Annotated in this window: 172 protein-coding genes, 2 tRNA genes and 1 pseudogene; 79 read left to right on the forward strand and 96 right to left on the reverse strand. The window is 60.8% G+C overall.

Features of this window, described 5'->3' with window-relative positions; translation table 11 throughout:
* The 4 genes from BLR25_RS21855 to BLR25_RS09650 all read right to left on the reverse strand — a co-directional run.
* A partial coding sequence (locus BLR25_RS21855; protein WP_342718538.1) for a TRAP transporter small permease occupies positions 1-257 on the reverse strand: 257 nt, incomplete at its 3' end.
* Positions 208-963: an SDR family oxidoreductase gene (locus tag BLR25_RS09640; RefSeq protein ID WP_091937025.1), complete on the reverse strand. Its 756-nt coding sequence runs from the start codon at positions 961-963 to the stop codon at positions 208-210. The genes BLR25_RS21855 and BLR25_RS09640, both read right to left, overlap by 50 nt.
* A gap of 14 nt (positions 964-977) precedes the next feature.
* Complete coding sequence (locus tag BLR25_RS09645; protein ID WP_143009813.1) at positions 978-1979, reverse strand: zinc-dependent alcohol dehydrogenase; 1002 nt, start codon at positions 1977-1979, stop codon at positions 978-980.
* A gap of 75 nt (positions 1980-2054) precedes the next feature.
* Positions 2055-3020 (reverse strand): C-terminal binding protein, encoded by a 966-nt coding sequence (locus tag BLR25_RS09650; RefSeq protein ID WP_218122690.1) that lies wholly within the window; start codon positions 3018-3020, stop codon positions 2055-2057.
* Between the two features lie 325 nt (positions 3021-3345).
* On the opposite strand from BLR25_RS09650, the gene nosR reads away from it, so the two are divergent.
* Genes nosR through BLR25_RS09665 form a run of 3 tightly spaced genes read left to right on the forward strand, consistent with a single transcriptional unit; the run spans position 3346 to position 6623 of the window.
* Entirely contained in the window at positions 3346-4692 is a 1347-nt protein-coding gene (gene nosR / locus BLR25_RS09655; protein WP_091937032.1) for a response regulator c-di-GMP phosphodiesterase, NosR family, read from the forward strand.
* The gene (locus BLR25_RS09660; protein WP_091937034.1) at positions 4689-5264 is read left to right on the forward strand and encodes a response regulator; all 576 of its coding nucleotides are present in this window, start codon (positions 4689-4691) and stop codon (positions 5262-5264) included. The genes nosR and BLR25_RS09660 overlap by 4 nt, the downstream gene beginning before the upstream one ends.
* Before the next feature lie 42 nt (positions 5265-5306).
* On the forward strand, positions 5307-6623 hold the full coding sequence (locus BLR25_RS09665) for an ATP-binding protein (RefSeq protein WP_091937036.1): 1317 nt from the start codon (positions 5307-5309) through the stop codon (positions 6621-6623).
* 13 nt (positions 6624-6636) lie between these two features.
* Here the strand turns inward: BLR25_RS09665 and BLR25_RS09670 are convergent, their stop codons facing one another.
* Together BLR25_RS09670 and BLR25_RS09675 are read right to left on the reverse strand one after the other, a co-directional pair.
* A complete protein-coding gene (locus BLR25_RS09670; protein WP_091937038.1) occupies positions 6637-7959 on the reverse strand; it encodes a response regulator in 1323 nt (440 codons plus the stop codon).
* Between the two features lie 30 nt (positions 7960-7989).
* The gene (locus BLR25_RS09675; protein ID WP_091937040.1) at positions 7990-8580 is read right to left on the reverse strand and encodes a response regulator; all 591 of its coding nucleotides are present in this window, start codon (positions 8578-8580) and stop codon (positions 7990-7992) included.
* 137 nt (positions 8581-8717) lie between these two features.
* Between BLR25_RS09675 and BLR25_RS09680 the strand changes: the two genes are divergently transcribed.
* Positions 8718-9821: an ABC transporter substrate-binding protein gene (locus tag BLR25_RS09680; protein WP_091937042.1), complete on the forward strand. Its 1104-nt coding sequence runs from the start codon at positions 8718-8720 to the stop codon at positions 9819-9821.
* 67 nt (positions 9822-9888) lie between these two features.
* Complete coding sequence (locus tag BLR25_RS09685; RefSeq protein ID WP_091937044.1) at positions 9889-12798, forward strand: ATP-binding protein; 2910 nt, start codon at positions 9889-9891, stop codon at positions 12796-12798.
* Here the strand turns inward: BLR25_RS09685 and BLR25_RS09690 are convergent.
* From BLR25_RS09690 to BLR25_RS09700, 3 genes are all read right to left on the reverse strand, one after another.
* Positions 12786-14840 carry a putative bifunctional diguanylate cyclase/phosphodiesterase gene (locus BLR25_RS09690; RefSeq protein WP_176785823.1) on the reverse strand — a complete coding sequence of 685 codons (2055 nt, stop codon included), beginning with the start codon at positions 14838-14840 and terminating at the stop codon, positions 12786-12788. The genes BLR25_RS09685 and BLR25_RS09690 overlap by 13 nt on opposite strands.
* A gap of 49 nt (positions 14841-14889) precedes the next feature.
* Complete coding sequence (locus BLR25_RS09695; protein ID WP_091937048.1) at positions 14890-16230, reverse strand: ATP-binding protein; 1341 nt, start codon at positions 16228-16230, stop codon at positions 14890-14892.
* Between the two features lie 126 nt (positions 16231-16356).
* Positions 16357-18489 carry a hybrid sensor histidine kinase/response regulator gene (locus tag BLR25_RS09700; protein WP_176785824.1) on the reverse strand — a complete coding sequence of 711 codons (2133 nt, stop codon included), beginning with the start codon at positions 18487-18489 and terminating at the stop codon, positions 16357-16359.
* A gap of 308 nt (positions 18490-18797) precedes the next feature.
* Between BLR25_RS09700 and BLR25_RS09705 the strand changes: the two genes are divergently transcribed.
* A complete protein-coding gene (locus tag BLR25_RS09705; protein WP_091937052.1) occupies positions 18798-20213 on the forward strand; it encodes a nicotinate-nucleotide adenylyltransferase in 1416 nt (471 codons plus the stop codon).
* A gap of 117 nt (positions 20214-20330) precedes the next feature.
* On the opposite strand, the gene ssb is transcribed toward BLR25_RS09705, so the two are convergent.
* Positions 20331-20798, reverse strand: coding sequence for a single-stranded DNA-binding protein (ssb, locus tag BLR25_RS09710; protein ID WP_091937054.1), 468 nt, complete (start codon positions 20796-20798; stop codon positions 20331-20333).
* A gap of 57 nt (positions 20799-20855) precedes the next feature.
* A complete protein-coding gene (locus BLR25_RS09715; protein WP_245715520.1) occupies positions 20856-22055 on the reverse strand; it encodes an MFS transporter in 1200 nt (399 codons plus the stop codon).
* Positions 22056-22225: 170 nt separating this feature from the next.
* Between BLR25_RS09715 and uvrA the strand changes: the two genes are divergently transcribed.
* The 3 genes from uvrA to BLR25_RS09730 all read left to right on the forward strand — a co-directional run bounded on the left by uvrA (position 22226) and on the right by BLR25_RS09730 (position 25706).
* A complete protein-coding gene (gene uvrA, locus BLR25_RS09720) occupies positions 22226-25081 on the forward strand; it encodes an excinuclease ABC subunit UvrA (RefSeq protein ID WP_091937058.1) in 2856 nt (951 codons plus the stop codon).
* Between the two features lie 131 nt (positions 25082-25212).
* Entirely contained in the window at positions 25213-25509 is a 297-nt protein-coding gene (locus tag BLR25_RS09725; RefSeq protein WP_091937060.1) for an HU family DNA-binding protein, read from the forward strand.
* A 121-nt stretch (positions 25510-25630) separates the two neighbouring features.
* Positions 25631-25706 (forward strand) — tRNA-Ala (locus BLR25_RS09730).
* 44 nt (positions 25707-25750) lie between these two features.
* Here BLR25_RS09730 and BLR25_RS21935 read toward each other — a convergent pair.
* From BLR25_RS21935 to BLR25_RS09805, 16 genes and pseudogenes are all read right to left on the reverse strand, one after another.
* Positions 25751-25849: pseudogene (locus BLR25_RS21935) on the reverse strand (transposase); the annotation flags it as partial.
* Positions 25850-25913: 64 nt separating this feature from the next.
* Positions 25914-27046 (reverse strand): IS3 family transposase gene (locus tag BLR25_RS09740; RefSeq protein WP_425438689.1). Its coding sequence is split into 2 segments (ribosomal slippage): positions 25914-26788 and positions 26788-27046, totalling 1134 coding nucleotides; the frame shifts between segments, so codons are not numbered across the junction.
* 189 nt (positions 27047-27235) lie between these two features.
* Entirely contained in the window at positions 27236-28588 is a 1353-nt protein-coding gene (locus BLR25_RS20965) for a DMT family transporter (RefSeq protein WP_143009814.1), read from the reverse strand.
* Complete coding sequence (locus BLR25_RS20970) at positions 28585-29775, reverse strand: hypothetical protein (protein ID WP_176785825.1); 1191 nt, start codon at positions 29773-29775, stop codon at positions 28585-28587. Before BLR25_RS20970 ends, BLR25_RS20965 begins: the two co-directional genes overlap by 4 nt.
* Before the next feature lie 119 nt (positions 29776-29894).
* Positions 29895-30140, reverse strand: coding sequence for a hypothetical protein (locus BLR25_RS09755; RefSeq protein WP_143009816.1), 246 nt, complete (start codon positions 30138-30140; stop codon positions 29895-29897).
* Positions 30141-30700: 560 nt separating this feature from the next.
* On the reverse strand, positions 30701-31351 hold the full coding sequence (locus BLR25_RS09760) for a glycosyltransferase (RefSeq protein ID WP_091937070.1): 651 nt from the start codon (positions 31349-31351) through the stop codon (positions 30701-30703).
* A 43-nt stretch (positions 31352-31394) separates the two neighbouring features.
* On the reverse strand, positions 31395-32396 hold the full coding sequence (locus BLR25_RS20975; RefSeq protein ID WP_143009817.1) for a glycosyltransferase family protein: 1002 nt from the start codon (positions 32394-32396) through the stop codon (positions 31395-31397).
* Between the two features lie 131 nt (positions 32397-32527).
* Positions 32528-33748, reverse strand: coding sequence for an oligosaccharide repeat unit polymerase (gene wzy, locus BLR25_RS09765; protein ID WP_143009818.1), 1221 nt, complete (start codon positions 33746-33748; stop codon positions 32528-32530).
* A 111-nt stretch (positions 33749-33859) separates the two neighbouring features.
* Positions 33860-34600, reverse strand: coding sequence for a hypothetical protein (locus BLR25_RS09770; RefSeq protein ID WP_143009819.1), 741 nt, complete (start codon positions 34598-34600; stop codon positions 33860-33862).
* Positions 34597-35154, reverse strand: coding sequence for a haloacid dehalogenase-like hydrolase (locus BLR25_RS21940; protein WP_091937076.1), 558 nt, complete (start codon positions 35152-35154; stop codon positions 34597-34599). The genes BLR25_RS09770 and BLR25_RS21940 overlap by 4 nt, the downstream gene beginning before the upstream one ends.
* Positions 35147-36073 (reverse strand): hypothetical protein, encoded by a 927-nt coding sequence (locus BLR25_RS20980; RefSeq protein WP_143009820.1) that lies wholly within the window; start codon positions 36071-36073, stop codon positions 35147-35149. The genes BLR25_RS21940 and BLR25_RS20980 overlap by 8 nt, the downstream gene beginning before the upstream one ends.
* 12 nt (positions 36074-36085) lie before the next feature.
* Positions 36086-37600, reverse strand: a complete 1515-nt coding sequence (locus BLR25_RS09785) for a lipopolysaccharide biosynthesis protein (RefSeq protein ID WP_091937081.1) — start codon at positions 37598-37600, stop codon at positions 36086-36088.
* Positions 37601-37627: 27 nt separating this feature from the next.
* Positions 37628-38044, reverse strand: coding sequence for a GNAT family N-acetyltransferase (locus BLR25_RS09790; RefSeq protein ID WP_091937083.1), 417 nt, complete (start codon positions 38042-38044; stop codon positions 37628-37630).
* A complete protein-coding gene (locus BLR25_RS09795; protein WP_091937085.1) occupies positions 38041-39237 on the reverse strand; it encodes an ATP-binding protein in 1197 nt (398 codons plus the stop codon). The genes BLR25_RS09790 and BLR25_RS09795 overlap by 4 nt, the downstream gene beginning before the upstream one ends.
* A 2-nt stretch (positions 39238-39239) precedes the next feature.
* Positions 39240-40355: a DegT/DnrJ/EryC1/StrS aminotransferase family protein gene (locus BLR25_RS09800; RefSeq protein ID WP_091937087.1), complete on the reverse strand. Its 1116-nt coding sequence runs from the start codon at positions 40353-40355 to the stop codon at positions 39240-39242.
* A gap of 204 nt (positions 40356-40559) precedes the next feature.
* On the reverse strand, positions 40560-40925 hold the full coding sequence (locus tag BLR25_RS09805; protein ID WP_091937089.1) for a MarR family EPS-associated transcriptional regulator: 366 nt from the start codon (positions 40923-40925) through the stop codon (positions 40560-40562).
* 294 nt (positions 40926-41219) lie between these two features.
* Between BLR25_RS09805 and rfaH the strand changes: the two genes are divergently transcribed.
* The 33 genes from rfaH (at position 41220) to BLR25_RS09970 (ending at position 75404) form a co-directional block, all read left to right on the forward strand.
* On the forward strand, positions 41220-41717 hold the full coding sequence (gene rfaH, locus BLR25_RS09810) for a transcription/translation regulatory transformer protein RfaH (RefSeq protein WP_091937091.1): 498 nt from the start codon (positions 41220-41222) through the stop codon (positions 41715-41717).
* A gap of 395 nt (positions 41718-42112) precedes the next feature.
* Positions 42113-43888 carry an ABC transporter ATP-binding protein gene (locus BLR25_RS09815; RefSeq protein ID WP_091937093.1) on the forward strand — a complete coding sequence of 592 codons (1776 nt, stop codon included), beginning with the start codon at positions 42113-42115 and terminating at the stop codon, positions 43886-43888.
* Between the two features lie 10 nt (positions 43889-43898).
* Positions 43899-44897: a UDP-N-acetylglucosamine 4,6-dehydratase (inverting) gene (pseB, locus tag BLR25_RS09820; RefSeq protein WP_091937095.1), complete on the forward strand. Its 999-nt coding sequence runs from the start codon at positions 43899-43901 to the stop codon at positions 44895-44897.
* Complete coding sequence (gene pseC / locus BLR25_RS09825; protein ID WP_245715521.1) at positions 44831-46075, forward strand: UDP-4-amino-4,6-dideoxy-N-acetyl-beta-L-altrosamine transaminase; 1245 nt, start codon at positions 44831-44833, stop codon at positions 46073-46075. Before pseB ends, pseC begins: the two co-directional genes overlap by 67 nt.
* Positions 46072-46734 (forward strand): class I SAM-dependent methyltransferase, encoded by a 663-nt coding sequence (locus BLR25_RS09830; RefSeq protein ID WP_091937099.1) that lies wholly within the window; start codon positions 46072-46074, stop codon positions 46732-46734. Before pseC ends, BLR25_RS09830 begins: the two co-directional genes overlap by 4 nt.
* Entirely contained in the window at positions 46724-47602 is an 879-nt protein-coding gene (locus BLR25_RS09835; protein WP_176785826.1) for an aldo/keto reductase, read from the forward strand. The genes BLR25_RS09830 and BLR25_RS09835 overlap by 11 nt, the downstream gene beginning before the upstream one ends.
* The gene (locus BLR25_RS09840) at positions 47599-49626 is read left to right on the forward strand and encodes an aminotransferase class III-fold pyridoxal phosphate-dependent enzyme (protein ID WP_091937103.1); all 2028 of its coding nucleotides are present in this window, start codon (positions 47599-47601) and stop codon (positions 49624-49626) included. The genes BLR25_RS09835 and BLR25_RS09840 overlap by 4 nt, the downstream gene beginning before the upstream one ends.
* Before the next feature lie 10 nt (positions 49627-49636).
* The gene (gene pseG, locus BLR25_RS09845; RefSeq protein WP_091937105.1) at positions 49637-50752 is read left to right on the forward strand and encodes a UDP-2,4-diacetamido-2,4,6-trideoxy-beta-L-altropyranose hydrolase; all 1116 of its coding nucleotides are present in this window, start codon (positions 49637-49639) and stop codon (positions 50750-50752) included.
* Entirely contained in the window at positions 50749-51300 is a 552-nt protein-coding gene (pseH, locus tag BLR25_RS09850; protein WP_091937107.1) for a UDP-4-amino-4,6-dideoxy-N-acetyl-beta-L-altrosamine N-acetyltransferase, read from the forward strand. Before pseG ends, pseH begins: the two co-directional genes overlap by 4 nt.
* A gap of 4 nt (positions 51301-51304) precedes the next feature.
* The gene (pseI, locus tag BLR25_RS09855) at positions 51305-52357 is read left to right on the forward strand and encodes a pseudaminic acid synthase (RefSeq protein WP_091937110.1); all 1053 of its coding nucleotides are present in this window, start codon (positions 51305-51307) and stop codon (positions 52355-52357) included.
* Positions 52354-53103, forward strand: coding sequence for a cytidylyltransferase domain-containing protein (locus tag BLR25_RS09860; RefSeq protein ID WP_091937112.1), 750 nt, complete (start codon positions 52354-52356; stop codon positions 53101-53103). Before pseI ends, BLR25_RS09860 begins: the two co-directional genes overlap by 4 nt.
* Positions 53100-54062: a Gfo/Idh/MocA family protein gene (locus BLR25_RS09865; RefSeq protein ID WP_091937114.1), complete on the forward strand. Its 963-nt coding sequence runs from the start codon at positions 53100-53102 to the stop codon at positions 54060-54062. Before BLR25_RS09860 ends, BLR25_RS09865 begins: the two co-directional genes overlap by 4 nt.
* Positions 54059-55351, forward strand: coding sequence for a DegT/DnrJ/EryC1/StrS family aminotransferase (locus tag BLR25_RS09870; protein ID WP_091937116.1), 1293 nt, complete (start codon positions 54059-54061; stop codon positions 55349-55351). Before BLR25_RS09865 ends, BLR25_RS09870 begins: the two co-directional genes overlap by 4 nt.
* Positions 55348-55890 (forward strand): GNAT family N-acetyltransferase, encoded by a 543-nt coding sequence (locus BLR25_RS09875; RefSeq protein ID WP_091937118.1) that lies wholly within the window; start codon positions 55348-55350, stop codon positions 55888-55890. The genes BLR25_RS09870 and BLR25_RS09875 overlap by 4 nt, the downstream gene beginning before the upstream one ends.
* A complete protein-coding gene (locus BLR25_RS09880; protein WP_091937120.1) occupies positions 55890-56786 on the forward strand; it encodes a polysialyltransferase family glycosyltransferase in 897 nt (298 codons plus the stop codon). Before BLR25_RS09875 ends, BLR25_RS09880 begins: the two co-directional genes overlap by 1 nt.
* On the forward strand, positions 56744-58480 hold the full coding sequence (locus BLR25_RS09885) for a hypothetical protein (protein WP_245715522.1): 1737 nt from the start codon (positions 56744-56746) through the stop codon (positions 58478-58480). The genes BLR25_RS09880 and BLR25_RS09885 overlap by 43 nt, the downstream gene beginning before the upstream one ends.
* Positions 58477-59250, forward strand: coding sequence for a glucose-1-phosphate cytidylyltransferase (gene rfbF / locus BLR25_RS09890; protein ID WP_091937122.1), 774 nt, complete (start codon positions 58477-58479; stop codon positions 59248-59250). The genes BLR25_RS09885 and rfbF overlap by 4 nt, the downstream gene beginning before the upstream one ends.
* On the forward strand, positions 59247-60308 hold the full coding sequence (gene rfbG, locus BLR25_RS09895) for a CDP-glucose 4,6-dehydratase (protein WP_091937124.1): 1062 nt from the start codon (positions 59247-59249) through the stop codon (positions 60306-60308). Before rfbF ends, rfbG begins: the two co-directional genes overlap by 4 nt.
* Complete coding sequence (gene rfbC / locus BLR25_RS09900; RefSeq protein WP_091937126.1) at positions 60305-60868, forward strand: dTDP-4-dehydrorhamnose 3,5-epimerase; 564 nt, start codon at positions 60305-60307, stop codon at positions 60866-60868. The genes rfbG and rfbC overlap by 4 nt, the downstream gene beginning before the upstream one ends.
* A complete protein-coding gene (locus BLR25_RS09905; RefSeq protein WP_091937128.1) occupies positions 60865-62091 on the forward strand; it encodes a class I SAM-dependent methyltransferase in 1227 nt (408 codons plus the stop codon). Before rfbC ends, BLR25_RS09905 begins: the two co-directional genes overlap by 4 nt.
* Positions 62091-62930 (forward strand): NAD-dependent epimerase/dehydratase family protein, encoded by an 840-nt coding sequence (locus BLR25_RS09910; protein ID WP_091937130.1) that lies wholly within the window; start codon positions 62091-62093, stop codon positions 62928-62930. The genes BLR25_RS09905 and BLR25_RS09910 overlap by 1 nt, the downstream gene beginning before the upstream one ends.
* A gap of 53 nt (positions 62931-62983) precedes the next feature.
* Positions 62984-64012 carry a class I SAM-dependent methyltransferase gene (locus tag BLR25_RS09915; protein WP_091937133.1) on the forward strand — a complete coding sequence of 343 codons (1029 nt, stop codon included), beginning with the start codon at positions 62984-62986 and terminating at the stop codon, positions 64010-64012.
* Positions 63999-64769, forward strand: a complete 771-nt coding sequence (locus tag BLR25_RS09920) for a cephalosporin hydroxylase family protein (RefSeq protein ID WP_091937135.1) — start codon at positions 63999-64001, stop codon at positions 64767-64769. Before BLR25_RS09915 ends, BLR25_RS09920 begins: the two co-directional genes overlap by 14 nt.
* 1 nt (position 64770) lies before the next feature.
* Positions 64771-65673, forward strand: coding sequence for a glycosyltransferase family 2 protein (locus BLR25_RS09925; RefSeq protein ID WP_091937137.1), 903 nt, complete (start codon positions 64771-64773; stop codon positions 65671-65673).
* A gap of 2 nt (positions 65674-65675) precedes the next feature.
* Positions 65676-66650, forward strand: coding sequence for a hypothetical protein (locus BLR25_RS09930; protein ID WP_091937139.1), 975 nt, complete (start codon positions 65676-65678; stop codon positions 66648-66650).
* Positions 66647-67750: a glycosyltransferase family 4 protein gene (locus BLR25_RS09935; protein ID WP_176785827.1), complete on the forward strand. Its 1104-nt coding sequence runs from the start codon at positions 66647-66649 to the stop codon at positions 67748-67750. The genes BLR25_RS09930 and BLR25_RS09935 overlap by 4 nt, the downstream gene beginning before the upstream one ends.
* A gap of 113 nt (positions 67751-67863) precedes the next feature.
* The gene (locus tag BLR25_RS09940; protein ID WP_091937143.1) at positions 67864-68601 is read left to right on the forward strand and encodes a glycosyltransferase; all 738 of its coding nucleotides are present in this window, start codon (positions 67864-67866) and stop codon (positions 68599-68601) included.
* Positions 68594-69475, forward strand: a complete 882-nt coding sequence (locus tag BLR25_RS09945) for an alpha-1,2-fucosyltransferase (RefSeq protein ID WP_091937145.1) — start codon at positions 68594-68596, stop codon at positions 69473-69475. Before BLR25_RS09940 ends, BLR25_RS09945 begins: the two co-directional genes overlap by 8 nt.
* Positions 69476-69485: 10 nt before the next feature.
* Entirely contained in the window at positions 69486-70646 is a 1161-nt protein-coding gene (locus BLR25_RS09950) for a glycosyltransferase family 4 protein (protein ID WP_091937147.1), read from the forward strand.
* 40 nt (positions 70647-70686) lie between these two features.
* The gene (locus tag BLR25_RS09955; RefSeq protein ID WP_176785828.1) at positions 70687-71613 is read left to right on the forward strand and encodes a glycosyltransferase family 2 protein; all 927 of its coding nucleotides are present in this window, start codon (positions 70687-70689) and stop codon (positions 71611-71613) included.
* The gene (locus BLR25_RS09960) at positions 71603-72787 is read left to right on the forward strand and encodes a glycosyltransferase family 4 protein (RefSeq protein WP_091937149.1); all 1185 of its coding nucleotides are present in this window, start codon (positions 71603-71605) and stop codon (positions 72785-72787) included. Before BLR25_RS09955 ends, BLR25_RS09960 begins: the two co-directional genes overlap by 11 nt.
* A gap of 67 nt (positions 72788-72854) precedes the next feature.
* Positions 72855-73415, forward strand: a complete 561-nt coding sequence (locus tag BLR25_RS09965) for a sugar transferase (RefSeq protein WP_091937151.1) — start codon at positions 72855-72857, stop codon at positions 73413-73415.
* Positions 73416-73454: 39 nt separating this feature from the next.
* Positions 73455-75404, forward strand: coding sequence for a polysaccharide biosynthesis protein (locus BLR25_RS09970; RefSeq protein ID WP_091937153.1), 1950 nt, complete (start codon positions 73455-73457; stop codon positions 75402-75404).
* A 23-nt stretch (positions 75405-75427) separates the two neighbouring features.
* On the opposite strand, the gene BLR25_RS09975 is transcribed toward BLR25_RS09970, so the two are convergent.
* From BLR25_RS09975 to BLR25_RS09995, 4 genes are all read right to left on the reverse strand, one after another.
* Positions 75428-76519: an MraY family glycosyltransferase gene (locus BLR25_RS09975; RefSeq protein WP_091937154.1), complete on the reverse strand. Its 1092-nt coding sequence runs from the start codon at positions 76517-76519 to the stop codon at positions 75428-75430.
* A gap of 430 nt (positions 76520-76949) precedes the next feature.
* Positions 76950-78056 (reverse strand): GDP-mannose 4,6-dehydratase, encoded by a 1107-nt coding sequence (gene gmd, locus BLR25_RS09985; RefSeq protein ID WP_091937158.1) that lies wholly within the window; start codon positions 78054-78056, stop codon positions 76950-76952.
* A gap of 11 nt (positions 78057-78067) precedes the next feature.
* Positions 78068-79048, reverse strand: coding sequence for a GDP-L-fucose synthase (gene fcl / locus BLR25_RS09990; protein WP_091937160.1), 981 nt, complete (start codon positions 79046-79048; stop codon positions 78068-78070).
* Entirely contained in the window at positions 79045-80520 is a 1476-nt protein-coding gene (locus BLR25_RS09995; RefSeq protein ID WP_091937162.1) for a mannose-1-phosphate guanylyltransferase/mannose-6-phosphate isomerase, read from the reverse strand. Before BLR25_RS09995 ends, fcl begins: the two co-directional genes overlap by 4 nt.
* A gap of 318 nt (positions 80521-80838) precedes the next feature.
* Between BLR25_RS09995 and BLR25_RS10000 the strand changes: the two genes are divergently transcribed.
* From BLR25_RS10000 to BLR25_RS10015, 4 genes are all read left to right on the forward strand, one after another.
* Complete coding sequence (locus tag BLR25_RS10000) at positions 80839-81267, forward strand: hypothetical protein (RefSeq protein ID WP_091937164.1); 429 nt, start codon at positions 80839-80841, stop codon at positions 81265-81267.
* Positions 81268-81403: 136 nt separating this feature from the next.
* On the forward strand, positions 81404-83353 hold the full coding sequence (parE, locus tag BLR25_RS10005; RefSeq protein WP_091937167.1) for a DNA topoisomerase IV subunit B: 1950 nt from the start codon (positions 81404-81406) through the stop codon (positions 83351-83353).
* A 60-nt stretch (positions 83354-83413) separates the two neighbouring features.
* A complete protein-coding gene (locus BLR25_RS10010; protein ID WP_218122692.1) occupies positions 83414-85879 on the forward strand; it encodes a DNA topoisomerase IV subunit A in 2466 nt (821 codons plus the stop codon).
* Positions 85876-86658, forward strand: coding sequence for a dienelactone hydrolase family protein (locus tag BLR25_RS10015; protein ID WP_091937169.1), 783 nt, complete (start codon positions 85876-85878; stop codon positions 86656-86658). Before BLR25_RS10010 ends, BLR25_RS10015 begins: the two co-directional genes overlap by 4 nt.
* A 52-nt stretch (positions 86659-86710) precedes the next feature.
* Here BLR25_RS10015 and BLR25_RS10020 read toward each other — a convergent pair whose 3' ends face one another.
* Complete coding sequence (locus BLR25_RS10020; RefSeq protein WP_143009822.1) at positions 86711-87361, reverse strand: Spy/CpxP family protein refolding chaperone; 651 nt, start codon at positions 87359-87361, stop codon at positions 86711-86713.
* Positions 87362-87501: 140 nt separating this feature from the next.
* Between BLR25_RS10020 and BLR25_RS10030 the strand changes: the two genes are divergently transcribed.
* The 8 genes from BLR25_RS10030 (at position 87502) to BLR25_RS10065 (ending at position 97464) form a co-directional block, all read left to right on the forward strand.
* On the forward strand, positions 87502-88314 hold the full coding sequence (locus BLR25_RS10030) for an acid phosphatase (RefSeq protein ID WP_091937173.1): 813 nt from the start codon (positions 87502-87504) through the stop codon (positions 88312-88314).
* A 112-nt stretch (positions 88315-88426) separates the two neighbouring features.
* Positions 88427-88900 carry a cytochrome C gene (locus tag BLR25_RS10035; protein WP_091937175.1) on the forward strand — a complete coding sequence of 158 codons (474 nt, stop codon included), beginning with the start codon at positions 88427-88429 and terminating at the stop codon, positions 88898-88900.
* Positions 88901-89217: 317 nt separating this feature from the next.
* Positions 89218-90495, forward strand: a complete 1278-nt coding sequence (locus BLR25_RS10040; RefSeq protein ID WP_091937176.1) for a TolC family protein — start codon at positions 89218-89220, stop codon at positions 90493-90495.
* Positions 90492-91670 (forward strand): efflux RND transporter periplasmic adaptor subunit, encoded by a 1179-nt coding sequence (locus tag BLR25_RS10045; protein WP_091937178.1) that lies wholly within the window; start codon positions 90492-90494, stop codon positions 91668-91670. The genes BLR25_RS10040 and BLR25_RS10045 overlap by 4 nt, the downstream gene beginning before the upstream one ends.
* 2 nt (positions 91671-91672) lie before the next feature.
* Complete coding sequence (locus tag BLR25_RS10050; RefSeq protein WP_091937180.1) at positions 91673-94777, forward strand: efflux RND transporter permease subunit; 3105 nt, start codon at positions 91673-91675, stop codon at positions 94775-94777.
* 42 nt (positions 94778-94819) lie between these two features.
* The gene (locus tag BLR25_RS10055) at positions 94820-95167 is read left to right on the forward strand and encodes a P-II family nitrogen regulator (RefSeq protein WP_091937182.1); all 348 of its coding nucleotides are present in this window, start codon (positions 94820-94822) and stop codon (positions 95165-95167) included.
* Between the two features lie 389 nt (positions 95168-95556).
* Entirely contained in the window at positions 95557-96870 is a 1314-nt protein-coding gene (locus BLR25_RS10060) for a methyl-accepting chemotaxis protein (RefSeq protein WP_176785829.1), read from the forward strand.
* An 81-nt stretch (positions 96871-96951) separates the two neighbouring features.
* Positions 96952-97464 (forward strand): asparaginase domain-containing protein, encoded by a 513-nt coding sequence (locus tag BLR25_RS10065; RefSeq protein ID WP_091937186.1) that lies wholly within the window; start codon positions 96952-96954, stop codon positions 97462-97464.
* A 100-nt stretch (positions 97465-97564) separates the two neighbouring features.
* Here the strand turns inward: BLR25_RS10065 and BLR25_RS10070 are convergent, their stop codons facing one another.
* The 3 genes from BLR25_RS10070 to ald form a co-directional block, all read right to left on the reverse strand.
* On the reverse strand, positions 97565-98725 hold the full coding sequence (locus BLR25_RS10070) for an MFS transporter (protein ID WP_091937187.1): 1161 nt from the start codon (positions 98723-98725) through the stop codon (positions 97565-97567).
* Positions 98722-100203 (reverse strand): aminoacyl-histidine dipeptidase, encoded by a 1482-nt coding sequence (locus tag BLR25_RS10075; protein ID WP_091937189.1) that lies wholly within the window; start codon positions 100201-100203, stop codon positions 98722-98724. Before BLR25_RS10075 ends, BLR25_RS10070 begins: the two co-directional genes overlap by 4 nt.
* Before the next feature lie 141 nt (positions 100204-100344).
* Positions 100345-101460: an alanine dehydrogenase gene (gene ald, locus BLR25_RS10080; RefSeq protein WP_091937191.1), complete on the reverse strand. Its 1116-nt coding sequence runs from the start codon at positions 101458-101460 to the stop codon at positions 100345-100347.
* 132 nt (positions 101461-101592) lie between these two features.
* Between ald and BLR25_RS10085 the strand changes: the two genes are divergently transcribed.
* Both BLR25_RS10085 and BLR25_RS10090 read left to right on the forward strand, forming a co-directional pair.
* Positions 101593-102048 (forward strand): PACE efflux transporter, encoded by a 456-nt coding sequence (locus BLR25_RS10085; protein ID WP_091937193.1) that lies wholly within the window; start codon positions 101593-101595, stop codon positions 102046-102048.
* Between the two features lie 28 nt (positions 102049-102076).
* Positions 102077-103267 carry a class I SAM-dependent rRNA methyltransferase gene (locus BLR25_RS10090; RefSeq protein WP_091937195.1) on the forward strand — a complete coding sequence of 397 codons (1191 nt, stop codon included), beginning with the start codon at positions 102077-102079 and terminating at the stop codon, positions 103265-103267.
* Between the two features lie 36 nt (positions 103268-103303).
* Here BLR25_RS10090 and BLR25_RS10095 read toward each other — a convergent pair whose 3' ends face one another.
* The 3 genes from BLR25_RS10095 to BLR25_RS10105 form a co-directional block, all read right to left on the reverse strand.
* Positions 103304-104557 (reverse strand): tagaturonate epimerase family protein, encoded by a 1254-nt coding sequence (locus BLR25_RS10095; RefSeq protein ID WP_091937196.1) that lies wholly within the window; start codon positions 104555-104557, stop codon positions 103304-103306.
* A 67-nt stretch (positions 104558-104624) separates the two neighbouring features.
* Entirely contained in the window at positions 104625-106019 is a 1395-nt protein-coding gene (locus tag BLR25_RS10100) for an alkaline phosphatase (protein WP_176785830.1), read from the reverse strand.
* A gap of 52 nt (positions 106020-106071) precedes the next feature.
* Positions 106072-106518, reverse strand: a complete 447-nt coding sequence (locus tag BLR25_RS10105; protein ID WP_218122693.1) for a GNAT family N-acetyltransferase — start codon at positions 106516-106518, stop codon at positions 106072-106074.
* A gap of 222 nt (positions 106519-106740) precedes the next feature.
* Between BLR25_RS10105 and BLR25_RS10110 the strand changes: the two genes are divergently transcribed.
* The 5 genes from BLR25_RS10110 to BLR25_RS10130 all read left to right on the forward strand — a co-directional run bounded on the left by BLR25_RS10110 (position 106741) and on the right by BLR25_RS10130 (position 111595).
* Complete coding sequence (locus BLR25_RS10110) at positions 106741-107856, forward strand: branched-chain amino acid ABC transporter substrate-binding protein (protein WP_091937348.1); 1116 nt, start codon at positions 106741-106743, stop codon at positions 107854-107856.
* Positions 107857-107941: 85 nt separating this feature from the next.
* Positions 107942-108850 carry a branched-chain amino acid ABC transporter permease gene (locus BLR25_RS10115; RefSeq protein ID WP_091937200.1) on the forward strand — a complete coding sequence of 303 codons (909 nt, stop codon included), beginning with the start codon at positions 107942-107944 and terminating at the stop codon, positions 108848-108850.
* Between the two features lie 4 nt (positions 108851-108854).
* Positions 108855-110105 carry an ABC transporter permease subunit gene (locus BLR25_RS10120; RefSeq protein WP_091937202.1) on the forward strand — a complete coding sequence of 417 codons (1251 nt, stop codon included), beginning with the start codon at positions 108855-108857 and terminating at the stop codon, positions 110103-110105.
* On the forward strand, positions 110095-110895 hold the full coding sequence (locus BLR25_RS10125; protein WP_091937204.1) for an ABC transporter ATP-binding protein: 801 nt from the start codon (positions 110095-110097) through the stop codon (positions 110893-110895). The genes BLR25_RS10120 and BLR25_RS10125 overlap by 11 nt, the downstream gene beginning before the upstream one ends.
* The gene (locus BLR25_RS10130; RefSeq protein WP_091937206.1) at positions 110888-111595 is read left to right on the forward strand and encodes an ABC transporter ATP-binding protein; all 708 of its coding nucleotides are present in this window, start codon (positions 110888-110890) and stop codon (positions 111593-111595) included. The genes BLR25_RS10125 and BLR25_RS10130 overlap by 8 nt, the downstream gene beginning before the upstream one ends.
* Before the next feature lie 107 nt (positions 111596-111702).
* Here the strand turns inward: BLR25_RS10130 and BLR25_RS10135 are convergent, their stop codons facing one another.
* The 8 genes from BLR25_RS10135 to purL form a co-directional block, all read right to left on the reverse strand.
* Positions 111703-113157 carry an HDOD domain-containing protein gene (locus tag BLR25_RS10135; protein WP_091937208.1) on the reverse strand — a complete coding sequence of 485 codons (1455 nt, stop codon included), beginning with the start codon at positions 113155-113157 and terminating at the stop codon, positions 111703-111705.
* 165 nt (positions 113158-113322) lie between these two features.
* Positions 113323-116847 carry an EAL domain-containing protein gene (locus BLR25_RS10140; RefSeq protein WP_091937210.1) on the reverse strand — a complete coding sequence of 1175 codons (3525 nt, stop codon included), beginning with the start codon at positions 116845-116847 and terminating at the stop codon, positions 113323-113325.
* Positions 116848-117043: 196 nt separating this feature from the next.
* Positions 117044-118612: a phosphopyruvate hydratase gene (eno, locus tag BLR25_RS10145; protein WP_218122695.1), complete on the reverse strand. Its 1569-nt coding sequence runs from the start codon at positions 118610-118612 to the stop codon at positions 117044-117046.
* An 81-nt stretch (positions 118613-118693) separates the two neighbouring features.
* The gene (locus tag BLR25_RS10155; protein ID WP_091937212.1) at positions 118694-119053 is read right to left on the reverse strand and encodes a DUF190 domain-containing protein; all 360 of its coding nucleotides are present in this window, start codon (positions 119051-119053) and stop codon (positions 118694-118696) included.
* A 19-nt stretch (positions 119054-119072) separates the two neighbouring features.
* Positions 119073-119459 carry a fluoride efflux transporter CrcB gene (crcB, locus tag BLR25_RS10160; RefSeq protein WP_218122696.1) on the reverse strand — a complete coding sequence of 129 codons (387 nt, stop codon included), beginning with the start codon at positions 119457-119459 and terminating at the stop codon, positions 119073-119075.
* 138 nt (positions 119460-119597) lie between these two features.
* Positions 119598-121280 carry a long-chain-fatty-acid--CoA ligase gene (locus BLR25_RS10165; protein WP_091937213.1) on the reverse strand — a complete coding sequence of 561 codons (1683 nt, stop codon included), beginning with the start codon at positions 121278-121280 and terminating at the stop codon, positions 119598-119600.
* A gap of 114 nt (positions 121281-121394) precedes the next feature.
* Entirely contained in the window at positions 121395-124694 is a 3300-nt protein-coding gene (locus tag BLR25_RS10170) for a UvrD-helicase domain-containing protein (RefSeq protein ID WP_091937215.1), read from the reverse strand.
* A 13-nt stretch (positions 124695-124707) separates the two neighbouring features.
* A complete protein-coding gene (gene purL, locus BLR25_RS10175) occupies positions 124708-128628 on the reverse strand; it encodes a phosphoribosylformylglycinamidine synthase (RefSeq protein WP_091937217.1) in 3921 nt (1306 codons plus the stop codon).
* Between the two features lie 153 nt (positions 128629-128781).
* Between purL and BLR25_RS10180 the strand changes: the two genes are divergently transcribed.
* On the forward strand, positions 128782-131034 hold the full coding sequence (locus BLR25_RS10180) for a hypothetical protein (RefSeq protein WP_091937219.1): 2253 nt from the start codon (positions 128782-128784) through the stop codon (positions 131032-131034).
* A 45-nt stretch (positions 131035-131079) separates the two neighbouring features.
* Here BLR25_RS10180 and BLR25_RS10185 read toward each other — a convergent pair whose 3' ends face one another.
* Positions 131080-132387, reverse strand: a complete 1308-nt coding sequence (locus BLR25_RS10185) for a response regulator (protein ID WP_091937221.1) — start codon at positions 132385-132387, stop codon at positions 131080-131082.
* Positions 132388-132546: 159 nt separating this feature from the next.
* Between BLR25_RS10185 and BLR25_RS10190 the strand changes: the two genes are divergently transcribed.
* Positions 132547-134040 (forward strand): NAD(P)H-hydrate dehydratase, encoded by a 1494-nt coding sequence (locus BLR25_RS10190; protein ID WP_091937354.1) that lies wholly within the window; start codon positions 132547-132549, stop codon positions 134038-134040.
* Between the two features lie 17 nt (positions 134041-134057).
* On the opposite strand, the gene BLR25_RS10195 is transcribed toward BLR25_RS10190, so the two are convergent.
* From BLR25_RS10195 to BLR25_RS10350, 32 genes are all read right to left on the reverse strand, one after another.
* Entirely contained in the window at positions 134058-136268 is a 2211-nt protein-coding gene (locus BLR25_RS10195; RefSeq protein ID WP_245715523.1) for a SulP family inorganic anion transporter, read from the reverse strand.
* Between the two features lie 22 nt (positions 136269-136290).
* Positions 136291-137979, reverse strand: coding sequence for a Na/Pi cotransporter family protein (locus tag BLR25_RS10200; protein ID WP_176785831.1), 1689 nt, complete (start codon positions 137977-137979; stop codon positions 136291-136293).
* Positions 137980-137992: 13 nt separating this feature from the next.
* Positions 137993-138763: an HAD-IIA family hydrolase gene (locus tag BLR25_RS10205; protein WP_091937225.1), complete on the reverse strand. Its 771-nt coding sequence runs from the start codon at positions 138761-138763 to the stop codon at positions 137993-137995.
* A complete protein-coding gene (locus tag BLR25_RS10210) occupies positions 138764-140041 on the reverse strand; it encodes a TRAP transporter large permease (RefSeq protein ID WP_091937227.1) in 1278 nt (425 codons plus the stop codon). It abuts the gene before it with no gap.
* Between the two features lie 2 nt (positions 140042-140043).
* Complete coding sequence (locus BLR25_RS10215) at positions 140044-140565, reverse strand: TRAP transporter small permease (RefSeq protein ID WP_091937228.1); 522 nt, start codon at positions 140563-140565, stop codon at positions 140044-140046.
* Between the two features lie 174 nt (positions 140566-140739).
* Positions 140740-141729 carry a TRAP transporter substrate-binding protein gene (locus tag BLR25_RS10220; RefSeq protein WP_091937230.1) on the reverse strand — a complete coding sequence of 330 codons (990 nt, stop codon included), beginning with the start codon at positions 141727-141729 and terminating at the stop codon, positions 140740-140742.
* Between the two features lie 218 nt (positions 141730-141947).
* Positions 141948-143588, reverse strand: a complete 1641-nt coding sequence (locus BLR25_RS10225; protein WP_091937232.1) for a glycerol-3-phosphate dehydrogenase/oxidase — start codon at positions 143586-143588, stop codon at positions 141948-141950.
* A 656-nt stretch (positions 143589-144244) separates the two neighbouring features.
* Positions 144245-145771 carry an amidophosphoribosyltransferase gene (gene purF / locus BLR25_RS10230; RefSeq protein WP_091937234.1) on the reverse strand — a complete coding sequence of 509 codons (1527 nt, stop codon included), beginning with the start codon at positions 145769-145771 and terminating at the stop codon, positions 144245-144247.
* Between the two features lie 8 nt (positions 145772-145779).
* Positions 145780-146271 carry a CvpA family protein gene (locus tag BLR25_RS10235; protein ID WP_091937236.1) on the reverse strand — a complete coding sequence of 164 codons (492 nt, stop codon included), beginning with the start codon at positions 146269-146271 and terminating at the stop codon, positions 145780-145782.
* Positions 146268-146990 carry an SPOR domain-containing protein gene (locus BLR25_RS10240; RefSeq protein ID WP_091937238.1) on the reverse strand — a complete coding sequence of 241 codons (723 nt, stop codon included), beginning with the start codon at positions 146988-146990 and terminating at the stop codon, positions 146268-146270. The genes BLR25_RS10235 and BLR25_RS10240 overlap by 4 nt, the downstream gene beginning before the upstream one ends.
* 24 nt (positions 146991-147014) lie before the next feature.
* Positions 147015-148316, reverse strand: coding sequence for a bifunctional tetrahydrofolate synthase/dihydrofolate synthase (gene folC / locus BLR25_RS10245; RefSeq protein WP_245715524.1), 1302 nt, complete (start codon positions 148314-148316; stop codon positions 147015-147017).
* 59 nt (positions 148317-148375) lie between these two features.
* Positions 148376-149275, reverse strand: coding sequence for a substrate-binding periplasmic protein (locus tag BLR25_RS10250; RefSeq protein ID WP_091937242.1), 900 nt, complete (start codon positions 149273-149275; stop codon positions 148376-148378).
* A 28-nt stretch (positions 149276-149303) separates the two neighbouring features.
* Positions 149304-150125 carry a tryptophan synthase subunit alpha gene (gene trpA / locus BLR25_RS10255; protein ID WP_091937244.1) on the reverse strand — a complete coding sequence of 274 codons (822 nt, stop codon included), beginning with the start codon at positions 150123-150125 and terminating at the stop codon, positions 149304-149306.
* Positions 150126-150134: 9 nt separating this feature from the next.
* Positions 150135-151340, reverse strand: coding sequence for a tryptophan synthase subunit beta (gene trpB / locus BLR25_RS10260; RefSeq protein WP_091937246.1), 1206 nt, complete (start codon positions 151338-151340; stop codon positions 150135-150137).
* Between the two features lie 166 nt (positions 151341-151506).
* On the reverse strand, positions 151507-152166 hold the full coding sequence (locus BLR25_RS10265; protein WP_091937248.1) for a phosphoribosylanthranilate isomerase: 660 nt from the start codon (positions 152164-152166) through the stop codon (positions 151507-151509).
* Positions 152163-152963: a tRNA pseudouridine(38-40) synthase TruA gene (gene truA, locus BLR25_RS10270; protein WP_091937250.1), complete on the reverse strand. Its 801-nt coding sequence runs from the start codon at positions 152961-152963 to the stop codon at positions 152163-152165. Before truA ends, BLR25_RS10265 begins: the two co-directional genes overlap by 4 nt.
* A 2-nt stretch (positions 152964-152965) precedes the next feature.
* Entirely contained in the window at positions 152966-153580 is a 615-nt protein-coding gene (locus BLR25_RS10275; RefSeq protein WP_176785832.1) for a CbiQ family ECF transporter T component, read from the reverse strand.
* Between the two features lie 101 nt (positions 153581-153681).
* The gene (locus BLR25_RS10280) at positions 153682-156801 is read right to left on the reverse strand and encodes a motility hub landmark protein FimV (protein ID WP_176785833.1); all 3120 of its coding nucleotides are present in this window, start codon (positions 156799-156801) and stop codon (positions 153682-153684) included.
* A gap of 256 nt (positions 156802-157057) precedes the next feature.
* A complete protein-coding gene (asd, locus tag BLR25_RS10285; protein ID WP_091937256.1) occupies positions 157058-158188 on the reverse strand; it encodes an aspartate-semialdehyde dehydrogenase in 1131 nt (376 codons plus the stop codon).
* A gap of 42 nt (positions 158189-158230) precedes the next feature.
* Positions 158231-159295, reverse strand: a complete 1065-nt coding sequence (gene leuB / locus BLR25_RS10290; protein ID WP_091937258.1) for a 3-isopropylmalate dehydrogenase — start codon at positions 159293-159295, stop codon at positions 158231-158233.
* Positions 159296-159328: 33 nt separating this feature from the next.
* Positions 159329-159967 (reverse strand): 3-isopropylmalate dehydratase small subunit, encoded by a 639-nt coding sequence (leuD, locus tag BLR25_RS10295; RefSeq protein ID WP_091937260.1) that lies wholly within the window; start codon positions 159965-159967, stop codon positions 159329-159331.
* Positions 159968-159987: 20 nt separating this feature from the next.
* Complete coding sequence (locus tag BLR25_RS10300) at positions 159988-160116, reverse strand: entericidin A/B family lipoprotein (RefSeq protein WP_091937262.1); 129 nt, start codon at positions 160114-160116, stop codon at positions 159988-159990.
* Positions 160117-160127: 11 nt separating this feature from the next.
* Positions 160128-161534, reverse strand: coding sequence for a 3-isopropylmalate dehydratase large subunit (leuC, locus tag BLR25_RS10305; protein WP_091937264.1), 1407 nt, complete (start codon positions 161532-161534; stop codon positions 160128-160130).
* 109 nt (positions 161535-161643) lie between these two features.
* Complete coding sequence (locus tag BLR25_RS10310; RefSeq protein WP_091937266.1) at positions 161644-162843, reverse strand: MFS transporter; 1200 nt, start codon at positions 162841-162843, stop codon at positions 161644-161646.
* A 79-nt stretch (positions 162844-162922) separates the two neighbouring features.
* The gene (locus tag BLR25_RS10315; RefSeq protein ID WP_091937268.1) at positions 162923-163189 is read right to left on the reverse strand and encodes an HP1242/YdcH family protein; all 267 of its coding nucleotides are present in this window, start codon (positions 163187-163189) and stop codon (positions 162923-162925) included.
* Positions 163190-163259: 70 nt separating this feature from the next.
* Positions 163260-164360, reverse strand: a complete 1101-nt coding sequence (gene aroC / locus BLR25_RS10320) for a chorismate synthase (protein ID WP_091937269.1) — start codon at positions 164358-164360, stop codon at positions 163260-163262.
* 360 nt (positions 164361-164720) lie between these two features.
* On the reverse strand, positions 164721-166181 hold the full coding sequence (locus BLR25_RS10325; protein ID WP_091937271.1) for a DegQ family serine endoprotease: 1461 nt from the start codon (positions 166179-166181) through the stop codon (positions 164721-164723).
* 106 nt (positions 166182-166287) lie between these two features.
* Complete coding sequence (locus tag BLR25_RS10330) at positions 166288-167325, reverse strand: threonine aldolase family protein (protein WP_091937273.1); 1038 nt, start codon at positions 167323-167325, stop codon at positions 166288-166290.
* A gap of 70 nt (positions 167326-167395) precedes the next feature.
* Positions 167396-167698, reverse strand: coding sequence for a hypothetical protein (locus BLR25_RS10335; protein ID WP_143009824.1), 303 nt, complete (start codon positions 167696-167698; stop codon positions 167396-167398).
* A 37-nt stretch (positions 167699-167735) separates the two neighbouring features.
* Positions 167736-169073 carry an ATP-binding protein gene (locus tag BLR25_RS10340; RefSeq protein WP_091937276.1) on the reverse strand — a complete coding sequence of 446 codons (1338 nt, stop codon included), beginning with the start codon at positions 169071-169073 and terminating at the stop codon, positions 167736-167738.
* Positions 169070-169732, reverse strand: coding sequence for a response regulator (locus BLR25_RS10345; protein WP_091937278.1), 663 nt, complete (start codon positions 169730-169732; stop codon positions 169070-169072). Before BLR25_RS10345 ends, BLR25_RS10340 begins: the two co-directional genes overlap by 4 nt.
* A gap of 82 nt (positions 169733-169814) precedes the next feature.
* On the reverse strand, positions 169815-170825 hold the full coding sequence (locus BLR25_RS10350; protein ID WP_218122697.1) for a YeiH family protein: 1011 nt from the start codon (positions 170823-170825) through the stop codon (positions 169815-169817).
* Positions 170826-170918: 93 nt separating this feature from the next.
* Between BLR25_RS10350 and BLR25_RS10355 the strand changes: the two genes are divergently transcribed.
* Complete coding sequence (locus BLR25_RS10355) at positions 170919-171800, forward strand: LysR substrate-binding domain-containing protein (RefSeq protein ID WP_091937280.1); 882 nt, start codon at positions 170919-170921, stop codon at positions 171798-171800.
* Positions 171801-171843: 43 nt separating this feature from the next.
* Here the strand turns inward: BLR25_RS10355 and ilvN are convergent, their stop codons facing one another.
* Together ilvN and ilvB are read right to left on the reverse strand one after the other, a co-directional pair.
* Complete coding sequence (gene ilvN, locus BLR25_RS10360) at positions 171844-172152, reverse strand: acetolactate synthase small subunit (protein ID WP_091937282.1); 309 nt, start codon at positions 172150-172152, stop codon at positions 171844-171846.
* 2 nt (positions 172153-172154) lie between these two features.
* The gene (ilvB, locus tag BLR25_RS10365; RefSeq protein ID WP_091937284.1) at positions 172155-173858 is read right to left on the reverse strand and encodes an acetolactate synthase large subunit; all 1704 of its coding nucleotides are present in this window, start codon (positions 173856-173858) and stop codon (positions 172155-172157) included.
* A 435-nt stretch (positions 173859-174293) separates the two neighbouring features.
* On the opposite strand from ilvB, the gene BLR25_RS10370 reads away from it, so the two are divergent.
* Together BLR25_RS10370 and BLR25_RS10375 are read left to right on the forward strand one after the other, a co-directional pair.
* Complete coding sequence (locus tag BLR25_RS10370; RefSeq protein WP_091937286.1) at positions 174294-175991, forward strand: cation:proton antiporter domain-containing protein; 1698 nt, start codon at positions 174294-174296, stop codon at positions 175989-175991.
* A gap of 14 nt (positions 175992-176005) precedes the next feature.
* Complete coding sequence (locus BLR25_RS10375) at positions 176006-176458, forward strand: RbsD/FucU family protein (protein ID WP_091937287.1); 453 nt, start codon at positions 176006-176008, stop codon at positions 176456-176458.
* Between the two features lie 43 nt (positions 176459-176501).
* Here BLR25_RS10375 and pepN read toward each other — a convergent pair whose 3' ends face one another.
* The gene (gene pepN, locus BLR25_RS10380) at positions 176502-179135 is read right to left on the reverse strand and encodes an aminopeptidase N (protein ID WP_091937289.1); all 2634 of its coding nucleotides are present in this window, start codon (positions 179133-179135) and stop codon (positions 176502-176504) included.
* Positions 179136-179338: 203 nt separating this feature from the next.
* Between pepN and tpx the strand changes: the two genes are divergently transcribed.
* A complete protein-coding gene (tpx, locus tag BLR25_RS10385) occupies positions 179339-179842 on the forward strand; it encodes a thiol peroxidase (protein ID WP_091937291.1) in 504 nt (167 codons plus the stop codon).
* Between the two features lie 172 nt (positions 179843-180014).
* On the opposite strand, the gene BLR25_RS10390 is transcribed toward tpx, so the two are convergent.
* Both BLR25_RS10390 and BLR25_RS10395 read right to left on the reverse strand, forming a co-directional pair.
* The gene (locus BLR25_RS10390; protein WP_091937293.1) at positions 180015-180647 is read right to left on the reverse strand and encodes a flavin reductase family protein; all 633 of its coding nucleotides are present in this window, start codon (positions 180645-180647) and stop codon (positions 180015-180017) included.
* Between the two features lie 100 nt (positions 180648-180747).
* Positions 180748-181536, reverse strand: a complete 789-nt coding sequence (locus tag BLR25_RS10395) for an N-acetylmuramoyl-L-alanine amidase (RefSeq protein WP_091937295.1) — start codon at positions 181534-181536, stop codon at positions 180748-180750.
* A gap of 44 nt (positions 181537-181580) precedes the next feature.
* On the opposite strand from BLR25_RS10395, the gene BLR25_RS10400 reads away from it, so the two are divergent.
* A complete protein-coding gene (locus BLR25_RS10400; RefSeq protein ID WP_091937297.1) occupies positions 181581-181859 on the forward strand; it encodes a hypothetical protein in 279 nt (92 codons plus the stop codon).
* A 39-nt stretch (positions 181860-181898) separates the two neighbouring features.
* Here BLR25_RS10400 and BLR25_RS10405 read toward each other — a convergent pair whose 3' ends face one another.
* Complete coding sequence (locus tag BLR25_RS10405) at positions 181899-182810, reverse strand: LysR family transcriptional regulator (RefSeq protein WP_091937300.1); 912 nt, start codon at positions 182808-182810, stop codon at positions 181899-181901.
* Between the two features lie 97 nt (positions 182811-182907).
* Between BLR25_RS10405 and BLR25_RS10410 the strand changes: the two genes are divergently transcribed.
* On the forward strand, positions 182908-183987 hold the full coding sequence (locus BLR25_RS10410; RefSeq protein WP_091937303.1) for a tartrate dehydrogenase: 1080 nt from the start codon (positions 182908-182910) through the stop codon (positions 183985-183987).
* Between the two features lie 102 nt (positions 183988-184089).
* Here the strand turns inward: BLR25_RS10410 and argC are convergent, their stop codons facing one another.
* The gene (argC, locus tag BLR25_RS10415; RefSeq protein ID WP_091937305.1) at positions 184090-185028 is read right to left on the reverse strand and encodes an N-acetyl-gamma-glutamyl-phosphate reductase; all 939 of its coding nucleotides are present in this window, start codon (positions 185026-185028) and stop codon (positions 184090-184092) included.
* 74 nt (positions 185029-185102) lie between these two features.
* Positions 185103-186110, reverse strand: a complete 1008-nt coding sequence (locus BLR25_RS10420; protein ID WP_091937307.1) for a LacI family DNA-binding transcriptional regulator — start codon at positions 186108-186110, stop codon at positions 185103-185105.
* Between the two features lie 357 nt (positions 186111-186467).
* Here BLR25_RS10420 and BLR25_RS10425 point away from each other — a divergent pair, with 357 nt between their 5' ends.
* The 4 genes from BLR25_RS10425 (at position 186468) to BLR25_RS10440 (ending at position 190587) form a co-directional block, all read left to right on the forward strand.
* Positions 186468-187481 carry a C-terminal binding protein gene (locus BLR25_RS10425; RefSeq protein WP_091937309.1) on the forward strand — a complete coding sequence of 338 codons (1014 nt, stop codon included), beginning with the start codon at positions 186468-186470 and terminating at the stop codon, positions 187479-187481.
* Between the two features lie 122 nt (positions 187482-187603).
* The gene (locus BLR25_RS10430; protein ID WP_091937311.1) at positions 187604-188620 is read left to right on the forward strand and encodes a TRAP transporter substrate-binding protein; all 1017 of its coding nucleotides are present in this window, start codon (positions 187604-187606) and stop codon (positions 188618-188620) included.
* A gap of 105 nt (positions 188621-188725) precedes the next feature.
* Entirely contained in the window at positions 188726-189307 is a 582-nt protein-coding gene (locus BLR25_RS10435; protein WP_091937313.1) for a TRAP transporter small permease, read from the forward strand.
* The gene (locus BLR25_RS10440) at positions 189304-190587 is read left to right on the forward strand and encodes a TRAP transporter large permease (protein ID WP_091937315.1); all 1284 of its coding nucleotides are present in this window, start codon (positions 189304-189306) and stop codon (positions 190585-190587) included. The genes BLR25_RS10435 and BLR25_RS10440 overlap by 4 nt, the downstream gene beginning before the upstream one ends.
* Positions 190588-191366: 779 nt before the next feature.
* On the opposite strand, the gene BLR25_RS10445 is transcribed toward BLR25_RS10440, so the two are convergent.
* Positions 191367-191459 (reverse strand) — tRNA-Ser (locus BLR25_RS10445).
* Between the two features lie 51 nt (positions 191460-191510).
* The gene (locus tag BLR25_RS10450) at positions 191511-192734 is read right to left on the reverse strand and encodes an aspartate kinase (RefSeq protein ID WP_091937317.1); all 1224 of its coding nucleotides are present in this window, start codon (positions 192732-192734) and stop codon (positions 191511-191513) included.
* A gap of 270 nt (positions 192735-193004) precedes the next feature.
* On the opposite strand from BLR25_RS10450, the gene BLR25_RS10455 reads away from it, so the two are divergent.
* Complete coding sequence (locus tag BLR25_RS10455; protein WP_091937319.1) at positions 193005-193307, forward strand: helix-turn-helix domain-containing protein; 303 nt, start codon at positions 193005-193007, stop codon at positions 193305-193307.
* A gap of 16 nt (positions 193308-193323) precedes the next feature.
* On the opposite strand, the gene BLR25_RS10460 is transcribed toward BLR25_RS10455, so the two are convergent.
* The gene (locus BLR25_RS10460; RefSeq protein WP_091937321.1) at positions 193324-194157 is read right to left on the reverse strand and encodes a radical SAM protein; all 834 of its coding nucleotides are present in this window, start codon (positions 194155-194157) and stop codon (positions 193324-193326) included.
* 72 nt (positions 194158-194229) lie between these two features.
* Here BLR25_RS10460 and queD point away from each other — a divergent pair, with 72 nt between their 5' ends.
* The gene (gene queD, locus BLR25_RS10465) at positions 194230-194685 is read left to right on the forward strand and encodes a 6-carboxytetrahydropterin synthase QueD (RefSeq protein ID WP_091937323.1); all 456 of its coding nucleotides are present in this window, start codon (positions 194230-194232) and stop codon (positions 194683-194685) included.
* Here the strand turns inward: queD and BLR25_RS10470 are convergent.
* The gene (locus tag BLR25_RS10470; protein WP_176785834.1) at positions 194682-195464 is read right to left on the reverse strand and encodes a phosphoadenosine phosphosulfate reductase domain-containing protein; all 783 of its coding nucleotides are present in this window, start codon (positions 195462-195464) and stop codon (positions 194682-194684) included. The two genes, queD and BLR25_RS10470, sit on opposite strands and share 4 nt — an antisense overlap.
* A 193-nt stretch (positions 195465-195657) precedes the next feature.
* Between BLR25_RS10470 and BLR25_RS10475 the strand changes: the two genes are divergently transcribed.
* The 3 genes from BLR25_RS10475 to BLR25_RS10485 all read left to right on the forward strand — a co-directional run bounded on the left by BLR25_RS10475 (position 195658) and on the right by BLR25_RS10485 (position 197858).
* Positions 195658-195879: a hypothetical protein gene (locus BLR25_RS10475; protein WP_091937326.1), complete on the forward strand. Its 222-nt coding sequence runs from the start codon at positions 195658-195660 to the stop codon at positions 195877-195879.
* 100 nt (positions 195880-195979) lie between these two features.
* Entirely contained in the window at positions 195980-197395 is a 1416-nt protein-coding gene (locus tag BLR25_RS10480) for a tetratricopeptide repeat protein (RefSeq protein WP_218122698.1), read from the forward strand.
* Positions 197396-197504: 109 nt separating this feature from the next.
* Positions 197505-197858, forward strand: coding sequence for a FlxA-like family protein (locus BLR25_RS10485; protein WP_176785835.1), 354 nt, complete (start codon positions 197505-197507; stop codon positions 197856-197858).
* Between the two features lie 21 nt (positions 197859-197879).
* Here the strand turns inward: BLR25_RS10485 and BLR25_RS10490 are convergent, their stop codons facing one another.
* The 4 genes from BLR25_RS10490 to BLR25_RS10505 form a co-directional block, all read right to left on the reverse strand.
* On the reverse strand, positions 197880-198980 hold the full coding sequence (locus BLR25_RS10490; RefSeq protein WP_091937330.1) for an MraY family glycosyltransferase: 1101 nt from the start codon (positions 198978-198980) through the stop codon (positions 197880-197882).
* A 164-nt stretch (positions 198981-199144) separates the two neighbouring features.
* Positions 199145-200059, reverse strand: a complete 915-nt coding sequence (locus BLR25_RS10495; RefSeq protein ID WP_091937332.1) for a Wzz/FepE/Etk N-terminal domain-containing protein — start codon at positions 200057-200059, stop codon at positions 199145-199147.
* A gap of 96 nt (positions 200060-200155) precedes the next feature.
* Entirely contained in the window at positions 200156-202369 is a 2214-nt protein-coding gene (locus BLR25_RS10500) for a YjbH domain-containing protein (RefSeq protein WP_091937334.1), read from the reverse strand.
* A gap of 33 nt (positions 202370-202402) precedes the next feature.
* Positions 202403-204850: an SLBB domain-containing protein gene (locus tag BLR25_RS10505; RefSeq protein ID WP_176785836.1), complete on the reverse strand. Its 2448-nt coding sequence runs from the start codon at positions 204848-204850 to the stop codon at positions 202403-202405.
* Positions 204851-205322: 472 nt separating this feature from the next.
* Here BLR25_RS10505 and BLR25_RS10510 point away from each other — a divergent pair, with 472 nt between their 5' ends.
* Positions 205323-205982 (forward strand): YjbF family lipoprotein, encoded by a 660-nt coding sequence (locus BLR25_RS10510; protein ID WP_091937338.1) that lies wholly within the window; start codon positions 205323-205325, stop codon positions 205980-205982.
* A 164-nt stretch (positions 205983-206146) separates the two neighbouring features.
* Here the strand turns inward: BLR25_RS10510 and BLR25_RS20985 are convergent, their stop codons facing one another.
* Complete coding sequence (locus tag BLR25_RS20985; protein ID WP_176785837.1) at positions 206147-206485, reverse strand: hypothetical protein; 339 nt, start codon at positions 206483-206485, stop codon at positions 206147-206149.
* Positions 206486-206598: the final 113 nt, after the last annotated feature.

A 206598-nucleotide genomic window follows, 5' to 3' on the forward strand; every position in this document is an offset into this window, starting at 1 on the left:
CCCAGGAACACCATCCAGACAAAGAGAAAACGCGAAACCTCTTCCGAAAATATGATCCCGTAGTTGAACCCGTAGCGCAGCACCACGTTCCCGAATACCAGCAATACCATCAGCCCGAATATGCAGATCAGCAGCCATTCGAGCGACTTCAGCAACAGCCTTGAAAACATCTTTATTCCCCTCCCTGTTCTTTCTGCCGGTGTCGCCTTAGCGGCCCATCCAGCCGCCATCGACGGTGATGATGGTGCCATTGACATAATCCGAGGCGCCCGATGCAAGATAGATCGCAGCGCCGACCATGTCTTGCGGCTTACCCCAGCGGCCCGCCGGAATACGTTCCATGATCTGGCGGCTGCGCGTCGCATCGGCCATCAATGCCGTATTCATCTCGGTATCCATGTAGCCCGGGGCGATGCAGTTCACGTTGATGCCCTGGCTGGCCCATTCGTTCGAGAGCGACTTGGTGAACTGCGCGACTGCCCCCTTGCTGGCGGCATAGGCCGGCACGGTCAGTCCGCCCTGGAACGAGAGCAGCGAGGCAATGTTGATGATCTTGCCCGACTTCTGCGCGAGCATCCGCTTGCCAACTTCCTGGCACATGAAAAAGACCGCGTTCATGTTGACGTCGATGACGTAGTTCCAGTCCTGGCGCGGGAACTCGGCCGCCTTGTGGCGGCTTTGCACGCCGGCGTTATTGACGAGAATGTCGATCCGGCCGAAATCCGCTTCGACCTTGGCCACCAGCGCGGGAATGCCGTCGATGTCGGCGAGATCATGCACATAGAATTTGCCGCAGACACCCTGTGTGTTGATCTGGTCGATGACATCCTGGTCGGGGGTGCGGCCGACGACAGCGACATTGGCGCCAGCCTTGGCAAGACCGATCGCCATCGCCTTGCCAAGCCCGCGATTTGCCCCGGTGAACAGCGCAGTTTTTCCCTGGAGATTGAAAATATCAAGCATGGACAGTCTTCTTTCTACAATTTGAAAAGCATCTTGATGGCGTTGGCGCCCTTGAGCAGATCCTGGAAAACAGCAGGCGCCTGCTCCGGCGTCGAGACGAAAAGCATCAGTTCGAAGTCGATCGTGCCGCTGCCGAGAATGCCGGCGGCAATCTCGAAATCGCGGCGCTCGTAGACGCGAATGCCGATCATCGTCAGTTCCTTGAACTCGATCTTGAGCAGATCGACTTCCGGCGGCTTCTTGTAGGAGCCGACCACCACGGCGGTACCGCGCACCTTGATGACGTCCATCAGCGTTGCCTGAACACTCGGGTGCGCCGCGCAATCGAAGGCGAAATCGGCGCACAGCCCCTGCGTCGCCGCCTTGACGCTGGCAACGACATCGTCATTGGCGGCGTCGATCGTGATGAAGCCGAGTTTCTTGGCGATTTCCAGGCGATAAGGATTGGCTTCGACGACGATCACCGAGCGCGCACCGAAATACTTGAGGCAGGACGCCACGCACAGACCGATCGGACCGGCACCATAGACGACGGCCGTATCGCCGGGCTTGTAGCCCGAACGACGGACGGCATGCACCCCGACGGCGACCGGCTCGATGAAGGCGCCCAGCTTGAGCGACAGCCCGGCGGGAATCTCGACGACCTTGTCGGCCGGCACCTTGACGTATTCGGCCATGCCGCCGTCGCAATCGATACCGATCAGCTTGAGCGTGTTGCAGACATGCGGATTGCCGCTCTTGCAGGGCTCGCACTCGCCACAGGAAAGCAGCGGATAGACGGTTACCGGCGTCCCCTTGGCCAGGGTCGGATGTCCCTTCTCGATGACGCCCGAGAACTCGTGCCCCATGATCAGCGGCGCCTTGGCGCGTGGGTGTGTTCCCTGGTAAATGAACATGTCGGAACCGCAGATACCGGCATAGGCAACCTTGATCAGGACTTCGTCTGCAGCCAGTTCAGGGACCGCGCGGTCTTCAGCGGCGACATCCTGCGCACTCTTATACACAATACTTTTCATGCCAATCACTTCCTTCAAGAACGGGATTCGAAAATCATGCGGACAGCGGACGCCGGCTTGACCGGCCGCCGCTACTCAGAACTTGTTCACCTGGTACCAGGGTGCCTCGCCACGCAGCACGCGACGTACTTCTTCGGCCGCCTTGCGTTTGAGCTCCTGCGCCGATTCGCTCGAATGCCAGGCCATATGCGGCGAGCACAGGAAATTGTCATATTTGAAGAGCGGATGATCGACGCGTCCCGGCTCGCTCGCCAGCACATCGAGCGCAGCGCCGGCCAGGCGCTTCTCGGCCAGCATCTTCTCCAGAGCGACTTCATTGACGATGTTGCCGCGCGCCGTATTGACGAGATACGCCGTCGGCTTCATCAGGCCGAGTCTCGCTTCGTCGAGCAGATTGCGCGTTTCGTCGTTGAGCGGGCAGTGCACCGAAACCACATCGGATTCGCGCAACAGCGTTTCCAGCGACACCAGTGTGACGCCCTCGGGCGCGCGCGCCGGATCGGTGATGTAGGGGTCGAAAGCCAATACGCGCATGCCGAGCGCGCGCACCTTGCGCGCCATCGCACTGCCGATTCGGCCGATGCCGATAATGCCGATCGTCTGCACCTGGTGGCGGAAGATCGGCTGCATCAGGCGGAAATCCCACTGTCCTTGCTTGACGTAAGCATTGGCCTGGGCAATCTTGCGCGTCAGGCACAGCATCATCGCCAGTGCGTGATCGGAAACTTCCTCGGTGCCGTAGTCCGGCACATTGCTGGCAACGATCCCGAGTTCGGCAGCCGCCCTGAGATCGATGGTATCGACGCCAACGCCATAGCGGGCGATGATCTTGCAACGTTTCAGGTGCTGCATCACGCGCCGGGTCAGCGGCGCATACATGATGATCAGCCCCTCGGCGTCGGCGCACTGGGCGATCACCTCGTCCTCGCTCCGACAGTTCAGCCAAGGCAACTCACGACAGACATCGGCCAGCACCCGTTTTTCGATGTCGATATCGGGATGATCGCAATCGGCCACCAGCACTACATGGTCGTTATTCACAGAAAAGTCCTCTCAACGCAGATTAGATCGACGCCAGCCGGCCTGTTGCCCCGACAATTGGTCAGATATGTAGAAACACCATTCTCGAATATTACCACCAAAACAAAAAAACGGAACATCGTTTCGTATTTAAGCATTCATTGTGGCAGGCGTCGCGCACGACACCTCCGGAGGAAACGAGCGCCAGGGGGAGATGTGGCGTTCTCCGCGCCGATCCGTCCGACATCGTCATAAGTCCGTTGCCGACTTAGAACCAATTGGCGTAACGTATTGCCTGAGCCCAAAGGACACCAAGCAACCCTTTCGCAAAGCCCCCGAAAAACGAATGGACACCGTAATTTCTCCGACGCCCGCCCCTGCCGCCGATCCGATCCCGACCACCGTGCTGTTGGTGGACGACGAGCCGAACATTCTCTCCTCGTTGCGGCGCCTGTTGCGCCCGACCGGATACCGGACGATCACCGCGGAAAGCGGACGCGCCGGGCTGGAGATTCTCGAGAAGGAGCACGTCGACCTCGTCATCTCCGACATGCGAATGCCGGAAATGGACGGCGCCCGCTTCCTCGAAGAAGTGCGCAACCGCTGGCCCGGCATCGTTCGCATCCTGCTCACCGGCTACGCCGACATCAGCTCGACCATCGCTGCCATCAACCGGGGCGAGATCTACCGCTATATCTCGAAGCCCTGGAACGACCACGACTTGCTGCTCGTCATCCGCGAAGCGCTGGAAAACAGCCGTCTGCGCGGTGAAAACGAGCGTCTGCTGGCCCTCACGCAGGCACAGAACGAGGCGCTCAAGGATCTCAATGCCGGCCTGGAAGACAAGGTCAAGCAGCGCACGGCCGAGATCGAGCAGATCAACAGCTTCCTCAATCTCGCGAACGACAAGCTCAAACAGAACTTCCTCATCTCGATCAAGATCTTCTCGGGCCTCATCGAACTGCGCGGCAACAACGTCGGCGGCCACTCGCGCCGCGTCGCCGATCTGGCAAGACGGCTCTCGGCCAAGCTGGGCATGACTTCGCGCGAGCAGCACGACATCTTCTACGCTGCCCTGCTCCATGACATCGGAAAGATTGGCTTTCCCGACACGCTGATCGCCAAACCCGTATCGAAGATGAGCAGCGACGAACTGGTCCTCTACCGCAAGCACCCGGGCATCGGCGCATCGGCCCTGACGGCGCTGGAGGAACTGGCCGACGTGGCGCGTTACGTGCGCACCCACCACGAACGCTTCGACGGACTAGGCTTCCCCGACGGCCTCGAAGGCAATGCCATTCCCCGCGGCGGACGCTTGTTGGCGGTCATCAACGAATACGACTCGCTGCAGGGCGGCATGATGTCCGAAAAGCGGATGAGCGCGGACGAAGCCAGAAAATACATCGAGCAGTCGCGCGGCAAACGTTTCGACCCCGAAATTGTCGATGCTTTCTCGGCGCTGCTCGACACCATCGCCGAAGAATCGATCCGCGACAAGGCCGTCTACTACACTGACCTGTGCAGCGGCATGGTGCTCTCGCGCGACATCTTCAGCAAGGAAGGGCTGCTCCTGCTCGCCGCCGACTTCGTCCTCGACGCCCGCGTCATCCGCCAGATCCAGGAATATGCGAAGCGGGAAAAGCTGCAGATCACGGTGCATGTGCACCTCGATCCGCCGGGACCGAAATCATGAAACGGGGATTGCTGCTTGACGACGAACCCTTCGTCCTCAAGGCACTGCAGCGGGTGCTGACGCCCGCCGCCGCGCACGGCCAGCTGCCGCAGCTGCAACTCGACCTGTTTGCCGGCCCGGCCGAAGCCCTCGACAAGGCCCGCCACACGGCCTATGACTTCGTAATTGCCGATTACCGCATGCCGATCATGAGCGGCGTCGAATTCCTCCGGCAATTGCGCGCCATTCAAGCCGATACCGTGCGGATCATCCTCTCCGGGCAAGCCGACCTGGAGGGCATCATCGGCGCGATCAATATCGGCGGAATCCACCGATTCATCGCCAAACCCTGGGACAACGACGCGCTGATCGCCGTCCTGGCCGAAGAGTTGGCGAATCGCGAGACGCGCCTTGAAAACGGGCGCATGGCCGACGCCGTGCGCGTCGAACGCGGCAGTCTCACGGCGGAAGAACTCGAACGACGCCGGCTCGAAGCGCTCGAACCCGGCATCACCCAGGTCAATTGGGGTCCCGACGGCGCCGTATTGCTCGATGAGTCACTGCTTGACGCGCCGGAAGCGCGCCACAAGTAATCCTCATTTCTGCGGCCGCCACTTGCCCTCGACACCACGACGATGACCACGGAAACCCCTCCCCCCTCGGACAGCCGCATTGATGCGCGGGTACTGTTTGTCGAGGACGACGCGCTCCAGCTGATGGCCCTGCGCCGATTGGGCGAGAAGATCGTCAGTGCCGTCCGCGGCGCGCCGGATGGACAACAGGGGCTCCAAGTCTGGCGGGATTGGCAACCGGACGTCATCGTCACCGACATCCACATGCCGCACATGAACGGGCTCGAACTCTCCGCCGCGATAAAGCGCGAGAACCCCGACGCGCAAATCGTCGTCCTGACCGCCGACCTCACCGACGACAGCCTGATCGAGGCGCTGCATGCCGGCGTTGACCGCTACATCACCAAGCCGGTCGACATGCGCTTGCTCGCCGATGCCATCCGCAAATGCCTGCGCGACCGTGATCACCTGAAAGAACTCCGGCTCAACCGCGAGATTACCCTGCTCAACACGGCGCTGCAGAAGGAAAAAGCCGAGCATCTGGCCCTCATCCGCCGACTCGAGGAAGCGCACAACCAATTGCTTCAATCGGAGAAAATGGCCTCGATCGGCCAACTGGCCGCCGGCGTCGCACACGAGATCAACAATCCGCTAGGCTTCGTCACCGCGAATTTCAGCGTGCTCCAGCAATACATCGCCCGTCTCTCGCGTCTGCTTGCCACTTACGCCGGCTTCGAGAACGACTTGTCCGCGCAGGAACGCGAAACGCTCGCGCACGTCAAGGCGGAGATCGATTTCGAATTTCTCAACGAAGACATCAGCGACATGTTTGAGGAATCCTCGTCGGGACTCCGTCGGGTCAAGCAGATCGTGCAAAGCCTCACCGATTTCGCCGAAGGCGGCGGCACGGATTTCGAGCCCTGCGACCTTCACGAGTGTCTGGAAACGACGCTCAGCGTCATGACGCACGAATTGAAGGGGAAAACACAGATCCTGCGGGAATACGGCGATCTACCGATGGTCGAGTGCATTCCGTCCGAAATCCGGCAAGTCTTCATGAGCCTGCTCGTCAATGCCGCCCAGGCCATCACCGGAGAAGGACGCATCGTCATACGCACCTGTCGGCAAGACGACTTTGCCTGCATTGAAGTCGCCGACAACGGCCATGGCATCCCCCCCGACATCCTGCACCGCATTTTCGACCCTTTCTTCACCACCAAACCGGTCGGTGAAGGAACGGGGCTGGGATTGTCGATTGCGCATGGCATCATCCGCAAGCATGCGGGACGCATCGACGTGGAGAGCGCTCCCGGCCAGGGCACGACTTTCCGGGTCCTGATCCCCTTTCACCGCCCGGAAGCGGCCACCACGACGGCGTAATATCCGGCCGAGGTCAGCGGCGCCGGATCGGCAAGCTGATATGGAATATCGTCCCTTTGCCCGGTTCGCTGCAGACGGCGATCATGCCGTTATGCGTCTTGACGATACCATAGGACAGGGACAATCCGAGCCCGGTCCCCTCGCCGACGGGCTTGGTGGTGAAGAAGGGATCGAAGACGCGGCTCTGGTGTTCCGGCGAAATGCCCCGTCCGTTATCGGCGATCTCGATCCAAACGGAATCGCCTGAAACCCCGGTGCGGATGTCGATCTCGCCGCGCACCTCTTCCGGAATGGCCTGCGCCGCATTGACCAGCAGATTCAGGAAGACCTGGCCCAACTGCGAGGGCAGACACTCGACCGGCGGCAGGTCGCCGTAACTCTTGCGCACGGCCGCCCGGTACTTGATCTCGTTGTTGGCGATATTCAGCGCGGAATCGATGCACTCGTGAAGATCGGCCGTCTCCCACGCCGGATTGAGATCGACGTGAGCGAAACGTTTCAGATCCTGGACGATCTTGCGTACGCGGGACAAACCGTCGAGCGACTCCTCGATCAGCATCGGACCGTCCTGGCGCACATAGTCGATATCGATGGCCTGGCGCTTCTGCCGCAGTTGCTCCATGAGAGGCGAATCCTTGCCGCACTCGGCCGCCAAGCCTTCATAAACCGCCAGCAAGGACAAGAGACCGTCGAGATAATTCTTGAGCGTGCCCAGATTGGCATTGACGAAGCCGATCGGATTATTGATCTCATGCGCCACACCGGCGGCAAGCAGACCGATGGCCGACATTTTCTCCGACTGCAGGAGTTGCGACTCCATCTGGCTCAGGCGATGACTGGCCGATTCGAGCTTGCCGGCGCTGTCGGCGACGCGCGATTCGAGCAAGCTGCTGTAGCGTTCGAGCGCGTTCTGGTAGCGCTTGAGCTTGAGCAGATTGCGGACGCGCATGACCAGTTCGGCCTTGGCCACCGGCTTGGTCAGGAATTCCTCGACGCCGTTGGACAGCGCAGCCAGACGCGACTCCGCATCCCCCAAGGCCGTCAGCATGATGATCGGAATATTCGCGGTACGCGCCTCCGCCTTGAGGATTTCGGCGACATCGAAGCCGCTGATTCCCGGCATCATGACGTCGAGCACGACCAAATCGGGAAGGCGGTGGTCGATCTCGTTGAGCGCTTCCTCACCGGACGAAACCGAAACGATCTCGTAGCCCTCATGGCGCAATTGGGCGGCGATGACATTGCGATTATGCGCCTCGTCGTCGACGACAAGAATGACGGCGGTATCGCCCTCGTATTTCAGATCAGCGCCCTGCACGAGACTGGAAGCATCCATGATTATGGTCTACACCGGGACAAGCACCGTTCAGCCCGGCGGCACACGCCGCACATGCCATCCATCGTAATAGGCTCTGACCAGAGAAACAAGCAGCGATGCTTGAATCGGCTTGTGAAACACGACGACGCCTTCGGGAACACCACCATTACGAACAATTTCTTCGTCATCCAGACCGGTGACCGCGATGATCTGCAGAGGACGATTCTGCGTACTGGAAACAAGCGTGTTAAGCATGTGGAAGCCATCCAGACCCGGCATGATCAGGTCGGTAATCAACACCTGCGGCGGACGCTCGCCGAACTTGATCAGGCCTTCGACGCCATTGCCCGCCACCCGCAGTTCGATTTTCGGCGAAATGCCTTTGAGCTTTGACACCAGCATTTGCCGCAGCACCTCGTCATCCTCGACGATCAGGACGCCAAAGGATTCCGCTGGCGCGCCGCAGGCTTCTTCCCGCGCGCGCAATTGCTCATCGACCGAGGAACGTAATATGCGGCGGTGCCCCCCGGGCGTTTTCCATGCACGCAAGCGACCCTGTTCAACCCAGAGTTGCACGGTACGCACACATATTCCCAAGGCATCGGCGGCCTCGCTGGTGGTACAGGAATGATCATTCATGGCATCTTGATTTCGTTTGCAATTTTTGACGCATCAATTATGATATTTATCAAATATACTCTTTAAATCATTTTTTTCAACTCTCTCTCACCCGACGACGGCCCGATTCGACGCCGCCCGCACTCGAAGGAGCGCCCATGATCCGCTGCCTCATCACGCTGCTCACCATTTTTTGTGCACTGCTGACAGGCTGCGGCCCGCAGGAACCGATCCGGATCGGATTCATCGGCGGCCTGTCCGATCGCAACTCGGACAACGGCCAGTCGGGCCTCAACGGCGTCACGCTCGCCATCGAGAACTTCAATCGCGCCGGCGGTGCCAACGGGCGCCTGGTCGAACTGATCGCCCGCGACGATGCGCAGAATGCCGAAACCGCGGCAAAGTCAGCGAACGAACTCGTCGGTGCCGGCGTCGAGGCGATCATCGGCCCCTTCACCAGCGGCATGGCCGAAGTCATCATACCGATCACCGGCAAAGCCGGCATTTTCGAGATCAGCCCGACCATCACATCGATGGCCTTCTACGGCAAGGACGATAATCTGTTCCGCATCAATCGGACGACACGCGACAACGCCGTCGATTACGCTGCCGTCATGGCACGCCGCGGTCTCGTGAACATTGCCATCGCCTATGACATTCGGAATCGCAACTTCTCCGAATCCTGGCTGAAGGAATTTCGCGAAGCGCTCGCGACACACCGGGGAATAATCGCCGCGGCGATCCCGTACGAATCGGCGGCCGACAGCGATTTCGACAGCATCGTCCGCGACCTGCTCAAATCGCGCCCGGACAGCCTCTTCTTCATCTCCGGCGCCATCGACGTCGCGCGACTTGCCAAGGCCGCGCGCAGTCAGGCGCCGAAACTGCCGATCGGTGCCAGCGAATGGGCGTCCACAGAACAGCTGATCGACCTCGGCGGTGAATTCGTCGAAGGCCTGCTGATCGTCCAGAATTACGACCGCGACGACCGCTCCCAACGTTTCACCGAGTTTTCCGAGGCGTATCTCAAGCGTTTCCAGCGCGCGCCGGGCTACAGCTCGGTTTCGGCGCACGATGCCGCCACCGTCCTGCTGACGGCGCTCAAGCAACGGCAGAAGAACGAAACGATCAAGGCCGCCGCCTTGCGCAGCGGCCCCTATCAAGGCTTGCAGCAAGAGATCGTCTTCGACCAGAATGGCGACACGCAACGCAAGGTCTATTTCACCCAGATCCGTTCGGGGCGCTACGTCAAGATAGAGTGACCTCAATGACAAGCAACTTACTCACCGCCCGGCTGCCTGCGCCCGGCCTTATCCAATCGCCTTTGTCATGACCGGAAAATCGCGGCTCGCCCGCCTGTATGATGGATGGAACGCTTCGCTGCGGGCACGCCTCGTCACCCTGAGCGTCGTTCCGTTGCTGGTCGCCTTCCCGATGATCATCGCCGTGATGGTCATCGTCGGTGGCGCCAGCTTCGATCGTCAACTGACCGTCAACGTCTTCGGCAAGGTCGAAGGCATGCGCACCTATCTCGACCACGTCGGTGCGCGCTCGATCGACTACCTCAAACAGCAGGCCACCTCCGACCGCATCACGACACTGCTTGCCGCCCACTTCGCGACGAAAAGCCATCGTCACGAACTGGCCGAAACGCTGAAATCGATCACGCAAAGCGAACAATTCGATTTCCTGATCATCGGCGACCGTTCCGGAAAAATCATCGCTTCCAGCCTGGGCAGCGAACGTAGCGGCACCTTGCCGGACACCTTCGTCACCCGCCAGGCGCGCACGGGCCTTCCCGCCTGGGCTTACGAAGTCCTGAGCGAGCAGCAGCTGCGGGCACTGTCACCGACGCTCGCCGAACGTGCCCGAATCGAATCGGGCAGCACTGTCGAGGGACGCGGTCTGCTGATCAATTTCGCCGTACATTTCCCGCTCTCCTCCCGCTATCCGGACACCATCCTGTTCGGCGGCATCCTGGTCAGCCGCAATTCCGGCCTGATCGATCATATCCGTGACATTGTCTTCCCGATCAACGCGCAGATTGGCAGCCTGTCGGGAACCACCTCGGTTTTTCTCGACGATCTGCGTGTCGCCAGCAACGTCCGCACGTCGGACGGCCACCGCGCAACCGGGACGCGGGCGAGCGGCGACGTGGTGCGCGACGTTCTCGTTGCCGGCAAGACCTGGGCGAAACATGCCTTTGTCGTCGATAACTGGCAAATTTCCGGCTATGAACCGCTGCGCGATGGCGACGGCAAGATCATCGGCATGATCTATGCGGGATTCCCGGAAGCCCCCTATGTCCGCGAAAAATGGTTCCTGCTCGGCAGCATCACCCTGCTGCTGGCGCTTTCCATGCTCGTGCTGACGATCCTGCATCTGCGCAGCGCCCAGCACCTGACCCGCCGCCTGCGCACGATCTCCGAGGCGATGACGGCGCTGCGCCAGGGCGACCATTCGGTGCGCGTCGGCCAACTCGGCGGCCAGGACGAGATCACCCAGCTCGGCGGCGACTGCGATGCACTGATCGTCACGCTGGCCGAACAGGAACAAGCCCAGCGTCATTACCAGGCGCAGATCATCGAAGAGATTTCGCTGCGCCGGGCGCTGTTCAACAATGTCCGCGACGGTATTGTCGTCCTCAACGACGATGGCAGCGTTTTCGAGGCCAATCAACGCTTCGCCGAGATGCTCGGCTATCTCCCCGAGGAAATCCTGGCCCGTCACGCCTGGGACTGGGAAGAGACCACGCCCGAGGAATCGCTGGCCGCGCTGCGCGCCGTCACGCGCAGCGGCGCAACGCACCAGCGCAAGCAACGCCGCCGCGACGGCAGCCGGTTCGATGCCGAAATCAGCGCTACCCGGATCGAATACGGCGAAAACCGTTTCATCCTCTGCCTCGAACACGACATCACCGAGCGACTGAGACTCACCGACGAACTCGAACGGCACCGCGACCACCTGCGCGAACTCGTCGACGCCCGCACGCGCGAACTCGAGACCGCCCTCAAGGAAGCCAAGCAGGCCAACAAGGCCAAGAGCGACTTTCTCGCCAACATGAGCCATGAAATCCGCACGCCGATGAACGGCATCCTCGGCATGACCGAAGTCCTCCTCGAGTCGCCGATATCGGCCGAACAACGCGATCACCTGCAAGTCGTCAAGGCCTCCGGCGACGCGCTGCTGGCGATCATCAACGACATTCTCGACTTCTCGAAGATCGAGGCCGGCCGGCTCGAACTCGAACACATTCCGTTCAACCTGCCCGACCTGATGCAATCGCTGATCGCGCGGCAACAACAGCCGGCCAAAGCCAAGGGACTGGCGCTGCAGCTACGCCTCGCCGACGACCTTCCGCCAACCGTGATCGGCGACCCCATCCGGCTCGGTCAGATCATGACCAACCTGCTCAGCAACGCGATCAAATTCACCGCGCAAGGCAGTGTCAGCGTCGAGGTCCGCCGCGACGGTGCCGATGACGGCCCTCACGCCAGGCTGCGTTTCTCGGTAACGGATACGGGTATTGGCATTGCCCCGGAAAAGCGCCAGGGCATCTTCGACGCCTTCGTCCAGTCGGACAGCTCCGTCACCCGGCGTTTTGGCGGCACCGGACTCGGACTCGCCATTTCCCGCGAACTCGTCGCACGCATGGGCGGAACGCTTGACCTCGACAGTGAACTCAACCGCGGCAGCTGCTTCCATTTTTCCGTCGACTGCCCGATTCCTCAATCGAACGATGCCCCGACGACGCCCGCCAGCACACCGGCACCAGCGAACACAGGCAGCGGCACGGGAGCCGCCCCGGTGGCCACGAGCACAGCCCGATGGAATATCCTGGTCGCCGAAGACAACAAGATCAACCAGCGGCTGATCTCGGCCATGCTGAGCCGCTCGGCGCACACCGTGACGCTTGTCGGCACCGGCAATGAAGTCCTCGCGCAGCTGGCGAAGGCGCATTTCGACGTCATCCTGATGGATCTTCAGATGCCCGAACTCGACGGACTGGAAACGACGCAGCGCATTCGCGCCGAGGAGGCCGCAAGCGGAAAGCACCAGCCGATCATCGCCCTCACCGCCGACGCCCTGGTCGGCGACAAGGAACGCTGCATCGCCGCGGGCATGGACGGCTACGTCGCCAAGCCCTTCAGCCGGCAGGAACTGCTGCAGACGCTGGCAAACGTCATCGACGCCGCAAAGACCGCAACCCGGGAAGACGCGGGCGCTTACAAGGCATAGGCCTGGTTGCGGCAAATCAGTGCCGCGAAATCGTCGGCGGGCACTGCCCGTGCGAAATAGAAGCCTTGCGCGCAATCGCAGTCATACTGCCTCAGGATCGCCAATTGCTCGGCCGTCTCGACGCCTTCGGCAACGACGCTCAGCTTGAGCCGGTGCGCCATCTCGATAATGCTGCGCACAAGCTCGGTACTCGCCGAGCAGGAGGTCAGATCGCGCACGAAACTCGCATCGATTTTCAACGTATCGATCGGAAATCGACTGAGATATGACAGTGACGAATAGCCTGTCCCGAAATCGTCGATCGCCAGGGACAGGCCCATGCGCTTGAACATCATCAGCGTCTCGACCGTGTCACCGTCATCGGAAACCAGGGCGCCCTCGGTTAACTCCAATTCGATCTCGCTGCCGGACACACCCCGCGCCGCCAGCACGCGGGTCAGCAGATCGACCGTATTCTGACGCTGGAACTGGCTGGCCGACAAATTCAGGGCGATGCAGGGCGGGGATATCGCCTTGCCACGCCATTCGGCGATCTGGCGACACACCTCGTCGAGCACCCATTCGCCGACGACATTGATCAGTCCCGACGTCTCGGCGAGCGGGATGAACACGCCCGGCGGCACCAGCCCGCGCACCGGATGCTGCCAGCGTAACAAGGCCTCTGCCCCAATAATGCGCCCATCATGCAGACTGACCTTCGGCTGATAATGCAGAAGGAATTCCTCGCGTTCGACGGCCCGGCGCAGATCCTGTTCCAGCGAAAGCCGCCGACCCGTCTCGGCATTCATCTCCGCCTGATACACCCGGTAAGTGTTGCGCCCACCCTGCTTGGCGTCGTACATCGCCGCCTCGGCATTGCGAAGCAGGGTTTCCGGCATGTCGCCATCGCGGGGGAAGCAGCTGATGCCAAGGCTCGGCGTCACGAAGACCTCGGTCGCATCGACCCTGACGGGCGATTCGCACGCCGCCAGAATCTTTTCCGCGACACGGCGAATGTCGTCCACACCGCTCACCATCGGCAACAACAGGGCGAACTCGTCGCCACCAAGACGCGCCAGCAAGTCCTCGCGACGCAGGCAGGTCATCACGCGGGAGGACATCGCCACCAGGAGACGGTCGCCGAAATCATGACCGAAGCTGTCGTTGATGTTCTTGAAGCGGTCGAGATCGAACATCACGATACCGCACATCAACTCGCGACGGTTCGCCTGCAGCAACGCCGTGCCGATATATTCCATGAACATCGTCCGGTTCGGCAGACCGGTGAGTGCGTCATGGAAGGTCGCGTGCCGCATCCGCTCGTCCGCCGCCTTCTGGCTGGAGAGATCGATGAACATGCCGACATACTGCTGCAGGTGCCCCTGCCGGTCGTGAACGGCGGAGACATTGAGGCGCAGCGGATAGCGAGTGCCGTCGTGCCGCCAGCCATCCAGCTCACCGCTCCACTTGTCCTCGTGCTGCAAATGCGCCCACAGCATCCCGCCTACCGGACTGTCCTCGTTCCAGGCAAAGAGATCCGAGCAGGACTGGCGCGCCACCTGTTCCGGAGCGAAGCCGGTCACTCGCGTGAATGCCGGATTCACCGACTGAATATTGCCATCGGCATCGGCAATGAAAATTGCCTCGGCGGAATTCTCGTAAATCTTCGTCAGTTGCGTGCTGTTGCGGCTCAGATCGTAGCGCTCGCAAGCCTCCGCCAGCGTCGCCCGCAACAATTCGTCGTTCCAGGGCTTGGCGATGAATTTGTAGATGTTTCCGTGGTTGACGGCATCGCTGATCGAGGCGAAATCGGAATACCCGGACAAGACCACGCGCACGGACTCGGGACACACCTCGCGCGCACGCGCCAGGAACTCGGAACCGGACATCCCCGGCATGCGCTGGTCCGAAAGAATCACGTGCACATCGTTGGCCGCCAGGACATCGAGCGCCTGCTCGCCACTCGATGCCGTCAGAATACGGTAAGGATCATGCCGGAGCAGACGAACGAGGGCACGAACGATGTATTCCTCGTCATCGACAATCAGCAAAGTATGTCTCATGAAAATCCTTGGTACGGCGACCACACGATCGCCCGGTACGCGCCTTTCCCTATCCGACAGCACCGCCAGGCAAGGGTTCATCCTGCCTGAGCGCGCTCACTGGTAATACCAACCGGAAGCATGCCCCTTGCTTCAACACGCTCTCGACCTCGATACGCCCGCCGTGATTCTTGACGATCCCGTACGACAGGGCCAATCCGAGCCCAGCCCCGCTGCCGACCGGCTGCGTCGTAAAAAAGGGATCGAAGACCTTGCCGATCGTTTCCGGCGACATTCCTATACCATTATCGGCAATCTCGACGCGAACCTGACCCGCATCGACCACGGCCGTACGGATGCGGATTCGCCCGCCCGGCCGATCGCCGATCGCCTGCACGGCGTTCTTCAAAACATGGCGGAATACCTCGATGATCTGCTCCGGCAGGCACTCGATCGGCGGCAGCGCCCCGAACTCCTTGACGACCTCCGCCGCCACCGGCATCTCCTCGCCGAGACGCTTGAGCGCCATGTCGATCCCCGCGTTGAGATCGAAGGGCTGCCAAGCCTCCCGGCTGTCGAGTTCGGCGAAGTCGCGCAAACCTTGCACGATGCGCGCGACACGGCGAATCCCGTCGCAGGACTCGTCAATCAGGCTGGGGGCGTCCTCGCGAATGTACTCGAGATCGAAGCGCTGCCGTACCGCACGCAAGGCGGCGGCGGTTTCCCCGGCCAGCGGAGCGACGATCTCTTCGTAAGCCGCGAGCCCCGCCGACAGGTCGTCAAGATACTTGCGCAGCGACCCGAGATTGGAGAGCACGAAACCGATCGGCGTATTGATCTCGTGCGCCACCCCAGCCGCCAGCTGACCGATCGACGCGAGTTTCTCCGACTGGATCAGTTGCGTCTGCATGGCTGACAGGGCCGCGTTCAACTCGCTCAATTCGATGCAGCGCCGCGACAATTCCGCCTCGGCCAGCTTTCTCGCCTGGATATCCTCCTCCATCTGGCGATTCGCGACATGAAGACGCTGCCGCAAGCGGGCCACCCGATCGACGGCCAACAGCTTGGTGCGCAATACGCCGTCATCGACAGTCTTGGGCAGCAAATCGTCGCCGCCGGCATCGACGGACGTCACGAAATTCTCGGTCGTCGCCACCGACGTCAGAAAGACGATCGGCGTCCACGCCCATGCCTGCGACGCCTCGAACAGCCGGATCTGATGCGTCGCGGCGAATCCGTCCATGACCGGCATCTCGATGTCCATCAGCACCAGGTCCGGCGCCAGTGCCTTGAATTTCTCGACGGCCACGGCACCATTTTCGGCACATGACACCTCATGCCCAAAATTTGCCAGACGCGCCGAAAAGATCGTCGAGGCTGAGCGAGAGTCATCGACGAGAAGAATTCTCATGGCCACCTCCGAACCCGCAGGAACCGACTACAGGGAAAATTCCGGCATTAATGCAGGAAATGATAAAAATGATACTACTTCCCGCAACAAATGCAAGCGTCGCGAAAACGCACGCCCTGACCGGTATCAGACGGGATCCGGACGATCCGGGGCAGGCTTGCCAAACGCCGGCGACAGCCATTGGTCGAGCACACGCTCGAGCACGTTGGCCGAGATGGGTTTCGAAATGTAATCGTTCATCCCGGCCGCAAGGCAACGTTCGCGATCGCCGGTGACGGCATTGGCGGTCATGGCGATGACCGGCACGGTACAGTGACGCGCCCGCAGTCGAGACGTCGCTTCGTAGCCATCCATGACCGGCATCTGGCAATCCATGAGAATCAGGTCGAAGTTCTCCATCGCGGCTCGCTCAAGCGCCTCCTGTCCATTGACCGCCGTCGCGACATTGACGACCCCCAGGCGCCGGAGCAAGCCTTTGGCGACGAGTTGATTGACGCTATTGTCCTCGACCAGCAAGACCCGGTACGGCTTGGCCTCGACGTCGCCCGTCGCGCTTTTCTCGGTTGCCGGCGCAACATCGAGCGTTTCGGGTACGACCAGCAAAGGAAGCTCGACCCAGAACGTCGCCCCTTGCCCCTCGACGCTGCTGAACCCCACCGTTCCGCCCATCATCTCCGCCAGTTGCTTGCTGATCGCCAGCCCCAGCCCCGTCCCGCCGAAGGTCCGTGTCGTCGAAGCATCGGCCTGGGCAAACGGCGCGAACAGCCGCGACTGCGCCTCGCGCGCAATCCCGACGCCGGTATCTTTCACCGCAAACCGCAGCACGACGCCGTCGGTCGAGGTACTTTCGAGCGACACGGCCAGAACGACCTCGCCGCTGCTCGTGAACTTGAACGCGTTGCCCAGGAAGTTATTGAGAATCTGGCGTAGCCGATGCGGATCGCCGCGCAGGCAACGCGGTAAATCGCCGACGATCTCCTGCCGGAAGGCGATATTTTTTTCACCCGCACGCACCGTGTAAAAAGCGACCAGATCCTCGATCAGGAGACGCAAATCGAAATCGAGCGTCTCGATCTCCAGCTTGCCCGCCTCGATCTTGGAAAAATCGAGGATATCGTTGATGATCGTCAGCAGTAACTGGGCGCTGTTGGCGAGCACTTGGGCATACTTGCGCAAGGTCGGCGCGAGATCGCCCTCGAGCAGAAGTTGCGACATGCCGATAATGCCGTTCATCGGCGTGCGAATCTCATGCGACATGGCGGCAAGAAACGCGCTTTTCGCATGATTGGCCGCTTCCGCCAGATCCTTGGAAACCTGGAGCTGGCGCCGAACCTCTTCCAACCGGACCAGCGACCGCAACAGCAAGAGGAACAAAATAATGACCGCCGCACTGACCGCCAGCGCCACCCCGACGACGTCGCGCCGGTGCGCGTGATAATCCGCCAGCACTTCGCCAAGGCTCTCGCCAACCACGAAATTCATGCCATACGCAGGCAGGCGGACATAGCCATACACGCGCTCGACTCCGTCGGTCGCCGCCACCTGCCGGAAGGTTCCGGAAATGGCCGCGTCGGGGCTTAGATAAGGGCTGTTGTGCAGCACCTTGCCGAAATATTCCTCAGCAGAGGGAAATCGTGCCATGAACTCGCCCGAATCGCGCACCATCGCCATGACACTGGCACCGGAGAGCTTCAATTTCCTGGCAAAGCCGGCGAACAAGTCCGGACTCACCGACAGAACGATGACGCCATCAAAAACGCCGTTACGGAACACCGGTCGCGTGAATTGAATCGACCACTTTCCCGACACCTTGCCCTGGAGCGGCTTGCTGATGAACAGCCGGTCTGTTTCCGGATTGTCGCGATGCACGCGGAAATGCTCGCGCTGGCTCAGGTCGGTGCGGTCGGTCGGTTTGGCGAGATTGGAAAAGGCGACGAATCCGTCCCGATCGATCACCGCCACCTGGAAGGAAATGTCACCGATGATGTCCTGCCGCCGCTGCACGAGTTCGGCAAAGGATTGCCAGTCGCCGGTCCAGTAGCTGCGCAAATCGAGCGCCAGTTCGTCGACACGCTTGAAGGCGGAATAGGAAAATTCGGCGAAGACCTGCGCCTGGACTTCCGACCGGAGTTCAGCCTCGTGAATGACGCTGTCTTTACTCCGCCCCAATTCGTAATAGGCAACCGCAAAAATCGCGGCCAGGCTGACAAAAGCCACGGCGCCGATCTTGAAGAGAAATTTCGGATAAAGGCGTTTCATGAAATGGTCGGAGCCCATCCTTGCATTAATGCCCAATAATTAATGCCCGATTCGTGCGTCTGTCGTCCCAAAAACCAGAGGCGATACGGCACTCTAGCAACAACGGCTGTCATCGGCAAACACCGCCGGCGAGCGACCGGTGCGTTGCCGTCAATGACATGAGAATCAAACGCACGCGTCGCGACACCCATACTATGCTCATGGGAAATCGATTTTTTGATAAATTCGGTCCTGGCGACGTTAGCTGTACGGCATGATTGCCGATGCAATGTCGCCGAACGCCCCCATTTTCACCACAGGACACCCACATGCAAGAACGCAACGCCGCACTCACCACTGATCAAAAAGCCCTCGCCGTCAACCTCGACAAATACAAGTACGGCACCATCGTCGAGATTGGTGCGGGACAGGAAGTGGCGCGTCGTTTCTTCCAGGTCGGCGCTGCCGCCGGCACCATCGCCAAGACCATGTCGGCCTATGACATGGCGGTCAGCGACGACATCTATGGCCAGGTCGACCGCTATGTCAGCCGCGAACGACTCCTGCAGATGCTCGACAAGGAGTTCACTCAAGTCGTCACACGCCTCAGCGACGTACGGCCGAAGAACACCACCTTCTTCGCTTATGCCGCAACGGTCACCGCGCGCAGCTTCAAGCAGACGAACGAATGCCATGGCTGGGTCGGGGTCCGCCTGCAACTGCATCCTGGCGCCGAACCGAGCGACGTCATCCTGCACGTGCGCATGCTCGACCACGAGAACGCGCAGCAATCCGAAGCGCTCGGCATCCTCGGCGTCAACCTGATCCACGGCGCCTTCTTCCTGCACCAGAAGCCGGACTGGATCGTCGAGTCGCTCGCCGATGGGCTCGGACCGGAGCGTATCGAAGTCGACTCGATTCATTTCTCCGGAACGTATTTCGAGGAAGTCGAAAACCGGTTGATGAACCTTCACCTCGTGCGCAGCAAGCTGACACGGGCGGTCGTCTTCAATCCTGCCGGCGAAGTCGTCGTGCCCGGCGCGCTCTTCTATCGCAAGCCGGTCATGGTGATGCGCGGACATTTCAAGCCGGTCACCAACGTCAACATCGACATGATGGCCTCCGGCCTCAAGCAGTTCAGCCAGCTCGCCGCCGTCGACGCCAACCAGATCGTCTCGCTCGCCGAAGTGACGATGAACTCGCTGATCCGCAATGACAACGTCGATGACGCCGACTTTCTCGCGCGCATCGACCTACTCGCCTCGCAGGGCTACACGGTCATGATCTCCGACTACCTGCGCTATTTCCGCCTGCGTGATTACCTGCGGCGCTATACGCAAAAACCCATCGGCATCGTGCTGTCGGTGCGCGACTTTCACTACCTGTTCGACGAGAAGTACTACGAAGGCCTGGAAGGCGGCATTCTCGAGGCATTCGGCAAACTCTTCCCGGACAACACCTACGTCTATGTTTACCCGTCGCGGCCGCGCGGCACCGAAGCAGCGGCACAGATCACGCTCGACAATGTCGAGGTTCCGCGCAAGCTGCGGCACCTGCTCGCGCATCTCAAGGAAAATGACAAGATGCTGGCGCTGATTCCGCTCGACGACCGTCACATGCACATCGATGCGGCCGAAGTGTTGACCAACCTGCGCCATGGCCGCGGCAGCTGGGAAAACGACGTGCCGGAAGCGGTTGCTCGCCATATTATTGCCAACCGACTGATGGGCTACGACAGCGAATAGGTCCGCCGCGAACGGCCGACCGGCGACGGCCATCGACCGCGCTGGTCCCCCACAAGGAAAAACCCGGACAAGTGAAACACCTGTCCGGGTTTTTTGTCGTAATGACTTCGGCGTATATCAGAACGGGATATCGTCATCCATGTCGTCGAAGCTCGCCTTCTTGGCCGCCACCGGCTTCGCACCGCCGTAGGACGGAGCCGGCGCGGCCGGTTCGCCGCCGCCGTAGGACGACGACGGTTCGCCCATGCCCTGACGGCCGCCGAGCATCTTCATTTCCTCGACGACGATCTCCGTCGTCTGGCGCTCCTGGCCGTCCTTGTCCTGCCACTTGCGCGAACGCAGCCGGCCCTCGACATAGACCTGCGACCCCTTCTTCAGATACTGGCCGGCGATTTCGGCGAGCTTGCCGAAGAACACCAGACGGTGCCACTCAGTCGCCTCCTTGCGCTCCCCGCTCGACTTGTCGCGCCAGCTATCGGTCGTCGCCAGGGACACATTGACGATGGCGCTGCCATCGGCACCATACCGAGATTCCGGGTCGCGCCCGAGATTACCGACGAGAATCACTTTGTTGACCGAGGCCATGCTGTCTCCAATAAAACGAAAGGGGTTAGCTGAAAACCCGGATTATAAGGGAAAGATTCAGGCCGCCGCTTGTCTGCGTGAAGGCGGCGGCACCAAGCCCCTCGCCAGCCACAGCCACGCCGCTGCCAGCACGGCGCAGGCGGAGAAAACCGCATCGCCACCGAAATGCTGCAGCAACCAACCGCCGACACCTCCGCCGACGAACAGCCCGATCGCCTGGGTGGTGTTATACACGCCGAGCGCCAGGCCCCGCTGCCCCGCCGGCGCAATCCGCGAGACCAGCGACGGCAGCGTCGCCTCGAGAATATTGAAGGCGACGAAAAACGACAGGATCAAGCCCGCCAGCACCCAGCCATGATCGCGACCGAAAATGAAGCCCACTTCGGTCGCCAGCAGCAGTCCAATGGCGCCGATGAACACCGGCTTGATCTTGCCGTGGCGTTCTGCCCGGATCACCGCCGGGACCATGAAGGCGAACGACAGCAGCACGGCCGGCAAATAGACTTTCCAGTGCTCGGCCAGCGGCAGCGCGGCCGCCTGCTTGAGCGCGGCCGGAATGACCATGAACATCGCCATCTGCATCAGGTGCAGGGAGAAAATGCCAACGTTCAGCCGCAGCAGTTGCGGATCGAGCAACACGCGCAAATTCCTCGCCTCGGGCACCGCCGGGCGGGCCGGCGCAGCCGGCACGACCCAGGCAACGACAGCGATCGCCGCCAGCGACAGGATGCCGGTGAGCAGAAAAATGCCATGCAGACCGACCGCGGCGTACATCAGCGGCGCCAGAACGAGAGAACCGGCGAACACCAGCCCGATCGAAGAACCGATCATCGCCATGACTTTGGTCCGATGCTCGTCACGCGTCAGGTCGGCGGCCAGCGCCGTCACCGCCGCCGAAATCGCACCGGCGCCCTGCAGTATCCGTCCGGCGATCATCCAGTACAGATCCTCGGCCTGCGCCGCAACCAGGCATCCGGCGGCAAAGAGCAGCAAGCCGAAAACGATCACCGGTTTACGCCCGTAGCGATCGGACGCGACGCCGAAAGGAATCTGGAACACCGCCTGCGTCAGCCCATAGGCGCCGAACGCGATGCCGATCAGCGTGTAATTGTCGCCACCCGGCAGTTGCTGCGCCGCCACGGCGAAAACCGGCAGGATCAGGAACATGCCGAGCATGCGCAAGGCGAAGACCGAGGCCAGCCCGAGGCCAGCGCGACGCTCTGACGGCGTCATGGGATCGTGAGACAAGGAACGCATCCGTCGGAAAGAAATCGAAAAATCGAAAGGAGACATTGACACAGCGGAACGCCGATTGGTTCGCGCTGTCGGAAGTGCGTATATTAAGCGGTTTTTCCTTTGCGCCCGGCACGAATGCAACGACGCCCGGGCCGGTTGAACCAGACACACCTCATTGCACCAGGCATCTCATGGACGGACTCCAGGAAATTCGCATCCGCGGCGCACGCACGCACAATCTCAAGAACCTCAACCTCGACCTGCCGCGCAACCGACTGATCGTCATCACCGGCTTGTCCGGATCGGGCAAATCCTCGCTGGCCTTCGACACGCTCTACGCCGAAGGCCAGCGCCGTTACGTCGAATCGCTCTCGGCCTACGCGCGCCAGTTCCTGCAAATGATGGACAAGCCCGACGTCGACCTGATCGAAGGTCTGTCGCCGGCCATCTCGATCGAACAGAAGGCAACCAGCCACAACCCGCGCTCGACCGTCGGCACCGTCACCGAAATCCATGACTACCTGCGCCTGCTCTTCGCCCGCGCCGGGACGCCGTTCTGCCCCGAACACGGCCTGCCGCTCGACGCGCAGACGGTCTCGCAAATGGTCGATCATGTCCTCGCGCTGCCGGCCGAAACCAAGCTGATGATCCTGGCGCCGGTCGTCGCCAACCGCAAGGGCGAACAACTCGACCTCTTCGCCGACCTGCGCGCCCAGGGCTTCGCCCGCCTGCGCGTGGACGGCGCCATCTACGAGATCGACGCGCTGCCGAAGCTCGCCAAGACGCAGAAACATACGATCGATGTCGTCGTCGACCGCCTCAAGATCCGAGACGACATGCGCCAGCGACTCGCCGAATCGTTCGAGACAGCGCTGCGCCACGCCGACGGCCGCGCCATCGCGCTCGAAATGGACAGCGGCAAGGAACACTTGTTCTCGGCCAAATTCGCCTGCCCGGTCTGCGCCTACTCGCTGCAGGAACTCGAACCGCGCATCTTCTCGTTCAACAACCCGATGGGCGCCTGCCCGAAGTGCGACGGTCTCGGCGTCATCCAGTTCTTCGATCCCAAGCGCATCGTCACCCAGCCCGAACTTTCGCTGGCCGCCGGCGCCATCCGTGGCTGGGATAAGCGCAACCAGTTCTACTTCCAGTTGCTGACCTCGCTCGCCGACCACTACGACTTAGACATCGACTGCCCATTCGACACCCTGCCCGAGCGGATCCGCGACATCGTCCTCTACGGCTCCGGACACGAGGTCATCCGCTTCCGTTATCTCAACGAAAAAGGCACGCGCTTCGACCGCGACCATATTTTCGAAGGCATCGTCCCCAACCTCGAACGCCGCTACAAGGAAACCGATTCGGTCGCCGTACGCGAGGAACTCTCCAAACTGATCAGCAACAAGACCTGTCCGAGTTGCGACGGCGCCCGCCTGCGCGAAGAAGCGCGCCATGTGCGCATCGGCAGTGGCGAAGGTGCCCTGACGCTGCACGAAATCAACCGCCTGCCGCTCGGCGGAACACGCGACTACTTCCTCGGACTCAAGCTCAGCGGCAACCGCGCGCAGGTCGCCGAGAAAGTGCTCAAGGAAATCGTCAGCCGTCTGCAGTTCCTGATCAACGTCGGCCTCGACTACCTCTCGCTCGACCGTTCGGCCGAAACGCTCTCCGGCGGCGAGGCGCAACGTATCCGGCTGGCGTCGCAGATCGGCTCCGGATTGACCGGCGTCATGTACGTCCTCGATGAACCCTCGATCGGACTGCACCAACGCGACAACCACCGCCTGCTTGAAACGCTGCACCACCTGCGCAACCTCGGCAACACCGTCATCGTCGTCGAACACGACGAAGACGCCATCCGCAGCGCAGATTATGTCGTCGACATCGGGCCGGGTGCCGGCGTCCATGGCGGCAGCATCATCGCCGAAGGCACACCGCAGGAAGTGATGGACAACCCGGCCTCGGTCACCGGCGACTACCTCTCCGGCCGCCGCCGCATCGAAGCGCCCGGTGCACCCCGGCCCGCCGACCCCGAACGGCAGCTCCGGATCATCGGCGCCCGCGGCAACAACCTCAAGAACGTCACGCTCGAATTGCCGGTCGGCCTGCTGACCTGCATTACCGGCGTTTCCGGTTCGGGCAAATCGACGCTAATCAACGACACCCTCTACGCCGCAGCCGCCCGACATCTTTACGGCTCGACGGCGGAACCGGCCGAGCACGACCAGATCACCGGCCTCGACCACTTCGACAAGGTCATCAACGTCGACCAATCGCCGATCGGACGCACGCCGCGTTCAAACCCGGCCACCTACACGGGGCTGCTGACGCCGATCCGTGAACTCTTCGCCGGCGTGCCGGAATCCCGTACGCGCGGCTACGGCCCCGGCCGCTTCTCGTTCAACGTCAAGGGCGGGCGTTGCGAGGCCTGCCAGGGTGACGGCGTCATCAAGGTCGAAATGCACTTCCTGCCCGATATCTACGTCGCCTGCGACGTCTGTCACGGCCATCGCTACAACCGGGAGACGCTGGAAATCCGCTACAAAGGCAAGAACATCCACGACATCCTGCAAATGACCGTCGAGCAGGCGCGCGAATTCTTCGACGCGGTGCCGGTTGTCGCACGCAAGCTGCAAACGCTGGTCGACGTCGGTCTCTCCTACATCACGCTCGGCCAGAGCGCGACGACGCTCTCCGGCGGTGAAGCCCAGCGTGTCAAGCTTGCCCTCGAACTCTCCAAGCGCGACACCGGCCGCACGCTCTACATTCTTGACGAGCCGACCACCGGACTGCATTTCCAGGACATTGAACTTCTGCTCGCGGTCCTGCACCGACTGGCCGATCACGGCAACACCGTCGTCGTCATCGAGCATAACCTCGACGTCATCAAGACCGCCGACTGGATCGTCGATCTCGGTCCTGAAGGCGGGCACGGCGGGGGAAAAATCCTGGCGACGGGAACCCCGCAAGCCATTAGCAAGATTGGCGCCAGCCACACCGGACGCTTTCTGAAACCGCTTATGAAGCGCATTCCGGGGGGGCGATAGCGAAAAAAACAACAAAATCGCCAAATTCTTCGCGAAAACCCGCGCCAACCCTCTTCACAGCTTGCATATGAAATGTAAGAATCTTCGCCGAGTACCAGACCGGCTCTCAACAATCACCAACAGGAGATACCATGAACAAGTCTGAATTGATCGATGCCATTGCAGCAAAAACCGAACTCTCGAAGGTTGCTTCCGGCAAGGCGCTTGACGCCGTCGTCGAAGCCATCGTTCAGGCTGTTGCCAAGGGTGACGGCGTAAGCCTCGTCGGCTTCGGCTCCTTCAAGGCATCGGCTCGTGCCGCTCGCGAAGGCAAGAACCCGAAGACGGGCGAAAAGATCAAGATCCCGGCAACCACCGTGCCGAAGTTCAGCGCTGGCGCCACGTTCAAGGCCGCCGTTGCCGCCGCCAAGGGCAAGAAGAAGAAATAAGTTTGATTTGCAGAGCCGGAAAGGGCTTGCCGCGTGCAAGCCTTTTTCGTTCGAGGGGCTCTGTAAAGCCAATTAGCATTTGACGCGCAGTGATGAATTTCGTAGAATGCGCGCTCGACGTGGGGGGGTAGCTCAGCTGGGAGAGCGCCGCGTTCGCAATGCGGAGGTCGTGAGTTCGATCCTCATCCTCTCCACCACAAAATTCAAAGCCCAACCGGCGACGGTTGGGCTTTTTTTTGGTTCATCGCGCCTTGCCGGGGAAAGCAGCCTTGATCTTCAGAAAGAAATAGGCGGAGTCACGGAATCCGTAGGCGGAACGCTTGATGACCTTGATCTTGTTATAGAAGTGGCCCCGTTCAGTTGGACAGAATTCCGGTTTTCTTAAGTGATATCTCTGCCGGGTTTTAAGCCGCCGCGGCGAGCGGCGGCTTGCTGAGGTTGAAGTAAGCCGTGTCGGGAGTGTTTCCGTCAAGCGTTGAATGCGGACGACGACGGTTGTAAAAGTCAAAATATCTGTTCAAAGCCTGCCTGGCGATCGAAACGGTGTCATAGCCGTGCAAATAGACCTCTTCGTATTTCACTGATTTCCAGAGGCGCTCGACGAAGACATTGTCACGCCAGTAGCCCTTGCCATCCATGCTGATCGCAATGCCGTTCTGTTCGAGCACGCTGATGAAGGCTGAGCTGGTGAACTGACTTCCCTGATCCGTGTTCATGATTTCTGGTGGTCCGTATTTCAGGATCGCCTCTTCCAAAGCCTCGACGCAAGGGGCTGCGGTGAGCGTATTGGACAGCCGCCAGGCCAAGACGCGGCGGGTAGCCCAATCCAGCACGGCAGAGAGATACACAAAGCCTCGCTGCATCGGAACATAGGTTGTATCCATCGCCCAGAACTGGTTTGGGCGATCAATGGAGAGGCCACGCAAGCGGTAGGGGTAGATGCGGTGCGCTTGGTTACGCCGGCTGGTGTTGGCCTTGCGGTAGATGGCTTCAATGCCCATCTTCTTCATCAGCGTACCGACATGCTTGCGGCCGATTTCTACGCCTTCGAGCTTGAGCATATCGCGCAGCATGCGAGCACCGGCAAAGGGATGCTCCAAATGAAGTTCGTCCATTCTTCGCATCAGTCGAAGTTCATCCTGCGGTATCGGCTGTGCCTGGTAATACACCGACGACCGCGATAAATCGAGAAGTTGTACTTGCCTCACCACCGGCAATTTATGATTCCTGTCGATCATTTCTTTGCGCTCGCATCGCCGATGCGACCGAGCGCGCCGGCCAAAAAATCGATCTCCAGCGCCTGCTGGCCAATTTTTGCATGGAGGTCTTTCAGGTCCGGTCCGGCAGACTGCTTCTCAGCAACGCTGGAAAAAACGCCAGAGGCGTTTTCCAGGAGTTGCGTCTTCCATTGGGTTATTTGGTTCGCATGAACATCGAACTTCTCCGCTAACGCGGCTAAGGTCTCATCGCCTTTGAGGGCTGCGATTGCCACTTTGGCTTTGAAGGCGGCTGTGTGGTTACGGCGGGGTCTTCTCATTGCTTCTACTCCTGGTTCGGCGATTTCCATCGCACATTGGAGCAGAGATTTCACTTAACCGCCTGACCTATTTCGCGGGACCACTTCTCTTCATGACAAATCTCCTGCCCGTTAGGGTTTCAAATTTGCCAGAAATCTCTACTTCTCGCCGCTTCGGCTTTCCGGGAGGACGTCAGAAACTTGAGAAGATCACTCACTAAGCCATTGCCTCAATACATCAAAAACCTCTCTGTTTGATTCTACTTCTTCAATTCTTGGCATGGAAGATCTGGAGGCCACAATAAGAGGCACTTGATCATCCGTCAGAGCAGCGGATATTACGCACGGTGAGTCAAATTGAGCCGATTCTCTGGCACACCACATAGCCTGCCTGAGGGGATGGTCAGAAAATATAATGATCTGAGGCTCAACTTCGTTTTTTTCGAATTGATCCAATAGGTCAGAGAGTATATTTTCTGTCAGCTGTAAGTTTCGAGAGTATTGTTCTGCGATGCTACCCGTCCCTTGTGCAGGAGGATGAGGCAAAGGCAAGTGAGCGAACAATACCCCACCATCGAGAAGCGTTGGCGCACGCCACAAGCTGGCAAGAACTTGGTCTCTAAGTTCTTGCCATGCTTCATGAGAGCGCTCCTGACAGCGACGCCCCGTCGGTTCGATCTGCACCCCGGATAGTCGTACCGCAGCACAAGCCCATCGATCACCATCAAATATTGCCCTAGGTGCAACTACAGATCGCTTGCAATAACGCAGGCCCTGAATTGCACAATATGGTTGAAAAAAACCCACTACATCTACATCATTTCTACGAACCTCTATTTTTGAAAAATCAAGCACTGCCGTTTGAGCACAAATGCGCGATAGACCACAAGCGCGTGCTTTCCGAAAATCCTTGTCAGCGAAAAGTACGGGTACCACTTCAGCGGTTGAGTTGTACGCCGGCGTCACGGGCTTATAGCTTACTGTCAATCCGTGGGAAACCAACACCCTTTGCAGTCCTTGACTGGCCTGGGCGTTTAACTCGTCCAACAACAAGACCACCATTGCGGTCTTTCTTGAATACTTTGATCCCCCAGTGGGTAGCCATACAACGGGTTCTGCAAAGATGTACCCGAAGATCAAAGTAGATGCTACGATCAAAGAGGGTAATATTCCCACCAAGCCACGCAATTTCCCCCAGAGCGTGGCCGAAGCAGCATAATTAGCCCACAATCCAAAAAAAAACAGCGTCAGAAACGCTATCGCAGTCGTAGCCACACCAAACTCCTGGACCACAACCCCCTCGTAGCCACACCAAAGGCCGATTATTAGACTCACCCACAACCAGCGCCGAGCGAAAACGTAGACTTGGCCTAGCTCAACCCAACGCATAACAGCGAGCACAAGCCCGGATGCGATAAAATAAACAAATAGAAAGAGATCGTTAAAGGTGAAGTCATAGATCCCGTGATAGAACTTCCCGAGCAAAGTTGGAGCAAACAAAGCCACTACAGCGGCACTTCCAGCAGAAATGTCCCAAAGCAGTTCTCTGTCCGCCACCTTCAATTGCACTTCTCCAACAACGCCAGAATCCGATGCCCACCAGAAAGGCTTATCTCCTCCTGCAATTTGAAGCCCGCGCTCAAAAAAGCTTGCCTTTGTTTGTCAAGACTAAAGTCGTCCGCATTCCTGCACCGTTGCGCGCAAAGTTGCAGGAGTTGCGAGTCTGTAGGGGCCAACCATTCTACGATTAACCAACGTCGAGAGCACGCTGCCGCAAAGTGCGCCACATTTTCCAAGCTTACCGCGGCGGAAACAGCCAGATGGTGCAAAAGGGCGAGCATCAACACAACGTCTGCGCAAGATTGCAGACGCTGCATAAGCCCAGGATGCTCTTCCCCCCCCCAGCCACGCCCCGAATGTATGTCATCTAACCTTGCCAATACCGGAAAAAGCGCTAGGTTATTCCTACGCTGAAGGTACATGGATTGCACTGCGTCGTGATCCCCATCGAGAGCAATCACTTTTGACCCTACGTCCAGTGCTAATTGCGAAAACTCTCCTGAATTACACCCCAAATCCAGGCTCCAAGAGGGGCATAGACGAACAAGCCATTGTGCCACCTGCTCACGCTTTTCCTTCAATGCGATCGCACTGTAATGATTTCGATCCGACGTGTATCGACTCCAAAGTGTTGAGCATTTCGATAAAGGCCGTACGCTATCGAGCATCCAGCGCAGAGACGTAATCAGGCGTCGACGATAAATCGGTGTTCGAACATGCGCGGGACCTAATTGACCAGAATCAGCGGATTGAGAGTTCCCGTCAACCACTAATGGCCAGCAGCGTGATAAAAACCTCCGCCAACCCAATGTCTCTCGAACAAACTCTGGCTGCGCGCCCTCGCGAAACATCCTAAACACGTCGCGCGATTCCATACCAGTTGTGCGCGCTAACCAAAGTGGTGAAATGAAGTGTCGAACAAACTGTCCTGCCGCCCACCAGGCATGGGTCCGCATAGGCTCCAGCGATGTCAGATCGCAAAAAACCGGCTTACATCCGTCAAAGATGACATTCCACGCACTAGCATCTTTGAGATCAGCGTCAACTCCATTGGCCCGTTCTAACAAATCCAGAGTCAAACAAGCCGCGTCAAACAGTTGGGCGCCACACCACTCTTCGGGAGAAGTCACGAAGGGAATTCGTGGAGAACACAAGCAGCGTTGATCAAGCCAATCAAAGGAAATCAGCATCCCTTCGTTTGCCCAAATTCGAGCGTGTTTGCCATAAAGGGGGTGGTTTGCAGGCATCTCCTCATATAAGAGACGATGCACTACCCCAACCCCCAATTCCAAGCGAGCTTGAGGGTCCCTCATTTGCCCTTGATCCAGTCAATCAGATTTCTTATAGCCCGAATCGGATTGCGAACAAAAATCAGCACAGCCCCAACACCCGCAATCAGGCCCTGCCAGATCAACATGCCACTACCAGGATCTACGTAAGCCCAAGCGCTCTCCGCAAACGTCAACCAGAGGAATGTAATGCGGAGCACAATTCGTAGGAAGAAAGCTCCATCTGCTTGGTATTTACACTGAGTCAGCCGTTCGAATTCTTGCATTCTGTAAATCATTCATAAAGATATCTTGTTGACACAGGTCGGAGTCGCCTCTAAAGACGACATCCACAGCCTTATGCGACAAGTCTGGCGAAATGCCGACGATCACCGTGTTCCAGCGACGAGGGCAAACTGCAGTGGACAGAGTTCTTGCTATGAGTAGCACTAAGTCTATATATCCGTGCCCACATACACGAAGGAAAACTCACATTTTCCGCCTCCGGCAATCTTGCTCGACGGCCTCTAGCTCCTTCAAGTAGCGAGGGAGTCAGCATGGACGCAATTTTCCGGACCGCAAATCGAACGGCGACAGAGAAACAGCCACTGCACATGGCCAACATACCCACAATAGACATTGTACCAGCACGACTTCAACCTAGTTACCCAGCGAGAAGTAGCAACGCAAGCTATTCTCGGGTGCCATCACTCTTTCCGAATTACCTACACAGAAGAGCTTATCGAGGCTGATAATAAGTTCGTCGAGCAGCGCGAATCAACTGCAAACGTAGATGCCACTGCTGAAAACCGCAGCCCTGGTGCCCGTTAGCATTTAGAAACATCCGCTACAGACCAGTCAAGAATCTCATTGCACTAACAACGTGCCAATTATTCTTGCCCATACGCCGACAAATGTCGGCACCTTCCAAGTACATATAGAAGCGACGAGAATCAAAGCCGCCAACTTGCTGAAATGCTTCCCTACGGAACGCTATAAACATGCCTGCTACCCAGTCCACTTGATACGGCGCAGATTGGATATCGTAGTCCGATTTGCGTTGTCGAAATACTACGCGCCGTGCAAATCTAAAAAATGTAGGAAACCTCCTCGCACTATCCTCAACCGCCCCCTCTGCAGACAAAACCACAGGCGCCACTGCTGCAACCGATTTACTCTTGAATGGATCTAATAAGACAACGAAATCCAACGATTGAATCCGGATATCTGGATTAACTACTGCAAACCAAGCAGTACTTGCATACTCAAACGCCGCGTTATGGTTCTCTCCAAAACCTTTAGGTGAAGCATTACGAATGATATGTAACGGAAATACGAAGCCTTGGTACAAAGACTCATCTTCCGGAAGATTTACGGTAATAATTACTTCAAAGTTTCGTTGTGATAACGCAGCTAAGTCGTTCAGCAACTCTCTGACAAGAGCGGCCTGACCGTGACTGACGATAGAAAGTGTAATTTTCTCTGCTGACTGGAACATAGACGATTGAGTATCAAAACATATAAGGAACCAACGAGCGGCATCAGCTAAGGTCGATGGAGGAACCTAACCGACGAATCTCATCATTCGCGCTAGCGTAAGCCGCAACCACATCTCTCGGAGGCGAATACTGAAAAGGACTACCCTCATCTCCGTGTCGCGGGAGCGACTGCACAAGAGCATCAATATCGGGATGAAACCGCGCACCGCCAGTGAAGAATTCCCTAAACACCGGTCGATCAAGTAATTCAACAGGCATCTTGGCTAATAATGCAGATGCAATTGGCCGCCCGAATCCTTCCTGTTCTGCGGCCGATGCTAATACATCAACGCAATTCATAAAATCATTCAGAGTCACATCATCACTTTTGACCAGTTCAATGCGAAGATCAGGGAAAAGCTTACAAATATAACTGAAGTAATCAGTTAGGTGCCCATAAACACGAAAGACTAGGTTCTGCGACAGTACGGCACGCCGAACTGCTTCAAATAGTCGTTCGTAATTCTTTTTACTGGAATCAGTGCCTAACAAACCCACGCATGTGACGCCATCTAGCTTACGCCCCACTAGGTCAATCGCAGCTGGGGCCGGAAAACGATTCGGCGCAAAAAACATCCTATGATCCGGAATTCCAAGATCCGCAATAAAGGGCATGGCATCGCTGCGATTAATGTATCCAATTCGACAGTTAGACAGGAGCAATGACCATCGGAGCAAACACTTTTTAAACCGTGCAAGTTCTCCGATTTCGAATGGATACGCGTCATGCAGTATAATCAATTGCGTATCGAAAAATGGAATCGGATGTGATGTTGGGGTGTACAACAGATCTCCGCGCCGATTCGAAATTCGAAGCCGACGCAAATACTCCATTACCGAACAGCCAACGACCTCGGTGTTAGGAAAAGCCATTTTTACCCGCTTTTCCAGAGACGGGCGAACCAATATTGTTCGAACGAGATCAACATTTTCATTCAAATAGTCGAGCCCGTAGAAAAACAAGCCATTAGTTGCTTTTATATGGAACAGATTTGCCGTTATCACAAAAAACTCTTAGTAAGTATATTCTGGAAAATTATTTTCAACCCTACAACAATTTGTCAAGAGGCGATAAAAACACAACATAGCAAGAAACCTAATTAAAAAACTTCGCCAATCCATTGATGTCCTAAAGCCTAACGCGGAACTCTAAACTTCGCGACGAGCAAATGCATAATTAAAAACAACACACACGAATAAGTAAATAAAACAAATGCACCATACCAACCTGGTATTAACAGTACGAGCACCATATACCAAAATATATCTTTAGAAATTTCATTTCCGGATACCATTCTGAAAGCTAAAGAAGATACCAGCACGAGACCAGTTCCATAAATCACATGAAAAATGCAAAAATACGGCAGAACGAAAAACCATCCAATAAATGTAGGATTTGAATTCCAATTCTCAACCAATGAAAATGGATCTAATATATTAGCTATCGCTTGCCCAATATCAAGCTTATGAGGCTCAGAAAATAGCCTATCGAAAGCTAAGGAATGCAGCCCTTCTGCCCAAAACGGATAGACATTCCCGTCCATGACCATCCGCTCTAATTCAGTTGACAATTCATAAGTAGAAATCGCACTAGAAATAAGCTGAATACGATTACCAATCTGTGAAATCGCAATCTCGAGCAGGGAAATAACATCAACATCAACATGTTGAGAGAGAAAACCATCTACAGTTACATCATCCAGAAAGGCGTAATAGCGGACAAAAATTTTTCCAAAGTACAAAACGGGATATGCCACGACGCAAGCGAAAAGAATAGCTAAAAATCTAGGGAATGTTAATCTACGCTTCCTAACAAGCTGGCAAGACTCGATAAACACAATTGTCAAAACAATGCCAAACCAACCACGAAGCAAATTCGAAACCAAGTTTACTCCCAGGTTGTATTTAAAATACTTCTCGTCTCTGTACGCACCATAATATAGTAAAAAAATAACATCAATGGGAATAAGAACCCAAATTTGAGAAATAAGTGAAGCATCGCTGGCGCCAGAACCAGCCAAACGTGACCCGCTAAAAAAGGAATATGCCGCAAAAGAAATTTGTAACACCAATATCAAAATGCCAATTCTATCAATTTCAATTTGGCTCGGAACAACACGGAACGAGATCGGGAAAATTCGATAAGAAAAATTGAAGACAATGAGATTAAAATATACAAACGACATCACAAGCAATACAAGAATGAAGAAAATTGGTGTACTCTCACCAATTTGCACAACGTTGGTTTCACCGTACAACCTATTTGTCGAAAAAATTAGCACCGAATAATAGACGTTAATCACCACATGCGCCAACAACCATATCAATCTCGGCTTTCTTCTGAAAATACTGGCCAATGTCATATCCTAGCAATAGTCGTTAACAAATATAAAAATATGGGATAAAGCCATTAAAAACAAAACTCCACTCAACAGACACCTGTCGAACAACATACACAACTCGCAATTTTACAGAGTCCTAACCTTTATAAAATCACGAAAAATTGATTTCGCATGATTAAGAAAATACGGCACCGCAGCAACGACAAGAAATGGGTCTACAAATAATAGAAGCGTAAGAAAACCAAAATATATCTGCAAAGTTATCGACTTAAGCGTTTTATCATCAACCAGGACAATTTCTTTTGCCCCAAGGTAGTGCAATAACTTAATTACCAAATGCGGCATCGCGGAAAAAACAAAATACAGACAATTCGGCCCAAGCAGTATAATCCTTGAGACAATTTTTAATCCATTTAATACAATAAAGGTAATAATTCTTGCACGAGGAGACCGGAGTTCGTTGTGTATTATAAAAAAGGGAACAATGCAAGCAGTGATAGCAATAGATTTTAGAATATCTCCGCCGCCGAGAGATGCCAAATAGTAGAACACAAAAAATACTACCGGAACACGATAAATAGCAAATGCCAAATAATTAAATTCAGAAAACTGGCTCCTAATGGTCGCTCCACTACGCTCCTTTTCCGCTTTGTAATCATTGTGCAGATATCCAAAATCGTAAATACCATACACCAACACAAAACCAAACAAAACAAACTTGACATTAATAGAGTTGATGACAGCGATTAATAAATACGGTGCAAATTCCATTAACAGCAAACCGACCATACGTCCTACCGAAAAACGAGGCGAATATCGATAGAAAAATACAGCCCCAGGAAGAATACCGAGGATAAATTCTTTCATCTAGCTATTGTGAGTGTAAAGTTATCTAGAACGAGATAATTTTTTGACAAATTATAAAAATCCAGAGGGCTATCAGAATAAATCGACTTTATCTTCCGCCCCTGTAACTCAAGGAGTTTATAAATCCTGTACTTTTTACCGAGCAAATCACTATAGAGAAAGCCGAATATGGATCTACTTGAATAGACTGGAATATTTAAATGGAGCGACAAATGTTTGACGACGTTACTAGGCGCCGCTGTTACCATTACCATTTCAATGCCAAGCCTGCGGTAACGGTCGATTCTATTTATTAGCCTCAAGTTAACCATGTTCGCGTCACCCATAATATCAATCGTAAAACGCTGAATATCATGATCGCAAATAAGAAACATCACGAAGTACTCAAATCGCCTCCTCAAACTACGATGTGGGAGCGCGGATATTATTGCGCACACAATCTTGTACGAAACACGCCGCAAATAAGAGCCTCCAAGCCAATTACTAATAATCAATTCATGCAAATTTTTTTTAACCAGAGTTTTATCGATATCAAAAACAATAATATTACTCATTTTCGAATTCCGTTAGCCATTTCTCCAACCTGCAAACGGGATCCAGATGTTCGCTCATGCAATGAACTGCCAAACCGGGGATAGGGGTTAATAGCACTCTCTTTAACTTAACCGTTAGGCGCTTAAACATTTGGTGATCATTTTTCGTGGAATATAGATATTTAAAATCCCGATTAAATACAGACTTCTTGAACAAAAATGTTCCACACGTCGAAGGAGCGCTAACCCAATGTCTAGTATTGGTGACAAAAATAGTTGATTTTTTATAATTATTAGGCATCTTGTATCGATCTGGATGATCGTAAAGTGAAATATAATCGAACTTAATTTTCGAGTTGCTTAGCTCAAATACCTCATCGACCCAACCATGGGCGTGCAAATAGTCATTTTCGAGAACATAGACGATATCATCATCATTGGAAACAACGGAGTTAATCGCATCAAACATTGCCAGAACGGACTCAACAGCTGACGTCGCATCAACGATTTTAACGGTTACGTCAACCGAACAATTCTCCAAAAATTTAGATATCCCGTCCTCCAACAACTGTTCTTGCGTTCCATTATAAAAAATGAAAACCTTGACTCTATTTCTATTCCGACTTTCTGAAATCGTATCGATTAAATTAATCAAGCATTTTAGATGACTAAACCCTTCAGGCCTTGATTTGTTTGGAAATCTTGCTTTATCCTTACTGATGTGAACGTGCCTAAATATAACCACCAAATCGCCATTAACATTAGACGACGTCACATCGGCACCTCGTCTATTCACCATATTTATCGATCTTTTCACCCCTCCCCAGCACCATTTTAAGAATCGATTCGATTTAATTTCATTGATGAGCTCATGCTTCCTTAGTAAGGCCCGGCCTTTCAATGACACTTGAAATTTCTCTTTTGAAATGTATAACGCCACGAATGTCTTCCGCTAGTTATTCTCTGACAGCCTATCGAACACCGTCTTACGAATATTACTGGATCCAACAGCCCCGAAAACTAATGACATTAAATAAATGATCAGCAAGATGCTGATATCCAAAACTCTATCGCCTGTGAAATTTATCAATTCTTTGGAAGCATAAACAAAAATACAGCACGGCAAAGCGATTTTTAACAAATCATCACGTAACCACCTCAGATGCCCGTTTCTGAAGAGAGCCGAGTGAATCACAGGCGTCCACAACACAAGAGAAATCAAATTAATAAGCAGCCAACTCCAACATGCCCCTTCCACTCCAAAACGTTTAACTGACCAAATTAGAACGGGATAATAGACCAACGCGTAAATAAAATTTCCAATAACATGCAGCCTTATTTTCCCTTCTGCGTATTGCAATAACAGAGGGAGTGACGCGAGCACCATTAAGCAATTTCCTAACGTATAGAACGCAAATACCTCACTGGCTTGATCCGAAACTAAAGAGTTACCGGTCCATAACTCAATAATCTTGCCTGAATAAAAATACAATACAAGTGTCGCTGGAACTACCGCTACCGCCGTATATTGACTAACTCGTTTATAAAGAACCTGCATTTCCAAATGCATAGCAGAAGCATGGAGCAGGGCCATTTTCGGCACTGCTGCGCTCGTTATTGGCCCCCCTAACATCACTACACCACTCGCGAGAAGCACACCCACCGAAAAAAATCCATAATCGGACAAACTCAGAAGCTTTGAAAGTACTAATTTGTCAGACTGCGTAATTAGCGCCCACACCACTGACGTAAATGCAATCCCAGAAGAGAAACCAAACACTGGCTTCAATGATTCAACGACCGACTTTCGACTACTTCTAACTTCGCCAAAATTATTCCGAATTAATCGTCGACTTTTTTGGATCAACCCAAATACTTCGATCGCTGCAACCATGACCTGAAAAACAAAAAAAGCGATAAACGATCCGTCGAACACAACCAATACCGGAATAACTGCTACAAATCGAAGCGTAGCAACAATACTATTCCATCCACTTAACCACAAAAATTTCTCAAACCCGGTAACTGTAGCCCGGTAGAAACCCGACATCCATCGCATACAAATACTGCATGCCATCGCGACCAGAGCGAATTGAACCTCTGACACGTCTAGTCTATCAACATTGAGCCACGATCTCGAAATATATCCAGAAGAGGCCACCAGAAATACGCACCCAACAATTGCAATAAACATAAAAACTATATTAATTGCACGCAATACATCAAAAAAACCGGCAAAACCATCCACCCCACCTCTGGTTCTCGCCGTTTCTCTGGCCAATGTTGGACTAAGTCCAAGATCAAGCATATTGAATAAGGACTGAATTAACGCGAAGATACTTACTAGAGCATATGCCTCCACTCCCATCAATTTCAAGTACTGTGGCGTTGCCAAAATAGCTATTGCCGATACATATAACTGGCCCGCCAAATTTGATATTATATTCTTTCTTATATTATCAACCATTGATCAAAAATATTGTATAAACACAATTTAAATTAATTCGACTTCCATAAAAAAACTATCTTCACTACTATCCACAACTCTGAACCCATTTTTGCTATAAAATCGAATTGCGGCATTATTCACTTTCAACACTTCCAGCCGGTAGCGCTGAAACCCCTTGCTCTTACAAATCTGTTTTGAATAATCTAGCAGAGATTGACCCACTCCTGTTTTCCTCGCCGAATCGGCCACACATATCAAACTTAGATAACACAAAATCTTGTTCGGATCATTGCAATAAAAGAAAACAAATCCCAATAAGCTATCTGAGTTGTAAAGAGATAAAACCTCTGCATGTGTTGAAATTTTTGTTAAATACTCTCCTAGGTCTTTTCTGACAAACCCACCGCAATGGCGAGAATTTTCGCTTTCTATAAGAGCAATAATATCCTTATTTATCTTCACTCCACTTGGACCCTAATATCATTTTCCATGTTATCGACCATTTCTAACATTTCGTTCAAATCCTCAAATTTGAGAATCATTGTTCCAAGCGTGTCATTTGATCCGAGATATTTTCTTACTTTATCACCAGGCTTAACGTAAATATCCTGCTCGACAATTTTTGTTTGCACCCGATCCGAAAGCCACAATTCCTTGAAAACACCATCTTCCAGCGAATGCACCATATAGCTCGACCAAAATCCTTTAGCCGGCTCCATTTTCAATGCATGGCAAGGAATACCCACTGCTGCATCAACCGTATATTTGATCAAATCAATGCCTGTGGCATAGCGAATCACTTCAGGAATCAGGCACCCCCCATTACGAGGCCCCAATTCCAAAAAATAAAAATTACCACTCTCATCAAATACATAATCAAAATTGAGCGCACCAGTTTTCATGCCTAACAGGCTAAGTAAACGCTGCGATTCTGCGTGAGCCACCTCCAACCAGGGTTTCGGATGCGACGTGGGAAAAGTCTGACCAATTGGCACTAAGCCATTGCATAATTTGTCAAAATGTTCATCTGCCCAACTGCGAAAAACCAACTTGCCATCCACGATGAAGCCATCTCCCGCTACTTGGTAACGAGTACGGACAATTTGCTGTTCCACTACCACTAACTTTTCTCGCGAATAATTCAAGGCGTGATCGAATGCTTTATCGAACTCGCTAGCATTAGTTAGTTTGGTAACGCCTTTGCTGCCAGAAGAATCAACTGGTTTAATAAATGCAGGCAACCCGATTTCGCTTAGCCAAACGCGAGCCTCCTCACGATCGTAGAAAGACTGCGAGCGAGGCACATTGAAGCCATGCTCTTTTAAAAAGGCACGAAATAGATCCTTGCGCGCCAAAGTGAGGACTGATTGATAGGGATTTCCAGGCAAACCCATTTTCTCAGCGACATAGGCGGCCGTAGGCGCCGCCGGATCTGACGCATATGCAACGATGCCATCAATTTTCAGTTGTTTCGCGAGCTCGAGCACAGCATCTTTGTCTGTCGTGCTTACGTTATGCCATTCGTCTGCAAGCTTATGTCCTGGGTTATCTGGCAAGTAGTCACAAGTGATGATGTAATGCCCCTGGGCTCGCGCATAATGAAGAGGGGGAACCTGCGTTGGCGCAGCACCAAGAAAGAGAATTCTTTTTCCCATGTTCAAGTCCTTTCTATAATTAGATTGATAACCCGTTCAACAGCTTCGTCGCTGAGACTTGGATAGATCGGCAAACACAACACCTGCTCCGCAGCCTTGGCTGCCACAGGGAGATTTGAACGGACAGCTGACGGGAGCCCCCGATACATAGGGAAATCACTTATCAGCGGATAGAAATAACGTCTCGCATTAATTCCGTTATCCTTTAACTTTTGATAGAGCTCATCGCGACACATAGAGTAGTCGGACTCTACCAAAATCGGAAAATAGGAGTGATTGGCGACAATTTGTCCCGAACTAGAAACGCAGCGTATTCCTCTAACCCCACATAACCGACGACGATAGTGAGAATCAATTTCAGCACGGCGTTCCATTACATAAGGCATATGTTTTAGTTGTAATAGCCCGAAAGCAGCGTTAATTTCGCTCATCTTTGCGTTAATGCCAGGGGCAGCAACAGTAATCTCATCAACGAAGCCGAAGTTCTTCAGGTGATCGATCCGCCGTTTAGTTTTCGCATCCGGGCAAATGATAGCCCCACCCTCGAACGTGTTAAATACTTTGGTGGCATGAAAGCTAAGGATGGACAAATCACCATAATTAAGCACACTACCTCGTTGGCACTGCACACCAAAAGCATGCGCCGCATCATATATGACACGCAAGTTGTAGTTGTCAGCGATTTTTTGGATAGCGTCAACGTCGCACGGGTTCCCATAGCAATGAACCGGCATGATTGCAGTCGTCTTGGGGGTAATTGCGGCCTCAATCTTTGCGGGATCCATATTCAGTGTTTGCGGCTCCACATCGACAAAAACAGGTTTGTTACCGTGCCACAAAAGTGAATGGGCTGTTGCGACAAAGCTGTAGGGCGTGGTAATGACTTCTCCCGCAACCCTTAACGCTTGCAAAGCAGTGATTAGGGCCAGTGTTCCATTGGAGAAGAGAGCCACATATTCAACGCCCAAGTACTCACAAAGGGCTTGCTCCAATTGCTGGTGGAAGGGCCCTCCATTAGTGAGTATCTTATTTTTCCAAATATGCTCTAGATAAGGCGTGAATTCTTCTAATGGTGGCAGGTAGGGCTGTGTAACAAAAATAGGTTGAATATTATCCATAATTTTCTCTCTACCTTAAAGACGACATGCAGTATATTGTCGCTTATATTCCGTATTGCACCGTTTTTCCAGATGCTGCTCTACAAGCGAAGACGAATTCTCAGCACCAACCACAAACAAAAGATGCCTTGAAAAGCCTGCGCTGGTTAGCGTCCTCAAACGAGTCTCTGTACCACCGCGGGGAGTTGGAGGCGATCACATTGGTCATACTTCTTGACCAACCTTCGCGCAGGCCTTTTCAACCTCAGATCTCAGAGCCTCAATTTCTGCCTTTAACGCCTCGTATTCGTTCATCTTGCGCTGCAGAAAACGTTGGGTAATGGCCGCTTTTTCGGCCATTCCGCTCGGCGTGAGCACATAGACGTAGCCGAACTTATTCTTGGAGTGAGCGAAATTTTTCATCTTCACCAAACCTTTTTCAATCAGCGCTTTGAGGCAGTAGTTCAGCCCTCCGACGCTGATACCGAGTTTCTCGGCCAGTTCTCGCTGTGTGAGGTCCGGGTTATCTTGCAGGATCCGCATGATCCTAAAATGAGTATCTTCCTGGATTTTAGCTTGGCGACTAGTCATGTGGGCACATTGAGGCGCGGGACCGACGTCAATACCGCTTCGGGCACGCTACCGCCTTGCCGTGTCACGATCGGCAAGCGCGAGTAGCGAAAACGTTTCCTACAATTTCTGTTTGAACTTGAACATTCTACCACCTGTCATATACAGGAGTCCACTTCAGCAGAACTGTACAAGTACAACAACTGCTGAACTAATCTCTCGCCACACCAAAGAACTGCTCCCTGCAGATAAATTGCCGCATCAAGCCCCAAAGAGTAGAATCCGTCGCTGGCTGACTTTTGGGGAGGTTGCGCAATGCACTGGTATCTCGTCCATACCAAACCCAAACAAGAAAAGTGTGCGTTGGAGAACCTTGTGCGGCAAGGGTATCAGTGCTACCTCCCGACGCTGCCCTGCGAAAAAATCTGTCGCGGCGCGTTGGCGCTCAGCGAAGAGCCGCTGTTTCCCCGCTATCTCTTCATCCACCTCGGTCTGGATGACTCGGCAAAAAGCTGGGGACCCATCCGCTCCACCAAGGGCGTCAGCCGCTTGGTCAGTTTCGGCACATCCCCTGCCAAGGTGCATGACACCTTGATCGACCACCTCAAGGCGCATGAGGCCGATGTACACACCACTCCGGCGCGTATCTTCTCGCCGGGAGAACGCGTTTGCCTGACAGAAGTCCCCTTTGCCGGCATCGAAGGCATTTACCAGATGGCAGACGGTGAACGACGCGTCATGGTGCTGATCGAACTGATGAGCAGGCCGGTGAGCGTCCGTGTGGCGCCGACGGCATTACGCAAGGTAGGCTGAAAAAGAGACTGATGCCATAGTCGGTAAATCTGAGTTACCCCTATCGCATCCTGCAGCCGGAACATTCAAAAGAACCGGCGTTTGTGGCACAATCCGCCTTCTCTCAACGCAAATTTGGGCATCCCTCATTCGGTTTTGCTTTGTGCATCTCCAAAGAAGCGCGCTTGTCGATCGTAGAACGACAGGGCGGTAGCCTGCCCAACTTTGCCCTGAATCCGGGTCGCCTCCGGTTCGCGAACTTCAATCGACAGCCAAACACCATCGGCGGGGAGTTCCCGAATTGCATACGCATGGAGACAACCCGATCTTATCGGTAACAACGCGGCATCGATGAGTTGTTAGCTGTTATCCGGCGAATCGCCTTCTCACCCGCACATACCCCCTAAACAGGATCAATGCATCCCCATTCTTCTTTGACCTGTCTCCTGAGCGCTTTGTGGTCGCATATCGATCGCCATCAGCGCAGGCAACTATATCTTCTACTGACGTTGATGATGCTGGTCGCCGCAACAGAGATGATTAGCATTGGCGCGATCTTCCCCTTCCTTGCGGCTCTGACGGCACCTGAAAAAGTATTTGCCCATCCGTGGGGACAATGGTGCGCCAATGTTTTAGCGCTGACCAAACCGACAGACTTACTCGCCCCAATCACGATTATATTTGGCATCGCCATCGTGATCGCCGGTGCAATGCGGCTGCTCCTGGTTTGGGTACAAACGAAGATCGCCTATGCCATTGGCGCCGACATGGCACTCGAAGTCTATCGGAAGACTCTGCACCAGCCATATACCGTGCACACCAGCCGAAACAGCAGCGAAATCATCAACGGAGTCTACAGCAAGGCCGCCGGAATCAGCAGCTATGTCATTCTTCCGGTCATCACCATCATCAGTTCATTCGCCGTTGTTAGCGCCATTCTGCTGACGCTTGTCAGCGTAGACCCCGTTGTGTCATTGATCGCATTGACCGGATTTGCCGCCATATATGGCGGCGTAGCAAAACTTACGCACCGGCGTCTCTACGAAAATAGCCGGCTCGTCGCAGACGAAGCAGGTAAAGTTATCCGCTCGCTTCAGGAAGGACTCGGCGGCATACGCGATGTATTGCTGGATCGCAGCCAAGCTGTTTATTGCTCCATCTTTCGCCGTGCCGATCTGTCGATGCGAAATGCTCAAATCAACAGCGCATTCATTGCACAGAGTCCCCGCTTTGTCATGGAAGCGATGGGAATGCTCTTGATTGCCCTGCTCGCCTATCAACTGACCGCAACCGACGGAGGGGTAATCGGCGCCATGCCGGTACTCGGCGCCCTCGCTTTAGGCGCGCAGCGGATGCTCCCCCTGCTGCAGCAGTGTTTCCAGGCATGGTCTTCGATCAAATCAAACCAAGCCTCGCTCGCCGATACTTTGGCATTGCTGGAACAACCGCTCCCGACTCACCTGTCGGCGGACGATTTGAGTCTCTTGCCTCATCAACACCACCTGCAACTCGATGACGTCTGGTTTCGTTACGCGGCCGATTCCGATTGGGTTCTCAACGGGATATCGATAACCATCCCGAAAGGGGCAAAAGTCGGTTTTATCGGAACAACCGGTTGTGGCAAAAGCACACTCCTGGATATCGTCATGGGGCTCCTGCCGCCAACGCGCGGAAGACTTCTCGTCGACGGCATTCCACTTGACGACAAAAACCTGCCTCGCTGGCAGTTACATCTTGCTCATGTGCCGCAAGCTGTATTTCTCGCCGACAGTTCGATTGCCAGCAATATTGCTTTCGGGATTCCTGCGGACAAGATCGATATGGATCTCGTGACAGATGCCGCACGGCGGGCACAATTGCTGGACACCATCGAATCCTGGCCTGACGGTTTTTCAACGCAAGTCGGCGAACGGGGCGTACGCTTGAGCGGAGGCCAACGCCAGCGTATCGGAATTGCTCGCGCGCTATACAAGAAGGCCGATGTCCTGATATTCGACGAGGCCACCAGCGCGCTCGACAACGACACCGAAGAAGCGGTAATGAAAGCGGTCGATGCACTCGGAGCGGATATCACCGTGCTGATCATTGCGCATCGGATCAACACTTTAAGAAATTGCAACATCATTTTCGAACTCGGCAAAGGAAACGTCGTCCGCCGCAGTTCATATCAAGAAATCCTCGCCAATCCATGATACTGCAACCATGCTAAAGAACTCATCCATTCTCGTAACCGGCGGAACAGGATCATTTGGCAATACGTTCGTGCCGATGACCCTGGCCAAGTACTCGCCCAGAAGAATTGTCGTGTTTTCCCGCGACGAAATGAAACAATGGGAGATGGCAAAGAAATTTGCCGGAGACGAACGGGTTCGCTTCTTCATAGGGGATGTGCGGGATCGCGACCGTCTCTACCGAGCCCTCAACGGTATCGACTACGTTGTGCATGCCGCCGCCACAAAGATTGTGCCGACTGCCGAATACAACCCGTTCGAATGCGTCAAGACCAACATCAATGGCGCCATGAATCTCATCGATGCCTGCATCGACAAAGGGGTGAAGCGGGTTGTTGCGTTGTCCACTGACAAGGCGAGCAGCCCCATCAATCTGTATGGCGCGACCAAACTTGCTTCGGACAAGCTGTTCGTTGCCGGCAATTCATATTCCGGTGCGCACGACACCCGCTTTGCCGTCGTTCGCTACGGTAACGTCATGGGATCGCGGGGCTCTGTCATTCCCTTCTTCATGTCAATCCGCAATAGCGGCGTGCTTCCGATCACGGATGAGCGCATGACCCGCTTCATGATTTCGCTGGAACAGGGCGTCGAACTTGTTTGGCATGCGCTTGGAGACATGGAAGGCGGGGAAATCTATGTAAAAAAGATCCCGTCGATGAAAGTTGTCGACCTGGCCAAAGCGATCGCCCCAGAATGCAAATTGGATTTCATCGGTATTCGTCCGGGTGAAAAACTTCATGAGCAGATGATCAGTGAAGAAGATGCTCTTTATTCATACGAGTATCCGGAACATTTCAAGATTCTCCCGGCGATCCACAACTGGCATATGAGTCCCAATCGGATCAAGAACGGGACCAAGGTTGCCGAAGGTTTTTGCTACACAAGCGACAACAACTCGGAATGGATGGAAGCATCGGCCTTGCAAAGCTGGATTGCCGCCAACAGCGACAAAATCGGAAAGATCTGACGATGATTCCGTACGGACGACAGGACATAACAGAAGCAGACATCGATGCAGTCGTTTCGGTGCTCCGATCGGACTTTCTGACACAGGGTCCGGTCGTACCGCGATTCGAGGAGAAACTGGCTCGGAAAGTCAAAGTCGAGCATGCGGTCGCCGTTAACAGCGCTACATCGGCATTGCATATTGCCTGCCTGGCCCTCGAGCTCGGCCCGGGCGACATCTTATGGACGTCGTCGATCACCTTTGCCGCATCGGCAAACTGTGCTCTCTATTGCGGCGCAAAGGTGGACTTCGTCGATATCGATCCGAATACTTTCAACATATCGCCGATCAAGCTCCGCGAGAAACTTGAAGTTGCTGCCAAAGCCGGCCGGTTGCCAAAGGTCGTCGTCGCCGTTCACATGTGCGGACAGTCCTGCGACATGCGTGCAATTCACGCACTCGGACAGGAATTCGGCTTCGCCATCATCGAAGATGCGTCGCATGCAATCGGCGGCCAATATCTCGGAACGCCGATCGGGGACTGCCGATTCAGCGACATCACAGTATTCAGTTTCCATCCCGTCAAAATCATTACCACGGCTGAAGGCGGCGTCGCGACAACGCAGGACGCAAGACTCGCCGAGCGTATGCGTCTGCTGCGCAGTCACGGCATCAGTCGCGAACCATCGCAACTGACTCGCTCCTCCGAGGGGCCTTGGTACTACGAACAGTTAGCGCTTGGATTCAATTACCGCATGACGGAAATTCAGGCGGCATTGGGTGTCAGTCAGTTGGACAGACTTGATGACTATGTCGCGATTCGTCACCGGAAGGCGCAAGCATACTCCGAACTACTTGCCGGACTGCCGCTTGACACACCATGGTTACATCCGGACACATACTCCGCATTTCATCTCTATGTCGTTCGGCTGGACATCGATGCCATCGGCAAGCCCCTCGGATTGTTGCATGAGCAGATGCGGGCAGCAGGCATCGCCGTTAACCTTCACTACATCCCGGTACCCATGCAACCGTACTATACCGGCATGGGATTCGATGCGACCGAATGGCCAGAAGCATGCCGCTACTACCGCTGCGCGATGACACTCCCGTTATTTCCAACCATGCAAGAAGTACAGCAGATCAAGGTCGCAGCGACTTTGCGCACGATTCTTGAAGGCGGGAACTCGACACAATGAAAAGCACATGCCAAAGAGAGGTTTTTCTCGCATCCGAAGCCGATGCCTGGTTCGAACGCAACCATGAAGTCGTAGCCACACGCGACAAGGCCAGTGACCCTTTATACCAGGTACTGCAAGAGGTAATCCCCCCCCTGCTCGGCGAAAACACATCGCTATCGGTGCTGGAGATCGGCTGCGGAGAAGGGAAAAGGCTGGAGTGGATTGCCGCCGAATATGGCGTCAAGGTCGCCGGCATAGATCCCTCGGCAAAGGCGGTCGCCGCGGCACGCGCAAGGAGCATCGATGCCGTATGCGGCACAGCCGAACAACTGCCCTGGCCAACCGCATCGTTTGACATCGTGATATTCGGGTTTTGCCTCTACCTCTGCGACCCGGAAGATTTATTTCGCATTGCCGCCGAGGCGGATCGGGTCTTGAAAGCTCCAGCGTGGTTGCTGATTCACGACTTCCACTCATCTTCGTTTGTCCGCCGCCCCTATCATCACAAACCCGGCATCCTTTCGACGAAGATGGATTTTCGCCGCCTGTTCGATTGGCATCCGGCATACACCTGTTATGCACATCGGATCGGTGCTCACGGACTGCCAGAATTTACGGACGACAAGCAAGAATGGGTAGCCATTTCCTTGTTAAGGAAAAATCTCATTGACCGCTGAACACAAGCTTGCGCTGGGAACTGTTCAATTCGGTCTGCCGTATGGCATAGCCAACAAAGCTGGCCAGGTTCCAGGCGAAGAGGCTCGCGCAATTCTTCAATTCGCCCGCACTACCGGTATCGACACGCTCGACACGGCAGTCGGCTACGGGAATAGCGAGACTGTCCTCGGCGACATCGGCGTTGAACACTTCAAGGTCATTACAAAACTTCCGGAATTCAACGGACATGCCAAGGACATCGGTACATGGATGCGGGAAGAAATCCAGGCATCGAAACGCCGTCTGCGCCAAAAGAGACTCCAGGGCGTATTGCTGCATCGTCCCGCACAATTGCACGCGCCCTTCGGCCATGCCTTGTATGCTGAACTGTGTGCGCTCAAGGAAGCCGGAGAGGTCTGCCAGATTGGCATTTCCATTTATGAGCCGAGCGAACTTGACAGCCTGATCCCGAACCATCAGTTCGATCTGGTTCAGTCACCTCTGAATATTTTTGATCGACGCTTGATCGAGACCGGCTGGGCGCGGCGTTTGCACGACAAAGGCATCGAAATTCATGCTCGCTCCACCTTCCTGCAAGGGCTCTTGCTGATGCCAGCAACAGCGCGTCCGAAGAAATTCGAGCGTTTTGCACCTGTTCTGCGGGCATGGGACGATTGGCTGGAGAGGACGCGCCAGTCGCCCCTGGACGCCTGCATCGGCTATGTTGCATCGCACCCCGAAATTTCCCGCATAGTCGTCGGCGTCGACTCGGCCGATCATTTGAAGGAAATCGTGATCGCTGCCCAGACGGCTTATTCCGAACGCCCTGATTGGTCGTCGCCAACCGACCCTTTGCTGCTCAACCCCGCTCACTGGAATTCGCTATGAAAACCGTCGCCATTGTTCAGGCTCGCGTCGGCTCAACGCGCCTGCCTAACAAGGTCATGAAACCGATTTGTGGCAAGCCGATGATTGAATTGCTTCTCTCCCGCCTTGCCCAAGCGAAAGAGATCGATGAAATCGTCGTTGCCACCTCGGAAGATCCGCGTAATCAACCGATGATCGCGCTGGTGCGCGCGCTGGGATTTCGCTGTGTCGTCGGAAGCGAAAATGACGTTCTCGACCGATTTATCACGGCAGGAAGAGAATCGGGGGCGGATACGGTCATTCGCATCACCGGCGACTGCCCATTGGTTGATCCAGGGCTTGTCGATCGCTGCATCCGCGAGTTTGCAGCGCAGAACGTTGAGTATCTCAGCAATAGCGCTCCACCGACCTTTCCGGACGGACTGGACACCGAAGTCTTTAGCTTTGCCGCGTTGGAACAAGCCGCAATCGAGACGCAGGCGCCCTTCGATCGGGAGCACGTCACACCGTACCTGCGCAACTCCGGAAAATTCAAGTGCGCGACACTGACGCATGACAAAGATCTTTCCGCACTTCGCTGGACAGTGGACGAACCAGCCGACCTCACGGTCATAACCAGGGTATTCGAACATTTCTCCCCGAACATCCACTTCCCCTGGCTGGACGTGCTTGCCTTGCAAGAGAAGGAAAAGGAGCTATTCATGGAAAATCAAGAGATCACACGCAATGAAGGCGCAACGATAGGAACCGGCCAGAAACTCTGGAAACGCGCCAAGGAAGTCATCCCCGGCGGCAACATGCTGCTCTCAAAACGGGCCGAGATGTTTCTGCCCGACCTGTGGCCTGCCTACTTCTCCAAAACGAAGGGGTGCCAAGTATGGGATCTCGACGGGAATCAATACACCGACGTGTCGATCATGGGGATCGGCACCAACGTTCTGGGATATGGCCACCCGGATGTCGACGCGGCGGTCCATCGGACGGTTGATGCTGGCAACATGTCAACTTTCAACTGCCCGGAAGAAGTTTATCTCGCCGAAAAGCTGATCGAGCTCCACCCGTGGGCTGCCATGGCCCGCTTTGCCCGCTCCGGCGGGGAAGCCAATGCAATCGCCATCCGTATCGCCAGAGCGGCCGCCGGACGCGACAAGGTCGCCATCTGCGGATATCACGGTTGGCACGATTGGTACCTGTCGGTCAACCTTGGCGATAACAAGGGCCTCGACGGTCATCTGTTGCCGGGACTCGAACCAAATGGCGTTCCCCGCAATTTGCGTGGCACTGTATTCCCGTTCTCCTACAACAATTTCGCCGAACTGGAAGCACTGGTGAATGCGCAGGATATCGGTGTCATCAAAATGGAAGTTGTTCGTAATAACGGCCCCCAAGACAACTTCTTGCACAAGGTACGTCAGCTGGCCACTGAAAAAGGCATCGTTCTGATTTTCGACGAATGCACCTCGGGCTTCCGACAAACATTCGGCGGATTGCACAAGCTCTATGGTGTCGAACCCGATATGGCAATGTTTGGAAAAGCGCTGGGGAACGGTTATGCCATCACTGCAACCATCGGGCGTCGAGAGGTCATGGAAGCGGCGCAATCGACCTTCATCAGTTCGACATTCTGGACCGAACGCATCGGCCCGACCGCAGCACTGGCGACACTCGATGTCATGGAAAAAACCCGTTCATGGGAGAACATCACACAAACGGGACTTGGCATTCGCGACCGCTGGCAAAAACTCGCTGAAAAACACGGTCTATCCATCGACCACTGGGGTCTTCCTGCACTGACTGGCTTTAGTTTCAAGAGTCAGAATGCATTGGCCTACAAAACGCTGATCACGCAGGAAATGCTGCGAAAAGGCTTCCTGGCCGGAAACAGCGTCTACGTCTGTACGGAGCACACGCCGGCTGTCGTTGACGCCTATTTCACGGCACTTGATCCGATTTTCGCGACGATATGCGAATGCGAGAACGGACGCGACGTAGGCGAGCTTCTGGCCGGTCCGATCTGCCACGCTGGATTCAAGCGCCTGAACTAACGGCTCCGCAATGCGTATCGCATTCCGCACAGACGCGTCGATCCGGATCGGAAACGGCCATGTCATGCGCTGCCTGACGCTCGCCGACGCGCTCCGCGACAGAGGCGCATCCTGCACGTTTTTCTGCAGGGCGCACGACGGACATCTGATCGAATACGTTACGGCCCGCGGACACCAGGGCACCCTCTTGCCTGCACGAAAAAACGACGAGCTAAATCGCGCATTGGAGACCGGCCATGCCGCCTGGCTCGGAACGTCTTGGGAAGATGATGCAACCGAGACAATTCGCGCCATCGACAGTGATCATCCGGATTGGCTCGTCGTCGACCACTACGCGCTTGATGAACGCTGGGAAAGAGCGATGCGTCCTCGCTGCCGGCGCATCATGGCAATCGATGATCTCGCCGACCGGCCGCATCACTGCGAATTACTCCTCGATCAAAACCTAGGTCGGAAGACATCCGACTATGAGCATCTGATACCGGCAGATGCGATCGCGCTGACAGGCCCGCGCTACGCGCTCCTTCGCCCGGGATTCGCGCAGCGGCGTTCTGAAAGCCTGGCTCGGCGCGTTTCACCCGACCTGAAGACAGTTCTCCTGAACATGGGCGGCGTTGACAAGGATAACGTCACCTCGCTGGTGTTGAAGACGATGAGCAAGGCAACGTTGCCCGCTGATACGCGCGTCATTGTGGTCATGGGCCCGCATGCACCGTGGCAGAGCGACGTGCGCACACTTGCAGGACAGATGCCCTTCGCAACACAGGTACTCGTCGGCGTCAGCGATATGGCCGGGTTGATGACAACCAGCGATCTCGCGATTGGTGCTGCTGGCAGCACCGCATGGGAACGTTGTTGCCTGGGACTTCCGACCATCCAGCTGGTACTTGCCGACAATCAGGCCGAAGCGGCTGTTGCCTTGGCGCAATGCGGTGCGGCCATTGGCATTTCGTCAATCGACAGCATCGCGTCGGAATTGCCAAGAGCACTGCACAAGATGCAACACGACCACAGCGTGTTGCATCATCTATCGCGACGAGCCGCCGATATATGCGATGGTCTCGGCACCGCTTCAGTCGCGGCGCATCTTCTCGACGTTTCGGGAGTAAATGGAGCGACCCAATGAGCGCATTCGGAAATCTACGAACAATTAACGACGACGAACTCGAGGTGATGCGAGCTTGGCGAAACGCTCCGGCGGTACGCGCCAACATGTACACCCGGCATGAAATATCGAGCGCGGAACACCTCGCCTGGTGGGCTCGTACCAGACAACGAGAAGACCAGCAATACTTCATGTTCGAGCGCGGAGATCGACCGCTTGGCATCGTCGCATTCACGCAGATTGATCGAATTAATAACAACTGTTCATGGGCTTTTTATACCGCCCCGAATGTACCCAAGGGTACCGGATCCTTCATGGAATTCCTGGCCATCGAGTATGTATTCAGCAAACAGCAACTGCACAAGCTTCACTGCGAAGTACTCGCATTCAATACACCGGTAATAAAAATGCACCAGAAATTCGGATTTGCCGTTGAAGGAATCTTTCGCCAACATCATCTTGTCGACGGTCAATACGTAGACATATACCGTCTGGGCTTGCTCGAAGAAGAGTGGCTAATCAAGCGCGAAGAGATGCAACGCAAGCTACAAGCGATCAGCGGCAACTAATTCCATGGCAGAACTCATCAAGATCAGCGAGCGAGCCATCGGCCCCGCACACCCGCCCTATGTCATCGCGGAACTCTCTGCCAACCATAACGGCAGCCTCGACACCGCGCTCAGAATCGTCGCGGAGGCAAAATGTGCCGGAGCTGATGCAATCAAGTTGCAAACCTACACCCCGGATACGATTACGCTCGATTGCGACAATGAAGAATTCCGTATTCACGGCGGTCTCTGGGATGGCAGGACCTTGTACGATCTTTACCGCGAAGCCCACATGCCATGGGACTGGCACAAGCCACTGTTCGATCGGGCGCGGGAGATTGGCATCACCATTTTCAGTTCCCCCTTTGACACCACGGCAATCGATCTCCTCGAAGACCTCAACGCGCCTGCCTACAAGATCGCCTCGTTCGAAGCGGTGGATTTGCCGCTGATCAAATATGCTGCCAGCACCGGCAAGCCCATGATCATTTCGACAGGCATGGCATGCGCCGAAGAAATACAGGAGGCCATCGAAAGTGCCCGGGAAGGAGGCTGCAAAGAGCTTGCCATCCTGCACTGCGTGAGTGGCTATCCTGCCCCGGCCAGTGACTACAATTTGCGAACAATCCCTGACATGATCGCGCGCTTCGGATGCGTTACGGGTTTGTCGGACCATACGCTCGACAACACCACGGCCATCGCCAGCATCGCGCTCGGCGCATCCATCATTGAAAAGCACTTTACCCTCGATCGCTCCGGTGGCGGCCCTGATGACACATTCTCTCTAGAACCTCCCGAACTTGCCGCGCTCTGCAAGGGCGTGCGCTCCGCCTGGGAAGCACTGGGAAACATCGACTATGGATGCAAAGCGAGCGAACGGGCGAACGTTCAGTTTCGTCGCTCTCTCTATTTCGTCAAAAATCTTCGCGCCGGCGAGATGATTACGTCTGACGCGGTCCGAAGCGTACGCCCAGGCCTGGGATTGGCTCCAAAATTTCTAGAACGCATCCTCGGCCGACGCGTCCGCCGGGATATCACTCGCTTTACGCCTGTTTCAATGGAGGACTTTGAAGAATGACAGAACACCGTCCTAAGGTCGTCGCCACGATCGAAGCACGCATGACTTCCTCGCGTCTGCCGGGAAAAGTTCTCATGCCCGCGGCAGGAGAACCGATGCTGGCGCACCTCGTGCGCCGTCTCCGCGCAGTCCCGTCCATTGATGCCATTGTGATCGCGACGACGATAAACGACAGCGACCAGGCAATTGTCGATTTTGCTCACGCCAACGGGGTCGCTTGCTTCAGGGGAAGCGAAAACAACGTCATGGAGCGCGTTCTCGGCGCGGCAACATCCGCTTCGGCCGATGTCATCGTTGAAATCACCGGTGATTGCCCGATTATCGACCCCGACATCGTGGAACAAACGATTCGTATGTTCTTCGGCAACTCCGTCGACTACATGAGCAACGCAGTGGTCCGCAGCTATCCTGACGGAATGGACGTCCAGGTATTTCATCTGGAAACATTGAAAACAGCCGCGCGCAGCACGACAAACCAGCTCGATCTTGAGCATGTTTCGCGGTTCATATACCAGCATCCTGACATCTTCCGGATTGGCCACCTGATCGCGCCGCCATCGCTGCACTGGCCTGATCTTGGCCTGACGTTGGACGAAGCCACCGACTATCAGTTGCTCAGGAATCTGATCGAATTTCTGGCTCCCACCAACCCCATCTTTGGGTGCGGCGAAGCCATTCAGACCCTGCGCGAACGTCCAGAATGGGTCGACATCAACCGTCGCGTCATACGCAAAGGTGATTCATGAGTTTCGGCGTCGTTATCATCGGGCTCGGCCAGATAGGCATGACATCCGATATTGGTCTCGACCCGGAACAGTACATTTGGTCACACGCCCGAGCTTTTTTCGCTCACCCCGCGTTCTCGCTTCTCGCTGGCGTAGACCCGTCACCGACAAGTCGTGCCGCCTTCGAGGAAGCATACCGACGCCCGTCATACGCCACAGCGGCTGAAGCCCTCTCTGCCCACCGACCAGACATCGTTGTCATTGCCGTTCCAACCGTCAATCATCTGCAAGCGCTACAGGAGACGCTTGCAGCAAGCCGTCCGATGGCGGTGTTGTGCGAAAAGCCGCTGTCGTACCGGTTCGACGAAGCCGTCGCCATGACTGATACCTGTAGACAGGCCAATGTCCGTTTATTCGTGAACTATGTACGACGCGCCGATCCCGCTGTACGCGAAATCAAGCAGCGGCTGAACTCAGGTCAGATTGCACAACCGCTGAAGGGCGTCGTCTGGTATTCCAAGGGGCTTTTCAACAATGGTTCGCACTTCTTCGATTTGATGCAATATTGGCTCGGAGAAATGAGGACATATGAAATCGTCAATTCGGGGCGCTTACTTGGCAATGACCCGGAACCAGACTTCATGGCGGTTTTTGGCGGCGGACAGATCCAGTTTCTTTCCGCGCGTGAAGAGGACTACTCGCATTACACCATCGAACTGGTTTCGCCGAGTGGTAGACTTCGCTATGACCAAGGAGGCAGCAAAGTCGTCTGGCAATCAGCCATAGCAAGCCCCGAGTCGCCAGCTTACAAGGTTCTCGACTCAGCAGAAGACGAAATCAGAAACGACTTGAATAGGGCTCAGTGGAACATTGCCGACCAAATGGCAAACGCTCTCTGCGGAAATAAGTCCGACATCTGTAGCGGAGACGAAGCACTGAGCACCATCCAACATCTCACTTCGATAAAAGACGCATTATGAGCACACCACGAAATGACAATCGTCTTGCATTGCTGGGCGGAACGAAAACGATCGACCAGCCATTCAAACGCTACAACCCGATCGGCGCCGAAGAAGTGGATGCTGCAAAGAAGGTCGTCGAAAGCGGCGTCTTGTCGCAGTATATCGGCGGATGGGATCCGGATTTCTATGGTGGTCCGAAGGTCAAGGAATTCGAGCGAAAATGCGAAACGTATTTCGGCGTAAAGCACGCAATCACCGTCAATTCCTGGACCTCCGGATTGATTGCCGCCGTCGGCGCGCTCGACATTGAACCGGGCGATGAAATCATCGTTCCGCCGTTCACGATGTGCGCCAGCGCCACGGCCATTTTGCACTGGAATGCGATTCCGGTCTTCGCCGACATTGAGCCGGATACGTTCTGCCTGGATCCACACTCCGTCGAAGCCAACATTACGCCTCAAACCAAGGCCATCATGGCCGTCGATATCTTCGGTCAATCGGCAGACACCGAAGCGCTGATGGAAATCGCACGACGCCACAACCTGAAGGTCATCACGGATACTGCGCAGGCGCCGGGAGCACGATACAAGGATCGCCATGCCGGAACCTTGTCGCATATCGGTGGATACAGTCTCAATTATCACAAGCACATTCATACTGGTGAGGGCGGCATTCTCGTCACCGACGACGACGAACTCGCCGACCGGTTGCGCCTCATCCGCAACCATGCCGAGGCTGTCGTCGGCCCCATGGGCAAAACGAATCTCGCCAACATGATCGGTTACAACTTCCGGCTCGGTGAAATCGAATGTGCCATCGGCATCACCCAACTGGACAAACTCGAACGGCTTGCCCTGGGGCGCCAACGCATTGCCGAGCGACTGAATCGAGGGCTGTCGGGATTGAAAGGCCTGAAAACGCCCGTGGTCAGAGAGGACTGTACCCACGTTTACTACGTTTATCCGATGATTCTGGACACTGATGACTTGGGAGTGTCGCGTGCTCGTATCGTCGAGGCACTTGAAGCGGAAGGCCTGACGGGACTGGCGGCGGGTTATGTGAACGTACATCTGCTACCGATGTACCAGAATAAGATCGCCTATGGCTCTCGCGGCTTCCCGTGGTCGTCGGATGTTTGCAAGCGCGAGGTCGACTATTCGAAGGGAATCTGTCCGGTTGCTGAAAAGCTTCACGACGAGACCTTCCTGGGATTTGCCATGTGCCTGCATGACCTCGAAGATGCAGACGTAGACCTGATCGTCGCTGCGTTCGACAAAGTGTGGCGTAATCTTGAGGCACTCAAATGATCTATCGTATCGGTGAAGCCTATTTCGTCAGGCCTCTGCGCGAGTCCGATCTCGACGGGCCATATCTGTCATGGTTCGAAGATCAGCAGGTCTGTCGCTACAACTCCCACGGAAAGTACCCAAGAACACGAGAATATTTCAGGGCGTTCTACGACTCCCTGAACGAACCGGAACACATCGTCTGGGCAATTTGTCATGATGGTGACGGCCACATCGGCAATATCAGCCTGCAAGGTATTTCAGTCATCAATCGCCATGCCGAATTCGCCATTCTTCTTGGCGACCGCCGACACTGGGGATGCCAGGTCGGGAAATTGGCCGGAATGCAATTGCTCCGGCATGGGTTCGACAAACTCAACCTCGAACGCATCTATTGCGGCACGGCCGAAACCAATATCGGAATGCGCAAACTTGCACTCTCCCTCGGCATGCAGGAAGAAGGACGACGGCGCGCTCATCTGTGGCTGGAAGGCGCCTGGGTGGATATGCTCGAATACGGCATTTTGCGATCCGAATTCAAGAAAACTGCAGATCACTGATGCTGTGCATCGCGAGCCATGACGCCGGCGGCGCCGAGGTGTTGGCCAGTTGGCTAGCCCGAAATCGGCAAGAGTGCCGCCTGCTGCTCGCCGGTCCGGCCGTGCGCGTGTTTGAGAGACGGCTGAATCGCCAGGTAGTCGTGGATCGCTTCGAGAACGCGATCAACGAATGCGACGCTTTCCTCACTGGCAGCAGTTGGCAATCGGATCTCGAATGGCGGGTGATCGAGGCCGCAAGACAGCAGGACAAAAATGTAATCACCTTCCTGGACCACTGGGGAAACTATCGCGAGCGTTTCTTGAAGAACGGCCGCGAATGTCTCCCTGATGTCATCTGGACCGGCGATGACGAAGCATTCGCGCTTGCGCGTCCGCTGTTTCCTGAAATAGAAGTAAAACAGGTACGCAACCCATATTTCGATGACATCAGAGAAACGGTGAGCGCCCTCGCCGACAAGCAAGCGGGAAAACGCGAAGCAGTCGGCCTGCGCATTCTATTTGTGTGTGAACCTCTGTCCGAACATGGGTTATTGCAATATGGCGACGCCTTGCACTGGGGCTATACGGAGTTCGACGCCCTGCGTTTCTTCTTCGCGAACATGTCCCGGCTTGGCTCTCCCGTACATTCCGTGATCATTCGCCCACACCCCTCGGAAAAGCCAGGAAAATATGACGAAATTGCAAGAGAACTGGCTACCGCATCGGGACTTGACGTTACCGTCGGGGGGCAGGTTCCACTGCTGAACGAAATTGCTGATTGCCAGGTCGTTGCCGGCTGCGAAAGTATGGCGATGGTCGTTGGCATGATTGCCGGCCGACGCATTATTTCGGCCATCCCGCCAGGCGGACGGCCATGCAGCCTACCGCACCGACAAATCGAAAAACTGACAGCATAGACAGGGAAGCATTGATTCGATGCACTCCGGCCATGCCCAATAATTCCATAAGTAAATTGAATAACAGCTTTATCTCTCGCATCATCAGGCGCATTCGGTCCTTGCGCCCCCTGCCGGCAACGTCGAATTTCATCGAACACAATCGTCGTGTCTTCACGCAGTCCCCCGCGCATCCCGATGCACCGGTGGTACTGATGGAATTCAACGAGATGCACTCTTCGCACATCGCGTACAGCTATCTCGCGAACTGCCTGGCGAAGAAAAATGACGCGCGCATCGTCGCTCATTTCCCGAGGCCGTTATCGAATTTGCGCGAGCGCCTGTCCTTTTTTCTCAGGAGCACGTTCGGGCTTGACGCATTTGGCGTGTACCGTTCGTTCGGGTGCAGCGAATTTCTGGCCATTTCTCTAGACGCAGCAAGAAATAAACGCGCCGAACATTTGCTTGGCGACATTTCAGGTCGATTGCGGACAAAAGTCGATCTGGAGTCGCTTTCCGTCGACGGTGTATGGATAGGCGATCTCATCTATGACACCTATCTGATGCGCTTTCGTCGACCGACGGTCGATCTCGAAAGCCAGGAATTTCGTGACTTCTTGCTTGAATCTCTCGATCTTTTTCTGTTCTGGCAGGACTATTTCAAAAGCCATCGCATCGCCGGCATCAGCGTCAGTCATTGCGTGTACAACCTAGCGATGCCGTTGCGAATTGCCGTTCTCCATGACATTCCCGTTTTTCAGGCAACGCTGACACATATTTATCGACCCAACCGCGACAATCTTTTTGCCTATAACGATTTCTTCCATTACCGAAGCCGCTATGCAGCGCTTCCAACTGACGTTCAACGCGCAGGACTTGAGCAGGCACGCGAACGGATCGAACGTCGATTCTCGGGAGAAGTCGGCGTCGATATGCACTACTCCAGCAAGTCCGCCTATGGAAATTCACGACATCAACAACTGTTGAAGCCGTCGCCTCGCAAGAAAATTCTTGTTGCCACACACTGCTTTTTTGACAGCCCCCACAGTTACGGCAACAACCTGTTCCCCGACTTCCTGGAATGGCTCGAATTTCTCGGACAGATCTCCAAAGAGTCTGACTACGACTGGTACATCAAGACTCATCCCGACTATTTGCCGGGCACAATGGAGATCATCCGAAGCTTCATCGACCGCTACCCAAAGTTCAGCTTGCTGCCCGCAAATGCCTCGCATCACCAAATAATAGGAGAAGGCATCGACGTCGCACTCACCGTGTATGGGACCATTGCGTTTGAATACGCGGCGCTCGGAAAAACAGTCATCAATTGCTCGATCAACAATCCTCACATTGCCTACGACTTCAATCTGCATCCGAGAAGTGTCGGCGAATACCGCGCAATGCTGTTGAACATCGATCAACTGACGCTAACTATCGACAAGAAACAAGTGCACGAGTACTACTTCATGCATCACCTGTATTCAACGCACAACATGTTCGTCGACGACTACGCTGAACTTCTGAAATCGATTGGCGGTTACTCCGCGCAATTCACGCCGGAGATCTACGACAAGTGGCTACAGCAATGGACGCCACGGAAGCATCAGAAGTTGCTCGCGGCGCTTGACCGTTTTGTTGACTCAGGCGATTTTAGAATGGAATACAACCACTTCTCCGCAAAGGAGAGTGAGGATCGGATGGAGGGTCAGGCATGATCGGCGTCATACTCGCGGGCGGACTCGGTACCCGCATTTCGGAAGAAACACATCTTCGTCCCAAACCAATGATCGAAATTGGTGGAAAGCCGATTCTCTGGCATATCATGAAGACCTATTCGGCCCATGGCGTGAATAACTTCGTCATTTGCTGCGGTTACAAGGGCTATCTGATCAAGGAATATTTCGCCAACTATTTCCTGCATATGTCGGATGTAACCTTCGACATGCATAACAATCAGATGGAAGTCCATCAGCGTAAAGCCGAACCATGGCGGGTCACCTTGGTCGATACCGGTGAAGAAACCATGACGGGTGGTCGTTTGAAGCGGGTCGCGGAGTACCTCAGGAATGAGGACTGTTTTTGCTTTACCTATGGCGACGGATTATCCGATGTCGATATTTCCAGGGAGATCGCGTTCCATCGCCAGCACGGCAAGTTGGCAACAGTCACCGCCGTACAACCGCCCGGACGTTATGGTGCTCTGCAGTTGCAAGGAGACCGCGTCACCGGATTCACCGAGAAACCCAAAGGAGATGGTGCTCTCATCAACGGAGGCTTTTTCGTCCTGTCGCCCAAATGCATCGAACTGATTGCCGACGATCAGACCAGTTGGGAAGGAGAACCGCTCAGCCGCCTCGCCAGTGAAGACCAGTTGATGGCGTTCGAGCACGAGGGCTTTTGGCAACCCATGGACACCCTGCGCGAGAAAAACCTTCTCGAGGATCTTTGGGCTTCGGGAAGAGCACCGTGGAAGGTGTGGAAATGAACCGTCAATTCTGGCAAGGCAAGAAAGTTTTCATCACGGGGCACACGGGATTCAAAGGAAGTTGGCTCGCACTCTGGTTGGCCGACATGGGCGCGGAAGTACATGGATACGCCATGCTTCCACCGACATCGCCTGCGCTCAATTCAGTCGCCGCAGTTCCCTCTCACATCGCTGATAGCGTTGTCGGCGATGTACGTGAAGGACAACAACTGGCCGCTGCACTCCTCAAGGCCTCGCCGGAGATCGTGTTTCATCTGGCAGCGCAAGCACTCGTTCGCGAATCCTACGCCGCGCCCGCTGAAACCTATGCAACGAATGTCATGGGGACGGTCAATCTGCTCGAAGCAGTTCGCCAATGTCCTGGCGTCAAAGCCGTCGTTAACGTAACAACCGACAAGTGCTACGAAAACAGGGAATGGCTCTGGTCATACCGCGAGCATGACGCTTTGGGCGGATACGATCCCTATTCCAGCAGCAAGGCCTGTTCCGAACTCGTAACCGCCGCCTATCGTAATTCGTTCCTGCGAGGCCATGGCGTTCAGGTGGCGACGGCACGCGCCGGAAACGTCATCGGTGGCGGCGATTGGGCCAAAGACCGTCTGTTGCCCGATTTTCTGCGTGCGCTTGACGCGGGCCATGAACTCGTCATCCGATCGCCGCGCGCGACTCGACCATGGCAGCATGTACTGGAACCACTCTCGGGATATCTCTGTTTGGCGGAACAACTTTTTCTGCACGGAGAAAGCGCCGCAGGCGCATGGAACTTCGGCCCCGCCGACGCCGACACCCGACCGGTGGGCTGGATCGTCGAATACTTGTGCTCCCGCATCGCAGGATCTGCGTGGCGTTGTGAGGATGCATCGGTGCACGAAGCGACCAGCCTGAAGCTTGACAGCGCGAAGGCCAGGGCACATCTGAATTGGGTCCCTCGCTGGAATATCGCCACCGCCCTTGACATGACAATTGAATGGCACAAGGCTTGGAAGCGTGGTGAAGACATGAAGGCATACAGCCTGTCACAGATACACCAGTACGAAGCTTCCTCCGCACAACCATGACCCGGCGATTCGAGCTCATCTCCACACCGCTCTCCGGGTTGATGCTGCTGCAACGGCTTCCGCTCGGCGACGATCGCGGCTATCTGGAACGCCTCTTTTGCGAGGAAGAACTGCAACCGATAATGCAGGAACGTCGGATAGTTCAAGTCAACCATACGCTGACCGGCGACAGAGGAACGGTGCGAGGGATGCACTATCAACTTCCGCCCGACGCTGAAATGAAATTCGTAACCTGCCTGCGCGGCGAGGTTTATGACGTGGCGGTGGACCTCCGCCGGAACTCGCCGACCTTTCTCCACTGGCACGCAGAAATACTGAGCGAAAAGAATCACAAGACCCTGGTCATTCCGGAAGGATATGCCCATGGATTCCAAACAATGAGCGACAACTGCGAAATGCTCTATTTCCATACGAAAGCCTATTGCCCCGGCGCAGAAAGGGGCCTTCAGGCAACCGATCCGGAACTCTCGATCGATTGGCCCTTGCCGGTCGTCGGACAATCGCCGAGAGACAAGGCACATTCGCCGCTCGACCCGTCTTTTGAAGGAGTAGTGTTTTGAAGTGCAGACATTGCGGAAGCGACCTGAAGCTCACGCTGGTCGATTTGGGTAGCGCGCCCCCGTCCAACGCCTATTTGACGGCAAAATCCCTGCATGCACCGGAAAAATGGTTTCCATTGAAAGTGCTGGTATGCTCGGAGTGCTGGCTGGCACAAACCGAAGATTTCGCCCAGGCCGACGAACTCTTTGATGCCGAATATGCCTACTTCAGCGGTTTTTCCACCAGTTGGCTCAGACATTCGGAAAGCTATGTCGCCAACATGGCAGCGCGCTTCGGACTCGACGAGCAAAGCCATGTCGTTGAAGTTGCTGCCAACGACGGCTACCTACTGCAATACGTCATGGCCAGAGGCATTCCATGTACGGGAATTGAACCGACAGCGAGTACGGCGGCGGCAGCAAGGGCAAAGGGCATCCCCATCGTCGAGGAGTTTTTCGGCCTGCCCCTGGCGAAGCACCTCGCATCCCAGGGAAAGCGCGCCGACCTGATTGCGGCGAACAACGTTCTTGCGCATGTACCGGACATCAATGACTTTGTCGCCGGCTTCGCCCATCTTCTCAAAGACAACGGAATCGCCACCTTTGAATTCCCGCATCTGTACCGTCTCATCATCGAGAATCAATTCGACACGATATACCACGAGCACTTCTCGTATCTATCGCTGACAGCCGTCGAGCGAATCTTCAAGCATAACGGCTTGGTTGTATTCGATGTAGAAGAACTGCCCACCCACGGGGGAAGTTTGCGCGTCTACGCGCAGAAGGCCTCGGTCGGACGACACCCCGCGAGTGCAGGCGTCAGCACCATCCTCAAGAAGGAAGCCGACGCCGGCATGATGTCGGAGGACTTCTATGCCCGATTCCAGCACTGCACCGACACGGTGAAAAATGACTTTATCGATTTTCTCTTGCGGGCGAAAAAGGAAGGCAAGCGCGTCGCAGCCTATGGCGCAGCTGCGAAAGGCAATACTCTGATGAACTATGCGGGCATCCGTCCCGACCTCATTGCATGCGTAGCGGACAGAAACCCGGCAAAGCAAGGCAAATTCATGCCGGGAAGCCGTATTCCCATCGTTAACGAATCACATCTGAGCACCGTCAGGCCAGACTATATTGTCATACTGCCATGGAACTTGCGTGACGAAGTCATGGCCCAGATGGAATATGCCAGGGCCTGGGGGGCGCGTTTTGTCACGGCCGTTCCGGAATTGCGGATCTCATAATGAAAATCGCCGTTACCGGGGCCAACGGCTTCATTGGCCGCCACGTGCTGGCCGCGTTGGAGAAAAAGGGCATCGAGCTTGTCGTGGTCACGCGCTCCGAAGCTCAGCCCGACGGGGTGTCGGCACGAAACTGCGTGTCATTGGATATTTATGGCGAGGAATCCGATGTCTTTGAACAACTCGGACGACCAGACGCACTGATACATCTGGCTTGGGGCGGATTGCCCAACTACGGGTCTTTGCACCATTTCGAAACGGAACTGCCCCAACAATACCGTTTTCTCCAACGCCTGATTAAAAGCGGACTTCAGAATCTGACCGTCACCGGAACCTGCTTTGAATACGGGATGATGTCCGGGAGCCTGATAGAGACAGTGACGCAGCCTCCCTCCAATCCCTATGGTTTTGCCAAAGATGCGCTGCGTCGCCAGCTTGAATTTCTGCAGGAAAAAACGCCATTCAATCTGGTCTGGACCCGTCTGTTCTACCTGTACGGGCAAGGCCAAAGCAAAACCTCGCTGCTTCCACAATTGAAACATGCTGTCGAACAGAATGAGGAGTATTTCAACATGTCGGGCGGCGAACAACTGCGCGATTACCTGCCAGTTGAAGCGGTCGCCGACTACCTCGTCGACCTGACCTTGATGAAAGCAGACATCGGCGTCGTCAATGTCTGCTCCGGACAACCGACATCGGTTCGGAATCTGGTCGAGGGATGGATCCGCGAACACGGCTGGAAAATCAAACTCAATCTTGGGCATTTCCCCTACCCAACTTACGAACCCATGGCTTTTTGGGGAAACATGAGCAAACTGCAAAAATTGCTGGAGTCACAGTGAATCGATACAGATTACTCTATAGCGCCGAACGGCTCCCGGTATTCCAGAATCGAATGTTCCCAACCGCAGAAACTGGAAGGACTTGCATCACAGGCGATATTCACCTCGTTCAGGACATGACAACCGGTTTGATATTCAACCGCTCATTCATGCCAGAGCTCCTTGAATACGATCAAAATTATCAGAACGAGCAGGCTCTAAGCCCCATATTTCGTGATCACCTTGGCGAGGTACTCACGATTATCGACAGGCATATGGCCAATCATTCTCTGATCGAGGTTGGGTGCGGAAAAGGCGTCTTCCTCGAGATGCTCGCTGCACGTGGTTATAACGTTACGGGACTTGATCCGGCCTATGAGGGCATGAATCCGCGCATATTGAAAAAGTATTTTTCCACAGAAGTTGGCATCAACGCCGATGCCGTCATCCTGAGACATGTGCTGGAACATGTGCCAAACCCAATCGACTTCCTCAAGAACATAAAGAAAGCCAATTGCGATAAGGGCAAGATTTATATCGAGGTCCCCTGCTTCGACTGGATATGCAGCCACCGGGCTTGGTTCGACATATTCTATGAGCACGTCAACTACTTCCGTCTGGAAGATCTTCTGCGCATGTTCGGCCGCGTTCACGGATACGGTCATCTATTTGGCGGTCAATACCTCTATATCGTCGCGGACATTGACTCCCTGCAGACTCCGATCCTTAAAAACGAAAAAGGCTTCGATTTCCCGGACGACATGCTTGACGGGGTTAGCCAGATCGCATTTGCGCAAAAGGAAATGCGGAAGACCGATGCCGCGCCATTGATTGTTTGGGGCGGATCATCGAAAGGCGTCATTTTTTCACTTTTCATGCAGCGAGCCGGATTAGAAGTAGACTATGTCGTCGATATAAACCCTGCCAAACAGGGGATGTACATACCAGCCACGGGCATTAAAGTGTCTTCCCCAAATGAGATAGTCTCAAAGGCAGCACCGGGAAGTACGATATTTGTCATGAACGGGAATTACCTTGCCGAAATCAAGGAAATGACTCACCACAATTTCACTTACATAGCGATCGACCATGAGCGAATTTGAAAAAGAAGTTATGCAGCGGGTTCTCAGCAATCAGAAGAATGAGCGGCTGCGCACGTCAGCGGGGAATTTCCTGAATGAATCGATAGGCGCCCAGTATTCCTACAATTTTTCCTGGCTTGGCCGGCCGATCATTCAATATCCGCAGGATATTGTTGCGATGCAGGAATTGATCTGGGCGGTCAAGCCGGATCTGATCATTGAAACCGGCATTGCACACGGCGGATCGCTAATTTTTAGCGCCTCCATGCTCGCACTGATCGACATGTGCGACGCGGTCGAACAGAACAGAGCTTTTGACCCATCAGTACCCGCCAGAAAAGTACTCGGTCTGGACATCGATATTCGCGCTCACAACAAAGCCGCGATCGAGGCTCATCCAATGGCCAATCGCATTCAGATGATCCAGGGCTCCAGCATTGCCACCGACATCGTGAAGCAAGTGACCGAAATCGCTTCGGAGTACAACAATGTCATGGTGTGTCTCGATAGCAACCACACCCATGAGCACGTGCTGGAAGAGCTGAAAGCCTACGCACCTCTGGTCAGCAAAGGCAGCTATTGCGTTGTCTTCGATACCGTCGTGGAAGACCTTCCCAAAGAAATGTACCCGGACCGGCCATGGGGCCCTGGTAACAACCCCAAGACAGCTGTATGGGAATATTTGAAAACCAGCAACAATTTTGAAATCGATTCGAACATCGAAAGCAAGATACAGATCACGGTTGCTCCTGATGGATTCCTGAAACGCGTCCGGTAACATGCAAGAAGTCAAAGAAGATGGATACTTCGCGCCACTGGTATCCATTGGAATGCCCATTTACAACGCCGCCGATCACTTGCAACGCGCCATTGATTCAGTGCTCGACCAATCGTTTGGCAACTTCGAGTTGATTATTTCCGACAACGCGTCTACCGATATTTCGGAAAATCTCTGTCGGGCCTACGCCCAGCGAGACCGACGAATTCGCTACATTCGGCAAGATACAAATCTGGGCGCAGTAAAGAACTTCAACTTTGTTCTCAACCAGTCTCGCGGCAAGTACTTCATGTGGGCAGCTTCGGATGACATTCGTACACCGGATTTCTTGATGGAGAATGTTCAATTCCTCGAAGAGAATCCCGGTTACGTCGCGTCAACGACCCCGAACTGTTTCGAGGGCAACGAAAACGATCCGACAAAAATCGTTAATTTCTCCATCGAAGGCGATTTATCCTCACGATACATCGCGTTCTTGCACAGCTGCTGGCATTCGCATGGGATTTTCTATTCCCTGATGCGCACTGACATCATCAAGAAGTGCGATATCCCTGGTCAGTCATTCACGGCTGCGGACTGGGCGATCGATATGTTTCTGGCAAGTCATGGAGCAATACACCGGACAAAAGCGGGCTTGGCAATTTTCGGGCGAAAAGGCATGAGCAGCAGGCCCGATGCATGGAAATCGTTCCGCACACATCCACTGGAATTCTTGCTGCCGCTTGTTCGCTTCTCCCGCCATGCTCTGCGCCTGATGAAGCCATTAGCTTTCCCCGCCTGGATCCGGGTATTTTGCATCTTGGCAAGACTCAACCTGAGCGCCAGCACAGACCAGGCGCATGCCGCGCTGTATGCGTTTTACTGCCGCAATTTCAAACCGGTCAATAAGTCAGGAGCGCATTGAACATGGGAATCACCGGAGCAATGAAGGCACGTGCCATGCGTTGGCTGCAGAACGCAAACGCCCCACTACAACGCATGCAGGAACGCCAAACGGTAATGCAGGCGCAACTTCTTGCGAAGAACAACAGTGCCATCAAGCAATTGCGCGATCTGGGAGACGTCGAGTTCTCTGCATTCTCCCAATGGGGAGAAGACGGCATCATAGATTGGCTGGTTTCACGGCTACCGGACATTCCCAAAACATTCGTCGAATTCGGCGTCGAGGATTATCGCGAGTCGAACACGCGCTTTCTCTTGCAAACGCGCAATTGGCGAGGTCTGATCATGGATGGATCGGAAGCCCACATCCGGGACATTCGCGGACAAGACATTTATTGGCGCCACAGTCTATCGGCCCGATGCGCGTTCATAGACCGCGACAATATCAACCAACTGCTTCGTGAAGGCGGCATGAGCGGCGAGATCGGGCTGCTCAGCGTGGACATCGACGGTAATGATTACTGGGTATGGCAAGCGATTGGCGAGGTCTGCCCGGCAATCGTGGTCGCGGAATTCAACGCGGTGCTCGGCGACCTCCACGCGCTGACGGTGCCCTACCGCCCGGACTTCCAGCGAACGCAGGCGCACCATTCCAACCTCTATTTCGGGGCCTCATTACCCGCACTCATCGAACTGGCAACCCAAAAAGGGTACTTCTTCGTCGGCACCACTTCAACCGGGTGCAACGCCTTTTTCATTCGCAAAGACCTGGCGTCGTCAGTCACGGAAGCCTTGTCGGGAATTTGGGCATATCCATCGAAGGTCCGGGAAGCCCGTGACGCCGAGCGGAATCTTCTATTCGTCGACGGGGATGCCCGCCCCGCCATGATCGCGACACTGCCCCTGATCGATCTGCGGCAACAGTCAGAAACAAGCCTATCAGCCTGCGGTACGATTTACTCCCCCGAATGGCAATCCGGAAATCGGAGAGGGTTTTGAAGCTTGCTTTCGATCAGCAAGTTTTCCTGCTTCAGGAGTACGGCGGTATTTCCCGTTACCTGTGCAGTCTCGTTCGCGAACTTTCCCATAAGCCTTCGGTAGAGCCACACATCTTCGCGCCGCTGCATTTCAATCGCAATCTGGAATCCATCGACAGTGCACTCGTCTCCGGCATCCGGCTGCCGAAGCTGCCGACCAAGCTCTTCCGCCTCGCGATGCTGGCGAGCGAAGCGTTGGCTCATCGCGCCATATCGCGATTCAAGCCGGACATTCTCCATGAAACCTATTACTCGGTCGCCGATTTTTGCCCGAACAACACCCGCCGCGTGCTGACGGTATATGACCTCATCCACGAACGTTACCCGAACCTGTTCGTGAATAGCGAAGGCACGATCCGTCCGAAAAAGATCGCGGCAAACCGCGCTGATCATGTAATTTGCATTTCGGAAAGTACGCGACGCGACGTCATCGACTTCTGCGGCGTTCCCGAAGAGAAAACCTCCGTCGTTTACCTCGGCGTTGACGTCGACGCATTCCGTCCCGTTGAAGAAGAATGCCAATATCGTCCACGCCCCTTCTTGTTGTACGTTGGCGCCCGCGGCGGATACAAGAATTTCGATCGCCTGTTACGTGTTTATGCCAGATCACCCCGATTGCATCGGGAACTCGATCTTGTCTGCTTTGGCGGCGGCCCTCTCCTGGCCAACGAACATGAAATGATTGCAGCACTCGGGCTGAGCCCCGACCGGGTGGTACAGATTGGTGGCACCGACGCCATCCTGGCGACGCTCTATCGACAAGCCGAAGCCTTTGTTTATCCATCGTTGTACGAGGGCTTCGGCATTCCGCCGCTTGAAGCGATGGCAGCTCACTGCCCCGTCGTATGCAGCGACGGAAGCTCGCTGCCCGAGGTGGTTGGAAGAGCTGCGGAAACATTTGATCCGCTCGATGACGACGCAATACAGGCCGCTATAGAACATGTCATCGAGTCGCCCGAGCGTCGCGAAGAGCTCATTGCTGCAGGTCAGTCCCGCCACACCTGCTTCTCTTGGTCAAAATGCGCCGAGGATACCGAAGCCATTTACCGCGCACTGCTGTGAGTCGTCAGCCGAAGTGACCCTGTCAGCGCATTAGAGAGCGCACCATTACAATCCAGAATCGCCCCGTCGGCTCAGCGTACGCTCAGCACGGCATCACCAAACGAACAGTATCCATGACCGAAGAAATACTGCTGACAATCATCACGGTAACAAAAAACTGCGTCGCCAGCATTGGACGCACACTGGACTCCGTACGCGCCGTCAAGCGTTCCGGTGTCGAATATGTCGTCGTCGATGGTGCCTCCAGTGACGGCACAACCGAAGCAATCCGAGCCAGCGGTACGCTCGTGGATCGATTGATCAGCGAGAAAGATCATGGCATCTATAACGCCATGAACAAGGGCGTCGCAAATGCCAGAGGGCGCTACATTCTATTCATCAACGGTGATGACGAACTCCTACCCGGCGACTTCCCGATCGTCTTGGAAACGCTCGCCAATAGCAGCGCAAAAATCATTTGTACGACCACCCTGGTCGGCACGACGAGTTGCCCGACCGAAACCCTCGTGGCCAGACCATGGCATCTGCCTTTCTACAACTCAATCCCCCATCCATCGACATTTGTCGCTCGGGACTTGCTACTGCGTTCACCGTTGCGTGAAGACTTGCGCATCGTGTCGGATTACGATTTCTTCCTTTTCGCCTATCTTTCCGGCCAGGCTTTTCTCGTGCTGCCAAAGGTCACGGCACTGCACCAGAGGGGCGGCGCATCAGGAAACGTCAACCTATCGCAACGAGAGTTGGAACGCGTGCGCAAGGAGCGCCTCGGTTGGCGCTACCCGATCTGCAATGGCTTAATGGCGCTCTACCGCCTGGCACGACGCCTTTCCGGGGGAGCGCTGCATGTCTGAAGCGCCGCGCTCCGTCGTCGTCGGACTCTCCGGCGGCCTCGGTAACCAGATGTTTCAATACGCCGCTGGTCGTGCTCTCGCCCACCGCCTGAACACCCGCTTGATCCTCGATTTGTCCTGGTTCTCGGGGCAAAGCGAACGTCATTACGCCCTCACCCCCTTTCGAATCGAAGCAAACCTGCAATCAGCCTGGCCGTCCTTGCCGACGAAAGCACAATCACTGATCTCTCGACTATCGCGTCGCTGGATGCCGCGCATCATGGGCGTACCGGTCTGGCGTGAACCGCATTTTCACTACGCGCAGGATTTCGCAGCGATTCAATCACCGGTCTTTCTCGAAGGATTCTGGCAGAGCGAGCGTTATTTCAAGGATGTTCGGCAACAGCTCCAGTCCGAATTCTCTCTTCGGGATCCCATGCCGCCGGCTTGCCAAGCCGTTCTCGATAAAATCCGCGCTTGCGATGCCCTCTGCATCCATGTGCGCCGAGGCGACTATCTGAGCAACCCGATCGCAGCGAAAGTCCACGGCACCTGCTCCACCGACTACTACCGGGATGGTGTCAGCGAACTCAGCCGAAAGCTGAAGACCCCGCATGCATTCGTCTTTTCTGACGAACCCGACTGGGCGAGAGATTCACTCACGTTTGACTGCCCCATGACCGTCGTCGACATCAACACTCCCACCGATGCGCATCTCGACCTGTTGCTGATGTCAGCATGCCGTCATTTCGTCATCGCCAACAGTTCGCTCAGTTGGTGGGCTGCCTGGATTGGTGAAGACGAGAACACGACCGTCATCGCGCCAACCCGCTGGTTTCTTACGGCCGACAAGGACACGTCCGACCTGCTTCCGGATCACTGGCTGAAGCGTTGAACCGCAACCCATGCGCATACTACTGACATCCCCCACCTACCCGCCCTTTAACAGCGGTCTCGGCAACGCCGTCTCGCAACAGGCCGCCTGCCTGACAAAGGCGGGTCACGAGGTCATCGTTGCCACCGGGGGCGGTACACGCGCCACCGAGGTCGATATGTTGGGCATCCGCATCGAACGATTTGCAGTGTCGGGCGCGAACTCGTTGTTGCAACCGATCCGCGGCGACCGCAAGACTTACGTGGACTTCTTGCGCACGGTGAATTGCGATATCGTCGTGATGAACGCTTGGCAAAACTGGGCGAGCGACCTCGCTCTCTTGCACATCGACGAAATCGGCGGCAGGAAATTCATGTTCAGCCATTGCATATCGACGAACGTATTCTATTCGCATCAACCGGTCCGGTCGCTGGTTCGCTATCTCGCCTGGCGCCCCTATTGGTGGAGCATATCCAAGATCATGCGCAAGCTCGATGGCGTCATTTTTCTTGCTGATCGCGGCTCCGACAGCCGTTTCGACGACCTCACACTGGCGCGAAGAATTGAGGTCCCGGTCCACGTCGTCTCAAACAGTCTGTCAACTGCAGCCGCGATCGCATTGGACGCCCCGTGCCGGGGTTTGCAGGAGCGAGATCGACTGATCGCTATCGGCGCTTATCAGTGGCAGAAAGGATTCGATTTCGTCCTGAAAGCCTATGCCAAATCCAAAGCCTGCAACCGCATTCCCTTGCATCTATATGGCCAGCAACGCTCACGCTACAACGATCTGCTCGAATCGCTCGCAAACAGGCTATTACTGAAGCCTGAATTCGTGGTTTTCCATGAAGGTATCGCCGGCGAAGCGCTCATCGCCGAATACCAAAGCGCCCAAATGGTGCTATCCGGCTCGCATACCGAATGCCAGCCCTTGGTGCTGATCGATGCCAGCGCAACCGGCACGCCGTTCATCGCTCGTACGACGGGATGCATCGCCCATATGCAGGGCGGCTTGGCGGTATCAAGCTGGCAGGAAATGGCTGCTTCTATCGATAAGATACTTGATGACACGGTTTGCTGGGAGCGCATGAGCAACGCCGCACGCCAGACAGCCGCCGCGCTTTACCACCCGGATGTCGTCAGCCGAAAACTGCTTGACGTTCTTAACGGCGACATCGACAGGATCAGGCATTAAGACAATGGCACCGTCCGCACAAACACCGCCACGAAATACCATGCAAGAACCCGCTGAAAACGCTCCGATTGTCACTGTTGCCCTCTCCGTGTTCAACGGTGGCGCACTGCTCGAATCGGCCGTACGCTCTGTCGTGGCACAGACATTTCAGGACTGGGAGTTGCTAATTCTCGATGACGGCTCGACAGATGGCGCCATCGACCGCCTGCCTCAACTGGAGGATCGACGCATCGTCGTCGTACGTGACGGGCTGAACAAAGGACTTCCGAGCCGTTTGAACCAGGCCATTGGCATGGCCCGGGGCCGGTATTTCGCTCGCATGGATCACGACGACTTATGTCATCCGCATCGTTTCTCGGAACAGGTTGCATTTCTCGACACGAATCCGCAGATCGACTTGTTGGCAACCGAATGCGTCACTATGGACGAAGAAGGCCGTATCAACGGAAGCCTGCCCGCTCGACATACGCATGAGGCACTCTGTGCCCGCCCGTGGCTTTCGATCCCGATGCCGCATCCAACCTGGATGGGGCGGATCGAGTGGTTCCGCAAACATCGCTATAGCGACCCGGTGCCCTATTGCTGCGACGATAACGAGTTGCTACTCAGAAGCTTTGCCGACAGCCGCTTCTATTGCCTGCCACAGCAATTACTCGCCTATCGTGTGAGATCTCACACCCCCTGGAAAAAGCTCTGGAGAACGCGGCTCGCCCAAGCGGGGGTTCAGATAGCGTATTTCCGCAAACGCGGCCGGTGGGGTGCGGCCTTGTTGTCGCTTCTCGCCGCCCTCTTGCGAATCGGAACTGACGGCTATCGCGAAATTCGCTTCCGCTGCATCGGTGCAGCTTCGACGCATCAGAACGAATCGTTAAAGGAAAAACACGGTGAATGGATGCGTCTGATCGAGGAGCTCTCACACCCCATCGCCGCACACTCAGCCTGCGACAAAACACGCAATGAAGCCTAATTCCGATCAATATCATATCGGCGAACAAGGCAAACGAAACATCATCTTCGTCGCCACCACCCCTTTCGCCGTCAACGCCTTCCTGCGTACGCATCTGATCGCGCTGGCCAGGACCTATAACGTCACCTTGTGCGTCAACACGCAGGTCTATCCGCTCGAAGAAGAGATCGCGCACGCGGTGCGCGTGCAACACATCGACATTGCCCGCAAGATATCGCCCCGACACGATCTGCGTGCGCTGCTGCAGCTATGGCGATACTTTCGCGCACACCATCCCGCCGCCGTGCACAGCATGACGCCAAAAGCCGGATTACTTGCCATGCTGGCGGCAAAACTGGCGTGCGTGCCACGACGTTTCCACACTTTCACAGGGCAAGTATGGGCGACCCGCAGGGGAATTGCCCGTACCCTTTTCAAAAGTATCGACTGGCTGATTGCCGCCTGCGCCAGCCAGGTATTTGCCGACAGCGTCTCGCAATGCCGCTTTCTTGAAAGCGAAAGCGTCGTGCCGACCGGCGGCGTCACCGTGCTCGGCGATGGCTCCGTGGCGGGCGTCGACCTCGACCGCTTCCGCCCCGACCCGACGGCCCGCGCCGCATTGCGCGCGCAGATGCAGATATCGGAGCATATTCCCGTCTTCCTCTTCCTCGGGCGTATGGTGCGTGACAAGGGCGTCTACGATCTGCTCGACGCGTTTGCGCGCATTAACGCCGAACACCCCGACTGGGCGCTGTGGATGGTCGGTCCCGACGAAGACGGCCTGCAAGCCGAGCTCGAACAGCGCAGCAAGACTTTGGGGCTCCGCGTTCATTGGTTCGGCAGGACATTCGAACCGGAACGCTATATGGCAGCCGCCGATGCTTTCGTGCTGCCGAGCTATCGCGAGGGATTCGGGTCCGTCGTCATCGAAGCCGCCGCATGCGGCCGCCCGGCAATCGCCTACCGGATTGACGGCGTCATCGATGCGATCGTTGACGCGCAGACCGGGCTGCTCGTCGAAAAAGGCAATATCGACGCACTGGCCGCGGCAATCGCCAAACTCGGCAACGACCGGGACGAAATGGCGCGGCTGGGCACTGCCGCCTACACCCGTGCTTTACGCGATTTTTCGAGTACTACCGTCAGCGCGGCCTGGCTCGCGTTTTATGCTACCGAACTCGATAGATACACATGAACGGTGCAGAACTCCACGTGGATAAGCAGCCGCCACCGATAATACCGGCCATTCCGGAGCATGCAGTATGAAACGTCTGTTCGACCTGTTTGTCGCCGTCAGCGTTGCCATCGCGCTCGCGATTCCCTTCCTGCTCATCGCGCTGGCCGTTCGCCTGACATCAAAGGGGCCGGCCCTCTACTGGAGCGATCGCGTCGGCAAAGACAATCGCATCTTCAGGATGCCGAAATTCCGCAGTATGCGAATCGACACACCTGCCGTCGCCACACACCTGCTCGACAATCCCGATCGATGGCTGACACCGATTGGGTCTTTTTTGCGCAAGAGCAGCCTCGACGAACTACCCCAACTCTGGAGCATACTCAAAGGCGATATGAGCCTTGTCGGCCCCCGCCCCGCGCTCTACAACCAGGACGACCTGATCGCCCTGCGTACCGAGGCTGGCGTCCACCAACTGGTGCCGGGACTCACCGGTTGGGCGCAGGTCAACGGGCGCGACGAACTGCCGATTCCGCAAAAGGTCGCGCTCGATATCGAATACAAACAGCGCCAATCCTTCTGCTTCGACCTCAACATCATCTGGCTTACCGCGCTCAAGGTGATCGCCAGAGACGGCGTATCGCACTGAGCGCCGCGCCTGGCGCCACGCATCCACACAAGGACACTCATGATCAATAAAATTCTGACGGAACTGGCCATGCCGGTACTGGCCCTGCCCCGGCCGGCCAAGCGCATCGTCGTCCTGGTTGTCGACATCAGCGCCTGCGTGTTGAGCCTGTGGCTCGCGTATTACCTGCGTCTCGGCGAGTTTGTCTCTTTATCAGGCAAAGCGCTCATCGCACTGACCGCATCGATCAGCCTGGCCGTACCGATATTCACGCTCTCCGGACTTTATCGCGCCATCTTTCGCTATAGCGGCTGGCCGGCGCTCATGACGGTGGCTCGTGCCGTCGGCATCTACGGCCTGCTCTATGCGTCCATATTCACCGCCATCGGCTTCGTCGACATCCCGAGAACGGTTGGCATCATTCAGCCGATTCTGTTGCTCCTGTTCGTCGGCGCCTCGCGCACCTTCGCCGGCGTGTGGCTGGGTGACCGATACCAGGGCATTCTCAAAGAGGCCTCTCGCCCCAAGGTGTTGATCTACGGCGCCGGGCAATCCGGCCGACAGCTTGCCGCAGCGATGGCCAACAATCTCGAAATGCAAGTGACCGGTTTTCTCGACGATGACGACCGACTTCACGGCCACGTACTCAACGGCCTGCCGATCTATAACCCCGAGGACCTCGCCAGCCTGGCGGAAACGCTGAACATCGGCGATGTGTTGCTGGCAATGCCCGGCATCAACCGCAAACGCCGCAATGAAATCCTGACCCAGATCCGCAACGCTCGCGTCTCGGTCAGAACCCTGCCGAGCGTTACTGAGCTCGCCCAGGGAAAAGTCAGCGTTGCGGATCTCCGTGAACTCGATATTGACGACCTGCTCGGACGTGAGCCCGTTACGCCGAACCATATCCTGCTGACCAGGAACATTCAGGACAAAGTCGTCCTCGTCACCGGCGCGGGCGGATCGATCGGCAGCGAACTGTGCCGCCAAATTCTCGCGCTGAACCCGACCAAACTGCTCCTGATCGAGCAAAGCGAGTTCGCGCTCTATGCCATTCACCAGGAACTGGAAAGCAAACTGGCCGACCGACCGACCGTTCTCGTACCCCTGCTCGCATCGGTTCAGGATGAGGCTCGGATGCGCGAAATCATGTCCACCTGGCACCCGGAAACCCTGTATCACGCGGCAGCTTACAAGCATGTGCCATTGGTCGAACACAATCCTGCCGAAGGCATCAAGAACAATGTACTGGGCACCCTGCGCACCGCTCTGGCCGCGGCCGAGAACGGCGTCAATGACTTCGTGTTGATCAGCACCGACAAGGCCGTGCGCCCGACCAACATCATGGGCGCGAGCAAACGCTTGGCGGAGATGGTGTTGCAGGCGATAGCGGCAACGGGCACCCGCACGAATTTCACGATGGTGCGCTTCGGCAACGTGCTGGGATCGTCGGGATCGGTCGTGCCGAAGTTCCGCCAACAAATTCGCGACGGCGGCCCGATCACGCTGACACACCCCGAGATCACGCGCTATTTCATGACGATCCCCGAAGCGGCACAGCTCGTCATCCAGGCGGGCGCCATGGCCAAGGGCGGCGATGTCTTCGTGCTCGACATGGGCCAACCCGTCAAGATCATCGACCTTGCGCGACGCATGATCGAGCTCTCCGGCCTCACCGTGAAGGACGAAGAGAATCCGGATGGTGACATCGACATCGAAATCACTGGCTTACGCCCCGGCGAGAAACTCTATGAGGAACTACTGATTGGCGACAACCCGAAGCCGACTTCACACTCCCGCATCATGAAGGCGCACGAGGATTTTATCGCCTGGGACGAACTTGAAAGCAAGCTCAATGCACTGGACATAGCACTTAATGTCAATGACGTTGGTGTGATACGCCTGATGATTCAAAACCTGGTATCAGGCTACATGCCCTGTGACGAAATTGTTGACTGGGTATATCTGGCGCAAGAAGCAGATGCGTCTCTCGTTAATCAAGGCGCATGACGCTCGGAGAAAAGCGTTTCCGATCAACTGCTGTATTGGGGAACAGAATTTTTTATCGAACGCCGCCCCCAATGGAAGCAGACGAGTCTTCGATAACAGAGCCAATACACGAAAGCGCTGAAAACGAACGAAGCCATGAGACAGAGGGTCTGCTCACGGAAATACACGGCAAGCAAAGCAGGAAGTGACGCATAGACCCAACAGATCGGCGAAACCGCAGCATTTCTGAAACACGCAGGCCATCCCTTGAAATGCCTGCGAATAATGCGCATTTTGACGAGGCTGTGCAAATGCAAGCGATCCGGATAACCCGGATTGAGCGAGCGCTTATAACGCCGCGCCATGCTGAAGAGCACCTCAAGCACCGGATACCCACACGCCAGCAGTGGCGCCCACTCGGATACTGACGGATTCCTCGTCGGCAACATCACAGCGAGCCAAGCGACCAAAAACCCGAGCAAATACGCACCGCCATCACCAAGAAACAGCTTGCCAAGAGGGAAATTGACCGCCAGAAAGCCGGCCAGCACAGCAGCCAGCGATAGGCAGATTGACGCGATCACACCGTCGCCGACATCGACAGCGATGATGCCCAACGCGGCCAGGCAGATAATGACGCTACCCGCGGCAAGTCCGTTGAATCCATCAATAATATTGACGGAATTCGCCACTCCGGCAACCGCCACCATCGTAAACAACACCGATATCGGCACGAATTCCAGTAGTGCATCGAAACCCCAGACTTCGACCTCGGTCAGGCTGACACCGGTCAACAACCAGGCACAAAAACCGCTCGCCATCGTCGCCAGCAACCGCGCCCGCACACTCACGCGCTTGGTCACATCCTCGGCAAGACCGAAGACGAAGGCCGGCATGCCGGCCAGCAGCATGGCGCCAAGCACTTCTGCGACCGCACCGGAAGCACTGATCCAAACGGCGATCAGTCCGGCCAGAATGCCGACCCCCCCCACTCGCGGCGTCGCGCCGACGTGGAATTTCTGCACACCCTGATCGCTGTCAAGCGTCAATCTGCCATGCCAACGTTGTGTCATGACAATGAACACGCATACGACAAGAGTAACTAGCATCCCAAAAACAAAGGAATATTCTCGCATTTCATGCACGCGACGGAATCAAACCGCTCGCATATCCAATCTAGATAGATCATCAATACTTCAAACAGCAAGGTACCTTTCGCATGAAAACAACGCCCCTACGAAAACCATGCCAACCGATTCTTTCTTTGCCGCACCTGACACACGTCTTGCACAACCATCGACAGGCCGACGCTCCCTGCCAATTTCAGTGCCAGCACTTGCGTCATCCTCGCTGGCACGATCAATACCTGCCTATTCCGCAACGATAAAGAGTAGAACAATTCCCATACAACCATTGTCGGGAGAAGACAAACTCTAAAAAACCATATGGCATACTAGGTCTTCACATAACCAATGTCAACCCGAGCAAAAAAACAAGCAAGAAATCAATCACAAAGACATCAACAAATTAAATTGTCATCAAAAGAATTACTTTTACCACCTTCGCTTATTCATTGTAATTGAGGGTTTTGTATCCATGTTTCCGAGTCAATTCATCGCGCTCGGCTGAAATGTAATCTTCCCGCACCATTTCCGCCACCAACTCGTCGAATGTCGTTCTCGGCGACCATCCGAGTTTCGTCTTGGCTTTGGTCGGGTCACCCAGCAGGGTTTCCACCTCGGTCGGGCGGAAGTAGCGCGGGTCAACGGCGACGATGCAGCGCTCGCCGTCCGGCGTTTGCCAGTAACCCTTTTCTTCAACGCCCTGGCCTTGCCAACCGATTGCCATGCCAAGTTCCTTCGCAGCGGCATTGACGAAATCGCGTACGCTGTATTGCACACCAGTGGCGATCACGAAGTCCTCGGGCTTGTCCTGCTGCAACATTAGCCATTGCATTTCGACATAATCGCGGGCGTGGCCCCAGTCACGCTTGGCGTCCATGTTGCCGAGGAACAGGCAATCTTGCAGGCCCAGCTTGATCCGCGCCAGCGCACGGGTGATCTTGCGGGTCACGAAGGTCTCGCCGCGGTTCGGGCTTTCGTGGTTGAAGAGGATTCCGTTACAGGCGTAGATACCATAGGCTTCGCGGTAATTGATGGTGATCCAGTAGGCATAGAGCTTGGCCACCGCATACGGGCTGCGCGGATAGAACGGCGTCGTTTCCTTTTGCGGAATCTCCTGCACCAGGCCGTAGAGTTCAGAGGTACTGGCCTGGTAGAAGCGAGTCTTCTTCTCAAGGCCAAGAATGCGAATCGCTTCGAGGATGCGCAGCGCGCCGAGGGCGTCCGAGTTCGCCGTGTATTCGGGCTCTTCGAAACTCACCGCCACATGACTCTGCGCCGCAAGATTGTAGATCTCGTCCGGTTGCGTTTGCTGGATGATGCGGATCAGGCTGGAACTGTCGGTGAGATCGCCGTGGTGCAGGAAGAAGCGCACGTCTTTCTGATGCCGGTCCTGATACAGGTGGTCGATTCGATCCGTATTGAACAGGCTGGTCCGGCGCTTGATACCGTGAACGACATAGCCTTTGTCGAGCAGGAATTCGGCAAGGTAGGCACCGTCTTGCCCCGTAACCCCCGTAATCAGGGCAACTTTGCGATTTTGTTCGGTCATGGGTGTTCTTCCTATTGGTTTCGGGTCGAGGTGTTATTCAAGAAATCGTCATAGGCGCGCCGCAAGCCTTCATCGAGCGGCATGCCCGCTTGCCAGCCGAGCGCGTTGAGGCGCGCACTGTCCATCAGTTTGCGCGGCGTGCCGTCGGGCTTGGTAACATCGAACGTTATTTCGCCGGCATAGCCGACCGCCCTGCCTACCGCTTCGGCGAGTTGGCGAATGGTGATATCGCTGCCATAGCCGACGTTGATGTGGCTGAGCATCGGCTGCGTATGCTGCTGGTAAACCCCCTTGTCGAGATTCATCACGTGCACGCTTGCCGCCGCCATGTCGTCAACATAAAGAAACTCGCGCATCGGCGTGCCGGTTCCCCAAATCGTCACGCAAGGCGCTTTTGCGAGCTTGGCTTCATGAAACCGCCGGATCAGCGCCGGGATGACGTGCGAGTTCTCCGGGTGATAGTTGTCACCTGGCCCGTAGAGATTGGTCGGCATGACGCTGCGGTAGTCGACGCCGTGGCTGGCGCCGTACTGACGGTTGTAGCTCTCGCAGAGCTTGATGCCGGCAATCTTGGCGATGGCGTAGGGTTCGTTGGTCGGTTCCAGTGTGCCGGTCAGCAACGCGTCTTCGCGCATCGGCTGCGCGGCATGTTTCGGGTAGATGCAGCTCGACCCGAGGAACAGCAGTTTCCTGACACCATTGCGAAAGGCCGCATCAATGACGTTGGCCTCGACCATCAGGTTCTGGTAGATGAACTCGGCCGGGTAAGTGTCGTTGGCATGAATGCCGCCCACCTTGGCCGCCGCCAGATAGACCTGATCAGGCCGTTCGGCAGCGAAGAAGGCGCGCACGGCGGCCTGGTCGGTGAGGTCGAGTTCGGCACGCGTGCGCGTCACGATATTGCGCTGACCCTGTGCCTCCAGCGTCCGCACGATCGCCGATCCGACCATGCCGCGATGGCCGGCAACGAATATTTTGCTGGCATGGCTCACGCCTTGCTTCTCCCGTAGCTGTCTTCAAAGCGCACAATATCGTCCTCGCCGAGGTAGCTACCTGATTGCACCTCGATGATTTCCAGCGGAATCGTGCCGGGGTTGGCCAGGCGATGCACTTCGCCCAACGGAATGTAGGTCGATTGGTTTTCGGTGATCAACATTGTCTTGTCGCCGTTGGTGATTTCGGCGGTGCCCTTGACGACGATCCAGTGTTCGGCGCGATGGTGATGCTTCTGCAAGCTCAGGCTGGCCTTGGGCTTGACCTGGATGCGCTTGACCTTGAAGCGCCCGCCTTCGTCGATGCTGTCGTACCAGCCCCAGGGCCGGTGCACCTTGCGATGCAGAGCGTACTCTTCACGCCCTCGGGCGGCCAAATCGTTGACGATAGCCTTGACGTCCTGACTGCGCGCCCGATCGGCGACCAGCACCGCATCCGACGTCTCGATGACAACGACATCCTTGACACCGACTAGCGCGACGAGTCGGCTGGCGGCATGCACCAGCGTGTTTTCGCACGCAGTCGTCATAACGTCGCCGACGCTGGCGTTGCCCGCATCATCCTTTGGCAGCACCTGCCAGACAGCGTCCCAGGCGCCGAGATCGCTCCAGCCTGCGTCTAGCGGCACCATGCGGATGTCAAACTCGCTGCCGGGACAGCGCTCCATGACAGCGTAATCGACAGACTCCGAAGGTATGGCGATGAAGGCATCCTTGTCGGGCCGAACGAAGGGTGTCATGGCGCCTATATCGGCACTGCGCTGGGTCCAGGCAGCGCGAGTGGAAACGGCAATATCGGGGCGGAAGCGCTCGAGCGCTTTCATCCATACCGAGGCCTTGAGCACGAACATGCCGGCGTTCCAGTAGTATCCGCCGGCATCGAGATAGCGCTGGGCAGTGGCGGCGTCGGGCTTCTCGACGAAACGTTGCACGGCACGCAATGCCGTTTGCTCATCCGCCGACGTACCAACTGCGCTATCGGTCTGGATGTAGCCGTAACCGGTTTCAGGCCGGTCGGGGGAAATACCGAGGATGACGATGCTGCCCGCAGCGGCGGCACGGATCGCCGCTTGCATCGACGCGGTAAAGGCAGCGCTATCGGCAACCGTCTGGTCGGCGGGGGTGACGACCAACACCGGATCCTTGCCGTCTTCGAGCGCGGCCAGCGCAGCCAGCGTCAGTGCCGGCGCCGTGTTGCGCCCTTTCGGTTCGAGGAGTGCGGCGCCGAGGGCGATACCCGCTTCGCGGAGTTGTTCGGTGACGAGGAAGCGGTGTTCCTCGCCGCTGACGATCAGCATCTTTTCTACCTGAACGTCATTACCACCGAGGCCCACAAGTCGTTGTGCCGCCTGTTGAAAGAGACTGTCTTCACCGGTCAGACAGAGGAATTGCTTGGGAAAACCCGAGCGCGAGAGCGGCCACAGGCGCGTGCCCGAACCGCCGCAGAGGATTACAGGAGTGACTGAATACATGGCATGAACGCCTCTTGTCTTGTTATGGCCTTGGCAAATAGGCGACGCTCGCGGCTGGACCACCGCCTCTTAACCCCGTATATTCTACCTACTTATACTGGTCCGGGCGCGAAAGCGCAGTGTTCTAACCCTCACAAATTCTTCCGACCTCGCACGTCCCATCTGGACAAGGCGCCTTGGCAATATCGCAATACCTTTACGATCAACACCATAAGCATAACGCCTGAATCCGTTCCTGCCCGTGGACTGCTCCACCAGGCAGACCCCACCTCCCCGGACTCAGCCCCCCCCGACTTCGTTCCCATTTTTCCGATCGACATGATTCCGACCCTCCTGCGTTCCATCATTCTAACCGCCGGACCGTTCGCCGCGATGGCCGCCCTTGCCGCCGGCCCAACGCCGCAGCGCGTCACCGCCATCGAAGCCCTCGACAAAGCCACGCTCTATCGCAAGAGCAACGCCTACCTCGGCTTTTCCTGCCGCACAGCACCGGAAGGCGATATCGAGTGGCTGAAAAAGGCACGGCTCGGCGATTCGGTATTTCTCGGCAAACACTCGTTCAAGGCCGGCGTCATCGAGGCAATCACCTTCACCGAAGATCTGCGCACCAAAGACGGCCGGGTGCTCGCCGCCAAAGGCGACACGCAGTGCGTGCTGGCCGCCGACGAACGCGCGCTGCCGTATGACGAGAAGCGCTGCGACGGCATGTGGGTGTTCATTCCCAAGTGCCGCGTCGTCGAACGCTGATTTTGGCGCCTCACGAGAAAAACCGGCCAGCCTCCTTGCCCGGGGGTTTTCAGTATAATTCGCGCTTCTTCCGCACAACGCCCGACCCGGCCCGGCAGTCCTTTCCGGCCCGTGTCCTCTCTCGCATCAGGCCGCAATGAGCTATACCGCTGAATCGATCGCCGTCCTCAAGGGTCTGGAACCCGTCCGTCATCGCCCCGGCATGTACACGCGGACAGACTCGCCGCTGCACATCATCCAGGAAGCCATCGACAACGCCGCCGACGAAGCGCTCGGCGGTTTCTGCAAGCGCATCCTGGTGATCCTGCACGCCGACGGTTCGGTCAGCGTCCAGGACGACGGCCGCGGCATCCCGGTCGAGATTCACCCTGTCGAAGGCGTTCCGACGGTCGAGGTGGTGTTTACCCGCCTCCACGCCGGCGGCAAGTTCAACAAGGGTGACGGCACGTCGGCCTACCGCTTTTCCGGCGGCTTGCACGGTGTCGGTGTCTCGGTGACCAACGCGCTGTCGACGCGCCTCGAAGTCGAGGTCGTGCGCGACGGCGGCCGCCATTTCATCGCCTTTTCCGGCGGCAACGTCATCGAGCCGTTCCAGCGCATCGGCGACGCGCCGAAACGCGCCAGCGGCACGCGCATCCGCGCCTGGCCGGACCCGCAGTTCTTCGATTCGACGGTCATCGCCATCGGCGAACTCGAACGCCTGCTGCGCAGCAAAGCGGTACTGCTGCCCGGCCTCGAAATTTCGCTGTCGATCGAAAACGGCGAGACGAAAACCTGGCGTTTTGCCGATGGCATGCAGCAGTACCTGGCTGAGCAGCTCGACGGCGAACTCGCCGCACCGATCTTCACCGGCGAGAAATACGCGGCTGCCGGCGACGAGAACTTCCCGGCGGGTTCCGGCGCCGCCTGGTCGATCTGCTGGAGCGCCGAGGGCGGACTGGCGCGCGAATCCTACGTCAATCTGATCCCGACGCCGGCCGGCGGCACGCACGAGACCGGTCTGCGCCAGGCGGCCTTCGACGCGGTCAAGGGCTTCGCCGAGCACCACGCGCTGCTGCCCAAGGGCGTCAAGCTCGCCGCCGAAGACGTTTTTGGCCGCGCCAGCTTTGTTCTCGCCGCTCGCGTGCTCGACCCCTCGTTCCAGGGCCAGACCAAGGAACGGCTGAATTCGCGCGACGCTGTCGCGCTCGTCGCGCGCATGGTGCGCGACCCCTTCGAGCTGTGGCTCAACGAGCATCCCGACGACGCCAGGAAGATCACCGAACTCGCCATCAAGGCGGCGCAGGCGCGGTCCCGCGCCGGCCAGAAAGTGGAAAAGCGCAAGCAATCCGGCGTCGCCATCCTGCCCGGCAAGCTCTCCGACTGCCAGAGCGAGGATATCAACCGCAACGAGCTGTTCCTCGTCGAGGGCGACTCGGCCGGCGGCTCGGCGAAATCCGGCCGCGACAAGGAGGTGCAGGCGATCCTGCCGCTGCGCGGCAAAGTGCTCAACACCTGGGAAGTCGATCCCGGCAGCCTCTTCGCCAACAGGGAAATCCACGACATCGCCGTCGCGCTGGGCATCGATCCGCACCCGCCCGCAGCCCCCGACAGCGTGCTCGACAACCTGCGCTACGGCAAGGTGGTGATCATGACCGACGCTGACGTCGACGGGAGCCACATCCGCGTGCTGCTGTGCACGCTGTTCTACCGCCATTTCCCGAAGCTGCTCGAACACGGCCACCTGTATTTCGCGCAGCCGCCGCTCTACCGCCTGGACGTACCGGCATCCGGCAAGAAACGTCCGGCACGCAAGCTCTACGCGCTCGACAACGCCGAACGCGACGCCTTGCTCGACCGTGTGCAGATGGAAGGCGTCAAGCCCGAGTCCGTCGACATTTCCCGCTTCAAGGGTCTCGGCGAAATGAATCCCGAGCAACTCTGGGAAACGACGATGTCGCCCGACACGCGCCGCCTGATGCGCGTGCGCCTGCCGCAGGAAACCGAGGCACAACCGGTGATGAACATGCTGATGGCCAAGAATGAATCGGCCGGCCGCCGCGCCTGGATGGAGGAAAACGGCGCGCTGGTCGGGGCGGATCTGTAGCCACCCACCGCCGCCGAAGCGCAGCCGGTCTCCCATGATATTTCCGTCTTTGGACTCTAAATGACGCACAAACACGACGACACCGCCACACCGGACCTGTTCGCCGACCTGGCAACGCCGGCGCCGTTGCCGACGGCCCAGGCCCCGGTCGCCGATACGCCCGCCGCGCCGCTCGCGACGCCAGTACCGCCGAGCGCCGAGCGCCAGACAGAGGCCAGCGCGCTGCCGCCCGGCCCACCGCCCCCGCCGGCCGTCACGATCACCACCGAGGACGATGGCGACAGCATCCTGCTGCACGAGACCGCCGCCCGCGACTATCTCGAATACGCGGTCGCCGTCGTCAAGGGCCGCGCGCTGCCCGACGTCAAGGACGGACAGAAGCCGGTGCAGCGCCGCGTGCTCTTCGCCATGCACGAACTCGGCCTCGCCGCCGGCGCCAAGCCGGTCAAGTCGGCGCGCGTCGTCGGCGACGTCATCGGTAAATACCATCCGCACGGCGATTCGTCGGCCTACGACGCGATGGTGCGTGTCGCCCAGCCCTTCTCGCTGCGCTATCCGCTCGTCGATGGCCAGGGCAATTTCGGCTCACGCGACGGCGACAACGCAGCGGCGATGCGCTACACCGAAGCACGCTTGACACCAATCGCCGAACTCCTGCTCGGCGAACTCGACGAAGGTACCGTCGACTTCCAGCCGAACTACGACGGCGCCTTCGACGAACCGGCCTTCCTGCCGGCACGCCTGCCGTTCTCGCTGCTCAACGGCGCCTCCGGTATCGCCGTCGGCATGGCCACCGAAATCCCGTCGCACAACCTGCAGGAGATCGCCAACGCCGCGATCTGCCTGATCCAGAACCCGCAGGCCGACCTCGCCGAGCTGATGACGCACGTCCCCGGCCCGGATTATCCCGGCGGCGGACAGATCATCTCGACCCCGGCCGAAATCGCCAATGCCTATGCCAGCGGACGCGGCAGCCTGCGTGTGCGCGCCCGCTACGACTTCGAGGAAATGGCGCGCGGCGCCTGGCAACTCGTCGTCCGCGAACTGCCGCCGGGCGTCTCGAGCGCCAAGGTGCTTTCCGAAATCGGCGCGCTGATGAATCCCCAGCCGAAGCCCGGCAAGAAGGCGATCGAGCAGTCGGCAGCGCAACTCAAGGCGCTGTTCGCCTCGCAACTCGAACGCGCCCGCGACGAATCCGGCAAGGACGACGACATCCGCCTCGTCTTCGAACCGGTCAGCTCGCGCCTCGACCGCGAGGAATTCGTCGCGCTGCTGCTCGCTCACACGAGCCTCGAAACGACGGCGCCGATCAACCTCGTCGCCGTCGGCCTCGACGGCCGGCCATGCCAGAAGACGCTCGCCGACCTGATCGGCGAATGGTGCCGTTTCCGCCTGACGACGGTGCGCCGGCGCAGCGAATTCCGCCTCGCCAAGGCCAACGACCGCATCCACATCCTCGAAGGCCGGCACATCGTCTTCCTCAACATCGACGAAGTCATCCGCCTGATCCGCGAATCGGACGAACCGAAGCCGGCGCTGATCGCGCGCTTCAAGCTCTCCGAGCGCCAGGCCGACGACATTCTCGAAATCCGCCTGCGTCAGCTGGCCCGGCTCGAAGGCATCAAGATCGAGCAGGAGCTGGAGAAACTGCGCGCCGAGAAGGAAGACCTCGAAAAGCTGCTGGCCAGCGACACCCTGATGCGCCGGCTGGTGATCAGGGAAATCAAGGCCGACGCGACCAAGCACGGCGACGGGCGCCGCACGCTGATCGAAGCGGCGACGATGGCCTCGCGCTCCGAAGTCGCCGCCGTCGCCGACGAACCGGTAACGTTGATCGTCTCGGCAAAGGGCTGGGCGCGCGTACGCCAGGGGCATAACCTCGACCTCTCCGGCGTCGCCTACAAGGATGGCGACGGTCCCGGCGTCGCACTCGAATGCCGCTCGGTCGATTCGCTCGTCATTCTCTCGAACGAGGGCCGCGCCTTCACCGTGGCGGTCGCCGCGCTACCCGACGGACGCGGCATGGGCGCGCCGCTGCCATCCTTCGTCGACATGGGCAACAGCCGCATCGCGCATGTGCTCGTCGCCAAGCCCGAAGAAGAGTTCCTCGTCGCCAAGACCTCCGGCTACGGTTTCATCTGCAGCTACGGCGACCTGCTCTCGCGCCAGAAGGCGGGCAAGGCCTTCCTCACGCTCGAGGACGATGCCGCCATCCTACCGCCGGCACGCGTCGCCGGTGCCGACCATCTGGCCGCGCTCGCCGACGACGGCCGCCTGCTCGTCTTCCCGCTCGACCAGATGAAGAAGCTGTCGAGCGGCAAGGGCGTGCAGATCATCGGTCTCAAGGGCAAGGAAGCGCTGAAGGCGGCGATCGCCATCAAGGGCCCGGTCGTCGCCATCAAGGGCGTTTTCCGCAACAAGCCGAAGGAACTCCTGTCGGACGAGAAACATCTCGGCCAGCGCGCCCGCCGCGGCGCCGCCGTCGGCCTCGTCAACACGCCGACGATCGAGGCGCTGCCGACATGATTCCGGGCGTCCGGCGGGCACTGTTGGGGCTCGCCGGCGCCATGGCGCTAGCCACCACCGCACTGACCGCAAACGCGGCGTGGGACGCCGAACAGCTTGGCGCCGCCACCCGGATTTACCTGCCGGAAAGCGGCGGCACGCCGCCGCTGATGATCATCGTTCAGGGCACCGCGACTGTCGGCGAACGCGAGCGTGACTGGGCGCGCTGGTTTGCCGAACGCTCGATCGCCGCCGTCATCATCGACAGCGCCCGGCTGCGCGGGCGGCGCAATTTCGACGGCGTCAGCGCCAGCCAGGATTACTCGCATGACATCGTCGAGGTGCTCGGCTGGCTGGCCGCCGAGCGCGGCATCGACACCACGCGATTCGGCATCATCGGCTTCTCGCGCGGCGGCACCACGGTGCTTAACGCCGGAAAACACTTCAGCCCGCCGACAGCGGCACCGGATCTGGTTTTTTCCTTTTATCCGGGATGGGCGTTCAGCTGCCCGAATACCCATGCCAATCCGGCCACGGCCATCCACGTATTCTATGGCGATGCCGACGAATACGGCCTCGACCAGGACTTGCAACAGGCCTGCAAGACGATGACGGAAAAATCGGCCAACGCGCATTTCCACGCCATCACCGGTGCGCATCACGGTTTCGACCAGCCCGGCGAGGGCTATTTCTCGTCAGGCCGCAAGTCGTTCCGCCGGAAATTTGACGCAACTGCGCGCGACGACGCCCGCCGCATCGTTGCCGAGATCATCGACACGCAATGGCCGGCGCGACCCTAGGGGGTCATTCCCCACCCGCATCAAACCGCGATGACGCGCTCAGGCGGCACGGCTAGAAACGCCCCATCCCACCGCCCATCCCGCCCCCCATGCCGCCGCGGCCACCCTGACCGCCGCGACCGCCCTGTCCCGCTCCGCCGCTTGCGCCGGCACGGTCGCCGCCGCTCTGGATCACCAGCCCGGAATAGAGCGCCGGGACGGTCGCCGCGAGGCGCTGGTCGGCGATCGTCTTCTGCCCCTCGTCGAGCGATTGATAGAGCGTCGTCGCACATTCGGCGATCTCTTCCATCGCCGTCAGGCGATTACGCACAACGTCGACCTTGCCGTTGATGAGTTGCAGCGCGGTGCGCGGGGTCGTCGCATAGAGTTCCTGCTTGACCTGATCGGCCATCAGCGCGCCAACACTGGCCTGATAGGCGTCCCACAGCACCGCCTGCTTCGGCGTCAACTTGAGCGCCATCGCCGTGTCGACGAGTTGCTCCTGGATCTGCTCGATCGGCGACTTGAAGGCAGCCCCCTGGCTCATGCCCCGCTCGCTGCCGGGACCACCCATTCCACCGTCCATCCCGCCCCCGGGGCCACCCATCCCGCCTTGGCCGCCGCCGGGTCCACCCGGACCGCCACCGCCGTAGGGGGTGGCGCAGGCGGTCAGAACGAGGATCCCGGCAAGGGCGGCCGAGCGGGCGAAAATTCGGGCGGTCATGGTCTGTCTCCGTTGATTCGATACCGCAGCGATTGTGCCGCGAAGCGCCCCGACGCTGACGCCAACAATGGCAAAAGACGGTAAAGAATGGTTGGCAAGCTGGGTACAATGGCGCATCGAATTCGCCCCTCAAGCCCCTCATGAAGACCTCCACGCTGCGCTGGCTGACGATCGCCACGCTCCTCTTCGCCGGCTGCGCCGAACTGCCGCCCTCGACGACGCCGAAAAGCCTGCCGGGCGGCCGTCCCGACCACGTCATCGGTTACCTCCAGCCCGACCGCATTCCCGACAGCCGGACCTTCCTGCCGGCGCCGCCGACGCAAGACAGCGCCGCCTTCGCCGCCGACGAAGCGGCCTACCGGCGTACACGCACACTGCGCGACACGCCGCGCTGGACCCTGGCGCAGGCCGACGCCGAACTTCGTTTCCCGCAGGCCGCCGGCGCGTTTTCCTGCGCCCTCGGCCAGACGATCTCGGTGCAGGAAACGCCGCACCTCGCCGCCCTGCTCAGCCGACTGCGCGCTGACGTGGCGCTCACCGGCGCCGGCGCCAAGAAGCATTTCCAGCGCCAGCGCCCCTATCTCGCGCACGGCGACACGAGTTGCACGCCCGAGGAAAAGCACAAGGCCGATTCCTTCCCGTCGAGCCACGCCGCCATCGGCTGGGCCTGGGCGCTGATGCTCGCCGAACTCGCACCGGAACGCCGCGACGTTCTCCTCAAGCGCGGCCTCGCCTTCGGCGACAGCCGTGTCATCTGCGGCGTGCACTGGCAAAGCGATGTCGACGCCGGCCGCCTCGTCGGCGCCGCCGCCTTCAGCCTGCTGCATGCCGAAGCGGAGTTCGTCCGGCAGATGCGCTTCGCCGCCAGGGAAATCCGTCCGCCGCAAGCCGGCCAGGCGCCGACGGCCGAATGCGCCACTGAACTCGGGACGCTGGACATCACGCCCCGATAGGCCGATTCCCAACTCCGTTTATTGAGAACTTTTCGCATTTCAGCCGGTCTGTGAGGCAGTGGCGGCACGCGGCCGCCTTTAGCCAGAATCCATCTCAGACCGGGGAATTTGCATGCATAAGACCAAGGGAATCCTCCTGCTCGCCGCGGCGCTCGCCAGCGGTGCGGCGGGAGCCAGCGAAGTCACCTACCGCAACGATGTCGCGCCGCTCATCCAGCGCCAGTGCTTTGAATGCCACGACGGCAACTCGCCGTCGATCGTCCAGTTCAAAACCGACGAGGACGGCTACAAGAAGAAAAAGCTCGGTCCGCGACTCGACACCTACGCCGACCTCAGCGCACTGATCGTCTGGCCCGACACCGGCGCGCTGATGCGCCGACTCGACGACGGCAGCGGTACGCCCGACAAGAAGCCCGGCAACATGTACAAGCACCTCGGCGAAACCGAAGCGGAACGCCAGGCCAACCTCGCCACGCTCAAGGCCTGGATCGGCGAAGGCGGCTGGAATCTCAACCGCTGGAAGAAGCGCGGCGACGTGCCGGCCATCACCAAGGAACAACTCGACACGCTCAAGCTGAACTACTAGGCGCCTGTTGCGGCAGGGTTCGCCGGCCGGACCGTCCCGGGACGCGTCCGGCCGATCGTCTGTTTAATACATCGACAAAATCTTCAACTAACGACAAAAGAGTCGACTATTTAGAATCATCGCTAGCCGGTAGAATGGCGACATGAATCGTCATCAACCGGCCTCGTCGCCGCGTCCCTCCGCCCATTCGCCGCCCTCCGGCGACCTGTGTCTGCGCCCTCGGTAACGCCTCGTCGCTCTTCGCTTCGGCGTTCCATATCGAATTTTTACCGACGCACGATGTCTGTCCCGCTATCGGGAACACATCGGGGAAGCCTATGTTTTTCTCAAAACGCCTCTTTTTTTCCGTACTTGCCCTCCCGGCCTGTCTGGCCATGGCGGCAGCGCCCGCCGCCGAGCCGCCGGCCGGCGCATCCTACTCGCTCGACCAGCTGATCACGCTGACGCTCGAACACAACCGCGGGTTGCGTGCCGCCGGCGATCTCGTCGACGCGGCGCGGGCCGGCATCGATAGCGCCCAGGCCTTTCCGAACCCGGAAGTCGAAACGGTGCACGGCAGCGTCCGCATGCGCCAACCGGGCGTCACCGAGGGCGACAGCCGCGCCATCTGGGTGTCGCAGCGCATCGACTATCCCTGGCTGCGCAGCGCCCGTATCGGCGCCGCCGACGCCGGTTTCGACGCCGCCCGGGCCGAGGCCCGGCACACCCGCAACGAACTCCTGGCGCGACTGCGCTATCGCTTCTACGAACTGCTGCGCTACGAAGCCGAACTGAAAGCGGCGCACGACGACGAAACGACGATCGAGCAGATCGCCCATCGCATCCAGATCAAGGTCGATACCGGCGAATCGCCGCGTTTCGAGGCGATCAAGGCCGAAACGGAATTGCTCAGCGCCCGCAAGATGGTGCAAAGCGCGGAACTTCGCCTGCACCAGGCCCGCGCGACGCTGCGCCAGCTTGTCGGTACGTCGCTGCCGCACAATTTCCGCGTCGCCGGAACGCTCGACGACAAGGTCGCCGTACCGCCGCTCGAAACGCTGCTGGCCGAAGTGCAGGAACGCAATCCGGATCTCGCCCGCCAGCGCGCGCTGACGCGCCAGGCCGAGAACCTGCGCGACCACGAGCGCCGGCTGCGCTGGCCGGCGCTGACTGTGCGCGGCGGCTATGACCAGACCCCCGACACCCGCGACAACCGCATCGGCGTCGTCCTGACGCTGCCGCTCTGGGATCGCCGTAGCGGACCGGTGGCCGAAGCCGAGGCGCGCCTGTCGCGGGCGCGCAACGAGGAGGCGCAGCAGGAATTCACGCTGCAGCAAAACCTCGAAGTCGCCTGGCAGCAATGGCAGATTGCCGCCTCGCAGGTGCAGGCGCTGCAATCGGGCATCCTGCGCCAGGCCGAAGCGGCGCTGCGCATCGCCGAAGCCGCCTACCGCTACGGCGAGCGCGGCATTCTCGACTATCTCGATGCCCAGCGCGTCTATCGCGCCGCCCGTAACGAACTCATCGCCGCCCGCTTCGACCAGCAAGTCGCCAGCCTCGAAATCGACCGCCTGCGCGCCACGCTGGCCCAATCCTCGCCGACCGCCGAACCATGAAAACGACCCGATTCGCTCCGACCGTCCACGCCCTCGCCTACGTCTTCATCGCGCTCACGTTCGCCCTTATCCTCGCCGGCTGCGGCAAGCAGAAGCCCGGCGAAACCGGCAACACGCCGCCGCCCGATCCCAACGTCGTCACTGCACCGGAAACGCTGAACGGCGTGCTCAAGGTGGCCGAGGTCGGCACTGCGCCGATCAGCGACACACTGCGCGTCGCCGGCCGCGTCGATTTCGACGAACAACATGTCGCCCGCATCGGCGCGCCGATCACCGGTCGCGTCGTCGAACTGCTGGCGGAGACAGGACAGGCCGTCACGCAGGGCCAGCCGCTCGCACGTCTGCACAGCGTCGAACTCGGCAACGCCCAGCTCGCTTACGTCAAGTCGTCGGCGCAGGCCAAATTGCAGGCGCAAAGTGCCGCCCGCGCACGCCTGCTCTTCGATTCCGATGTCATCGGCGCGGCCGAGCTGCAGCGGCGCGAATCGGAATATGCGATCGCCAGGGCCGAACAGCAGGCCGCCGCCGACCAGTTGCGCGTGCTCGGCGTCGGCGCGCGCGAACTCGACACCATCGCCGCCAGCGGCGGCATCAATTCGGTCGCCCCGGTCATCGCCACGCTCTCCGGCGTCGTCGTCGAACGCAAGGTCGTCAAGGGACTCGTCGTGCAGCCGGCCGACGCACTATTCACCGTCGCCGACCTCTCGCGCGTCTGGGTGATCGCCCAGGTGCCCGAGGCCGAAAGCGGCGCCGTCCACACCGGCCAGACCGTCGAGGTCGAGGTGCCGGCGCTCGGCAACGTCAAGCGCCGGGCCAAGCTCATCTTCGTCAGCGACATTGTCCATCCGGAAACGCGGACGATCACGGTGCGCACCGAGATGGACAATCCCGACCGCGAACTCAAGCCGGCGATGCTGGCGACGATGCTGATCCAGTCGCGGCCGCAGGAACGGCTGGTGGTGCCGACCCAGGCCATCGTGCGCGAGGAAAACGTCGATTACGTCTTCGTCGACGAGGGCGAGCGGCGCTATCGACTGACGCGCGTGCGCCTGCGCGGCGACCACCAGGGCGTGCAGATCGTCGAACAGGGGCTGCGACCGGGTGACCGCGTCGTCGTCGAGGGCGCCTTCCACCTCAACAACGAGCGCAAACGCGCCGAACTCGAAGGGTCCTGAGCATGGAATCGCTGATCAAGACCGCGCTGCAGCAGCGTCTCGTCGTCGTCGTGCTGGCCGCCGTGCTGCTTGTCTTCGGTATCAACGCGGCGCGCAGGCTGTCGGTCGATGCTTTTCCCGACGTCACCAACGTCCAGGTCCAGATCGCCACCGAGGCGACCGGCCGCTCGCCCGAGGAGGTCGAACGTTTCGTCACCGTCCCGCTCGAGATCGGCATGACCGGCCTGCCCGGCCTCACCGAGATGCGTTCGCTGAACAAACCCGGCCTGTCGCTGATCACGCTGGTGTTCACTGACAAGACCGACGTCTACTTCGCCCGCCAGCTCGTCATGGAACGCCTGATGGAAGCCGGCAGCAAACTGCCGACCGGCGTCACCCCCGTGCTCGGCCCGGTGTCGACCGGCCTCGGCGAGGTCTATCAATACACGCTCGACCGCCCCGACGACGGCAAGCGCGAACTCAGCGAACAGGAACTGAGCGAGCGCCGCATCGTCCAGGACTGGGTCGTCCGCCCGCTGCTGCGATCGATCCCCGGTGTCGCCGAGATCAACTCGCAAGGCGGCTTCGAAAAGCAATATCAGGTGCTCGTCAGTCCCGACCGCCTGCGCCACCACCAGCTGACGATCCAGCAGGTCTACCAGGCGCTGGCGCGCAACAACGCCAACTCGGGCGGCGGCGTCCTGCCGCACTACGCCGAACAGTACCTGATCCGCGGCGTCGGCCTCATCCGCAGCCTCGACGACATCGGCGCCATCGTGCTCAAGGAGGTCGGCGGCACGCCGGTCTATGTGCGCGACGTCGCCGAGGTGCGCATCGGCAGCGGCGTCCGCGCCGGCGCCGTCGTCAAGGACGGCGCCACCGAATCGGTCGGCGGCGTCGTCATGATGATCCGCGGCGGCAACGCCAAGGAGATCGTCACCCGCATCAAGCAGCGCGTCGCCGAGATCAATGCCAAGGGCATGCTGCCGGACAAGCTCCGCATCGTCCCCTACTACGACCGTTCGGAACTCGTCGACGCGGCCATCGAGACCGTCGTCAAGGTGCTGCTCGAAGGTGTCGCCTTCGTCGTCGCCATTCTCTTCGTCTTCCTCGGCGACCTGCGTTCCTCGCTCGTCGTCGTCGCCACGCTGGTATTGACGCCGCTCTTGACCTTCATGGCGATGAACCACTACGGCATCTCGGCCAACCTGATGTCGCTCGGTGGTCTCGCCATCGCCATCGGCCTGATGGTCGACGGCTCGGTCGTCGTCGTCGAGAACGCCTTCGCCCACCTGGGTCGCAATGCCCACGGCGAATCGCGCCTGCGCGTCGTCTTCAACGCCGTCAAGGAGGTCGCGACGCCGGTTGTCTTCGGCGTCGGCATCATCATCCTCGTCTTCCTCCCGCTGATGACGCTCAAGGGCATGGAAGGCAAGATGTTTGCCCCGCTCGCCTATACCATTGCCATCGCGCTGTTCGTCTCGCTGGTGCTCTCGCTGACGCTGACACCGGTGCTCTCCTCCTATCTGCTCAAGGTCGAGATCGGCAAGGGCGAACACGAGACGCGCGCCATCGCCGCGCTCAAGCGCCCCTACCTGCGCCTGCTCCACTGGGCGCTCGCCCACGAGCGCAAGACGCTGGCCTCGGCCGCCGCCCTGCTGGTGTTCACGCTGGCGCTCTTCCCCTTCCTCGGCACCGCCTTCATCCCCGAGATGAAGGAAGGCTCGCTGGTGCCCGGCATCAACCGCGTGCCGAACATCTCGCTCGAAGAGTCGATCAAGATGGAAATGGAGGCGATGCGCCTGGTCATGCAGGTGCCGGGCGTCAAGTCGGCGGTCTCCGGCGTCGGCCGCGGCGAATCGCCGGCCGATCCGCAGGGGCAGAACGAATCGACCCCGATCGTCAGCCTCAAGCCGCGCAGCGAATGGCCGCGCGGCTGGACCCAGGACGACATCGCCGAAGCCATGCGCGACAAGCTGAAGGCGCTGCCCGGCGTGCAGATCGTCATGGCCCAGCCGATTTCCGACCGCGTCGACGAGATGGTCACCGGTGTGCGCTCCGACGTCGCCATCAAGGTCTTCGGCGACGACCTCGACCTGCTGCGCAAGAAGGCCGAGGAAATCGCGCGGCTGGCGCAGACCATCCTCGGCGCCGAGGATCTGCGCGTCGAACGCATCAGCGGCCAGCAGTACCTGACGATCGACATCGACCGGCAGGCCATCGCCCGCTACGGACTCAATGCCAGCGACATCCACGACGTGATCGAAATCGCCATCGGCGGCAAGGAAGCGGTGCAGATCTTCGAGGGCGAACGACGCTTCTCGGGCATCGTCCGCCTGCCCGAGCGCTTCCGCAACGACGTCGAATCGATCCGCAACCTGATCATCTCGGCGCCCAACGGCGCCCAGGTCAACCTGCAAAGCATCGCCCGCATCGGCGTCGGCGACGGCCCGGCGCAGATCAGCCGGGAAATGGCCAAACGGCGCATCGTCGTCGGCGTTAACGTCAAGGGCCGCGACCTCGGCGGCTTCGTCGCCGAACTGCGCGGCAAGGTCGAACAGCGCGTCAGCCTGCCCGAAGGCTACAGCCTCGAATGGGGCGGCCAGTTCCAGAACATGGAACGCGCGCTCGGGCACCTGGCGATCATCGTCCCGGCAACGATCGCCGCCATCTTCTTCCTGCTCTTCCTGCTCTTCGGCTCGGTGCGTATGGCCAGCCTGATCATCCTCGTGCTGCCCTTCGCCTCGCTCGGCGGCGTCATCGCCCTCTTCCTCACCGGCGAATATCTGTCGGTGCCGGCCTCGGTCGGCTTCATCGCGCTGTGGGGGATCGCCGTGCTCAACGGCGTCGTCCTCGTCAGTTACATCCGGGGCCTGCGCCACGACGGCATGCCGCTGGCCGAGGCGATCGTCCAGGGCGCGACGCAGCGCTTCCGCCCAGTGATGATGACGGCGACCGTCGCGCTGCTCGGCCTGATCCCCTTCCTGTTCTCGACCGGACCGGGCTCGGAAGTGCAACGGCCACTGGCGATCGTCGTCATCGGCGGGCTGATCACCTCGACGCTGCTCACGCTTGTCATGTTACCGACGCTCTATCGCCGCTTCGACGAGCCGCCGGTCGAAACCTGAACGTCATCGATTGATCCCAACGCCATTTCCGGAGCGATCACCATGAAAGAAATCAAGGCCATCATCCGCCCCTCCAAGCTCGCGGCGCTGCGTGAAGCGCTGCGGGATTTTCCCGGATTTCCCGGCATGACGGTGAGCAAGGTCGAAGGACTCTCGGCACCGTCACGCATCGGCGCGCCCCGCCACAACCTGCGCGAGGAACTCGTCGATTTCACGCCGAAACTCCGCATCGAGATCGTCGGCCCCGACGACGTGGCCAACGGCCTCGTCGACCTGATCGTGCGCATCTGCAGCACCGGCCAGATCGGCGACGGCCTCGTCTGGGTCACCCCGGTCGACCGCGCCATCTTCGTGCACAAGACTGTCGGCAGCACACCGGACAGCCACTGACCGGCAAACAAACGGGCAAAAAAAATCCCGCGTCAGTCCGAGGCGGGATAAAAATCTCATCATTGCGATGAGTCAGGGAGGGTCAAACGTTGCCAGCAGGGGATTGCTGAAGCAACGATTGCCACTCTACGCGCCCCCGAACAAGCCGTCTGTTGGTCTTTTTTGGCGCTTGTGTGACGGTTCGTAATCAACGTGCATAACACCCCGGCATTGTGCGGAAATCGACGGTCAAAACAGGGCTACCGCCCCCGGAAAAGACGAGTAGAATGTGCCCGGATTTTTCGGCGGCGGCGATTCATGGAGTCTCCCGGCGCCACAATAAAAACAAAGATTCCGGACAACTCCCCGTCAAAGACGATTGCACCAAACTTGCCACCAAGGATGGATTCATGACTCAATTCAAGATAGGTACCCGGCTCTTGCTGGGATTCGCTTCCGTCGTCATGCTGATCATCGGCTTCGCGATTTTCGCTGCGGTCGAACTGCGCACCATCGAAGTCGAAACCGTCACGCTGGCCAAGACCAACACGGCGGCGTTCGAAGCGATCGCCGGCGGCGCCCGGGAAATTCCGGCGCAACTCAAGCAGCAGGCGGAAGCCAGCCATGCCAAGGCCCTGGCCTCCTACGAATCGGCACTCTACGGGCTGGCCATCGGCTGCGGCCTGGCGCTCGTCATCGCCATCGGCTTTGCCGTCGCCATCAGCCGCAGCATCGTCCAACCGCTTGGCAAGATGATTGCGGTCATGCGTGATATCGCCGAGGGTGAAGGCGACCTGACCAAGAACATTTACCTCAAGAACCGCGACGAACTCGGCGAGTTGTCGAAGTGGTTCGACATGTTCATGGACAACATCCAGGACGACATCACCCAGATCGGCCAGAGTACGCACCAGATCGCCGCCGCCTCGACACAACTGCACTCGACGGCCGAGCAGATCGCCGCCGGCGCCGACGAAGTCGCCAACCAGTCCGAACGCGTCGCCGCCGCCGGCGAACAGATGTCGGCTTCGGCCGGCGAAATCGCCCAGAGCTGCGCGACGGCGGCCGAAGGCTCGCGTCACGCCAGCGACGCCGCGATTGCCGGCGCCCGCGTCGTCGAAGAGACGATCACGGTGATGAACAACATCGCCGGCCGCGTCAAGGAATCGGCGAAATCGGTCGAAACCCTGGGCAACCGCACCGAGCAGATCGGCATCATCGCCGGCACCATCCAGGAAATCGCCGACCAGACCAACCTGCTCGCGCTCAACGCCGCGATTGAAGCCGCCCGCGCCGGCGAACAGGGACGCGGCTTCGCCGTCGTTGCCGACGAGGTGCGCAAACTGGCCGAACGCACGCGCAAGGCGACGACGGAGATCAGCGCGATGATCGGCTCGATCCAGGACGAAACGCGCGAAGCCGTCACGGCGATGGAAACCGGCGTCGAGGAAGTCGCCCGCGGCAGCCAGAAGGCCGAGGAATCCGGCACCGCACTGTCCCGCATCCTCGACCAGATCAATACCGTCACGACGCAGATCAACCAGGTCGCCAAGGCGGCGCAGGAGCAGACTCAGGTGACGCAGGACATCAGCCAGAACATGCACCAGATCACCGACATCGTCGCGCGCACGGCGACGGGCGCCCAGGAAACGACGCGCGCCGCCGACAAACTATCGGCGCTTGCCGGCGAACTCAACGGCATCGTCGGCCAGTTCAAGGTCTAGGCGGCGCCTCCGCCGACCTCGCGCCGCCGGTTTCGGCGGCGCTTTCGTTTATACTCCCGCGAAACCACTCGATTTCAGCCCATGACCCTGCGCATCATCATTACCGGCGGCACCTTCGACAAACGCTACGACGCGATCCGCGGCCAACTGACCTTCAAGGACACGCACCTGCCCGACATCATCGAGCAGGTCCGCACCAACATCCCGATCACCTTCGAACTCAACCAGCTCGTCGACAGCCTCGACATGCAGGACGAGAACCGCCAGCTCGTGCTCGGCGCCTGCCGGCAGGCGGCCGAAGCGAACATCGTCATCACGCACGGCACCGACACCATGACCGAGACGGCGCGGGTGATCGGCGAAGCCGTGGCGGCGAGCGACGCGGCGCTCGCCGGCAAGAAGATCGTGCTCACCGGCGCAATGGTGCCCTACTCGGTCAGCGGCAGCGACGCGCTCTTCAATCTCGGCAGCGCCGTCATGGCCGCCCAACTGCTGGCACCCGGCGTCTACATCGCCATGAACGGCCGCTGCTTCCCCTGGCATTCGGTGCAGAAGAACCGCAGCCTCGGTGTCTTCGAGGGCGACGCGCTCTGAGCGTCGATTTTGGCAGGGCTCGTCGGCCGCGCCGGCGGCCCTCCAGGTTGTCGTCGACAACACGGCTCGCCAGCCCTACCGAAATGGACTCTGAGTTTTTCTAGGTCTCCGGCGGGCGCCGCGGCCGCATGCCCCAGGCCAGCCGCGCCCCCATGCCGACGGTCGAACCGACCGCCCAGAACACCGCCTTGACGCCAACCACCGCGCCGGCGCTGCCGAACAGCAGCGGCATCAGCACGCTCGACGCGTTGATCGACATCATGCGCAGGCCAAGCGCCTCGCCGTGGCGATGCTCGGGCGTGATCTGGTGCAAGGTGCTCATCACCATCGGCTGGACGACGCCGAGCGAAAAACCGAGCAGCACCGAACAGGTCCCCATCGTCAGCGCCGAGAGCAGGGTCGGATAGACGAACAGCAAGGTCGCCGTCATCAGCATCGCCCCGAAGATCACGGCCCATTCCTCGACCCGTTCGGCGACCAGCGGCAGCACGCCGCGGATCGCCGTCGCCGCCACGGCGAAGGCACCGAGGATCAGCCCGATCACCGACGCGCTGAGGCCGCGCTCATGCCCGATCAGCGGCACGACAAAGGTGTGGACGTCCCAGCAGGAGGCCAGGATCCAATTGATCAGCAGCAGGCGGCGCAGCTTTGGCTCGGCGAGCAGGTCCCAGGAACGGCGCCGGCCGTTGTCGTCCGGCGGCTCCGGCTGCGCCTGTTCGGGCGCGCCGCGCACCAGCCACCAGGAAATCAGCGGGAACGCCGCCATCAACGCAAACGCGGCGCGGAAACCGGCAGTATCGATGACGATGCCGGCCGCGAACGGCCCGATGAAATTCGAGATCGACGGCCCGATCGCCAGCCAGCTGAAGACCTGCCGGCGCTCGGTCTGATTCGTCGCCATGCGGCCGACATGGCGCTGCAGAGCGATCAAGGCACTGCCGGCAGACCCGCCGGCCAGCAGCGCCGAAACGCAAAGCACCGGGAACACCGGCCAGAAGACCGCCAGCGACGTTCCCGACGCCGCGCAGAGAATGGCGATGCCGACGGGGCGTCGCAAGGTATTGCGATCGGCGAAGCGCCCGGCCGGCAACGACAGGAAGACCAGCGTCAGCGCGAACAGCGACATCAGGACACCGACCGCCGCCGCGCTGTGCCCCTGGCGCAAGGCTAACAAGGGCGCCGCCATGCGCATGCCGGTCATGCAGGCATGGATGAAGACCTGCACCAGGATCAAGCGGATCAGCAGCCAGTTCGGCTTCATGCGTCGGCCGCCCCCTCCGCCAGATCGGCCAGGATCGCCGTCAGCAGTTGCCAGCAGCGCGCCACCGACGCCACTTCGACCGATTCGCCGGGCGCGTGCGCGCCGCGGATCGTCGGGCCGAACGAGACCATGTCGAGTGCCGGATAGGTGCCGCCGATCAGCCCGCATTCGAGGCCGGCGTGGATCACTTGCACCGACGAGGCCTCGCCGAAGGTCGCCGCGAAACGCGCCTGGCAGCGCGCCAGCAAGGGCGAGGCCGGATTCGGCCGCCAGCCCGGATAGGCGCCGGAACATTCCGCCGTCAGGCCGGCCAAGGCCGCCAGACTGACGATCTCTTCGGCAAGATCGGCGGTGGCGCTATCAACGAGCGAACGCAGCATGAAATTCGCCTGCCCGCCGGTCGGCGTCAGGGCGACGACACCGAGGTTGCCCGAGGTCTCGACGACGCCCGGCACACCGACGCTCATGCGGCGGAGTCCCTGCGGCGCAGCGTGCAGCCCGCCCAGCCAGGCGTCCTGGTCGGCGCGCCGCATCACTGATGCCAGCGCGACCGGCGTCCACGCGAGCGTGACGCCGTCGTCGACGCCGGCCAGTTCGGCCCGGAAGGTCGCCTGCCAGGCGGCCAGGAAAGCGTCGATCTCGCCCCAGGCGGCAGCCGGCAGGGCGATGTCGGCGAAGGCTTCGCGCGGCAGTGCGTTGCGCGCCGTGCCGCCGCTCAGTGCCGACAGGCGCAGCGGCCAGCGGCGTTCGAGCTGGCGCACGAGGCGGATCAACGACTTGATCGCATGGCCGCGGCCTTCGTGGATGTCGACGCCCGAATGCCCGCCGCGCAGACCGCGCACGACGATGCGGCCGCCGACATGGCCCTCGGGCAACGGCTCGGCCAGTCCGACGCGGCGCAGGCTCACGTCGATGCCGCCGGCACAGCCGACGTAAAACTGGCCCCAGTCCTCGGTATCGAGATTGAGCAGCAAGGTCCCGCGCAACCAGCCCGGCGCCAGACCGCGCGCCCCGCCCATGCCCGATTCCTCGTCGACCGTCAGCAAGGCTTCGAGCGGCCCATGGACGAGCGACGCATCCTCGAGCGCCGCCAGGATCAGTGCGACGCCGATGCCGTTGTCGGCGCCCAGCGTCGTCCGCTCGGCGACCAGCCAGCCGTCGCGCAGCACCGGCACGATCGGATCGACATTGAAGTCATGGACGACATCGGCGTTGCACTGGCAGACCATATCGAGGTGCGCCTGCAGGACCACGCCCGGCGCCTGGGCGCAGCCGGGCGAAGCCGGCTTGCGGATCAGCAGGTTGCCGACGGCATCGGTCTCGGCCACCAGGCCACGCGCGGCGGCCCAGGTCAGTAAATGCTCACGCACGCGGGCCTCGCCTTTCGACGGGCGGGGCAAGGCGCAGAGCGCGGCAAAGTGGCGCCAGACCGCGGGCGGCGAGAGCGTCGCGGCGGTCGCAAGCGAAAATTCGGTCATCGGGCGAAATTCGGAGAAAGGCGAACCGCCGTCACGGGAAGCGTCCCGGTCGCGGCGGAACAAAACTTGTATGTTACCCTTCCTGCTCGCCGCCCGGGCCGTCCCGACTGTGAATTTCGCGTGTTTTCCGGCGGCGTCGGATCAGTCGAGCACGGTCTCCGGCGCGGCGAACGGCAAGGCCAGCGCCTGCGCGACGGCCGCATGCGTCACCTGGCCCAGCGCCACATTGAGGCCGTGGCGCAGATGTACCGAGGCACGCAAGGCGCCGCGCCAACCGACGTCGGCCAGATCGACGGCATGGCCGATGGTGGCGTGACTGAGCGCGAAGGTCGAGGTGCGGGCGACGGCGCCCGGCATGTTGGCGACGCAATAATGCACGACGCCATCGACGACGAAGGTCGGATCGGCGTGCGTCGTCGGATGCGAGGTCTCGAAACAGCCGCCCTGGTCGATGGCGACATCGACAACGACCGCCCCCCGCTTCATGCGCGCGACCATCCCGGCGCTGACCAGCTTGGGCGCGGCGGCACCGGGGACGAGCACACCGCCGATGACGAGATCGGCATCGAGCACCGCTTCCTCGATCGCCTGGGCATTCGAAAACAGCGTCGTCACCCGGTTGCCGAAAATCAGGTCGAGATGACGCAGCCGATCGACATCCTTATCGATCACTGTCACCCGCGCCCCCATGCCGACGGCGATTTGCAGCGCGTTGCTGCCGACCGTGCCGGCACCGAGAATGACGACATGCGCCGCCGGCACGCCGGGCACGCCACCGAGCAGCACGCCGCGCCCGCCGCGCGATTTTTCCAGATGCGCCGCGCCGGCCTGCACGGCCATGCGCCCCGCCACCTCGCTCATCGGCGCCAGCAGCGGCAGTCCGCCGCCCGGGCCGGTCACCGTCTCGTAGGCGATGCAGACCGCGCCGGACGCCATCAGCGCCGCCGTCAGCGACGGATTCGGCGCCAGGTGGAGGTAGGCGTACAGGATCTGTCCGCGCCGCAGCCAGGCGTATTCGCTCGGTTGCGGTTCCTTGACCTTGACGATCATCTCCGCCTCGGCGAAGACCGTCGCCGCGTCGTCCACCAGCGTCGCGCCGGCAGCGCGATAGGCCACATCGTCGAGGTCGATCGCCGCGCCGGCGCCGCGCTCGACCAGCACCGCATGACCGCGCCGGGTCAGTTCGCGCACGCTGGCCGGGGTCAGCCCGACGCGATATTCGTGGTTCTTGATTTCCCGCGGGATGCCGATTTTCATGACGGTTCTCCTGTTCGTTGGACGCCGGACCGACGGAAAGTTCCCGCGTGCGCCGGTCGCGCAACGCCCCTCGCCAGCGAAAAGCGCCCCGATCTGGCAAAATGACGGTTGTTTGCTCACGAGCCGTATCGCATGTCCGCCTCACCGAAACTTCGCTCTCCACTCGACCGCGCCCGTCAGGTTCTGCTTTTTGAACTCGGCGGCATGGTCCTGATCACGCCGCCCTTTGCCTGGGCCAGCGGCGTGCCGGTGCGCGATTCGCTGGTCCTGCTGGCGATCATCGCCGTCATCGCCAGCGTCTGGAACGCCGTCTACAACACCAGCTTCGACTGGATCGAAGGTCGGCTGACCGGACGCACGGCGGACCGCCGCCCCTTCCTGCTGCGCATCGCGCACGCGCTCGGCTTCGAAAGCAGCCTGGTGCTGATGACGCTGCCGCTGGTGATGCACTCGACCGGCATGGGCTGGCTCGACGCCCTGCTCGCCGACATCGCCGTCGCCATCGCCTACGCTTCCTACGCCTTTGTCTTCAACCTCGGCTACGACCGCGTCTTCCCGATCGCGGCGCAGCCGGCCGACGCGCGCTGACCCGGCGCGTTCCCGCCTATTCGCTCCCATGGCAGAACTCATTCTCAAGCCCGGCAAGGAACGTTCGCTCTTCCGCCGCCATCCCTGGATCTTCGAAGGCTCGGTCGCCCGCCTCAACGGTCGCGCCCGGCCCGGCGACACCGTCGAGGTCATCGACGACAACGGCCGCGCCCTGGCGCGCGCCGCCTGGAGCCCGCATTCGCAGATCCGCGCCCGTGTCTGGACCTTCGACACGGCGGCGATCATCGACGACGCCTTCTTCAAGCGCCGCGTCGCCGACGCCGTCGCCCGCCGCACGGCAATGCCGCAGCTCGCCGGCCAGGACGGCCAGCGCCTGATCCACGGCGAATCGGACGGGCTGCCCGGCGTCATCGCCGACCGCTACGGCGACACGATCTGCCTGCAGCTGACCGCCGCCGGCCCGGACAAATGGCGCAAGGCGATCGTTGGCGCACTCGTCAAGGCGACCGGCGTCGCGCGCATCTACGAACGCTCCGACTCCGACGTGCGCGGCCTCGAAGGACTCGAACCCGTCACCGGCTGGGTGCACGGCGAAGCCCCCGAGCAGCCGCTGTCGATCGACGAGAATGGCGTGCGGCTCGGCGTCGACGTCATCGGCGGCCACAAGACCGGTTTCTATCTCGACCAGCGCGATAACCGCCTGCTGACGCGCGATCTCGCCGCCGGCAAGTCGGTACTCAACTGTTTCTGCTACACCGGCGGTTTCTCGCTGCAGGCGCTGGCCGGCGGTGCCAGCTCGGTGCTCTCGATCGACTCGTCCGGCCCGGCGCTGGCCGGCGCGCGCGCCAACCTGGCGCTCAACCCGCAACTCGATGCCAGCCGCGCCGAATGGCAGGAAGCCGACGTCTTCGAGGCGCTGCGCGTCTTCCGCAAGGAAGAACGGCGCTTCGACCTGATCGTCCTCGACCCGCCCAAGTTCGCGCCCTCGGCCGCCCATGCCGAACGCGCCGCCCGCGCCTACAAGGACATCAACCTGCTCGGTTTCCGGCTGCTCAATCCCGGCGGCTACCTGATGACGTATTCATGCTCGGGCGGCATCGGGCATGAACTCTTCCAGAAAATCGTCGCCGGCGCCGCCGTCGATGCCGGTCGCGACGCGCGCATCCTGCGCCGCTTGGCTGCCGGCCCCGACCACCCGATCGCACTGCATTTCCCCGAAGGCGAATACCTCAAGGGCCTGCTGGTCCAGGCCGACTGAGATCGCAAACCGGCGCCGCAGCGCCGGCATCGCCGCTCACTCGACGGCGAACAGGCGCCGCAGGTGACGGTCGTAGAGATTGCCGGTGACGCAGCGGGCGATCACGTCCCGATGCCGTTCGAGTGCGGCGAGATAGCGCGGCCCCATCTCGGCGGCAACCTTGTAGCCGACGTGGATCAACTGGCGCGCACCGGGATTGAACAGCGGGTTGCCCGGCTCATGCTGCAGCGCCGCCGCGAATGCCTCGCCCGACCAGTCGGCGACGACATCCGGCGTCGGAAGCGCGGCATGATCGATATCGATGACCGCAGCATAAGGCGCGCACAATTCGTCCTGGCGGGCATAGGCTTCGGCATAGACTTCGCGGGCCAGCGCCAGGCCGTCGTCACCGGCCAGCGCGAGGCCGATGATTTCCTCGATCCACGACGTACCGGCCGTCTTGACGTGCAAGCCCTTGTTGTACTTTCGGATCAGCCGCCCCATGACCGGATAGATCGAGAACTTGTCGCTGCCCGAATGCACGCTGAGTTTGAGCGCCGGCGGCAAACCGAAGTGATCGACGGCGTAATCGATGACGAGGAGATCGGCCTCGAACTCGCGCGCGAAGCGGGCGACGTCGCCGACATAATCGACGCCCTTGTTGAAACGCCCGGTGAATTTCGGCGCAATCGTCTGCACCGGCACGCGCAGATCGGCGAGCGACTTGAGGATGAACAGGAGGTCGAGCGGCGTCTGCGCCTCATCGACCTCGTCCATCGACACCTCGGTGATGAAGTTGCCGGCGCCTTTCTTCTCGGCGATATGACGGAAGATGCGGGCAGCCTCCTGCGTCGCCAGCAGGAACTTCCGGGCAACCGAGCGCAGGTAGGCTTCATCGACGACGAAGGGATCTTCGATACCGGGAATGGCGATCGTGCCGATCATGGCGCGATGCGCAGCGACAAAAGCCTCGATATCGGCGTCCGGCGCCGGCTTGCCGATGAAATCGGCGACGTCGAGCGTAAAGAAATCAGACGGTTCGATGAAGCGATCGACCGTGCCGAGATTGATGTGATCGGCATCGACGAAGTAGAGGCCGTTATATGCCAAGGACTTAACAGCGGCATCGGCGGCGCGACGTGCATCGGCGGGTTCGGAGTGAACGATGTTGTGCTCGCGGTTGGACTTGTTCCAGACCGGCGTGATCGCCACGCCAAGTTCCTGCCGCGCTTTCAGAATCGCCGACAGCTGGGCGACACCCTGATGCGCGAAGCGATCACCGGTACCGAGCGAGTATTTCCCGAGTTGCATAGTATTCCCCTTGCAAAAATGCGACCCCGAACACGCCCGGCGCCGCCTGATTCATCCTAGCCCAGCCCTACTGTGAACTCAAACCTCGCTTGCCTGACGGCCGCCGCTGCGGCGTCATCGCATCGCGAATCAGACCGAAAATCTCGGTGTTGTGCATGAGTCCGCCGACGCGTTCCGATCCCGGCCCGGCACCGAACAGCGCCAGCGGCGCCGCCGTGTGCGTCTGCGTGACGAAGGCGACGCGCAGGTACGGGCGCAGCACGAAAGCGAGCGAATGCAGCAGGTCGTAGTTGTAGTTGGCGGGGTCGAGCGACTTCACGGTATCGCGCGCGACGGTATCGAGCTCGGCATCGGTCAGGTCGATCGCGAAATACTGCTTCACCACCTCCCGGATGCGCTCGGGCGCCGGCTTGGTGCCGAGTTCCTTGAGCACGACCTCGAACGAGGCGCCGATCCCCGCGATCGCCTTGAAATCGGCGCCGACATACTCCTTGCTCGTCTTACTGTTGCCGATGACCGCCATGCCGCCGGTCTCGTGGTCGGCGGTGACGAGCACCAGCGTGCCGCGATGCGATTTGGCGAAGTCGATGGCGATGCCGACGGCCTCGTCGAAGGCCAGCGTATCGCGGATCGTCGCCGCCGCGTCGTTGCGGTGCGCGGCATGATCGATGCGACCGCCTTCGATCATGGCGAAGAAACCCTTCTTGCCAGCCGAAAGGAGTTGCAGGGTTTTGACGGTCATCTCGGCGAGACTCGGCTCCTGGGTGCGACCACGGTCGAGTTCGAAACTCATGTTGCCCGTATTGAAGAGACCGAGCAGCGGCGTCTGGCCGACCGCCTGCATTTCCGCCGCCGTGCTCGCATAGGCGTAGCCAGCGGTACGCGCCTCGGCGATCAGGTCGCGTCCGTCCTTGCGCTTGCCGCCGACGCTCTCGGGCAGGAAGAACTGCCGGCGTCCGCCCATCAGCACATCGACCCGATGCTGCAACTCCTGCTCGGCCGCCGAGACCTCGTCGGAACGCTTGGCAAGATGCGCGGCGAAGGCCGCCGGCGTCGCATCGGTGATACCCGAGGTCGTCACCAGGCCGACCGCCTTGCCTTTATCCTGGGCGATTTCAAGCAGCGTCCGCAGCGGCGTCTTGCCGTCTTCCGCCATGCTGATGGCACCGGCCAGCATGCGCTTGCCGGTGGCGATCTGCCCGGCGGCGGCGGCCGACTCGGTGACCATCGCATCGGCCGTATCGTTGAGGACGATGGCCGTGTGTCCGGGCGTCATCAGTTCGACCATGCGCAGATCGCGTCCGAGCATCGTGCGACTGTAGAGCAGCGTCGTACCGATCTGCCCCATCCCCATGCCGTCGCCGATCAGCAGGATGACGTTCTTCGCCTCGCCCGCCAGAACCCCGAAAGACAGCAGCACCGCCCACATCAGTGCCAACGCACGCACGACCCAGCCGTTCATGACTTCTCCCTGTTTTTCTCGCCCCGCGGGAGGAAGCCGCGGCGCCATGGTTTCAGGCGTTGCTTCCTCCGCCGCAAATCATCGAAAACCGATGCACATCGTCGCGCCGCGTCCAACCGGCGGCGGCCCAGAAAGCATTGCCGTCGGCATTATTGCGAAATACATCGACATGGGTCTTGTGGATGCCGAGCCCTTCGAGCGCGGCCAGGCAGCGCGCCACCAGGGCGCTGGCGATGCCCCGGCGCCGGCAATCGGCAGCGACGGCCAGATGGTAGAGCGCGCCGCGCCGGCCATCGTGGCCAGCCATCAGACAGCCGACGAGGCGCTCGTCCTGTTCGGCGACGAAACTCAGATTGGGATTGCGTTCGAGAAAGCGCGCGATCGCCGCCTCGCTGTCGGCGTCGCGCACCGAAACGCCGGGCGTCCGGCGCATCAGGCCGAGCACCGCCTCGTAGTCGGAAAGCATCATCTCGCGCAGCTGGAAGGTTTCTGGCTTCATGGCACCGGCGTCGATAAAGCCGGACGGCCGGCAATGACGCCGTCAATCGCCCGGAAAGCTATTCAGCATCACACTATACGCCGATCATCGGCGCAGCGACCGCCGGCATCACCCAATCAGTTGAAACACAAGGCCTTCCCTTGACCCGAGAACCGTTTTCAACTAACCTTTTCCGGTTTTTTTCCCCCACCCTGCTTTCGTCCGTCCGACGAGGAGATGACAATGCATTCACTGAACCGGTTATCGCTGGCCATGTTGCTGGCAAGCGCACTGGCCGCACCCGCTTTCGCCGCCGACACCCTGAAGATCGGCATCGCCGGGGCCCATACCGGCGACCTCGCCGCCTACGGCCTGCCGACGCGCGATGCCGCCGAGATGGTCGCCGCCGACATCAACGCCAAGGGCGGGATCAACGGCAAGAAGGTCGAACTCCTGATGGGCGACGACCAGTGCAAACCGGAAATCGCCACCAACGTCGCCACCAAGCTCGTTTCGGAAGGCGTGAACATCGTCATCGGCCACATCTGCTCGGGCGCCACCAAGGCCGCCCTCGGCATCTACAAGAGCGCCAAGGTCACGGTCATCAGCCCGTCGGCGACCAACCCGCCGCTGACCAAGAGTGGCGAATACCCGAACTTCTACCGCACCATCGCCGCCGATGACGACCAAGGCGTCGCCGCCGCGCAGTTCATCGTCGACAAGCTCAACGCCCGCAAGATCGCCGTCATCCATGACAAGGGCGATTACGGCAAAGGCTTCGCCGATTTCTCGAAAGCCGCGATCGAAAAGGACGGCAAGGCCAAGGTCGTCATGTACGAAGGCATCCAGACCGGCGCCATGGACTACTCGGCCGTCATCCAGAAGCTGCGCAAGGAAGGCGCCGATGCCATCATCTTCGGCGGCTACCACCCCGAGGCCTCGAAGCTGATCTCGCAGATGCTCAAGAAGAAGATCAGCATTCCCTTCCTCGGCCCGGACGGCATCAAGGGCGACGGCTTCCTGAAGATCGCCGGCAAGGATGCTGAAGGCATCTACGCGACCGGTCCGAAGGACGTTTCGAAGTACCCGGTCAACGCCAAGGCCCGTAACGACTACAAGGCCAAGTACGGCAAGGAGCCGGGCACCTTCTTCGACCAGGCCTATGCCGCCACGCAGGCCGCGCTCAACGCCGCCAAGGTCGCCGGCAGCACCGATCCGGAAGCGCTGGCCAAGGCCCTCAAGAGCAGCCCCATCGACACGCCGATCGGCACCATCAAGTTCGACAAGAAGGGTGACGCCGAAGGCGCCGGCTTCTCGGTGTATCAGGTGAAGAACGGCGCTTTCGCCGAAGTGAAGTAAGCGCGACACTGATTCGAAACGCATCCGGGAGGGGAAACCCCCTCCCGATTTTTTTGACTCTCCCATTTCTCCGACCGCCCACGCCATGGATTACCAGTACCTGCTCGAGCTGTTTTGCGGCGGCGTCGTCAAGGGCAGCCTTTATGCCCTGATCGCGCTCGGCTACACGATGGTGTACGGCATCATCCAGCTGATCAATTTCGCCCACGGCGAGATCTACATGATCGGCGCCTTCGTCGCCTTCATCGTTGCCGGCATCCTCACCTTCAGCGGCTACAGCGGCCTCTCGGTGCTGCTGCTCGCTGCCATCGTCTCCGTCCTCTACGTCGCCGCCTACGGCTTCACGCTCGAGAAGATCGCCTACCGGCCGCTGCGCCACGCGCCGCGCCTGTCGCCGCTGATCAGCGCCATCGGCGCCTCGATCTTCCTGACCAACTACGTACAGCTCGTGCAGACGCCCGATTTCCTGCCTTTCCCCGAGCTGATCCCCGAATTCGAGTTCATGGCCGACATCTCGAGCCTGCTGAGCTCCGCCGACCTCGTCATCCTGGTCGTCACCGCCCTGACCATGATCGCCCTCACCGTGCTGATCAAGTTCACCCGCATCGGCAAGGCGATGCGCGCCACGCAACAGGACATGATCATGGCGCGGCTGGTCGGCATCAACGTCGATCGCGTCATTTCCTGGACCTTCATCATCGGCTCGATACTGGCTGCCATCGCCGGCGTGCTGATCGGTTCGCGCAGCGGCCAGATCAACGCCGCCATCGGCTTCATGGCCGGCATCAAGGCCTTTACCGCCGCCGTGCTGGGCGGCATCGGCAACATCCCCGGCGCCGTGCTCGGCGGCCTGCTCCTCGGCATCGCCGAGACCTTCGGCGCCGGCTACATCTCGAGCGCCTACGAGGACGTCTTCGCCTTCGCCCTGCTCGTCATCGTCCTCACACTGCGCCCTGCCGGCCTGCTCGGCAAAGCGACCAAACAGAAGGTATAAGGCCATGACGCACTTCAAGAAATCGCTTGGCATCGGCCTCTGGTTCATGTTCCTGACGTTCCCGCTGATGGTGGTGCGCGTCAACACCATCGACAACGTCATCGAGTGGCGCTGGAGCAACGTGGTCTGGGTCGGCGCCTGCGCCGCCGCCATCGCTTGGCTCTGGCAGTTCTCCATTGAACGACGCGCGGCCCGCCATGCCGCCGCGCTCGCCGATCCGCACCCGCAAGCCAAACGGCATACGCTGGCGCAACGCCTCTCCGACGACCCGGCGCTGACCCGCCGTGCGCTCATCGTTGCCGGCCTGCTCGCCGTGGTCTTCCCGTGGGTGACCTCGACGACACAGAACTTCTACCATATCAACGTCATGGTCAGCGCGCTGATCTTCGTCGTCCTCGGTCTCGGCCTCAACATCACCGTCGGCCTCGCCGGCCTGCTCGACCTCGGTTACATCGCCTTCTTCGCCGTCGGCGCCTACACCTACGCGCTGCTCGGCCAGCACCTCGCGCTCGGCTTCTGGATCTGCCTGCCGCTCGGCGGCCTGGTGAGCATGCTCTTCGGCCTCGTCCTCGGCTTTCCGATCCTGCGGCTGCGCGGCGACTACCTCGCCATCGTCACCCTCGGTTTCGGCTCGATCACCAAGATCATCCTCGAGAACTGGGACACGGCCTTCGGCGGCGCCGCCGGCATCGCCGGCATCGCCCGCCCCGAGTTCTTCGGCATGACGCTCGAAGGACGCATGCAATCGGTCTACACCTATTACATCGTGCTGGCACTCGTGGCGGCGACGATCTTCATCGTCACCCGCCTGAAGAACTCGCGCATCGGCCGCGCCTGGATGGCGCTGCGCGAGGACGAAATCGCCTGCGAGGCAATGGGCGTGGACATGGCGCGCACCAAGCTCTCCGCCTATGCGCTCGGCGCCTTCTGGGCGGGGCTTGTCGGCGTCGTCTTCGCCGCGCACAACACCTTCATCAACCCCGACAGCTTCACCTTCATGGACTCGGCGATGGTCCTGGCCATGGTCGTGCTCGGCGGCATGGGCTCGATCCTCGGCGTCATCATCGCCGCGCTGACGCTCAAGCTGCTGCCCGAATACCTGCGCGCCTTCGCCGAGTACCGCATGCTCGTCTTCGGCGCCGTCATGGTGCTGATGATGATCTTCCGCCCGCAGGGCCTGATCAATGACATGCGCCGTAAATACGAACTCGACACCGCCGACGACGCGGACGGAGGCGACGACAATGGCAAATGAGCGCCGCAAACTGCTGGAAGTATCCGGCCTGACCATGGATTTCGGCGGGCTGCGCGCGATCGACTCGGTCGGCCTCGACATCCATGCCGGCGAAATCGTCGCGCTGATCGGCCCGAACGGCGCCGGCAAGACGACCTTCTTCAACTGTGTCACCGGCATCTACACACCGACCGCCGGCGACATCGTCATTGCGCCGCCGGACGGCAGCAGCCGCCGCATCAACGGGCTCAAGCCGAACGCCATCACCTCGCTCGGCATGGCGCGCACCTTCCAGAACATCCGGCTGTTCCCGGCCATGACGGTCCTTGAAAACGTCATGATCGGCCGCCACTGCCGCACGCGCAGCTCGATTCTCGACGTCATCGTCGGCGGCGCGCGCACCCGGCGGGAAGAGCGCGAAACCGTGGCGACGAGCTACCGCCTGCTGGAAAAGGTCGGCCTCGCCGACCTCGCCGGCGAATATGCGCGCAACCTCTCCTACGGCGCCCAGCGCCGGCTCGAGATCGCCCGCGCGCTGGCGACCGAACCCTTCCTGCTGCTGCTCGACGAGCCGGCGGCCGGCATGAACCCGCAGGAAACGCTGGAACTCGAGGCGCTGATCGCCCGTATCCGCACCGACAACGAACTGGCCATCCTGCTCATCGAACACGACATGAAGCTGGTGATGAACATTTCCGACCGCATCACCGTAATGGAATACGGCAAGAAGATCGCCGAGGGTACCCCGCGCGAAATCAAGGAAAACCCGAAGGTCATCGAGGCCTATCTTGGCGAGGAAGCCCATGCTTGAACTGCGCGATATCCAGACGTATTACGGCGCGATCCAGGCGCTCAAGAACGTCTCGCTGAAAATCGGCGAAGGCGAGATCGTCACGCTGATCGGCGCCAACGGCGCCGGCAAGAGCACGACGCTGATGTCGATCTGCGGCGTGACGCCGCCGCGGCGCGGCGATATCCTCTTCCGCGGCGAACCGATCCATCGGCGCAGCGCCGAAGACATCGTCCGGCTCGGCATCTGCCAGGTGCCGGAAGGACGTCACATCTTCCCGCAGATGAGCGTGCTCGAGAACCTCGAGATGGGCGCCTACCTGCGCCGTGATGCCGACGGCATCAAACGCGATATCGCTGAAGCCTTCGAGCGTTTCCCGATCCTCGGACGTCGGCGCAACCAGGCGGGCGGCACGCTCTCCGGCGGCGAACAGCAGATGCTGGCGATCTCGCGCGCGCTGCTCTCGCGGCCGTCGCTGCTGCTGCTCGACGAACCGTCGCTCGGCCTCGCACCGCTGATCATCAAGCAGATCTTCGAGATCATCAAGCAGATCAACGTCGAGAACGGCACCACCGTCTTCCTCGTCGAACAGAACGCCAACCAGGCGCTCAAGATCGCGCACCGCGGCTATGTCATGGAAAACGGCGCGATCACGCTCGAAGACCGCGCCGACGCGCTGCTCAGCAACGAAGACGTCAAGCGCGCCTATCTCGGCATTTAGAGCCTATTTCGGTAGGGCTCGCGGGCCGCGCCGACGGCCCACGACCCCTGCCGAAACAGGCTCTTAATTGAGGCTCCGGCCGGCGGCGTCCGCCGGCCGTTTCACACTCACACCGGCCGCGTCTGCCCGGCGGCAAGCGCCTTGACGAGAATCTCGCGCCAGCCGGCCATCGGCGCCTGCGCCCATCCGCCCGGCGCCGACGCCGGCGCCGTGCCGAAATCACCGTAGAGCATGCCAAGCAGCTTGCCACCGCTCATCAGCGGCAACATGACGAAGGCACGGGCACCGACCAGTTGCGCGTACCACTCCGGAAGCAGCTTGGCATAGGCCGGCGTCGTCACATCGGCGATGTAGGTGTCAGTCCGGCGCGCCATGATGGCGCGGAACAGGTCGGGCTTGGCGCCGAAACAGCGGAAGCGCGCGGTCACCTGGTTGGCATTGTTGCCGACACCGGCGATCGCCACGAGCCCGGAAGAACTGTCCGGCAGACACAGCAGGGTACGATCGAAATTGCAGTGATCGTGAATCAGGCGCAGGACATGCTGGATGATTTCAACCGGCGATTTCCCGTCGATGGCGTTGTCCATCTTGGTCAGGCTGTCGCCGGCCGAGAGCATTTCCATGACGCGCTCGGAGGCCTTGCGCAGAAGCTTGCGCGCCTGATCGACGTTGCACGGGAAGGACATCTCGGCCAGCACTTGGTCGGTATCCTCGAGGCAGCGGCCGACCAGTTCGCGCACCTCGCTCTCCTTGAGTTGCAGCGCCAGACGGAAATACTCGATTTCCTTCGAGAGTTCGATCTTCTCGCGGTTTTCCGGCAGCCGGAAGACGATGTCGGTGACCCGGCGGCAGAAGGCCGCACACAGTTGCTGCCACACGAGTGCCGTCGAGACGACACGCGGCGGCGCCTTGCCGAGATCGGCCGCGAGGCTGTTCTGCAGGACGTCGGGCAGACTCCATTGCCGTGCGATGGCGACGCTGATCTGTTCAAAGCTGGTGCCCAGGGTCTGCCGGATCGCTTCGTCCTCGGTGAGGTTCTGCTCGGCCTGCAAGGCTCGCGCGCGCTCGACGTCGTCATACAGGTAGTACAAGGCCATCATGCGGCCGATGTTCTGCAACAAGCCGCAGACATGGGCCTCCTGCGCACTGTAGCGCGGCGCGTTCATGCGCGTGATTTCGCCGGCCAGACAGCCGCAGAAATACGAGGTGACGATTTCGGCATGCAACTGGTTCGACTGCGGCTTGTGCGAGAGCGAACCGAGCAGGGCGAGCGAGAGCGCCACGGATTTCACCGTGTTGACACCGAGCAGCATCAGCGCCTGGTCGATCGTCGACACGTTGCGCCCGCCGCGCGCGTTGCGACTCGAATTGGAAATGCGCAGCAGCTTGGAGGTCAGCGCCGCGTCGCGCAGGATCGCTTCGGTGATCGCGCGCGTGCCGCCATCGAGATCCTCGCCCAAGCGAGTGATCGTCTGGATCGAGCCCCCCAGCCCGGCAAACCCGGGACTCTTGTCCATCAGCGCCAGTAGTCTGGCGACGGTATCTTGTTTTTCGTTTTCCATCACTGACGACGTTCTCCGTGCGTGGCGTCGCGCTATCGCGCTGCCGATTCTGTCAGCATTCCCCGACAGGCCGCCATCATACGCTGTTCATCGCGCTTATGCTGATGGTTTTGCTGCCCGGACGCCTGTTCGGACGGGGATCGCAGACACCGCCGAAACAGGCATTTAATCAATCACCTGCATCAAGGCATTAAATCCCTCGAAGAGCCGATCGGCCAGCGACTTCAGTTCGCCCAGATGTGCCTCGACGTCGCCGCCGCGGCCGTCGCGGTACGCGTCGAGCATCGCCGCGGCGCGCTCATTGGCCGCCTGATGACAGGATTCAAGCTCGGCCAGACGCCCGTCCAAAGCCGGATGCGCAGCCTGTGTCGCGCTCAGCCACTGCGATAGTCGGCATTTGCCATGATCATGGACCGGCACATCGCCCTGGCCGCCCACATGGGCTGCCAACGCCGCCACCCAGGCCCGGTGCTCGACGATGGCGAACAGCGGCGGCAGATGTTCGCGCCGCAACGCCCGGACGCCGAGCCACTGCGGATCGGGACGCCAGGTCGCGATCCAGCCGGGGATGTCGGCGGCCGGCATCGGCACGGCGATGCCGTAGCCTTGCGCCAGATCGCAGCCGAGCTGCTGCAGGAGGCGCCCGTGTGCGACCGTCTCGACGCCTTCGGCGATGACCTGTTTGCGGAACGCGCCGGCCATGCTGATCATGCCTTCGAGGATGGTCAGATCGTCGGGGTCCTCGAGCATGTCGCGGACAAAGCTCTGGTCGATCTTGAGCTGATTGACCGACAGGCGCTTGAGATAGCTCAGCGAGGAATAGCCGGTGCCGAAATCGTCGAGCGAGAAATTCACCCCGAATTCCTGGCACTCGGCGATGATCCGGCACACGCCGGCCATGTCCTCGAGCGCGCTGGTCTCGAGGATCTCGATCTCGAGTCGCTCGGGAACGACATCGGGATACTCGGCGAGAATGGCGCGCAGGCACTGCGCGAAGTCGCGCTGCTGTAACTGGCGCGCACCGACGTTCACGCTGGCCGCCAGTTCGACGCCCCCGGCCTGCCATGCCTGCAGTTGCGCGAGCGCCGAGCGGATCACCCACTCACCCAGTTCGATCGCCAGCGGCTGGTTCTCGATCACCGGCAGAAACTGGCCCGGCGGCACGAGACCGCGCGACGGATGCCGCCAGCGGATCAGCGCCTCGACACCGACGACGGCGCCGCTGCTCATGCTGACTTTCGGCTGGTAATAGAGCACGAAATCGCCGGCGGCGAGGCCCCGGCGCACTTCCTCGATGCTTTCGTGGATATCGCGGACGCTGCGGTGCAGGTCCTGGTCGAAGATGTGATAGCGGTTCTTGCCCAGCAGTTTCGACTGGTACATGGCCTGGTCGGCCTGCCGCATCAACTGATCGGCATTGACCTCCTCGGCCTGCGGGTAGAAGGTGACGCCGAGACTGGCGGTCACTTGCAGGACGATGCCATCGACAGTGTGCGCCTGGGCGGCGGCATCGAGCAGCCGGTTGAGCAAGGGCACGCAATCAGCATTGTCACCAAGGTCCGAGATGACCGCGACAAACTCGTCGCCGCCGATGCGGGCAAGCGTATCGACATCGCGCAGGGTCTGGCGCATGCGGCTCGACAAGGCGACGAGCAGGTCGTCGCCGACCTTGTGGCCGTAGGTGTCATTGACCGCCTTGAAGCCGTCCAGATCGAGACAGACGACGGCGACGCGCCGCTTGTGCCGGTTCGCCTGCGACAGCGCCTGCTGCAGGCGGTCGGCGAGCAGCGCCCGGTTCGGCAGCGTCGTCAGCAGATCGTAATGCGCCATCTGCCGCAGCTGTTCCTCGTGCTCCTTCATCGGCGTGATGTCGGTGAACATCGCAACGTAATGCAGCGTCTTGCCACTGTCATCGCGCACGGCGCTGATCGTCAGGAGTTCCGGATACAACTCGCCGTTCTTGCGCCGATTCCAGATTTCGCCGGACCAGAACCCCGCCTCGATGAGATCGCGCCACATCGCCGCATAGAATTCGGGCGGATGATGTTCGGATTTTATGATGCGCGGATTCTTCCCGAGCGCTTCCTCGCGGCGGTAACCGGTGATGCGCGTGAAGGCCTCGTTGACGTCGATGATCGTGCCGTCGGCGGCGGTGATCGTGATGCCCTCGCGGGCGTGCGAGAAGACGCTGGCGGCGAGCTGCAACTGCTGCTCGCTCTGCTTGCGCGCATCGATATCGGCGATAACGCCGACCAGCCCCTGGCGTACGTTGTTGGCATCGACCAGGCTGCGGCCGTTGAGATGCCCCCAGAATTGCGATCCGTCCTGGCGCCAGTAGAGGCGATCGGTATCGACCGCGGTGATCTCGCTGGCCAGCAGCTTGAGCATGCGCATGCGTCCGACCTCTCGCTCGCTCGGATGGATGAGATCGACATATTGGCACCCGACCAGCTCCTCGTCGGGATAGCCGAACATCTCGTGCATGCGCCGGTTGGCGAGGGTGATGCAGCCGTCGAGATCGACGAGAAAAATCCCCACGCTCGAGGTGTCGAGAATCTGGCGCAGCAGCGTCTTGCGCTGGCCGAGACTCTGCAGCAACGTGTTGAAGCCGGTCACCAGCTGGCCGATTTCGTCGTCGCGCACCACCGGCAGCGGCTGCTCCTCGCCCGCCGCCGGCGAGAAGCTCTGCAAGGCCTCGGTCGCCTCGATCAGCGGCGCCACCTGGCGTTTGAGGAAGATCCAGATGAGCGAGCCGGCCAGCAGCGTCAGGAACATCGTCGCCATGACGATCCGCCGTTCCATCTCGCGGATCGGCGAGAAGGCCTCGTCGGTCGGCAGCAGGGCGGCCACATACCAGCCGGCAGCGGGAATCCGCTTCGCCGACGCCAGCATTTCGCGACCATGCTGATTGACGGTGACGCCAAAGCCTTCGTAGCCTTCGATAAAGCGGTCGATCAGGGCGATGTGTCCCGGCGGCGGCAACGCCTCCATGACGCGGCTCTTGTCGGTCGCCGTCGCGACCAGGCGCAGGCGCGGCACGACCAGCAGATAGCCTCCGGTGCGACCGTATTGCGCCGTCGTGATCTGGTCGATGAAATTGTCTTTTTCCATGTTGACCACGCCGGCCAGCATGCCGGTAATCTTGCCGTCCGGGTCATGGATCGGCACGGCGACGACGATCACCGGCACCTTGAGCGTCCGGCCGACGATCGGGTCGCCGATCACCGGACGTCCTTCGCGCAAGGCGATGCGCGTGTATTCGCGATCGCTGTAATCGACGCCGACCCGCTCGGGTGCGCGCGGCACCGCGGCGATGGCAACGCCGTCGACACCGGTCGCGAAGGTGCCGCCGTTGAATTTGGTCTCGATATCCTTCCAGCGGTCGAGATGCGCCTGCATCGCCGCCGGCCCGTCGTGCATCGCGGCCGAGGCCTGGTGCGCCACTTCCTCCAGCGCTGTCACCCGGTCCTCGAATTCGTGATTGACCCGGTCGGCCACCAGCGTCACCGTCGAAAACTGCTGTTCGCCGAGCAGACGCACCATGTCGCCGCGCAGATAGTGGCTGGCATAGAAGGTGAGCGACCAGATCCCGGCAACGAAGATCGCCAGCGTCACGACGATCGTCTTGGTACGCAGCGAACGCCACGACCGCCTCAACACGTCAAGCACACGGGATACGCCGGAAGACATCGCCACGCCTCTCACTCATTTGCCCTCGATAGATCGCGCCTGCCGCTCGCAGGCAGTCGATCGCCATAGGCGCATTGTCGCACTCCCCCCCACCTCCCGCGCAAGCCATCGCGGCGGCAAGCAGCGAAAAAAAGGGGCATCGCCCGGCGATGCCCCTCGTGTATTCCCCGATTCGGGGGAAATGACTGCGTCTTGCTTAGAAACCAGCGCCCTTGATCGACTTCAGGCCCTTGTAGATGGCCTTGGCACCGAGTTGCTCCTCGATGCGGATCAGCTGGTTGTACTTGCAGATACGATCGGTGCGCGACAGCGAGCCGGTCTTGATCTGGCCGGCGCCGGTACCGACGGCGAGGTCGGCAATGAACGAGTCCTCGGTTTCGCCCGAACGGTGCGACGAGATCACGCCGTAACCGGCCTTCTGCGCCAGCTTGATGGCATCCAGCGTCTCGGTCACGGTGCCGATCTGGTTGACCTTGATCAGGATCGAATTGGCGGCGCCCATGTCGATACCCTTCTTCAGGCGGCCCGGGTTGGTGACGAAGAAGTCGTCGCCGACGATCTGCACCTTCTTGCCGAGCGCCTGCGTGAACTTGACGTAGCCTTCCCAGTCGTTCTGGTCGAGGCCGTCCTCGATCGAGACGATCGGGTACTTCTGGCACCACTCTTCGTACTTGGCGATCATTTCGTCGGCCGTGAACAGCTTCTCGGGGTTCGACTTCCAGAACTTGTAGCCCTGGCGGCCGCCCTCGTCGAACAGCTCCGACGACGCGCAGTCGAGCGCGATGGCGATCTGCTTGCCCGCCTTGTAGCCGGCGGCGTCGATCGCCTTCATGATGACTTCGAGCGCCTCGTCGTTCGAGAGGTTCGGCGCGAAGCCGCCTTCGTCACCGACGGCGGTCACGTGGCCGCCCTTCTTGAGGATGCTCTTGAGCGCGTGGAAGATTTCGGTGATCCACTGCAGACCCTGCGAGAAGGTCTTGGCGCCCACCGGCATGATCATGAATTCCTGGAAGTCGATCAGGTTGTCGGCATGCTTGCCACCGTTGATGATGTTGGCCATCGGCGTCGGCAGCACGAATTCCTTGTTCTTGTGCAGCTTGGCGATGTACTTCCACAGCGGCATGCCACTGACATTGGCGGCAGCGACGGTGATCGCCATCGACGCGCCGAGCAGCGCGTTGGCGCCGAGCTTCGCCTTGTTCGAGGTGCCGTCGAGCGCGATCATCGCGTCGTCGAGTTCACGCTGGTTGAGCGGATTCTTGCCCTTGAGCAGCTTGGCGATCGGGCCATTGACGGCCTCGACGGCCTTGAGCACGCCCTTGCCGAGGTAGACTTTCTTGTTGCCGTCGCGCAGTTCGCAAGCTTCGAATTCGCCGGTCGAGGCACCCGACGGCACCGCGGCACGCGCGAGGAAACCGTTGCTCAGCACGATATCGACTTCGACGGTCGGATTGCCGCGCGAGTCGAGGATCTGACGACCGACCACCTTGCTGATCTTGACGAACGCCGGCACGACTTTCTTGGCGGCAACAACCTTCTTGGCAACGGCCTTCTTGGCGACAACTTTCTTGGCGGCAACAACCTTCTTCGCAACGGCGGCCTTCTTCGGCGCGGCCACCTTCTTCACGGCAGCGGTCTTCTTCGCCGGCGCGGCCTTCTTGGCGGCGGCGACGGTCTTCACGGCTGCGGCCTTCTTGGCAGCAGCGGCGGGTTTTTTGGCAGGAGCGACTTTCTTAGCGGGTGCTGCTTTAACGACCTTGGCCATTTTTCATCCCATGAACAGTAGTTGAACAAAAGTTTCTGCTGACTTACAAAAGTACAAGTATATAACAAAACACTTTGAAATCTAATGCTTGCCCGATTCCTTCGACGTGCCATCGTCCTTTTCATCGGCATTTATGACACCGAACTCGACCGGGACGCGCACATAGAAAACGCGGATGCCGGCGTCACGCACCAGCGCCATCATCGCTTCGGCCTCCTTCGCATCGACGATGAACTCGACCTCGATCGCCGTCGACCCGGCCAACTCGAAGAACTGGCTTTCGTGCAGCACATGATGCCGGCCGAAGCCGCCAATGGCGCGAAACGCGGAACCGCCGCCGATACCGATGGCATTGGCCTGCTCGAGCAGCCATTCCCAGAGAAGCACGCCGTGATGACGCCGTTTTTCATCGAGATAAAGCCTGAGATATTCACCTGTCATCACACGCTCCCGTTCCGGATCATAGGTTCTTGAATAGCGACACCGTGCCGATGCCGGCGAAGGTCATGGCGATCGAGCCGACGACGTGCACGGCGATGGCGCCGAAGGCCCAGACCATCCGACCTTGCTGCAGCAACAGGGTCACCTCGGCCGAGAAGGTCGAGAAGGTCGTCAATCCGCCGCAAAAACCGGTAATCAGCAGCAGGCGCCATTCCGGCGAAATCGCGGCAAAGGTCGCGAAGAAGGCGATGGCGACGCCGATGACATAGGCACCGATCAGGTTGGCCGCCAGCGTCCCTGGCGGCACCGACGGGAACATGCTGTTGAGCTTGTTGCCCAGGTACCAGCGCAGGAGCGCGCCGAGCGCCGATCCGACGGCAATCGCCGCCACCGATTTCCACATCATCTGACCTCATCCATCATGTCGACGCTTTCCCACAGAATCTGTGCATAAGTCTGTGGGCGGCATGTGCCCGGTCGAAAAATCCGGAATGCCGCCAGACACTTGGCATCGTTGCCGAAAAAAGAGGCAGGCCACCCCATTTCACAGCGCTTCTTTCGTCGCGGCGGCGCCATCGCGCAATTCGCGGCGCAGGATCTTGCCCACGTTCGTCTTCGGCAACTCGGTGCGAAACTCGATCTGGCTCGGCACCTTGTAACCGGTGAGGAATTCGCGGCAATGACGCAGCAATTCCTTCGGCGTCAGGCTTGCGTCGCGCCGCACGACGAAAATCTTCACCGTCTCGCCGGTACGTTCGTCAGGCACGCCGATCGCCGCCGCCTCGACGACGCCGTCGTGCATGGCGAGGACATCCTCGATCTCGTTGGGATAGACGTTGAATCCCGACACCAGGATCATGTCCTTCTTGCGATCGACGATGCGGATGAAGCCGCGCTCGTCCATGACGGCGATATCGCCGGTGCGCAGGAAGCCGTCCGGCGTCATGACATTGGCCGTTTCCTCGGGCTGGCGGTAATAGCCCTTCATCACCTGCGGCCCGCGCAGGCACAATTCGCCTCGCTCGCCGAGCGCCACGTCATTGCCGCTGTCATCGCGGATGGCGACTTCGGTCGACGGTACCGGCAAGCCGATCGCCCCGGTGTACTCGGTGCCATGAAAGGGGTTGATCGCCGCCACCGGCGACGCCTCGGTCAGGCCGTAGCCCTCCATCAGCGTCAGGCCGGTCAGCTTCTTCCAGCGTTCGGCGACGCCGCGCTGCACCGCCGCGCCGCCGCCGAGCGTCACCTTGACGCGCGAGAAATCGAGTTCGGCGAACTTCGGGTGATTGAGCAGCGCATTGAACAGCGTGTTGACGCCGGTCATGATGGTGAAGGGCGTTCTCGCCAGCTCCTTGATGAAACCGGGAATGTCGCGCGGATTGGTGATCAGCAGGTTGGTGCCGCCCAGGCGGATGAAGAGGAAGCAGTTCGCCGTCATGGCGAAGATGTGATACAGCGGCAGCGCCGTCACCACCAGTTCCTCGCCGTCGGTCACATGCTGTCTCACCCAGGCATGCACTTGAATGACATTGGCAAGCATGTTGCCGTGCGTGAGCATCGCGCCTTTGGAAACGCCGGTGGTGCCGCCGGTATATTGCAGAAAGGCGATGTCGTCGCGCCCGACCTCGACCGGCGCGAAGGACGCGGCACGACCGCGCGCCATCGCCTGGCGGAAAGGCTCGACGTTCCTAAGCCGCCAGCTCGGCACGACGCGCTTGACATACTTGACGACGAAATTGACGACTGGCCCCTTGGCGCCAAGCATGTCGCCTAGCCGCGCCATGACGATATGCTCGACCGGGTAACGGCGCACGACCTTCATCAGGGTGCGCGCGAAATTCTCGAGAATGACGATCGTCGTGGCACCGCAGTCGCGCAGCTGGTATTCGAGTTCGCGCGCCTTGTAAAGCGGATTGCAGTTGACCACGACGCAGCCGGCGCGCAAGGCACCGAGCATGCAAACAGGATACTGGAGGACGTTCGGCAGCATGATCGCGACGCGCTCGCCGCGCTCCAGCTTGAGCACCGACTGAAGATACGCGGCGAAATCGCGCGAGAGGCGGTCAAGCTCGCCGTAGCTGATGCGCGCCCCCATGCAGATGAAGGCGGTGCGGTCGCGATAGCGCGCGACGCTTTGCTCGAAGAGATCGATCAGCGACGCATACGCGGCCGGATCGATTTCCGCCGGAACCCCCGGTTCATAGCTCTGCAGCCAAATCTTATCCACCTGCCCCCCAGAGGACTCGTTATCCAATTGTCGTCGCGGTTTTCACCAAAGCTGAAATGGTAGTCGATTCGACCGATGAATCAAAGCCGGCGCTTGCGCTTTTCCGGCTGACGGCTAGTCGTTGGCCACGTCGAGAAAGTCCGCATCGCCGAAGATCAGCAGGCCGCGTACTGGTCGACCGGGAAAGGCGGCGGCGACGATGCGGCAATAGCCGCGCACCTGTTCCTCGTAGACCGCCAGTCGCCCGGTCGCACGCCCCGAACTCTTGTAGTCGAGCACCCACAACACGCCGTCCACCTCGACCAACCGGTCGATGCGTTGCAACTGGCCATCGCCGCCGGTCACGTCGACTTCGTTCCAGGCGCTGACAAAACAGGCCGGATCGAAAAAACGGCGCAAGGCCGGCTCGGCAAGAATGCGCTGCGCGACCGCATCGACACGCCGGAAATCGCTCTCGACGAAACCCAGCGCCCGCCACCAGCCGGGCGTCTCGATGCCGGCCGTACGCCGTTCGAGTAGCGCGTGCAGCAGCACGCCGAAGCGCTCGGCCGCATCCATCGCCTCGCGCCGTTCGCCGATAGCGGGCAAGGCCGGCACCGGCACGTCGGCAGGCGGCGCCGGCGGCGTCACGACAGCAGCTCCGCGCGGCAGCGAATCGCCATGAACGAGCGCGCCGCCCAGCCGTCCGATCGCCGCCTCGATCAACCGATATGGCGTGGTGTCGCCAGCCCGCGCATTGTCGATGCCGCTGGCAATGAAGACCTGGCGCGCCCGCGTGATCGCGACGTAGAGCAGGTTCAGTTCCTCGCGCGCCGCAGCCCCCGCCTCGGCGTCGAAGATCGGCTGGCGCGCGACGCCGCGATCCTCCTTGCGTCCGAAGAAGGAAAAATGACGCGGCGCCATCTCTTCCGGTGCCCAATCGACAATCACATCCCAGGGATCGGGCGGCCGCGGCGCGGCATGCGCTCCCAGCAACCAGACGATCGGCGCCTCCAGCCCCTTGGCGCCGTGGATCGTCAGGATGCGCACACGGCCCGTCGCGGCGCCGTCGGCGGCAATGACGCCTTCATCAGGCGCGTCGCCGCTGTCGGCATCGCGCCATTCGCGCAGCGCGTCGATGAAACGCGGCAGGCTCGGGTAGCGACCGCCATCGAGATCGAGCGCGAGCAGCAACAGTTCGCGCAGGTTGGCTTCGACCCCCGCCGCCATCGCCGCCGGCACGGCCTGCCGGTAGCGGGCGATGACCTCGCCCTGATGAAAAATGCGATCGAGCAAGTCATGCACCGGCAACACCCCGGCCGCCGCCTGCCAGGCCAGCAGAAACCGCGAGGCGCGCGCCAGTTGCGGCGGCACTGTATCGCCGACCTCGGCATGCAGACGCACCCACCAACCCGTCTCCGTACGCGCCGCCAGTCGCATGAGCATGTCATCGTCGCAGGCGAACAGCGGCGAGCGCAGCACCTGCGCCAGGTGCAGGTCGTCGGACGGCGTCACCAGCACGGCCAGCAAGGCCATGATGTCGGCGACTTCAAGCGCTTCGAGCAGCCCGCCGCGCGAGGCCGCGTCAAACGGAATTCCGGCGGCGCTGAGCGCACGTTCGTACAACGCCAGGCCGGTGCGGGTGCGCACCAGGATCAGGATATCGTCATAGCGCGCCGGACGCGTTGCGGCAGGCGCGCCGGGTGCGCCGGCAACCTGAATCTGCCAGGCCTCGCCGTCGCGGCCGACGATTTCCAGGATGCGCGCGGCCAGCGCATCGGCTTCCAGCGCGCGACGCCGATCCTCGGCGATCACGGCCGGTTCGGTCAGCGGATCGCGCAGTCGAATGTCCTGCTCGCCGTCCTCGGCATCGCTTGTTTCCGTCTCGTCATGACCGAACAGCGGCAGCAACTCGACCTGCCCCGGCACCGGGCCGGCCAGCGAGGCCTGACGCCGGAAGGGCTGGAAGACGGGGTCGTCGAGAAAGAGCGCGTTGACGACGTCGATCACCGCCGGCGCGTTGCGTCGCGTCACATCCTGTTCGCAGCGAACGGCGCCGAACTCGCGCACGAGAAACTCGCTGGCAACGGCGAACAGGCGCGGTTCGGCGCGCCGGAAACGATAGATCGACTGCTTCGGATCGCCGACCAGGAAGAGGCCGGGACGCGCGCCGTCGCTGTAGGCGTCGAGCCAGGCCCGCAGGATCTGCCACTGCAGCGGATTGGTGTCCTGGAACTCGTCGAGCAGGACATGGCGATAACGCGCATCGAGCCGCGCCTGCAGGAACGCCGCTGTCATATCGTCGCGCAGGAGTTGCAGCACGGCCCATTCGGCATCGACGAAATCGATCTGCCGGCGCGCCTGCTTGAAGGCATCGACATGCGCCAGGAATGCGGCGAAGACGGCGCAGGCGTCGCGGTTGAAGGCGAGGATGCGCTCGGCCGTGCGGCGCTCGGCGCAGTCGATCAGCCACGCACCGAGACGCGCATGCAGCGTGACGAGCCGCTCGGCGCCGGCCGGCGTGAAGCGCTTCTCGGCCGCCTTGTTGAGTTCGCGCTTGCGCAGCGTACCGGCACTCGTCAGCACGGCGGAACAGAGCAGGTCGAAACGCTCTGCCGCATCGCCGCTGTCGAGCGCCGCGCGCAGGGCCGCCGCGCAACGCGCGTCGGTCGCCGTTTCGCTCATTTCGAGCAAGCCGAGACAGGCCTGCACCTCGCCCTGCCAATCGCCGGCGAAACAGGCTGCCAGCGCTTCGCCAGGGTCACCGGCACCAAGCAGCGCCTGCAACGCGTCCACCACCCGGCCTTCGATCCGGGCGGGATCGTCGGCGAGCACGCGCCATTCGCTGCGACGGTTGAAGGCGCGGCGCAACAGTCGGCGCGTCGCGTCGAGGCCGGCGGTATCGAGCAAGGCAATGAAACGCTGCGTGAGTTCGCCCTGCACGTCCTTCTGCAATGAGGCGGCAAAAGACTGCCAGAGTTCGTCGAAAAAACGCGAATCGGCGTCGACGAGCGTCGCGCCCGACAGATTGGCCGACAGCGGCGCCGCGTCGACGAGTTGCAGGAACCAGCCGTGGAAAGTGCTGACCGCCAGGCGCGGCTGCGCCGTCAGGACAAGCTCATAGAGGCCGCGCGCCGTGCGGCGCGTCGCGGTATCGGGATCGACACCGCGCTCGGCAAGAAAGGCATCGACGAAGGCGCTTTCGCCGGTCGCCAGCTGCCGCAACCAGCCGACGACGCGCTCCTCGATTTCGCGCGCCGCCTTGCGCGTGAAGGTGATCGCCAGGATATCGCCGGGGGCGACGCCGGCGAGCAGCAGGCGGACGATGCGCGAGGCCAGCAGCCAGGTCTTGCCGCTGCCGGCGCAGGCCTCGACGACGACGCTGTGCGTCGGATCGAGGGCGCGCCGCACGAGCGGATCGACGGCCCCGGCCATGGCGCGCAGCGGGTCAGCCGACCCAGCGACGCGCGTTACGGAACATGCGCATCCACGGCGAATCCTCGCCGAGGCTTTCCGGATGCCAGGACATCTGGACGGTACGGAAGACGCGCTCCGGGTGCGGCATCATGATCGTGAAGCGGCCGTCGGCCGTCGTCACGCCGGTGATACCGGCCGGCGAACCGTTCGGGTTGTAGGGATAGACCTCGGTCACCCGACCGGCATTATCGAGATAGCGCATCGCCACCAGCGCGCCGGCCTGCTGCGCCACCGAATCGAACTCGGCGCGACCTTCGCCGTGCGAAACGACGATCGGCATGCGGCTGCCGGCCATGCCGGCGAAGAACAGCGAGGGCGAATCGGGAATCTCGACCATGGTGAAGCGCGCCTCGAACTGCTCGACGCGGTTACGCTCGAAGCGCGGCCAGGCGTCGGCGCCGGGGATCAGGTCCTTCAATGCGCTCATCATCTGGCAGCCGTTGCAGACGCCGAGGGCGAAGGTATCGCCGCGGCCGAAAAAGGACGAGAACTCGTCGCGCGCACGCGGGTTGAAGAGGATCGTCCGCGCCCAGCCCTTGCCGGCGCCGAGCACGTCACCGTAGGAGAAGCCGCCGCAGGCGACCGCGCCCTTGAAGCCGGCCAACGAAACGCGGCCCGAGAGAATGTCGCTCATGTGCACATCGACAGCGTCGAAGCCGGCGCGGTCGAAGGCCGCTGCCATTTCGATCTGGCTGTTGACGCCCTGCTCGCGCAGGATCGCCATGCGCGGCCGGGCACCGGTCGCGATGAACGGCGCGGCGACATCCTCGGCCGGCGCATACGACAGGTTCACCGTCAGTCCCATGTCGTCGGCATCGAGCAGGCGATCGTATTCCTGCTGCGCGCACTCGGGATTGTCACGCAGGGACTGCATGCGGAAACTCGTTTCCGACCAGGCGCGATGCAGGTCGACGCGTTGCTCGGCGAACAGCGCCGCACCGCGGCAGTTGATGCGCACCATGCCGCTGCGATCGGGCGCGCCGAGCAGCGTCGCGGCGATGCCGGCGGTCTGGAAGGCGGCCTGGACGATGTTGCGCTGGGCGCGGCGGATCTGCACGACGGCGCCGAGTTCTTCAGCGAAGAGCGCGCGCACCGGGCTGTCGGGCGAACCGTCGCAGAGATCGCCGATATCGACGGCGATACCGCAACGCGACGCGAACGCCATCTCGGCAAGCGTGACGAAAAGGCCGCCGTCGGAACGGTCGTGATACGCGAGCAGCATGTCGTCGGCGGCGAGCCGTTGGACGATGCTGAAGAAGGCCGCGAGCTTTTTCGGCGCATCGACGTCGGGCACCTCCGAGCCGGTGGCGTTGAAGACCTGTGCCAGCGCCGAACCGCCGAGACGATTCCGGCCGTCGCCGAGGTCGATCACCAACAGATCGGTGGTTTCGCCCTCGACCTTGAGCTGCGGCGTCAGCGTGCGCCGCGCGTCCTGCACCGGCGCGAAGGCACTGACGATCAGCGACAGCGGCGCCACCACTTCCTTGGCTTCGCCGTCGTCTTCCCATGCTGTCCGCATCGACAGCGAATCCTTGCCGACCGGGATCGAAACGCCGATCGTCTGGCAGAGATCGGACACCGCGCGCACCGTATCGAACAGGCGCGCATCCTCGCCGGGTACGCCGGCCGGTGCCATCCAGTTGGCCGAGAGTTTGACATCGCCGAGCTTGGCGATACGCGCCGCGGCGACGTTGGTCAGCGCCTCACCGACCGCCATGCGGCCCGAAGCGGGCGCGTCGAGCACGGCCACCGGCGTGCGCTCGCCCATGGCGAAGGCTTCACCGCGCAGCGTGCGATATCCCATCGTCGTCACCGCGACGTCGGCCACCGGCACCTGCCACGGTCCGACCATCTGGTCGCGCGCCGTCATGCCGCCGACCGAGCGGTCGCCGATCGAGATCAGGAAGGTCTTGTCGGCCACGGTCGGCAGACGCAGCACGCGATAGGCCGCATCCTTGAGGTCGACGCCGGTCGCATCGAAGGGCACGGCGACACTCGGCAGGCGGCCGACGTCGCGCGTCATGCGCGGCGGCTTGCCGAGCAGCGCGTCCATGTCCATGTCCACCGGCTTGTCGCCGAAATGACGATCGGCAACGATCAGGCGGTTGTCATCGGTAGCGGTACCGACGACGGCGAAGGGACAGCGCTCGCGCACGCACAGCGCTTCGAATTCCGGCAGGCGCGACGGCGGGATCGCCAGCACGTAGCGTTCCTGCGACTCGTTGCTCCAGATTTCGGCCGGCGACATGCCCGGCTCTTCGATATGCACGTCGCGCAGTTCGAAATGCGCGCCGCAACCGCCGCCATGGGCGAGTTCCGGGAAAGCATTCGAGAGGCCGCCGGCGCCGACGTCATGGATCGACACGATCGGGTTGCCGTCGCCGGGTTGCGCAGCGTCGCCCTGCGGCGCGCCCATCTGCCAGCAGCGGTCGATGACTTCCTGGGCACGGCGCTGCATTTCCGGATTGCCGCGCTGTACCGAGGCGAAATCGAGGTCTTCGGCGTTGGTGCCGGTGCTCATCGAACTGGCCGCACCGCCGCCGAGGCCGATCAGCATGCCGGGACCGCCGAGCTGGATCAGTAGCGTGCCGGGCGCGAAGGTCGGTACCTTGAAGGCCTGGCTGTCGGCGATATTGCCGACGCCGCCGGCGACCATGATCGGTTTGTGATAGCCGCGCACGACGCCGTCATTGCCGGTGCCGACACGCTGCTCGTAGGTACGGAAGTAGCCGGTGAGGTTCGGACGGCCGAATTCGTTGTTGAAGGCGGCGGCGCCGATCGGGCCGTCGAGCATGATCGACAGCGCCGAAGCGATGCGCGACGGACGGCCATAGCCGGCGCTCTCGCTTTCCCAGGGCTGCATCGCCTCGGGCAGGTAGAGGTTTGAAACCGAGAAGCCGCAGAGGCCGGCCTTCGGCTTGGAGCCACGCCCGGTCGAGCCCTCGTCGCGGATTTCGCCGCCGGAACCGGTGGCGGCGCCGGGGAAAGGCGAGATCGCCGTCGGGTGATTGTGCGTCTCGACCTTGGTGAGAATGTGGGTCAGGTCTTCCTTCCAGCGATAGACGCCGGCGGTATCGGGCTGGAGCTTATCGACCGAGGCTCCCTCGAAGACCGAGGAGTTGTCCGAATAAACGACGACGTTGCCTTCGGGGTGCGCGGCATGCGTCTCGCGGATCATGCCGAACAAGGTTTCCTTCTTCGCCTCGCCGTCGATGATCCACGAAGCGTTGAAGATCTTGTGCCGGCAGTGCTCGGAGTTGGCCTGCGCGAACATCATCAACTCGACGTCGGTCGGGTTGCGGCCGGTGCGCGTCACGAAAAGGTCGACGAGATAATCGATTTCGTCCTCGGAGAGCGCCAGGCCCAGGCGGGTATTGGCCTCGACCAGGGCGGCGCGACCGCCGGAGAGAAGATCGACGCTCGTCATCGGCTTCGGCGCGAAGTGGCGGAAGAGTTCCGCGGTCGCGTCGAAATCGCCGAGCACCGTCTCGATCATGCGGTCATGCAGCAGCGCCGAGACGTCGGCACGACGCTCCGCTGGCACGCCGTCGAGGCGGAAGGCGATGCCGCGCTCGATGCGCTCGATCGCCGCCAGACCGCAGTTCCAGGCGATGTCGGTGGCTTTCGACGACCACGGCGAAATCGTCCCGACGCGCGGCGTCACCAGGAAGAGCGCCCCTGCCGGCGCCGCCTCGGGCGCACGTTCCTCGAGCAGCGCCGCCAATTGCTGGCGCGCCTCGGGGGTCAAGGCTTGCTTGAGCTTGGCGAAATGCCAGAACTCGGCGCTGCGACACACGGCGCCCGGCACGACGGCCGCGATACGTTGCTGCAAGCCCTGCAGCCGGAAGTTCGAAAAAGCGGGCGCCCCGCGCAAGAAAAGGATGTCGGCCATGGTTTACCAGGAAAAAAGCGGAAATCCGCACGAAAACAACGGGAATTCGACATTATAGCCGAGAGCCTCCCGGACCGCCCCGTCGTTGACCGCTGACACAATTGGGTTAATCTGAGAAAAAAAGCCACCGTTGCATGACAGCCGGGAGGGATCATGAAGACAGAATGCCCGATGACATCTGCCGCCACGCTCAGGAAAACGCTGCCGGCAGTGCTGATCTCCGCCGCGCTCGCCGGCCTGCCGCTCGCCGCCAATGCGGGAATCATGCGCAACTATGACGAGGAACTCGCCGTCTCGGTCAAGCACGTGCGCGACGGAGTGCTCAAGCAGGCGGTCACCCATCTCGAGAAGAACAACGAGGACAACGACAAGGACATCCTTTACTTCTTCGAGAAAGGCGAACTCTTCAGCCTCGGCAACAATTACCTGGCCAGCCGCGACATCTGGATGAAGGGCGACGAGATCATCCAGGCCTGGGAAAACGAATTTCGCACCAACCCTTCGAAACTCTTCGGTGACATCGGCAGCTATCTCATCAGCGACAAGACGCGCCGCTATGACGGTCAGGATTATGAAAAGGTGATGCTGTCGACGCGGCTGACCCTGACCCACATCATGCTCGGTCACTTCGACAACGCGCGCATCGAGATGAAGAAGACCTACGAGCGCGAAAAATTGATCGAGTCGTTCCGGGAAAAGGAATACGACGCGCTTGCCGCCGAAAACGAAAAGGAAGGCAACGGCGAGATCAAGAAGCTCGACGGCTACCCGATGGCCGAAATCGACACCCCGGAAGTGCGCGAACTCAAGAACGGTTTCCAGAACGCTTTCGCCCACTACCTCGCCGGCTATTTCTTCGAGGTCACCAACGAGTCCTCGCTCGCCGAACCGGGCTACCGCAACGCGCTGCAACTCGCGCCGAACAGCCGGATGATCCTTAGGGCGCTCGAAAACATCGGCCGCGAACCGCTGCCGGAAGGCCAGTCCGAAGTGCTCTTCGTCATCGAAACCGGCTTTGCGCCGAGCATCGATTCGCTCAACATCCCGATTCCAATCCCGCGCAAGCGCGGCACCATCGTCACGCCACTGTCCTTCCCGGTGGTCACATCCTCGCCCAAGGTCCTGGTGCCGCCGACGATCAAACTCGTCGACCAGGCGCTGCCGGTGGAGACGCTGACCAACATCGACACCATGGCGCGACGCATGATCCGCGACCAGATGCCCGGCACCATCCTGCGCACCGTCATCCGCGCCGGCTTCAAGTCGCTGGTGCAGGACCAGGCGGAAAAGGCGCACTGGCTGGCCGGGCTGATCGCCAAGGTCGCTTCGGTCGCCACCGAGCAGGCCGACGACCGCAACTGGCGCATGCTGCCCGAACGCATCTCGATCGCCCGTGGCCGCCTGCCACACGGCCGCCGCAGCATCGAGTTCCAGACCAACGCCGGCAGCTATCGCACCGAAGTCGACATCGCCGGCGCGTTCACCATCGTTCCGATCCGCCTCACCGGCGGCGCCGTCTATGTCGGCTTGGCGCAACGCGCGCCGCAGGGCGCCAACGCGCTCGCCGAACTGACCGTGCAGCCCTCCGGCGAAGGCCTCGCCGAACCGGTCGCCAGCGCCGCGCCAAGCCCGGCCGCTGCCGCCAGCGTACCGCTGACGCTGCTGCGGGCATCGCCTTCATCAACCCCGACCGCCACGGCACCGACCCGCGCGCCGGCCCCCGGAGCGGAACCGACGCCGGCCACCGATACCGCTCCTCCCACGCCTCCCGCTCCCGCCGCAATCCAGACGGCCAGTGCCGGCACGTACAGCATCGCGCCCACCGCCGCACCGACGGCCGCCGCGCTCGGCAAGCGTGTCTCCGTCGGCGACACCACCTACATCGGCGATTTCCGCTTCGAGCAACCAAGCGGCCTGCCGGCCGGGCAGGGCCGCGTCGAATGGCGCAACGGCGACAGCTACGAAGGCACGCTGGCTGGCGGCCTGCGCACCGGCAAGGGCAGCTTCGTCAGCAAGGACGGCGGCTTCCGCTACGAGGGCGACTGGCGCGACAACGCCCAGAACGGGCGCGGCAAGACCACCTTCGACGACGGCGACGTCTATGAAGGCGACATGGTCGGCGGCCTTTTCCATGGCCAGGGCACCTACCGGTCGAAGGACGGCTGGCGCTACGAGGGCGAATGGAAGAACGGTGTCAAGGACGGCCAGGGACGGCTCACCTATGCCGACGGCGGTCGCTGGGAAGGCCGCTTCGCCGAGGACCGGCAAACCGCCGATGGCCAGATGATCTTCAACACGACGCCGGTCGCCGAGGCCCGCCCGGCCGAGACGCCGACGGCCGCGCCCAAGGCAGCGCCTGAAGCGGCGAGCGCGCCGGCACAGGAAGAGGACGACGAGGACGAATGACCCGGTCGGGCGCGTGCCAGTACCAAGCGGTTGATTGCGCCCCCTCTAGCCCGCAGCGCCCTGCCGCACCGGCAGCGTGATGCGGAAGCGGGAACCGCGTCCGACGGCGCTATCGACCCCCAATGTCCCGCCGTGGCTGCGGATGATGCCGTAGGAGAGCGAGAGGCCGAGCCCGAGGCCCTTGCCGGCCGGCAGCGTGGTGAAGAAAGGATCGAAGATGCGCCGGCGCACGTCGTCGGGCATGCCGCAGCCATTGTCGGCGAACTCGACCCAGACGCTGTCCTTGCCGACGCCGCTACGGAGGGTGATCTGTCCGCGCGCCTTGCCAAAGGCATGCTCGGCGTTGACGAGCAGCGCCATAAAGACCTGATTGAGCTGCTCCGGCAGACACTCGACCTCGGGCAGTTCGCCGTACTGCTTGATGACGTCGGCCTTGTCGCTGACTTCGCTGCCGAGCAGTTCGAGCGTCGCGTCGATGCCGCGATGCAGGTCGGCGAGGCGCCAACGGCCGGACGCCCCGGTCTGGGCAAACTCGCGCAGACTGTGGGCGATCTTGCGCACCCGTTCGATGTTCTCGCGCGACTCGCGCCCCAGGCGCTCGGCATCCGCCGCCAGGCGCGCGACATCGACGTCGCGGCGACACGCGGCGACGCGGGCCAGGCGTTCCGGCGGCAGGTCCGCCGTGACTTCCTCATAGGCGCCGACGAGGTCAAGCAACTGCTGCACATCCTGCAGCAAGGTCCCGATCGTCGCGTGCACAAAAGCCATCGGCGTATTGACCTGATGCGCCACGCCGGCCGCCAACTGACCGATGCTGGCCATCTTCTCGCTCTGGATCAACTGTCCCTGAACGCGCGCCAGCTTGGTATTGACCTCCGACAACTCGTCGCAGCGACACGCCAGTTCGGCCTCGGCCAACTCGCGCAGGCGGACATCCTCGGCCAACTGCCGGTTGGCCTTGATCACCTCGTGGCGCAGCGTCGCGATCCGCGTCATCGCCATCATCTTGGCGCGCAGCACACGCTCGGGGACGTTCTTGGCGATCAACTCGTCGCCGCCGGCCTCGATCGCGGCGATGACGTTATCGTCAGTGCCGACCGAGGTGAGAAAGAGGATCGGCGTCCACGCCCATTGCTTCGCCGCCTCGAAGGCGCGGATCTGACGTGTCGCCTCGAAACCGTCCATCACCGGCATCTCGATGTCCATCAGGACGAGGTCGGGCGCAAAACGCTGGAATTGCTCGATGCCCTCCCGCCCGTCATGGGCGACCGCCACCTCGTTGCCGAAAGCCCGCAGCCGCTCGGCGAAGACGACGGCCGCAGAACGTGAATCGTCCACCAGCAAGATCTTCATGTCATCCTCCGGAACGGCGTTGGGTCACTGCGATGGGACCGCGAGCGCGGCCCCCGGTCACTTTCATTGTAGATGCAGAAACGCCAGGTCAAGCTGCTGTCGGACCCGCGCCAGAACGCGGTAATATCCTCGCATTACATTGCCATGCCGGCGCCCGCCATGACCTTCGACACCGCCCTCCCGCTCTATCGTTCCGCCGATCTGCGCCATATCGAAAGCGCGGCCGCCGACCAGAAGCTCATGCAGCGCGCCGGACGCGCCGCCGCTGACTGGGCGAGCCAACTGTGCGACAACGGTGGCGCCATCCTCGTCCTCGCCGGCCCCGGCAATAACGGCGGCGACGCCTTCGACGCGGCACGGCGGTTGCGCGCCGCTTTCTTCGACGTCGAACTCGTCTTTCCCGGCGACCCCGAGCGCCTGCCGGCCGACGCCGCAGCCGCCTGCAAGCACTTCCTCGCCGAGGGCGGCCGCATCCGTCACGCCATTTCGCCGCAACGGCACTGGTCCTTGATCATCGACGGCCTGTTCGGCATCGGCCTCACCCGCGACATCACCGGCCCCTATGCCGGGCTCATCGACAGCGCCAATGCTCTCGCCGACCGCGACGGCTGCCCGCTGCTGGCACTCGATTGCCCGAGCGGACTCGACGCCGATACTGGCGTCGTGCGCGGCGCCGTCATCCGCGCCAGTCACACGCTGAGCTTCATCGCCGCCAAACCGGGGCTGTTCACCGGCGACGGCCCCGATTGCTGCGGCAACTGCCGTGTCGCCGCGCTCGACCTCGACGCCGAGGCGATCGCCCCGGCGGCCGGACGCCTCGTCGGCATCGACGCCTTCGCCGCACACCTCAGGCCGCGCCGGCGCAACAGCCACAAAGGCAGCTACGGCAATGCCGGCATCCTCGGCGGCGCCCCCGGCATGACCGGCGCCGCCCTGCTCGCCGCCCGCGCCGCCTTGCGCCTGGGCAGCGGCCGCGTGTACGTCGCGCTGCTCGACGCGCAGGCACCGGCGCTCGACCCCTGCCAGCCCGAACTGATGCTGCGCCGGCCCGACGCGCTCCATGACGCCGCAATGAGCGCGCTGGCCTGCGGCCCCGGCCTCGGCACCTCGATCGCCGCAAAGGAACAATTGGTCGCGGCCTTGCGCCAGGACATCCCGCTCGTACTCGATGCCGATGCGCTGAACCTGCTCGCCCGTGAATGCGATCTGCCGGTCGCCGTCGCCCTGCGCCAGGCGCCGACACTGCTGACGCCGCACCCGGCCGAAGCCGCGCGCCTGCTCGAACGCAGCGTCGAGGCGATCCAGTCCGACCGCATCGGCGCCGCCCAGGAAATCGCCGAGCGCTTCAACGCCCTCGTCGCCCTCAAGGGCTGCGGCACCGTCCTGGCACATCCCGACGGACAGTGGCGGATCAATGCCAACGGCAATCCCGGACTGGCTACCGCCGGCAGCGGCGACGTGCTGACCGGCATCATCGTCGCCCTGTTGGCGCAGGGATGGGACGCCGACGCGGCGCTGGCCGGCGGCGTGCATCTGCACGGCGCCGCGGCGGATCGGCTCGTGGACGAAGGCCTCGGCCCGGTCGGGCTGACCGCCGGCGAATTGATCGACAGCGCCCGCTACTGCCTGAACGACTGGATCGGCCGGGCTTGACGGCCGGACGGGACCGCTCAGTTCTCGCGCAGCAGCGTCAGCTCCTGGTCTGAATGACGCAGGCGTAAGGCCAGTGTGCGCGCCAGCTGGGAGATGAGCAGGAGCGCGATGCGTTTGTGCTCCTCGGCGAGGACGTCGAACTTCTCCATGCTGAGCACATAGAGTTCGGCATCGGCGGAGACGACGGCGCTATTGCCGCGCGGCCGGTGATCGAGGAAGGCGAGGCCGCCGAAGAACTCGCCGCGCCCGTAGGTGGCGATGTGATGCAACTGCACGTCGGTGCCGACACGCCCCATGATCCTGACCTCGCCGCTGCGCACCAGATAGAGATTGCAATCCATATCGCCGACGTCATAGACGACGTCGCCGGTCTTGCACGAGCGCGCTTCGAGACAGGTCGCGAGATCGATCAAGGTATCCGGCTTGCTGCCCTTGAACAGGCCGATCTCGTGAAGTTCCAGGGGCGGCAGCGTCGCGTCGGCCTTGCCGACGTCGCCGAGGATGCGCTCCTCGACCCACTCGATCGCCGCTTCGAGCGAGGGCATGAACAGCACTTTCTCGCCATCCGGTACCAGTCCGGCAAGTTCGAGGAATTCGCGCAGATTGCGGCCGTTCGGCAACATCTCGCGCACGCTCGACAGGATCAGCGGCACTTTGCGTTCGGACAGGATGTCGCGCACCAGACTCAGCATGTGCGCCGCGGTCAGATCGACCGATTGCACGCGCTGCAGGTCGAGGATCAGGTAATGCGTCGTCGACAGCTCCGGCTCCAGGCGCAGATAGAGCTGGTGCGTCGTGCCGAAGAACAGGCTGCCCTGCAGCTCGAAGATGACGGCGGTATCGCCGAACTGTTCGAGGCGCTGCATCTCGGCGTCGGGGCGGTACCAGGTCGAGGAGCGCTGGCCGACGACGCTCTTGCGACGGACGACGTTGCCGCCGACCTGTTCGCGCAGGAAGAGGATGATCGACAGCACGACGCCGACCGCCGACGCGGCGATCAGGCCGATGAACAAGGCCGAGGCGACGACCGCCAGCACCACCGAGAAGTCGAGTACGGTCGAACGCGATTCGAGGAAGCGCAAGGGATCGGTATCGATCATGCGCATGCCGACGACGAGCAGCACGCCGGCCAGTGCGGCGATCGGAATCCAGGCGACGAAGGCGCCGAGCACGAGGCCGACGACCGCCACGGTGACGCCCTCGACGATGCCGGACATCCGCGTTTGCGCCCCGCTGGAGAGGTTGACGAGGGTCGCGCCCATGGTGCCGGCGCCCGGCATGCCGCCGATCGTCGAGGCCACCGCGTTGGCGAAGCCCTGCGCCGCCAGTTCGCGGTTCGGTTCATGGCGCGTCCGCGTCATCTGGTCGAGGATGACGCAGGTCTTGAGCGTGTCGATCGAGAGCAGCGCCGCCAGCGTGATGGCGCTGCCGATCAGTCCGCCTACCTGCGACAGGCGCATCTCGCCGATGTCATTCCAGCGGTTGGTGATGAGATCGATGTAGCCGGCGCCGTTGGCACCGAGTTCACCGACGACGAGTTCATTGCCCTCGAGCACGCGCATCGACGGATCGAGCGCGGCGAGGCTGCCATAGGTGACCGCCCCGGCGACGATGCCGATGATCGTGCCGGGCACCGTCTTGACGAAACGCCGCGAGAGCAGCATCGCGGCGGCCGTCACACCACCGATCGCGAGTCCGCGCAGGTCCCACAATTCCGGCTTGATCAGCGCCTGGTACCACAAGGTGCCTTCGGGCGCGCCGGCGAATTTCGGCAACTGACTGCCGATGATGATCAGGCCGACGCCGCTCAGGTAGCCGCTGACGACCGGATACGGGATGTACTTGATCAGCCCGCCGATGCCGACGAAGCCGATCAGCATCTGGATGAGCCCGGTGAGAATGCCGAGTACGGTCATCAGCAAGACGATGGTGACCGGTGTCGTGCCCTGACCAACGAGTTGGATGGCGAACGCGGAAAGCACTGCCGCCGCCGGCGCGCAGGGCGCCGAGATCAGCCGGTCGGTGCCGCCGAAAACCGGCGCCAGCAGGCCGAGCGCGGTCGCGCCGAGGATGCCGGCGAGCGCCCCGAAAGCGGCATAGTGCGGATTGATCGCCGCATAGACGGTGACACCGAAGGCGACCGACGCCGGCAATGCAACCAGCATCGCCGCGAAGCCGCCCCAGAAGTCGCCCGAATGACGCATCCATGTTCCGGAAAATTCGCGCATGACGCTCCCCTGGAAGTCGTGATTATTCTGGATTTGTTGCCAGTTTTTCTTCCTCGGTACGCCCGGGCGAATCGCTCTCGGGCAATACATCATAGCCAATGCTCGAAATCTGCGTGCTGATCCAGCGCAGGTCCGAAATCAGGTCGAGATGCGCCGAACTGCTGCTCATCGCATCGGAATGGCCCTGGCTCAGGCGGCCGATATGACGCCGCGAACTGTCATGGCACATGCCTTTCATGTCGCGCTTGCGCTGCACCAGCAGGTTCGCCGTATCCGGATGCCAGGCCATGATCACCTCGGCCGAAAGTTGTGTCGTTCCAATGAGAAAGCGGAACAGGCGCTCAAGTTCCGTCTTGCCCTCGTCGGAAAACTGCTTGCCCGATTTTTTCATCGACTCGGGAATGCGCAGCATCGTCTTGCAAATGACATCGCCGGCATTTTCCAGGTTGGCCGTGTAGCGCAAGAGCGCGGTGACGCGGCGCTGCTCGGTTTCGTCGAGCCCCTTGCGCGTCAACGCGACAGCATAGGCGCGCACCGCCTTGAACAGCGTGTTGACCTTCTCCTCCATGCGCAGGATGTCCTCGGCGCGCTCGTGCTTGCCGGCGATCAGCATGTCGAGCGCCGCTTCGAGCATGTTCTGGATCGTGCCGAGGATGCGCAGGATCTCGCGCGTCAAAGCCAGCACCGGGAAGGCTGCCACATCGCCGCAGTCCTCGCCGGCGTTCGGGATGTACCGGGGCCCGATCGTGCTGACCGGCTTGTCGGCAGTGATGAAAAATCGCTCCATGAAGCGCGCCAGCGCATCGACGCGCCACGAGAAAACGGCGATCAGCATCAGGTTGAAGAGGATGTGCAGCACCACCACGCGGAAGCCGGCAAGTCCCGGCAATACGGCGTAGAGCCGGTCGATCAGGTGCAGCGCGACGAAGCAGGCGAAAACGCCGGCGAGCTTGATGATGGCATGGCCGACGACGATCCGCCGTGACGGCGCCGCCTGGTTCATGCTCATGACGATCGGCGGGATGGCGTTGCCGACGTTGATACCGAGGATCGCCGCGACGATCAGCGCCGCATTGTCGGTGATCCCCGCCTGTACCAGCGAGGCCCAGAACAGCAGGATGGCGATCGACGAATGCGCCAGCCAGGTCAGCAGCGCGAACAGCAGCAGCGCGATCAGCAACTCGTCGCCAAGCGAGGAAACGACGATGCGCACCAACTCGCTGTTGGCCAGCGCCGATGACACCTGACTCATGAAGGTCAGGGCGATCAGCACCATGGCGATGCCGAGCAGGATGCGGCCGTACTGCTTGGCCGGCGAATCGCTTTCGGCATAGATCGAATGCAGCAGGTAGCCGACGAACATCAGCACAGGCCACATCGCCTTGAGATTCAGGGTCAGGAGCGCGGCGACGACGGCACTGCCGGCATCGGCACCGAGCATCAGCACCAGCCCGTCGGCGACCGGGATGACGCCAAGCGCGGCCAGGGTCGAGGAAAACACGGCGACGGCGATCGAACTCTGCAAGATCGTCGCCGACCCGGCGCCGGCCAGCAGGGCGACGAGCCGGTTCTTCAGCGTGCGCGGCAGGATCTCGCGGATTTCGGCACCGTAGGCGCGCATGACGCCGGTACGCGCCATGCGCACGCCCCAGAGCATCAGCGTCGCAGCGCCGAGGATCATCGTCAGCTCATAGGTGCCCGATTCAACCATGGACGACCGACCTCTAAAGATTGCCCAGGTGGTCGACGACCAGCGTCGGCTGCCTTTCCAGGCCCGGCAGATCCTCGCGCTTCGCTTCGCCCGAGAGCACCAGAATGAAATCGATGCCGGCATTCTCGGCCAGCACCTTGTCGGTCATCAGCCGGTCGCCGACCATGACCATGTCTTCCTGCCGGAAGCGCTTGAGCAACGGCGACAGGACGATGGTATTGGGCTTGCCGAAGACAAGTTCGGGCAGGCGGCCGGTCGCCGCCTCGTAGAGTTTGACGAAGCTGCCGGTATCGGGCAGCGGTCCCTGCGCCGACGGACAGACGAGGTCGGGGTGCGTGGACAGGAAGCGCACGTCGGGCCGTTGCAGCAGGAGGCACGAAGTCGCGAGTTTTTCGTAGGTCAGTTCGGTGTCATAGCCAAGGACAACGGCCTGACAGCTGGCATCGGCGGTGAAGACGAGTCCCGGCACGCGCTGGCGCAGATAGGCCTGGAAGCTCGTGTTGCCAACGGGATAAATCCGGGTCAGCCCGTGCTCGATCAGGTAATCGGCGAGCGGCAGCAGCGGCGACAGGATGCGCTCGACCGGCACCTCGGCAAGACCGACGCTGGCGAGCTTCTTCGTGTAATCGGAAAGATTCTTCGAGGTGTTGTTGGTAAGGAAGAAGATCTCCTTCTTCCCCCAATTGCGCCGGATGTAGTCGATGGTGCCCAGGATGGGAACGTCACCGAGGTAGACGGTCCCATCCAGGTCAAAGACGACGCATGTTTTGCGGTCGAGATCCACTTACATCAACCACTTGAGCGGCACGAGCGAGAGCTTCGGGAAGAGCAGCAGCAGGAACAGCACTGCGATTTCCATCAGCAGGAAGGGCGCCAGCTTGCGCACCAGATGCCCCATCGAAATCCCGGCCGAACCGCAGACGACGAACAGCACCGTGCCGACCGGCGGCGTGATGACGCCGATACCGACGTTAAGCACGAAGAGCAGGCCGAAGAAGTACGGATCGATACCCGCGGCATTGGTGAGCGGATAGAACACCGGCGCGAACAGCAGGATGTTCGGCGTCAGGTCCATGACGCAGCCGGCGGCGAACAGGAAGATCATGATCGCGATCAGGAGCAGCGTCGGCGTCGGCACCAGCGGCTCGAAGAAGGCCTTCATCTGGTCGGGGATCTGCGCCGCGGTGATGAACCAGCCGACCGCCGTGGCCGCACCGACGATCAGCATGACCACCGCCGTGCTGCGTGCGGCCGTCGCGCTGACGCGCAGCAGGTCGCGCAGCGACAGTTCGCGGTAGTACATCGTCGTTACAGCGATCGCATAAACCGCAGCGAAGGCACCACCCTCGGTCGGCGTAAACACGCCGCCGCGGATACCACCGAGCAGCAAGACCGGCAGCATGAAGGCCGGCGTCGCTTCCTTGAGGATGTTGATCGCTTGTTCGCGCGTGAAGACGATCGTCTCGGTGTAGCCGTCGATCCGCACGATGAAGAACCACATGAGCAAAAGGAAGAAACCGATGATCAGGCCCGGTACCAGACCGATCATGAAGAGCTTGGTGATCGACAGCTCCATCGTCGCGCCGAGCAGGATGAAGTTCGCCGACGGCGGGATGATCGGACCGAGGATCGCCCCGGCGGAAATGATGCCGCCGGCACGCCCCTTGTCATACCCCGCATCCTTCATCATCGGGTAGAGGATGCCCATCAGCGCTGCCGCTTCGCCGACCGAACTGCCCATCAGGCCGGCGAAGATGACCGCCGCAATGATCGTCGCGTAACCGAGGCCGCCCTTGACGCGACCGATCATCAGTTGCGCGAGCAGGATGACGCGCTTCGACAGACCGCCGCGCGCCATGATCTCACCGGCGAAGACGAAGAACGGGATGGCCATTAGCGGGTAGTTGTTGACACCATCGACCATCGCCTGCGGAATGATCATGAAGTCGCCGTCGCCCGAGTAGACCATCAGGACGATCGCCGACAGCACCATCACCAACGCAATCGGAATATTGAGGAAGAGGAAGAAAAAGAGGCTTCCGAGGAATACGAGTAATTCCATGATCAGAACTCCTTCGGAATGCGAACGAATTCACACGCGGGCTTCTTCAGCGTGTTCAGCAACTCACGCCCGCGAATGATGATGACCGCCAGGGCCATGGCTGGCAACGTGCCATTGACAAAGGCCATGTTGAGCCCGGTCGCCACCGTCGCCGTATCGATCGTCTGCTCGACCAGTGAAATACCGCCGAGGAACAACAGCACCAGCGCCGCCAGCGCGAACAACTGAGCGACGACATCCACCGCTTTCTTCGTGATGCCCGTCAGCAAGCTCGTCACCATATCGACGGCGATATGACGGCCGCGATAGAAACCCTCGATCGAACCGAAGAAGGTGATGTAAATGAACAGGATGCGCGCCCATTCCTCGCTCGGCGCAAAACTCGCCTTGAATATATAGCGCAGCATGGCGTTCCAGAACACCAGGCCGATCATCGACAGAAAAATCACCGCACAGAACACCTGGAAGGCGATTTCCGCCTTGCTTTCGTTTTCCTGTGGTTTCTCCGGCATGAGCTCGCTCATCTTGCCGTCCCCTTCTCAAACAATTGACCCCATTTGGCCGCTGGCGGCGACCGCTCGATTATTTGCGCCACGCCGACCGCCTCCTGCGGCCAACACGCTGCGCCCCCCCAAATTGTCGTCTCGTCCCGCGGCACGGGGCCGTTCGTCGAACGCCCCGTGCGCAGGTATTGACGATCACTTGTACTGTTTGACGCTTTCGAGAATTTCCTTGGCATTGGGCACGGTGTCGTAGAACAGTTTCCACGTACCTTCGCCCGCCTTCTTCAGCGCAGCCTTGAATTCCGGCGACGGGTTGGTGATCTTGCCACCGCCCTTGTTGATCTCGTCGATCGCCTTCTTCTCGTTGTCAGCCGCCATCTTCCAGATATCCTCGGCCGAACGCTTGGCGGCGTCATCGAACACCTTGCGGTCTTCCGGCGGCAGCTTGTTGTAGAAGTCGTTATTGATATAGAGCGAGTGGATCACCAGGATGTGACCCGACAGCGTGATGTTCGGCGCGATCTCGTACATCTTCAGCGCGACGATATCGGAGAAGGGGCTGTCGCCACCGTCGATCGTGCCCTGGTCGAGCGCCGCCGGCACTTCGGCGAACGGCATCGGCTGGCCGCTCTGGCCGAGCTGCTTGGCGAACTCGACATACAGCGGAATGTTAGGCACGCGCATGCGCAGGCCCTTGAGGTCATTCACGTTATTCACCGGTTTCTTGGTATAGAAATGACGGAAACCGAGCGGGAAAGCGTTCATCATCGTCAGGCCCGATTTTTCGGCGAAGCCTTTACTGATCAGCTTGAAGGTCTCGCCGTTCATCGCCTTGTGGGCATGATCGAGACTGTCATACAGCATCGGCGTTTCCAGCATGGCCATGGCAGGGAAAATCGAGCCGGTCTGCGTGCCGGTGGCGCACATCTGGATGATGCCCTTGCGCGTCTGCGCGATGTAGGCATCCTCCTTACCGAGTTGGCTGTTCGGGAACACGCGGACGTCGTACTTGCCCTTGGTTCCTTCCATGACGTATTTGGCGAACAGCTTCATGCCAACGGTTTCCGGCTCGCCATCCGGCTTCATGCCGGCGATTTTGACGATGATCTTGTCGGCAGCGAACGCGGGGGCCAAGGAGCCGCCCAGCAATGCCAACAGGGAAAGAAGAAGAATCCTGCGTTTCATAAACCCTCCGTCATTAATAGATTTTCCGCGTTGCCACACCCGAATGCCCGTCGCCGGCGAGTCCGGCGGCGAACCTGTCACAAACCCCACTCCTGCCTTCGCGCAACGCACATTAAAGCGCGTCAATCATACTCTCGGTCTTTGGCGAATAATGAAAATCGCCCAGCATTTTTTTCGCTTTCGCTCATTGACCGAGGCGCGTATCCGAAATGACGCAACTATGCCTGTGTCCCCATCCCGCCGTGCCCTGCATCCGAGGCGAAATATTCCTCGTATTTCTCGCGCGCCTCGTCCCCGAACAGGATTTCGCAGGCCGCCATCAATCCCTCGGCATTGCGGATATCCTCGTGTCGCATGACGAGCGCGATCTTCGAGCGCCGGCGCAGGAAATCCTCGAGCTTGGTGACCATTTCCTGATGACGGATCAATTCGATTTCGCAGCGGATGTAGTCGGTCCCCTGAATCAGCACCTCGGCCTCGCGCGGGTCCTCGCGGATCAGCGCCAGCAGTTCGAGCGCCTGCTGGTCGTAGCGCCGCCACAAGCGCGTGCTCAGTGCTTCGATTGAGTTCGGCGAGGTATAGCTGTCGAGGTTCATCAGCCGCGCCTGGTGGAAGTACTCCTCGCGCACCGAGGTGTGCGGCTCGCCGTACCACTTGTAGTCCGGATAACGCATCGACACGCCCATGCCAGCGACCAGCGTGGAGATCTCGTTGCCGACGTTAACGCAATCGGTCAGTTTGCCGCCGAAAACGCTAATATGCGCAGTCTCTTGATTCGCATCGATTTCGTGCTTGCGCGACATCAGCAACCAGTCGCGCTCGCCGTTGCCGTTGCCCGAGCGTTTGACGACGAGGGGGCGGACGCCGCAACGCTCGGCGATGATGTCGGCGGTGGTCAGCGGCTTCGCCAGGTTCAGGCGCTTGTTGATGTTGTCGAGCACAAACTGGCGATCTTCCTCGGTCACCTCGCTGTAGGGCGAATCGACCCGCGTGTCGGTGGTGCCGACACAGGTCCGCACCCCCATCGGGATGACGAAGAACAGACGTCCGTCGTCGGCGAAGAAGGTCAGGATCCGGCGGTTCGGCGTCACCTGCGGCACGATCAGGTGAATCCCCTTGGAAAACACGTGTTGATGCTCGGTTTTCTCGCCGGTCAGTGCGTTGTGGTCGTCGACGAAAGGACCGGCGGCATTGATCAGCACCTTGGCGCGGATCTCGAACGATTCACCCGAAATCACGTCGCGGACGCGCGTGATCCAGCGCCCGTTCTCGCGGCGTGCCCCCTCGGACGCCACATAGTTGGCGGCGATGCAGCCCCGATCCATGGCAGCGCGGATGAACTGGAAGACGAAACGGGAATCGTTATCGTGCAGATAGGCGTCCGAGTATTCGAAGCCGCCGTAATAGTTGGCGGTGCTGACCACCGGCTCTTCCTGCTCGGTCGAGCGCCGGTTCAACAGACGCGGGACCTGCGTGAAACAATTGCCGAACAGCCAATAGACCCAGGTGCCGGCCCAGATGAACCAAGGCGGAAAGCGGAAGCCCTTTTCAATGGTCGTGAAGAAGCGGATTTCCTGGATCCGCGAGGGAAAATTCTCGATCAGATGGTTGCGACTCTTGCACAGGCCACGCACGAGACCAAAGTCACGGCTCTCGAGATACTTGATCCCACCCCAAGCCAAATTGCTCGACTGCTGACTGGTAAACCCGGCGAAATCGCGCTGGTCGATCAAGGCCACCTTGGCGCCCTTGCCGGACAGCGCCGCCGCCGAGACGGCACCGTTAATCCCGCCCCCGATCACCAGGACGTCGAAATCGCCCTGCCCGAGTTTCCGGATATTGCTCAGTCTGAGCTTCATCGCCAACCTTCCCAATCCACGCGTCACGCTGCTTGTCGTTTGGCGCAGCGCACCCATTCGCGAGCGCATGCGCACCAAAAAATGTTCGTTTACAAACATAATTGAGCGCGACAATGTTTGTCAACGACAATTTCTGACAACGCCAAGTTCGTAGACAAACATGCAACAGATGAGCATTGACAGACCGACCGACGCAGTCGTCATAAAATGGAAACAGCAACGAAAAACGCCCCAATCGCCTGACCAGCCGGGCCCACCGGCTGCCAACCGGCACCGTAACGGACGGATGACAAGCGGCAGGAGGGGGCAAGGCCCTCGCCATGGGGCGTTGTACCGTCAGTAGTACTCATCGCTCCGGACTGAAAAAGCCCCGGGGCAATAATCGATGGAAGGAGGAAGCGAGAGGCTCGGGAATTGCAGCGCTATCCCAAGGCATGGGGGCGTTAAGAATTAAGCGCCGGATAGCCTAGCGCCCAGCCCTGGCGGGAAAGCAAGGCACGCAACGCCGCCGACAACCGACGCGGCGGCGATCCGACGAGCCAGGAGCTGGCACGCAGAATTGCCGGCTTCTTGCATGAATCGCCACGCGACCTCTCCGCCGCATGGCGCGACGTCCCGCCAAGCCTTGCGCAATCGACGCTTAGTGCTGGCGCACCCTAACCCGTCACGTTCAGGTTGATGTCGAGCTGCCGCGATGCCCCCTGGTCGTCCCGGCCGGACGCCAGCTTCTTGTTGCGCGCACTTTCGATCATGTCGAGATATTCCGGCGTGATATCGCCGGTGACATAGTCGCCGTTGAAACAGGAAGTGTCGAAGCGCGTCAGCGTCGGTTTGAGATCGCTGACCGACGCCTTGAGCGTATCGAGTTCCTGATAGACCAGCGCATCGGCACCGATCTCGCGGCAGATCTCCTCGTCGGTACGGTCGGTGGCGATCAGCTCACCGCGCGTCGGCATGTCGATGCCATAGACGTTGGGATAACGCACGGGCGGCGCCGCCGACGCGAAATAGACCTTGAGCGCACCGGCAGCACGCGCCATCTCGACGATTTCGCCGCTGGTCGTACCGCGCACGATCGAGTCGTCGACGAGCAGCACGCGCTTGCCCTTGAACTCCTGGGCGACGGTGTTGAGCTTCTGGCGCACCGACTTCCTGCGCACCGATTGGCCCGGCATGATGAAGGTGCGGCCGATGTAGCGGTTCTTGACGAAGCCCTCGCGATACGGCAGCCCGAGCTTCTGCGCCAGTTGCATCGCCGACGGCCGGCTCGAATCGGGGATCGGGATGACGACGTCGATTTCGCCGACCGGCAGTTTCTTGGCGACGAGATCGGCGAGATATTCGCCCATCTGCAGGCGCGTCTCGTACACCGACACGCCGTCGATGACCGAGTCGGGACGCGCGAGATAGACGAACTCGAAAATGCAGGGGGACAGTACCGGATGATCGGCGCACTGACGCGCATGCATCTGTTGATCGAGATCGACAAAAATCGCTTCGCCCGGCGCGACGTCGCGCAGGACCTTGAAGCCGAGCGTATCGAGCGCAACCGACTCGGAAGCGACCAGGTATTCCTGGCCGGTCGGCGTCTCGTTGGAACCGATCACCAGCGGCCGAATGCCAAACGGGTCGCGGAAGGCGAGCAGGCCGTGTCCGGCAATCATCACGACAACCGCATAGGCGCCCTTGCAGCGGCGATGCACGCCGGAGACTGCCTTGAAGATCATGTCCGGATCGAGTCGGTAACCGCTCGCCGATTCCTGCAGTTCGTGAGCCAGCACGTTGAGCAACACTTCCGAATCGGAACTCGTGTTGATGTGACGCAAGTCCTGGCGGAACATGTCCTCCTGCAACTGCTGCGTGTTGGTCAGGTTGCCGTTGTGCGCGAGCACCAGGCCGAAGGGCGAGTTCACGTAGAAGGGCTGCGACTCGGCCGAATCGGACGACGACCCGGCGGTCGGATAGCGGCAATGCGCGATCCCCATGTTGCCGGGCAGCGCACGCATGTTGCGCGTGCGGAAGACGTCGCGGACGAGTCCCGACCCCTTATGCATGTAGAACGCGTCGCCATCGCCCGTGGCGATGCCGGCAGCATCCTGCCCGCGATGTTGAAGAACCATCAGCCCGTCGTAAAGGAGCTGGTTGACGGGCGAAGTCGCCATGACGCCGAGAATACCGCACATAAGATTTCCTACCTGAAACGAATCCGTTTGGCCACGTCCACCGGCAGCCAGGGCTTGCCGGCGAGCACCGCCGTCTCGAGCGGCGCCGAAAAATACGCATCGGCCCACCATTTTTCCTTCGGCAGCGAGGTCATGCCGCCGACGGCCATCAACACCAGCACGATCGCCAGACCGCGAACGGCGCCGAACACCACGCCGAGCAGACGATCGCTCAAACTGAGCCCCAAGGCCTTGAGCAGGCCGCGCACGGCCAGCCGCAACAAAGCCATGAGCATAAGAACGACAACGAACACCGCCACCCAGGCGGCGACAGTGCGCATGGCCGGATCGGCGATGCCGTCGAAAAATACCCGCGCCACCTCGCTTCCCCAGCTCTTGGCAGCGAAAAAGGCCAATACCCAGGCAACCAGCGCAATGATCTCGCCAACCACACCCCGCCATAAACCCAATGCCACCGAAGCGCCGACCACGGCCATGACAACGTAATCGAGTGTGGTCATGGTTTGGCGGCGACGACGCCGTTGACGCCGATTCTCTTCATCTTGTCGAGGGCTTTTTCCGCACCGTCGCGGTTCGGGAACGGCCCGACGCGCACGCGCGTCTTCTTGCCTTCGGGCGAATCGAGCGGCTCGGTGAAGACCTTGAGGCCTAGTTCGCCGAGCTTGCTCTGCAGGACCTTGACGTTGCCCTGGTTGGCGAAAGCGCCGATCAGGATGACGAACTGGCCGTTGCCGTGCGCCGGCGACGAAGCGCTCGCTTCAACATGTTTTCCGGACAGGATGGCGGCGGCGCGATGCGCGTCGTCGCTATTGCGGTCGGCGGTTTTTTCCGGGGCTTTTTCCGCAGGCTTTTCCGGCGCCTTTTCGGGCGCTTTTTCCACGGGCTTTTCAGCCGGCTTGACCTTCTCAGGCGCTTTCTCCGGCGGAATCTCTACCGGCTTTTCCGCAGGCGGCGCTTTGTCGAGCGCCGCAACTTTCTCCGCCGGCTTCTCGGCGGCAGCAGGCACGGCCGATTCCGCCTTCGCTCGCGCCGACTTGGGCGCGAACGCCACCTGGTCCTGGCCAGGAATGCGGATCTGGACGTCCTGCACCTGTTGTTTCGGTTCGTCGTCCATCACCATCGGCAGCACGACGGCCGCGAGTCCGGCAAACGCGACAGCACCGACCAGTCGGCGGCGCGCCCGTTTTTTCAGCAGTTCGGCATCGGAAGAGTCGGACATCGGTTTCAAACGGAACGAGAAAGATCAGGAGCGCCCAGGCGGAAGCGGCGAATCGCCACGCGCGGCAACTGCCCGCAGCACGGCCGCAACCGTATGGAACGAACCAAAGGCCGCAATTCTATCATTTTCCCCCGCCAGCCCGACAGCACGCGCAAAGGCCGCCGTCGGCGAGTCGAAAGTCTCGACGTTTCCACCGAGACCGGCGACGACGCGCTGCACTGCGTCGGCCGGCGCACCTCGCGGCACATCGAGGCCGGCCACCAGCCAGACATCGACGCGACCGGTGAGATTAGCCAGCGCGCCGGCGATATCCTTGTCGGCGAGCATGCCAACGACGGCCAGCGTTTTCCCGGCACAAGGCAGCGCATCGAGATTCTCGGCCAGCCCCGCCGTCGCCTGCGGGTTATGGGCAACGTCCACGATCACGCGGGGGTGCTCGCCGATGATGTCGAAGCGTCCCGTCAAGCGCACTGCGCGCAATCCCGTTTCGACCGCCGCGCGCGTCACCGGCAGGCGCGACTGCAGGCACGTCACCGCCGTCAGCGCACCGGCGGCGTTACGCAATTGACAGGCGCCGCGCAGCGCCGGCAGCGGCAGTTTTTCCCAACGGGTGTCGCCGCTGACGAAAGTCCAGGTCGAGCCGTCGGCCGTCGCCGTAAAATCCCGTCCGATCAGGCGCAGGTCGGCACCGATCGAGGCCGCATGCGCGCACAAGGATTCCGGAGGTGCCGGATCGGCGCACAGGGCTGGCCTGCCGGCGCGGTAGATGCCGGCTTTTTCGAAACCGATCGCCTCGCGCGTCGTCCCCAGCCAGTCGGTATGATCGAGCGCAACGCCAGTCACCACGGCACAATCCGCGTCATAGACATTGACCGCATCGAGCCGCCCGCCCAGTCCCACTTCGAGAATCGCGACGCCGACGCCCTGCGCGGCAAAGACTTCCCAGGCGGCCAGCGTGCCGAACTCGAAATAAGTCAGCGCGATACCGCCGGCGGCCTGCCGTGCCGCTTCGACGCGAGCAAAGGCGAGCACAAGATCGGCGTCGGACACCGGCACACCATCGACCCGGACGCGTTCGTTGTAGGCGAGCAGGTGCGGCGAGCTGTAGCACGCGGTACGCACACCGGCGGCGCGGTAGATCGCCTCCAGCGTGGCGCAGGTCGAGCCCTTGCCGTTGGTGCCGCCGACGACGATCACCGGGCAGTGCTGCCGCTGCCGCAACTCGGCCTTGACGCGGGCGACGCGCTCGAGGCCGAGTTCGATGCCGGCCTGCCCCTTCGGGTGCAGGCTTTCCAGATGAGTCAGCCAATCGTTCAAGCGTTTCACGTCGGACCCCGGTGCGTAAGACAAAGGCGGCATTATTGCAGATCGGGCGTGCAAACCGGCTAACGCATATCGGCCGGCAACGCCTCCGACGGAATGCGTTGCGCCCCGCCGTAGTACTTCGCCATGATCCGGCGGAAACTCCCGTTCTTCTTGATCAGGGCCAGCCCCTCGGCAAATTTCCCGGCGTAAAAGCCATCGGCATCGCGCGTCCGCGAACAAGTCAGCGACACATCGCCGCGGTTGAACGGCGCCGTCCGCGCATAGGCGCCGACCTCCTCGGGAAAGAGCGTTGTCAGGAAATGCTGACCGGTCAGGTCAACGATCGCCCACAGATCGATGCGACCGGCCGCCAATTGCCGCGCCGAGCCTTCGTGCGAGGTATTCGGTATCAGCTTGAGTCCCGGCATCCGCTGCAAGGTGCGCATGATGCCGCTTGAATTGAGCGCGCCGATGCTGACGCCGCGCAGCCGGTCCGGACTGATATCGGCGAAGCCATCGGAGAAGCGCCGACGATCGTAGAAAAAAGTCTGCAGCACATAGAGGATGACGCTGCCCACCCGCACATTGGCCGCCACCGCCGGATCCTCATACAAGACCTGGCCGCCGATCGCGCAGGTCACGGCACCGGTCTCAAGGTAGTGGATCATGCGCGCCACCGGATAGAAGCGCAAATCGACTTCGACGTTCGCCGCCTGGAACGCCGCAAGCGCCAGATCGATGGCCAGACCCTTGTCCGGCCCCGACGTATCCTGATAGATCGGCGGATATTCGAAGGCGCCGAGTTCGACGCGGTCAGCCGCATCGACGGAACCCGCCGTCAGTACGCCCAGCACCGTCAGCCAACGCGCCAGGGACCGCCAACCCGGCCTTTCCCTTCCGTGTCCCATCGCCCCCCCTTCGCGCCGCAAGGCCATCGTCCCGGCGGCATCCCCGATGCAGACGGCGACGCGCATCGCCATGGCAACGCGCGCCGCAGCAAGCGACCGGCTATGCCGGCGGGGTGCCGCACGACCCAGCGTCAACACCGGCACGCAAGTCAGCCACCAGCGTCTTCACCCGTGTGCAGACCGTATCCGGCGTCGAACGTTCGATTTCTTCGATGATACGACTCCCCACCACCACCGCGTCGGCGCAGGCGGCCACGGCACCGGCGGTGGCCGCGTCGCGGATGCCGAAACCGACGCCGACCGGCACGCCGGTCGCCGCACGCAACTCGGGGATGCGCGCCGCGACCGAAGCGACGTCGAGCGCCGCCGAACCGGTCACGCCCTTGAGCGAGACGTAATAGACGTAGCCGCTGGCCAGTTCGCCGACGCGGGCAATACGCTCGGGCGTCGAGGTCGGCGCCAGCAGAAAGATCGGATCGAGCGCATTGGCATTCATCGCCTGGGCGAAGGCCTCGCCTTCCTCGGGCGGATAGTCGACGACCAGCACGCCATCGACACCGGCGTCGAACGCCGCCTCGGCGAAGATATCCAAGCCCATCGCTTCGATCGGATTGGCATAACCCATGAGCACCACCGGCGTGACATTGTCATCGGCACGGAAACTTGCAACCATACCGAGGACCTGGCGCAGGCTGACGCCCTTGGCCAGTGCGCGCTCCGAGGCACGCTGGATGGTCGGCCCGTCGGCCATCGGATCGGAGAAGGGCACGCCGAGCTCGATGATGTCGGCGCCGGCTTCGACCAGCGTGTGCATCAGCGGCACGGTCAGCGCCGGATCGGGATCGCCGGCGGTAATGAACGGAATCAGCGCCTTGCGGCCCTGCGACTGGAGACGCTCGAATGTTGCCTGGATCTTGGACATGACGCCTCCTCAGAACTGAATGCCGGATTTTTCGGCGACGGTGTGCATATCCTTGTCGCCGCGCCCGGAAAGATTGACGAGCAGGACCTTGTCCTTGCCCATCGTCGGCGCGATCTTCATCGCGTGCGCGAGCGCATGACTCGATTCGAGCGCCGGGATGATGCCTTCGGTCAGACAGAGGCGATGGAAGGCCGCCAGCGCTTCGGCATCGTCGATCGTCGCGTACTCGGCGCGACCGGTGTCCTTGAGCCAGGCGTGTTCGGGACCGACGCCGGGATAATCGAGACCGGCCGAGACCGAATGCGTCTCGATGATCTGCCCGTTGGCATCCTGCAGAAGATAGGTGCGATTGCCGTGCAGCACACCGGGACGACCGGCGGTCAGCGAGGCGGCATGACGTCCGCTGGCGATGCCGTCGCCGGCCGCCTCGACGCCGATGAGGCGCACTTCGTCATAACCGATGTAGGGATGGAAAATGCCCATTGCATTGGAACCGCCGCCGACGCAGGCGATCACCGCGTCCGGCTGGCGCCCGCATAGCTCGGGCATCTGCACGATCGCTTCCTTGCCGATGACGGTCTGGAAGTCGCGCACCATCATCGGATACGGGTGCGGCCCGGCAACCGTGCCGATGATGTAGAAAGTGCTGGAGATGTTCGTCACCCAGTCGCGCATCGCTTCGTTGAGCGCATCCTTGAGCGTCTTCGAGCCGCTCTCGACCGGCACCACGCTGGCGCCGAGCAGCTTCATGCGATAGACATTGGCGGCCTGACGGCGGACGTCTTCCGACCCCATGTAAACCACGCATTCCATGCCGTAGCGGGCAGCCACCGTCGCCGACGCGACGCCGTGCTGGCCAGCCCCGGTTTCGGCGATGACGCGCTTCTTGCCCATGCGCCGCGCCAGCATGGCCTGGCCAATGCAGTTGTTCACCTTGTGCGCGCCGGTATGGTTGAGATCCTCGCGTTTCAGGTAGATCTGCGCGCCGCCGAGCTCGTCGGACAGGCGACGGGCATGATAGATCGGACTCGGACGGCCGACATAGTGCTTGAGTTCGTATTCGAATTCGGCGATGAAGGCCGGATCGCACCGGGCCTCGTCATAGGCGAGCCGCAGCTCGTCAAGCGCCGGGATCAGCGTCTCGGCAACGAAGATGCCGCCATACTGACCAAAATGGCCGGCGGCATCGGGCAATGCATAGGGGATATCACTCATGGCAACTCCTTGGCTACAAAACGTGTGAAAGCGGACGAACGACGGAACGCGCCGTCGACGTCAGGCATGGTCGGCGTAAAAACGCCGCCAGCAATCACGTGTATGTCCACCCGGAGTCTTGCGCATCGACTGCTTCCAGTAAAGCCCCAATTGCAACGCCTTTGGTTTAACCGGCCGGCGTCACCTTCGTTTCAACTTCGGCGCCGCGAACCGCAGCGACGAAGGCCTGCATCTTTTCGGCGTCCTTGATTCCCTTTGCCACTTCAATGCCCGACGAGACATCCACCGCCGCCGGGCGCACGCGCCGGACGGCATCGCCCACATTGTCAGCATCGAGCCCGCCCGACAGGATGACCGGCGTCTCAAGCCGCTCGGGTATCAGCGTCCAGTCGAACACCTTGCCGCCGCCACCGTAACCCTCGACAAAAGCATCGAGCAAAATCGCCTGCGCCGAGGGAAACGCCTGTGCGTATTGTAGCAAATCCATGCCCGGCTTCATCCGCGCCGCCTTGATGAAGGGCCGGTCGAACTGGCGGCAATAGGCCTCGTCCTCATCGCCGTGAAACTGCAGCAAATGGATCGGCACCGCCGCCAGCGTCGCCCGCAACGTTGCCGCATCGGCATTGACGAACAAGCCGACGATCGTCACGAAAGGCGGCACCAGCCGCGCCAGCGCCGCCGCCTGCGCCAGATCGACGTAACGCGGACTCGGCGGATAGAACACCAGCCCGATCGCATCGGCACCGGCCTCGACGGCCGCCAGCACATCCTGCGGCCGCGTCAGGCCGCACATCTTGATCCGGGTTCTTCCCGATACGACTGTCATCGCGGCAACGCTCCTTCCAATTCGATCGGCATCGACGTCGCCGGCTCCGGCAAGCCCCAATGCGCCTCATAGCGCACGCCGACGAGATACAGCCCGGCCGCCGAAAAAGTCGGCGCAGCGACCCGCCGGTCCTTCATCGCCAGGAGTTCGGACATCCAGCCCACCGCCTCGCGCCCCTGACCGATATAGACGAGGCTGCCGACCAGGTTGCGCACCATATGATGCAGGAAGGCGCTGGCCTCGAACTCGAAAACGATCAGCTCGCCAAGCCGGTAGACCGAGGCCTCGCGCATCAGTTTCACCGGCGTCTTTGCTTGGCAACCAGCGGCGCGAAACGCCGAAAAATCATGCTCGCCGACGAGCTGTGCCGCCGCTTGCTGCATGCGTTCCAGATCGAGCGGATGGTAGTCCCAGCCGACCCTGCCATGGCCGACGCCAGGCCGCTCCGGCCGATTGAGCAGGAGATAGCGGTAGCGGCGGCCGAAGGCCGAAAAGCGTGCGTGGAAGTCGTCGGCGACCGGTTGCGCCCAGCGCAACGAAACCGCCTCGGGCAGGAAGGTATTGACGCCACGCACCCAGGCGGTCAGCGGCCGCACCACCGGCGCATCGAAATGCACGACCTGCCCGGTCGCGTGCACGCCGGCATCGGTCCGTCCGGCACAAACGACCCCGACCGGCTGCCCGGCGATTTTTGCCAGCGCCGCTTCGAGCGCATCCTGCACCGAACCGCCACCCGGTTGCGTTTGCCACCCGCAGAAGGCGGTACCGTCGTATTCGACGCCGAGCGCGATACGCATGGTCAGAAACTCCCTCCGCTGATGACTGCCAGCCCGCCGGCAAGGACGATCGCTGCCAGCACGACGGCATCCCACCCACCGAGCCGTTGTGAATGGATATCGACGCTGCCGCAATCGACGGTAACCGAATCGTCGAGCAGCACGGTCCAGTCGCGCGGCCGCGGCAGATCCTCGGCGTAACGCAAGGCCAGCATCAGGCGCACGACACCGCGGTCGGGATCGAAACCGACCCGACGCAAGGGCGCCAACGCGGCATGCGTCGCTGTCAGCAGATCCGGCAAGGACATCGTTTCAAGGAAGGCGGCGACGGCCATCAGCACCAGCAGCAAGCGGCCGATATGCATCCACGCCTGCGCCAGCCCCTCGTAGGTCGGCGCGTGATCGGACGGCCAGAGCGGGTCGCCGGCGGTTCCCCAGGCAAGAATGACGAAGAGCGAGGCGAGCAGCCAACGCGTCCGCCAGAGGAGTTTCATTCCCCGCCGCACGATCCGCCTGCCCGCCAGACAGGCAAGGACGAGCGCCGCGCCCAGCACGACACCACTCAGCAACTGGACGGCGATCAGCAGCGCGATCCAGGCGATCAGGCGGGTGGCGGGATGCAAGGCAAAGCGTGACATGCGAATTGAATCATCGGAAAAAAAGCCGCAACCCCAAGGGTTGCGGCAGATCATGCGAACCGGCTGCGCGCGGCACACCGGCGGAAAGACCGATCGACACGCTACGGGCCGATCTTCTCGAGAAGGGCACGCGCCTTCGCGCGCTGTCCGGCATTCCCTTCTTCGACCACCTCGCCAAGCAATTCCCGGGCGCCTTCAAGATCGCCCATTTCCTCGTAGGCCTTGGCGAGATCGAGCTTGGTCGCCGCCTCTTCATTCTCCGGCTCGGGCACTTCTTCCAACATGGCCGGCGCCGCCGCCGGCGCCAGATCGATCTCCGGCAGTTCCGCCTCAGCGGCCGGCTCGATGGCGCCAAGATCGGGAAGATCCGCCGAGACGGGTTCCTGACGGTCGATCGCAAGCGGTTCGATTTCCGGCTGCGCCGCGGCCAACAGACCAAGATCCGGCAAATCCGCCGTCGGCTCGGGCAGCTCGACCTCAAGCGACTCAGTCGCGGACGACAGCTCGACCACCGGCGTCGCGACAGGCTTCTCCTCGTCGAGTTCAAGCGTGATCGAACTCATGTCGAAAGGCGCAACGACCGGCGCCGGAGTGGCGTCGGACGGAGAATCGGCATCGGACAGATCGAAGTTGAAGGCAAGGGGTTCGTCGACCGGCGAACTCGGCGCGGGCGCAGCTGCCCCCGTGTCGACCGCCGTCTCCGCCGGTGCTGCCGCTTCCGCGGGGGCTGCCGCTTCCGCGGGGGCTGCCGGCGCCAGGGCGTCGAAATTGAGGTTGAAGTCGAGACCCGCATCTTCCTCGGCCGGCGCAGGCGCAGCCGCCAGTTCGACGGCCGGGGGCGGCGTATCGGCCTTGAGATCGAGATCGGGCAGCGAGAAATCAAGCGGAGCCGACGCGGCCTCGACCTCAGCCGGCGCTTCCTGAACCGCCGGCGGCAGGTCGAAATCGAGCGGGGCTACATCGACACTTGCCGCCAGCGCTTCGGCGGGCGCGGACGCTTCCTCCGCAGGCGAAGACGGCACCTCCGTTTTTTCAGCCGGACCCAGATCGAAATCCAGGCTCGTGAGTTCGATCGATTCGGACGGCGCTTCGACAGGTTCGGGTTCCGGTTCCGCTGGCGCCGCGTCGGCAAGCGCGATCTCTTCGATCGGCTCGGGCATCGACGGCGTCAGTTCGACGACTTCCGACGCTGCAGGCGTCTCTGCCGACGTCTCGGGCACGCCACCGTAGAGCGGATTCGACGGATCCAGCGCCAGCCCGAGGGCAGCGGCCTTTTCCCAGTCGCTGCCAACACCGTTCGTCGCGTCGCGCAGCTTCACCGCCTCGCGTTCGAAGGCGCCCGCATCCTTGCGCTGGGCATAGATATCGAGCAGTTTCAGCGAGATCGGCAGATGCTCGGGATCGCGTTCCTGCGCCGCACGCAGAATTTCTTCGGCTTGCTTGTCACGACCGTAGGCCAGGTAGATGTCGGCTTCGGCAATTGGATCGACCTCGTGCGCTTCTTCTTCCTCGATGAGTTCCGACGCGGCGTCGACGATGGGCTCCGCTATCGCGCTCACGCGTGCCGGCGCCTCATCTTCTGCCGACACGGCTTCCACCGGCGCAGCGACCGTTGCCGCCGGCGCGGCGTCGGACTTCTTCGCCGCGCGCCGCCGCATGAGCAGGAAAGCTGCCAACAGCGCGATCACACCCGCCCCACCGGCAGGCACCATCGGATCCTCAAGCAGCATGTCGAGGAAACTCGGCTCCGGCGGCGGCACGGCGGCAGCTGCAGGTTTCGCTTTCGGCTTCGGCATGTCGTCCGCCGGCGCAGCGCTTGGCGCCGGCGCGGGCGTCGCGGCAACGACAGGCGCCGGGACCGCAGGCGCTGGCACCGGCTCGGACTTGGCGGTTTCAGACTTGGCAGGCTCGGCGACCTTCGGCGGCTCAACCGCTTTCACCGGTGCCGGGGGCGTTGCCTTGCCGGCATCCGGCTTGGCCGCCTGCTTCTGTGCGTCGGCCAGCGTCTGATCCTTCACTTCAAGCAGCTTTTGCAGGTTGGCGACGTTCTTCTCCAGCGCCGCCGCCCGTTCGTTGGCCTCGCGCATCGCCTTCTTCTTGGCGATTTCGTCTTCATCGCTGCGTTTTCCAGGCGTACCCGACGCGGCTCCGGTCTCGGACTTCGAAACCTTCACCTGATCCTTCGGCGCGCTCTCCGGCAAGGTCTTTTCCTCGACCTTGGCGGTGATCTTTCCTGCCGATGCCTGTGTCGCATCGCGTTCCGTCACCGGCGCCTTGGCTGCAAGCGCTGCCAGGCGGGCACGATAGGCATTCCAGTCAGTGGCCTGGGCCATCACGACTTTCCTGGCTTCCGCCGGGGCGATCGCTTCAACGTCGGATTTTTCCGGAATCGACAGGATGCGCCCGGAGCGCAAGCGGTTCATGTTGCCGCCGTCAAAAGCGTCTTGGTTGGCACGCAACAAGCCGACCAGCATCTGATCCAACGTCACGCCCTCGGGCTTGGTGGCTTGCGCGATCTTGCCCAGTGTATCGCCCGGTTTGACCTGCCGGCTATCGCCCGAAGCTTCGCTTGCCTTCTCGGGCGCTCGGGCGGGTTCGGCGACTTTTTCCGCTGCACGGACCGGCTCGGCAGCGACAACCGACGCGCTCCGACTGGCCTGCAACGCACGGGCGCGCGTCGCTTCGTCGATCGATGACGGCACCGACAAGGCCGTTTCGGCGGGCGCCGCAGCGCTCGGCACAGACGCCGACACAGCCGCGGGCGGCGGCAGACGGACCGGCTCCGGTATCGGCGCGGCCTGCGCCTTGCTCGTCACCGCGATCGGCGCCGCGGTGCTCTTGGCGGCGATTTCCGGCGGATCGAGCAGGAACGTGTATTCACGCACCATGCGCCCGGACGACCAGGTTAATTCGATCAGCATATCGAGGAAAGGATCGTTGACCGGCGCGTTCGATGACAAGCGGATCACGTTCTGCCCGTTGGGACGTTTGTCGAGCGAAAAACTGATGCCCTGGATGCTGCCCGAAAGATCGATGCCAGCTTGCCGGAAGGCGTCGCGCGACGCCAGTTGCGCCTTCATTCCGGACAGTTCTTCGCGCGTCGCCGTCACTTCGATTTCCGCCCGTAGGGGCTGGCCGAGCGCCGATAACACCGTCACCTTGCCTAGACCAGCGGCATCCGCCACCAGCGGCATCAGGGAAAGCGCAAAGCATGAGGTCACGGCCAGAACGGATGTCCGCCATGATCCTGGCATTGCCGTCCGTCGCGTATTGTCTTTTTTCACAGCAGCACCCCAAGGGTCTAAATTGTCAATTAGCAAAATAACATCATGGAGTTAGCCATGCAAGCTGAACGTTATTCTGATGTTGCCGGGCGTGTTTCCGATTGCCCAAAACAGACAATCGGTCGAAAACGCGCCCATGATCCGATAAAAAAGCCAGGGCCGCGGCCCTGGCTCTTTCTTTTTCTCGCGCGCCTCAGGCGTCGAGCAGGATACCGAGCATCCGGCGCAGCGGTTCGGCCGCGCCCCAAAGCAGCTGGTCGCCCACCGTGAACGCGCCGAGATAGTCCGGGCCCATCGCCAGCTTGTGCAGACGACCGACCGGCACGGTCAGCGTACCGGTGACAGCGGCCGGCGTGAGCTCGCGCTCGCTGAGTTCGCGCTCGTTCGGCACCACTTTCGCCCAGGGATTGCCCTGCGCGATGAGATCGGCGATCTCGTCGAGCGGCGCATCCTTCTTGAGCTTGATCGTCAGACCCTGCGAGTGGCAACGCATCGCACCGATCCGCACGCACAGGCCATCGACCGGAATGCTGCCCGGCGAACGGAACGGCGGCAGGCCGAGGATCTTGTTGCATTCGGCGCCACCCTTCCATTCCTCTTTCGACTGGCCGTGTTCATAGGGCACGTCGATCCACGGGATCAGGCTGCCGGCCAGCGCGGTGTTGCGGAAATTCTTGGTCGGGAACGACGATGCGCGCATCGTCTCGGCCACCTTGCGGTCGATGTCGAGAATCGCCGACGCGGGATCGGCGAGTTCGGCCTTGACCGCACCGTAGAGCGCGCCCATCTGTTCGAGCAGTTCGCGCATGTTCTGCGCGCCGGCGCCCGAGGCGGCCTGGTAAGTCATCGCCGAGACCCACTCGACCAGCCCGGCGCGGAACAGCCCGCCGAGGCCCATCAGCATCAGCGAGACCGTGCAGTTGCCGCCGATCCAGTTCTTGCCGCCCTTGGCCAGCGCGTCCTTGATGACGTGCAGGTTCACCGGATCGAGAACGATGACCGCGTCCTTGTCCATGCGCAGCGTCGAGGCGGCGTCGACCCAGTGGCCGTTCCAGCCGGCAGCGCGCAGCTTCGGAAAGATTTCCTTGGTGTAGTCGCCGCCCTGGCACGTGACGATGATGTCCATCTGTTTGAGCGTGTCAATGGAGGAAGCGTCCTGCAACGTGCCGCCGTCTTTACCGCCGAACGTCGGGGCTTTGCCGCCGACCGACGACGTCGAAAAGAACACCGGATCGATATGGGCGAAATCGCCCTCTTCCACCATGCGCTGCATGAGTACCGAACCCACCATGCCGCGCCAGCCCACCAGACCTACTTTCTTCATCACATTCGCCTCTCAGTTGACAATAAACCGCACCATCCTACCTTATAACGCCGCCAGGACGGCGTCACCCATTTCCTTCGTACCGACCCGGATCGTCCCGGCTTCGTAGATGTCGCCGGTACGATAGCCTTGGGCCAGAACCTTTTTGACCGCCGTTTCGATCTTTTGTGCCGGCTCTTCGAGCGCAAACGAGTAGCGCAGCATCATCGCCGCCGAGAGGATCGTCGCCAGCGGATTGGCCACGCCCTTGCCGGCGATGTCGGGCGCCGAGCCGTGGCACGGCTCGTACATGCCCTTGTTGTGTTCGTCGAGCGAGGCCGACGGCAGCATGCCGATCGAGCCGGTCAGCATCGACGCCTCGTCCGACAGGATGTCGCCGAACATGTTGCCGGTGACCATCACGTCGAACTGCTTCGGCGCGCGCACAAGCTGCATGGCGGCGTTGTCGACGAGCATGTGGGTGAGTTCGACGTCCGGATACTCGGGCGCCAGCTCGTTCATGACGTCGCGCCAGAGCTGCGTCGTTTCGAGCACATTCATCTTGTCGATCGAGCAGACCTTGCGATTGCGCTTGCGCGCCGCCTCGAAGGCGACACGGCCGATGCGGCGGATCTCGCTTTCGCTGTAGTGCATGGTGTTGTAGCCATAGCGCTGGGCGACGCCATCAATGGTGCGCGTCTCGATGCCACGCGGCTGGCCGAAGTAGATGTCGCCGGTCAGTTCGCGCACGATCAGGATGTCGAGCCCGGACACCACCTCGGGCTTCAGCGTCGAAGCGTTGGCGAGTTCGGGATAGAGCACCGCCGGCCGCAGGTTGGCGAACAGGTTGAGCTGCTTGCGGATGCCGAGCAGCCCGCGCTCGGGCCGCTGTTCGCGCGGCAGCGCATCCCACTTGGGACCGCCGACGGCGCCGAGCAGGATCGCGTCGGCTGCCTGCGCCAGTTTCTGCGTCGCTTCCGGATACGGATTGCCGGTCGCATCGACGGCGCAGCCGCCGAGCAATGCCTGTTCCATTTCCATTTTCAGGCCCAGCGCTTTGAGCACCCGCACGGCCTCGGCCGTAATTTCAACCCCGATGCCGTCGCCCGGCAATACGCAAATCTTCACGCGAATCTCTCCTTCAGTCCTAAATTGGATGCGTCAGGCAAACAGCCACGGCTGTTCGGCGCGGCGCCGTTCCTCGTATTCGCCGATCTTGTCGGCATGCCGCAGCGTCAGGCCGATGTCGTCCCAGCCATTGATCAGGCATTCCTTGCGGAAGGGATCGACCGCGAACGGAATCGTGTGGCCGTCCGGACAGACCACCGTCTGCGCCGACAGATCGACCGTGAGCTTGAAGCCCGGCGTGACGTTGACGAGTTGGAACAGCGCCTCGATCTCGTTAGCCGGCAGCACGATCGGCAAGACGCCATTCTTGAAACAGTTGCTGAAGAAGATGTCGGCGAAGCTCTCGGCCAGGATGACACGAAAACCATAGTCGAGCAGCGCCCAGGGTGCGTGTTCGCGCGAACTGCCGCAACCGAAGTTTTTGCGCGACAGCAGGATGCTGGCGCCGCGATAGCGCTCCTGGTTGAGCACGAAATTCGGGTTCTTCGGCCGCGCGCTGCAGTCCTGGCCCGGCTGTCCGACGTCCATGTAACGCCATTCATCGAACAGGTTGGGACCGAAGCCCGAGCGCTTGATCGACTTCAGGAATTGCTTCGGAATGATCGCGTCGGTATCGACATTGACGCGATCCAGCGGGGCGACCAGCCCCTCCAGGCGATTGAATTTTTCCATGATTTTCCTTGACCGGCGCCCTATCGGGCGGCCTTCTCGATTGCCTGACCGCCACGCTCGAGGTCCTTGCCGATACCCTGGACCGTATTGCAGGCGGACAGGGAGAACAGCGAGACGCACAGCAACAGCACCGAAAGCAGTGTTTTCATGAGAGGGCTCCTCAAAGTAACTCGCGGACATCCGCGAAATGACCGGCAACCGCGGCCGCGGCTGCCATCGCAGGGCTGACGAGATGGGTCCGGCTGCCGGCGCCCTGGCGTCCCTCGAAGTTGCGGTTCGAGGTTGACGCGCAGCGTTCGCCCGGCTCCAGACGATCGGCGTTCATGGCCAGGCACATCGAGCAGCCGGGCATGCGCCACTCAAAACCGGCATCGATGAAGATCCGGTCGAGACCTTCGCGCTCGGCCTGTTCCTTGACCAGGCCCGAGCCCGGCACCGCCAGCGCCAGCTTGACGTTGGCAGCGATGCGCCGGCCCTTGAGCACAGTGGCGGCGGCGCGCAGGTCCTCGATGCGCGAGTTGGTGCAGGAACCGATGAAGATCTTGTCGACCTTGATGCTGCTGATCGGCATGTTGGGATTGAGCCCCATATACTGCAGCGCGCGCTCGATCGCTTCGCGCCGCACCGGATCGCTTTCCTTGGCCGGATCGGGCACCGTGTCGTTGATCGAGACGACCATTTCGGGTGAGGTACCCCAGGTCACCTGCGGCCGGATGTCAGCACCGCGCAATTCGACGACGCGGTCGAAACGCGCGCCTTCGTCGCTGTGCAGCGTGCGCCAGTAGGCGACGGCGGCATCCCATTGCGCGCCGGTCGGCGCGAACGGCCGGCCCTTGAGATAATTGATGGTGACGTCATCGACGGCGACGAAGCCCATGCGCGCGCCTGCCTCGATCGCCATGTTGCAGAGCGTCATCCGCCCTTCCATCGACAGCGCTCGGATGGCGCTGCCGCCAAATTCGATCGCATAACCGGTACCGCCGGCGGTACCGATACGGCCGATCACCGCCAGCGCGATGTCCTTGGCCGAGACGCCCTTGCCAAGCGCGCCGTCGACGCGGACCAGCAAGGTCTTCGATTTCTTCTGCAGCAAGCACTGCGTCGCCATCACGTGTTCGACCTCGGAGGTACCGATGCCGAGCGCCATGCAGCCGAAAGCGCCGTGCGTGCTGGTGTGCGAGTCGCCGCAGACGACCGTCATGCCTGGCAGCGTCGCGCCGTTTTCCGGGCCGATCACGTGGATCACGCCCTGACGGCGGTCCTTGAACGGGAAATAGGCGAGCGCGCCGGTCTCGCGGATATTGGCGTCGAGCGTCTCGACCTGCAGGCGCGAGACCGGATCCTCGATGCCGCGATCCCAATGATTCGTCGGCGTGTTGTGATCGGCCGTGGCGACGATCGACGATACCCGCCAGGGCTTGCGTCCCGCCAGCTTGAGGCCTTCGAAGGCCTGCGGGCTGGTCACTTCATGGACCAGGTGACGGTCGATATAGATCAGCGCCGTGCCGTCGGACTCCTCATGCACGACGTGGCTCTGCCAGAGTTTCTCGTATAAGTTGTTCGCCATCTTTCGACTATCCGCTAAAGTCGGGCCGGAATCGGCCACACGAACCTTCGATTATGGCACGGGACCCCGGACCTGTCAGCCCACTGCCATACAGGTCAAGCTTCGCCACTCATCCCTCGAGCGGTTCTGCAGCCTCTGTCGGCGCTTCCGCCGCCGGCATTTCCTCGTCGTCGCGCAGCGTCAGTGCGACGATCACGAGACCGATCAGCGCATAGAGCGAACTCAGCACGAAGGCTGCCGCGCCGCCGAGCGCATCCCAGGCCCAGCCGCTCGCCAGACCGCCGACAAGGCCGCCGGCACCGAAACTGACGCTCGAATACAGCGCCTGGCCACGGGCACGCGTGCTGCCGGCAAACCAGCGATTGATCGCCGCGATCGCCACCGCGTGGAAGGCGCCGAAGGTCAGGCCGTGCATCAGTTGCATCGGAATCAGCACCGCCAGCGAATCGCCGCCGACACCGATCGCGGCGAAACGCACGACGGCGGCGGCGAAGCTCGCCAGAAGCAAGCGACGCAAGCCGAAGCGCGGCAGGAGCGTTGTCATGTAGTAGAAGACGACGATCTCGGCGAGCACGCCGAGCGTCCACAAAGCGCCGGTCACCGACTTGCTGTGGCCGTGCTCGGTCAGGAAGATCGAATAGAAGATGTTGAACGCCCCGTGCGCCGCGGTCATGGCGAAACAGGCGACCAGCAGGCCGCGCACACGCGGCTGGGCGAGAATCTTCCCGATCGGCGGTTGTTCGGCGCATTCCGGCACATGGCGCGCCTCGGGCACGACCAGCGTGCTCAGCACGATGCCGACGAGCAGCAGCACATCGACCCAGAGCAGGAGCCGCAAACCGAAGCGGTCGAGCAAGCCGCCGACGATGAGCACGACAACGATGAAGCCGACCGAGCCCCAGATACGGATACGGCTGTAGCGGCCGGGATTGCCGCGCAGATGGTCGAAAGTCAGCGTCTCGACGAGCGGCAGCGAGGCGACCCAGAAAACAGACAGCACGGCCAGCACGGCAAACACGGCGGCGAAACTGTTAACGAAGAAAAACAGGCTGAACGCGACCAGCGTCAGGGCGCTGGTGATGCGCACGATGCGCAGGCGTTCGTTGAGACGGTCGGCCAGCGTTCCCCAAAGATACGGGCCGAAAAGCCGCATCAACTGCATCAGCGACATCAGGACGCCGATGTCCCAGGCCGAGAACGAGAGGGATTGGAGGTACAGCCCGAAATACGGCGAGAACCCGCCGACAAAGGCGAAATAGAAGAAGTAGTAGGCGGAGATCCGCCAGTAGGGAAACGCTTGCGCTTGCATCCGGACATTCTACCGGATGCAGCCGTTCGGGATTGCCCCCTATCCGGGTCGGCAATCCCGACAGCGGGATCGGGAAATATCAGGACTTCGGATTACGCTGGCCGGCGCGGTAGGCCAGTATCAGGTGGTAGAGGTCGTCTTTCAGTTTGACGCGGTGCTTCTTCATGTCTTCGATCGTGAAATCATCGACCGGCATGTCATGCTCTTCGAGATCTTCAACCTTGCCGGTCAGCCGGTTGTACGTCGCGTACAGCCGCTCGAACATCGGGTTCGAGTGTCGCAACGCCACAATGGCATCCTGCATTTCCGGGAATTCGTGCTGAAGATCGTGGTGATCGACGTGCATTTTTGGAGCCCTCCATCAAGAAACCCAAGTCGGAAACCCTTCGACGAAACCGAACGTCATAGACGCGGCGTCAATTCATTGTGCCCCCAATGCGCGGCGTTTGGCAATCGACATCGGCACACTGGCCGCGATGCCGCAGGGCATGGTCGATCAGCACCAGCGCCAGCATGGCTTCGGCGATCGGCGTCGCGCGGATGCCGACGCAGGGATCGTGCCGTCCGTGCGTCTCGACCGTCACCGGCGCGCCGCTGCGGTCGATCGACCGGCGCGGCAGACGGATGCTCGACGTCGGCTTGATCGCCATCTGCACGAGCACATCCTGACCGGTCGAAATGCCGCCGAGCACGCCGCCGGCATTGTTCGAGAGGAAACCTTCGGGCGTCATCTCGTCGCCGTGCTCGGTGCCTTTCTGGGTGATCGACGCGAAGCCGGCGCCGATCTCGACGCCCTTGACGGCGTTGATGCCCATCATGGCATAGGCGATATCGGCATCGAGGCGATCGAACACCGGCTCGCCCCAACCCGGCGGCATACCGCTGGCGCAAACGCTGATGCGCGCACCGATCGAATCGCCCGACTTGCGCAATTCATCCATGTAGGCCTCGAGCTGCGGCACGATCGCCGCATTCGGCGCGAAGAACGGGTTGGCGTCGATCTCTGCCGCATCGACGAAAGGAATCTCGATCGGGCCGAGCTGGCTCATCCAGCCGCGAATGGTCACGCCGTAACGGGCTTTCAGCCACTTGCGCGCAATCGCGCCGGCAGCGACACGCACCGCCGTCTCGCGCGCCGACGAACGGCCGCCGCCGCGATAGTCGCGGAAGCCGTATTTCTGGGTATAGGCATAGTCGGCATGACCGGGCCGGAACGTCTCGGCAATGTTGCCGTAATCCTTGCTGCGCTGGTCCTGATTGCGAATCAGCAGCGCGATCGGCGTTCCCGTCGTCTTGCCCTCGAAGACGCCGGAGAGAATCTCGACAGTATCCGGTTCGCGCCGTTGCGTCACATGCCGTGAGGTGCCGGGCTTGCGCCGGTCGAGCTCGGCCTGGATGTCGGCCTCGCAGAGTTCGAGGCCCGGCGGACAGCCATCGACGACGCAGCCGATCGCCGCGCCGTGCGACTCGCCGAAGGAAGTGACGGTAAACAAGGTGCCAAAAGTATTGCCGGACATGGTTTTCCTGCCTGCGTTAGAATTCCCCGAAAGTCTAGCATCCTTTGCCACCCACAGCCCCGCCCCGCCATGCGCCGCACCCCGCCAAAACCACCTGCAGGCCGCGCCAAGTCGCCGCCGGCACCCTCGCTACCGCCGCGAGCATCGACGACCAACACCGGCGCGGAACGCTGGCAGCGCACGGTTCGCTTCAACTGGGACAAAGGCGGATCGAAGGGCGGCCGACGCTGAGGCATTAAGAGCCCATTTCGGCAGGGATCGTGGGCCGCGCCGGCGGCCCGCGAGCCCTACCGAAATAGGCTCTAAACAGCCGGCCCGAAAATTCCGGGCCGGCAACGCCTGACAATCACCAAAAACGGATCAGTTGAGATCGACCGGCACGAACAGCCGGGCCTCGTCGCGCTGAATCAGCAGCGCAACACGCTTGCCAGCCTTGCCGACGATGGCCTTGAGTTGCTCAGGCGTCGTCACCGGCTCGCCATTGACTGCAAGCACGACATCGCCCGGACGGATACCGGCACGCGCCGCCGCACCGCTGGCATTCTCGACACGCAGCCCGGCCTTGCCATCGTTCTGCCGGCGTTCTTCGGCCGTCAGCGAACGCACCGCCAGCCCGAGCCGACCAGTCGCGGCCGATTCCTTGCTTTCGCCGCTGGCGAGCTTTTCCTCTTTCTGCGAACCGACCTTGACCTCGATCTCGCGCGAGGCGCCCTTGCGCCAGACCTGCAGCTTGGCACCATCGCCCGGACGGATGGCGGCGACCAACGGCGGCAGTTCGCTCGACGAACTCACTTCCTTGCCGTTGAGCGACAGGATCACGTCACCCGGTTCCAATCCGGCCTTGGCCGCCGGACTGCCGCCCTCGACCGAACTGACGAGCGCACCGGTCGGCTTGCTGAGCCCGAAAGAATCGGCGAGCGACTGGTTGACTTCCTGGATGGTGATGCCAAGACGGCCGCGTTGCACCTTGCCGTGCTTGACGATCTGATCCTGAACGCTCATCGCGACATCGATCGGGATCGCGAACGACAATCCCTGATATCCGCCGGTGCGGCTATAGATCTGCGAGTTGATGCCGACCACCTCGCCAGCCATGTTGAACAACGGCCCGCCCGAATTGCCCGGATTGACCGCCACGTCGGTCTGGATGAAAGGGACATAGCTGTCGTCCGGCAGCGAGCGCGACTTGGCCGAGATGATGCCGGCCGTGGCGCTGTTCTCGAAGCCGAAGGGCGAACCGATCGCCAGCACCCACTCGCCGACGCGCGTCGCTGCCGAGTTGCCGATCTTCACGGTCGGCAGGTTCTTGCCGTCGATGCGCAGCACGGCCACATCGGTCGCCTTGTCGGCACCGAGCACCTTGGCCTTGAACTCGCGCTTGTCGGTCAGCTTGACGATCACCTCGTCGGCGCCATCGATGACGTGCGCATTGGTCAGGACAAGCCCGTCCTCGCGGATGATGAAGCCCGACCCCTGGCCGCGGACGCGCTGCTCGCCGCGTTGCTGCGGAATGCGGAAATGACGGAAGAATTCATAGAACGGATCGTTCGGATCGACGCCGGAGAAACCGGCGTCGCCGCCACTCTTGGTTTTGCCGGACATGCTGATATTGACGACGGCGGCGCCGTTGCGCGCGACGATCGCGCTCATATCGGGCAGCGGCGTCGCCACGACCGGCGCTGGCGCTGTTGCCGGCACGGCGGCCGTCGATGCGGCATGGGCGTCGCCGAACGAACGCCCGCCGATCAGCGAATACGAGGCCAGCGCCAATGACGTCAGCACCGCGGCAATGACGCTTCTCTTCAAGGTTCTCAATACCATCACACACCTCCTGTTTCATCGACTGCGGGCAAATCTCCCGCGATGGCAGAAAGCGTACGACGGCGAAGCTTAAAACAAACTTAAAAAACCCTGCGCTGACGACAATTCAACAGAGAATCTCGCGCAACGCCGCCAGCGCCGTGTCGACGGCGTCACGATCGATACCCCAGTGCGTCACCATCCGGCAGCGCGCCGCATCGATCTGGCGAATCCGGATCTGTCGCGCCTGGAGCGCCGCGACGATCGGTGTCGCGTCGCGTCCGCTGGCGCCGAAATCGATCTGGACGACATTGGTCCGCGGCAGCGACGGGTCGACGAGACGCGCATCGATGCCGGCCAGCCCTTCGGCGAGATGGCGCGCGTTGTCGTGGTCCTCGCCGAGGCGCAGGCTCATCGTTTCAAGCGCGACGATTCCGGCCGCGGCCATGTGGCCGGCCTGGCGCATGCCGCCACCGAGCCGCTGGCGCACCCAGCGGGCCCGATCAATGAAGGCCCGCGACCCGATCAGCATGGCGCCCACCGGCGCCGCCAATCCCTTGCACAGACAGCATTGCAGCGCATCGATCGGTGCACACAAGGCGGCGACCGTGGTGTTCTGGCTGACCGCCGCGTTGAAAATGCGCGCACCGTCGAGATAGACCCGGAGATCGCGCTCATGCGCCAAATCGGCCATTGCCTGCAGGTAGTCGGCCGGCAGCGGGATGCCGCGGTGGAGGTCGTAGGTATTTTCGAGGCAGAGCAGCCGACTCAGCGGCGACTGCACGCCGCGCGGCCGGATCGCCCGGCGCACCGCGCCGGCGTCGAAGCGCCCGGCCTCGCTGCGCAGCGGTCGCGCCTGCACGCCCGAGAGGCCGGCAATGCCGCCGGCTTCGAGATTGAAGAGGTGCGATTCCTCGCCGACGATGATCTCGTCGCCAAGCTGCGTCAGCGCCATCACCGCCACCTGGTTGGCCATCGTCCCCGAAATCAGGAAAAGCGCCGCCTCCTTGCCGAAGCGCGCCGCCGCCAGCGCTTCAAGGCGCGCGACCGTCGGGTCCTCGCCCATGATGTCGTCGCCGACGACGGCCGCTGCCATCGCCGCCCGCATCGCGTCGGTCGGCTGCGTCACCGTGTCGCTGCGAAAATCCAGAATCTTCCCGTTCATGCCCGTTTCATCCTGCCGTCGATCACGCCGTGCATAATCGCCGCAAACGCGGTGCCTGTCGATACAGGCGTCAGTCCTTGGACGACCGATCGGCGACGTAGCGCCGCCAGTCCTTCGGCACGAGCAGACGGCGAACGGCGAAGGCCGCGGCGAAGATCAGCGCCAGCATGAGGACCGCGCCGGTCGGTGAAATCTTGATTCCGGAAAACCCGGAATAAATATTGAGTCCCAGTAGGGCGAGCAGCACGCCCGGAAAGAAGAACTTCTCGGCCGGATGCGGATGCAGCGCCAACGCACCGCCGCAGGCCGGACAAGCAAGGATGCGGCGCGTGCCGCCGGGATCGCTCCGGCGCACCGGTTTGCGCAGACGCAAGTCGGCTGCGCAGTGAGGACAGGCTGTATTCATTGCATCAATGGCTATCGGATTGAAGGGAAGAAGCGAGCGGCAGCGTCAGTTGCGCGCGCAGGCCGCCGAGCGGCGCGACGTCGAGCACGATCTCGCCGCCGTGCCGCTGCGCGATGGCGCGCACAATCGCGAGACCCAGGCCGCTACCGGTCTCGTCGCCCGTGACGGCATCGACCGGACACTGGTAAAAACGATCGAACACACGCTCGCGTTCGGACGCCGGAATGCCCGGCCCACTGTCGTCGACGCGAAGTACGACGGCCGCGTCGAGACGCAGACAGGACACGTCGATGCGCCCGCCCGACGGCGTGTGGCGCAGCGCGTTACGAATCAGGTTGGCCAGCAGAATGCGCAAGGCATCGGCATCGCCGCGCACGAAGAGATCCGGATCGGCCTGCGCCAGACCGAGATCGACCCCCTTGGCCTCGGCCAGCGGCGCATGCTCGACGACGCCGGCCCGACCCACCGCGGCAAGTTCGACGGGCAGCAGCGGGGCCGTCACCGCACCGGGTTCCTGCCGCGCCAGGGTCAGGAGTTGCTGCACGGTATGCGCGGCGCGACCGAGGCCTTGACGGAGCGCATCGAGCGCCGCTGCACGGGCGGCCTCATCGCCGGCCCGCTCGACAAGCTGGGCCTGCAGCTGCAGGGCCGTCAGCGGCGTGCGCAATTCGTGCGCCGCATCGGCGACAAAATCCCGCTGGGCGGCAAAGGCCGTGTCAAGCCGGGCGAGCAGGTCGTTGAGCGAAGCGACCAGCGGCCGCAGTTCCTCGGGCAGCCCGACCTCGGGCACCGGCGCCAGCGACTCGGGCGTGCGTTTCTGCACCGAAGCGGCGAGCCGGGCCAGCGGGCGCAGACCGAAACCGACCAGCCCCCAGATCAGTGCGCCAAGCACCGGCAAGACAATCAGGAAGGGCTTGAGCGTGCTCCACGCGGCATCGGCCGCCAAGCGGTCGCGCACGCGCATCGGCTGGGCGACGGCGATCGTCATGCCCTGGTACTGCGTGGCGAAAACGCGCCACTCGCCTTCGCGCGAATCGGCGAGCGAATAGCCGAGTTGCGTGATCTCCGGCAGGGCCTGGTGCGGCTTCGAGGAATACAGCGTCAGCCCGGTGAAGTCCCACACCCGAATGACATAATCCAGATTCTCGTCGTTGGCGAGGAATTCGGCCGAGCCGAGGAAGGTCTGGTCGCGCACCGAGAGCGCCAGCTGGCGCAGATGGTAGTCGAACAAGGCGTCGGCTTCGTGGCGGGCGGCGCGGTACGTCGCCCAGGCACCGACGGCCATCGCCAGGCAGATGGCGCCGAGCAGCGCGGCAAGCAGAGTGCGCCGGATCGAGCTCATGGCTGCTCCGGAATCAGATAGCCGACTCCGCGCACGTTGCGGATCCAGTCGGCGCCGAGTTTGCGGCGCAAGGCATGGATATAGACCTCGACAGCATTGCTCTCGATCTCCTCATCCCAGCCGTAGAGCCGCTCCTCGAGTTGGGCGCGCGAAAGCGGCGCGCCGGGTTTTTCGAGCAAGGCGCGGAGCAGCGCGAATTCGCGGCCGGACAAGGTCACCGGCCGGCCATCCAGCGTCACCGCATGCGTCGCCGGGTCGAGCGTCAGCGCGCCATGCACGATCAGCGGCGAGGCACGGCCGGCCTCGCGGCGCTTGAGCGCGCGGATGCGCGCCGAAAGTTCGTCGAGATCGAAAGGCTTGACCAGGTAATCGTCGGCACCGGCATCGAGTCCCTTGACGCGGTCGGCCACCGAATCGCGTGCCGTAATCACCAGCACCGGCAAAGTAACGCCGCGCCGGCGCAGACTGGCGAGCAGATCCAGCCCGGAACGCCGCGGCAGACCGAGATCGAGCAGGATCATTTCGTGCACGCCCAGCGCCACGGCCGCCTCCGCCGCCGCACCGTCGCGCACCCAGTCGACCGAATGGCCTTCCTGCCGAAGGCCGTCCTGCACACTGGCGCCGATCATCGGATCGTCTTCGACGAGCAGCAGGCGCATCCGTATCTCTCCTCTGAAAAACCAGACGCCATGATACCCGCCTGCCGGCAGGGGATGAACCACCGCGGGGAAAGCGCCGACCTCAGGCAGCGAGCCAGTTCACCAGCCCGCCAATGACGATCAGATGGACGAAGAGCCCGGCGCCGAGGATCAGCGGACGCGGCCCGGCCTGACGCATGCGCGACAAACGCGTGTCGATGCCGAGCGAGGCCATCGCCGCCGTCAGGAGCAGCATGCCGATCAGGCGCAGCGCATCGACCAGCGCCGGCGGCAGGATCTGCAGCGAATTGACGCCGGCCATCGCGACGAAGACCAGCGCGAACCACGGAATCGGCAGCGGCGCCGAACGGCCCTGCCCGTCGGCGCGGCGCAGCGACAGGCCGAGCAGCAGCAGGAAGGGCACCAGCAGCATGACGCGGATCATCTTGGCGATGACGGCATTGCCGGCGACATCGCCGCCGATCGTGCTGCCGATGGCGACGACCTGCGCCACCTCATGCACGGTCGAGCCGACGAATATGCCAAAGTCAAAATGGCCGGCGCCGAGCCAGGCATAGATCAGAGGATAGAGCAGCATCGCCAGCGTGCCGAAGAGGACCACCGTGGCGACGGCGACGGTGCCCTTCTCGGCTGCGTGCGGATCGCGCGCCTGCAGCATCGGCAAGGTCGCCATCACTGCCGCGGCACCGCAGATGGCGCTACCGGCCGAGGCGAGCAGCACCGTTTCACGGTCCATGCCAAGTACATGACGGCCGAACCACCAGCCGACCGCCAGCGTCAGCACCACCATCGCCACGTCGATGGCGATACCGGCGCTGCCGACCTGAGCGATCTGCTGCACGCTCAGGTTGAAGCCGTAGAGCGCGACACCGGCACGCAGCAGGCGCTTCTGCGCGAACGCCAGCCCCGGCTGGCAACGGCCGCCGGCAATCGCCGGCTTCAGATTGCCGAGCACGGCACCGATCAGGATCGCCAGTGTCAGCGCGCTGACCCCGTAGCTGCCGATCCCGGTCATCCGGATCAGTCCATAGGACGTCGCCGCAATCAGGGAGACCAGCGCCAGGCCGGGCCACATCCGCAGGGGGTCGCGCATTTTCGTTCGCCTATTCAGAAAGATGGCAAACGATAGCGCCGCGCCTATAATCCGTAAAACGAATTATTTGAATTACTTTAATCAATCCTGCTTATGAAAATCACGCTGCGCCAACTTGAGATTTTCACCGCGATCGCCAGCCACGGCCACGTCACACGCGCCGCCGGCACCGTCGCGATGACCCAGTCGGCCGCCAGCATGGCGCTCGCCGAACTCGAACAGCAACTCGACACGCCGCTCTTCGACCGTATCGGGCGACAGCTGCGCCTCAACGAATCCGGCCGCCAGCTGCTGCCGCGCGCGCTCGACGTACTCGACCGTGTCCGCGACATCGAGACCGCGACACGCCACGGCACGCTCGGCTTCGACCTGCACCTGGGCGCCAGCCTGACCACCGGCAACCACCTGCTGCCGGGATTGCTGGCCGATCTGCGCACGCGCCACCCGCAAAGCCGGATTCGCCTCTCGCTGAAGAACACCGAACAGGTCGTCGCCGACCTCACGCACTTCCGCATCGACCTCGGTTTCGTCGAAGGACCGGTGCAAGACGACCGGATCGTCCGCCATTTCTGGCAACGCGACCGGCTCTGCGTCTTTGCCGCGGCCGATCACCCACTCGCCGGACGCGCTGCCACGCACGACGACCTGCGCCAGGCGATCTGGATCCTGCGCGAACGCGGTTCCGGCACCCGCGACGTTTTCGACCGGGCCCGCGCCAACGCCGGGCTGCCGATCACCGCGGCCTTCGAACTCGAACAGCCGGAAGCGATCCGCCAGTGCGTGCGTGCCGGTCTCGGCCTCGGCTGCCTGTCGATTCTCGAACTCCGCGATGCCTTCCAGTCGGGCTGGCTGGCGCCGGTCGAGACGCATTTCCTCGACCTCGACCGCCAGTTTCAGGTGCTCATCCACCGCGACAAGCACCTGAGTCCCGGCATCCGCGCCATCCTGGCGCTGTGCGGGATCAACCCGGCCTAGCGGCGTTCGCCATCCAGCGCCTGATTGCGAACACCGCCAGCGCCTACTGGAAGAACTCCTCGAGCCGTTCGAACACCTCGTGGGCAGCGCCATGGCGTTGCACGCCGAGTACATCTTCGAGCTTCTCGACCTGGCGGACCATCTGTTCGAGGCGCTCGTCCTCCTTGACCAGCAGCCAAATGCGGCTGCGCGACCCGTCGCCGACCGGCATGCAGAGGATGCCCTCGACGTTGTAGGCGCGCCGCGAAAACAGGCCGACCACGTGCGACATGACCCCGGCATGGTTGTTGACGTCGAGTTCGAGCACCGTCGGGGCGAGGTCGCTCTTGCAGGCTTTGACAATCGAATTCATGCTCAGTCTCCAATCATGTTCTTGTTGGCGCCGCCCGGCGCAACCATCGGCAGGACCTGTTCGTGGCGATCGATGCCGACATGGATCAGCATCGGCCCCGGCGTCGCCAGCGCCTGGCGCAGCGCCGCGCCCGGATCGTCGGCGTGGTCGAGATCGCAGGTCTGCCAGCCGAAGCCCTCGGCGACCTTGACGAAATCCGGCACGCCCTTGAACTTCGACGAGAAGATGCGCTTGCCATAGAACAGCGTCTGCTGCTGGAAGACGAGGCCGAGCGTCGCGTTGTTCATCAGCACGACCTTGACGTTGACGCCCTCCTCGGCCGCCGTCGCCAGTTCCTGGATATTCATCAGGATGCTGCCGTCACCGGAGAAGCAGACGACGGTACGTTCAGGTTCGGCGAGCGCGGCACCGATCGCCGTCGGCAGGCCGAAGCCCATCGTACCGAGGCCGCCGGAGGTGAGCCATTGGCGCGGACGGCGCAAGGGGTAGGCCTGCGCCACCCACATCTGGTGCTGGCCGACGTCGGTCGCCACCGTGGCCGAATCGCCGACCGCCTCGGCGACGGCGCGGATCAACCCGTAGGGCGAGCGCGGATCGTCGAGTCCCGGCATCTGCAAGGGATACGCCGCCTTCAGTTCGGCGACGCGGGCATGCCAATCGGCGCGCTCGGCCGCTTCGACCTGCGGCAGCAGGCGTTCGAGCACGGCGGCGACGTCACCGCGGATACCGACATGCGCGGTCTTGATCTTGTCGAGTTCGGAGTGGTCGATGTCGACGTGGATGATCTTCGCCCCCGGGCAGAACTCGGCGACCTTGCCGGTGGCGCGATCGTCGAAACGCGCGCCGACGGCAATCAGCAGGTCGCACTCCTCCAGCACCAGGTTCGTGCAGCGCGCCGCGTGCATGCCGAGCATGCCAAGCGAGAGCGGATGATCGACCGGCATCGCGCCGAGCGCCATCAGCGTCATCACCGTCGGCAACTGGGCCGTTTCGGCGAGACGCAGGGCCTCCGCCGACGCGCCCGAATGGATGACGCCGCCGCCGAGATACAGCACCGGCCGCCGCGCCGCGTTGATCAGCGCCGCCGCCTGCGCGATCGGTTCCGGCTCGGGCGCGGGGGCCGCCAGCCGCCCGCCCGGGGCCGGCCAGGACTCGACGACGATGCGTTCGTTCTGGACGTCCTTCGGGATATCGACGAGCACCGGACCAGGACGCCCCGACACCGCCAGGCTGAAGGCCTTCGGGATCACCTCGAGCAGTTCGCGCGCCGAGCCGACGAGAAAATTGTGCTTGGTGATCGGAATCGACAGCCCGTAGGTATCGACTTCCTGAAAGGCGTCGGTGCCGATCAGCGAACTCGCGACCTGGCCGGTGATTGCCACCAACGGGATCGAATCGAGCTTGGCGTCGGCCACCGCCGTCAGGAGGTTGGCGGCGCCCGGCCCCGAAGTGGCGATGCAGACCGCCGCTTCGCCGGTGACGCGGGCCATGCCCTGGGCCATGAAACCGCCGCCCTGCTCGTGGCGGGCGAGGATGTGCTCGATCCGCGTCGACTGCGACAGCGCGTCATAGAAAGGCAGGATGGCACCGCCGGGAATGCCGGCAACGCGGCGTATGCCTTGCCGTTCGAGCAGGCGCACGACAATTTCGGCGCCGCTCAGGGTTTCTCCGGCGGCTTCGGGTGCTCCGGATCGATCGTGGTTCATGGACAACCTCCTTGCAGGGTGGGTGCCGGTTCCTTCCGATCGGGCGTCCAAAAAACAAACCCCCGCTCGGTCTGCACCGGCGGGGGTTTTAGAATTCTGCGGCTTATCGGCCTTGCTGTCTTCTTGCCCTCTCCGGTGCGATGCGTACCAGGCGTACTACGCTGACGAGGCGTACTACGGATAGGGCAGCGACCGAAACGACGAGCGCGAGCACCGGCATCGCCGAGGCGATAAACAGTGAAGACGCGTGCAAGTCGGAAACGGGCATGATCGAAAGCTCGAAAATAAACAACGAGCGCCCATTAGAAACGAGATCAAACAAAAACACAACCACCTCGACAACGCGGGTTTAGTCCGGCGCCGAACGCGGACGGACAAGGCCGGTCAAATTTGTTAGTCTCCGATTATCCCGACGTCTTTTTTCCGGCACCGACCATGCACGAAAGCACCCCGCTCATCACCACCATCGCACTGGCCCTGGGTTTCGGCCTGATCCTCGGCTACCTCGCCGAGCGCATCAAGCTGCCGGCCTTGGTCGGCTATCTGCTGGCTGGCGTGGTGATCGGTCCGCACACGCCGGGCGTCTTCGCCGACGTCAAGCTCGCCCACGAACTCGCCGAGATCGGCGTGATGCTGCTGATGTTCGGCGTCGGCCTGCATTTTTCGCTCGACGACTTGCGCCAGGTGCGCAAGATCGCCCTGCCCGGCGCCCTGCTGCAAATGGCCGCTGCGGCGACGCTGGGGACCGCGCTGGGCATCGCCTGGGGCTGGGCCTTCGGCGGTGCGCTGGTCTTCGGACTGTCGCTCTCGGTCGCCAGTACCGTCGTCCTGTTGCGCAGCCTCGAAGCCCGCGGCGTTCTCGATTCGATGAACGGACGCATCGCTGTCGGCTGGCTCATCGTCCAAGACCTTGTCATGGTCTTCGTGCTTGTCCTGCTGCCGCCGCTGGCCGGGCAACTCGGCGGCACTGCCGTCAGCCATGACGCCGGCTCGCCGCTCTGGCTGGAGCTGGCCAAGACGCTCGGCAAGGTCGCCTTGTTCATCGTGTTGATGCTCGTCGCCGGCCGGCGCTTCGTGCCCAAGCTCTTGTGGCGCGTGGCGCGCACCGGCTCGCGCGAACTCTTCACCCTGAGCGTCATCGCCGCCGCCGTCAGCATTGCCTACGTCGCCTCGGGCCTGTTCTCCGTCTCCTTCGCGCTCGGTGCCTTCTTCGCCGGCATGGTGCTCGGCGAGTCCGACTTCAGCCACCGCGCCGCCGAAGAATCGCTGCCGCTGCGCGAAGCCTTCTCGGTGCTCTTCTTCGTTTCGGTCGGCATGCTCTTCGACCCGGCGATCCTGGTCGAACATCCGCTGCAGGTGCTCGCTGTGCTGGCGCTGATCGTCGTCATCAACCCGCTTGCCGCCGCGCTGATCGTCATTGTCTTCCGCTACCCGCTCAACACCGCCTTGCTGATGCAGGCGGGACTCGCGCAGATCGGCGAATTCTCGTTCATCCTCGCCGGCCTCGGCATCAGCCTCGGGCTCCTGCCGATCGAGGGCCAGAACCTGATCCTCGCCGGCGCGCTGCTATCGATCACCGCCAACCAGATGATCTTCTCGCTGACCGGCCCCGCCCTCAAGTGGATCCGCGCCCGCTCGGCACTGGCGCGCAAGCTCGAACGCAGCGACGACCCGCTGGCCGAACTGCCGATGAGCACCGACGAGAAATTCCTCTCCGGCCAGGTCGTCCTCGTCGGCTACGGCCGCGTCGGCCGGCGCATCGCCGCGACGCTGACCGACAAGGGCATCCCCTTCGTCGTCGCCGAGCAGAACCGCGAAACCGTCGAAGCGCTCCGCGCGCGCGGCTTCGCCGCCGTCTCGGGCAATGCCGCCGACCCGGCCGTGCTGATCCAGGCGCACATCGCCCGCGCCGGTCTCGTCGTCATCGCCGTCTCGGACACCTTCGAAGTGCGCCGCATGCTCGACACCGCGCGCACGCTCAACCCCGGCATCGAAGTCGTCGTACGCTGCGCCAATGATGAGGAAGCGACGCTGCTGGCGCAGGAAACCGCCGGCCGCTTCTTCCTCGGTGAAGCCGAACTCGCGCACAACATCAGCGCGCACATCCTCAACCGTTACGGCAAGTCCGTCTGATCCGGAACCCCCCCATGCTCAAAGGCATCCATCCGCTGCTCACGCCGGAGCTGCTCAAGGTCCTCGCCGAAATGGGCCACGACGAGGCAATCGTCCTCACCGACGCCAACTTCAGCGCCATGCACGTCGCCGCCGGCAAGCCGCTGCTGCGCCTGCCCGGCATCGATATGCTGAGTGCAATCACCGCCGTCTGCTCGGTCTTCCCGCTCGCCGCCGACGTCGATTGTCCGGTCGCCTACATGCAAGTCGGCCAGACCGAAGCGCCCTACCGCAGCGCCTTGCAGCGCGAAGTCCTCGCCGCGCTGGCGGCGGACCTGCGGCCGGGCCAGGATGCCGAGGCGATCGAGCGCTTCGCTTTCTACGAACGCGCCCGCCGCGCCTATGCCGTCGTCGTGACCGGCGAACTGCAGCCCTACGGCAACTTCATCCTGCGCAAGGGCGTCATCGACGAAGCGCTACGCCCTTAAGCGCCTATTTCGACGAAATAGGCGCTCAGCCAGACCCCGAGATTCAGGCGCCGGTCACCTCGACCAGAGCCTTGTCGACCACCTCGAAGACATCGCGCGACAGCCCCGGACGCGCATGCAAGGCCGCCAACGCGGCGCGCGCATGTGCCTGACGTGAGGTATCGAACTTACGCCAGCGGTCGAAGCAACGGGCGAGCCGCGCGGCGACCTGCGGATTGATCGCATCGAGATCGGCGATGCGCTCCGCGACAAAACGGTAGCCGCTGCCGTCGGCCGCGTGGAAATGGCGGTGATTGCCGCCGAAGGTGCGCAGCAGGGCATAGACCTTGTTGGGGTTCTTGAGATCGAAGGCCGCATGCGCCATCAGGCGCTCGACCCCTGCCAGCGTGTCGTCGCGACGGCTGCCGGCCTGAACCGCCAGCCATTTGTCGACGACCAGCGCCTCGTGCTGCCAGCGCGCGTAGAAAGCCGCCAGCGCCGTGTCGCCTTCATCGCCGCCTGCATTGGCAAGCGTCGCCAACGCCGCGAACTGGTCGGTCATGTTGTCCGCCTGCTCGAACTGGCGCAATGCCTGCGCACGGTAGCCGCCCCGATCGAGTTCGTTGAGGTAGCCGAGGCAGAGGTTGCGCAGACGCCGCCGGCCGGCGTCTGCCGTGTCGAACTGGTAAGCGCCCACGGGCGCCAGACGCTCGTAGAGTGCGAGGAAGTCATCTTCGAGCCCGGCGGCCAGCGCTCGCGCCAGCGCGTTGCGGGCGGCATGCAGCGCGTCGGGATCGACGACCGCCATGCGCTCGGCCAGCGTCGCTTCACCGGGCAGCGTCAGCGCCTCGGCAATGAAGGCCGGGTCGCTGTCGCTGAGCAAGACGGTCCGCGCCGCCGCGATCACGCCGGCCGGACACTCGGCAGCCTCGCCGCGCGCAAGCCGTGCCGCATTGGCGAGGATCAGGTCGCCGAACAGGCGCTGCCCGGCTTCCCAGCGATTGAAGGGATCGCTGTCATGCGCCAGCAGATGCGCGAGTTCGCGTTCCTGATAATCGAAGTCGAGGACGACCGGCGCCGAGAAATTGCGCAGCAGCGAGGGCACCGGCGCCGCGTCGATGTTCTCGAAGACGAAGCTTTGCTCGTGGGTCGAGAACTGCAGGATCGCCGTCGTGCGGCCGCCGCCAAGATCGAGATCGCGTCCGTCCGGTCCGAGCAGGCCGACGGCGACGGGGATCAGGCAGGGCGCCTTGTCGGGCTGTCCTGGCGTCGGCGGGCAGACCTGCGTCAGCGTCAGCGTGTAGCGGCGCGCCGCCGCGTCGTAACTGCCGCGAGCGCTCACTCTCGGCGTACCGGCCTGCCGGTACCAGGTCATGAACGGCGTGAAGTCTACGCCGCTGGCGTCGGCCATTGCCGCGACGAAGTCCTCGCAGGTCACCGCCTGGCCGTCGTGACGCGCGAAATAGGTGTCCATGCCGCGGCGGAACGCGTCCTTGCCGATCAGCGTGTGGATCATGCGCACGACCTCGGCGCCCTTTTCATAGACGGTCGCCGTATAGAAATTGTTGATCTCGACGTAGGTCGAAGGTCGCACCGGATGCGCCATCGGTCCCGCATCCTCGGGGAACTGCATGGCGCGCAGGCCGCGCACCTCGCGGATACGGGCGGTCTGGCGGCTGTGCGTGTCGGCGCCGAATTCCTGGTCGCGGAACACCGTCAGCCCTTCCTTGAGCGAGAGCTGGAACCAGTCGCGGCAGGTGACGCGATTACCGGTCCAGTTGTGGAAATATTCGTGCGCGACGACGCGGTCGATATTCTCGAAGTCGACGTCGGTGGCGACGTCGGCGCGCGCCAGCACATACTTGGTGTTGAAAATGTTGAGGCCCTTGTTCTCCATCGCGCCCATGTTGAAGTCGCCGACGGCGACGATCATGTAGTGGTCGAGATCGCATTCGAGCCCGAAGGTCGCCTCGTCCCAGCGCATCGACTTCTTCAGCGCCGCCATGGCGTGGCCGCACTGGTCGAGCTTGCCCGGCTCGACGAAAATGCCAAGCTGGACCTCGCGCCCGGAGGTCGTGCGGTAGGTGTCGCGCAGCACATCGAGCTTGGCGACGACCATGGCGAACAGATAGCTCGGCTTGCGGAAGGGATCGACCCAGGTGGCGAAATGCCGTCCGTCGGCCTCATCGCCCTGGGCGACCGGATTGCCATTGGCCAGCAGCACCGGATAGCTCGCCTTGTCGGCGTGCAAGGTCACCGTGTAGCAGGCCATCACGTCCGGCCGATCGGGAAACCAGGTGATGCGACGGAACCCCTGCGGCTCGCACTGGGTGAAATAGCCGTCCTTTGAACGATAAAAACCTGACAGCTGCGTATTCCGGTCGGGCTGGATGCGCACCTTCGTTTCGAGCGTAAAGCGCTCGGGCGGCGCGGTGATGACCAGCGACTCGTCGCCAAGCGTGTACGCCGACGGCGACAAGGACTGCCCGTCGATCGCCAGCGACAGCGTCTCGAGTTCGGCGCCGTTCAGGCAGAGCGGCCCGGGCGCGACCTCCGGATTGCGCCGGACGGCCAAGGTGGCGCTGACCACCGTCCCGTCCGGGCGCAGATCGACATCGAGCGACACGGTATCGACCCACCAGGCCGGTGGCAGGTAATCCTTGAGAAACACGGGAGCGGGAGAAACAGCGGAAGTCATCGTCGAATCTTTCTTGAGTAGAGAAGGCCGTCATACTGCACTTCAAAGCGCCTGGCATACGGCAAAGGCAAGGTCATGGAATCAGCGAATCGGGCGTCGTCGAACTTTTTGCCCGAAGCATTGCCGAAGTGGCAAAAGCAGCAATGGTAACGAAGCCATCCCGACCCGATCAACTCCGACCACTTTCCACGAAAGGAATTCCCATGGGCAACACCGTCACCCGCGCCGGCACCCCGGTTCAACTCTCCGGCAACTTCCCCGCCAAGGGCCAGACCGCCCCGGCCTTCAGCCTTGTCGGCAAAGATCTCTCCGACGTCACTCTCGCTTCCCTCGGCGGTCAGCGCAAAGTGCTCAACATCTTCCCGAGCATCGACACGCCGACCTGCGCGCTCTCGGTCCGCACCTTCAACCAACGCGCCAGCCAGCTCAAGAACACCGTCGTACTCTGCATCTCGGCCGACCTGCCGTTCGCCCAGAGCCGCTTCTGCGGCGCCGAAGGTCTCGCCAACGTAGTGACGCTGTCGACGCTGCGCGGTGCCGAATTCCTTGAGAACTACGGCGTGCTCATCGCCGACCGTCCGATGGCCGGACTCGCCGCGCGCGCCGTCGTCGTGCTCGACGAAAACAACGTCGTCCTGCACAGCGAACTCGTGCCGGAAATCAAGTCGGAACCGAACTACGACGCTGCGCTGGCCGTCCTCGCCTGAGCCAGTTCACCCCGCATAAGAACGGGCGGTCCGGCATCTCGCCGCGCCGCCCGTTTGGTTTTGTTGATTCCACAAAAGCACGGGGCAAGTCTGTGGACAAACACTGGATCCACGGGCTAGTCGCCTGAGCCGAAAGCGTTTATCGGCACTGCCCAAAAAATAGGCAAATCACTCAACGCTCCTTCTTGCGCAGCGTCGCCTGCCACTGCGCATACGTCACGCGCGCAATATCGAAACGATCGGTCGTTCGGCAATACACCGACGGCGAGCCCATGCGACCAATCGGGGAAAAACCGTCGATGTGCAGGCGCTGGCCGACCAGATGATCGGCGACATGGAACATGACGACCTCGCCGATGAACATCGTATAGGAGCCGAGCCGCTGCTCGCTATGCAAGCGGCACTCGAGGCTCGCCTGCGCCTCGGCGACCCGCGGCGTCCGGATCTTGACCGACGGCGCCACCGCCAAGCCGGCGGCATCGACCTCGCTCTTGTCGGGCGGAAAATCGGCGGCCGAAATATTCATCGCGTCGAACACCTCCTCGGTCACCATATTCACGACGAATTCACGCTCGGCGAGGATGTTTCTCGCCGTGTCCTTGAGTTCGCCAGCCTCGTTGCGGGCAACGCTGACCATGACATAGAGCGGATTGCTGCTGACCGCGTTGAAAAAGCTGAAGGGGGCGAGATTGACGGTATCGTCCGGTCCAAGGCTCGTCACCCAGGCGATCGGACGCGGCACGACGATATTCGTCAGAAGCTTGTAGCCTTCGGCCTTGGAATGCTGGGAAGGATCTATTTGCATGGGGGCACACTCCTTGATTCGCTTGCCATCACGACAGAAGCATCATGCCACAGATGCCGGCGCGAGGATGCCGAAGACATCACCCGGGCCAACACCGCAGCTACTCTCCCGACATTTTCCGTTCGAGCAGGCAGGCGGCGAGCGCCTTTTCCTCGTCCGACGATAGCGCGTTCGCGTCGCCGGCGAAATGCCGGAGAAAGGCACGCCGGGCGCCGTCGGGCTGAGCCGGATCGTAGCCCAAGGCGACGAGCGCGATGGCGAGATCGAAGCCTTGCGGCGCCGGCGTCCAGGGCGGATCGCACCACAGGCCGAAGCCGTTCTCGGCAAGTCGCTTCCACGGAAAATAGACGCTCGGATCGACCTTGCGCGACGGCGCCACATCGCCATGGCCGACGAAATTGGCTGCCGGCAGGTGATAACGGTTCTGGATTCCCGCCAGGACCTCCAGCAAGGACACGATCTGCGCCTCGGCAAAGGGTTCGTCGCCGTTGTTGTCGAGTTCGATGCCAATCGACAATGAATTGACGTCGCGCATACCGCCCCACCACGACAGGCCGGCATGCCAGGCGCGTTCCCTCTCGTCGACCAGCGCCACGACCTCGCCGTCGCGTCCGATCAGGTAATGCGCGCTGACTTTGCGCGCGGGGGTCGTCAATGTCCGCAGCGCCTGGTCGATCGTATCGTCGCTGGTGTGGTGGATGACAACCAGATTGGGCCGGCGCGCATCGAAATTCGGCGACGTCGGCCGCAGACCGGGACCGGTCGGCGCGCAGCCCGCAAGACCGAGCATAAGAATGAGCACAAGGCCGAGCGCCCTGCCGGCCTTCCACCAGGACCGCAACACATGGGAACGCCCCCCCGACTGAAAATCATCGCCAACCGAAAACATTTGCTATCCTCGCGCCTGCGGCTGAACCGCCTCAAACCACATCAATGAACCTGCCCTTACACATTATCGCCGGCGCCATCATCGCGGCAAGCGCCCGCAACGCGTCGGAAGTCCTCCTCGGCGCGCTGATCTGGCCGGCCATCTACTGCGCCTATGCCACGCTGATCGAGCGCGCGGCCCTGCAGGAAGGCGTCCGCAAACTGCGCGAGCGCGGTAAACCTTCGCCGCTCGCCACCTATTACAGCACCATCGGTTCGGGCGCATTGCTCGCCGCACTGGCCGTCGCGACGCTCGGTTTCGCGCTGCGCCAGTGGCTGAGCTGAACACCACGCTCCGCTGTCCGGCCGCCAGAACGCGCCGCCTCATCGGCGCGACAAGCCCTGTCGCTCGAGCCATTCGGCAATGAATTCGACGAAGACGCGCACCTTGGCCGATGACGAGAGCCGCGCCGGATAGACGGCCCAGACATTGGCCTCCTGCGCATAATCGGCGAGGATCCTGACCAAGCGCCCCTCGGCAACACTGCGGGTCACGTCCCACGACGAGCGCAGGATGATGCCATGGCCGTCGATCGCCCACTGGTGCACGATCTCGCCATTGCTCGCCGATAGCGGTCCATGCACCCGTACTTTTTCGACGCCGTTTGGTCCGGAAAGCCGCCACAAGCCGAAATCCCGGTCCCGCTCGCGGATCTCGATGCAACGATGGCGGGCGAGGTCCGCGAGCGTCGTCGGCGTTCCCCACTGCGCCAGATAGGCCGGTGCCGCGCAGATGATGCGGGCATTGTCGGCGACCTTGCGCGCGATCAGGCTCGGATCGTTCACGGCGCCGACACGGATATCCAGATGGAATCCCTCGCCGACGAGATCCACCGGCCGGTCGATCAGCTCCAGCTGGATTTCGAGCAGCGGGTGCCGCTCGACAAACTCGGAAATCGCGGCCGCCAGCCGGTTGCGACCGAAGCCGGTGCTCGTGCACACGCGTAATTGCCCACGCAGATCGACGCGCGCGTCGGACACCTCCTCCGACAGGCGATCGACCTCGTCGATAATGCGCTGGGCATGACGCAGCACCAACCCGCCCTGCTCGGTCAAACTGACCTTGCGCGTCGTCCGATGCAACAACTTGACCCGAAAAGTCTCCTCCAGCACGGCGATGCGCTTGCTCACCAACGCGTTCGACACACCGAGTTCGCGCGCCGACGCGGCGAAACCGCCACAACGGACGACCGTGCAAAACAGACGTAAATCTTCGAGCAAGGGCCTATTATTCACGAAGCGTGTCCAGTGTATTCACGAATGACGGGATTATAAACGCCGACAAAATCATTAAGCTGCATTCACTTCACTACGAATATCGGAGAACAAGCGCATGAAAGCCCATCGCATTGCAGTCATCGCCGGCGACGGCATCGGCAAGGAAGTCATGCCCGAAGGTGTGCGCGTCCTTGAAGCCGCCGCGCGCAAATTCGACATTCCGCTCGAACTCAGGACATTCGACTGGGCCCACTGCGACTACTACCTCAAGCACGGCAAGATGATGCCGGACGACTGGTTCGAGCAACTGCGCGGATTCGACGCCATCTTCTTCGGTGCTGTCGGCATGCCCTCGAAAGTGCCGGACCACGTTTCGCTGTGGGGATCGTTGCTCAAGTTCCGCCGCGACTTCGACCAGTACGTCAACCTCCGTCCGGTCCGCCTGATGCCCGGCGTGCCCTGTCCGCTGGCCAACCGCAAGGTCGGCGACATCGACATGATGATCATCCGCGAGAATACCGAAGGCGAGTACTCGTCGGTCGGCGGCCGCATGTTCGAAGGCACCGAACGCGAAACCGTCATGCAGGAATCGGTGTTCACCCGCAAGGGCGTGGACCGCATCCTCAAATATGCCTTTGAACTCGCCAATCGCCGTCCGAAGAAACACCTGACCTCGGCGACCAAGTCGAACGGCATGTCGATCAGCATGCCCTACTGGGACGAGCGCGTCGAAGCGATGGCCAAGCACTATCCGCAGGTGCGCTGGGACAAGTACCACATCGACATCCTGACCGCCCGCTTCGTCCTCAGCCCCGATCGTTTCGACGTCGTCGTCGCCTCGAACCTGTTCGGCGACATCCTCTCCGACCTCGGCCCGGCCTGCGCCGGCACCATCGGCATCGCCCCCTCGGCCAATATGAATCCGGAGCGCACCTTCCCCTCGCTGTTCGAACCGGTGCACGGATCGGCGCCTGACATTTATGGTCAGAACATCGCCAACCCGATCGCCATGATCTGGTCAGCCGCGATGATGCTCGACTTCCTCGGCAACGGCGATGTCCGCCACGTTGCCGCCCATGACGCCATCGTCGCCGCGATCGAGAAGGTACTCGTCGAAGGCCCGGTCACGCCCGACCTCGGCGGCAAGGCCCGCACACCCGACGTCGGCAAGGCGATCGAAGCCGCACTCGCCTGACGCGCAGGAGACAGCACAACAAGAATGCCGGAACCGGCCCGCCCAGGGCCTGATTCCGGCATTGTCATTCAAGCCCGCCGGCGCGATGCCGGCGGTATCGGATCAGACCAGTCCGAGGCTTTCCTCGATACCGAGATGAACGTTCATCGACTGCACGGCAGCACCTGACGCGCCCTTGCCCAAGTTGTCGAGACGCGCGACGACGAGCATGCGTTCGTCGTTGCCAAAAACGAAGAGATCGACGCGGTTGGTATCGTTGTTGGCTTCGACGTTGAAGAAACCGCCGTCGGTATTGGCGTCGAGATCGACCGGCGCAACACGGACGAAGGCCTCGCCGGCGTAGTAATCGGCAAGGATCTGGCGGATATCGGCGGTCGTCGCCTTGCGTGTGAATTGCTGCGGATGCAGATAGGCCGTGACCGCCAACCCCTTGTAGAACGGTCCGACGATCGGCTGGAAGATCGGCGCGACCGAGAGTCCGGTATGCGCGCACATCTCCGGCAGATGTTTGTGCGTCAGGCCAAGGGCATACGGGCGCGGCGCGTCGATACGCTGCGGACTCAGGTAATGCTCGATCATCTTCTTGCCGCCGCCCGAGTAGCCGGTGATCGAATTGGCCGCAATCTGCGTGTCGGCCGGCAGCAGGCCGGCAGCGACGAGCGGCCGCATCGCCAGAATGAAGGCGGTGGCATGACATCCGGGATTGGCGATACGCTTGCTGGCGCGGATCTTGTCGCGCTGATCGGCCGCCAGTTCAGGCAGGCCGAACGCCCAGGCGGGATTGACGCGATGCGCCGTCGACGCATCGATGATGCAGGTTGCGGGATTCTCGACGAGCGCCACCGCCTCGCGCGCGGCATCGTCCGGCAGGCAGAGGAAGGTCACCTGGGAGGCGTTGATCAGGCGCTTGCGCTCAGCCAGATCCTTGCGTTTGTCGGCATCGATCCGGAGGACCTCGATATCGTCGCGCTTGGCCAGATACTCGTTGATCTGCAGACCGGTGGTGCCTTCCTGGCCGTCGACAAAAACTGTGTACGTCATGGGATTCCTGAACTGGGTTTATACCGGACGCCTATTATCCCACGAAGCCGACGGCATCGTCGGACCGGACGACCTCATTTCCGCGGCGGAAAACTCGACTCCCGCACCTGCAGCTTCGCCTCGCTGAATTGCGTCCGAACCGGCAGGTCCGGCTGTTCCATGCGCTGTGCCAGCAAGGTCGCCGCATACTTGCCGAGTTGCCGGGCGCCGATCGACATCGTCGTCAGCGGCGGGCGCCAGTTGCACGCCGCCTCGACATCGTCGAAACCGACCACCGAGACGTCATACCCCGGCGACAGCCCGAGTTCGTAAAGCCCCAGCGTCGCGCCGAAAGCGATGATGTCATTGAAACAAACCAGACCGGTCGTTTCCCGCGAGTCGGCAAGAATGGTCTTGGCCGCCTGCGCGGCGGCGCCGTAGGTATGCCGGCAGGTAATCATCGGCATCGATGCCGGCGAGAATCCACGCCGTTCGATTGCATCGCAAAACCCCATATAGCGTTCCCGGTTGACCGACGGAGAGATCAGGCTGCCGAGAAAGGCAATTTGCCGATGCCCCAGTTGCAGCAAGTGATCGGCCGCCTGGCGCGCACCCAGCCGGTTATTGATACCGGCATAATCGAAGGGCGCGCCGTCGATCATGCGCAGGACCTGCACCAGCGGAATGTTCTCGCGCCGATACGGTTCCAGCACCGACGTCGGCGTTCCCGAAACGGTGCTGATGATCAGCCCGTCGACACGCATTTCCAGCAGGCGCTGAAGAAAATGCGACTGGCGCTCGAACAGTTCGTTGGTATCGGCGACGAATACGACCTTGCCGAGCGGATCGAGGACTTCCTCGAGCCCGGATAGCAATTCTGCATAGACCGGATTGGAAATATCCGGAATGATCAAGCCGACGGTATTGGTCTGCGACGAACGCAGGTTCGCGGCATTGCGGTTATAGACGTAGCCTGCCTCCTGCATCGCCGCTTCGACCTTTTTCCGCGTCTTGTCGGCAACCAGCGGACTACCGCGGCAGACGAGCGACACGGTGGCGCGCGATACGCCGGCGATCAGGGCGACATCCTTGAGCGTGGTCACAAAAGGCTCCGGTTACAAAGGGGGCAACAGCTTCCCATGATATACGAGACGCCTGCGGGTTCGCAGGCGTGCGCAACTGACGTGCATGATCGCATGCAAAGCGAATACGTTGAATACGCAGAATCCGTACTAACGATCACGAATGCGGTTCGCGCAGCAGACATTCGTAGAACCTCCTGCCGACACTTCCCCATGCCGCGACGACGGCGATGGCCAGTGAAAAAATGAATGCCGCTTGACAAGGCGAGCAATGAAACCTAATCTTTCGCAAAAATTTGGATCGATCTAATTTTAAATTTGGATCGATCTAAAGATAAGGCAAAACCGTTGGATTTTCACTCTGTCGGAGAACATTGAATGAACAATGCCGAAACCCTCGACCGCCGCGCTTTGCGAAAAGCGGCACCGGTCGTCGGAATCACCGAACCTGGCTATGCGGACCACAGTGTCGAAGCCGGAATCCTGAAGTCGATCGGCGCCGAAGTGCGACTTCTGCGCTGGGAGGGCAAGCGCGACAAGCTCCTGGACATGCTGCCGGAACTTGATGTCATCATGATCCGCGACCTGCCCTTGCTCGACCGTGAAGCCATCGCCGCCCTGCCCGCCGGTGCCGGCATCGTCCGCTACGGCGTCGGCGTCGACAACATCGATCTCGACGCCGCCCGGCAACGTGGCATCCCGGTCGCCAACGTCCCCGACTACGGCGCCGACGTCGAAGTCGCCGATCACGCCGCCGCTCTGACGCTGGCACTGGTCCGCCGGGTCGTCTCGCGTGCGCGCCAGGTCGATAACCTCAAATGGAATATCGCGCAACAGGAACCGATTTACCGAATCGCCGGATCGACGCTCGGCCTCGTCGGTTTCGGCAAGATCGCCCGCGCCTATCTGGCACGGATGCGCGCCTTCGGCGTCGATGACGTGCTTGTCTACGACCCCTATGTCAGCGACGACTACCTTGCCCAGTACCACGCCCGCCCGGCGAGCTTCGCCGAGATCTGCGGCAAGGCACAGATTATCTCGCTGCATGCGCCGGCGACGGCGGAAACCCGCCACCTCGTCAATGCCGACACGCTGGCCCTGATGAACAAGCGAACCTGCCTGATCAACACCTCGCGCGGAGGGCTGGTCGACACCGACGCACTGGCGGCAGCACTCAAGGATGACAAGATTTTCGGCGCCGCGCTGGACGTGCTCGAACAGGAACCCATCGGCGAAAACTGCCCACTGCGCGGCCTCCCGAACGTCATACTTACCGACCATACCGGCTGGTATTCGGAAGCCAGCGTGCGATCGATTCAGGAAAAAGCGGCGCTGGCCGCCTGCGAGATCCTGACGACTGGCGTTCCGACCCATTGGGTCAATCGCTGGTAATCCCCAGACAATGCGCAGCCAACAACGAAGGCATTGGCATACATAAACCGTCTCACCCACCTTTGTCGCACCTTGATCAACCAATCGTCACCCCAGAAGTGGCCCAAACAGGAGGAATCAACATGAAGGCGTTTTCACTGAAAACGATGAGTAAAGTGCTGGTTGCAGCGGCAGGTTTGAGCCTCTGCGCCACGGCATTCGCGCAGCAGGTCGTCGGCAAGCTCGGACATTCGATGCCGCCGGAGCATCCGCAAGCCGTGGCCATGAACAAGTTCTCCGAACTCGTCGGCAAGTACACCGACAACCGTGTCAAGATCCAGGTCTTCCCGAGCGCCTCGCTCGGCAGCGACGACAAGATGCTGCAAGCGACGCAGGCCGGCACGCAGGAAATGTACTACGGCGCATTCGCCGCCATCGCCGGCAACGTCCGCGAACTCGGCATCTTCGACTTCCCCTTCCTCTTCCAGAACCACAAGGAAGTTGACGCCGTCATGTGGGGACGGATGGGCCAGAAGATCTTCGACAAGATGGCGCCGACGGGACTGATCGGCCTGGGCTGGACCGAAGCCGGATTCCGTAACCTCACCAACAGCAAGCGCCCGGTCAAGACCGCCGCCGACATCGAGGGGCTGAAGCTGCGCGTCATGCCGAACAAGGTCGCGCTCGACACCTGGAAAGCCCTGGGTGCCAACCCGCAGGCAATGGCCTTCTCGGAAGTGTTCACCGCTCTTGAAATCAAGGCGATCGACGGCGAGGAAAATCCTCTGATCCTGATCTTCACCAACAAGTTCCACGAGGTCAATAAGTACATCAGCATTACCAACCACGTTTATACGCCCTGCGGCATCGTCGCCAACAAGAAGTTCTGGGACAAGGTGAGCCCGCAGGATCAGGACGCCATGCGGCGCGCCGGCCGCGAAGCCGTCAAGTTCCATCGCGACCTGATGGACGAAGCCAACAAGGATGTCGTCGCCAAACTCAAGGCCGCCGGCGCTCAGGTTGACGTCATGCCGCCCGAGGAAATCAAGAAACTCCGCGAGAAGACCAAGTCGGTCATCGACAACTACACCAAGCAGATCGGCGAGGAATTCGTCCAGGAGTTCTACGCCGAAATCGAAAAGGTGCGCAACGGCAAGTAAATCACCACCGCATACGGGGAACGACTTGAAAGAGTCCTTCCCCATTTTTTTGTCCGTCAGTTGGGGCCGGACGGCCTCGATCGCACCGGCACATAAGGAGGTCGCATGAAGGAAGGTTTGCACGCGGTGAGAAGTGGCTTCTACCGTTTGCTGGAAGTGATACTGGTGATCAGCATGGTGGTGATGTTCGTGCTGGTGTTCTTGAACGTGATGCTGCGGATTTTTTTCAACACGGGCATCGATTTTGCCGAGGAGATTCCGCGCTTTGCCTTCATCTGGATGACCTTTGTCGGTGCGGTGATCGGGATGAACAAGCACACGCACCTGGGGGTGGATATGGTGGTGGCGGCCTTGCCGGTATTCGGGCGCAAGGTGTGCTGGGGCATCAGCCAGGCGATCATGACGGTGTGCAGCCTGTACATGCTGTACGGGACGTGGATGCAGCACGAGATCATTGCGTCGAATGCGTCGCCGGTGCTGCAGTTGAGCATGCTGTGGGTCTATGGCGTGAGCTACCTGACGGGGACGGCGATCACCATCATCTGTCTGTCGAACATTGTGCGTTTGCTGCTCGGGCAGGTCGATGAGAGCGAGTTGATCGACGTGCAGGAAGAGGGCATGGAAGAAGCGCACGAGATCGAGAAGGAAATGGCCGAACACGCGAGCCACGGGGGGAACAAGGCATGACCGTATTAGTCTTCATTACATCGCTGCTCGGGTTGATGGCGCTGGGCATGCCGGTGGCGTTCGCGCTGGTCGGCTGCGGCCTGTGCATGATGTACTTCATGGGCATGACGGATCCGCAGATCGTCATCCAGAACATGTGGGACGGGGCGAACAGTTTCCCGTTGCTGGCAGTGCCGTTCTTCATGCTGGCGGGCGAGCTGATGAATGCCGGCGGAATGACGCGGCGGATCATCACGATGGCGATGGCCTGGGTGGGTCACATCCGTGGCGGCCTCGGTTATGTCGCGGTCATGGCGGCGGTGATCATGGCGGCCTTGTCGGGGTCGGCGGTGGCCGACACGGCAGCGCTGGCCTCGGTGCTGGTGCCGCTGATGCGCAATGCCGGCTACAACGTCAATCGTTCGTGCGGGCTGATCGCTTGCGGCGGCATCATCGCGCCGATCATTCCGCCGTCGATCGGCTTCATCCTGTATGGCGTGACCGGCGGGGTGTCGATCACCAAGCTGTTCATTGCCGGGATTGTGCCGGGTGTGCTGATGGGGCTGTCGATCATGATCGCCTGGTGGTGGTGCACGAAGCATGACGAGATGCGCGTCGAGGCGAAGACGAGCATGAAGGTGAAGCTGGAAGAGACGCGCAAGGCGGCGTGGGCACTGGTGCTGCCGATCGTCATTGTCGGCGGTCTGAAGATCGGCGTTTTCACGCCGACCGAGGCCGCGGTGATTGCGGCGGCCTATTCGCTCTTCGTCGGCGTGGTGATCTATCGCGAGATCAAGATTCCGCAGCTTTTCGGTTTGTTCCTGCGGGCGTCGGAGACGACGGCGGTAATCATGTTCCTGGTGTCGGCGGCGGGGGTATCGGCGTGGCTGATCACGGCGGCGGACATTCCGGGACAGCTGGCGCAGATGGTCGAGCCGTTCATGGACAACAAGATGCTGCTGACCTTCGTGCTGATGCTGCTGGTCTTGGTGGTCGGGACGGCGCTGGACATGACACCGACGATCCTGATCATGACGCCGGTGTTGATGCCGGTGTTGAAGCAGGCAGGGATCGATCCGGTCTATTTCGGTGTGCTGTTCATGATCAACAACGCGATCGGACTGGTGACGCCGCCGGTGGGGACGGTGCTCAACGTCGTCTGCGGCGTGGCACGGATTCCGATGAGCGGGGCGATCAAGGGTGTGGTGCCGTTCATGATCGCGCAGACGGTGGTGCTCTTCCTCCTCGTCTTCGTGCCCGAACTCGTCACCTTGCCGCTCAAGTGGATGACGGCGCGCTGAGCGTTCGAATCAATGGGCATACGAGCGCTGGCCGGCATTGCCGAACACAAAAGGACTGCAGTCGCGCAATATGACATCGATGCGAATCGATGAAATGAAGCGGGCTGCAGTCGGCCGGATTCTCGTCTCCGTCCAGGCGTACTTCTCGTGCTGTCTTCCCGCCTGGACGTTGTTTATTGCCTCGCACGATGGGCGATATTCCAGCATGTTAACGCAGCGACTCCAAATCAGCCGCTACTCGCGTCATCGCACTATCCCAATCGCCAACCGTCTGTTGGCGATATAGGCGAACTGTCGAATACCAAGGGCTATCGTTTCTATCCGGCAACCATCGCCAGTCGGGTACGCAAGGCAGCAGTATCCACGTCGGCTTACCCAAAGCCCAGGCCGGATGCACAACACTGGTACCAAAGCCTTTTCAGCCCTTCTGCTGCGGCGTATTTGACGCGTTGCCAACGAGCGCCAGTAGTTCCCCCCGACTCCAATACTTGGCACGCGCTTCTTTGACCCAATTACTTGAAGCACGGTCGCCGCCCGGACATTCCAGAGGAGTATAGAGATCAAGGGCAGTGGCAAAACCCGGTTTAACTAACGGGGCACGGATTCAGGGCAAAAAAAGGCGGGCGTAACGACGCAGGGGGTGGCGAGGTATGGTTGCGCGCGCAAAAAAAGGCAACGCTCAAATTTGTCGTGATGACCGATTGCACGTCGCCCGATCAAGAGGTCGGCAGCACAAAAACAAAAACGCCATGAAAATCATGGCGTTATTTGCTTTTTGCTGGCGGAGACGGAGGGATTCGAACCCTCGATTCAGGTTTTGCCCGAATGCTCCCTTAGCAGGGGAGTGCCTTCGACCTCTCGGCCACGTCTCCGGAAGGGCGCGATGATAGCCGGTATCGCGCCCCCGGTCAAACGAAAATCGGCTATTCCTTGTCCAGCCCGAAAACCTTGTGCAGCACCCGAACCGCCAATTCCAGATACTTCTCTTCGATCACCACCGAAATCTTGATTTCCGAGGTCGAGATCATCTGGATGTTGATGCCTTCGGCACCGAGCGCGCGGAACATTTTGCTGGCGATGCCCGGATGCGAACGCATACCGACGCCAACCGCCGAAACCTTACAGGTCTTGCTGTCGCCAACAACGCCGCGCGCCTTCATTTCGACCGCGCTCGTCTCGAGAATGCTCTTCGCCTTGTTGAAATCGCCGCGATTGACTGTAAACGAGAAATCGGTCAGCCCTTCCTGGCTGACGTTCTGGATAATCATATCGACATCGATATTGGCTTCCGCAATCGGTCCCAGAATCTTGAAGGCAACGCCGGGCAGGTCCGGCACGCCAAGAATGGTCAGCTTGGCTTCGTCGCGGTTAAAGGCGATGCCTGAGATGATCGGTTGTTCCATGCTTTTCTCTTCCTCAACGGTAATCAGAGTGCCTTCGCCTTCATCCTCGAAACTCGAAAGCACGCGCAGTTTGACCTTGTATTTTCCGGCGAATTCGACGGAACGGATTTGCAACACCTTGGACCCCAGGCTCGCCATCTCCAACATTTCCTCGAAGGTGATGGTATCGAGTTTGCGCGCTTCCGGAACGACGCGCGGGTCGGTCGTATAGACGCCATCGACATCGGTATAGATCTGGCATTCATCCGCCTTAAGAGCGGCAGCAAGCGCCACGGCAGAGGTGTCGGAACCGCCGCGTCCGAGCGTCGTAATATTGCCGTCTTCATCGGCCCCCTGGAAACCCGCCACGACGACAACATTTCCGGCAGCCAGATCGCGACGAATTCTTTGATCGTCGATCTTCAGGATCCGCGCCTTGGTATACGTGCTATCCGTCAGCACCTTGACCTGCGGTCCGGTATAGCTCTTGGCCTTGAGGCCGCATTCATGCAAAGCCATCGACAACAGCGCGATCGTCACCTGCTCGCCCGTCGATGCAATCACGTCCAACTCCCGCGGCGACGGCGCCGCCGAAACCTCTTTCGCCAGCCCGATCAGCCGGTTGGTCTCCCCCGACATCGCCGACGGCACGACCACGATGTCATGGCCCTGCGCTTTCCAGCGGGCAATGCGCTTGGCCACATTCTTGATGCGCTCGGCCGAACCGACCGAGGTCCCTCCGAACTTCTGAACTATCAGCGCCATTCCTAATCCAGTGTGTTGGTCTTGAAAGGTTGCCATTCTACCCTATTACCAAGCTGAATATACAGGGCAAATCCCCATTTCAGGGGTATCCGACAGGCGCCGGATCCGAGTCACCCGTCATGCCACTTGCAAGCAACCAGCACAGTATCCTATACTGCTCGACGCTATTACTAAAGTAATACAAAATAGGACAACATCAACCAGCCTCCGGTTGGACTAAACTCACTCACAATCCATGAACGGTGAGAGATCACCAAGAGAAAGGATGCCATGAGCAACACTAAAGCAACAGAAACGATCGAGCCGCGCGAGATTCGTCGCAAACTGGGCCTGAACCAACAACAGTTCTGGTCGCAACTCGGCGTGACGCAGAGCGGCGGTTCTCGTTACGAGAGCGGTCGCAACATGCCGAGGCCGGTGCGCGAGTTGCTCCGTCTCGTGCACGTCGAGCAGATCGATCTTCAGCGCGTCAAGCGCGACGACATGGACGTCATCGCGTATCTGAAGAGCCAGGACGCGGCGCTCTACAAGACACTCAAGAAATCAGCCAAAGCCTGGAAAAAAGGCGCCTGAGCGTCAGCTCTCCGGCTCAGGGACTGACCGTCACGCGAATTCCAAGCGCTTCGATCCGGTCGGCAAAACACCGGAGACGTTCCGGCGCGAGAGATGAAAGACGCGGCGCTTCGGGCTGAAGGGAAGGGCGTGCCAAACCGTAGAGGTGCACGCCCTTTATTTTGTTCTCAAGCGACGCCAGAAAGCCCAGATAGGCCTGCTGTTCGGCTTCATCCGCTTCCTCGCCATCCATCGCGAACCAACAGGTCTGCACCCAGGTATCGGCGAGTTCGGCGCATTGCAACAAGGCCTTTCGCGTTTTCTCGGGCGAAAAAGCAACCTGGTTGATACGCGCAACCCCCGCTTCGCTCGCCCGATCGAGCTTGAACCACACCTCGCCGCGCAAAGCGCCAATGCGCCGCACCCCTTCGCGCACCGCCGGTCGATGCATCAGACTGCCGTTGGTGATGAGACGGACAGTCAGCGCATCCGCCAGGGAAAACTCCCGCAGCACGCGCTCAACGCAGACTACCGCCTCGGCAAAGCCGTCGGCACTCGTCGGCTCACCATTACCGGAGAACGCCACATCGACAAGACGCCGCATCTCGGGCGGCACTTCGCGCGTCAAATAATCGCCGGTACAGACCTGTTCGACGAATCCGCGCAGCTCGGCCTCCAATACCGCCAGATCGACGGCTGGCGGTCCGCCGCGCTTCAGGTCGGGCACCTGGCAATAGACGCAGGCCCAATTGCAGGCATTGTTGGGATTGAGATTGATGCCGATCGATACGCCACCCGCACGACGCGAAATCACCGGATAGACATAGGTCAACCCGACACGGTCACGGCGATGATCATCGATCGTCAACATAAAAACTCCGTCAAGAAAGGGCTCAATCCCCAATGATATAATTGCAGACTGCTCAGCACCCGGTTTTCTTCCATGTTCATCACTCGCCGTCTGGAATTCGACGCCGGACACCGCATCCCCGACCACAAAAGCCAGTGCCGACATCTGCACGGGCATCGCTATGCCATCGAAATCACGCTGGGCGGCGATATCATCCAGCAGGCCGGCAATGCGGCCAATGGCATGGTCATGGATTTTTCCGAGGTCAAGGCGCTCGCCAAGACCCACCTCGTCGACCTCTGGGACCATGCATTCCTGGCCTTTGCCGGCGACACGGCCATCGTCGAGTTCCTCGGCTCTCTCCCCGGACACAAGACGGTGATCCTCGATTGCGTCCCCACCGCCGAGAACCTTGCGGAGAAGGCTTTCGCCATTCTCGACGCAGTCTATCGCGACTCCTTCGGCAATCACCTGCATCTCGAACGCATTCGTCTTTACGAAACGCCCAACTGCTGGGCGGACGCCGTCCGCAAAGCGCCGATAGCCTAGAGCGCGTCGTTCGGCGTTTTCTCGACCGCGTCGATCACCGGTCGGATGTGTTTGTCGTAATCGGCGATCGCCGCGCCATACACCTCCTGCATCAACGCCCCCAACTTCGTCGCCAGTTCCGGGCAGTGGGTCTGCATCCATTCGAAGCGCGCGATATCGGTACGCACCGTGCAATTCCAGCACTCGAGCGAGTCCGGCAAACCCTGACGATACTGCGACGGAAGCGCGACGCCAGCCTCCCGGCAATACGCCAGCACTTCCGCCGACGTCCAGGCATCGATCGGAGCCACCAGGCGTTCGCACGGAAACGGCCTCAGCATGCGCGGAAACGAAGTTTTCTGATTGTGCAGATCTTCCGCCGTCTGGCCATGGAAGACCAGATCAGCGTCATAGCGCTTGATATAGTTCGCCAGCGGCCGATATTGCAGATCCTTGCAGCAATAGCCATTCGACTGGATCAACACACCCGGATTCTTCTCGTGCGGCCGATGGCGCACCGGAATCAGCGCGGAAGGCAGACCTTTCCGGGCGAAGTACTTTGCCTGATCGGAGACAAGCTCGACATGGTCCCAACCAGCCAGTTGCTCGCGGACAAATTCGACCATGTGCGGAAACGTTTCGCTGGTCCGCGCCCAGGCGATGTGCAAGCGATCCCGATAAGGGCGACATAGGTGCAGCAGCAGCAACGAATCCTTGCCACCCGACAGCGTCAATACCGGCCGCGATGCCGTTGCCATCGCGCTGTCGATGATTCTCTGCGTTTCCTCAAGCTTGCTCACTTCACCCTCTCCGCTACCATCCAACGGGGCGCCCCCGTCACAGATACTGCCGCACGTCTTCCCGCGCGGCGCCACTGCCATCGTGGCCTTGGAGAATACCACAGTGTTTTTTTGCCAAGGCACCTCACGCCTGGCATGACGACGCCGTCCGCGTTACGATAGCCGGCTCATTCCCCGACGCGACGGAGCGACTATGAAACAAGCATCAACAGCACTGCGCCTGGCCATCCTGCTCTGCGTCTTCTCGGCGCTGGCAGAGGCGGCGCCGGCAGCCTGGTATCGCTGGCGCAGCCCGGAAGCTGACCGCGACATCTGTGCGCAGGTCATGCCCGGCCCCGGCTGGATCATCGTCAAAGGCCCCTACGAGGACGCCCATTGCAAGAAGCCGGGCAAGCCGGGCGACGCCTGGAAATAGACGGCCATCGGAATAAGCGCCTGAGCGCAATTGCCGCCATGGTCTTCACTGACACCGTTTCCGGCGCGCACAAATACCCGCCAAAGCGGGAGATATCTTCTTGAGCATCAATAGACCCAACGAGCAAGCCGCGCAAAAGCACACCGCCGACGCGGCCTGCCTGCGGGGCATCCGCGCGCTTGAGAATGAAGACGAAACAGCCGCGCTGCACGCATTCAAGGAAGCGCTGACGCTCGACCCGCAACATCCGGACGCCAACGCCAATCTCGGCTACCTCCACTACAACCGCGGCGACGTCATCGACGCCGAAATCCATCTTCGCCAGGCCATCGAACTGTCGCCGCAGTGCGCCGAAGCCCACCTGAATCTCGGCGCACTACTGACCACGTCGAAGCGCTACGGCGAGGCTGAAGCTGTCTGCCAGCAAGCGATTGCCTGCCGCCCCTTGTCGCCCCAGGCCTGGTCGAATCTGGGGGTGCTGTATGCGCGCCAGAAACGCGAGGCCGAGGCAGAACAGTGCTACCGCACGGCAATGAGCATCGACGCCGATCATCTCGCCTCGCGCTTCAACCTGAGCTACCTGCTGCTGCGCCACGGACATTACGAAGAAGGCTGGTCGTGTCTCGAAGCCCGCCGCTGGTACGCGCCACTCGAGGACAAGCTTCTCTGCCCGCGCTGGCACGGCGAACCGCTGCAAGGAAAATCACTGCTGATCGTGTACGAGGCTGGTCATGGCGACATGATCCAGTTCGTGCGCTATGCCCAAGCGCTACGCCAGCAAGCCCCGACATCGATCGACCTGCTCTGCCATCCGGCGCTGAAGTCGCTGTTTTCGGTGCAATGCGCTATCGACCGGGTCCATGCCTTCAACGAAGACATCCCCGTTCGCGAGTGGGACTACTGGTCGCCGCCGCTGAGCCTGCCCTATTACTGCCGCACGCGTCTCGACAACATTCCCGACACGATTCCCTATCTCAGGGCCTCCGCCGAAAAAGTGGCCGCATGGGCACCCCGTATCCCCGGCGAGGGCTTCCGTGTCGGCCTGGTGTGGAAGGGCAGCACAGGCTTCGAGAACGATGCCGACCGTTCGCTGCCCGCGCTCGACCTGCTCGTCCCGCTCGGCGGCATCGACGCGGTCCGCTTCATCGGATTGCAGAAGGGCGCCGGCGAGAACGAAGTCCCGTCATCGGCCTCGCGTGCCCTCGACCTGATCAATCTCGGTCCGCTGCTACAGGATTTTTCAGATACGGCCGCGATCGTCAGCCAACTCGATCTCGTTATCAGCGTCGATACCGCCGTCGCCCACCTCGCTGGCGCCCTCGGCGTGCGGAGTTGGATCCTGCTCCCCGATCACATGACCGACTGGCGCTGGCTCACCGATCGCGACGACTCGCCCTGGTATCCGGGCGTTGTGCGACTGTTCCGGCAAACGACCGCAGGCCGTTGGGAAGACGTTGTCATTCGCCTGCACAGTGCGTTGAGTGAACTGGCGGCGGATTTAGCGGCCCGAAACTGAAACAAGGCCGACGCAAAAACGGCAGCTTTTCCTGCATTTACACGTTCAAGGCCAAAAGATTTTTCCGTGTCGGGCGTTATCCCTGATGACATTTCATCAGGAGCCCGCCATGACCACCGCCGTTAGCGCAGCTACCGTATCCACCACCTCATCGTCATCATCGTCTTCGGGCACCAGTTCCCAGATCGCCGCGATCCAGAAACAGATTACCGCGCTGCAAAAACAACTGACGGAGTTGAGCAAGAGTTCGTCGAAAGATGCCAGAGAACAGGCGCAGTTGATTCAAAGCCAGATCGTCGCGCTCGAGAACCGTCTCGCACAAGTCGAATCGGAGCAAGCGAAAGCAGCGAAGAATTCTGCCTCCACAAACGCCACCACAGCGACCGCTTCATCACAAGGCGCGACCACCTCAAGCGCCAAATCGACTGGAACGATCGGTAGCAACGTCGATATCTATGCTTGAAGGAATACCTAACCCGAGGTTTTAGCGGCGGCCTGCGTCGCTGTTCTCGGGCGACACGGTACGGTCTCCGATGCCCCAGTGGAAACAGACAAGCCGGCGATAGCAGAGCCAGTAGACAAGGGCGCAAAAAGCGAAGGATGCCATGAGGCAAGGGGTCCGTTCGTTGAACAAGACCGCCAGAGAAGCGGGAAGCGCCGCATAAACCCAGCAGATCGGTGAAACCGCAGCATTCTTCAAATACGCCGGCCAAGTCTTGAAATGCTTGCGAATGATGCGCGTCTTGACGAGGCTGTGCAGATGCAGGCGATCGGGATGGCCCGGATTGAGCGAGCGCTTGTAACGTCGCATCATGCTGAAAAGCACCTCCAGCACCGGATACCCGCAGGCTAACAGTGGAGCCCACTCGGAGACCGAGGGATTACGCATCGGCAGCATCACCGCCAACCAGGCCAGCAAGAAACCGAGCAAATAGGCGCCGCCATCCCCGAGAAACAGTTTGCCAAGCGGGAAATTGACCAGCAGAAAGCCCGAGAGGACAGCGATCAGCGACAGGCAGATCAAGGCGATCACACTATCCCCGACGTCGGCGGCAATAATGCCCAGCGCTGAGAGACAGATGATGACGCTACCCGCGGCCAAGCCGTTGAAGCCGTCGATGATATTGACCGAATTGGCCACCCCTGCCACCGCCACCATCGTAACCAAGACGGATATCGGGACGAATTTCAGCAGCGCATCGATGCCCCAGACATCTACTTCGGTCAGGCTGATGCCGGTCAGCGACCAGGCAAAAAAACCACTTGCCATCGTCGCCAGCAAGCGCGCGCGCACGCTCACGGACTTGGTCAGATCCTCGGCAAGACCGAAGAGGAAAGCGGGCATTCCGGCCAACAACATGAACCCAAAAGTTTCGGCAAACACGCTGGATGCAAACACCCAGACGGCGACCAGTCCGGCCAGGATGCCAACCCCTCCAACCCGCGGCGTCGCGCCGACATGGAATTTCTGCACGCCGTGATTGCAATCGAGCGTCATCCTGCCATGCCAACGTTGTGTCAAGACAATCAGCACGCAAATGGCGAGCGTGACGAAGAAACCTGCAATCGGCGCAACTTCTGTCATGTCATCTGATGCCGCAACAACCGGCAGGATATCCTGTAAAAATAGGCAAAATGATTAAACCACGCGAGCAGCGTCTGGTACAGTCAGACATTGATGACACTCTGCCTTTACAACGCATTTCCATCCGTCATCACAACATCGATCAAGCAGCACAACGGCACGATTTACTGAGTGACAGATCGACGCAGGCGGCGCTGCCTGAGCGACTGGCGCACAAAAACGAAGACCACGCCGACAAACAAGCCGCCCAAGGCGCCCAACGCCATCATCAAGGCACGTTTCGGCGACACGTAAGCATTCTCGTCGACGATTGCCGCCGGGTCGATGACCTTGAAGGCGAACTGTTCCTGCGTGTTGGCCATCATCATGGTCTTGATCTGGTTCTCCATCACGCGATAAATCGTTTGCTGCACATCGACAACCGGTGTTTTCTGCAATTCCTTTTCCAGATAACCGATGCTGAGACGCGTCTCGTCGATGGTTTTCTGTCTCAGGTTGGCGTTGGCCATCTTCACCAAATCATTGGCCCAGGCCACCGCCTGTTCGCGATCCTTCCAGGTGATCGTCAGCGTAATCAGATTGGTCTTCTTGTCGTGCGCGACAGCAAGGATTCTCTTCGAGAACAACTCGTAGGCTTTCCATAAGGTCGGCATTTTCTCAGGATCGGTGCTCAGCCACTTCTTGTTCGCCGCATCCCACTGCTTGGCATAAAAAATGGGCATCAAATCGTTATCTTTGATGAAGCCTTCGAGCAGGACACGTGACTTGAGATACGCAAGCGATGCGTCCTTGCTGCCCCCGCCACCGACACTCACCCCGGCCATTTCGGCCAAACCGCCGAGTTGTCCGGCGAGCGCGCCCATACCGCCACCACTCTTGCCCTCGTCGGCGAAGGTCGCAGTGACTTTCGCCTCGTACTTCGGCGTCATATAAAAGGCCAAGCCCGTAGCGAGGGAGAAAGACAAGGCGGCGAATAACGCAATGATCCACTTGTTCTGCACCAGCGTCATACCGAGTTCAAACAGATCGATCTCGTCGTCCATCTCCGCTTCGCTCACGCCCGTATTTTCCGAAGTCATACTGATTCATCCGTATTGAGTGCACCGTTCAAGCCCTGTGCATTGTATTGAAAAACGTCGTGCTCCAACATCCACGCCACTTCATCATCGCCAAGATCACTCAAGCGCGCGCGTCCAATCGCTCATGAACCTATCCGGGTTGGAATCGGCCACGATCGGATACAGGCGCTTGGCAACCGCGAGTCGCTGCCCGCCGTCCCGGGTCAAGGGCCGCCAGCCCATCGTCATTCTGTTGCGACTTGAGTACAAGGAAATGAGGTCCATCGGTATCGAGATGAAGATGCCTTTATCGAACGATCCCTCACCGAACTGCTCGGCCGGAACATTGGTCTTCGTCACGAAGGCGCCGATGACGACGCCGCTGTCGAACTGCCGCGCCAGCGCAAATGTTGCACCGCGATCTCCGGCAAGGTACTTGCCGACGCTCAACTGCGCCGTCATGTTGTAGAACGGCAATCGGTAGTAAAGATCGACATGTCCGGTATCGACCTGGTAATCACGAAAATCGAAGCGCTGGTCGTAGCCGCGCTGCTTGACGCGATTGATGTCGGCCCCGATCGCCCAAGGCTTGTCGAAAGGTCGGTAGAGCACCTCGCCGCCGACACCGCCGAACATTTCCTCGAAATAGCCGACGGAGGCGCGGCCGTACCAATCCGGTCGGAGATTGGTCAGATAGTCGGCGTGGAACTGCGAAAGACTCGTCTTCCCCTGCTTAAGGTATTTGACGATATCACTGCGCACGTGCGGCAAAACACTGTCCGATGGCAACTTCAAGGCATCGAGGTTATCCGCCAGATTCAGCGCTACACCACTGGTCACGCTTAAGTGGCGCGTCAGTTGCAGTTCATTGCTGCCGCGTACGTAAAGTTGGTAGAAATACTCGCCGTCCGGACCGCCAATCTGATGCTTCATTGCCGGCGCCCAGAACCAATTGGAATTCGGGTATGCGCCGGGAACATCCATCGGCTTTGCCTCGCGATCGGAACCCGGTCCGGCATAGCTCAGATGCATCGCTATCTCTTCCGGACTCCCCTCGTGACGCACCGCCTTTTCCAGATCTTGGCGCAACAAAGTGGCGCGCGCCGTTTCCAAACCGCTCTCGCGAGTGACATACGTCAACTCTTCGACACTGGCAGGAACGTTGTTCGCCATGATCCGCACCGCGCGACCCACTGCACGTGCGTTATTGCGGAAGGTCTCCTGGGAAGCCTCCACCACCGCCCGCTTCTCACTGATCTCAGTGGCACCGACACGGTAGCCCGACGCTGATAACGCGGCGACTAGCTTTGTCGACGTCTCCTGAGCCGACTGGCCGGCCGGCGTCAAGGTCGGATTGCCGCCGGCGCGATTGTGCGCGACCAACTCGGACAGATCTCGCGGCTTGACCGGTTGCGGCGACGGATCGACCTTTGGCATCCCGGATACCGCATGCAGGTTACTGTGCAGCGCAAGGCCGAACATCACGGTATTGCCTCGCTCGACGCCAAACGAGACATCGAGCCAGCGGCCATAGGAATAGGTCAACCCGACGTTGATCGGCGACGAGGCGACAATCGGCTGCCCGGTGGCATCGTTCCTGTAGTTGTTGCCGTCCAGCTCCAGCTTCGCCACCAAACCCTGAATCGGCGTCTGATACGCGACACCACCGATCAGCGACGCGCGCTCGCCACGAAAGTACTCGGCCGTCGACAACAATCCGCCTTGTCCAACCGTGGTTTGTCGCGTCTTGAAGCCGGACGACAACATTGTGAGCGGATTCTTCAACTGCCCGCGCGAACCGAGGTAACCCCAACCCAGCCCGAGGCTGACATCGAGATCGTAGTAGCGCCGGCTGGCGACCAGATACTCACCGGCGAATAACCCGGTCCCGCCGACGTCGCGAATGCCAAATGCGACCTGCGGCAGATATTCGGACTCCTTGAGCAGTTCGATCTTGAAATCGAAGCCTTTGTCCTTGTAGGTCTGGTTGCCGGAAAAACTCTCCGGTCCGTACAAGCGGTCGAGAATCGTCGTGTACCGTAGCACACCCTCGACGCCCGGCAGCGGCTGCATGGTCAACGCCTTGCGGATATAGGGCGAGGTGCGCGTGTAGGAAAAAGCAAAATCGCCTTCCGGGGCGAAGCGCGCCGTCGGCATCTGCAGAAGACCGATACCGCCCATATCCGAATAGGTCTCGAACAGCGGCATCGGCTCAACCTGCGCCGTCGCCCCGAACGACGCGAACAGGCACAGCACCGCCGCATATCGCCCACCGATACGCAAGGCGCCGAGTCGGGGCGCCTCCAGACGCCCCCGACAATCACGCGACATTCAGGACAATCCTGCCAGTCTTGTCTCTCCCGACTACTTCGAGATGACGCTGAGCGCCGCCGCCGACAAGGCCAAGTCCTTGGCGACCTGCAGGGACAGCAACATGAGATCGGTCGCGGTCGTCGGCAGTGCTTCGCGCGACACATAGATCGTGCTGCCCGGCGGCAACAACGTCGGCCGGAAATTCCAGGAGGAAATCTTGAGCGGTTCGGCATTGCCGTTGGGCAGAATGGCAAAAATCCGGTTTTCGTCAGCCAACTGCGACAAACCACCGACCGAGGCAATATAGTCTGCCGCCTTCTTGCCGCTGACGAACTGCACCGAGCCCGGATTCAGCACCTCGCCCATGACCAGGATCGACGACGGACGTCGCGGCACATGGATTTCGTCGCCAGGCTCCAGGAGGACATCGAGTTCCTTGCGTACCTGCAATACGGTCGGGTCGGCTTCGACCACCATGCGGCCGACCGGCTCCATCGTCCGCATCTGGTTAACGAGACTCATCATCACCGTTCCCGCCCCGGCATCGGCCGTCGCGGTCGTGCTGGCCGTCCGCATCCGCGTCATCCCCATCAGGATTGAATTCTGCAGATCGTAAGCCGCCTTCTGGTAGTACTGTCGCTTCTCTTCCTTGACGCTCTGGCGCAGGAAAACGGCGCCCTGCGGATAGGCTTGGGAGGTGATGCCGCCGGCCCGCGCGATCACTTCCGAGAGGCGTTCGCCACGGCGGATCTCAAAACTCCCGGGATGGGTGAACTCGCCGGAAAGACGAACGATACCGGTATCCATTTCCGAGAAACGCTTGCGCACCAGCACGAGATTCCCCGGCTCGAGCGCGGTCTGAGCCAGCGCCCCGAGCTTGACCATGGTTCTGTTGAAGGACGCCGACCCGGCCGCCACCGCCACCTGCCGCGAGACTTCGACACCCGACGGATCCGCCTCGCGAGTGAGACCACCGCGAGCACTCAGCGCCACATCGAGCGCGAGCCCTTCAGGAATCGGCAGAACCCCCGGCTGCTTGACTTCACCGCGCACGGTAATGACGTTCTCAAGCACGAAGGTCAGCAGACCCGGGGTCTGGAAGACCGCCGGACAGCTTGCGCTTCTGACCAGTCGCTTGGCTTGGGCATCCTGCCCGGAACTCAGGATTGCTGCCCGGAAACGCTCCGTGCCTTCGCGCCGGATGATATCCGACACTTCAACCAAACCTCCGCACCGAACCTGAGCTGTTTTGGGACCATTAATACTGCGAGCAGCGTCGACACCTGCGTTGGCATCCTGAAGTTTGGCGGGGTCGGAGAACCGGTTCGCAGTATTAAGGAGATCGCCTTGCACCAACCTGCGCGCATTCGCCTGGCCTTCAAGCACCTTGTTCGCTTCGCGATCTTCGAGAACGACGGGATTGTTGGCGTCGCCCTCCTCGGGCGGCAGACGCCCGACCAAAACGAACTGGACGTTTGCCGACGAGAGGAAATCAACATCGGCGAGACTTAACACGGTGACCCGGTCACCGGGTTCCAGCACTTCGGCCGTTTTACCGCGCACGATGTCGAGCAGATTGACCGACAATAAGCGCTTCGCGCCGGAAGCCGGGTCGATGCGTTCGATGATCGCCAACGGACGGTAGGCATCACGCTCCAGCACCTCAAACGACGGAATCAGCGCGGACAATTTCATGCCCTGCGTCCATTCGTAGTCGCCAGCACGCTCGACACTGCCGGCCAGCGTCACCGACTTGTCCCAGCGTGCGACGACCGACGGCACCGTCAGGATATCGCCATCGAGGAGCTCGAGCTTGCGTTGCGTCGGCGTCGCCAAGGCCATGTCGTGCACTTGTCGCTTGCCATCCTGGCCAATCCGGTCAAGCTTTGACCGCGCCGGAAAGGCGGTCGGCGACAAGCCGCCGGCAAGTGCGATCAGATCCTCGGCAGTCTTCTCGCCGGCCAGTTCATAGATTGCCGGACGCAGCACATCACCACCAATACCGACGCGCCGACCGACCGTCGGCACAAAAATCGTATCGCCCGACCGCAGGCGGATCGTGTTCTTCGTTCCGCCCTGCAGCAGCGCCTCATAGAGGTCGATACGGGTGACAACGGCGCCGTTACGCCGCACCTCGATCTTGCGCATCGAACCGCTCGGCTTGATGCCGCCGCCCACCAGCAAGGCATTGACCACCGTCGTCAAGGCATCGGTCGCGTAGGCCGCCGGATTGTTCACTTCGCCCATCAGGAAAATCTGGATCGAACGCAGCGACCCCATATTGACCGTCGCCTCGACGCCGATCTTGTGCGTACTGATCTGATCGAGCAAGGTCTTGGCCACCATCTCGTAAGTCATGCCCGCGACAGGCACTGGCCCGATACCTTGCAAAGTCACGGTGCCGGTACGCTCGACTGGCAGCAGATAAGTCCTGTTCTCTTTGCCGAACAGGCGCAGTTCGATCGTATCGCCAATACCGACAACATAATCGTTGGGCACGGGCATATCGCCCGCGGCGGCAAAAGGAATCACGCCTCCGGACAGAAACTGCTCACCGAACGGACGCAACCCACCGGCAGAAAATCCGACAATCGGCGCAGAAACAGAGGCCTTGACCGGCGCGCTGACGGGGTTTACCTGCCGATTCCTGGCACCAGCGCCAGACAATGGCACGGTCGCGGTATTGAATTTTTCCAGTTGATCCGCCTGCAACGCCTTCAGATCTGCAGCGCCCAGAGGATCCAACGCCTGCGCTAATACCAATGGACTAGCCAGCAGAACACAGGTCAGAAGCGCAGCAAACCACCGCTTATGGATTGACATAACGACTATCCGAAAATAAGTTGGAAAAAACGGAGCAACACGGAATACCATCGACAAAGCCGCGACACCGCAGCCCGCCAACACCGGTTTGTAAAACGCAGCCCGGGATTATACACTGCGCCCAAATTCACTTCCTAAAGACAATGCCATGAAAAGACGCCATTTCCTTGGCATACTGACTTCGGCTACTGCACTCGCCGCCTGCTCATCCAACAACGTGTCATTGAAGACACTGCGAGAAGTTTATGACGCCCGTTTCGGCAAGGCATCGTCGTTCGATCCAGAATTGCCCGACACACTCCCTTATGCCTCAATTGCCGTCACTTTCAAGAACTGGAAAAAGCTATTGCTGATTCTTGGCAAAGTGGAGGGAGACGAACAGCACTGGATTTCAGAGGACCGCGGCGTCCTGGTCACGCGCTTTGGACGGATCATCAAAACCGTCGGCCTGCCGGAAGAGCTGCTCAAGACGGTCTTTCACTCACCGGACTTCTTCGAACGTACGCAACTGACCACGCCCAGCGCAGAATCGGCTCGCCGAAGCATCGATTTGTCGCCCGGAAACCGCTATGCCGTGATCGTCAATTCGACACTCACCCCCCTCGGCGATATGACGGCAATTCAGATCGGAAAACACATAAGACAGGTCCGCTGCTTTGAGGAAAACGGCGAAGCCACTGCCCTCTCATGGCGTTTCACCAACCGCTACTGGGCCGACGCCTCCGGTTTCGTCTGGAAAAGCGAACAACAGACTTCCCCCAACACCCCCATCATCACAATCGAAGTCGCCAAACCCTACGGAAACTAGGCATAAAAAAACCTCCGTTTCCGGAGGTTTTTTGCCCAACTGAAACTGGAACGATCAGTTCGTCGACGTAGAAGTAGAAGTAGAAGTAGAAGTCGTCGTGTTATTGTTGTTATTGCTCTGGCTAGTGGCCACTGCAACCGCAGCACCGATAGCCGCAGCCGCACCTATCCCAGCAGCAATGGCACCCGCTGTAATCCCGCCGACAGCCGCTGCACCCGCTGCCGCCGCACCCGCTGCTGCCGCACCGGCACCCGCCGCCGCACCCGCGCCCGCTGCACCAGCACCGGCAGCTCCTGCGCCGGCCCCCGCTGCACCAGCACCAGCACCAGCACCAGCACCAGCACCAGCACCAGCACCAGCACCAGCACCAGCACCGCCTGCACCAGCACCAGCGCCGCCAGCCCCGGCACCACCGCCCGCGCCCGTGCCCGTGCCAGCACCTGCACCAGCACCACCAGACCCGCTGGTAGCACCAGTCCCGGCGCCGCCTGCAGCCTGGCCAAACGCCACGTTAATCGATGACATCGCCAGCAATGCGGCGAACAGCGTGGATGCGACTTTTTTCATGGTAGTCTCTCGGAAGGAAAATTACTACGGCATACTATTACCCTGACGC

This window comes from Propionivibrio dicarboxylicus, from assembly GCF_900099695.1.
GTDB lineage: Bacteria > Pseudomonadota > Gammaproteobacteria > Burkholderiales > Rhodocyclaceae > Propionivibrio > Propionivibrio dicarboxylicus.

Bases quoted from the DNA above. Each gene is read 5' to 3' on its own strand.
- BLR25_RS10065 (WP_091937186.1), top strand. From the start codon at position 96,952: ATGACCCTGCGCATCATCATTACCGGCGGCACCTTCGACAAACGCTAC.
- BLR25_RS10340 (WP_091937276.1), bottom strand. From the start codon at position 169,073: ATGAGCTCGATCCGGCGCACTCTGCTTGCCGCGCTGCTCGGCGCCATC.
- BLR25_RS10485 (WP_176785835.1), top strand. From the start codon at position 197,505: ATGACCACCGCCGTTAGCGCAGCTACCGTATCCACCACCTCATCGTCA.
- BLR25_RS09920 (WP_091937135.1), top strand. From the start codon at position 63,999: ATGAGCGAATTTGAAAAAGAAGTTATGCAGCGGGTTCTCAGCAATCAG.
- BLR25_RS09995 (WP_091937162.1), bottom strand. From the start codon at position 80,520: ATGTATTCAGTCACTCCTGTAATCCTCTGCGGCGGTTCGGGCACGCGC.
- BLR25_RS09715 (WP_245715520.1), bottom strand. From the start codon at position 22,055: ATGCGTTCCTTGTCTCACGATCCCATGACGCCGTCAGAGCGTCGCGCT.
- rfbG (WP_091937124.1), top strand. From the start codon at position 59,247: ATGAACCGTCAATTCTGGCAAGGCAAGAAAGTTTTCATCACGGGGCAC.
- BLR25_RS10500 (WP_091937334.1), bottom strand. From the start codon at position 202,369: ATGTCGCGTGATTGTCGGGGGCGTCTGGAGGCGCCCCGACTCGGCGCC.
- pseI (WP_091937110.1), top strand. From the start codon at position 51,305: ATGGCAGAACTCATCAAGATCAGCGAGCGAGCCATCGGCCCCGCACAC.
- BLR25_RS10200 (WP_176785831.1), bottom strand. From the start codon at position 137,979: ATGGTTGAATCGGGCACCTATGAGCTGACGATGATCCTCGGCGCTGCG.
- BLR25_RS10265 (WP_091937248.1), bottom strand. From the start codon at position 152,166: ATGACAGTCGTATCGGGAAGAACCCGGATCAAGATGTGCGGCCTGACG.
- BLR25_RS10475 (WP_091937326.1), top strand. From the start codon at position 195,658: ATGAAACAAGCATCAACAGCACTGCGCCTGGCCATCCTGCTCTGCGTC.
- eno (WP_218122695.1), bottom strand. From the start codon at position 118,612: ATGGCCAAGGTCGTTAAAGCAGCACCCGCTAAGAAAGTCGCTCCTGCC.
- BLR25_RS09840 (WP_091937103.1), top strand. From the start codon at position 47,599: ATGAAAACCGTCGCCATTGTTCAGGCTCGCGTCGGCTCAACGCGCCTG.
- BLR25_RS10115 (WP_091937200.1), top strand. From the start codon at position 107,942: ATGGATTACCAGTACCTGCTCGAGCTGTTTTGCGGCGGCGTCGTCAAG.
- BLR25_RS10085 (WP_091937193.1), top strand. From the start codon at position 101,593: ATGTCCGCCTCACCGAAACTTCGCTCTCCACTCGACCGCGCCCGTCAG.
- crcB (WP_218122696.1), bottom strand. From the start codon at position 119,459: ATGATGTGGAAATCGGTGGCGGCGATTGCCGTCGGATCGGCGCTCGGC.
- BLR25_RS10330 (WP_091937273.1), bottom strand. From the start codon at position 167,325: ATGAACGGGAAGATTCTGGATTTTCGCAGCGACACGGTGACGCAGCCG.
- argC (WP_091937305.1), bottom strand. From the start codon at position 185,028: ATGACGTACACAGTTTTTGTCGACGGCCAGGAAGGCACCACCGGTCTG.
- ssb (WP_091937054.1), bottom strand. From the start codon at position 20,798: ATGGCCTCGGTCAACAAAGTGATTCTCGTCGGTAATCTCGGGCGCGAC.
- BLR25_RS10030 (WP_091937173.1), top strand. From the start codon at position 87,502: ATGAAGACCTCCACGCTGCGCTGGCTGACGATCGCCACGCTCCTCTTC.
- BLR25_RS09885 (WP_245715522.1), top strand. From the start codon at position 56,744: ATGCAGCCTACCGCACCGACAAATCGAAAAACTGACAGCATAGACAGG.
- BLR25_RS10460 (WP_091937321.1), bottom strand. From the start codon at position 194,157: ATGTTGACGATCGATGATCATCGCCGTGACCGTGTCGGGTTGACCTAT.
- BLR25_RS09870 (WP_091937116.1), top strand. From the start codon at position 54,059: ATGAGCACACCACGAAATGACAATCGTCTTGCATTGCTGGGCGGAACG.
- BLR25_RS09695 (WP_091937048.1), bottom strand. From the start codon at position 16,230: ATGAGAATTCTTCTCGTCGATGACTCTCGCTCAGCCTCGACGATCTTT.
- uvrA (WP_091937058.1), top strand. From the start codon at position 22,226: ATGGACGGACTCCAGGAAATTCGCATCCGCGGCGCACGCACGCACAAT.
- BLR25_RS09660 (WP_091937034.1), top strand. From the start codon at position 4,689: ATGAAACGGGGATTGCTGCTTGACGACGAACCCTTCGTCCTCAAGGCA.
- pseG (WP_091937105.1), top strand. From the start codon at position 49,637: ATGCGTATCGCATTCCGCACAGACGCGTCGATCCGGATCGGAAACGGC.
- BLR25_RS10440 (WP_091937315.1), top strand. From the start codon at position 189,304: ATGACCGTATTAGTCTTCATTACATCGCTGCTCGGGTTGATGGCGCTG.
- BLR25_RS21940 (WP_091937076.1), bottom strand. From the start codon at position 35,154: ATGAGTAATATTATTGTTTTTGATATCGATAAAACTCTGGTTAAAAAA.
- BLR25_RS10215 (WP_091937228.1), bottom strand. From the start codon at position 140,565: ATGAGCGAGCTCATGCCGGAGAAACCACAGGAAAACGAAAGCAAGGCG.
- BLR25_RS09725 (WP_091937060.1), top strand. From the start codon at position 25,213: ATGAACAAGTCTGAATTGATCGATGCCATTGCAGCAAAAACCGAACTC.
- BLR25_RS09670 (WP_091937038.1), bottom strand. From the start codon at position 7,959: ATGGATGCTTCCAGTCTCGTGCAGGGCGCTGATCTGAAATACGAGGGC.
- BLR25_RS10235 (WP_091937236.1), bottom strand. From the start codon at position 146,271: ATGACCACACTCGATTACGTTGTCATGGCCGTGGTCGGCGCTTCGGTG.
- BLR25_RS10140 (WP_091937210.1), bottom strand. From the start codon at position 116,847: ATGTCTTCCGGCGTATCCCGTGTGCTTGACGTGTTGAGGCGGTCGTGG.
- parE (WP_091937167.1), top strand. From the start codon at position 81,404: ATGAGCTATACCGCTGAATCGATCGCCGTCCTCAAGGGTCTGGAACCC.
- BLR25_RS10105 (WP_218122693.1), bottom strand. From the start codon at position 106,518: ATGAAGCCAGAAACCTTCCAGCTGCGCGAGATGATGCTTTCCGACTAC.
- BLR25_RS10135 (WP_091937208.1), bottom strand. From the start codon at position 113,157: ATGGAAAACGAAAAACAAGATACCGTCGCCAGACTACTGGCGCTGATG.
- aroC (WP_091937269.1), bottom strand. From the start codon at position 164,360: ATGTCCGGCAATACTTTTGGCACCTTGTTTACCGTCACTTCCTTCGGC.
- BLR25_RS09700 (WP_176785824.1), bottom strand. From the start codon at position 18,489: ATGAAACGCCTTTATCCGAAATTTCTCTTCAAGATCGGCGCCGTGGCT.
- BLR25_RS10355 (WP_091937280.1), top strand. From the start codon at position 170,919: ATGAAAATCACGCTGCGCCAACTTGAGATTTTCACCGCGATCGCCAGC.
- ilvB (WP_091937284.1), bottom strand. From the start codon at position 173,858: ATGAACCACGATCGATCCGGAGCACCCGAAGCCGCCGGAGAAACCCTG.
- BLR25_RS10045 (WP_091937178.1), top strand. From the start codon at position 90,492: ATGAAAACGACCCGATTCGCTCCGACCGTCCACGCCCTCGCCTACGTC.
- BLR25_RS10390 (WP_091937293.1), bottom strand. From the start codon at position 180,647: ATGCAAATAGATCCTTCCCAGCATTCCAAGGCCGAAGGCTACAAGCTT.
- gmd (WP_091937158.1), bottom strand. From the start codon at position 78,056: ATGACCGAACAAAATCGCAAAGTTGCCCTGATTACGGGGGTTACGGGG.
- BLR25_RS09690 (WP_176785823.1), bottom strand. From the start codon at position 14,840: ATGAGACATACTTTGCTGATTGTCGATGACGAGGAATACATCGTTCGT.
- BLR25_RS10325 (WP_091937271.1), bottom strand. From the start codon at position 166,181: ATGGTATTGAGAACCTTGAAGAGAAGCGTCATTGCCGCGGTGCTGACG.
- BLR25_RS10180 (WP_091937219.1), top strand. From the start codon at position 128,782: ATGAAGACAGAATGCCCGATGACATCTGCCGCCACGCTCAGGAAAACG.
- BLR25_RS09860 (WP_091937112.1), top strand. From the start codon at position 52,354: ATGACAGAACACCGTCCTAAGGTCGTCGCCACGATCGAAGCACGCATG.
- BLR25_RS10395 (WP_091937295.1), bottom strand. From the start codon at position 181,536: ATGTTTTCGGTTGGCGATGATTTTCAGTCGGGGGGGCGTTCCCATGTG.
- asd (WP_091937256.1), bottom strand. From the start codon at position 158,188: ATGAAGAAAGTAGGTCTGGTGGGCTGGCGCGGCATGGTGGGTTCGGTA.
- BLR25_RS09880 (WP_091937120.1), top strand. From the start codon at position 55,890: ATGCTGTGCATCGCGAGCCATGACGCCGGCGGCGCCGAGGTGTTGGCC.
- BLR25_RS09815 (WP_091937093.1), top strand. From the start codon at position 42,113: ATGCATCCCCATTCTTCTTTGACCTGTCTCCTGAGCGCTTTGTGGTCG.
- truA (WP_091937250.1), bottom strand. From the start codon at position 152,963: ATGCGTATCGCGCTCGGCGTCGAATACGACGGTACCGCCTTCTGCGGG.
- BLR25_RS10435 (WP_091937313.1), top strand. From the start codon at position 188,726: ATGAAGGAAGGTTTGCACGCGGTGAGAAGTGGCTTCTACCGTTTGCTG.
- BLR25_RS09965 (WP_091937151.1), top strand. From the start codon at position 72,855: ATGAAACGTCTGTTCGACCTGTTTGTCGCCGTCAGCGTTGCCATCGCG.
- queD (WP_091937323.1), top strand. From the start codon at position 194,230: ATGTTCATCACTCGCCGTCTGGAATTCGACGCCGGACACCGCATCCCC.
- ilvN (WP_091937282.1), bottom strand. From the start codon at position 172,152: ATGAATTCGATTGTCAAAGCCTGCAAGAGCGACCTCGCCCCGACGGTG.
- rfbC (WP_091937126.1), top strand. From the start codon at position 60,305: ATGACCCGGCGATTCGAGCTCATCTCCACACCGCTCTCCGGGTTGATG.
- BLR25_RS10010 (WP_218122692.1), top strand. From the start codon at position 83,414: ATGACGCACAAACACGACGACACCGCCACACCGGACCTGTTCGCCGAC.
- BLR25_RS10195 (WP_245715523.1), bottom strand. From the start codon at position 136,268: ATGCGCGAATTTTCCGGAACATGGATGCGTCATTCGGGCGACTTCTGG.
- rfaH (WP_091937091.1), top strand. From the start codon at position 41,220: ATGCACTGGTATCTCGTCCATACCAAACCCAAACAAGAAAAGTGTGCG.
- BLR25_RS09940 (WP_091937143.1), top strand. From the start codon at position 67,864: ATGACCGAAGAAATACTGCTGACAATCATCACGGTAACAAAAAACTGC.
- BLR25_RS10000 (WP_091937164.1), top strand. From the start codon at position 80,839: ATGATTCCGACCCTCCTGCGTTCCATCATTCTAACCGCCGGACCGTTC.
- BLR25_RS10430 (WP_091937311.1), top strand. From the start codon at position 187,604: ATGAAGGCGTTTTCACTGAAAACGATGAGTAAAGTGCTGGTTGCAGCG.
- BLR25_RS10020 (WP_143009822.1), bottom strand. From the start codon at position 87,361: ATGACCGCCCGAATTTTCGCCCGCTCGGCCGCCCTTGCCGGGATCCTC.
- BLR25_RS10450 (WP_091937317.1), bottom strand. From the start codon at position 192,734: ATGGCGCTGATAGTTCAGAAGTTCGGAGGGACCTCGGTCGGTTCGGCC.
- BLR25_RS10035 (WP_091937175.1), top strand. From the start codon at position 88,427: ATGCATAAGACCAAGGGAATCCTCCTGCTCGCCGCGGCGCTCGCCAGC.
- trpA (WP_091937244.1), bottom strand. From the start codon at position 150,125: ATGTCCAAGATCCAGGCAACATTCGAGCGTCTCCAGTCGCAGGGCCGC.
- BLR25_RS10170 (WP_091937215.1), bottom strand. From the start codon at position 124,694: ATGGCCGGGGCCGTCGATCCGCTCGTGCGGCGCGCCCTCGATCCGACG.
- pseH (WP_091937107.1), top strand. From the start codon at position 50,749: ATGAGCGCATTCGGAAATCTACGAACAATTAACGACGACGAACTCGAG.
- BLR25_RS10375 (WP_091937287.1), top strand. From the start codon at position 176,006: ATGCTCAAAGGCATCCATCCGCTGCTCACGCCGGAGCTGCTCAAGGTC.
- BLR25_RS09770 (WP_143009819.1), bottom strand. From the start codon at position 34,600: ATGAAAGAATTTATCCTCGGTATTCTTCCTGGGGCTGTATTTTTCTAT.
- nosR (WP_091937032.1), top strand. From the start codon at position 3,346: ATGGACACCGTAATTTCTCCGACGCCCGCCCCTGCCGCCGATCCGATC.
- BLR25_RS10070 (WP_091937187.1), bottom strand. From the start codon at position 98,725: ATGAAGCCGAACTGGCTGCTGATCCGCTTGATCCTGGTGCAGGTCTTC.
- BLR25_RS10015 (WP_091937169.1), top strand. From the start codon at position 85,876: ATGATTCCGGGCGTCCGGCGGGCACTGTTGGGGCTCGCCGGCGCCATG.
- BLR25_RS09785 (WP_091937081.1), bottom strand. From the start codon at position 37,600: ATGGTTGATAATATAAGAAAGAATATAATATCAAATTTGGCGGGCCAG.
- BLR25_RS10210 (WP_091937227.1), bottom strand. From the start codon at position 140,041: ATGGAATTACTCGTATTCCTCGGAAGCCTCTTTTTCTTCCTCTTCCTC.
- BLR25_RS10400 (WP_091937297.1), top strand. From the start codon at position 181,581: ATGAACCTGCCCTTACACATTATCGCCGGCGCCATCATCGCGGCAAGC.
- BLR25_RS09960 (WP_091937149.1), top strand. From the start codon at position 71,603: ATGAAGCCTAATTCCGATCAATATCATATCGGCGAACAAGGCAAACGA.
- ald (WP_091937191.1), bottom strand. From the start codon at position 101,460: ATGAAAATCGGCATCCCGCGGGAAATCAAGAACCACGAATATCGCGTC.
- leuD (WP_091937260.1), bottom strand. From the start codon at position 159,967: ATGGAAAAATTCAATCGCCTGGAGGGGCTGGTCGCCCCGCTGGATCGC.
- BLR25_RS10185 (WP_091937221.1), bottom strand. From the start codon at position 132,387: ATGAAGATCTTGCTGGTGGACGATTCACGTTCTGCGGCCGTCGTCTTC.
- BLR25_RS09930 (WP_091937139.1), top strand. From the start codon at position 65,676: ATGGGAATCACCGGAGCAATGAAGGCACGTGCCATGCGTTGGCTGCAG.
- BLR25_RS10100 (WP_176785830.1), bottom strand. From the start codon at position 106,019: ATGAACGGCTGGGTCGTGCGTGCGTTGGCACTGATGTGGGCGGTGCTG.
- BLR25_RS10130 (WP_091937206.1), top strand. From the start codon at position 110,888: ATGCTTGAACTGCGCGATATCCAGACGTATTACGGCGCGATCCAGGCG.
- BLR25_RS10040 (WP_091937176.1), top strand. From the start codon at position 89,218: ATGTTTTTCTCAAAACGCCTCTTTTTTTCCGTACTTGCCCTCCCGGCC.
- leuC (WP_091937264.1), bottom strand. From the start codon at position 161,534: ATGGCGAACAACTTATACGAGAAACTCTGGCAGAGCCACGTCGTGCAT.
- BLR25_RS10275 (WP_176785832.1), bottom strand. From the start codon at position 153,580: ATGTCACGCTTTGCCTTGCATCCCGCCACCCGCCTGATCGCCTGGATC.
- BLR25_RS09865 (WP_091937114.1), top strand. From the start codon at position 53,100: ATGAGTTTCGGCGTCGTTATCATCGGGCTCGGCCAGATAGGCATGACA.
- BLR25_RS09645 (WP_143009813.1), bottom strand. From the start codon at position 1,979: ATGAAAAGTATTGTGTATAAGAGTGCGCAGGATGTCGCCGCTGAAGAC.
- BLR25_RS09805 (WP_091937089.1), bottom strand. From the start codon at position 40,925: ATGACTAGTCGCCAAGCTAAAATCCAGGAAGATACTCATTTTAGGATC.
- purF (WP_091937234.1), bottom strand. From the start codon at position 145,771: ATGTGCGGTATTCTCGGCGTCATGGCGACTTCGCCCGTCAACCAGCTC.
- BLR25_RS09685 (WP_091937044.1), top strand. From the start codon at position 9,889: ATGACCGGAAAATCGCGGCTCGCCCGCCTGTATGATGGATGGAACGCT.
- BLR25_RS10060 (WP_176785829.1), top strand. From the start codon at position 95,557: ATGACTCAATTCAAGATAGGTACCCGGCTCTTGCTGGGATTCGCTTCC.
- BLR25_RS09945 (WP_091937145.1), top strand. From the start codon at position 68,594: ATGTCTGAAGCGCCGCGCTCCGTCGTCGTCGGACTCTCCGGCGGCCTC.
- BLR25_RS10250 (WP_091937242.1), bottom strand. From the start codon at position 149,275: ATGGCGATGCGCGTCGCCGTCTGCATCGGGGATGCCGCCGGGACGATG.
- trpB (WP_091937246.1), bottom strand. From the start codon at position 151,340: ATGAGTGATATCCCCTATGCATTGCCCGATGCCGCCGGCCATTTTGGT.
- BLR25_RS09665 (WP_091937036.1), top strand. From the start codon at position 5,307: ATGACCACGGAAACCCCTCCCCCCTCGGACAGCCGCATTGATGCGCGG.
- tpx (WP_091937291.1), top strand. From the start codon at position 179,339: ATGGGCAACACCGTCACCCGCGCCGGCACCCCGGTTCAACTCTCCGGC.
- BLR25_RS10410 (WP_091937303.1), top strand. From the start codon at position 182,908: ATGAAAGCCCATCGCATTGCAGTCATCGCCGGCGACGGCATCGGCAAG.
- BLR25_RS10155 (WP_091937212.1), bottom strand. From the start codon at position 119,053: ATGACAGGTGAATATCTCAGGCTTTATCTCGATGAAAAACGGCGTCAT.
- BLR25_RS09910 (WP_091937130.1), top strand. From the start codon at position 62,091: ATGAAAATCGCCGTTACCGGGGCCAACGGCTTCATTGGCCGCCACGTG.
- BLR25_RS10190 (WP_091937354.1), top strand. From the start codon at position 132,547: ATGACCTTCGACACCGCCCTCCCGCTCTATCGTTCCGCCGATCTGCGC.
- BLR25_RS09915 (WP_091937133.1), top strand. From the start codon at position 62,984: ATGTTCCCAACCGCAGAAACTGGAAGGACTTGCATCACAGGCGATATT.
- BLR25_RS10075 (WP_091937189.1), bottom strand. From the start codon at position 100,203: ATGACCGAATTTTCGCTTGCGACCGCCGCGACGCTCTCGCCGCCCGCG.
- BLR25_RS10090 (WP_091937195.1), top strand. From the start codon at position 102,077: ATGGCAGAACTCATTCTCAAGCCCGGCAAGGAACGTTCGCTCTTCCGC.
- BLR25_RS09640 (WP_091937025.1), bottom strand. From the start codon at position 963: ATGCTTGATATTTTCAATCTCCAGGGAAAAACTGCGCTGTTCACCGGG.
- BLR25_RS10345 (WP_091937278.1), bottom strand. From the start codon at position 169,732: ATGCGCCTGCTGCTCGTCGAAGACGATCCGATGATCGGCGCCAGTGTG.
- BLR25_RS10350 (WP_218122697.1), bottom strand. From the start codon at position 170,825: ATGCGCGACCCCCTGCGGATGTGGCCCGGCCTGGCGCTGGTCTCCCTG.
- BLR25_RS10315 (WP_091937268.1), bottom strand. From the start codon at position 163,189: ATGCACGTCGATCACCACGATCTTCAGCACGAATTCCCGGAAATGCAG.
- BLR25_RS09875 (WP_091937118.1), top strand. From the start codon at position 55,348: ATGATCTATCGTATCGGTGAAGCCTATTTCGTCAGGCCTCTGCGCGAG.
- BLR25_RS10425 (WP_091937309.1), top strand. From the start codon at position 186,468: ATGAACAATGCCGAAACCCTCGACCGCCGCGCTTTGCGAAAAGCGGCA.
- BLR25_RS09975 (WP_091937154.1), bottom strand. From the start codon at position 76,519: ATGCGAGAATATTCCTTTGTTTTTGGGATGCTAGTTACTCTTGTCGTA.
- BLR25_RS10110 (WP_091937348.1), top strand. From the start codon at position 106,741: ATGCATTCACTGAACCGGTTATCGCTGGCCATGTTGCTGGCAAGCGCA.
- pseB (WP_091937095.1), top strand. From the start codon at position 43,899: ATGCTAAAGAACTCATCCATTCTCGTAACCGGCGGAACAGGATCATTT.
- BLR25_RS09800 (WP_091937087.1), bottom strand. From the start codon at position 40,355: ATGGATAATATTCAACCTATTTTTGTTACACAGCCCTACCTGCCACCA.
- BLR25_RS10050 (WP_091937180.1), top strand. From the start codon at position 91,673: ATGGAATCGCTGATCAAGACCGCGCTGCAGCAGCGTCTCGTCGTCGTC.
- BLR25_RS09755 (WP_143009816.1), bottom strand. From the start codon at position 30,140: ATGCAAGAATTCGAACGGCTGACTCAGTGTAAATACCAAGCAGATGGA.
- BLR25_RS10225 (WP_091937232.1), bottom strand. From the start codon at position 143,588: ATGAAGCTCAGACTGAGCAATATCCGGAAACTCGGGCAGGGCGATTTC.
- BLR25_RS10310 (WP_091937266.1), bottom strand. From the start codon at position 162,843: ATGCAAGCGCAAGCGTTTCCCTACTGGCGGATCTCCGCCTACTACTTC.
- BLR25_RS10370 (WP_091937286.1), top strand. From the start codon at position 174,294: ATGCACGAAAGCACCCCGCTCATCACCACCATCGCACTGGCCCTGGGT.
- BLR25_RS10455 (WP_091937319.1), top strand. From the start codon at position 193,005: ATGAGCAACACTAAAGCAACAGAAACGATCGAGCCGCGCGAGATTCGT.
- BLR25_RS09680 (WP_091937042.1), top strand. From the start codon at position 8,718: ATGATCCGCTGCCTCATCACGCTGCTCACCATTTTTTGTGCACTGCTG.
- BLR25_RS10220 (WP_091937230.1), bottom strand. From the start codon at position 141,729: ATGAAACGCAGGATTCTTCTTCTTTCCCTGTTGGCATTGCTGGGCGGC.
- BLR25_RS09830 (WP_091937099.1), top strand. From the start codon at position 46,072: ATGAAAAGCACATGCCAAAGAGAGGTTTTTCTCGCATCCGAAGCCGAT.
- BLR25_RS10495 (WP_091937332.1), bottom strand. From the start codon at position 200,059: ATGACTTCGGAAAATACGGGCGTGAGCGAAGCGGAGATGGACGACGAG.
- rfbF (WP_091937122.1), top strand. From the start codon at position 58,477: ATGATCGGCGTCATACTCGCGGGCGGACTCGGTACCCGCATTTCGGAA.
- BLR25_RS10120 (WP_091937202.1), top strand. From the start codon at position 108,855: ATGACGCACTTCAAGAAATCGCTTGGCATCGGCCTCTGGTTCATGTTC.
- BLR25_RS09970 (WP_091937153.1), top strand. From the start codon at position 73,455: ATGATCAATAAAATTCTGACGGAACTGGCCATGCCGGTACTGGCCCTG.
- pseC (WP_245715521.1), top strand. From the start codon at position 44,831: ATGGATGGAAGCATCGGCCTTGCAAAGCTGGATTGCCGCCAACAGCGA.
- BLR25_RS10240 (WP_091937238.1), bottom strand. From the start codon at position 146,990: ATGTCCGACTCTTCCGATGCCGAACTGCTGAAAAAACGGGCGCGCCGC.
- BLR25_RS09925 (WP_091937137.1), top strand. From the start codon at position 64,771: ATGCAAGAAGTCAAAGAAGATGGATACTTCGCGCCACTGGTATCCATT.
- BLR25_RS20970 (WP_176785825.1), bottom strand. From the start codon at position 29,775: ATGCTGATTTCCTTTGATTGGCTTGATCAACGCTGCTTGTGTTCTCCA.
- BLR25_RS10510 (WP_091937338.1), top strand. From the start codon at position 205,323: ATGAAAAGACGCCATTTCCTTGGCATACTGACTTCGGCTACTGCACTC.
- BLR25_RS09705 (WP_091937052.1), top strand. From the start codon at position 18,798: ATGCAAGAACGCAACGCCGCACTCACCACTGATCAAAAAGCCCTCGCC.
- BLR25_RS09955 (WP_176785828.1), top strand. From the start codon at position 70,687: ATGCAAGAACCCGCTGAAAACGCTCCGATTGTCACTGTTGCCCTCTCC.
- BLR25_RS09950 (WP_091937147.1), top strand. From the start codon at position 69,486: ATGCGCATACTACTGACATCCCCCACCTACCCGCCCTTTAACAGCGGT.
- BLR25_RS09675 (WP_091937040.1), bottom strand. From the start codon at position 8,580: ATGAATGATCATTCCTGTACCACCAGCGAGGCCGCCGATGCCTTGGGA.
- BLR25_RS10125 (WP_091937204.1), top strand. From the start codon at position 110,095: ATGGCAAATGAGCGCCGCAAACTGCTGGAAGTATCCGGCCTGACCATG.
- pepN (WP_091937289.1), bottom strand. From the start codon at position 179,135: ATGACTTCCGCTGTTTCTCCCGCTCCCGTGTTTCTCAAGGATTACCTG.
- purL (WP_091937217.1), bottom strand. From the start codon at position 128,628: ATGGCCGACATCCTTTTCTTGCGCGGGGCGCCCGCTTTTTCGAACTTC.
- BLR25_RS10055 (WP_091937182.1), top strand. From the start codon at position 94,820: ATGAAAGAAATCAAGGCCATCATCCGCCCCTCCAAGCTCGCGGCGCTG.
- BLR25_RS10490 (WP_091937330.1), bottom strand. From the start codon at position 198,980: ATGACAGAAGTTGCGCCGATTGCAGGTTTCTTCGTCACGCTCGCCATT.
- BLR25_RS09760 (WP_091937070.1), bottom strand. From the start codon at position 31,351: ATGTTCCAGTCAGCAGAGAAAATTACACTTTCTATCGTCAGTCACGGT.
- BLR25_RS09795 (WP_091937085.1), bottom strand. From the start codon at position 39,237: ATGGGAAAAAGAATTCTCTTTCTTGGTGCTGCGCCAACGCAGGTTCCC.
- BLR25_RS10095 (WP_091937196.1), bottom strand. From the start codon at position 104,557: ATGCAACTCGGGAAATACTCGCTCGGTACCGGTGATCGCTTCGCGCAT.
- BLR25_RS10300 (WP_091937262.1), bottom strand. From the start codon at position 160,116: ATGAAAACACTGCTTTCGGTGCTGTTGCTGTGCGTCTCGCTGTTCTCC.